218 protein-coding genes (1 of these 218 cut by a window edge) are annotated in these 225592 nt (G+C 65.7%); 133 read left to right on the forward strand and 85 right to left on the reverse strand.

The features are described from left to right. The 4 genes from FQU96_RS42115 to FQU96_RS06095 all read left to right on the forward strand — a co-directional run. The coding region (locus FQU96_RS42115) for a hypothetical protein (protein ID WP_178130336.1) at window positions 1–834 on the forward strand (834 nt) is incomplete at its 5' end. A gap of 131 nt (window positions 835–965) precedes the next feature. Next, the gene (locus tag FQU96_RS06085; RefSeq protein WP_146539996.1) at window positions 966–2132 is read left to right on the forward strand and encodes a phosphoserine transaminase; all 1167 of its coding nucleotides are present in this window, start codon (window positions 966–968) and stop codon (window positions 2130–2132) included. 141 nt (window positions 2133–2273) lie between these two features. Continuing rightward, window positions 2274–3851, forward strand: coding sequence for a phosphoglycerate dehydrogenase (gene serA, locus FQU96_RS06090; protein WP_146539997.1), 1578 nt, complete (start codon window positions 2274–2276; stop codon window positions 3849–3851). Between the two features lie 78 nt (window positions 3852–3929). Beyond that, window positions 3930–4577: a CoA pyrophosphatase gene (locus tag FQU96_RS06095; RefSeq protein WP_146539998.1), complete on the forward strand. Its 648-nt coding sequence runs from the start codon at window positions 3930–3932 to the stop codon at window positions 4575–4577. A gap of 107 nt (window positions 4578–4684) precedes the next feature. Here the strand turns inward: FQU96_RS06095 and FQU96_RS06100 are convergent, their stop codons facing one another. Next, a complete protein-coding gene (locus tag FQU96_RS06100) occupies window positions 4685–5140 on the reverse strand; it encodes a MaoC family dehydratase (protein WP_146539999.1) in 456 nt (151 codons plus the stop codon). 167 nt (window positions 5141–5307) lie between these two features. Here FQU96_RS06100 and FQU96_RS06105 point away from each other — a divergent pair, with 167 nt between their 5' ends. The 4 genes from FQU96_RS06105 (at window position 5308) to FQU96_RS06120 (ending at window position 10291) form a co-directional block, all read left to right on the forward strand. After that, window positions 5308–7089 (forward strand): PLP-dependent aminotransferase family protein, encoded by a 1782-nt coding sequence (locus tag FQU96_RS06105; RefSeq protein WP_146540000.1) that lies wholly within the window; start codon window positions 5308–5310, stop codon window positions 7087–7089. A gap of 124 nt (window positions 7090–7213) precedes the next feature. Beyond that, the gene (locus tag FQU96_RS06110; protein ID WP_146540001.1) at window positions 7214–7609 is read left to right on the forward strand and encodes a GNAT family N-acetyltransferase; all 396 of its coding nucleotides are present in this window, start codon (window positions 7214–7216) and stop codon (window positions 7607–7609) included. Window positions 7610–7700: 91 nt separating this feature from the next. After that, window positions 7701–9341 (forward strand): amidohydrolase, encoded by a 1641-nt coding sequence (locus tag FQU96_RS06115; protein ID WP_146540002.1) that lies wholly within the window; start codon window positions 7701–7703, stop codon window positions 9339–9341. An 8-nt stretch (window positions 9342–9349) separates the two neighbouring features. Further along, on the forward strand, window positions 9350–10291 hold the full coding sequence (locus FQU96_RS06120; RefSeq protein WP_146540003.1) for a GTP-binding protein: 942 nt from the start codon (window positions 9350–9352) through the stop codon (window positions 10289–10291). Window positions 10292–10319: 28 nt separating this feature from the next. On the opposite strand, the gene FQU96_RS06125 is transcribed toward FQU96_RS06120, so the two are convergent. Both FQU96_RS06125 and FQU96_RS06130 read right to left on the reverse strand, forming a co-directional pair. Continuing rightward, window positions 10320–11051: an SDR family NAD(P)-dependent oxidoreductase gene (locus FQU96_RS06125; RefSeq protein ID WP_146540004.1), complete on the reverse strand. Its 732-nt coding sequence runs from the start codon at window positions 11049–11051 to the stop codon at window positions 10320–10322. A gap of 160 nt (window positions 11052–11211) precedes the next feature. Continuing rightward, window positions 11212–12000 (reverse strand): crotonase/enoyl-CoA hydratase family protein, encoded by a 789-nt coding sequence (locus FQU96_RS06130; protein ID WP_146540005.1) that lies wholly within the window; start codon window positions 11998–12000, stop codon window positions 11212–11214. Window positions 12001–12136: 136 nt separating this feature from the next. On the opposite strand from FQU96_RS06130, the gene FQU96_RS06135 reads away from it, so the two are divergent. Beyond that, complete coding sequence (locus tag FQU96_RS06135) at window positions 12137–12622, forward strand: helix-turn-helix domain-containing protein (protein ID WP_146540006.1); 486 nt, start codon at window positions 12137–12139, stop codon at window positions 12620–12622. 68 nt (window positions 12623–12690) lie between these two features. Then, a complete protein-coding gene (locus FQU96_RS06140) occupies window positions 12691–13155 on the forward strand; it encodes a nuclear transport factor 2 family protein (protein WP_146540007.1) in 465 nt (154 codons plus the stop codon). Window positions 13156–13296: 141 nt separating this feature from the next. On the opposite strand, the gene FQU96_RS06145 is transcribed toward FQU96_RS06140, so the two are convergent. Genes FQU96_RS06145 through FQU96_RS06155 form a run of 3 tightly spaced genes read right to left on the reverse strand, consistent with a single transcriptional unit; the run spans window position 13297 to window position 15100 of the window. Beyond that, window positions 13297–14199, reverse strand: a complete 903-nt coding sequence (locus FQU96_RS06145; RefSeq protein WP_146540008.1) for a class I SAM-dependent methyltransferase — start codon at window positions 14197–14199, stop codon at window positions 13297–13299. 16 nt (window positions 14200–14215) lie between these two features. After that, window positions 14216–14710 (reverse strand): DUF6644 family protein, encoded by a 495-nt coding sequence (locus FQU96_RS06150; protein WP_146540009.1) that lies wholly within the window; start codon window positions 14708–14710, stop codon window positions 14216–14218. 45 nt (window positions 14711–14755) lie between these two features. After that, window positions 14756–15100: a DUF6152 family protein gene (locus FQU96_RS06155; protein ID WP_146540010.1), complete on the reverse strand. Its 345-nt coding sequence runs from the start codon at window positions 15098–15100 to the stop codon at window positions 14756–14758. A 140-nt stretch (window positions 15101–15240) separates the two neighbouring features. On the opposite strand from FQU96_RS06155, the gene FQU96_RS06160 reads away from it, so the two are divergent. The 3 genes from FQU96_RS06160 to FQU96_RS06170 all read left to right on the forward strand — a co-directional run bounded on the left by FQU96_RS06160 (window position 15241) and on the right by FQU96_RS06170 (window position 16939). Then, window positions 15241–15666 carry an OsmC family protein gene (locus FQU96_RS06160; protein ID WP_146540011.1) on the forward strand — a complete coding sequence of 142 codons (426 nt, stop codon included), beginning with the start codon at window positions 15241–15243 and terminating at the stop codon, window positions 15664–15666. 17 nt (window positions 15667–15683) lie between these two features. Continuing rightward, window positions 15684–16553, forward strand: a complete 870-nt coding sequence (gene folP / locus FQU96_RS06165; protein ID WP_146540012.1) for a dihydropteroate synthase — start codon at window positions 15684–15686, stop codon at window positions 16551–16553. 128 nt (window positions 16554–16681) lie between these two features. Next, the gene (locus FQU96_RS06170; RefSeq protein ID WP_146540013.1) at window positions 16682–16939 is read left to right on the forward strand and encodes a hypothetical protein; all 258 of its coding nucleotides are present in this window, start codon (window positions 16682–16684) and stop codon (window positions 16937–16939) included. 21 nt (window positions 16940–16960) lie between these two features. Here the strand turns inward: FQU96_RS06170 and epmA are convergent, their stop codons facing one another. Continuing rightward, window positions 16961–18010 (reverse strand): EF-P lysine aminoacylase EpmA, encoded by a 1050-nt coding sequence (gene epmA, locus FQU96_RS06175; protein WP_146540014.1) that lies wholly within the window; start codon window positions 18008–18010, stop codon window positions 16961–16963. A 95-nt stretch (window positions 18011–18105) separates the two neighbouring features. On the opposite strand from epmA, the gene FQU96_RS06180 reads away from it, so the two are divergent. The 4 genes from FQU96_RS06180 (at window position 18106) to FQU96_RS06195 (ending at window position 20965) form a co-directional block, all read left to right on the forward strand. Beyond that, a complete protein-coding gene (locus FQU96_RS06180; RefSeq protein WP_178130337.1) occupies window positions 18106–18513 on the forward strand; it encodes an MmcQ/YjbR family DNA-binding protein in 408 nt (135 codons plus the stop codon). A 70-nt stretch (window positions 18514–18583) separates the two neighbouring features. After that, window positions 18584–19174 carry a malonic semialdehyde reductase gene (locus tag FQU96_RS06185; RefSeq protein WP_146540016.1) on the forward strand — a complete coding sequence of 197 codons (591 nt, stop codon included), beginning with the start codon at window positions 18584–18586 and terminating at the stop codon, window positions 19172–19174. A gap of 7 nt (window positions 19175–19181) precedes the next feature. After that, entirely contained in the window at window positions 19182–20114 is a 933-nt protein-coding gene (gene dmeF, locus FQU96_RS06190) for a CDF family Co(II)/Ni(II) efflux transporter DmeF (protein WP_146540017.1), read from the forward strand. A gap of 17 nt (window positions 20115–20131) precedes the next feature. Then, window positions 20132–20965, forward strand: a complete 834-nt coding sequence (locus tag FQU96_RS06195) for a dioxygenase (RefSeq protein WP_146540018.1) — start codon at window positions 20132–20134, stop codon at window positions 20963–20965. Window positions 20966–20988: 23 nt separating this feature from the next. Here FQU96_RS06195 and FQU96_RS06200 read toward each other — a convergent pair whose 3' ends face one another. Further along, entirely contained in the window at window positions 20989–21330 is a 342-nt protein-coding gene (locus tag FQU96_RS06200) for a hypothetical protein (protein WP_146540019.1), read from the reverse strand. Between the two features lie 233 nt (window positions 21331–21563). Between FQU96_RS06200 and efp the strand changes: the two genes are divergently transcribed. From efp to FQU96_RS06235, 6 genes are all read left to right on the forward strand, one after another. Further along, a complete protein-coding gene (gene efp, locus FQU96_RS06205) occupies window positions 21564–22133 on the forward strand; it encodes an elongation factor P (protein ID WP_146540020.1) in 570 nt (189 codons plus the stop codon). Between the two features lie 266 nt (window positions 22134–22399). Further along, a complete protein-coding gene (locus FQU96_RS06210) occupies window positions 22400–23185 on the forward strand; it encodes an inositol monophosphatase family protein (protein ID WP_146540636.1) in 786 nt (261 codons plus the stop codon). A gap of 59 nt (window positions 23186–23244) precedes the next feature. Further along, complete coding sequence (locus tag FQU96_RS06220; RefSeq protein ID WP_178130338.1) at window positions 23245–23835, forward strand: OmpA family protein; 591 nt, start codon at window positions 23245–23247, stop codon at window positions 23833–23835. 127 nt (window positions 23836–23962) lie between these two features. Further along, complete coding sequence (locus tag FQU96_RS06225) at window positions 23963–25279, forward strand: flagellar motor protein MotA (protein ID WP_218574624.1); 1317 nt, start codon at window positions 23963–23965, stop codon at window positions 25277–25279. A gap of 3 nt (window positions 25280–25282) precedes the next feature. Further along, window positions 25283–26704 carry a peptidoglycan-binding protein gene (locus tag FQU96_RS06230; RefSeq protein WP_146540022.1) on the forward strand — a complete coding sequence of 474 codons (1422 nt, stop codon included), beginning with the start codon at window positions 25283–25285 and terminating at the stop codon, window positions 26702–26704. 70 nt (window positions 26705–26774) lie between these two features. Then, window positions 26775–27881, forward strand: a complete 1107-nt coding sequence (locus FQU96_RS06235) for a beta-propeller fold lactonase family protein (protein ID WP_146540023.1) — start codon at window positions 26775–26777, stop codon at window positions 27879–27881. A gap of 46 nt (window positions 27882–27927) precedes the next feature. Here FQU96_RS06235 and FQU96_RS06240 read toward each other — a convergent pair whose 3' ends face one another. Together FQU96_RS06240 and FQU96_RS06245 are read right to left on the reverse strand one after the other, a co-directional pair. After that, the gene (locus tag FQU96_RS06240) at window positions 27928–28488 is read right to left on the reverse strand and encodes a 2'-5' RNA ligase family protein (RefSeq protein WP_146540024.1); all 561 of its coding nucleotides are present in this window, start codon (window positions 28486–28488) and stop codon (window positions 27928–27930) included. Further along, the gene (locus tag FQU96_RS06245; RefSeq protein ID WP_146540637.1) at window positions 28485–29240 is read right to left on the reverse strand and encodes a DUF169 domain-containing protein; all 756 of its coding nucleotides are present in this window, start codon (window positions 29238–29240) and stop codon (window positions 28485–28487) included. Before FQU96_RS06245 ends, FQU96_RS06240 begins: the two co-directional genes overlap by 4 nt. Window positions 29241–29499: 259 nt before the next feature. Here FQU96_RS06245 and FQU96_RS06250 point away from each other — a divergent pair, with 259 nt between their 5' ends. After that, entirely contained in the window at window positions 29500–30279 is a 780-nt protein-coding gene (locus FQU96_RS06250) for a TerC family protein (RefSeq protein WP_370461347.1), read from the forward strand. Here FQU96_RS06250 and FQU96_RS06255 read toward each other — a convergent pair. The 4 genes from FQU96_RS06255 to FQU96_RS06270 all read right to left on the reverse strand — a co-directional run bounded on the left by FQU96_RS06255 (window position 30276) and on the right by FQU96_RS06270 (window position 32980). Further along, complete coding sequence (locus FQU96_RS06255; protein ID WP_146540025.1) at window positions 30276–31205, reverse strand: alpha/beta fold hydrolase; 930 nt, start codon at window positions 31203–31205, stop codon at window positions 30276–30278. The two genes, FQU96_RS06250 and FQU96_RS06255, sit on opposite strands and share 4 nt — an antisense overlap. 4 nt (window positions 31206–31209) lie before the next feature. Continuing rightward, window positions 31210–31959 carry an SDR family NAD(P)-dependent oxidoreductase gene (locus FQU96_RS06260; RefSeq protein WP_146540026.1) on the reverse strand — a complete coding sequence of 250 codons (750 nt, stop codon included), beginning with the start codon at window positions 31957–31959 and terminating at the stop codon, window positions 31210–31212. Continuing rightward, window positions 31943–32401 carry a PaaI family thioesterase gene (locus tag FQU96_RS06265; RefSeq protein WP_146540027.1) on the reverse strand — a complete coding sequence of 153 codons (459 nt, stop codon included), beginning with the start codon at window positions 32399–32401 and terminating at the stop codon, window positions 31943–31945. The genes FQU96_RS06260 and FQU96_RS06265 overlap by 17 nt, the downstream gene beginning before the upstream one ends. A gap of 72 nt (window positions 32402–32473) precedes the next feature. Continuing rightward, on the reverse strand, window positions 32474–32980 hold the full coding sequence (locus tag FQU96_RS06270; protein ID WP_178130339.1) for a MarR family winged helix-turn-helix transcriptional regulator: 507 nt from the start codon (window positions 32978–32980) through the stop codon (window positions 32474–32476). A 124-nt stretch (window positions 32981–33104) separates the two neighbouring features. Here FQU96_RS06270 and FQU96_RS06275 point away from each other — a divergent pair, with 124 nt between their 5' ends. The 15 genes from FQU96_RS06275 (at window position 33105) to FQU96_RS06345 (ending at window position 48513) form a co-directional block, all read left to right on the forward strand. Continuing rightward, window positions 33105–34145, forward strand: coding sequence for a 2Fe-2S iron-sulfur cluster-binding protein (locus FQU96_RS06275; RefSeq protein WP_255467879.1), 1041 nt, complete (start codon window positions 33105–33107; stop codon window positions 34143–34145). 11 nt (window positions 34146–34156) lie between these two features. After that, on the forward strand, window positions 34157–35098 hold the full coding sequence (locus FQU96_RS06280) for an SDR family NAD(P)-dependent oxidoreductase (RefSeq protein WP_178130340.1): 942 nt from the start codon (window positions 34157–34159) through the stop codon (window positions 35096–35098). A gap of 23 nt (window positions 35099–35121) precedes the next feature. Beyond that, on the forward strand, window positions 35122–35835 hold the full coding sequence (locus tag FQU96_RS06285; RefSeq protein ID WP_146540031.1) for a Phenylacetic acid catabolic protein: 714 nt from the start codon (window positions 35122–35124) through the stop codon (window positions 35833–35835). Then, on the forward strand, window positions 35832–36380 hold the full coding sequence (locus FQU96_RS06290) for a hypothetical protein (RefSeq protein WP_146540032.1): 549 nt from the start codon (window positions 35832–35834) through the stop codon (window positions 36378–36380). Before FQU96_RS06285 ends, FQU96_RS06290 begins: the two co-directional genes overlap by 4 nt. A 63-nt stretch (window positions 36381–36443) precedes the next feature. Continuing rightward, entirely contained in the window at window positions 36444–37310 is an 867-nt protein-coding gene (locus tag FQU96_RS06295) for an alpha/beta fold hydrolase (RefSeq protein ID WP_146540033.1), read from the forward strand. A 398-nt stretch (window positions 37311–37708) separates the two neighbouring features. After that, entirely contained in the window at window positions 37709–39175 is a 1467-nt protein-coding gene (locus tag FQU96_RS06300) for a M23 family metallopeptidase (RefSeq protein ID WP_178130341.1), read from the forward strand. 213 nt (window positions 39176–39388) lie between these two features. Further along, window positions 39389–40411 (forward strand): amino acid ABC transporter substrate-binding protein, encoded by a 1023-nt coding sequence (locus tag FQU96_RS06305; RefSeq protein ID WP_370461354.1) that lies wholly within the window; start codon window positions 39389–39391, stop codon window positions 40409–40411. Window positions 40412–40762: 351 nt separating this feature from the next. Then, entirely contained in the window at window positions 40763–41950 is a 1188-nt protein-coding gene (locus tag FQU96_RS06310) for an amino acid ABC transporter permease (RefSeq protein WP_146540036.1), read from the forward strand. A 3-nt stretch (window positions 41951–41953) separates the two neighbouring features. Further along, window positions 41954–43249, forward strand: a complete 1296-nt coding sequence (locus FQU96_RS06315) for an amino acid ABC transporter permease (RefSeq protein ID WP_255467880.1) — start codon at window positions 41954–41956, stop codon at window positions 43247–43249. Window positions 43250–43273: 24 nt separating this feature from the next. Beyond that, window positions 43274–44041 carry an amino acid ABC transporter ATP-binding protein gene (locus FQU96_RS06320; protein ID WP_146540037.1) on the forward strand — a complete coding sequence of 256 codons (768 nt, stop codon included), beginning with the start codon at window positions 43274–43276 and terminating at the stop codon, window positions 44039–44041. A gap of 31 nt (window positions 44042–44072) precedes the next feature. Next, window positions 44073–45050: an ABC transporter substrate-binding protein gene (locus FQU96_RS06325; RefSeq protein ID WP_146540038.1), complete on the forward strand. Its 978-nt coding sequence runs from the start codon at window positions 44073–44075 to the stop codon at window positions 45048–45050. A gap of 23 nt (window positions 45051–45073) precedes the next feature. Continuing rightward, complete coding sequence (locus tag FQU96_RS06330) at window positions 45074–45847, forward strand: ABC transporter ATP-binding protein (protein ID WP_146540039.1); 774 nt, start codon at window positions 45074–45076, stop codon at window positions 45845–45847. Beyond that, complete coding sequence (locus FQU96_RS06335; protein WP_146540040.1) at window positions 45844–46626, forward strand: ABC transporter permease; 783 nt, start codon at window positions 45844–45846, stop codon at window positions 46624–46626. The genes FQU96_RS06330 and FQU96_RS06335 overlap by 4 nt, the downstream gene beginning before the upstream one ends. A gap of 5 nt (window positions 46627–46631) precedes the next feature. Then, a complete protein-coding gene (locus tag FQU96_RS06340; protein WP_255467919.1) occupies window positions 46632–47396 on the forward strand; it encodes an ABC transporter permease in 765 nt (254 codons plus the stop codon). 70 nt (window positions 47397–47466) lie between these two features. Next, window positions 47467–48513 (forward strand): peptidase M29, encoded by a 1047-nt coding sequence (locus tag FQU96_RS06345; protein WP_146540041.1) that lies wholly within the window; start codon window positions 47467–47469, stop codon window positions 48511–48513. A 2-nt stretch (window positions 48514–48515) separates the two neighbouring features. Here the strand turns inward: FQU96_RS06345 and FQU96_RS06350 are convergent, their stop codons facing one another. The 5 genes from FQU96_RS06350 to FQU96_RS06370 are packed head-to-tail and all read right to left on the reverse strand — an operon-like array spanning window position 48516 to window position 54251. Beyond that, complete coding sequence (locus tag FQU96_RS06350; RefSeq protein ID WP_370461348.1) at window positions 48516–49502, reverse strand: 3-hydroxybutyryl-CoA dehydrogenase; 987 nt, start codon at window positions 49500–49502, stop codon at window positions 48516–48518. Next, window positions 49499–50590 carry an NAD/NADP-dependent octopine/nopaline dehydrogenase family protein gene (locus FQU96_RS06355; protein ID WP_146540043.1) on the reverse strand — a complete coding sequence of 364 codons (1092 nt, stop codon included), beginning with the start codon at window positions 50588–50590 and terminating at the stop codon, window positions 49499–49501. Before FQU96_RS06355 ends, FQU96_RS06350 begins: the two co-directional genes overlap by 4 nt. Beyond that, window positions 50590–52122 carry a class I adenylate-forming enzyme family protein gene (locus FQU96_RS06360; RefSeq protein WP_146540044.1) on the reverse strand — a complete coding sequence of 511 codons (1533 nt, stop codon included), beginning with the start codon at window positions 52120–52122 and terminating at the stop codon, window positions 50590–50592. Before FQU96_RS06360 ends, FQU96_RS06355 begins: the two co-directional genes overlap by 1 nt. 31 nt (window positions 52123–52153) lie before the next feature. After that, window positions 52154–53428: an acyl-CoA dehydrogenase family protein gene (locus FQU96_RS06365; protein ID WP_255467882.1), complete on the reverse strand. Its 1275-nt coding sequence runs from the start codon at window positions 53426–53428 to the stop codon at window positions 52154–52156. Window positions 53429–53441: 13 nt separating this feature from the next. Then, the gene (locus FQU96_RS06370) at window positions 53442–54251 is read right to left on the reverse strand and encodes an alpha/beta fold hydrolase (protein ID WP_178130342.1); all 810 of its coding nucleotides are present in this window, start codon (window positions 54249–54251) and stop codon (window positions 53442–53444) included. A 237-nt stretch (window positions 54252–54488) separates the two neighbouring features. On the opposite strand from FQU96_RS06370, the gene rfbB reads away from it, so the two are divergent. Beyond that, window positions 54489–55544 (forward strand): dTDP-glucose 4,6-dehydratase, encoded by a 1056-nt coding sequence (gene rfbB / locus FQU96_RS06375; protein ID WP_218574625.1) that lies wholly within the window; start codon window positions 54489–54491, stop codon window positions 55542–55544. Window positions 55545–55680: 136 nt separating this feature from the next. Here the strand turns inward: rfbB and FQU96_RS06380 are convergent, their stop codons facing one another. The 7 genes from FQU96_RS06380 to FQU96_RS06410 form a co-directional block, all read right to left on the reverse strand. Continuing rightward, complete coding sequence (locus tag FQU96_RS06380; protein ID WP_146540047.1) at window positions 55681–57177, reverse strand: hypothetical protein; 1497 nt, start codon at window positions 57175–57177, stop codon at window positions 55681–55683. Window positions 57178–57271: 94 nt separating this feature from the next. Beyond that, window positions 57272–58369 carry a DegT/DnrJ/EryC1/StrS aminotransferase family protein gene (locus FQU96_RS06385; protein WP_146540048.1) on the reverse strand — a complete coding sequence of 366 codons (1098 nt, stop codon included), beginning with the start codon at window positions 58367–58369 and terminating at the stop codon, window positions 57272–57274. Continuing rightward, complete coding sequence (locus FQU96_RS06390) at window positions 58366–58794, reverse strand: FdtA/QdtA family cupin domain-containing protein (protein WP_146540049.1); 429 nt, start codon at window positions 58792–58794, stop codon at window positions 58366–58368. The genes FQU96_RS06385 and FQU96_RS06390 overlap by 4 nt, the downstream gene beginning before the upstream one ends. 228 nt (window positions 58795–59022) lie before the next feature. Then, window positions 59023–59958, reverse strand: coding sequence for a DMT family transporter (locus FQU96_RS06395; RefSeq protein ID WP_146540050.1), 936 nt, complete (start codon window positions 59956–59958; stop codon window positions 59023–59025). Beyond that, window positions 59955–60884: a DMT family transporter gene (locus FQU96_RS06400; RefSeq protein ID WP_178130343.1), complete on the reverse strand. Its 930-nt coding sequence runs from the start codon at window positions 60882–60884 to the stop codon at window positions 59955–59957. Before FQU96_RS06400 ends, FQU96_RS06395 begins: the two co-directional genes overlap by 4 nt. A 39-nt stretch (window positions 60885–60923) precedes the next feature. Next, on the reverse strand, window positions 60924–61775 hold the full coding sequence (locus tag FQU96_RS06405) for an alpha/beta fold hydrolase (protein ID WP_146540052.1): 852 nt from the start codon (window positions 61773–61775) through the stop codon (window positions 60924–60926). Further along, on the reverse strand, window positions 61772–62140 hold the full coding sequence (locus tag FQU96_RS06410; protein ID WP_146540053.1) for a hypothetical protein: 369 nt from the start codon (window positions 62138–62140) through the stop codon (window positions 61772–61774). Before FQU96_RS06410 ends, FQU96_RS06405 begins: the two co-directional genes overlap by 4 nt. Before the next feature lie 178 nt (window positions 62141–62318). Between FQU96_RS06410 and FQU96_RS06415 the strand changes: the two genes are divergently transcribed. After that, the gene (locus tag FQU96_RS06415) at window positions 62319–62552 is read left to right on the forward strand and encodes a hypothetical protein (RefSeq protein ID WP_146540054.1); all 234 of its coding nucleotides are present in this window, start codon (window positions 62319–62321) and stop codon (window positions 62550–62552) included. A gap of 21 nt (window positions 62553–62573) precedes the next feature. On the opposite strand, the gene FQU96_RS06420 is transcribed toward FQU96_RS06415, so the two are convergent. Beyond that, window positions 62574–63017: a MarR family winged helix-turn-helix transcriptional regulator gene (locus tag FQU96_RS06420; RefSeq protein WP_146540055.1), complete on the reverse strand. Its 444-nt coding sequence runs from the start codon at window positions 63015–63017 to the stop codon at window positions 62574–62576. A 283-nt stretch (window positions 63018–63300) separates the two neighbouring features. On the opposite strand from FQU96_RS06420, the gene FQU96_RS06425 reads away from it, so the two are divergent. The 7 genes from FQU96_RS06425 to FQU96_RS06455 all read left to right on the forward strand — a co-directional run bounded on the left by FQU96_RS06425 (window position 63301) and on the right by FQU96_RS06455 (window position 70921). After that, window positions 63301–64389 (forward strand): substrate-binding domain-containing protein, encoded by a 1089-nt coding sequence (locus FQU96_RS06425; protein ID WP_255467920.1) that lies wholly within the window; start codon window positions 63301–63303, stop codon window positions 64387–64389. A 177-nt stretch (window positions 64390–64566) separates the two neighbouring features. Beyond that, window positions 64567–65421, forward strand: coding sequence for a branched-chain amino acid ABC transporter permease (locus FQU96_RS06430; RefSeq protein WP_146540057.1), 855 nt, complete (start codon window positions 64567–64569; stop codon window positions 65419–65421). Between the two features lie 32 nt (window positions 65422–65453). Further along, a complete protein-coding gene (locus FQU96_RS06435; protein WP_146540642.1) occupies window positions 65454–66683 on the forward strand; it encodes a substrate-binding protein in 1230 nt (409 codons plus the stop codon). Window positions 66684–66743: 60 nt separating this feature from the next. After that, a complete protein-coding gene (locus tag FQU96_RS06440; RefSeq protein WP_146540058.1) occupies window positions 66744–67775 on the forward strand; it encodes a branched-chain amino acid ABC transporter permease in 1032 nt (343 codons plus the stop codon). Window positions 67776–67922: 147 nt separating this feature from the next. Further along, the gene (locus FQU96_RS06445; protein WP_146540059.1) at window positions 67923–68657 is read left to right on the forward strand and encodes an ABC transporter ATP-binding protein; all 735 of its coding nucleotides are present in this window, start codon (window positions 67923–67925) and stop codon (window positions 68655–68657) included. Beyond that, on the forward strand, window positions 68650–69354 hold the full coding sequence (locus FQU96_RS06450; RefSeq protein ID WP_255467883.1) for an ABC transporter ATP-binding protein: 705 nt from the start codon (window positions 68650–68652) through the stop codon (window positions 69352–69354). Before FQU96_RS06445 ends, FQU96_RS06450 begins: the two co-directional genes overlap by 8 nt. A 52-nt stretch (window positions 69355–69406) precedes the next feature. Continuing rightward, window positions 69407–70921 carry an amidase gene (locus FQU96_RS06455; protein ID WP_146540060.1) on the forward strand — a complete coding sequence of 505 codons (1515 nt, stop codon included), beginning with the start codon at window positions 69407–69409 and terminating at the stop codon, window positions 70919–70921. A 71-nt stretch (window positions 70922–70992) separates the two neighbouring features. On the opposite strand, the gene FQU96_RS06460 is transcribed toward FQU96_RS06455, so the two are convergent. The 4 genes from FQU96_RS06460 to FQU96_RS06475 form a co-directional block, all read right to left on the reverse strand. Beyond that, on the reverse strand, window positions 70993–72048 hold the full coding sequence (locus tag FQU96_RS06460; RefSeq protein ID WP_146540061.1) for a mechanosensitive ion channel family protein: 1056 nt from the start codon (window positions 72046–72048) through the stop codon (window positions 70993–70995). Window positions 72049–72089: 41 nt separating this feature from the next. Next, window positions 72090–73160 carry a lipid A deacylase LpxR family protein gene (locus FQU96_RS06465; RefSeq protein WP_146540062.1) on the reverse strand — a complete coding sequence of 357 codons (1071 nt, stop codon included), beginning with the start codon at window positions 73158–73160 and terminating at the stop codon, window positions 72090–72092. Window positions 73161–73228: 68 nt separating this feature from the next. Continuing rightward, window positions 73229–73612 (reverse strand): dihydroneopterin aldolase, encoded by a 384-nt coding sequence (locus FQU96_RS06470; RefSeq protein ID WP_146540063.1) that lies wholly within the window; start codon window positions 73610–73612, stop codon window positions 73229–73231. Next, window positions 73609–74406, reverse strand: coding sequence for an SDR family oxidoreductase (locus FQU96_RS06475; protein ID WP_146540064.1), 798 nt, complete (start codon window positions 74404–74406; stop codon window positions 73609–73611). Before FQU96_RS06475 ends, FQU96_RS06470 begins: the two co-directional genes overlap by 4 nt. 89 nt (window positions 74407–74495) lie before the next feature. On the opposite strand from FQU96_RS06475, the gene FQU96_RS06480 reads away from it, so the two are divergent. The 3 genes from FQU96_RS06480 to FQU96_RS06490 all read left to right on the forward strand — a co-directional run bounded on the left by FQU96_RS06480 (window position 74496) and on the right by FQU96_RS06490 (window position 77483). After that, window positions 74496–75599, forward strand: a complete 1104-nt coding sequence (locus tag FQU96_RS06480) for an NAD(P)/FAD-dependent oxidoreductase (RefSeq protein WP_146540644.1) — start codon at window positions 74496–74498, stop codon at window positions 75597–75599. Window positions 75600–75705: 106 nt separating this feature from the next. Beyond that, the gene (locus FQU96_RS06485) at window positions 75706–76491 is read left to right on the forward strand and encodes an SDR family NAD(P)-dependent oxidoreductase (protein WP_255467921.1); all 786 of its coding nucleotides are present in this window, start codon (window positions 75706–75708) and stop codon (window positions 76489–76491) included. Window positions 76492–76670: 179 nt separating this feature from the next. After that, a complete protein-coding gene (locus tag FQU96_RS06490; protein WP_218574626.1) occupies window positions 76671–77483 on the forward strand; it encodes a putative hydro-lyase in 813 nt (270 codons plus the stop codon). 9 nt (window positions 77484–77492) lie between these two features. Here the strand turns inward: FQU96_RS06490 and FQU96_RS06495 are convergent, their stop codons facing one another. The 5 genes from FQU96_RS06495 to FQU96_RS06515 form a co-directional block, all read right to left on the reverse strand. Continuing rightward, window positions 77493–78377: a VOC family protein gene (locus FQU96_RS06495; protein WP_146540066.1), complete on the reverse strand. Its 885-nt coding sequence runs from the start codon at window positions 78375–78377 to the stop codon at window positions 77493–77495. Window positions 78378–78403: 26 nt separating this feature from the next. Then, the gene (locus FQU96_RS06500) at window positions 78404–79291 is read right to left on the reverse strand and encodes a carbohydrate ABC transporter permease (RefSeq protein ID WP_146540067.1); all 888 of its coding nucleotides are present in this window, start codon (window positions 79289–79291) and stop codon (window positions 78404–78406) included. Continuing rightward, the gene (locus tag FQU96_RS06505; protein ID WP_146540068.1) at window positions 79291–80241 is read right to left on the reverse strand and encodes a carbohydrate ABC transporter permease; all 951 of its coding nucleotides are present in this window, start codon (window positions 80239–80241) and stop codon (window positions 79291–79293) included. The genes FQU96_RS06500 and FQU96_RS06505 overlap by 1 nt, the downstream gene beginning before the upstream one ends. Before the next feature lie 174 nt (window positions 80242–80415). Beyond that, window positions 80416–81771 (reverse strand): ABC transporter substrate-binding protein, encoded by a 1356-nt coding sequence (locus FQU96_RS06510; protein WP_178130344.1) that lies wholly within the window; start codon window positions 81769–81771, stop codon window positions 80416–80418. A 118-nt stretch (window positions 81772–81889) separates the two neighbouring features. Continuing rightward, window positions 81890–82783 carry a TauD/TfdA family dioxygenase gene (locus tag FQU96_RS06515; RefSeq protein ID WP_146540070.1) on the reverse strand — a complete coding sequence of 298 codons (894 nt, stop codon included), beginning with the start codon at window positions 82781–82783 and terminating at the stop codon, window positions 81890–81892. A 108-nt stretch (window positions 82784–82891) separates the two neighbouring features. On the opposite strand from FQU96_RS06515, the gene FQU96_RS06520 reads away from it, so the two are divergent. The 13 genes from FQU96_RS06520 (at window position 82892) to FQU96_RS06575 (ending at window position 96103) form a co-directional block, all read left to right on the forward strand. Then, on the forward strand, window positions 82892–83863 hold the full coding sequence (locus tag FQU96_RS06520; RefSeq protein WP_146540071.1) for a nitronate monooxygenase family protein: 972 nt from the start codon (window positions 82892–82894) through the stop codon (window positions 83861–83863). Window positions 83864–84020: 157 nt separating this feature from the next. Then, window positions 84021–84668 carry a TetR/AcrR family transcriptional regulator gene (locus FQU96_RS06525; protein ID WP_218574627.1) on the forward strand — a complete coding sequence of 216 codons (648 nt, stop codon included), beginning with the start codon at window positions 84021–84023 and terminating at the stop codon, window positions 84666–84668. Between the two features lie 243 nt (window positions 84669–84911). Further along, a complete protein-coding gene (locus FQU96_RS06530; RefSeq protein ID WP_218574628.1) occupies window positions 84912–86144 on the forward strand; it encodes an ABC transporter substrate-binding protein in 1233 nt (410 codons plus the stop codon). Between the two features lie 42 nt (window positions 86145–86186). Further along, a complete protein-coding gene (locus FQU96_RS06535) occupies window positions 86187–87062 on the forward strand; it encodes a branched-chain amino acid ABC transporter permease (protein ID WP_146540072.1) in 876 nt (291 codons plus the stop codon). Then, on the forward strand, window positions 87059–88039 hold the full coding sequence (locus FQU96_RS06540; protein ID WP_218574629.1) for a branched-chain amino acid ABC transporter permease: 981 nt from the start codon (window positions 87059–87061) through the stop codon (window positions 88037–88039). The genes FQU96_RS06535 and FQU96_RS06540 overlap by 4 nt, the downstream gene beginning before the upstream one ends. Window positions 88040–88092: 53 nt before the next feature. Then, the gene (locus FQU96_RS06545) at window positions 88093–88818 is read left to right on the forward strand and encodes an ABC transporter ATP-binding protein (RefSeq protein WP_255467922.1); all 726 of its coding nucleotides are present in this window, start codon (window positions 88093–88095) and stop codon (window positions 88816–88818) included. Continuing rightward, window positions 88805–89494, forward strand: a complete 690-nt coding sequence (locus FQU96_RS06550; RefSeq protein ID WP_146540074.1) for an ABC transporter ATP-binding protein — start codon at window positions 88805–88807, stop codon at window positions 89492–89494. The genes FQU96_RS06545 and FQU96_RS06550 overlap by 14 nt, the downstream gene beginning before the upstream one ends. 35 nt (window positions 89495–89529) lie before the next feature. Then, the gene (locus tag FQU96_RS06555) at window positions 89530–91035 is read left to right on the forward strand and encodes an FAD-dependent oxidoreductase (protein WP_218574631.1); all 1506 of its coding nucleotides are present in this window, start codon (window positions 89530–89532) and stop codon (window positions 91033–91035) included. Between the two features lie 12 nt (window positions 91036–91047). Next, window positions 91048–92688 carry an AMP-binding protein gene (locus FQU96_RS06560; protein WP_146540076.1) on the forward strand — a complete coding sequence of 547 codons (1641 nt, stop codon included), beginning with the start codon at window positions 91048–91050 and terminating at the stop codon, window positions 92686–92688. Next, window positions 92685–93863 (forward strand): hypothetical protein, encoded by a 1179-nt coding sequence (locus FQU96_RS42120; protein ID WP_178130345.1) that lies wholly within the window; start codon window positions 92685–92687, stop codon window positions 93861–93863. The genes FQU96_RS06560 and FQU96_RS42120 overlap by 4 nt, the downstream gene beginning before the upstream one ends. Before the next feature lie 4 nt (window positions 93864–93867). Next, window positions 93868–94284, forward strand: coding sequence for a Zn-ribbon domain-containing OB-fold protein (locus FQU96_RS06565; protein WP_178130346.1), 417 nt, complete (start codon window positions 93868–93870; stop codon window positions 94282–94284). After that, complete coding sequence (locus FQU96_RS06570; RefSeq protein ID WP_146540078.1) at window positions 94281–95039, forward strand: SDR family oxidoreductase; 759 nt, start codon at window positions 94281–94283, stop codon at window positions 95037–95039. The genes FQU96_RS06565 and FQU96_RS06570 overlap by 4 nt, the downstream gene beginning before the upstream one ends. Window positions 95040–95044: 5 nt before the next feature. After that, window positions 95045–96103, forward strand: a complete 1059-nt coding sequence (locus FQU96_RS06575; RefSeq protein WP_146540079.1) for an SDR family oxidoreductase — start codon at window positions 95045–95047, stop codon at window positions 96101–96103. 55 nt (window positions 96104–96158) lie between these two features. Here FQU96_RS06575 and FQU96_RS06580 read toward each other — a convergent pair whose 3' ends face one another. Together FQU96_RS06580 and FQU96_RS06585 are read right to left on the reverse strand one after the other, a co-directional pair. Beyond that, complete coding sequence (locus tag FQU96_RS06580; RefSeq protein ID WP_146540080.1) at window positions 96159–97256, reverse strand: Zn-dependent alcohol dehydrogenase; 1098 nt, start codon at window positions 97254–97256, stop codon at window positions 96159–96161. Between the two features lie 79 nt (window positions 97257–97335). After that, the gene (locus tag FQU96_RS06585; protein WP_146540081.1) at window positions 97336–97800 is read right to left on the reverse strand and encodes a MarR family winged helix-turn-helix transcriptional regulator; all 465 of its coding nucleotides are present in this window, start codon (window positions 97798–97800) and stop codon (window positions 97336–97338) included. 71 nt (window positions 97801–97871) lie between these two features. On the opposite strand from FQU96_RS06585, the gene FQU96_RS06590 reads away from it, so the two are divergent. Then, window positions 97872–98255 carry a DUF488 domain-containing protein gene (locus tag FQU96_RS06590; RefSeq protein WP_178130347.1) on the forward strand — a complete coding sequence of 128 codons (384 nt, stop codon included), beginning with the start codon at window positions 97872–97874 and terminating at the stop codon, window positions 98253–98255. A gap of 43 nt (window positions 98256–98298) precedes the next feature. Continuing rightward, complete coding sequence (locus FQU96_RS06595; protein ID WP_178130348.1) at window positions 98299–99123, forward strand: alpha/beta fold hydrolase; 825 nt, start codon at window positions 98299–98301, stop codon at window positions 99121–99123. On the opposite strand, the gene FQU96_RS06600 is transcribed toward FQU96_RS06595, so the two are convergent. Both FQU96_RS06600 and FQU96_RS06605 read right to left on the reverse strand, forming a co-directional pair. Continuing rightward, window positions 99110–99871, reverse strand: coding sequence for a VOC family protein (locus FQU96_RS06600; RefSeq protein ID WP_146540083.1), 762 nt, complete (start codon window positions 99869–99871; stop codon window positions 99110–99112). The two genes, FQU96_RS06595 and FQU96_RS06600, sit on opposite strands and share 14 nt — an antisense overlap. A gap of 168 nt (window positions 99872–100039) precedes the next feature. Then, entirely contained in the window at window positions 100040–100834 is a 795-nt protein-coding gene (locus FQU96_RS06605) for an enoyl-CoA hydratase (RefSeq protein WP_146540084.1), read from the reverse strand. 179 nt (window positions 100835–101013) lie between these two features. Between FQU96_RS06605 and FQU96_RS06610 the strand changes: the two genes are divergently transcribed. After that, window positions 101014–102018 (forward strand): NADPH:quinone oxidoreductase family protein, encoded by a 1005-nt coding sequence (locus FQU96_RS06610; protein ID WP_146540085.1) that lies wholly within the window; start codon window positions 101014–101016, stop codon window positions 102016–102018. A gap of 12 nt (window positions 102019–102030) precedes the next feature. Here FQU96_RS06610 and FQU96_RS06615 read toward each other — a convergent pair whose 3' ends face one another. After that, window positions 102031–102615 (reverse strand): TetR/AcrR family transcriptional regulator, encoded by a 585-nt coding sequence (locus tag FQU96_RS06615; protein ID WP_146540086.1) that lies wholly within the window; start codon window positions 102613–102615, stop codon window positions 102031–102033. Window positions 102616–102695: 80 nt separating this feature from the next. Between FQU96_RS06615 and FQU96_RS06620 the strand changes: the two genes are divergently transcribed. Both FQU96_RS06620 and FQU96_RS06625 read left to right on the forward strand, forming a co-directional pair. Further along, on the forward strand, window positions 102696–103919 hold the full coding sequence (locus FQU96_RS06620; RefSeq protein ID WP_146540087.1) for a cytochrome P450: 1224 nt from the start codon (window positions 102696–102698) through the stop codon (window positions 103917–103919). A 251-nt stretch (window positions 103920–104170) separates the two neighbouring features. Beyond that, window positions 104171–105010 (forward strand): STING domain-containing protein, encoded by an 840-nt coding sequence (locus FQU96_RS06625; RefSeq protein WP_146540088.1) that lies wholly within the window; start codon window positions 104171–104173, stop codon window positions 105008–105010. Between the two features lie 42 nt (window positions 105011–105052). On the opposite strand, the gene FQU96_RS06630 is transcribed toward FQU96_RS06625, so the two are convergent. Then, window positions 105053–105982 (reverse strand): LysR family transcriptional regulator, encoded by a 930-nt coding sequence (locus FQU96_RS06630; RefSeq protein WP_146540089.1) that lies wholly within the window; start codon window positions 105980–105982, stop codon window positions 105053–105055. 88 nt (window positions 105983–106070) lie between these two features. Between FQU96_RS06630 and FQU96_RS06635 the strand changes: the two genes are divergently transcribed. Next, on the forward strand, window positions 106071–107375 hold the full coding sequence (locus tag FQU96_RS06635; RefSeq protein ID WP_146540090.1) for an acyl-CoA dehydrogenase family protein: 1305 nt from the start codon (window positions 106071–106073) through the stop codon (window positions 107373–107375). 80 nt (window positions 107376–107455) lie between these two features. On the opposite strand, the gene FQU96_RS06640 is transcribed toward FQU96_RS06635, so the two are convergent. The 3 genes from FQU96_RS06640 to FQU96_RS06650 form a co-directional block, all read right to left on the reverse strand. After that, window positions 107456–109159, reverse strand: coding sequence for a Na/Pi cotransporter family protein (locus FQU96_RS06640; protein ID WP_146540091.1), 1704 nt, complete (start codon window positions 109157–109159; stop codon window positions 107456–107458). Window positions 109160–109268: 109 nt separating this feature from the next. Next, window positions 109269–109706, reverse strand: coding sequence for a hypothetical protein (locus FQU96_RS06645; protein ID WP_146540092.1), 438 nt, complete (start codon window positions 109704–109706; stop codon window positions 109269–109271). A gap of 147 nt (window positions 109707–109853) precedes the next feature. Then, window positions 109854–110960 (reverse strand): hypothetical protein, encoded by a 1107-nt coding sequence (locus tag FQU96_RS06650; protein WP_146540093.1) that lies wholly within the window; start codon window positions 110958–110960, stop codon window positions 109854–109856. Between the two features lie 125 nt (window positions 110961–111085). On the opposite strand from FQU96_RS06650, the gene FQU96_RS06655 reads away from it, so the two are divergent. From FQU96_RS06655 to FQU96_RS06665, 3 genes are all read left to right on the forward strand, one after another. Beyond that, window positions 111086–112540, forward strand: a complete 1455-nt coding sequence (locus FQU96_RS06655) for an amidase (RefSeq protein WP_146540094.1) — start codon at window positions 111086–111088, stop codon at window positions 112538–112540. Between the two features lie 33 nt (window positions 112541–112573). Beyond that, on the forward strand, window positions 112574–113482 hold the full coding sequence (locus FQU96_RS06660) for a dihydrodipicolinate synthase family protein (protein ID WP_178130349.1): 909 nt from the start codon (window positions 112574–112576) through the stop codon (window positions 113480–113482). 169 nt (window positions 113483–113651) lie between these two features. Next, window positions 113652–113939 carry a hypothetical protein gene (locus FQU96_RS06665; RefSeq protein ID WP_146540095.1) on the forward strand — a complete coding sequence of 96 codons (288 nt, stop codon included), beginning with the start codon at window positions 113652–113654 and terminating at the stop codon, window positions 113937–113939. A 123-nt stretch (window positions 113940–114062) separates the two neighbouring features. Here the strand turns inward: FQU96_RS06665 and FQU96_RS06670 are convergent, their stop codons facing one another. Further along, window positions 114063–114662 carry a LysE family translocator gene (locus FQU96_RS06670; protein ID WP_146540096.1) on the reverse strand — a complete coding sequence of 200 codons (600 nt, stop codon included), beginning with the start codon at window positions 114660–114662 and terminating at the stop codon, window positions 114063–114065. Between the two features lie 81 nt (window positions 114663–114743). Here FQU96_RS06670 and FQU96_RS06675 point away from each other — a divergent pair, with 81 nt between their 5' ends. Continuing rightward, window positions 114744–115616, forward strand: coding sequence for a LysR substrate-binding domain-containing protein (locus tag FQU96_RS06675; protein ID WP_146540097.1), 873 nt, complete (start codon window positions 114744–114746; stop codon window positions 115614–115616). Window positions 115617–115648: 32 nt separating this feature from the next. On the opposite strand, the gene FQU96_RS06680 is transcribed toward FQU96_RS06675, so the two are convergent. Next, window positions 115649–116362: a TetR/AcrR family transcriptional regulator gene (locus FQU96_RS06680; RefSeq protein ID WP_178130350.1), complete on the reverse strand. Its 714-nt coding sequence runs from the start codon at window positions 116360–116362 to the stop codon at window positions 115649–115651. A 132-nt stretch (window positions 116363–116494) separates the two neighbouring features. Here FQU96_RS06680 and FQU96_RS06685 point away from each other — a divergent pair, with 132 nt between their 5' ends. The 3 genes from FQU96_RS06685 to FQU96_RS06695 all read left to right on the forward strand — a co-directional run bounded on the left by FQU96_RS06685 (window position 116495) and on the right by FQU96_RS06695 (window position 119869). Next, on the forward strand, window positions 116495–117034 hold the full coding sequence (locus FQU96_RS06685) for a cupin domain-containing protein (RefSeq protein WP_218574632.1): 540 nt from the start codon (window positions 116495–116497) through the stop codon (window positions 117032–117034). A 14-nt stretch (window positions 117035–117048) separates the two neighbouring features. Next, window positions 117049–118269 (forward strand): ABC transporter substrate-binding protein, encoded by a 1221-nt coding sequence (locus FQU96_RS06690; protein ID WP_146540100.1) that lies wholly within the window; start codon window positions 117049–117051, stop codon window positions 118267–118269. Between the two features lie 163 nt (window positions 118270–118432). After that, window positions 118433–119869, forward strand: coding sequence for an amidohydrolase family protein (locus tag FQU96_RS06695; protein WP_146540101.1), 1437 nt, complete (start codon window positions 118433–118435; stop codon window positions 119867–119869). Window positions 119870–120303: 434 nt separating this feature from the next. Here the strand turns inward: FQU96_RS06695 and FQU96_RS06700 are convergent, their stop codons facing one another. Beyond that, window positions 120304–121455 (reverse strand): iron-containing alcohol dehydrogenase, encoded by a 1152-nt coding sequence (locus tag FQU96_RS06700; protein ID WP_146540102.1) that lies wholly within the window; start codon window positions 121453–121455, stop codon window positions 120304–120306. A gap of 125 nt (window positions 121456–121580) precedes the next feature. Here FQU96_RS06700 and FQU96_RS06705 point away from each other — a divergent pair, with 125 nt between their 5' ends. From FQU96_RS06705 to FQU96_RS06730, 6 genes are all read left to right on the forward strand, one after another. Continuing rightward, the gene (locus tag FQU96_RS06705) at window positions 121581–123038 is read left to right on the forward strand and encodes an alkaline phosphatase family protein (RefSeq protein WP_178130351.1); all 1458 of its coding nucleotides are present in this window, start codon (window positions 121581–121583) and stop codon (window positions 123036–123038) included. After that, window positions 123031–123534, forward strand: a complete 504-nt coding sequence (locus tag FQU96_RS06710) for a GNAT family N-acetyltransferase (RefSeq protein ID WP_178130352.1) — start codon at window positions 123031–123033, stop codon at window positions 123532–123534. Before FQU96_RS06705 ends, FQU96_RS06710 begins: the two co-directional genes overlap by 8 nt. 110 nt (window positions 123535–123644) lie before the next feature. After that, on the forward strand, window positions 123645–124049 hold the full coding sequence (locus FQU96_RS06715) for a hypothetical protein (RefSeq protein WP_146540105.1): 405 nt from the start codon (window positions 123645–123647) through the stop codon (window positions 124047–124049). A 64-nt stretch (window positions 124050–124113) separates the two neighbouring features. Next, complete coding sequence (locus tag FQU96_RS06720; RefSeq protein ID WP_146540106.1) at window positions 124114–124986, forward strand: GNAT family N-acetyltransferase; 873 nt, start codon at window positions 124114–124116, stop codon at window positions 124984–124986. Between the two features lie 126 nt (window positions 124987–125112). Continuing rightward, entirely contained in the window at window positions 125113–125580 is a 468-nt protein-coding gene (locus FQU96_RS06725) for an Hsp20 family protein (RefSeq protein WP_146540107.1), read from the forward strand. Between the two features lie 298 nt (window positions 125581–125878). Beyond that, window positions 125879–126931 (forward strand): alcohol dehydrogenase, encoded by a 1053-nt coding sequence (locus tag FQU96_RS06730; RefSeq protein ID WP_146540108.1) that lies wholly within the window; start codon window positions 125879–125881, stop codon window positions 126929–126931. A 27-nt stretch (window positions 126932–126958) separates the two neighbouring features. Here FQU96_RS06730 and FQU96_RS06735 read toward each other — a convergent pair whose 3' ends face one another. Beyond that, window positions 126959–127432 carry a hypothetical protein gene (locus FQU96_RS06735; RefSeq protein WP_146540109.1) on the reverse strand — a complete coding sequence of 158 codons (474 nt, stop codon included), beginning with the start codon at window positions 127430–127432 and terminating at the stop codon, window positions 126959–126961. Window positions 127433–127512: 80 nt separating this feature from the next. Beyond that, window positions 127513–129171, reverse strand: coding sequence for an FAD-dependent oxidoreductase (locus FQU96_RS06740; RefSeq protein WP_146540110.1), 1659 nt, complete (start codon window positions 129169–129171; stop codon window positions 127513–127515). Between the two features lie 183 nt (window positions 129172–129354). Here FQU96_RS06740 and FQU96_RS06745 point away from each other — a divergent pair, with 183 nt between their 5' ends. The 3 genes from FQU96_RS06745 to FQU96_RS06755 are packed head-to-tail and all read left to right on the forward strand — an operon-like array spanning window position 129355 to window position 132467. Next, window positions 129355–130383, forward strand: a complete 1029-nt coding sequence (locus tag FQU96_RS06745) for a TRAP transporter substrate-binding protein (RefSeq protein WP_146540111.1) — start codon at window positions 129355–129357, stop codon at window positions 130381–130383. 30 nt (window positions 130384–130413) lie between these two features. Then, on the forward strand, window positions 130414–130956 hold the full coding sequence (locus FQU96_RS06750; RefSeq protein ID WP_146540112.1) for a TRAP transporter small permease: 543 nt from the start codon (window positions 130414–130416) through the stop codon (window positions 130954–130956). Further along, window positions 130953–132467, forward strand: a complete 1515-nt coding sequence (locus FQU96_RS06755; protein WP_146540113.1) for a TRAP transporter large permease — start codon at window positions 130953–130955, stop codon at window positions 132465–132467. The genes FQU96_RS06750 and FQU96_RS06755 overlap by 4 nt, the downstream gene beginning before the upstream one ends. A 5-nt stretch (window positions 132468–132472) precedes the next feature. On the opposite strand, the gene FQU96_RS06760 is transcribed toward FQU96_RS06755, so the two are convergent. From FQU96_RS06760 to FQU96_RS06770, 3 genes are all read right to left on the reverse strand, one after another. Next, complete coding sequence (locus tag FQU96_RS06760) at window positions 132473–132847, reverse strand: PaaI family thioesterase (RefSeq protein ID WP_146540651.1); 375 nt, start codon at window positions 132845–132847, stop codon at window positions 132473–132475. A gap of 168 nt (window positions 132848–133015) precedes the next feature. Next, window positions 133016–133618, reverse strand: coding sequence for a superoxide dismutase (locus FQU96_RS06765; RefSeq protein WP_146540114.1), 603 nt, complete (start codon window positions 133616–133618; stop codon window positions 133016–133018). A gap of 217 nt (window positions 133619–133835) precedes the next feature. Further along, window positions 133836–134429 (reverse strand): urate hydroxylase PuuD, encoded by a 594-nt coding sequence (locus FQU96_RS06770; protein WP_146540115.1) that lies wholly within the window; start codon window positions 134427–134429, stop codon window positions 133836–133838. Window positions 134430–134588: 159 nt separating this feature from the next. Between FQU96_RS06770 and FQU96_RS06775 the strand changes: the two genes are divergently transcribed. Continuing rightward, window positions 134589–135458 (forward strand): phytoene/squalene synthase family protein, encoded by an 870-nt coding sequence (locus tag FQU96_RS06775; protein ID WP_146540116.1) that lies wholly within the window; start codon window positions 134589–134591, stop codon window positions 135456–135458. Window positions 135459–135460: 2 nt separating this feature from the next. Here FQU96_RS06775 and FQU96_RS06780 read toward each other — a convergent pair whose 3' ends face one another. The 5 genes from FQU96_RS06780 to FQU96_RS06800 all read right to left on the reverse strand — a co-directional run bounded on the left by FQU96_RS06780 (window position 135461) and on the right by FQU96_RS06800 (window position 141073). Continuing rightward, window positions 135461–136828, reverse strand: a complete 1368-nt coding sequence (locus FQU96_RS06780; RefSeq protein ID WP_146540117.1) for an amidohydrolase family protein — start codon at window positions 136826–136828, stop codon at window positions 135461–135463. Window positions 136829–136832: 4 nt separating this feature from the next. Beyond that, window positions 136833–138206, reverse strand: coding sequence for an amidohydrolase family protein (locus tag FQU96_RS06785; RefSeq protein WP_146540118.1), 1374 nt, complete (start codon window positions 138204–138206; stop codon window positions 136833–136835). A 158-nt stretch (window positions 138207–138364) separates the two neighbouring features. Beyond that, the gene (locus FQU96_RS06790) at window positions 138365–139189 is read right to left on the reverse strand and encodes an ABC transporter permease (protein WP_146540119.1); all 825 of its coding nucleotides are present in this window, start codon (window positions 139187–139189) and stop codon (window positions 138365–138367) included. A 7-nt stretch (window positions 139190–139196) separates the two neighbouring features. After that, window positions 139197–139997, reverse strand: coding sequence for an ABC transporter ATP-binding protein (locus FQU96_RS06795; protein ID WP_146540120.1), 801 nt, complete (start codon window positions 139995–139997; stop codon window positions 139197–139199). A gap of 20 nt (window positions 139998–140017) precedes the next feature. Continuing rightward, window positions 140018–141073 carry an ABC transporter substrate-binding protein gene (locus FQU96_RS06800; protein ID WP_178130353.1) on the reverse strand — a complete coding sequence of 352 codons (1056 nt, stop codon included), beginning with the start codon at window positions 141071–141073 and terminating at the stop codon, window positions 140018–140020. A 193-nt stretch (window positions 141074–141266) separates the two neighbouring features. On the opposite strand from FQU96_RS06800, the gene FQU96_RS06805 reads away from it, so the two are divergent. Beyond that, the gene (locus tag FQU96_RS06805; RefSeq protein ID WP_146540122.1) at window positions 141267–142163 is read left to right on the forward strand and encodes an alpha/beta fold hydrolase; all 897 of its coding nucleotides are present in this window, start codon (window positions 141267–141269) and stop codon (window positions 142161–142163) included. Between the two features lie 36 nt (window positions 142164–142199). Here the strand turns inward: FQU96_RS06805 and FQU96_RS06810 are convergent, their stop codons facing one another. Together FQU96_RS06810 and FQU96_RS42470 are read right to left on the reverse strand one after the other, a co-directional pair. Next, window positions 142200–144701, reverse strand: coding sequence for a ligase-associated DNA damage response DEXH box helicase (locus FQU96_RS06810; protein WP_370461349.1), 2502 nt, complete (start codon window positions 144699–144701; stop codon window positions 142200–142202). Then, on the reverse strand, window positions 144680–145018 hold the full coding sequence (locus FQU96_RS42470; protein ID WP_218574633.1) for a transposase: 339 nt from the start codon (window positions 145016–145018) through the stop codon (window positions 144680–144682). Before FQU96_RS42470 ends, FQU96_RS06810 begins: the two co-directional genes overlap by 22 nt. A gap of 318 nt (window positions 145019–145336) precedes the next feature. Here FQU96_RS42470 and FQU96_RS06820 point away from each other — a divergent pair, with 318 nt between their 5' ends. From FQU96_RS06820 to FQU96_RS06850, 7 genes are all read left to right on the forward strand, one after another. After that, window positions 145337–146389: a ligase-associated DNA damage response exonuclease gene (locus FQU96_RS06820; RefSeq protein WP_146540123.1), complete on the forward strand. Its 1053-nt coding sequence runs from the start codon at window positions 145337–145339 to the stop codon at window positions 146387–146389. Then, window positions 146389–148002, forward strand: coding sequence for a cisplatin damage response ATP-dependent DNA ligase (locus tag FQU96_RS06825; protein WP_146540124.1), 1614 nt, complete (start codon window positions 146389–146391; stop codon window positions 148000–148002). The genes FQU96_RS06820 and FQU96_RS06825 overlap by 1 nt, the downstream gene beginning before the upstream one ends. A gap of 103 nt (window positions 148003–148105) precedes the next feature. Next, entirely contained in the window at window positions 148106–149098 is a 993-nt protein-coding gene (gene moaA / locus FQU96_RS06830; RefSeq protein ID WP_146540125.1) for a GTP 3',8-cyclase MoaA, read from the forward strand. An 8-nt stretch (window positions 149099–149106) separates the two neighbouring features. Further along, window positions 149107–149505 carry a hypothetical protein gene (locus tag FQU96_RS06835; protein WP_146540126.1) on the forward strand — a complete coding sequence of 133 codons (399 nt, stop codon included), beginning with the start codon at window positions 149107–149109 and terminating at the stop codon, window positions 149503–149505. 185 nt (window positions 149506–149690) lie between these two features. Next, entirely contained in the window at window positions 149691–150047 is a 357-nt protein-coding gene (locus FQU96_RS06840; protein WP_255467886.1) for a MarR family winged helix-turn-helix transcriptional regulator, read from the forward strand. Window positions 150048–150058: 11 nt separating this feature from the next. After that, window positions 150059–151225, forward strand: a complete 1167-nt coding sequence (locus FQU96_RS06845; RefSeq protein WP_146540128.1) for an HlyD family secretion protein — start codon at window positions 150059–150061, stop codon at window positions 151223–151225. 151 nt (window positions 151226–151376) lie between these two features. Further along, entirely contained in the window at window positions 151377–152921 is a 1545-nt protein-coding gene (locus FQU96_RS06850; RefSeq protein WP_146540129.1) for a DHA2 family efflux MFS transporter permease subunit, read from the forward strand. A 125-nt stretch (window positions 152922–153046) separates the two neighbouring features. Here FQU96_RS06850 and FQU96_RS06855 read toward each other — a convergent pair whose 3' ends face one another. Continuing rightward, complete coding sequence (locus tag FQU96_RS06855; RefSeq protein WP_146540130.1) at window positions 153047–155293, reverse strand: xanthine dehydrogenase family protein molybdopterin-binding subunit; 2247 nt, start codon at window positions 155291–155293, stop codon at window positions 153047–153049. Between the two features lie 194 nt (window positions 155294–155487). Here FQU96_RS06855 and FQU96_RS06860 point away from each other — a divergent pair, with 194 nt between their 5' ends. The 4 genes from FQU96_RS06860 to FQU96_RS06875 all read left to right on the forward strand — a co-directional run bounded on the left by FQU96_RS06860 (window position 155488) and on the right by FQU96_RS06875 (window position 162449). Continuing rightward, window positions 155488–156330, forward strand: a complete 843-nt coding sequence (locus tag FQU96_RS06860) for an amidohydrolase (protein ID WP_146540131.1) — start codon at window positions 155488–155490, stop codon at window positions 156328–156330. Window positions 156331–156471: 141 nt separating this feature from the next. Continuing rightward, window positions 156472–157689 (forward strand): MFS transporter, encoded by a 1218-nt coding sequence (locus FQU96_RS06865; RefSeq protein ID WP_146540132.1) that lies wholly within the window; start codon window positions 156472–156474, stop codon window positions 157687–157689. Window positions 157690–157830: 141 nt separating this feature from the next. After that, window positions 157831–159483 carry an NAD(P)/FAD-dependent oxidoreductase gene (locus tag FQU96_RS06870; protein WP_146540133.1) on the forward strand — a complete coding sequence of 551 codons (1653 nt, stop codon included), beginning with the start codon at window positions 157831–157833 and terminating at the stop codon, window positions 159481–159483. A 299-nt stretch (window positions 159484–159782) separates the two neighbouring features. After that, entirely contained in the window at window positions 159783–162449 is a 2667-nt protein-coding gene (locus tag FQU96_RS06875) for an alpha/beta hydrolase fold domain-containing protein (protein WP_146540134.1), read from the forward strand. 192 nt (window positions 162450–162641) lie between these two features. Here the strand turns inward: FQU96_RS06875 and FQU96_RS06880 are convergent, their stop codons facing one another. Genes FQU96_RS06880 through FQU96_RS06895 form a run of 4 tightly spaced genes read right to left on the reverse strand, consistent with a single transcriptional unit; the run spans window position 162642 to window position 169964 of the window. Next, a complete protein-coding gene (locus FQU96_RS06880; RefSeq protein WP_146540135.1) occupies window positions 162642–165746 on the reverse strand; it encodes a DEAD/DEAH box helicase in 3105 nt (1034 codons plus the stop codon). An 8-nt stretch (window positions 165747–165754) separates the two neighbouring features. Next, window positions 165755–167059: an EH signature domain-containing protein gene (locus tag FQU96_RS06885; RefSeq protein ID WP_178130354.1), complete on the reverse strand. Its 1305-nt coding sequence runs from the start codon at window positions 167057–167059 to the stop codon at window positions 165755–165757. 8 nt (window positions 167060–167067) lie between these two features. Further along, window positions 167068–168033 carry an OmpA family protein gene (locus FQU96_RS06890; RefSeq protein ID WP_146540136.1) on the reverse strand — a complete coding sequence of 322 codons (966 nt, stop codon included), beginning with the start codon at window positions 168031–168033 and terminating at the stop codon, window positions 167068–167070. Next, complete coding sequence (locus tag FQU96_RS06895) at window positions 168033–169964, reverse strand: hypothetical protein (protein ID WP_255467887.1); 1932 nt, start codon at window positions 169962–169964, stop codon at window positions 168033–168035. The genes FQU96_RS06890 and FQU96_RS06895 overlap by 1 nt, the downstream gene beginning before the upstream one ends. A 1086-nt stretch (window positions 169965–171050) precedes the next feature. Between FQU96_RS06895 and FQU96_RS06900 the strand changes: the two genes are divergently transcribed. The 3 genes from FQU96_RS06900 to FQU96_RS06910 are packed head-to-tail and all read left to right on the forward strand — an operon-like array spanning window position 171051 to window position 174152. After that, the gene (locus tag FQU96_RS06900) at window positions 171051–172070 is read left to right on the forward strand and encodes a cobalamin-independent methionine synthase II family protein (RefSeq protein WP_178130355.1); all 1020 of its coding nucleotides are present in this window, start codon (window positions 171051–171053) and stop codon (window positions 172068–172070) included. Between the two features lie 24 nt (window positions 172071–172094). Further along, entirely contained in the window at window positions 172095–173054 is a 960-nt protein-coding gene (locus FQU96_RS06905; RefSeq protein ID WP_146540139.1) for a tripartite tricarboxylate transporter substrate binding protein, read from the forward strand. 18 nt (window positions 173055–173072) lie between these two features. Further along, the gene (locus FQU96_RS06910; protein WP_146540140.1) at window positions 173073–174152 is read left to right on the forward strand and encodes a kelch repeat-containing protein; all 1080 of its coding nucleotides are present in this window, start codon (window positions 173073–173075) and stop codon (window positions 174150–174152) included. Here the strand turns inward: FQU96_RS06910 and FQU96_RS06915 are convergent. Further along, on the reverse strand, window positions 174145–175092 hold the full coding sequence (locus FQU96_RS06915) for a LysR substrate-binding domain-containing protein (RefSeq protein ID WP_146540141.1): 948 nt from the start codon (window positions 175090–175092) through the stop codon (window positions 174145–174147). The genes FQU96_RS06910 and FQU96_RS06915 overlap by 8 nt on opposite strands. 115 nt (window positions 175093–175207) lie before the next feature. Here FQU96_RS06915 and FQU96_RS06920 point away from each other — a divergent pair, with 115 nt between their 5' ends. From FQU96_RS06920 to FQU96_RS06935, 4 genes are all read left to right on the forward strand, one after another. Next, complete coding sequence (locus FQU96_RS06920) at window positions 175208–176521, forward strand: aspartate aminotransferase family protein (RefSeq protein WP_146540142.1); 1314 nt, start codon at window positions 175208–175210, stop codon at window positions 176519–176521. A gap of 111 nt (window positions 176522–176632) precedes the next feature. After that, on the forward strand, window positions 176633–177613 hold the full coding sequence (locus FQU96_RS06925; RefSeq protein WP_146540143.1) for a TRAP transporter substrate-binding protein: 981 nt from the start codon (window positions 176633–176635) through the stop codon (window positions 177611–177613). 80 nt (window positions 177614–177693) lie between these two features. After that, entirely contained in the window at window positions 177694–178245 is a 552-nt protein-coding gene (locus FQU96_RS06930) for a TRAP transporter small permease subunit (RefSeq protein WP_146540144.1), read from the forward strand. A gap of 3 nt (window positions 178246–178248) precedes the next feature. After that, window positions 178249–179556 (forward strand): TRAP transporter large permease, encoded by a 1308-nt coding sequence (locus FQU96_RS06935; RefSeq protein WP_146540145.1) that lies wholly within the window; start codon window positions 178249–178251, stop codon window positions 179554–179556. 1 nt (window position 179557) lies between these two features. Here FQU96_RS06935 and FQU96_RS06940 read toward each other — a convergent pair whose 3' ends face one another. After that, a complete protein-coding gene (locus FQU96_RS06940; protein WP_146540146.1) occupies window positions 179558–180235 on the reverse strand; it encodes an aspartate/glutamate racemase family protein in 678 nt (225 codons plus the stop codon). 3 nt (window positions 180236–180238) lie between these two features. Continuing rightward, complete coding sequence (locus FQU96_RS06945; RefSeq protein ID WP_146540147.1) at window positions 180239–181012, reverse strand: molybdopterin-binding protein; 774 nt, start codon at window positions 181010–181012, stop codon at window positions 180239–180241. A 117-nt stretch (window positions 181013–181129) separates the two neighbouring features. On the opposite strand from FQU96_RS06945, the gene map reads away from it, so the two are divergent. Beyond that, window positions 181130–181981 carry a type I methionyl aminopeptidase gene (gene map / locus FQU96_RS06950; RefSeq protein ID WP_146540148.1) on the forward strand — a complete coding sequence of 284 codons (852 nt, stop codon included), beginning with the start codon at window positions 181130–181132 and terminating at the stop codon, window positions 181979–181981. A gap of 392 nt (window positions 181982–182373) precedes the next feature. Then, a complete protein-coding gene (radC, locus tag FQU96_RS06955; RefSeq protein ID WP_255467924.1) occupies window positions 182374–183102 on the forward strand; it encodes a DNA repair protein RadC in 729 nt (242 codons plus the stop codon). 148 nt (window positions 183103–183250) lie between these two features. Here the strand turns inward: radC and FQU96_RS06960 are convergent, their stop codons facing one another. Next, a complete protein-coding gene (locus tag FQU96_RS06960) occupies window positions 183251–184522 on the reverse strand; it encodes a CmcJ/NvfI family oxidoreductase (protein WP_146540150.1) in 1272 nt (423 codons plus the stop codon). A 192-nt stretch (window positions 184523–184714) separates the two neighbouring features. Between FQU96_RS06960 and FQU96_RS06965 the strand changes: the two genes are divergently transcribed. Next, entirely contained in the window at window positions 184715–185539 is an 825-nt protein-coding gene (locus FQU96_RS06965; RefSeq protein WP_370461350.1) for a dienelactone hydrolase family protein, read from the forward strand. 10 nt (window positions 185540–185549) lie between these two features. Next, a complete protein-coding gene (locus tag FQU96_RS06970) occupies window positions 185550–185855 on the forward strand; it encodes a DUF6295 family protein (protein WP_146540152.1) in 306 nt (101 codons plus the stop codon). A 58-nt stretch (window positions 185856–185913) separates the two neighbouring features. Here FQU96_RS06970 and FQU96_RS06975 read toward each other — a convergent pair whose 3' ends face one another. After that, complete coding sequence (locus FQU96_RS06975) at window positions 185914–186777, reverse strand: IclR family transcriptional regulator (RefSeq protein ID WP_146540153.1); 864 nt, start codon at window positions 186775–186777, stop codon at window positions 185914–185916. Window positions 186778–187020: 243 nt separating this feature from the next. Between FQU96_RS06975 and FQU96_RS06980 the strand changes: the two genes are divergently transcribed. The 3 genes from FQU96_RS06980 (at window position 187021) to FQU96_RS06990 (ending at window position 190008) form a co-directional block, all read left to right on the forward strand. Beyond that, entirely contained in the window at window positions 187021–187896 is an 876-nt protein-coding gene (locus tag FQU96_RS06980; protein ID WP_146540154.1) for an alpha/beta hydrolase, read from the forward strand. Window positions 187897–187948: 52 nt separating this feature from the next. Further along, window positions 187949–188512, forward strand: a complete 564-nt coding sequence (locus FQU96_RS06985; RefSeq protein ID WP_218574634.1) for a nuclear transport factor 2 family protein — start codon at window positions 187949–187951, stop codon at window positions 188510–188512. 80 nt (window positions 188513–188592) lie between these two features. Further along, window positions 188593–190008: an amidase gene (locus FQU96_RS06990; protein WP_146540155.1), complete on the forward strand. Its 1416-nt coding sequence runs from the start codon at window positions 188593–188595 to the stop codon at window positions 190006–190008. On the opposite strand, the gene FQU96_RS06995 is transcribed toward FQU96_RS06990, so the two are convergent. Next, a complete protein-coding gene (locus FQU96_RS06995; protein WP_146540156.1) occupies window positions 190009–190758 on the reverse strand; it encodes a hypothetical protein in 750 nt (249 codons plus the stop codon). A 61-nt stretch (window positions 190759–190819) separates the two neighbouring features. Between FQU96_RS06995 and FQU96_RS07000 the strand changes: the two genes are divergently transcribed. Continuing rightward, window positions 190820–192331, forward strand: a complete 1512-nt coding sequence (locus tag FQU96_RS07000) for a serine hydrolase (protein WP_218574635.1) — start codon at window positions 190820–190822, stop codon at window positions 192329–192331. A 66-nt stretch (window positions 192332–192397) separates the two neighbouring features. Here FQU96_RS07000 and FQU96_RS07005 read toward each other — a convergent pair whose 3' ends face one another. Genes FQU96_RS07005 through FQU96_RS07015 form a run of 3 tightly spaced genes read right to left on the reverse strand, consistent with a single transcriptional unit; the run spans window position 192398 to window position 195817 of the window. Beyond that, on the reverse strand, window positions 192398–193621 hold the full coding sequence (locus FQU96_RS07005; RefSeq protein WP_146540157.1) for a hypothetical protein: 1224 nt from the start codon (window positions 193619–193621) through the stop codon (window positions 192398–192400). Window positions 193622–193636: 15 nt separating this feature from the next. Beyond that, the gene (locus FQU96_RS07010) at window positions 193637–194881 is read right to left on the reverse strand and encodes an alpha-hydroxy acid oxidase (protein WP_255467888.1); all 1245 of its coding nucleotides are present in this window, start codon (window positions 194879–194881) and stop codon (window positions 193637–193639) included. A gap of 15 nt (window positions 194882–194896) precedes the next feature. Beyond that, entirely contained in the window at window positions 194897–195817 is a 921-nt protein-coding gene (locus FQU96_RS07015) for a TauD/TfdA family dioxygenase (protein ID WP_146540158.1), read from the reverse strand. A 257-nt stretch (window positions 195818–196074) separates the two neighbouring features. Between FQU96_RS07015 and FQU96_RS07020 the strand changes: the two genes are divergently transcribed. The 6 genes from FQU96_RS07020 to FQU96_RS07045 all read left to right on the forward strand — a co-directional run bounded on the left by FQU96_RS07020 (window position 196075) and on the right by FQU96_RS07045 (window position 203355). Next, complete coding sequence (locus FQU96_RS07020; RefSeq protein WP_146540159.1) at window positions 196075–197004, forward strand: LysR family transcriptional regulator; 930 nt, start codon at window positions 196075–196077, stop codon at window positions 197002–197004. Window positions 197005–197133: 129 nt separating this feature from the next. Beyond that, complete coding sequence (locus FQU96_RS07025) at window positions 197134–198072, forward strand: aminotransferase class IV (RefSeq protein ID WP_146540160.1); 939 nt, start codon at window positions 197134–197136, stop codon at window positions 198070–198072. Then, entirely contained in the window at window positions 198069–199415 is a 1347-nt protein-coding gene (locus FQU96_RS07030) for an aspartate aminotransferase family protein (RefSeq protein ID WP_146540161.1), read from the forward strand. The genes FQU96_RS07025 and FQU96_RS07030 overlap by 4 nt, the downstream gene beginning before the upstream one ends. A gap of 35 nt (window positions 199416–199450) precedes the next feature. After that, entirely contained in the window at window positions 199451–200503 is a 1053-nt protein-coding gene (locus tag FQU96_RS07035) for a putative 2-aminoethylphosphonate ABC transporter substrate-binding protein (RefSeq protein ID WP_255467889.1), read from the forward strand. An 81-nt stretch (window positions 200504–200584) separates the two neighbouring features. Then, window positions 200585–201655, forward strand: a complete 1071-nt coding sequence (locus FQU96_RS07040; protein ID WP_146540162.1) for a putative 2-aminoethylphosphonate ABC transporter ATP-binding protein — start codon at window positions 200585–200587, stop codon at window positions 201653–201655. After that, window positions 201655–203355 (forward strand): putative 2-aminoethylphosphonate ABC transporter permease subunit, encoded by a 1701-nt coding sequence (locus tag FQU96_RS07045; RefSeq protein ID WP_146540163.1) that lies wholly within the window; start codon window positions 201655–201657, stop codon window positions 203353–203355. Before FQU96_RS07040 ends, FQU96_RS07045 begins: the two co-directional genes overlap by 1 nt. Here FQU96_RS07045 and FQU96_RS07050 read toward each other — a convergent pair whose 3' ends face one another. Continuing rightward, window positions 203356–204321: a LysR family transcriptional regulator gene (locus FQU96_RS07050; protein ID WP_178130356.1), complete on the reverse strand. Its 966-nt coding sequence runs from the start codon at window positions 204319–204321 to the stop codon at window positions 203356–203358. A 190-nt stretch (window positions 204322–204511) separates the two neighbouring features. Between FQU96_RS07050 and FQU96_RS07055 the strand changes: the two genes are divergently transcribed. From FQU96_RS07055 to FQU96_RS07070, 4 genes are all read left to right on the forward strand, one after another. Beyond that, window positions 204512–205681 (forward strand): ABC transporter substrate-binding protein, encoded by a 1170-nt coding sequence (locus tag FQU96_RS07055; RefSeq protein ID WP_146540658.1) that lies wholly within the window; start codon window positions 204512–204514, stop codon window positions 205679–205681. A 24-nt stretch (window positions 205682–205705) separates the two neighbouring features. Further along, window positions 205706–206548, forward strand: coding sequence for a fumarylacetoacetate hydrolase family protein (locus tag FQU96_RS07060; protein ID WP_146540165.1), 843 nt, complete (start codon window positions 205706–205708; stop codon window positions 206546–206548). Window positions 206549–206634: 86 nt separating this feature from the next. Continuing rightward, window positions 206635–207195: a VOC family protein gene (locus FQU96_RS07065; RefSeq protein WP_218574636.1), complete on the forward strand. Its 561-nt coding sequence runs from the start codon at window positions 206635–206637 to the stop codon at window positions 207193–207195. Window positions 207196–207297: 102 nt separating this feature from the next. Continuing rightward, the gene (locus FQU96_RS07070) at window positions 207298–208971 is read left to right on the forward strand and encodes an FAD-dependent monooxygenase (protein WP_255467891.1); all 1674 of its coding nucleotides are present in this window, start codon (window positions 207298–207300) and stop codon (window positions 208969–208971) included. On the opposite strand, the gene FQU96_RS07075 is transcribed toward FQU96_RS07070, so the two are convergent. Further along, window positions 208968–210101, reverse strand: a complete 1134-nt coding sequence (locus FQU96_RS07075; protein WP_146540659.1) for an acyl-CoA dehydrogenase family protein — start codon at window positions 210099–210101, stop codon at window positions 208968–208970. The genes FQU96_RS07070 and FQU96_RS07075 overlap by 4 nt on opposite strands. 157 nt (window positions 210102–210258) lie before the next feature. Here FQU96_RS07075 and FQU96_RS07080 point away from each other — a divergent pair, with 157 nt between their 5' ends. The 3 genes from FQU96_RS07080 to FQU96_RS07090 are packed head-to-tail and all read left to right on the forward strand — an operon-like array spanning window position 210259 to window position 212464. Further along, window positions 210259–211146: a S1C family serine protease gene (locus FQU96_RS07080; RefSeq protein ID WP_146540168.1), complete on the forward strand. Its 888-nt coding sequence runs from the start codon at window positions 210259–210261 to the stop codon at window positions 211144–211146. After that, entirely contained in the window at window positions 211143–211493 is a 351-nt protein-coding gene (locus FQU96_RS07085; protein WP_255467893.1) for a response regulator transcription factor, read from the forward strand. Before FQU96_RS07080 ends, FQU96_RS07085 begins: the two co-directional genes overlap by 4 nt. A gap of 8 nt (window positions 211494–211501) precedes the next feature. Then, window positions 211502–212464 carry a S1C family serine protease gene (locus FQU96_RS07090; protein ID WP_146540170.1) on the forward strand — a complete coding sequence of 321 codons (963 nt, stop codon included), beginning with the start codon at window positions 211502–211504 and terminating at the stop codon, window positions 212462–212464. A gap of 2 nt (window positions 212465–212466) precedes the next feature. On the opposite strand, the gene FQU96_RS07095 is transcribed toward FQU96_RS07090, so the two are convergent. Continuing rightward, complete coding sequence (locus tag FQU96_RS07095) at window positions 212467–212649, reverse strand: hypothetical protein (protein ID WP_146540171.1); 183 nt, start codon at window positions 212647–212649, stop codon at window positions 212467–212469. Between the two features lie 89 nt (window positions 212650–212738). Here FQU96_RS07095 and FQU96_RS07100 point away from each other — a divergent pair, with 89 nt between their 5' ends. From FQU96_RS07100 to FQU96_RS07110, 3 genes are all read left to right on the forward strand, one after another. After that, entirely contained in the window at window positions 212739–213179 is a 441-nt protein-coding gene (locus FQU96_RS07100) for a VOC family protein (RefSeq protein WP_146540172.1), read from the forward strand. Between the two features lie 52 nt (window positions 213180–213231). Next, window positions 213232–214314 carry an alpha/beta hydrolase gene (locus FQU96_RS07105; protein WP_146540173.1) on the forward strand — a complete coding sequence of 361 codons (1083 nt, stop codon included), beginning with the start codon at window positions 213232–213234 and terminating at the stop codon, window positions 214312–214314. Window positions 214315–214407: 93 nt separating this feature from the next. After that, on the forward strand, window positions 214408–215046 hold the full coding sequence (locus tag FQU96_RS07110) for a TetR/AcrR family transcriptional regulator (protein WP_146540174.1): 639 nt from the start codon (window positions 214408–214410) through the stop codon (window positions 215044–215046). 47 nt (window positions 215047–215093) lie between these two features. On the opposite strand, the gene FQU96_RS07115 is transcribed toward FQU96_RS07110, so the two are convergent. From FQU96_RS07115 to FQU96_RS07125, 3 genes are all read right to left on the reverse strand, one after another. Further along, window positions 215094–215963 (reverse strand): fumarylacetoacetate hydrolase family protein, encoded by an 870-nt coding sequence (locus FQU96_RS07115; RefSeq protein ID WP_146540175.1) that lies wholly within the window; start codon window positions 215961–215963, stop codon window positions 215094–215096. A gap of 171 nt (window positions 215964–216134) precedes the next feature. After that, window positions 216135–217550 carry a glycolate oxidase subunit GlcF gene (gene glcF, locus FQU96_RS07120; RefSeq protein ID WP_146540176.1) on the reverse strand — a complete coding sequence of 472 codons (1416 nt, stop codon included), beginning with the start codon at window positions 217548–217550 and terminating at the stop codon, window positions 216135–216137. 125 nt (window positions 217551–217675) lie between these two features. Continuing rightward, window positions 217676–219022 (reverse strand): FAD-binding protein, encoded by a 1347-nt coding sequence (locus tag FQU96_RS07125; RefSeq protein WP_146540177.1) that lies wholly within the window; start codon window positions 219020–219022, stop codon window positions 217676–217678. Between the two features lie 224 nt (window positions 219023–219246). Here FQU96_RS07125 and FQU96_RS07130 point away from each other — a divergent pair, with 224 nt between their 5' ends. Continuing rightward, complete coding sequence (locus FQU96_RS07130; protein ID WP_146540178.1) at window positions 219247–219543, forward strand: HdeA/HdeB family chaperone; 297 nt, start codon at window positions 219247–219249, stop codon at window positions 219541–219543. A gap of 29 nt (window positions 219544–219572) precedes the next feature. On the opposite strand, the gene FQU96_RS07135 is transcribed toward FQU96_RS07130, so the two are convergent. Both FQU96_RS07135 and FQU96_RS07140 read right to left on the reverse strand, forming a co-directional pair. Further along, complete coding sequence (locus FQU96_RS07135; RefSeq protein ID WP_146540179.1) at window positions 219573–220001, reverse strand: endonuclease domain-containing protein; 429 nt, start codon at window positions 219999–220001, stop codon at window positions 219573–219575. A 68-nt stretch (window positions 220002–220069) separates the two neighbouring features. Then, complete coding sequence (locus tag FQU96_RS07140; RefSeq protein ID WP_146540180.1) at window positions 220070–221557, reverse strand: FAD-linked oxidase C-terminal domain-containing protein; 1488 nt, start codon at window positions 221555–221557, stop codon at window positions 220070–220072. A gap of 570 nt (window positions 221558–222127) precedes the next feature. Here FQU96_RS07140 and FQU96_RS07145 point away from each other — a divergent pair. Both FQU96_RS07145 and FQU96_RS07150 read left to right on the forward strand, forming a co-directional pair. Next, window positions 222128–222529, forward strand: coding sequence for a VOC family protein (locus tag FQU96_RS07145; protein WP_146540181.1), 402 nt, complete (start codon window positions 222128–222130; stop codon window positions 222527–222529). Window positions 222530–222851: 322 nt separating this feature from the next. Beyond that, on the forward strand, window positions 222852–223172 hold the full coding sequence (locus tag FQU96_RS07150; RefSeq protein ID WP_146540182.1) for a DUF4156 domain-containing protein: 321 nt from the start codon (window positions 222852–222854) through the stop codon (window positions 223170–223172). Window positions 223173–223367: 195 nt separating this feature from the next. On the opposite strand, the gene FQU96_RS07155 is transcribed toward FQU96_RS07150, so the two are convergent. The 3 genes in view from FQU96_RS07155 to FQU96_RS07165 are tightly spaced (each overlapping or abutting the next) and all read right to left on the reverse strand, a layout consistent with a single transcriptional unit that may run on beyond the window. Continuing rightward, the gene (locus tag FQU96_RS07155) at window positions 223368–224591 is read right to left on the reverse strand and encodes a beta-ketoacyl-ACP synthase (protein WP_146540183.1); all 1224 of its coding nucleotides are present in this window, start codon (window positions 224589–224591) and stop codon (window positions 223368–223370) included. Then, window positions 224591–225316: a 3-ketoacyl-ACP reductase FabG2 gene (locus tag FQU96_RS07160; protein ID WP_146540184.1), complete on the reverse strand. Its 726-nt coding sequence runs from the start codon at window positions 225314–225316 to the stop codon at window positions 224591–224593. Before FQU96_RS07160 ends, FQU96_RS07155 begins: the two co-directional genes overlap by 1 nt. Then, a protein-coding gene (locus FQU96_RS07165; protein WP_146540185.1) for a 3-hydroxylacyl-ACP dehydratase crosses the window boundary here: on the reverse strand, window positions 225309–225592 show its 3' portion. 193 nt of this gene lie beyond the right edge of the window; the window shows 284 of its 477 coding nt (coding positions 194–477); the start codon falls outside the window, past its right edge — the gene reads right to left on this strand; the stop codon is at window positions 225309–225311. The genes FQU96_RS07160 and FQU96_RS07165 overlap by 8 nt, the downstream gene beginning before the upstream one ends.

Below are 225592 nucleotides of genomic sequence, written 5' to 3' on the forward strand. Positions count from 1 at the left end.
CCACCGCCGGCCGTCGCCGCGGCGCCACCAGCGCCAGCGCCAGCGCCAGCGCGCGCGGTGATGCGCCCGGCGCCCGAGGTCTACGATCTTCTCCTGCAGGCCCGGCTGCTCGCGGCCAAGGGCGAGCGCCCGGCGCTGCTGGAGGCCCGCGCCCTGCTGCTGCGTGCGGTGGCCCGGGAGCCGAACTACGTGCCGCTGCAGATGGCGCTGGCCGATACCTACCGAGCTGCGTACGAGCGGCGCTGGCAGGCAACCGACGGCGCCGTGGAAGGCCTTGAAGCGGCTTTGCGCAGCATCGACACGGCCTTGTCGCTGGCAGCCGACTCGCCCATGGGACTGGCGATGCGCAGCCTCGTGCTGGCACATATGGGTCGCCATGATGAAGCCCAAGCGACCGCCCAGCGCGCCATCGCGGCCAAGGACGCCGACGCCGCCGTGCTGGATCGCGCGGCGAACACCCTGGTGCTGGTCGGCGATTCCTCGGCAGCACTCGACGTGCTGGCCCGCGCGCGTACGCTCGATCCGGTGCCGTCCCCGTCAACGTTGTCTGTCTGGGCACGCGCCCTTTTTCTGCTGGGGCACGACGCCGATGCGGCAAAAAGCGCGGATGCCTGCCTCACGCGGGCACCGGCCGAACGCGACTGCCTGGAAATAGCCGCCGCGGCGGCAGCACGCCTCGACAAGCGCGATGCCGCGCGAGCGGCGCTGGCAAAGCTGACGGCGCTCGATCCCGGCTTCGGGCCGGAGACGCCGCGCACGCGCTTCGCCACGTCCTATCGCAACAGCCGCGATCTCGAGGCGATCGTCGAGGCATTGCGGAAAGCAGCGACGTAAAAACAGGCAGTTGCGACAACCGTGACAATTGGTAATGCCATTTGACTTGACGGCAACGAAGGCGGGCCTTAACCAGCGAGCGGGCCACGCCCCCCCACCGGGGCGCTTCTCTTCTGGAAGGGAGAGGCTGCATGAAGCCGAACGCTCGCCCGAATTGTCCTGATTTTTCTTCGGGCCCCTGCGCTAAGCGACCCGGATGGTCGCCCGAAGCGCTCAAAGATGCGGCAACCGGCCGCTCCCACCGCTCCAAGCTTGGCAAGAAGAAGCTGGCTGAGGTCATCGACCGGACCCGTGCCGTGCTGGGCATCCCGGCCGACTACCGCATCGGCATCGTGCCCGCGTCGGACACCGGCGCCGTCGAGATGACCTTGTGGTCGGTGCTGGGCGCGCGCGGCGTCGACGTGCTGACCTGGGAAAGCTTCGGCGAAGGCTGGGCCAACGACGTCATCAAGCAGCTCAAGCTCACCGACGCGCGCACCTTGAACGCGCCCTACGGCCAGCTGCCCGATCTGCAGCTCGTGGACTGGGGCCGCGACGTGGTGTTCACCTGGAACGGCACGACATCGGGCGTGCGCGTGCCGCATGCCGACTGGATCCGCGACGACCGCGAGGGACTGGCGATCTGCGATGCCACCTCGGCGGCGTTCGCCATGGATCTGCCGTGGACCAAGCTCGATGTCGTGACGTGGAGCTGGCAGAAAGTGATGGGCGGCGAAGGGGCGCACGGCATGCTGGTGCTCTCGCCGCGCGCCGTGGCACGGCTGACCTCCTACACGCCGCCCTGGCCGCTGCCGAAGCTCTTTCGCATGACCTCCGGCGGCAAGCTGTCGGAAGGCATCTTCAAGGGCGAGACCATCAACACGCCCTCGATGCTGGCGGTCGAGGACGCGCTCGACGGTCTGCGGTGGGGTGAAGAGGTCGGCGGCCTTCAGGGGCTGATCGCGCGCTCCACCGCCAACCTCACCGTGATCGAGAAGTTCGTGGCCGAGCGGCCATGGATCGACTTCCTGGCGGCAACGCCGTCGCTGCGCTCCAACACCTCGGTGTGCCTCAACATCGTGGCGCCGTGGTTCGTCCAGCTCGATGCCAAGCAGCAGGCGGCGGCGGCCAAGAAAATGGCCGACCTCCTGGAGGCCGAAAAGGCCGGCTACGACCTCGGGTCGTACCGCGACGCCCCGCCGGGCCTGCGCATCTGGTGCGGCGCCACCGTCGAGGCGGCCGACCTTCAGGCGCTCTTGCCATGGCTCGACTGGGCCTATGCCGAGATCGAGCGCGAGTTCGGCGCCAAGGCTGCGTAGTAACCCGAAGTAGGCCACAGCGTCACAGGGACTGCGGAGAAGACGGTTACGCGTTTTGCGCGTCGCGTTTCTCCGTGCCTGCGTGCCGCGCTGCCTTCGCTTTCCTCCTCGCGATTGAATTCCGACTCAGAGAGTCATCCCATGCCCAAGGTACTTATTTCCGACGAGCTGTCCCCGCGCGCTGTCGAGATCTTCAAGGAACGCGGTGTCGACGTCGACGTGAAGGTCGGCCTGAAACCCGACCAGCTGCGCGCCATCGTCGGGGACTATGACGGTCTTGCCATCCGCTCGGCCACCAAGGTGACCGCCGAGGTGCTGGCCGTCGCCAACAAGCTGAAGGTCGTCGGCCGCGCCGGTATCGGCGTCGACAACGTCGACATCAAGGCCGCCACGGCGCGTGGCGTGGTGGTGATGAACACGCCGTTCGGCAACGCCATCACCACGGCCGAGCACGCGATCGCGCTGATGTTCGCGGTAGCGCGCCAGGTGCCCGCCGCCGATGCCTCGACGCAGGCCGGCAAGTGGGAAAAGAACCGCTTCATGGGCGCCGAGCTGTCGTTCAAGACGCTGGGCCTGATCGGCTGCGGCAACATCGGCGGCATCGTCGCCGAACGCGCCATCGGGCTGAAGATGCGGGTGGCGGCCTACGATCCGTTCCTGTCGGAAGAGCGTGCCAAGGCGCTGGGCGTCGACAAGGTAACGCTCGATGAGCTGATCGCGCGTGCCGACTTCATCTCGATCCACACGCCGCTGACCGACCAGACCAAGAATATCCTGAGCCGCGAGCGGCTGATGAAGACGCGCAAGGGCGTGCGCATCGTCAATTGCGCCCGCGGCGGGCTGGTCGACGAGCTGGCGGTACGCGACCTGCTGATCTCGGGCCACATCGCCGGCGCCGCCTTCGACGTCTTCGCCGAAGAGCCGGCCAAGCAGAATGTGCTGTTCGGCGCCCCCAACCTGGTGTGCACGCCGCACCTGGGCGCCAGCACGCTGGAAGCGCAGGAGAACGTGGCGCTGCAAGTCGCCGAGCAGATGAGCGACTACCTGATGACCGGCGCGGTGGTGAACTCGCTCAACATGCCCAACGTCTCGGCCGAAGACGCACCGCGGCTGGCGCCCTACCTCAAGCTCGCCGAGAATCTCGGCTCGTTCGCCGGCCAGCTCACCGAGAGCGGCATCAAGGCGGTCAGCATCGAATACGAGGGCGCCGTGGCGGCGCTGAACGTGAAGCCGCTGACCCAGGCGGCGATCACGGGCCTGCTGCGCCCGCAGCTCGAGAACGTGAACATGGTGAACGCGCCGATCGTGGCGCGCGAGCGCGGTGTCGACGTGGCCGAGGTCAAGCACGACCGCGACAGCGACTACCAGACCCAGATCACCATCACCGTGACCACCGAGCGGCGCACGCGCTCGGTGTCGGGCACCTTGTTCGGCGGCAAGCACTCCCGGCTGGTCAACATCAAGGGCATCGAGATCGAGGCCGAGTTCGCCGCGCGCATGCTCTACATCACCAACGACGACAAGCCCGGCTTCATCGGCCGCCTGGGCGCGCTGCTGGGCGATGCTGGTGTAAACATCGCCACCTTCCATCTCGGCCGCGACAAGCCCGGCGGCGAAGCCATCGCGCTGGTCGCGGTCGACCAGAAGCTGGATGCGACGCTGGTCGAACGCATCGGCCAGCTCGATGGCGTGACGCAGGCCAAGGCGCTGGCGTTCTAGACGGCGCGCGCGGCCAACAGACGAGGGTTGCGGGGCAGGCTATCGACAGGCGCTGCCCCGCTCGCCATCCTGCCGACAATGCGCTTTGACGACGATCTGAAAGAAACCATCCGTGGCCGCCTGGCCACCTTCGACATCTGCTGCCGTACCGAAGGGCACGGGCTGAAGCGCGCGGCCGTGGCGATCACGGTCGTGGCGCGCGACGAGAACGATGCCTACGGCAAGCCGGGCGATGCCGCCTTTCTGCTCACGCGCCGTGCCTCCAAGCTGCGCGCGCATGCCGGCCAGCTGGCATTGCCCGGCGGTCGCATCGATGCCGGCGAAACGCCGCAGCAAGCCGCGTTGCGCGAGTTGGAGGAAGAGGTCGGGCTGTCGCTCGACGCCAGCAACGTGCTGGGCACGCTGGACGACTACCCGACCCGCTCAGGCTATCTGATTGCGCCCGTGGTGGTGTGGTCGCCGCGGGCGGCCGCCGTGTCGCCCAACCCGGACGAGGTGGAGCACCTCTACCGCATCCCGCTCAGCGAGTTGCGGCGTCCGGAGTCACCGGAGATCTTCAGTATCCCCGAGAGCGACCGGCCGGTGATCCGCCTGCCGACGCCGATGGTAAACGGTCATATCAACGCCCCGACCGCCGCCCTGCTCTACCAGTTCCGCGAAGTGGCGCTGGAAGGCCGGGCCACCCGCGTCGAGCACTTCGACCAGCCGGTCTGGGCCTGGCGCTAATTTTTCGGACCGCGCGCGTCCACGCGCGCATCGGCGCATCAGCGCCGACGATGTCGCTCTACGCTTCGCTTCGAGCGAATGCGCGCGTGGACGCGCGCGGTCCAAAATCAAGCCGGCCGTTTCCGCAGAATCACGCGGGCGTTCATCGTCATCACGACCTCGCCACGCTGATTGAGCGTCGTGTGGCGTAATAGCACCGAGCCGCGATCGGGCTTCGACGTCGACGGCCGCAAGTCACGCAACTCGGTCACGACACGCAGCGTGTCGCCCGGACGTACCGGGCGCAGGAAGCGCGTCTCGTCGAGACCGGGCGAGCCGATGGTGCAGTCGATGAAGATCCGGTCGGCCAGCCACAGCCGCAGGGTAGCGCTCATCGTGTGCAGGCCCGAGGCGATGAGGCCGCCGAAATTTCCCTTGTTGCGCGCGTACTCGGCGTCGACGTGGAACGGCTGCGGATCCCACTGCAGGGCGAAGTCGAGAATGGCGCTCTCGGTGATGGTGAGACCGCCGCTCTCGAAACGCTCGCCGTCGCGGAAATCCTCGAAATAACGCGCACTGCTCATCGTTACCCCTGCCATTGGGACAATTTCATTGTCATGGAATCGCACAGAGAAATTGTCACCGTCACAATTGTCTTGTAGCAATTGTCCTACTATTGCGGACCGGCCGATCGGATTGTCATGGTGACATTGCCACGGGCAGCCATTCCGCGCCAAGGACCTGACCCGCGATGACTCCCGCCCGCAAGAAGCGTCCCGCCTGGCGGCCGACCATCGATCCCGGTGCGTCGACACCGCTCTATATCGCCATTGCCAACCAGCTGGCCGCCGATGTCGCGTCGGGCAAGCTTGAGCCCTATGCGCGCCTGCCGACGCACCGCGACCTTGCCTGGACCCTGGGCTGCACCATCGGCACGATCACCCGTGCCTACGCCGAAGCCGAGCGGCGCGGGCTGGTGCACGGCGAGGTCGGCCGCGGCACGTATGTGCGCCCGCCGGCGATCCCCTATGCCGATCCCGTCGTGGCGCGCTCGGCGGTCAACCCGACCGGCGATCCGCGCGCGGTCATGGACGCAGCACCCTCGCGCCTGATCGATCTGGCGATGAACTGGCCGGCCGAGGTCGGCGAGGACGAGATGCTGCGCCGGACACTGATCGACATCGCCAAGATGAAGGACATCGGCTCGGTGCTGGAATTCAGCGGTCGTGCCGGCCTGGAGCGGCATCGCGCCGCCGGCGCGCGCCTGCTGGCGCGGCGCCAGCACCTCCAGCCGCGCGGCAAGACCGCCACCGCGACACCGATCGACCCGGCGCATGTGCTGATCTCGGCCGGCACGCAGCATGCGCTGATGGTCACCCTGGCGGCGCTCACCGCGCCCGGCGACGCCGTGCTGGTGGAAGACCTTACCTATCCCGGCGTCGTGTCGCTGGCGCGCCTGATGCGCCTGCGCCTGAAGTCGGTCGCCTGCGATTCCGACGGCCCGTTGCCTGGTGCTTTCGAAGCGGCCTGCCGAGTCGGCGACGCACGTGCCTTTTACATGACTCCGGTTCAGCACAACCCGACCGGCCGTACCATCAGCGAAGGACGCCGTCGTGAGCTGGCGCGTATCGCCGAGACGCACGAATTGCCGATCATCGAGGATGACGTCTACGGCTTCTTCCCGGCTGACGCGCCGCCGCCGATCGCCGCCTTCGCGCCCGACCATGTCATCCACCTGGCCGGCCTCAGCAAGATCGGCGCGCCCGGCCTGCGCATCGGCTTTCTGCATGCCCCGCCGCGTCTGGCGGCTCGGCTGGCGGCCGCCATGGCAGCCGCGTCGTGGACCGCCGCGCCGATTGCCGCCGAAGTGGCGACGCGCTGGATCGACGAAGGCGTGCTCGACGAGATCCTGCGGCGCAAACGCGAGGAGGCACGCCGGCGCTTCGACATCGCAGCACCGATCTTCCGTGAGGCCGGCATCCCGGTGCGCGCCACGGCCGAGCCGGCACCATCCTCGACGGCCACGCTGGCGGCATCGGCCCGGGCGGCACGTCCCAATGTGCGCGTCGTGGCCAGCAATGAACCCGCCGCCACCACCGAGTCGCGCCGGCGTCTGGCCGAGGCCAGCGCCAGTCACCTGGCGGCCATGCGTGGCGGCCCGACGCTGGCGCCCCCGCCGGCAACCGCCCCGCCAAAAGACACCGGCTGGCGCGAACCGGCCCATCGCCCTACCACGACCGGTGCGCGTGAGCCGGTACCGCAGAAGGCCGAGTTCATCCTGCCGCCCGATTGTTTCCACGGCTGGTTGAAGCTGCCCGATCCGTGGCGTGCCCGCGATTTTGCCTCGGAAGCCGAGGCGCAGGGCGTGCGGCTGACTCCGGCCGACGCCTTCGTGGGTGGCCGCACCGACGCCCCCAGTGCCGTGCGGCTGTGCCTGGGCAATGCCAAGACCCATGCCGACCTCAAGCGTGCATTGCACATCGTGGCGCAGCTGCTGGTTGCACCGCTCGCAGCCGCCCGCGAGGTGGTGTGAGGATTTGCACGAACTGTCATTTCGAGCGTAGCGAGGAATCTTTTTGGGGAACGGCACACGGTGCGCCCTTCCGACAAGATCCGTCGCTGTGCTCGGGATGACGGACATAGAGGACCGCTGCTCCATGATCACGTATGAAGTCAACAAGCCGCTCGATGCTGCCGACGTCGCGCGTGTGTTCGATGCCTCCACCATCCGCCGCCCGACCGGAGACCTCGTGCGCATCGCCAAGATGCTGGCGCACGGCAATCTCACGATCTCGGCGTGGGACGGCGACAAGCTGGTCGGCATCTCGCGTGCGCTCACCGACTTCGCGTACTGCTGCTATCTGTCCGACCTTGCCGTCGACAAGGCCTACCAGCGTCACGGCATCGGCAAGGAAATGATCACCATCACCCGGCGCGAGTTGGGCGATCAGGTGGCGCTGATCCTGCTCTCGGCGCCGGAGGCGATGGACTACTACCCCAAGGTCGGCTTCGAGAAGATCGCCAACGGCTATATCGTCAAACGAACACGCTGACGCCCAGGCGCCGATATCCGTTGTTGCCTTCTCGAGCCACGATGGCCAACGTCGGCCGGTGAACCGCCCACCGCCGCCGTGAGGAGCCGTCATGTCGTCGACCGTCATCTACCCGGCACGCCGCATCATCACGATGAACGCGCACGAGCCGTTTGCTACGCACGTAGCGGTGCGCGATGGGCGGGTGCTGGGTGTCGGCAGCCTCGCCGAGCTCGAGGGTTGGGGTCCCTACGACCTGGACCGGCGGTTCGAATCGCTGGTGCTGATGCCGGGCTTCGTCGAGGGCCACAGCCATGCCTTCGAAGGCGGCGTGTGGAACTTTCCCTATGTCGGCTTCTTCGATCGTCGCAGCCCCGATGGCGCCATCTCGAAAGGATTGACCAGCATCGAGGCGGTCGTGGCACGGCTGCGCGAGATTGAGCGCGGCATGACGACGACCGACGGACCGCTGCTCGCCTGGGGCTTCGATCCGATCTATTTCGGCGGCCGGCGCATGAACCGCGCCGATCTCGACAAGGTATCGGTCGAACGACCGGTACTGGTCATCCACTCCAACTTCCACGTGCTCAACGTCAATTCGCCGGTGCTGGCCAAGGCCGGCATCGACCACGCCACCAATGTCCACGGCATCGTCAAGGACGACGCCGGCCAGCCGACCGGCGAACTGCAGGAGATCGCGGCCAAGTACATGGCCTACCGTGCCAGCGGCATCAACCTCGCCGCCGCGCTGTCGGACGAAGCGGCGGTATGGCGCTTTGCGCGTGTCGCCCAGCTGGCCGGCGTGACGACCGCCACCGACCTGCACAACGAGCTGCCCGACTCGACCGTCACCGGCTACCTGCAGGCCAGCGCGCGCGAGGACTTCCCGATCCGCCTGCTGCCGGCATTCGGTGCGATCGCCCTGCCGGTCGAGGAAGGCGTGGCCAAGCTGCAGGCACTGGTGCAGCGCAACAACGAGCGGCTGCGCTTCGGCCTGGTGAAGATCATCACCGACGGCTCGATTCAGGGCCTGTCGGCGCGCATGCGCTGGCCCGGCTACTACAACGGCCTACCCAACGGCGTGTGGAACACCGGCCCGGAAGAGATCGACCGCCTGCTGCAGGCCTATCACGATGCCGGTTTCCAGGTGCACATCCACACCAACGGCGACGAGGCGTCGGAAGTGGCGCTCGACGCGATCGAGCGGGCGCTGGTACGCACCCCGCGCCGCGATCACCGGCATACCCTGCAGCATTGCCAGATGGCCGATGCCGCCCAGTTCCGGCGCATGGCAGCGCTGGGAGCCTGCGTGAACCTGTTCGCCAACCACCTCTTCTACTGGGGCGACATCCATTACGCGCAGACGCTGGGCCCGGAGCGCGCCAATCGCATGGACGCGTGCGGCACCGCGTTGCGCGCCGGTGTTCCCTTTGCCATCCATTGCGACGCGCCGGTTACGCCGATCGGTCCGCTGTTCACCGCATGGTGTGCCGTCAATCGCCTGACGGCGTCGGGTCGCACGCTGGGCGAAGCGGAAAAGATCAGCGTCGCCGATGCGCTGCGCGCCGTCACCCTGGGCGCGGCCTATACGCTCAAGCTCGATCACGAGATCGGCAGCATCGAGGTCGGCAAGCGCGCCGACTTCGCCGTGCTGCATGACGATCCGCTCGAGGCCGCACCCGAGGCGCTCAAAGACGTCCGCGTCTGGGGCACCGTTCTGGGCGGCCGCGTGTTCGAAGCGCCGGCGGGATAGGAACGCCCGTGCGGCGTCTGCCCTTCACGGTGATCGGCGGCTTCCTGGGCGCCGGCAAGACGACGTTGCTCAACCGCCTGCTGCGCGCCACGGGCGATCGGCGTTTTGCAGTGCTGGTCAACGATTTCGGCGCCGTCGATATCGACAGCCGCCTGGTGGTGGCACATGGCGGCGAGACGATCAGCCTGGCCAACGGCTGCATCTGCTGCAGCATCGGCGACAGCCTGGTGATGGCGCTGGTGCGGGTGCTGGAGAAGGCCGACGCCGTCGACCACGTCGTCGTCGAGGCGAGCGGCGTCGCCGATCCGGCGCGCATCGCCGAGCTGGCGATGATCGAGCCGATGCTGGAGCGCGACGGCGTGGTGGTGCTGGCCGACGCCAGCAGCGTGCGGGATCGCGCGTCGGATCGCTATGTTGGCGACACGGTTCAGCGGCAGCTCGACGGTGCCGACCTGCTCATCCTGAACAAGGCGGACCTCATCACGGCGACGCAACTGGCGGACGTCACGGCCTGGCTGCAAAGCCGTGTCGCAGGTGCCCGCATCGTGCCGGCGGCTCACGCCGAAGTGCCGGTTGAGGCCCTGTTCGGACTCGCGCCTGCCGATGCGACGGTCGCCCGCGCGCCGGTCGAAACGGCACAGACACCGCCTTTCCGTCGATGGTCGCTGGTGACGAATAGCCCCGTCGATCGCGCAGCCCTGCTGGAAACACTCGGCGCGCTGCCCGTGAGCGTGCTGCGCGCCAAAGGCATTGTGCGTTTCGCGGACGCACCCCAGGCGCGCAGTGTCGTGCACATGGTGGGGCGGCGTATCGACGTGCGCAGCGACGGGCCGTGGGGGATCGCCGCGCTGCGCTCGGATCTTGTCCTGCTCGGCACACCGGACATGCCCGATGACGCCGAACTGGACCGACTGTTCGCGGCAGCACTGATGCCGCCTCAGGTTCGGTAGCGCCACACCCCCAGCGCAATCCGGATGGTCAGAACGTCTCGGCCCACGGCCGCAGGTCGATCTCCAGGGTCCAGGCACTACGGTGCTGGTTGTGCAGCTGCCAATACGTGTCGGCGATGGCCTCGTAGCTCAGCAGCCCGTCGGGACCGCGCTCGTCGGCCAGCTGGGGGGCGCGGCCCAACAGGCGGGCGCCGCCGATACCGCCATCGACCACGACGTGCGCGATATGAATGCCCTTGGGACCCAGTTCGCGCGCCATGCTCTGCGATACCGCGCGCAGGCCGGCTTTTGCCGCGGCAAAGGCTGCGAAGCCCGCGCGGCCGCGCAACGAGCCCGAGGCGCCGGTGAAGAAGATCGAGCCGGCGCCGCGTGGCACCATGCGACGCGCCGCCTCGCGGCCGATCAGGAATCCGCCCAGGCAGTGTTCGCGCCACAGCTGTTCGAAATCAGCGCGCTGCAGGTCCACGAAGCTATCACGCCGGTTGTTGCCGGCGTTGTGGATGGCGATCTGCAGAGTGCCATTGGCGTCCGCCGCCGCGACGAAGCGAGTGGCATCCGCCTCCACCGCCGCGTCGCCGACCAGCGCCTCGGCACTGCCGCCGGCGGCGCGGATCTCCGCTGCCACGGCATCGACCTTGGCCTGGGTCCGGCCGACGATCACGACGTGAAAGCCTTCCCGGGCGAAGCGCCGGGCCGTGGCGGCGCCCACGCCTTCCCGGGCGCCAACGCCGACAATGAGCGCCGTATTCTTCTCGGCCATGCGATTGCTCCTGTAACGAATTTTTCCTGAGTGTGATTGGGGACTGTCATCCCGAGCACAGCGAGGGATCTTTCGACGCAGACGCACCCGCGCGTCACTGGCAGAAGATCCCTCGCTGCGCTCGGGATGACGGCAGTATCAGTGCCGCGTGATTCCCGGATTAACGACCCTGGAAGACCGCGGCGCGGCGCTCGATGAACGAGCGGATGCCCTCCTTGGCATCCTCGGTGCCCATCACGCGCTCGCGGATGGCTGGCAGCATGGCGATGGATGCCGCCTCGCCGACTTCGATGTATTTCAGCGCCGCCTCCTTGGTGACCTGAATGCCCAACGGCGCGTTGGCGGCGATCAGCCGCGCGATCGCCAGAGCCCGCTCGACTTGCTGGCCAAACGGCACGACCTCCTGGACCAGGCCGATCTGCAGCGCACGCGCGGCGGTGAATTCATCGCACAGCATCAGGTGATACATCGCATTGCCCCAGCCGGTGCGGCTGAGAAACCGGAAATGCGCGCCGCCCAACGGCGCGATGCCGCGTTTGGATTCCATCTGGCAGAAGCGCGCGTTGTCGGCGGCCACGACGATGTCGCCAGCCAGCATCAGCTCGATTCCGATGGTGTAGGTGATGCCCTGCACCGCCGTAACCACCGGCTTGCGGCAACGCCGACGCAGGCCGAACGGATCGACATTCCCCTCCGGCACGCCTTTCCAGTTCGCCGTCGGCCCGAAGAATTTCGGCATGTCCAGGCCGGCCGTGAAATGCTCGCCCTCGGCACCGATCACCGCGACCCAGAACTGATCATCGGAATCGTAGCGGGTCAGGGCATCAGAGAGCTGGTTCATCATCTCCGGCGAGAACGCATTGCGCTTGGCCGCGTTGTCGATGGTGATACGAAAGATGCGGCCGTCGGCCTGGGTGCGGACCTCGCCGGCCCGGGTTTGTTCGGTCATGGCTCGCGGCGCTCCTCATTGGGCAGGCATGATCGTCGGCAGGACTTGAACGTTCTATAAAAGAACGTACTATCAGTGCGTTCCAAAAAGGAACCTGTCAACGCCAATCGTTTTGCGCGGCAGTGGAGGAAATTTCATGCGATGGCATGAGCTCGATCGCGAGACCTGCTCGGTGGCACGCACCGTATCGGTGATCGGCGACCGCTGGACGCTGCTGGTGCTGCGCGACTGCTTCATGCGCGTGCGCCGCTTCGAAGCGTTCCAGGCGCGCCTGGGCATCACGCGCCATGTGCTGGCCGACCGGCTGCGCACGTTGGTAAAGGCCGGCGTGCTGCGTAAGGTCGCCTACCAACAGCGGCCGCGGCGCTACGAATACCGCCTGACCGACGCCGGGCTCGACCTCTATCCGGTGATGATGGCCATCGTGCACTGGGGCGACGTGCATCGTGCCGGCCGGCGCGGCCGCCCGCTGGTGCACGAGCACAAGACCTGCGGCAACCAGTTCGATCCCGTCACCGTCTGCTCGGCCTGCGGTGAGCCGATCGATCCACGCGAAGTGCATGCACATGCCGGCCCCGGCGCGCCGCCCGAACGGCGCGTGCGTGAGCGTGCCACGGCGTAAGCGCCTGCCTTGCGCTCGCCCGTGGTGCCGCTAGGATCGCGGGCCATCGAGCAGCACAAGGCACGGCGATGAAATTGCGCAGCGACCCCCCGCCCGACGACATCGAGGCGATGCGGCACTGGTTCAAGAGCCTGGAGGACTGCGTCAACGCGGTCGACTTCGCGGCCGGCCGGCCGCTGTTTGCCGAGGACATAATCGCCTTCGGCACCTTCACCGACTTCGTGGCCGAGCGCGACGACGTCGAGCGCCAGCAGTGGCGCAACGTATGGCCGACCATCCGGCGCTTCCATTGGCGGCTGGCCGACGTGAAGGGCATCGTCGCCAGCGACCGCTTGAGCGGCACCGGGCTTGCGATCTGGGACTCCGATGGCTTCCACGAAGACGGCACCCGCTTCGACCGCCGCGGCCGCGCCACGGTCGCCTTCGCGCGCCAGGCAGTGGGCGATCCCTGGGTGGCGGTGCACACCCACATGTCGCTGTTCCGCGGCACACCCGCGGTATCGCACGGCAAGTTCAGTGGCCCAGCGGGCTGAACCCCTTCCCTCCCCCAACGCAGTTGGGGGAGGTGGCCGAAGGCCGGAGGGGGAGCGCACGTGGTCTCAGTTACCAAGACCACGTCGGGTCCCCTCCGCCCACCGACGTTTCGGGGCACCTCCCCACTGCGTGGGGAGAGGTTAATTCCGCCGTGCCATGACGAAGCGCATCAGGGTTACAGTGTTGTTCTCGAAGGCGTAGGTGCAGCGCCGCAGGTATTTCTCGTAGTGATCGAAGATCTTCTCGCCGCCGTGGTTGGCGATGATCTCCGCCTTGTGCGCGCGCAGGCGCCTGAGCCACTCGCGCAGGGTCAGCGCATAATCCTCGGCGCGGCTCTCGGCATAGATCACGTCGAAGAACGGATTGGCGGCCTCGAATACCTCGTTCGGCCACGGCAGGTCCGAATCGGGAAACACGTAGGTCGGCACCGCCTTGGCGGCATAGGCGCGATCGACATAGCCCCAGCAGATGCTCTGCAGCGACAGCGCGCCACCCGTGCGCAGCCAGCCGCGGCAGCGCTCGAAGAAATTGCGATAGACCCCCTGCCGATGCGCCGCGTCGTAGCCGGGACGCACGAAATGCTCAAAGGCGCCGACGCTGACGATGCCGTCGACCGTGCCTTCGGGCGCAAACACCTCGTAGCTCTCGCGCCGGACCTCGAAGCCCGGCCAGCACTGGGCTTCCACATAGGCTGCCTGGTCGGCGCTCAAGGTCAGGCCGATGGCCCGCTCGACGCCGCGATCGAGCCCGCGCTTGAGCATCGCACCCCAGCCGCAGCCGACATCGAGCAAGGTCCTGCACTCCCCGACCCGCACAGCGTCGAGATGGAAGTCGAGCTTGGTCCGTTGTGCTTCCTCGAGCGAGCGCACCGGCATCGGGCCGCGATCGAGCGGTCCCCGCCAGCGCGCGGCGCTGTAGATCAGCAGCGGATCCAGCCATAGCCGATAGAAATCGGTGCCAACGTCGTAGTGAAAAGAGATCGCCTCCGCCGAGGCGCCGGCATAACCACCCTGAGGCACCATCAAGGTGCTATCGGCATTCATTCGTCAGTCACTTCCCCTAGAAATACGCAATCAACCGGCCTGATGCGGCCGTACAGAACCAGATCGCGATCGAGACCACCGCCTGCAGCCGGCCCATCGACGGCGTTTCGCTATCCCAGTAGCGCAGACGGTGCCGCCATAGAAGCCGGAATGTGACAGCGTTGGCGAGGCCCAGTACCAGCAGCACCATCTTGATCAGGAAGACATTGTTGGTAACCAAGGCACCGGCGTCGGCGATGAACAGAACCGAGCCGCTGACGATGGATAGTACCAACCCGATGACGGCGAAGGGCGTCAGCAGGCGTGACAGGTCCGATACCGCGATCGTGCGGCTGATTCCCAGCAGGCGCAGGTCGAGCGCCACGATCGGGCCGACCAGCAGGACCAGGCCCAGCAGGTGCGTCAGGTTGGCCAGCGGATAGATCCAGGTGGAATCACGCACGATCAAGGCCCACGCCGACGCCTCGAGTGCCGCTGCCCACGCCGGTGCCAGGGGATGCCCGTGCTCCATGGCCTGGGCGCGTCAGATGAAAACAACCATGGGATTGTGCCGGCCCTAGCGCAGTTCGACGGTCTTGCCGTCGACGGTGACGCGCTCCGCTCGCATTTCGGTCGGCGTATTGCGGCTGGGATAGCCGACAACGGTCGCCGTTTTGCCGACCGCGATGGCCTCCCGAGGCAAGCCGCGCGATTCCATGCGTGACGGCGGCGCCAGGACGATCAGCCAGCGCTTGCCGGACTCCTCCATCACCAGTTCGCCATGCGGATTCTGGTAGCGCATTTCCAGAATCGGGGCAGTCACGGTCAGGACGGTATTCGCATCGTAGCTGCTCCAGCCATGGTGCGCGAGCGCTGCCGCGGGGAGCGCGGCGATGGCCGCGGCGATGACGATCTGGCGCATGCTGCTCCTCCTCGCCGGAATCGACGGACACATCAGGAGTTTAATCGCACGCCCGCTCAACGCAAGAAACCCCACCGAAATGTGACACCGGGCGTGACTTTCGGTAGGGTCCGCGCCCAGCCATCCTCCAGGAGTATCGCATGACCGTCACCGCCCGCATTGCCTGGGTCGACAACGCACTTTTCGTCGGCGAATCCGGCTCCGGCCATACGGTGACCATGGACGGCGCACCCGATGTGGGCGGGCGCAATCTCGGCGCGCGGCCGATGGAGATGGTGTTGATCGGGATGGGCGGCTGCACCGCCATCGACGTTGTGTCGATGCTGAAGAAGCAGCGGCAGGATGTTCGTGACGTGGCCATCGAACTGGTCGCCGAGCGCGCCGACGACCACCCCAAGGTCTTCACCCAAGTGAAGGTGGTCTATCGCGTGCGCGGCAAAGGTCTCAACCGTGCCCTGGTCGAGCGCGCCGTGTCGTTAAGCGACGAGAAATACTGCTCGGCGACCGCCATGGTACGCCAGTCGGCCACCGTGACGCACGAGGTCATCCTGGAAGAGGTCACCTGACCGCCGAGGCCGTCCGCATGCCGACCCCGCCCCCCGCGCTGCCGGCTTTCGCCGGCCTTGTCCCGCCGGCTGACGGCCGGCCCTGGGTGATGGGGATCGTCAACGTGACGCCCGACTCGTTCTCCGACCCGGGCGTGCACTTCGATAGCGGGCGCGCGATTGCGGCCGGCCTGCGTATGCGTGACGCGGGCGCCGACCTCATCGACGTCGGCGGCGAGTCGACACGGCCGGGCGCCGCCGACCTGTCGATCACCGATGAGGTGGCGCGCATCGTGCCGGTCGTGCGCGCGCTGACCGACGCGGGTGCCGTGGTGTCCATCGACACCCGTCATACCGACGTTATGCGCGTGGCCCTGGATGCGGGTGCGCGAATCGTCAACGACGTATCGGCGCTGCGCGATGATCCGCAAGCCCTGCCCCTGATCGCGGCGCGCGGCTGCCCGGTGATCCTGATGTACCGGCGCGGCAGCGCGGCCACCGGCTACGCCGACGCCTCCGCCGGCGAGACACTTGCAGCGGCCGCCCGGTTCCTCGCCGAGCGCCGGGACATCTGCGTCGCGGCCGGCGTGCAGCGCAGCAACATCGCGATCGACCCTGGCGTCGGTTTTGTCGGCGGCGCGCCCGCCGACAACCTGGCACTGATCGCCGGCGTCGCGACACTGGCCGCGTTGGGACAGCCCGTCGTCATCGGTGCGTCACGCAAGCGCTTCGTCGGCACCATCAGCGACGAGCCGATCGCGGGGCAGCGCCTGGGCGGATCGGTGGCCCTGGCCCTGGCGGCGGCGGCCCGCGGCGCGGCCATCGTGCGCGTACACGACGTGCGCGAGACCGTGCAGGCACTCAAGGCCCAGGCCGCCCTGGCCGCGTTCGAGCGAGGTTCGAAATGAAATACGAGGACTAGGCGGCAACAGCACAGAAAGGCGCGGAGTCGTTCGAGAAAGGCGATCACGCCCAGGCGCTGGGCCTGTTCGAGAGCCTGGCCGCCTCGGACATCAGCCCGATCGACAGGGCGCGCATGCTGAACAACGTCGCGGTCATTCTCGAGAAGATGGGGCGCTCTGCCGATGCGCTGCGCGCCTACGACCGCGCCATCGCGCTCGAATGGACCTACAGCCGCTGCGAGAGCGTCGAACGCAAGGCCATCTACCTCGCCGACAAGGGCGACGCCGCCGGCGCGATCGCTCTCTACGAAGGCTTGTTGCTGAAACCGTACGCCACCGAAGACGAGAAGTACCGCTTTCAAACCCGCATCAGCGAATTGCAGAAGCGATAGTTCAGCCGTTGGACCTTCGCATTACGGCTGTGCCACGGGCAGCCACAGCACATCGTCGATACGGTCGGCGCCCGTGGCGAGCATCACAAGCCGGTCGAATCCCAGGGCGATGCCAGCGCAGGGCGGCAGGCCATGCGCCAGCGCCGCCAGGAAATCCTCGTCGATCGGGTAGGCATTGCCGTAGAGCGCGCGGCGCGTTGCCATGTCGGCCTCGAACCGCCGGCGCTGGACCGCGGCATCGGTCAGTTCGCCGAATGCATTGGCAAATTCGACACCGCAGACATAGAGCTCGAAGCGCTCGGCCAGGCGTGGGTCATCCGGCTTGGGCCGTGACAATGCCGCCATCGACACCGGATAATCGTAGAGGATCGTCGGACGGCCGAAACCGAGGTGCGGTTCGATGCGCTCGAAGATGACGCGGAAGAAGATGTCCTCCCAGGTATCGCTCGCGCGCGGCCGGATGCCCGCGCTTGCCGCGCTGGTGGCCAGGGCGTGCGCATCCGGCGCCTGAGGATCGGGGGTGGTCGCCAGCAGATCGATGCCGGCGTAACGGCCGAACGCGTCAGCTACCGAGAGCCGTTCGAACGGCTGGGCCGGATCGCTGACGGCGCCGCGCCACACGAACCGTGTCGCGCCAATGGATGCCAACGCTGTCCGCAACAACGCTTCGCAATCCTCCATCAGATCTTCGTAGCCCGCTTCGGCGCGATACCATTCCAGCATGGTGAACTCGGGATGGTGCAGATCGGAACGCTCGCCGTTGCGCCATACCCGTGCGAACTGGAACAGCCGCGGCACGCCGCCGGCCAACAGCTTCTTCATCGCGAACTCGGGCGACGTGTGGAGATAGAGCGGTGCGTGCGTGCCGTCAGGCGCCTCTATGTCGGTGGCGAACGCCTTGAGATGCACCTCCATGCCCGGTGATCGCTGCAGCGCCGGCGTTTCGACCTCGAGGAAGTGCTGGCTGTCGAACCAGCCTCTGAGCGCGCGCAGGATGCGGCCGCGGTTGGCCAGCAGCGGCAGGCGTTGGCCCAGGCGATCGGGCCGCCAGGAAGGCGTGGCATCGGTCATGTCGACATATTGCAGGCTTCGGCCGCCGAAATCGACAACGGCCCCGCGTGTCGGCCATGATCCGATTTCGTGTCCCTGAAGGAACTGCCACTCGCATGACCCCTGCCGCGATCGACCGCTTCTGCCGCTCCCTGCGTGGCGCTACCCGCGTCGTCCAATGGGAAGGCGTGATCGTCTTCAAGGTGGGCGGCAAGATGTTCGCCATGCTGCCGCGCGACGACGACGGCAGCGGTCGGGAACTGTGGTTCAAAGCCGACGATGCGTACTACGACACCATGAAGAATGCGCCGGGTTTCCGCCCCTGCCCGTACCTGGCGCGCGCCCACTGGGTGGCGGTGGCGCAGCCGGCGCGACTGCCGGTTGATCAGATCAGGGCCTATATCCGTCGCGCTCATGCGGTTATTGCGGCCCGCCTGCCCCGCAAAACGCAGCTTGCCCTGGGCTTCGAACCGCCACCGCGCCAGGTCCGGCGCCCACCTCGAGGCTTTGATCGCATGAGGTGAACACGCTTTCCTTCGGCCGAGAACGCGGTCATCAATCGCCTTCATTGTCCCTCATGTACACGAGCGTTCCATGCTTGATGACAAGGCTCTCGATACGATCCTGCGCAACGCACGTTCGCAGAACGGCTGGCTCGACAAGCCGGTCAGCGACGCCCAGCTGCGCGCCATCTATGACGTGATGAAATGGGGCCCGACGTCGGCCAACAGCTCGCCGGCGCGCATCGTCTGGGTCCGCACCCCCGAGGGCAAAGAGAAGCTGAGGCCGGCACTCTCGAGCGGCAACACCGCCAAGAGCATGACGGCGCCCGCCGTCGCCATCGTGGCCTACGACACACAGTTCTACGAACTGCTGCCGGCGCTGTTCCCGCACAACCCGGATGCCGTCAACTGGTTCAAGGGCCCCAGCCAGCAGGCGGTCGCAGCCAGCACGGCGTTTCGCAACGGCACTCTGCAAGGCGCCTACCTGATCGTCGCCGCCCGCGCACTGGGCCTGGACTGCGGTCCGATGAGCGGCTTCGATAGTGCCAAGGTCGACGCAGCCTTCTTTCCGGACGGCCGCTTCAAGACCAATTTCCTGTGCGGCATCGGCTACGGCGATCCGTCGAAGGTATTCGACCGCAGCCCGCGCCTGAACTTCGACGAGGCCTGCACCCTGGCGTGAGGACGTCATGCATCATCACTCTCTCGATACCTGGCGCCACGAACACGTGTTCCTCGGCGCCAGACACGACGAACAGGAGCGGCGCACCTGGCTGGTCGTCGGCCTTACCGCGGGCATGATGGTGGCGGAGATCGCCGGCGGCATCGTCTTCGGTTCGATGGCCCTGCTCGCCGATGGCTGGCACATGTCGACGCACGCCGGCGCGCTGGCCATCGCGGCGCTGGCCTACCGCTACGCCCGCACCCATGCGCGTGATCCGCGTTTCGCCTTCGGCACCGGCAAGCTGGGTGACCTCGCGGGTTTTACCAGCGCGATCGTGCTGGCGTTCATTGCGGCCATGATCGGCTATGAGTCCGTCGCGCGCCTGCTCGATCCGGTGGCGATCCGCTTCGACGAGGCGATCGCCATCGCCGCTGTCGGCCTGGCGGTCAACCTGGTGAGCGCCTGGTTGCTGGGGCACCATGGCGAGCACGGCCACGATCACGGCGACCATGATCATACCCATCACCATGACCACCACGATCACAATGCCCGGGCTGCCTACTGGCACGTGCTCGCCGATGCGCTCACCTCGGTCCTGGCGATCGTCGGGTTGCTGGCCGGCCGTTTCTACGGCTGGACCTGGCTCGACCCGGTGATGGGCATCGTCGGTGGACTGGTCATCATGCACTGGTCATGGCGGTTGATGCGCGATGCCGGCGCGGTCCTGCTCGACGCAGCGCCCGATTCCCGCCTGGAAACGGCAATCCGGGACCAGATCGAGATTGGCAGCGATCGGATCACAGACCTGCATGTCTGGCGTATCGGGCCCGGACATCATGCGGCAATCATCTCGATCGTCGCCGACATGCCGGCCGCGGTGACGGCGTACAAGGCACGCCTGGGCGGGATCTCCGGGCTTTCCCATGTTACGGTCGAGGTTCATCGCTGCGGCGCATAAGAGATCGGGAGGAAGCCATGCGGCATTTCACGGAGCATTCGATCACCGATGCGGCGCTGGCGCGCATTGCATCCGATTGCGATCCGCGCCTGCGCGAGATCATGACGTCGTTCATCCGGCACCTGCACGACTTCGTGCGCGAAACCCGCGTGACGCCCGAGGAATGGTTCAAGGGCATCCAGTTCCTGACCGAGTGCGGCACGTTCTGCGACGACAAGCGCCAGGAGTTCATCCTGCTGTCCGACACGCTGGGCGTATCGATGCTGGTCGATGCCATCGCCAACCCGGGCGGGCCCGACATCACCGAATCGACCGTGCTGGGCCCCTTCTTTCGCGAGAACCCGCCCAGCGTGCCCAACGGCGGCGACCTCGCCCCCGGCATCGCGGGCCGTCGGGTCGATGTCGACTGTCGCGTCACGTCGGAGGACGGCACGCCTATCGCGGGCGCCCAGATCGACTGCTGGCAGGCCTCGCCCGAGGGCGTCTACGACTCACAGATGGGCGACGGCGAGGCGCACAATCTGCGCGGTCGCCTGACGTCGGAACGCGATGGCCGGTTCTGGTTCCATACCACGCTGCCCTCGAGCTACCCGATCCCTCATGATGGGCCGGTGGGTGGCCTGCTGCGCGCCATGGGCCGCCATCCCATGCGGCCGGGACATCTGCACTTCTGGGTACAGGCACCCGGCCACCGGCAGGTGATCACGCATCTGTTCGTCAACGGCGATACGTATCTCGACAGCGACGTCGTGTTCGGCGTCAAGGATTCGCTGATCGTCGATTTCGGCGGCCAGGAAGGCCCGCGCCATACGGTGCGCTACGATTTCCGGCTCAAGAAAGGGGCGGCATAGAGGGCTCGCGCACGCCGCCCGGCTCAATCGACGGTATGCCAGACGCCGCCGCAGGTGCCGTTCTCCCCCCGGGTCCAGCGGCCGCCCACGCGGTGATGACCGGACAGGGACAGTGCCCGCTCGCCATCGGTCAACAGCACCAGCATGCCGTTGGGTGCCTCGACGCCTTCGTACTGCACGCCGTCGTGCTCGAAATAGATGACGCCGCCCTCGGCAACCGGCACATCGAGCCGGGCGCCGGCGCAGCCCGGCGAGACGCCCGTGCCGACGTCCAGCTGCAGGGTCCAGGTATGGGGTGCCGGCTCTGCCGCCTCCCATGGGCTGGTGGCGCCGAACAGCACGAGGGCCAGGATGTGCTCCAGCATGACGGGATTCCCTGCATACTGCGGACGTTTTTTGAGCAATTCCTCCGTTTGCCGGTCGCAGTCACCGGCATTCTGATAGGATACGGTGCGCAATCGGGCGAAACTGCGGCGCGTCCCGTATGACGCACCCCTGGCCGGTTGCCTCGATAGGGCCCCTCTGATAGGTTCCGCCCGCTTTTCGGGGGCGGGGGACCGCCCCCGGACCGTTTTCACTCCTCTCCAGTACCGGCCCCATGAAGGTTCCAATCAACTCGATCCGCGTCGGCAACGTCATCGACTACAACGGCCGCCTGTACGCCGCGATCAAGGTCGAGCACATCACGCCCGGCAAGGGCGGCGCCTTCGTCGCGCTGGAAGCCCGCGCGCTCAAGGAAGGCAACAAGCTGCAGGAGCGCTTCCGCAGCGGCGAGACCGTTGAGTTGGTCCGCATCGACGATCACGACTGCCAGTTCCTGTATAAGGACGGTGACGGCTTTCACTTCATGAACAAGGAAAGCTACGAGCAGTTCGCGATGCAGGAGGAACAGATCGGCGCCCAGCGTGCCCAGTTCCTGCAGGACGGCATGGAGGTGACAGTCTCGATGCACGAAACCACGCCCGTGGGCATCGAGATCCCCAAGTCCGTGACGCTGAAGATCGTCGAAGCCGACGCGGTGGTGAAGGGCCAGACGGCATCGTCTTCGTACAAGCCGGCAGTGCTGGAGAACGGCGTGCGAGTCATGGTGCCACCGCACATTGCCGCCGGCACGCGCATCGTGGTCAACACCGAGAGCGGCGACTACGTCGAGCGCGCCAAGGACTGATCAGGAGTCGGGCGTCGTGACGGCTGGATCTTTGCCGTTTCGACATCCTCAAGATCCCTCGCTTCGCTCGGGATGACAGATCCCGGGTAACAGCACTGCGGCGCCAGGACCCCATGCCACAACCCCCTTCCCATCGATCTGGCGGCCCGCACGGCGGATCGCGTTCCTCAGACCGTCCGGTGGCGCGCGTCGGGCGCGGCTTGCTGGGCGGCCGCGAGCGCTCGGCACCGCCGTCGCGGCGCGCCGACACGCCGAAATCGCCGACCATGACGATCATGATCCGGGCCGCATTCGCCGCTGCCCGCAGTCTGAAGCGTGATTTCGGCGAGGTCGAGCACCTGCAGTTTACCGAGAAGGGACCGGGCGACTTCGTTAGCAATGCCGATATCTACGCCCAGAAAGTGATCCGCGAGCACCTGCTGCGGGCGCGCCCTGATTACGGCTTTCTCGGCGAAGAAGGGCAACCGGCCGAAGGCAACGGCACCCATTGCTGGATCGTCGATCCGCTGGACGGCACCACCAACTTCATGCACGGCCTGCCGCACTTCGCGATCTCGATCGCGCTGGAGCAGCAAGGCGACATCGTGGCCGGCCTGGTGCTCAATCCGGCGACCGACGAGTTGTTCTGGGCCGAAAAAGGTGCCGGTGCCTTCCTGGAAACCCCCAGCATGGTGCGTTCGCGGCGCCTGCGCGTCGCCGGCCGCAAGACCCTGCTCAATGCGCTGGTGGCCACTGGCATACCGCATCCCTCCAAGGCAAAGCACGACGAGTTCCTGCGCACCTTGCGGCCAATGATGACGGCGGTTGCCGGCGTCCGGCGCTTCGGTGCGGCGGCACTCGATCTCGCCTTTGTCGCCGCCGCCCGTGTCGATGGCTTCTGGGAATTCGACCTCTCGCCATGGGATGTGGCGGCCGGCATCCTGCTGGTGAAGGAAGCTGGCGGCATGGTGAGCGACATCGCCGGCGAACCCTACCGCCTGGGCGGTGCCTCGATCCTGGCGACCAATTTCGAGCTGCACGCGCCGCTGGCGAAAGTCCTCAAGGAAGCCTGAGGACGCCTCAAAATCGACTCGATCGGCTCGAATAACAGGGGCCGTCCATGATGACAGCCATGCTTCGAGCCAGTTGGATGTCCTGGCGGTTGATTGCAACCGCCGGCGTTTTTGCCGTCGGCCTGTCCTCGTGCCCGACCCAGGCCAGGGATCCTTCCGCCGGCCGGATGGACGTGGCGCAACGGCCGACCCGGCCCGGCGAGGTACCGCCGCCGGCACCGCCACCGCCAGCTACGCAGCCGCGGACAGGCGTGGTCGAGCCTCCGCAGCCGACGCCGCCGGAGACACCCAAACCACCGCCGCCAGCCGCCGCACCCCCTGCCGCGTCAACGCCGGTGGCGGCACCGCCGCGGGTCATCTTCGAAAAAGGTGCGGCACTGCTCAGCAATGAGGCACGTACCGTGCTCGATGGCGTCGCTGCCACCCTGCAGGCCGATGCCGCCACGCGTGTGCTTCTCAAGGCCTACAGCAGCACCGGCAGCAGCATCAGCGAGATCCGCCGCCTGTCCCTGAAGCGTGGCGTGACGGTCCGTGATTACCTTGTCGCAAAAGGCATTCAGTCGACACGCATTGACCTGCAGCCGCTCGGCATCAAGCCGCTGGAGGGCCCTCAGGATTATGTCGAGGCCGTCCTGGACCGGAAGCGGTAGGTCACGCATCACGTTCCTTCGGACGATATGTGATCGCCGTGGGTGGCCCATCTATTTGCTGGGCATCGAATTAAGATGACAAAACGGCTATCCTGGCCATGCTGAGCCCCCGTTCACAGGAGTCCGCATGACCCGACCGCGCCGCTTCCTGCTGCGCATGCTGCTGTTCCTGGCGGCGGTCAGCGTCGTTGCCTGGTTCCTGCGCGAGCCTTTGGTCCGCACCTTCTGGCACAACCCGGTGATCAACGGCGCCATTCTGGTGACCTTCGTACTGGGCCTGTTGTTCATCGCCCGCCAGGTGCTTCTCCTGGAACGCGAGGTGCGATGGCTGGAAGGCGTCAGTCGCGACGAACCACCGACAGCCGGCGCCCATCGATTGCGGCTGCTGGCGCCGATGGCCACCATGCTGGGAGAACGGCGCGACAAGCTCAGGCTGTCCCCGATGGCCACCCGCTCGCTGCTCGACGGCATCGCCGCGCGCCTCGACGAGCAGCGTGAGATCTCGCGCTATGCCATCGGGCTGCTGATCTTCCTCGGCCTGCTGGGGACCTTCTGGGGCCTGCTCGATACCGTGAGCGCCGTCGGAGACGCGATCTCCCGGCTGCAATTGGGCGGCGATGGCGCACAGATGTTCAGCCGGTTGAAGGAGAACCTGGAAGGCCCGCTGAAAGGCATGGGCACTGCCTTCGGTGCATCGCTGTTCGGTCTCTCCGGTTCGCTGGTGCTGGGCTTCATGGAGCTGCAGGCCGGCCAGGCGCAGAACCGTTTCTTCAACGATCTCGAAGACTGGCTGGCGGCGCAGACCCGACTGTCGGGCGGCAGCCTGCAGGTCGAGGGCGACCAGCCGTTGCCAGCCTATGTCGAGGCTTTGCTGGAGCAAAGCGCCGAGAGCATCGACAAGCTGCAGCGCACATTGGCACGCAGCGAGGAGCAGCGCAGCGCCACCGGCGAGTCGATGGCACAGCTCGGCGAGCAGCTGGCGCTGCTCACGGATACGATCCATCAGCAGCAGTCCATGATGGCGCGCCTGGTGGAAAGCGGCATCGAGCTGCGCGAGACGGTCACGCGCATGGTCGAACGCTCGGCACAGGCCGCCCAGATGCCGGCGACGGACGAGCCTTCGCGGGCTCATCTGCGCAACCTCGAAGCCTATACCGCCCGCCTGCTCGAAGAGACCGTGCGCGGGCGCACGGCGCTGGCCGACGAATTGCGCGGCGAGTTCAAGCTGCTGGCCCGCACACTCGCGGCGCGCAGCACGGGCGGCGCCGGCCTGGCGCCAGGCACACCCAGCACCATCGCGGCCCCTGCCTTGTCGCCACCGGCGGCTGCCGGATCGGCTCCGACGCGACCAGCCAACCCGGCATCGTCACCGACGGTCGGGCCTGCCGGGCCGCGGCCGGGCATCGGCACCGTCCGCACCCCACGCGATCGCGCGGGAGACTGAGCCATGGCATCGATCGCCTCGCGCCGGCGTGGCGCCCATGCCGACTACACCTGGCCTGGCTACGTCGATGCCTTGGCCAGCCTGTTGATGGTGCTGGTGTTCCTGCTGGCGTTCTACACGGTGGCGCAATTCGCGCTGGGCAGCGCCGTCACCGAGCGCGAGCATGAGATCAGCCGTCTGAAGGGCGATGTGTCGAGCCGCGACGAGGCGATCAACCGGCTCAACCGCCAGATCGCGCAGCTGGGCGACCTGCTGAGCATGGAACGCACGCGGACCGGTGATCTCGACAAGCAGGTCACGACACTGACCACCCGGCTGCGCGACGAGACCGCAACCCGGGACGCACTGGCTCGCGACCTCGCCGCCACCCAGCAGCGCATCGAAGGCTTTACCGTCGAGCAAGGACGGCTGGGCAAACGCATCGAAGCGCTCACCGCCGAGCGCGACCAGCTCGGCAGGGACAAGGCCAGGCTCGACAAGCAGACCACCGATCTCACGGCGGCACAGGAGAAGCAGGCGCGCGAACTGACAGCCGCCATGAGCGACCGCGAGAAGCTGACGGCCGAGTTGCTGGCGCTCACCGGCGATCGCGACAAGCTGGCAGCCCTGCTCAAGGTGGCCGAAGCCAAGGCGCTGTCAACGTCGGCCGACGCCGAGAAAGCCGCGGCCGCGCTGCGCCAGGAGATCGACCGGCAGAAGCTGGAGCTGACGCGGCTGGCGGCCTCGCTGGCCGCCGCCAACCAGGAAAAAGGCAAGTTCTGGGATCAGCTCACCGAGGAACAGAAACTCTCAGCCGAATCGAAAGCCGCCCTGGTGCGGATGACGGCCGAGATGAACGCGACGCGCGCCGAGCTCGCGCGGCTGTCGGCAGCGTTGGATGCCGCCGACGCCAAGGCCAAGGAGCAGCAGGCGCAGGTCATCGATCTGGGCCAGCGGCTCAACCGCGCGCTCGCCAGCAAAGTCGAAGAACTGGCGCGCTACCGCTCGGAGTTCTTCGGCCGCATGCGAGATGCGCTCAGCAGCCAGGCCGGCATCACCATCGTGGGTGACCGCTTCGTCTTCCAGTCCGAGGTGCTGTTCGACAAGGCATCAGCCATACTCAAGCCTGAGGGCGTGGTGCGGATGACCGAGCTGGCGCTGCGCCTGAAAGAGATCGCCGCCGGAATCCCGCCCGACATCAACTGGGTGCTGCAGGTCGACGGCTATACCGACTCGGTGCCGATCAGCACGCCGCAGTTCCCGTCGAACTGGGAGTTGTCGGCGGCGCGCGCCATCGAGGTGGTGAAGTTCTTCGAGGGCCAGGGCATCCCACCACAGCGCCTGGTCGCCGCCGGCCATGCCGCCAATGCACCGCTGGATCCCGGCACCAGCGATGCCGCCCGCGCCCGCAATCGCCGCATCGAGATCCGGCTCACGAGCCGATAGAGACGTACAGCGATCCAGTGGATCGCGCGGCTTCCGTTGCTCTTCAAAGAACCGGGCAAGGAGGACACGCATGAGTGGCACGTTCGGTTTGATCGCCGCCTTGCCGGCAATGGCCCTGGTTGCGGCGGCCTTGGCCGTGCCGTCAGCGCGCGCCGCCACCGTCGTCTATGTCGGCAATGCCGAGAGCAACGAGATCTACGTCCTGCAGCTCGATCCGGCGAATGGCGCGCTGAGCCTGATCGACAAGGTGGCGCTGCCCGGAATCGCCAAGTCCGGTCCGACCAGCCCCATGGCGGTCAGCCCCGATCGTCGCTTCCTCTATGTCGGGGTCCGCTCCGAGCCGTTTACCGTCGTCGGCTTCGCGATCGATCCCGCCAGCGGCAAACTCACGCACACCGCCAACGGGCCGCTGGCGGACAGCATGGCCTACATCGCCACCGACCGCAGCGGGCGTTTTTTGCTCAGCGCGTCCTACGGCGGCAACAAGATCACGGTGAATCCGATCGGACCGCAAGGCACCGTGCAGCCGCCGTCGCAGATCGTGGCGACCGAACCCAATGCCCATGCGATTCTGGCCGACCCTGCCAACCGCCATGTGCTGTCGACCAGCCTTGGCGGTGATCGCGTACATCAGTTTCGCTTCGACGCCGGCACCGGCGCGCTGACACCCAACACACCGCCGTCGGTCGGCGTGAAAGCCAAGGCCGGGCCGCGGCATTTCGTGTTCCATCCCCAGGGAACGTTTGTCTATCTGCTCAACGAGCTCGATGCCTCGGTTGACGTCTTCGCCTACGACGCTGCATCCGGCCAGCTCAAGGGACTGCAGACGGTGTCCGCTCTGCCGCCCGGCTTTAACGACAAACCCTGGGCGGCCGACATCCACGTCACGCCGGATGGCCGGTTTCTCTACGCGTCCGAGCGAACGTCGAGCACGCTGGCTGCGTTCAAGATCGAGCCCACCGGAGGTACGCTGTCGCTCGTCGGCCATACACCGACCGAGAAACAGCCGCGCGGATTTGCGATCGACCCGTCAGGCCGCTACCTGCTGGCCGTCGGTCAGCTCTCTCATGCCCTGTCGAGCTATCGCATCGATGCCGACACGGGCCGGCTTACCCGGCTTGCGGCGTATCCGATGGGCCAGAACCCGAACTGGATTGAGATCGTCACGTTGCCTTAGCCGGTTGTCGAACCGCGGGCGTTCACGCCGGCAGGCCCGACAAAGATCAACCCACCGGCGTGAGCGGAACCCGCAGCCGTTCCGTGATCGCCGTCGGCGTTTCCGCCACGATCGCGAGCGCCGTCAAGCGTCCGGCGATACCATCGCCCGCCCCCGCATCGCGCATCTCCACCGCGATGCGGTCAGCGGTCCTGGCCACCGATTCGTCGGCTGTGTCGAACACGCCCAGCGTCAGGTGCGGCTCGAAGCGGATGGAAACGTCGCGGTACGCTGCAAGCGGGCCTTCGTGCAGCGTGCGATGCAGTTCGATCATCGCCAGATGGCCGCGATGCGGCACCAGCGTGATGTAGGCACGACCGGACGCGGGATCGGCAATCGGCGTGACCTTGCGCAGCGTGAAAGCAATCGGCGCCGTCATGGCGGCGACGTCGCGCACCCGCGCTGACAACACGCTGTCGGCCTCGGCCGGTAGCGCAAAGGCGAACGTGAAGTGCGGGCCGATCCGGTCGGCCTGCGCCGGGTGAAAGCGGGCGCGCAGCCCGGTCAGCAGCTGCGCGTCCGCCGGCGCCAGGTCAGGAAAGGCAACGACGTAGAGTCGCACGCTCATCCATAGCTCTTGGCCATGCCTGCCGCCGGATCAATCGCTGCACCATAGGGCGGGAACGGATAGCGCAGGCCGTTCTTCGACAGATGCCCCATGCCTTCGACGGCGCGCAGATATTCGTCGGGCGGGCACGCCATCAGCAGTTCGTCGTCGGCGACGCCGCCGTAGCGGCGCTCCGCGAAGCACGGCAGCGACAGCGAGGTCTGCTTTGTCGACAGCGCCCGTCCCCAGGAATCGGCACAGGCGCTTTCACCGGTGACCGTGAAGTCGTAGCGGCGGTAGCGATGGAACTGCAGGCCGTTGATGAAGAAGATCATCTGGCCGGGCGTGCCGTAGAGCAGGCAGATGTCGGGCGGATCGAGCCGCGCGGACCGCAGCGGCGCCACCACGAGGCCGTTGTATTTCCCGTTCGGCACCCGCGGCATGGTGGCCTGGTGCATGCGGGCGGCTTCCTTGTTGCCGAACCAGACGCCGTTCATGTGATCGCCGGACAGGAAGCCCTCGCCCGGATGATTCAACCCCACCACGCCGCCGCAATTGCCGCCGCGCGTGTTGTCGACCGTGATGCCCAGCGTAAAACCGGACCAGCGCGACTGGGTCACCATCTGGCACATGGTGAAACGATGGCCCTCGGTCGGCCGGCGCAGACCGGAAATCTTGTCCATGTCGGCCGGGTCCTCGAACAACTTCATGCCGATCGGCAGGGTGCGGATTCGCAGCAGGTCGTTCAGCTTTCCGGTCGCCTCGGCCAGCATCTGCCCGGTGATCGTCTCCGGCGGCGTCCAGGGCTTGACCTTGTGGCCGGGCGGCAATTCGGTAGCGGGGGCTTTTGATGCAGACATGGCTTCCTCCGTGGCAACGCAATCTGCCTATTGTAATGGCATCGTCACGCCCGTCGATGGCCCTGCGCGTGATGCCCTTGAATTGCCTGATGCCTCCCCTCACCTTGCGATGCCGCGTTCCCCCTCGCGGGCGACGGCAAACGAAAGACAGAGAACAAAAGGGTGACGAACAATGTTGGATTCCATCGCGGCACTGGCCGCCGACCCTGCCGCCTGGGTGGCGTTGGGGACTCTGATCGCGCTCGAGGTTGTGCTCGGCATCGACAATCTCATCTTCATCTCCATCCTTACCAACAAGCTGCCCGAGCATCAGCGCGCCCGGGCACGTCGGATTGGCATCGGGCTTGCCCTGATCATGCGGCTGGCGCTGCTGGGCACCATCGCGCTGATCGTACGGGCGACGGAACCGATCGAGTTGTTCGGCTACAAGCTCTTCCTGTCCTGGCGTGACCTGATCCTGATCGCCGGCGGCCTGTTCCTGGTGTGGAAGGCGACCAAGGAGATCCATCACAGCGTCGACCCCGACCCGCACCCTGACTTTCTCGACGGCCGCGAAGTGCGGATCGGCTACAGCTCCGCCATTGCCCAGATCCTGGCGCTGGACCTCGTCTTCTCCATCGACAGCATCGTCACCGCCGTGGGCATGACGCCGCACATCCCCGTCATGGTGATTGCCGTGGTCGTGGCCGTGATCGTGATGCTGCTGGCCGCCGAGCCGCTGGCGCGGTTCATCCAGAAGAATCCGACCCTGGTGATGCTGGCGCTCGCCTTCCTGCTGATGATCGGCATGACGCTGATTGCCGAAGGCTTCGGCGCCCACGTGCCCAAGGGCTACATCTATGCCGCGATGGCCTTCTCGGTGCTGGTCGAGGGGCTGAACATGCTGTCCCGCCGCGCTCACCAGCGCCGCGCCGCGGCGCTGGCGGCACGCGACGAAGCCGGCAAGACCTAAGTCGGCGCCTCATCCATCTCCCCGCCGGCGCGGGGAGATGGCATGAAGAAAGCGCGCAGTTCCCCGACGGTCTGCTCGGCGTTCTGCTCGGCAAAGAAGTGGCCGCCCGCTATCGGACGGCCCGTCACCTCGGTTGCCCACTGGCGCCAGATACCCAGCGGGCCGCCGACGGCCTCATACCAGGTGTCAAGCGCACTGCCGCTACTCCACAACACCAATGTCGGACATGAAATGCGGTGGCCCGCGCGCCGATCCTCGCTGTCGCGCGCGCAGTCGATCGTGGCCGCCGCGCGGTACTCTTCGCAGATCGCATGGACCGCATCGGGGTCCCGCAGCGCATCGATATAGGCTGCCCGCACCTCGGGCGGAAAGCTGGCTTGATCCGAACCCCACTGCCGGAGCGCATCGTCGACAACGGCGGCCGGGTCGGCGTGAATCAATCGCTCCGGCAATGGCTCGGGCTGCGCCAGCAGAGACCATGGCCAGAACGCCAAGGCAAACCGGACATCGGCGCGGCGAAACGCTTCGCTGGTCGGAATGATATCCAGAAGGGCAAGACGCTCGACCCGGTCGGGGTGATCCAATGCCAGGCGATAGCCGACACGAGCACCGCGATCATGACCGGCCACGGAAAACCGAGGGAACCCCTGCTTTTCCATCATGCGGATCATGTCGCGGGCCATGACGCCCTTGGCATACGGCGCGTGATCGTGTGTCGAAGGCGGCTTGCCGCTGGCACCGTAGCCGCGCAGATCGGCGCAGATGACCGTGAAGTCGGCCGCCAGCATTGGCGCCGCGCGGTGCCACATCACATGTGTCTGGGGAAAACCGTGCAGCAGCAACAACGGCTGTCCGCTGCCCTTGCGACGGATGAAGATCGTCGTCTCGCCGACATCGACGAGAGCCGTCTCGAAGCCATCGAACATCGCGTCACGTCAGGTTGAGGCCACCATCGGCGATGATGATTTCACCCGTCACGTAGTCATTGGCCACCAGCGCCGCAACCAGGTCGGCGATATCCTCGGGCCGCGCCATGCGGCGCATGGGCGCCTTCGTGTTCCAAAGTTCGATGGCGGCATCCCAGCCGGTCGTCATCGGCGTATCGACCAGGCCGGGCGCCACGCCGTTGACCCGGATCGTCGGGCCCAGGGTCAGCGCCAGCAGCTTGGTGACGTGATGCAGCGCCGCCTTGCTGGCGGCATAGGGGATCGAGCCGCCCTTGGGCCGCACTGCCGCGTGTGTGCCGATATTGACAATACAGGCCGGACGTCCCGACTCGGCCGACAGGCGCAGTGCCGACTCGGCCTCGGCGATCAGCACCCAAGGCGCGATGACATTCACGTCCATCATGCGGCGCCAGATCTGCGGCGTGGCCGCCTTCAGGTCCGCATGCGGGATGCGCATCGTTTCGCCGGCATTGTTGACCAGCACGTCGAGCCGGCCGTGACGCGCCAGCACGTCGGCAACCAGGCGGCGCGCCTCGGCCTCGTCGGCCAGGTCGGCCGCGACATAGTCGATCGCACCGATATCCGCGAGCAGCGACGAGGCATCGTCACGGACCCGCCGCCCGTGCGCTACGACGGCGTAGCCGTCACGCGCCAGCCGCCGCGCCGCGGCGGCGCCGATGCCCGACGTCGAACCAGTGACCAGCGCCAGCCGGCGCTCAGGAGGCAGCGGCATGCGTTGTCATCGGTATCGGCGTCAGCAACGCCGTCGAGCTCGCCGTCGCGATCAACTTGCCGGCCGTGTCATGCAGCTCGCCCTCGAGAAAGGCAACGGTGCGACCCCAGCGCTGGATCCAGCCCCTGGCCAGATAGACACCGGGATGCGCCGGCGACAGGAAGCTCACCTTGATCTCGAGGCTGGGCACCGTGACGGTGAACTTGGACCGCGCGACGCAGGCGTGCGCCATGGCGGTGTCGAGCCAGCCGGTGACGAAACCGCCCTGCACGATGCCGCCCTTGGGGCTCCACTCGATCGAGTGGCAGTGATCGCGGGTGGCCGTACAGCGGATCGTCACCCTGCCCTCCGTCGCGTCGACCTCGACGACCTCGGTACCGAGTGTCGTGTTGGCCGGCTGGCGGCGGCTATTGAAGCGCTGCAGAATCTCCTGATCGGTCATCCCGTGAGTCCATACCTGTCCGATTTTATCCTGCCGTAGCATGATCGAGGGCCGCCTGCAGCAGGTCCGGCTTCACGGCTGCAATGCACCGTCCAGCAGAAGATCCAGCGCGGTGATCAGGGTACTGCCTTCGCCGCCGGCCAGCCGGCGCTGGATGCGCCGCTCGTGCCGGCGGACCGCCGATTCGTAGACCGGCAGCAACGCTGTCCCCGTCGGGCCCAGTTCCAGTGCGTGGGTGCGCCTGTCGACCGGCGATGGGCGGCGCTTGATCAGCCCATGGTGCTCGAGCCGATCCAGGATCGGCACCAATGTCGAACGATCGACGCCGATGGCACGCGCCAGCGCGGTCTGGCTGAGCCCGACATTGCGCGACACCAGCACCAGGATCCCGAACTCGCCCGGCGTGACCGGGATCTTCGTTTCGGCCATTTCCCGGGCGAAGTCCTGGAACACGGCGACCTGCGCCCGGCGCAGGGCATAGCCGACCAATCCCGGCAGCATGCCCCGGTCAAGCCCGTCGGGGCCACCGGCACCGGGCTCGACCTGAGGCGCGGAGTTTCGACGGGATGGACGCGGCATGGCCTTCATGCTATCAGATTGTTTGGATACCAAACATTTTCCCCTTCCGCGACAGTACCGGCGGCTGGTGAATCTGTCGAGCGCAGCGGATGTCGGGCGGACGGCGCCGCACGAGAGGTCGAGCGTGGGTCATCTGGTCAAGATTTCCAACACCGGCACCGTGCTCGACTGCGGTGCCGGCGTCACCATCCTGGAGGCAGCGCTGGATGCCGGCGTCGCCTATCCGCATGGTTGCCAGTCCGGCAATTGCGGTGCCTGCAAATCCAACCTGCTCGACGGTACCGTCGACATGGAGGGCTACTCCGAATTCGCGCTTATGGATGAAGAGCGGGACCGTGGCCTCATCCTCGCCTGCCGCGCCGTACCGGACATGCCCTGCGAGGTGGCGTGGCTCGACGAAGATGACCTGATCGTCCACCCGCGCCGGATCCTCAGCACCACCGTGACGGCGATCGACGACGTCACGCACGACATCAAACGTGTGCTGCTGGACGTGAACAGCGGTGGTCCGTTCACCTTCTCGGCCGGGCAGTTCGCCAGCGTCAGCTTCGAGGGCGCACCGGCACGCGACTACTCGATGGCCAATCGACCGGACGACAGGCAGCTGGAATTCCATATCAGGCGCATGCCCGGCGGCAACACCAGCGCCCACGTGGCGAACAACGTGAAGGTCGGCGACAAGGCACGTGTCGAGGGGCCTTTCGGCACGTCGTATCTGCGCGAGAGCCATCGCGGGCCGATTCTCGCCATCGCCGGCGGCTCGGGCCTGGCCCCCATCAAGTCGATCGTCGAGCACGCGCTCGCCCGCAAGCTGCCGCAGCATATTCATCTCTATTTCGGCGTACGCAACGAGCGCGACCTCTATCTCGAACAACATTTTACCACGCTGGCCGCGGCGAATCCGACGCTGCACTTCGTCCCGGTGCTGAGCGAACCTGGGGGCGCCACAAGCCGGCGCACGGGGCTCGTGCATGAGATCGTGGGCCGCGACTTCGACGACGTCGACGGTTGCAAGGCCTACGTCGCTGGCCCGCCCGTGATGGTCGAGGCCGCAACAAAACTGCTGACGGCGCGTGGCATGCGGCGCATCGACGTGCACGCCGATGCCTTCTACACCGCCGCCGAGATGCAAGCTGCCGGCAAGAAGACCGGCGCGCAGATGTGACGGAGGATGACGTGAGCGGATTGCTCGATGGACGCGTGGCGATCGTGACCGGCGGCGGCCGCGGCATCGGCCGCGCGATCGCCGCGGCACTGGTGGGCGCCGGCGCCAAGGTCGTGATTGCCGACAACGGCACGGGCATCGATGGCAACGGCGCCGATGCCTCGGTTGCCGCCGAGGCTGCCAAGGCACTGGGGCCGCATGCGATCGCCTATGGCGACAGCGTGGCCTCGCCCAGCACCGCCAAGGCCGTCGTCGATCTGGCGGTGCGCACGTTCGATGGCATCGACATCGTGGTCAACAACGCCGCCATCCTGCGCGACTCGTTCGTCTTCAAGGCCGATCCCCGCGACTGGGAAGCGGTCATCCGCACCAACCTGTCGGCGCCCTTCTATCTCACGGCGGCCGCCAGCACCGTGATGCGCGAGCAAGGCAAGGCCGGACGCGCCGGCGGCCGCTACGACTGGGGCCGCATCATCAACATGGTGTCGTCGGCCGGCCTCTACGGCAATCTCGGCCAGGCAGCCTACGCCAGCGCCAAGGCCGGCCTGTTCGGACTGACGCGCGTCACCGCGATGGACCTGGTCCGCGCGCAGATCACCGCCAACGCCGTGGCGCCGTTCGCGCACACCCGCGTGACCGACATCATCCAGCCGGCCAACGATGCTCAGCGCAGGTACAAGGAGCGGGCACTGCGGATCGACGCCAAGCATGTCGCCAACCTGGTGCTGGCACTGTGCAGTCCGGCGGCATCGTCGATCACCGGCCAGCTGGTGGGCGTGCGCGGCCGCGAGATCTTCCTGTTCGGCCAGCCACGGCCGGTGGCACGCCTGGCCAACGCGACGGCCGACTGGGTGCCCGACGACCTGGTCGCCGCCCTGCAGCGCGAGGGCGCAGGCAAGATGACCGATCTCACCACCGATCTCGAAGCCTTCAACACCGAACCTGTCGTCTGACACGCGGCCGCACGGAGCCCTTCATGAGCGAAGCACAGCCCATCGTCGTCAAGACCATCGCCGAGCTGAAGGAAGCGCCGGAGGAATTCCGCGAAGCCGTGGCCAAGCTGGTGATCAGCCATGCGATCAACGAGCTCTACGGCGCCCAGGTTTTCGACGAGCCGGCCATTGCCCTGGCGCCGACGCCGTATGCCAAGTGGCTGACCTGCCGCGTGGCCATGGAGGAATACGGCCACCACGTACGCTTCAAGCAGCTGGGCGAGCAGATCGGCATTCCAGAAGCGCGCATGGTACCCAGCGACAGCAAACGGCCGCTGTCGATCTTCGAATTCCCTTTGAAGACCTGGGAAGAGTTCGTCACCATCAAGCTGCTGGCCGACCTGGCGGAGATCCTGCAGGTCGAGGACCTGTTGCACTGCGCCTTCCATCCGCTGCGCAACCTGGCGCGCGCCACCATGCCGGAGGAACGCTTCCATGCCCAGTTCGGCGAGGACTTCGCAGCCGAGCTGGTGAAGACACCCGAAGGCAAGGCGCGACTGCAGGACGCGATCAACCGCTACTTCCCCTATCTGCCGGCGTTCTTCGGCGGCTCAAAATCACGCAACAATGAGACGTTCCGCAAGTGGGGCATCAAGCTGCGGACCAACGACGACATGCGTGCCGACTTCCTGAACCGCGCCCGCGAGGTGACGGCGAAATATGGCCTGACCTTGCCGGAGTACCAGGCCGCGGCGTGACGGCGATCGACCCTCATCTCGATGAGGTCCGCGACGCCATCGCCACGGCGTCGTGGTTTGCTGCCGTGGGCGAGCCTTGGACCGCGGCCGACCGGAGCGATGCGGAAAGCTATATCCTCGCCCTGCGGCTGGGCGCGCTGCATGTCGCCGTCGCACGCGACTGGCACGACGCTGCCCGCATCACCCAGGACACGGGATGGTCGACGGCCTGGTGGGACGCCGAGGAGCGCCAGCGGCATGCGCTAATGGCCGATGCCGAACGGCGGTTCGACCGTCATGCGGTGATGACGGCACTAAGCACTGTGATGGCCACGGCTGGCGAGCTCGTGCACGGCCGCGCGGCGCTGGCGGCAACGCGCGCCGGGATCGCCGACCCGGCACTGACACGCGTCGCGGCCGGCGCCGCGACGATGGCTTGCCATCAGGTCGCGCTGGCCATGATCGCGCAAGCGCCACAGACGCACCCCTTCCATGTCAAGTTCCGCCTGTTTGCCAGCGGCCGCTGGCCGCTGTGCGTCGTGGGCGATTCGCTCTACGTGCTCTGAGCTGGGCTTGCCGTCGCGACATTGAGCGGCGCAGGATCAGCCGAGCCGACAGGAGAGCTACCCATGACCGGGCCCACCGTTCATCGCGCGCACTTTGCACACGCCACCGGATCGGTGCCGCAGGCACGTGGTTTTCTGCCACGACCGGAAGGGCGCATCTACTATGAGGTCACGGGTACGGGGCCGGCGATCATCTTTGCACACGGGTTGGGCGGCAATCACCTGTCGTGGTGGCAGCAGGTACCGGCGTTCTGCGCGCAGTACACGTGTGTAACCTTCGCGCACCGCGGCTTCGCGCCATCGGATCCGATCCCGGGCGGCCCCCACCCACGCGACTATGTCGATGACCTTGCCGCGCTGATCGCGCATCTCGGTCTCAGCGACGTCCGCATCGTCGCCCAGTCCATGGGTGGCTGGTCGGCTGTCGAGTACGCCTTGCGCCAGCCGCCGGCGCTCAAGGCCATGGTGCTGGCCGCCACCTCGGGCACACTCGATCCACGCGCCATCGACGGCGCCGCCGATCTGCCCGATGCATGGAGCAAGAGCGTCGAGGCGAAGTATGCGGTATTCCGCGAGCGCGGCATTCACGTCGCGGCCGGTGATCGCATGGCGATGGAACAGCCAGCGCAGCATTTCCTCTATACCGCCATCGATGCGATGAACGTCACGCTCGACAAGGAAGGCGTACGCCGGCGCCTGGGCGAGACACGCGTGCGCGGTCTCGATGACGCCCGCCGCATCACCGTGCCGACGCTCTTCATCACCGGCGAGGAGGATATTGTCTTTCCATCTCCCGTCGCGCCCATGCTGGCGGCTGCCATGCCCCATGGGCGTGCCGTGCAGATCGCCGCCGCCGGGCATTCGGCCTATTTCGAGCGCCCCGGTCAGTTCAATCGCCTGATCCGTGATTTCTTCACCAGCGTCGGCTGAGGCCAACGCGTCCGTTCGTACACGTACCCGCAGATCGAAACACGATGCGGCAATACTTCGCGACGATTGTTGAAGATCAACCAATTTGAACTCTTTCCTTTATTGTCATTCTCGATTTGTTCCCTCAGTCACCTGGCCGATGTTGCATTTTTGCAACTTTCCACTGGACTCAAACCGCAGGGTGCTGTGAAAGTCGCGCCAACCACAGGGCAGGGCCGGCCGATCCGCGCTGCTTGAGAGAGCTCCGCGGATCGCCCCACCCCGTCCCGACAAGACAAGCCGTTCTTCCGACCATGTCATGCGGGAAGGGGTTCATGCCGGACACAACCGGGCAACGGCGACGCGTTGTCGTCTATGCTTCCGCAATATCCTTGGGGCTCATGACCGCGGCAGGCGCTTTGAGCGTCGCGTGGGCAGCGCCGAACACTCAAGTCATCAGGCCGCCGCAGCAGGCGACCACAACGACACCCAAAAGCGCGGCTAAGCCCACAGCGGCCAAGCCGACAGCCCCGAAATCGACGGCCACCAAGCCGTCCACGCCAACCGGCGTCAAGCGTATCACGGCCCGTGGCGCGCCAACGAAACAGGCGCCAGAACCCAGCGCCGCAACGTCCGAAGAAGCGAAGCCGTTCGCCATCGACCCGGCGCGGCCATTGGCCGACCAGTTGGTCGCCGTCGGTGTCAATGCGAACGACGCGCGCGCCGCAGCTCAGGCTGTGACGACCCAACTGAAAGGCGGATCGCTGAGCGTGGGTAACACCGGGCGCGCCGCACTGGTTGCCGATGGTGCCAAAGGATCGCATCGCCTGCAGTCGCTGCAAATCTTTGGCGCCACGGGCATGGTTGCCGATATCGAGCGCGGCGCCGACGGCACCTTCGCCGGCAAAACGGCAACGGCCGTGGCCGGCGCACAGCCGCCGACGGTCGCGCGCCCCGCCAGCCTCAGTACCGACGCGTCGAGCGCCGATGCCGGCCAGGACGATCCGCGCATGTGGAGCACGCGCGACGGCCAGAGCCTGCGCACGGCGCGCTCCCTGCGTGACATCGCGCAGTCGACGGTCGGCCTGCGGCGTGTCTCGGCCAATGGCGATGCCAACGTCGCACTGGCCAATGCTGGTGTCGAAACCCACACCGCACGGGCAGCGGCGCAGGCGCTGGCCGCTGTCGCGCCGGCGACGCTGGACCGCCGCTCGGCCAACATCGAGGTCGTGAACGGCCGTACCGGCGATGGTCAGGTGCGGCTGTTGACGGCGACGATCTATGATCGCAATTCGCGCGGTCAGGTCTGGTGGTTCTCGCCGCGCAGCCAACCGGAGGGCTTCTTCGACGAGCAAGGCAACCGGGTCGGCGACTCGAGCATGACGTTGCCGATCGAGGGCAGTCATATCTCCTCGCCCTTCGGGACCCGGCGGTGGGGACGGTGGGCCGCCTTCCATAACGGCCTCGACGTCGCCGGCCAGTACGGCACGCCCATCGTGGCCGCCGCCGATGGCGTCGTCGACTACGCCGGCTGGTACTACAACTACGGCAAGACCGTGCGAATCGTGCACAGCGACTCGTTGGCCACCAGCTACAGCCACATGTCCAACTACGCGGTCGCGCCCGGCACGCGCGTGCGCAAGGGTCAGCTGATCGGCTATGTCGGCAGCACCGGCCGGTCGACCGGCCCGCACCTTCACTTTTGCGTGCTCGTCGACGGCCAGTTCGTGAACCCGGCCCCCTACGTTGCGGGCAACGGCGGCGGCCGGCTGAACGGTCAGGACTTGGTCTCGTTCCGCGACTGGCAGCGCACGACCGCCGGCATGGCACGGGGCGGCTCCTCCCGCCGCACGAGCAATGACCCGGACCTCCCCAACCGGTTGTAGACGCCACGCCTGGCCCTGCTACGAAACGCGCCGGCGGTCTTCCGCCGGCGCGTTTCTCTTTTGGGCGGTGCCGTCCGGGCGGTGGTCGGTGATTGCGCCCCACGAAGAGTTGGCTTTACAGTGCGTGCAACGGTCGCGTGTGCCCAGCACGCAGCCGGCGCGCCGCACCAGCGGCCTGCGAAGACAGAGGCTCTACGAAGGGATACTTCGATGATCAAGAGAATGATGGCGGCAGCCGCCGCCGTGGTTGCGGTGTCCGGCGTTACCGGCACCGCACAGGCAGGCCCGGATTTTGATACGATCAAGGCGCGCGGCCAGGTGATCTGCGGCGTCACGACGGGCATTGCCGGTTTCTCGCTGGCCGACAGCCAGGGCAAGTGGAAAGGCCTGGAAGTCGACGTCTGCCGCGCGGTCGCTGCGGCGGTGTTCGGTGATTCCGAAAAAGTGAAGTACGTGCCGACAACGGCGCAGCAGCGCTTCACGGCACTGCAGTCGAAGGAGGTCGACGTGCTGTCACGCACGACGACCTACACGCTGACCCGCGACACAGCGCTCGGCTTCGACTTCACTGGCATCACCTACTATGACGGCCAGGGCTTCATGGTGCCCAAGAAGCTCGGCGTGAAGAGCGCCAAGGAGCTCAACGGCGCCACCGTCTGCGTGCAGCCTGGCACGACGACAGAGTTGAATCTGGCCGACTATTTCCGTGCCAACAAGATGACCTTCAAGCCGGTGGTGATCGAGAACCTCGAGGAGATCCGCCAGGCGTTCTTCTCGGGCCGCTGCGACGTCTACACCACCGACGCCTCGGGCCTGTATTCGACGCGCGCCGCCAATGCGCCCAAGCCGGATGATTACCTGATCCTGCCGGAGATCATCTCCAAGGAACCGCTGGGCCCGGTCGTGCGCCACGGCGACAACCAATGGGCCGACATCGTGCGCTGGTCGCTCTTCGCCATGGTCGAGGCCGAGGAGTACGGCATCACCTCGAAGAATGTCGACGAGATGCTGAAAAGCGACAACCCCAACATCAAGCGCATCCTGGGCGCCATACCGGGCATGGGCAAGGCGTTGGGCCTCGATGAGAAGTGGGCCTACAACATCATCAAGCAGGTCGGAAACTACGGCGAAGCGTTCGAGCGCAACGTCGGCGCGGAGACGCCGCTCAAGATCGATCGGGGTCTGAACGCCCTGTGGACCAAGGGCGGCCTGCAATACGCACCACCGATCCGCTGACGCGGGCGTTGCCATGACGGCCGAAACCGCCGCCCCCAAAGGGCGGCGGTTTTCATTTGACCCCTATGGACGTAGGCCGATTCCCGGCTAGAGTAGCCACCAAGCAGGCCGACAGATGCCTGCCGAAACCGTCCACGGTCGGGTCGGGATGGACCGCGGTGCGGCAGGGAGAGTGAATGCGTAGAACGATACTGGCCAGCCGGGCCAGGTTACAGGCCCGTTCCTTACCCGCGATTCCAGCGGTTCGTCCCTGCGCGCCACCGGCGCCCGCCGGCCGCATCGGCATTCTTCTTGCTACCACCAATACTGACTGCACCGCAGCAAACGCCCTATACGTGCGAGGAAATTGACATGGCGATCGCACAGCCGGCACTGCCCAAAGCCAAGGTCGCGCCGTGGAACGATCCGATCATCCGGGGTTGGTTCTTCCAGATCGTGGTCATCGGCGCAGTGACCGCACTCACCTGGTATCTCGTCTCCAACACGATCGAGAACCTCGAGCGACAACGCATCGCCACCGGCTTCGCCTATCTGGGCCGCGAGTCCGGCTTCGAGATCGGCGATACGATGATCCCCTACTCGCCCGCCGACACCTATGCCCGTGCCCTCTTCGTCGGTATCCTCAACACGCTGCGCGTCTCCGTCCTGGGCATTGTGCTGGCCACCATCCTGGGCACGTTGATCGGCGTCGGCCGGTTGTCGCCCAACTGGCTGCTGAACAAGCTGTGCGAATGCTATGTCGAGCTCTTCCGCAACGTGCCGCTGCTGCTGTGGCTGTTCCTGATCTACAAGGTTATCAGCGAAGCCTTTCCCGGCCCGCGCCAGGCCATCGCCGCGTTGTGGGATACGGTCTTCCTCAGCAACCGCGGCCTCTACCTCCCGGTCCCCTTTGCCCATGACGTGCACGGCTGGATGGGCGTTGCGCTGCTGGTCGGCATTGCTGCGACCTGGGCGATCAGGCGCTGGGCCAAGGCGCGGCAGGCCGCCACCGGCCAGCCGTTCCCCACGATCAAGGCGGGGCTCGGCGCGATCATCGGGCTGCCTCTGCTTGTTTGGCTGATCAGTGGCGCGCCGCTCGATTTCAGCGTGCCGCACCTCAAGGGTTTCAATTTCGAAGGCGGCACGGTCATCCAGCCCGAGTTCACGGCGTTGCTGGTCGGCCTGACGCTCTACACCTCGGCGTTCATCGCCGAAATCGTGCGCTCTGGCATCCTGGCACTGCACAAGGGCCAGAGCGAAGCGGCCTACTCGCTGGGCCTGACCCGCGGCCAGGCAACCCGCCTCGTTCTGCTACCGCAGGCGCTGCGGGTCATCGTGCCGCCGATGACCAGCCAGTATCTCAACATCACCAAGAACAGCTCGCTGGCGATCGCCATCGGCTATCCGGACCTGGTCGCGGCGGTCAACGTCACGATCAACCAGACCGGCCAAGCCGTCGAGAACGTGCTGATCATCATGGCGGCCTACCTGACAGTGAGCCTCTCCATCTCGCTGTTCATGAATTGGTACAACCGCCGTATCGCTTTGAAGGAGCGCTGAGCCATGAGCCAAGCCACCGAGGCCGGCCCGGCCACGCCGCGCCCCGCAGCGCTCCCCCCCGTCGTCGATGCGGGCGCACTGGGCTGGATACGCAAGAACCTATTCAGCAGCTGGGGCAACGCCATCACCACCGTCCTGCTGATCGCCTTCATCGTCTGGCTGGGATCGTTCCTGCTCAACTGGGCCGTGTTGAAGGCCACGTTCTCGGCCGAAAGCGGCAAAGAGTGTGTCGGTACCGGTGGCGCCTGCTGGGCTATCATCGGCGCCAAGCTGCGCTACATCTTCTTCGGCTCCTTTCCCTACGACCAGCATTGGCGGCCGCTGTTTGCGATCGTGACCATGCTGGGCATGCTGGTGCTGAGCTGCGATCGGCGTATGTGGAATGCCGGCCGACTCGCGATCATCTGGGGCATCGGCACCGTCATCACGTTCATGCTGATGTTCGGCCAGATCCACATTCCGGTGACGCTGGTTTCCGCCATCATCTTCGTCGCCAGCCTGGCCGCGACTCTGTTCCGCCGCACCGTGGCCGACAACACGGAACGTACGGTCTACACGGCGGTGACCGTGCTCAGCGGCATCTATCTGATTCTGCGTGTCCTTGGCGTCTTGCCGAGCTACTCGGTTCCCATCGTGTTGTTCAGCTATGTCGAGACCGGCTCATGGGGCGGGCTCGCCGTCACCATGATTCTGGCGACTTACGGCCTGGCGTTCGCATTCCCGTACGGCATCCTGCTGGCGCTGGGCCGGCGTTCGAACCTGCCGCTGATCCGTGGCCTGTGCATCGGCTTCATCGAATTGATCCGCGGCGTGCCGCTGATCAGCCTGCTGATCATGGCCTCGGTGATGCTGCCGCTGTTCCTGCCCAGCGGCACCAGCATCGACAAGTTCCTGCGCGCCCAGGTCGCCGTCATCCTGTTCGCCGGTGCCTACATCGCCGAGATCGTGCGCGGCGGCCTGCAGGCGCTGCCCAAGGGCCAGTTCGAGGCCGCCGACGCGATGGGGCTGAACTATGTGCAGCGAACGACCCTGATCGTGCTGCCGCAGGCGTTGCGCGTCGTCATCCCGCCGCTGATCAACACCTTCATCGGCTTCTTCAAGGACACATCGCTGGTGCTGATCATCGGCATCTTCGACTTCCTGAAGACCGCCAGCCAGGCGCTCGTCGATCCGCTGTGGACGGGCTTCCCGGGCGAAATCTACCTCTTCGCAGCCGCAGTCTATTTCTGCTTCTGCTTCTCGATGTCGCGCTACAGCAAGTACCTGGAGCACGAACTGAACAAGGGAACCCGGCGCTGAAGCGCAGGAACGGAGAGCAAGCCCATGGCAGCCCTCAACGGCACGTCGACGGTCATACAGCTTGACCAGGTCAACAAGTGGTATGGCCAGTTCCACGTGCTGACCGACATCAACCTGCAGGTCAAGCAGGGCGAGAAGATCGTCATCTGCGGCCCGTCGGGATCCGGCAAGTCGACCTTGATCCGCTGCATCAACCGGCTGGAAGAGCACCAGGCGGGTTCGATCGTGGTCAGCGTCGACGGCAAGTCGATCGAGCTCAGCAATGACGTGAAGAACGTCGAAGCCATCCGCAAGGAAGTCGGGATGGTGTTCCAATCGTTCAACCTGTTCCCGCACCTGACCATCCTCGACAACCTCACCTTGGCGCCGATCTGGGTGAAGAAGATGCCCAAGAAGGAGGCCGAGGAAATCGCCATGAGCCTGCTCCATCGGGTGCGCATCCCCGAGCAGGCCAACAAGTATCCCGGCCAGCTTTCCGGCGGCCAGCAGCAGCGCGTGGCCATCGCACGGGCGCTCTGCATGCGGCCACAGATCATGCTGTTCGATGAGCCGACCTCGGCGCTCGATCCCGAGATGGTCAAGGAAGTGCTCGACGTCATGATCGAGCTGGCCAGGGAAGGCATGACCATGCTGGTGGTGACGCACGAAATGGGCTTCGCCCGATCTGTCGCCGACCGGGTCATTTTCATGGATCGCGGCGAGATCGTCGAAGAGGGACCGCCCAAGGAATTCTTCGCCAACCCGCGCAACGAACGGACCCGCACGTTCCTCAGCCAGATCCTCCATCACTGACGCGCGGTCAAACGAAAAAGCGAGAGGTCACATGACGCGGATTCTGGGCGCGGCGCTGTGCGCCGCGATGTGGCTGCTGGCATTGCCGGCGGCCCAGGCGCAGCCGACGATCCGCGTCGGCTGGACGATCCCGGCCGAGGAGTCCAAGTACTGGATGATGCGGCGCCCCGATCAGTTCACCAATCTCGGCAAGACCTACAAGGTCGAGTGGATACAGTTCCAGGGTACGGCGCCGATGGTGCAGGCGATGGCGGCCGGTGCGCTGGACTGCTCGACACAGGGCGTCCTGTCGATGGCGCAGGGCGCCATCCAGGCCAACCTCGCGACCTACATCGTGGCCCAGCACGTCGGCGAAAAGCCGGGCAGCTTCTCGGTCTACTGGGCCGTGAAGGACGATTCGCCGATCAAGACCATCGCCGACATGAAGGGCAAGAGCGTCGGCATCAACGTGTTCGGCTCCGGCATCTATGGCCCGATGGCCCTGCTGCTCAAGCGCCACGGCGTCGATGCCGAAAAGGATATCAAGCTGGTCGAAACCGGCTTTCCCGCGTCCGAGGACGCGATCCGCGCCGGGCGTGTCGATGTCGGCGTGCTGAACCAGCCCTTCGCCGCGCGCGCCGAGGCCAAGGGTGGCTTGCGCAAGCTGTTCTCGCTGGCCGACCAGCAGCAGAACATCGTGCACATCCTCGAAGTGTGCCGGAAGGACTTCGTCGATAAGAATGCCGACCTGGTGCGCGCCTATGTGCGCGACCTGACCGCCGGCATGGCCAAGGCGGTGGCCAACCGCGACGAGACGTTGAAGGTCGTCTCCGAGGTGACCAAGGCGCCGGTCCAGGTGCTCGACACCTATCTGCTCAAGCCCAACGATTTCGCCCGCGAGGCTGGCGCCAAGCCGAATTTTGAGGGCATCCAGGCCATGCTCGACATCTATGCCGAGACCGGCATGCTGCCCAAGAAGCTCGACGCCCAGACCTTCAGGCACAGCTCGATCGTCGCGCCCCTGGAGTAGTGCCGGTACCCCGTCCCGCAACGATGATCGCCATCGCTTCGGTCACCAAGACGTTCGACAGCGGCAAGGGACGCCGGCATCTGGCGCTGGCCGATATCTCGCTGGACATCGCGGCCGGCGAATTCGTCTCGATCCTCGGCCCGTCCGGCTGCGGCAAGTCGACGTTGCTCTACATCGTCGGCGGCTTCATTCCGCCGTCGACAGGTGCTGTCCTCGTCAAGGGCGCGCGCGTCAGCGGCCCCAGCCCTGACCGCGGCCCGGTGTTCCAGGAGTTCGCCCTGTTCCCCTGGAAGACTGTGTTGGGCAACGTCATGTACGGCCTCGAACGGCAAGGCGTGAGGCGTGCCCAGGCAACGGCACGGGCGCGCGAGCTGATCGCCATGGTCCACCTGGGCGGATATGAGTCGTTCTATCCCAAGGAGCTATCCGGCGGCATGAAGCAGCGCGTCGCCATCGCGCGCACGCTGGCTTACGGTCCCAGCATCCTGCTGATGGACGAGCCGTTCGGGTCGCTCGACGCTCACACGCGCACGCGTCTGCAGAACGATCTGCTGGAGATCTGGGAGCGTGACCGCAAGACGGTGATGTTCGTCACCCACAGCGTCGAGGAAGCGGTCTTCCTGTCCGACCGGATCGTGATGATGAGCCGCTCACCGGGACGCGTGAAGGACGTGATTGCCATCGACCTGCCGCGGCCGCGCAGTCGCGCCGACCTGTTGCTGGATCGCCGCTTTCAGGACTACGTGGTGAACATCGAGCGGCTGATGGAAGAACCGGCGCCGGAACCACGCCGATGACCCGCACTGGCCCCGCCCCGGCGCTGGCCGCCGCCATCGCATGCGCTGCCTTGTTCGTGGCCTGGGAGATCGGCGCGCGTCTGGCGCGCATCGACGGACTGCCGCCGGCGTCGCAGGCACTGGCGCAAGTCCCGGCCATCCTCGGCGATCCTGAAGCGCTTCTGAACATCGGCGCATCGCTGCGCCGCATGGTTGTCGGCTTCGCGCTGGGCGTGGCGGTCGCGGTCCCGGTCGGCCTGACGATGGGCCGCAGCCGGCACGTCGCGGCGTTCTTCAATCCCCTGCTGATGGTGATCTATCCGGTGCCGAAGGCGGCGCTGATGCCGGTCATCATGCTGTGGCTGGGCGTCGGTGACGCGTCGAAGACCCTCGTGATCTTCCTCGGCGTCACCTTGCCGGTGATCTACCACAGCTACCAGGGCAGTCGCGCCGTCGAGCAAAAAATGCTGTGGTCGGCTGCCGCGATGGGCATGACCGCGCCGGCCCGCCTGGTGCGCATCGTGCTGCCGGCGGCGCTGCCCGACATCCTGGCCGGCTGCCGCGTCGGCCTCGTGCTGGCGCTGATCACCATGGTCACCAGCGAAATGATCGCGCGGCAGACCGGGGTCGGCAACATCCTGTTCAATTCGCTCGACATGGCGCAGTACGACACCGTCTACGCCACGATCATCATCATCGGCGCGCTGGGCTTCGCGCTCGATGCCGCCTTTGAGTGGCTGCGTGGCCGGCTTGTGGCGTGGGCCGAGCCGGCGCACCCGATCCTGGCGGGCACGACGTGAAGGCACTGACCGCTCCCCTCGCCGCGGCCCTCATCGGCAGCGTACCGATCCTGCTCATCATTGCGCTGTGGCAGGTCATCGCCATGTCCGGCATCGCACCGCCATCCCTGCTGCCGGCGCCGGGGACGGTGTTCACGCGCCTGCTGCAGCAATTCGGCTCGCTCGCCTATCTGGATCACGCGGCGACCACGCTGGGACGATTGTTCGCCGGCTTTGCCATCGCGGTCGTGGTCGGTGTCACGCTGGGGGTTGCCATGACCGGCAGCCGCTGGGTCGGTGCCGCCATCACGCCTCTGGTGCGTGTGCTGGCGCCGGTGCCCAAGATCGCGCTCTACCCCGCCTTCATCCTGACGCTGGGGTTCGAGGATGCCTCGAAGATCGCCCTGGTGGTGGCCGATGCGGTCTTCCCGATCCTGCTGGCCACGTCACAGGGCACCGCGGCGGTCGAGCCCAAGCTCGCCTGGTCCGCCCTCGCCGCCGGCGCTTCCCGGTTGCGCTGCCTGCTGACCGTGATCCTGCCGGCGGCGCTGCCCTCGATCCTCACGGGCTGCCGCATCGCGCTCGTGATTTCCTGCATCGTGGTGTTCCTGGCCGAGATGATCACATCGACCGATGGCCTGGGGCATCTGCTGGTGCGCGCCGCCCGCAACTTCCAGTCCGTCGACATGTTCGTGCCGCTGATCACGATCTCGCTGCTGGGCCTGCTGTTGAACGCCGGTTTCAACGCGGTGCGCCGGCGTCTGCTGGCCGGCTTCCCCGAGGCCGACTAGCCTCGCGGGGCTGGCGATGCGGCATTTTTCTCATGTACCATGCCGGCAACCCAGCATGAGGAGATGGTGAATGCTCTCCGATCGGATCGAAGGGAAGTGGATTGACGCCTTCTGCGAGACGTTCGCGAAGTGCGGCGTCAAAGAGGGCGACAGCGCCGTCATCCTGTCGGAAACACAATCGCGGCAGCTCAATGTACATCTGGCCGAGCTGGCATTGCTGCGGCTGGGAAGCCGTCCCTTCCATATCGTGCTGCCAACCCCACGCAACGCGTATCCGGTACCGATCCGGTCGACCGGCGCCAGCGTGGCGATCGGCGGCCTGGCGCCCGTCGTCAGCGCGCTGGGCCAGGCGGTCTTCGTGGCCGACTGTACGCTGGAAGGCCTGATGCATGCGCCCGAGACGCCGCAGATCCTCAAGGCCGGCGCCCGTGTTCTCTACATTTCGAACGAGCACCCCGAGGCGCTGGAGCGCCTGCGGCCGGACGATCAGCTGGCAGCGCGCGTGCGGGCGGCCGCCAAGATGATGCGGGCGGCCAAACGCATGACGGTGACCTCGGCGGCCGGCACCGACATGGCCATCGACATGACCGGTGCATCGACGGCCGGAGTCTGGGGTTGGACCGACAAGCCGGGCACCCTCACGCATTGGCCTGGCGGCATGGTCGTGAGCTTCCCCAAGGGCGGCACCGTAAACGGCACGCTGGTACTCGACCGCGGTGACGTCAACCTCACCTTCAAGCGTTATCTGGAGGCGCCGGTCACGCTGACCCTGGAGAGCGACTACGTTACGCGCGTCGAGGGCAGCGGCGCCGACGCCGAGATGATGCGCGCCTATCTGGCGGCGTGGGGCGATCGCGAAGCCTACGCGGTATCCCATGTCGGGTTCGGCATGAACCAGCAGGCGCGCTACGAGTCCCTGGCGATGTACGATCAGCGCGACTTCAACGGCACCGAGCTGCGCGCCGTGGCCGGCAACTTCCTGTTCTCGACCGGCGCCAACGAGTTCGCGGGCCGCTACACGGCCGGCCACTTCGACATCCCGGTGATGCGCACCACCATCACGGTCGACAATACCGTGGTGGTACGCGACGGCGTCCTGCAGGACGTCTTCGGCTAGGGCTATTCCAGCACCGGCGGCTTGGCCAGCCCGAGCTGGCCGAGCATGGCGACGAATGCTTTCAGGCGCTCGCGGCGATGGGCGTCGAGGTCGAGATTGCCGTAGTCGAGAAAGCCCCGGCCCGTCGTGAAGCCGATATGGCCTTCCTTCATGTTGCGCTCGACGATGTCGGGTGAGGCATAGCGGTCGCTGCCCAGGGCCTGGGTCAGGTAGCGGCTGGCGTAGTACAGAATGTCGCCGCCGCCCCAGTCGATGAACTCCAGCAGGCCCAGCACGGCGAACCGGAAGCCGAAGCCGTACTTGATGGCCTTGTCGATTTCCTCCGCCGTCGCCACCCCCTCCTCGACCATGCGGGCGGCTTCGTTCATCGCCAACGCCTGGATCCGCGGCACGATGTAGCCCGGACGCGCCGCACAGACGACAGGCACCTTGCCGATTCCCTCCAGCAACGCCCGCAGCCTGGTCGTTACAGCCGCGTCGGTGCGGACGCCCGGCGACAGCTCGATCAACGGCACGAGATAGGCCGGATTGAGCCAGTGCGCGTTGAGGAAGCGCGCCGGATGCTCGACCGCATCCGAGAGATCGTCGACCAGAATGGTCGACGTCGTCGAGGCGATGATCGGCTGCGGCCCGGCCAGCCGGCTCGCCCGCGCCAGGACCGCGCGCTTGACGTCGACCACTTCCGGTACACCCTCGAAGACGACGGCCGCCGACGACAGGGCGGCAGCCGCATCGGGTTCGGCCACGACCGAGACCCGCGCCGCGATGATGTCGACGGCGTCCTCGGGGAAAACGCCGAGCTGCGCCAGAACACGCAGCGTCTGTCGTACCTCCTCGCGCGCAGCGTGCGCCAGATCAGCGAACGCAGCCGGCGCCCGCGGCTTCAGGTCGACCAGGCTCACGGGATGGCCGGCATAGGCGAACGCCACGGCGATGCCACGCCCCATGCGGCCGGCCCCCAGGGAGGCGATGGGCACCCGGACCATCAACTGAACCCCGCATTGAGGAGCTGCTGCAGGCCGGCACGGTCGAGGTGACCCAGCCCCAGACCGGTCAGGGTGCGTCCCGTTTCCAGGGCGTCGATGCCGCAGACGGCTCCGCCGATGGCGGCGAACGCGCGCGCCAGCGGCGTCGGAACACCGGCGAGTTCGCCGACCGAGACCAGGAAGGACAGCCCGATGTGCGTATCTTCCAGCATGTAGCGGTGCGCCGTGAGCACGATGCGCTCACGCCAGTCGCCGGAATCGGTCAGGCGGTCATGCGAACCGCGACCGTACATCCAGATATCGCCTTCCTTGGCATAGTGATTGGCGAGCGGAAAATGCGGTGGCCCATAGCCCAGAGCCGTGCGCACCGCGATGCGTTCGGCATCCAATGCGTCCGTCACGCGCCGGATCGCCGGCTGGGTACCCTCCTTGTGAATGTCCCAGCGCTCGAAGTGTTCGAGCGGACCGGCGTTCATCGTGATCAGCGGCGGGTGAATGATGGGGCCGGCGTTCATCAGCGCGCCCGACAGCGCATCGCCGCAGTCCTCGATCACACCCGGAAAGGCCTCGGCGATCACCTCGAGCGCCTGATCCTTGCGGGTGAGCGGAAAGACGCCGGTCGGCAGGCGTTTGGCGCGCACGGTGATGGCAACCTCGAAGGGCCCGTGCTTGCGGGTCAGCCACGGCAACGTGCCGGTCTCGGCGAAGGCGGCATCGGCGCGATTGCCGGCCGCCCGCGCCGCCTGGGCAAACAGCAGCGTGCCGAACGTACCGGGTGGCAGGTACACCACCTGTCCATCGGCAAGATGCGGCGCCAGCAGGCGCGCGATATCCCTTTGCGCCGTCGCTGGCGCCGGGCAGAGGATCAGCGCCGCGTCATGGACGGCGGCGCCCATGTCGCCGGTGACCAGCGACACGGCAACATCATGGCGTCCATTGAAGTCCTTCACCAGGATACGGCTGCCGGCATCGCGATGGGCCGCCACGGCCCCGGCATCGCGCCGCCACAGGCGAACCTCATGGCCTGCCATGGCAAGATCGCCGGCCGCCGCGAACGAGCCGTTGCCGCCGCCCAACACCGCAATGCGCATCACGCCGCTCCCGTTGTTGCTTGCGTCGCCTGTACCATTTCCTTCAACCGGAAATGCTGCACCTTGCCCAAGGCCGTGTGCGGCAGGTCGTCGACAAAGACGAAGTCGCGCGGAATCTTGAAGCGCGCGAGATGCACGGCGAGATGGTGGACCAACCCCTCGGCATCGACCGACAGGCCCGCACGCAGCACGACATAGGCAACCGGCACTTCCTGCCATTTCGGATCGGCGCGACCGATGACGGCCGATTCCGCGACGGCGGGATGATCACCCAACACGCGCTCGATCTCGGCCGGATAGATGTTCTCGCCGCCGGAAATGATCATGTTTTTCTTGCGGTCGTGGATATGAAAGTAGCCCTCGGCATCCCGCGTCGCGATATCGCCGGTGCAATACCAGCCGTCGCGCAACGCCTCGCGCGTGGCGGCTTCATTGCCCCAGTACTCCTGGAAGACATTGGGCCCGCGCACCACCACCTCGCCCGCGGTGCCGTGCGCCACCTCCCGGCCTTCATCGTCCACGACACGCGCCTCGCAGTGGATGCCGGGCAGACCGACCGCGTTGCCGCGCCCCGTATCGCCGCCGAGCCGGGTATAGACCGCGATCGGGCATGTTTCCGTCGAACCGTACACCTGCAGCACCGGGATACCACGCGCGGTGATCACGTCGATCAGCGGCTGCGGCACGATGGTCGACCCAGTGGTGACCGCACGCAAGCTGGCAAGGCTCGTGTCCTGCCAGTCCGAATGTGCCGTCAAGGCCTGGATCATGGCCGGCACGAGGACCACGAGCGTCGGCGCATCCAGGGCAAGGGCCACCAATGTCGTCTCGGGCGTAAATCGCGGATGCAGGGTCACGGTCGCGCCGACCTGCAGCGCCGGCGTGGTCTGGATGTTGAGGCCGCCGACGTGAAACAGCGGCAGCGCCGTCAGGACGTGGTCGTCGGCGGTGAGCCCGTGCACATGCTGGCTCATCGCCGCATTCCACACGAGCGCCTCCTGACGCAGGACGGCGCCTTTGGGACGCCCTGTCGTACCCGACGTGTAGACAATCAGCAGCGGGCATGTGATGTCGACATGCGGGCTGCGATCCGCGCCGCGACCATGATCCAACATCTGCTCGAACGAACCGCTTTCGGGTTGGAAATCGATGCCGACGATCCGCGCATCCGGCAACGCCTGTTTCAGCAACGGCGTGACGGCGGCGAAAGCCTCTTCGACGACCAGCACCTTCACGCCAGCATCCGACAGGATGAACGCCTGCTCTGCCGCGGCAAGACGCCAGTTGAGCGGCACCAGCATGGCGCCGAGCCGGGCGCAGGCATAGAGCAGGACCAGATAGTCAGGATGGTTCGCTGCCAGGATCGCGACCCGATCACCGGGGCCAACCCCCAGGCGCGATTTCAGGCCGCGCGCAGCGGCGCCGATGCGCTCGGCAAAGCCTGCGTACGTCAGCGTCCGGCCCAGGAAACGGATCGCCGCCTTGTCCGGCGTGAACGCGGCATTGCGCTCGATGAGATCGGAGAGATCCATCCATCAGTCTCCGCCGTGTGGCGCACCCGAATCAGTCGTCCGTCTCACCGGGCTTGTACAATGTCTCACGCCCGATGCGTTCGAGGCAGATCTCCGCCGTCCACGGCAGCATGACCGCACCACAGCGGCTGTCGCGATAGATGCGCTCCAGCGGGAACCGCTTCAGCATGGCATGCCCACCGCAGGTCCGGATCGCGGTCGTGGCAATCGCGTTGGCGTTTTCCATGACCGTGTGCTGTGCCGCATAGGCGCGCAGCACCTGCTCCCGGGTCGGATTGGCCCGCGCTTCGCTGATCGCCTGGAACCACAGCGTCTTGGTCTGCTCCAGGGTCACGGACATCGACGCAACGGCGAACTGCTTGGGCGGGAAACTGCGTCGTTTGACCGGCGGCGCACCCGGCACTTCGCCGCGCAGATACGCCACCGTGAAATCGAAGGCGGCCTGCGCGAGGCCGACATAGGTCGGTGTCAGGGTCAGGAACATGTGCGGCCAGCGCGTCGCGGCCTGGAAGTAGACCCCGCGCGGCATCAGCATCTCGTCGGCCGGCACGAACACATCCTTGAACAGCAAGGTGCGCGAGACGGTGCCGCGCATGCCCAACGGATCCCAATCGCCCGTGACCTCGACACCCTGGGCCTTGGCCGGGATGGCCAGAAAGAGCGTATTGCGCCGGCTGGCACTCTCGCCTTCGGCACGCGCTGTGCACAGGATGCCGTAGTAATCCGCCGAGCCTGACAGCGAGGCAAAGATCTTCTTGCCGTTGACGATGAAGCCGCCGTCCACCGGCCGTGCTTCAGTTCCAAACGCGACGCTGCCGGCGGCGGCCGCCCCGCCCTCCTCGGAGAAAGGCTGCGCATAGAGAGCGCCGTCCGTCACGATCCGATGATAGTGCAGCCGCCGGCGTTTCTCGTGGAGGGCGCGGTCCTCGGCGTTCATCGGCAGTTCGTCGGCCAGAACGCCGGGCCACAGCGTCGAGGCCACATGCATGTTCCACGAGAGTGCGGTGGCGCCGCAGTAGCGGCCAAGCTCGGCGGCAGCGAGACAGTAGGTCTGATAGTCGGCACCAAGGCCGCCGTCGGCCTTGGGGACACAGATCGAGAGCAGGCCTTCGCCATGCATGTCCCGGAAGTTCTCGATCGGAAACGTCGCTTCGCGATCGTAACGCGCAGCGCGCGGCGCCAACACGCGCTGGCCGAAGCGGCGCGCCAGGCTGATCAGATCGGCCTGTTCCGGTGTCAGCCGAAACGCATCCGGGTCGAACATCGGCGCATCGCCGTCGCGTGTATCGGTCTGGGGTGCAGGCATCAAACGACTCCGCTCAGGCCGCGGTGGACATTGGTAGGTCGCTCAGGAAATCGATCACCGCAGCGTCAAAGGCTGTCGGCATTTCCAGGTTGGGCAGATGACCGACACCCGCCAGGCAACAGAATCGGGCGTTTGGAATTCTGGCCGCCATCCGTTCCATCGCCGCTGCCGGCGCCGCCTGGTCGTACGCGCCGGCCAGACACAGCACCGGCACTCGGATCAGCGGCAGATTGGCACGCTCATCGAAATGGACGAGACATGCGACGGCCGCGCGATACGTCGCTTCCGGGACCGCCGACATGACCGCGACAGCCAGGTCCCGCCCGGCCGCATCCGGTGTCGGCCCCATCAGACGGTCGACCATGGACGCCGCCAGTTGCGGCATGCCGGCCCCGGCATCGAGCGGCGCCAGGCGGTCGGCGACGAATTTTCTCTGGAAGTCGCCATCGGGGCTGCCGAAGGCGGGGCTGGTATTGCAGAGAACGGCTGCCCGATAGGCAGCCGGCCGCCGCCGCAATGCCGCCTGCACCACCATGCCACCCATGGAATGACCGACGAGCACCGGCCGTTCGAGCCCCAGCCCGGCCACGGTTGCTTCGAGATCGGACGCGAGGCCGTCGAAATCCATGGCCCCAGTCAGCGGGCGACCACCGTAGCCCGGCAGGTCGATGGCAACAGGATGCTTGCCGGCGGCTGTCAGCGACATGACCTGCGGCGCCCACACGCGTGCGGCACCGCCAATGCCGTGCACGAATACGATGGTGCCACCGTCGTCGGAACCGGCAGCGCCGTGCAATGTCCCGCCGCTGGTCGCTGCGCCCACGCCGAGTCTCCTGCTGCTGCGCCTTGGATGTAAGGCCAACAGGAGCGTCCATGCCAGCGAAAAGGGCACTGGCTGGTACCAGCCAGCGCCCTCGCTGGCCGCGGTGTCACGGCTCCCTTGACAGCCGGGCACCCGGGAGGTCAACACCCTTGCGCCCTGCGATATCATCCATCCAGGTGCGGTGTCACTGCCCCGGCCAGCCCCGCGCTGGCTGCGGGCCATCCGGGAGGTTGCTTGGTGAAGATTCTTGTGACCGGCGGCGCCGGCTTTATCGGGTCGGCCGTGGTCCGGCACGCCATCCGCAGCACGACCTGGCAGGTGGTGACGCTCGACAAGTTGACCTATGCCGGCAATCGCGACTCATTGGCCGAAGCGCTCGACCATCCCCGCCACCGCTTCCATCTCACCGACATTTGTGACCGACCCGCTCTGGACCGCGTTCTTGCCGAGGAACGGCCTGATGCCATCCTGCACCTGGCCGCCGAAAGCCATGTCGACCGCTCGATCGACGGCGCGGCCCCCTTCATCACGACCAATATCATCGGCACGTGGACCTTGCTCGAAGCGGCGCTGGCCTACTGGCGCGGGTTGTCGGCCGATGCCCAGCGTCGCTTCCGGTTTCAGCACATTTCCACCGACGAGGTCTTCGGTTCGCTGGGTGCCACCGGCCTGTTCACCGAGGATACACCCTATCGGCCCAACTCGCCCTACTCTGCGAGCAAGGCATCGTCAGATCACCTGGTGCGCGCCTGGCATCATACCTATGGCCTGCCGACGCTGGCCACCAACTGCTCCAACAACTACGGCCCCTACCACTTCCCCGAGAAGCTGATCCCTCTGATCATTATCCGCGCGTTGCGCGGCGAGCCGCTGCCCGTCTACGGTAAGGGCGAGAACGTGCGGGATTGGCTGCATGTCGAGGACCATGCCGAAGCCCTGCTGGCCGTACTCGAGCGCGGCAAGATCGGTGAGACGTACAACGTCGGTGGCCACAGCGAACGACGCAACATCGATGTGGTCCGCACCATCTGCGCGCTGCTCGACGAGATGGCGCCGGATGCCCAGGGACGCCCGCACGAGCGTCTGATCCAATATGTCACCGACCGACCCGGCCACGACCAGCGCTATGCTATCGATCCGACGAAGATCGAGCACGAGATCGGCTGGCGCCCACGCCACACCTTCGAATCGGGCCTGCGTGACACGGTCCGATGGTTCCTCGAGAACCGTGCCTGGTGGGAGCGTGTCATGAGCGGCGCCTACCGCGGCGAACGCCTGGGTCTGCAGGCGTGACAACCGAAAACCGCTTCGTTCGCGGTGAGATCATGCTCCCGGCAGCGTGGTCGTCCCGCCCGCTGCAATGCGAAAGCCGTGCTTCAGCCTGAGCGCGCGGCATCGGGCCGGACAGCGCTTGATGCCGTCGCTCTGCCTACCTGCCGAGCCGGGCGCGTATCGACGTGCGCAGCAGATCGAGGCGCTTGCGATTGAGCAGCAACAGCGGCATGGCGCATACGACGGCTGCAGCGGGTACGGAAACCAGCCAATCGACCTCCCGGGCCGACCAGCCAATCCAGGCCGCGGCAATCAGCACGGCGAAGCCGACGGCACCGGTACGCCACACGGACAGTGCTGGCACATACGACGTCAGGCGCCAGCAAAGGACCATCTGGACTGCCAGGCGAAGTATGCTGATGACGAAGAACGCCGCGCCGATCGCTTCCAGGTCACTGAGGCCCATGGAACTGACATCAAGTCTGCCGGTCAGCACCGAAATCCCAAAGCCGGCAAACGCGACATACCACGGCAAATTGAAGACAGCGCTGATCAAGGGGCGGCCCCGTGCCGCGATCAGCGTGTAGAACGTAGAAAGCAAGGCCGAGAAGAAATTGGCCATCAGCATCCAGCGCAGCGGCTCGATCGCGGGCAGGAAGGCATCCGAATAAAGCAATCGCAGGACGAGGGGCATGAACAAAAGCCCGCCGCCGGCCAGCATCACGGTCAGCACGATGATCACCGGCAGAGTCTCGTCGAGCACGCGCCGGCGCTCGCCTTCATCGTGCTGCATGCTCAGCAATGGAAGCAAGTATACGCCGAATACGCCCACCAGAAGCGTGAGGTTGTGCTGCGTCAGCATCCAGGCAGCCTGGAACAGGCCGTTGCCCGCCTGTCCCTCGGTTTCGATGATGGCGGCGCGCAGCGCAAGCATGCTTGCGTTGTCGACCAGGCCAGTACCGATATTGGCGATGAAGAAATACGTAAAATGCTTCAGATCGGCTCGCGATGGGAGTTCCCGGAAGGCAGAGCCGAGGGATGGGAACCATCCTTTTTTCCGGCACACCACGCCGGCAACCACCAACTGAACGGTGATAGGTACAAGAATCATGCCGACATAGGCCAGCTGCAATCCGCCGGCAGCGGCTGTCGCCAAGGGCCACGCGAGGATCAGTGCCGCGACTGACCCGCAGATCTGGACCACGGCAAGCCAGCCGATGGCTCCCGACACGTTGATGAGTCCGGCCGCCATGACGGCCGCGAGCGCCACGCACAGAGTGATGACCAGACTGCGTATTGCAACAACAGTGTCCGCCGACGAATCCCGAAAGAAATGGTCGGCGATCAGCGGCGCGCCGATCAGCAGCACCAGCGAAAAGATTATCATGCCCGTCAGCGTCAACCAGACGCACGCAACGAGCCGCCGGCGCCGCGCCTCGCCTTCGACTGAACTGAGCGCCTGTACCTGGGCAGTTGGTCCTGCCATGGTGCCCAGATACGCCGCCATTTCGTGGATCGATCTGTACGAAGCGAGCAACCCGCTTCCGGTCGGGCCCAGAGTCACGGCCACGATCTTGTTCGTCAGGAGTCCCAGCAGCAGAGTCAAACCACTGGCACTGCCGGTGGTCGCGATCGCCTTGAGTAGTTTCAGCATGGCCTGACGACGGCAAACCAGGAGCTGGCCGCGGCCGCCATGCTTGACCGCCAGTGTCGCAGCACCACGGCCACAGGCACCACCTGGATCGTCATCACGTCAGCCCGCGCAGCGCATTGACGACGGTATCGACGTGCGCCGTCGGCATATGGGGTGAGATCGGCAAGCTGAGAATGGTTTCGGCGATTTGCTCCGCCAGCGGCTGGTCGCCACGGCCCATGCCAAGCGACGCGTAGGCCTGCTGCAGGTGGGGTGGGATCGGGTAGTGGATGAGCCAGCCGACCTTGGCCGCATCCAGCGCTTCGGTGACACGTCGGCGGTCAGGCGCGCGGACAGTGAAGAGATGCCACGCAGGATCGGCCCATTGCGGTACATAAGGCAGTTCGATGACATCGACGCCAGCCAGACGGTCGCGATAGTACGCCGCCAGCGCCCGGCGACGGTCATTCCAGGCGTCGAGCACCGGCAGCTTGGCGCGCAGGATTGCCGCCTGCAGCTCGTCGAGACGCGAGTTCACGCCGGCTTCGATATTTACGTACTTCACCTTCGAACCGTAGTTGCGCAATGTGCGCAATCGGTCCGCCAGGCGATCGTCGTCCGTCGTCACCGCACCGGCGTCGCCCAACGCACCGATGTTCTTGGTCGGAAAAAAGCTGAATGCGCCGGCATGCGCCAATGCACCGGTTCGGCGGCCCTTGTACCGAGCCCCCTGGGCCTGGGCGACATCCTCCAGCACCTTCAGGCCGTGGCGCGCGGCCAGTTCCATGATCGGGTCCATGTCCGCCGGTTGGCCGTAGAGATGCACGGGCAGGATGGCCTTGGTGCGTGCCGTGAGCGCCGCGGCCACGCGTTCAGGGTCGAGATTGGCTGTGCGGACATCGGGTTCGACGGGCACCGGACGGGCACCGGACGCCGACACGGCCAGCCATGTCGCGATATACGTGCTCGACGGCACGATCACCTCGTCCCCGGCGCCGATATCCCAGGCACGCAGCACCAGTTCCAACGCTTCCAGCCCGTTGGCGACACCCACGCAATGCTTGGTGCCGCAATAGGCGGCGAACTCTTGCTCAAAGGCCGCGACCTCGGCACCCAGCACGTACCAGCCCGAGGCGGCGACGCGGCCCATCGCGGCGTCGATCTCCTCCTTGAGTTCGAGGTAGGCAGCACGCAGGTCGAGAAACGGAATCATCGAGAGCCTCGTGTCCGGACTTCCCGCAGGAAGTCATCATAGTTGCGGATATAATCAGACTCCGCGTAACCCGTCGAAGACAGGACGAGCACCACCGTCGCCGCCGCGAAGTTGTGCAGTTCGTGCCAAACCCAGGTGTCGCAGATCAGACCCAGGCCGGGTCCTTCGAGATGTACGGTCTCGCGCCGTTGTCCGTCGTCGAGCACGACGTCGACCGCGCCACTCAGCGCAACCATGAGCAGGCGCGCGTCGCGATGGGCGTGATGCCCGCGGTTCTGGCCGGCCGGGACACCATGGATCCAGAAAGCGCGGTTGAGCGGAAAATCGAGGTCCGTGCCGGTCTCGACGAAGTTGATCCTGCCGCGCGGATCACGGGCGCCGCGCAGATCAAGCCAGCGGCAGCCAGCGACCGTCGGGGGCGTCATGGCGAGATCGCACGAACGGGATTGGCTGTCATCATCCGTCGGCCTCCTGCTGTGACGTTGGGATGCCGGCGCCGCCCCTGCAGCCACCGGTGGGTTGGGTTCTCGTTGGTGTCGGTCAGCGGGTGGAGCCGCGTGCCCGTACCGTAAGCATCCCTTCCGTAAGATCACAAGGATTTTGGCAAATTAAGGATGCAGATAAGGAGGTTAGGCGCCTCCGCCCTGATGGCCTCACGGCCGGAAGCGGCGCCACTGCATGTAGAGCACGCCGGCCATCACGATAATGCCACCCACGACCTGCTCCACCGTCGGCTGGATGCCGAACAGCATGGCGATCAGCACGCCGAACACGGGGACCGCGTTCTGCCAAAGCGAGCCCATGGCAATGCCCAAGCGGCTGATGCCGATATTCCAGGTGAAACTGCCGAACGCGGTTGCGAACACGGCGGTGACCAGCAGCCACAGAATGGCCTCACCGCCGGGCGCCACGTTCGGCGGACCCGCGATACCGGCAATGCGGCACACGAGCCAAAACAGGAACAGCCAAAAGATCGAGCCCAATGACGCGACGTAGGCACGGCGCAGCTGGCTGACCGTCGGCGCGAACCAGCGTTGGGCGAGGATCGAGTACACGGTCCACAGCACGATGCTCAACACGACCAGCGGCTCCCCGCCCTCCAGCCGCAGGCCGTTACCGCTGCCGGTGCGGCCGTAGATGGCAATCGCCCCGCCGATGATCGTCAGCAGGGCGGCCACGCCAAAACCGCGTTCAATCGGAAGCCGGGTGATCAGCCACAGGGTCGTCACGGCGTAGATCGGCGCCCCGGCCAACACAGCGGCGACCGTGATCGTGTTGGTGTAACGCAGCGCCAGATTGTAATCGATGTAGAACACGCTGACGGCCAGGCTGAGCAACAGGAAACGCGGCCACGGTATCTCCACCCACAGCGCAGCCCGGCCCTCGGTGGCCCACACCATCACGCCCAGAGCGATCGACGCCAGCACCAGGCGACAAAGTGTGAGCCAGAACGGATCCAGTGTGCGCAGCAGGACCGCCGTCAGCGGCATGTTGGCGCCCCAAAGCACCGATGTGATCACGAACGCCGCCAGACCGACCCAGACGCTGCGCCGGGGGTCCAGACCCGGCGCTGCGGTGCCGGTCGTCATCCCGCCCTCGCGCGCCGAACCTGCAGGAGCTGCATGTACACGATGCCGCCCAGCACCAACAGGCCGCCAGCGATCTGCAACGCAGTTGGCGGCAACCCGATGGCTGCCGCCGTCAGCACGGCAAACACCGGCGAGGCGTTCATATGCAGTGCCGCCACGGGCAGGCCGACCCGGCTGACACCCACGTTCCACAGCACGATCGCCACCGCGACGCCGAAGACGCAGATCCAGATCAGGTACGCCACTTCGCGCCAGGTCAGCGTGTCGGGCACGCCGCCGGCAACGCCGCCGCCCCACATGGCGACATACACCAGCACCATCCAGAACGCCGCCACCGCCGACGTGATGGTGCTCAAGCCGATCTGTCCGCGATCGCCCAACCATTGCTGGGCGCGGATTGAATACCACTGCCAGCAGATCTGGCCGATCACCAACAGCGGTTCGCCACCCTCCAGCGCCAGCCCGCGCTCGCGCGTACCCGGCGTGCCGTAGAGCACCATCAGTCCGCCCACCAGCGCCAGCCCCAGTGCGACGGGAAAACCGGGTGCCGTGCGCGTTCCCAACATGAAGCGCGCCATAACGGCCGAAATCACCGGCCCGAAGTTCAGCACGACGACCGCGGTGACAGGATGCGAGTAGCGCACGCCGATCGTGTAGAGGATGGAGAACGCCGTCATCGCCAGTCCCAGGATCGCGAGTCGGCCTGGGTTCAGTTTCCCGGGCGCCTGCGTTGGCCGCGCCGCGACCAGCAGGCACAGTGCCAGGAACGGCAGTCCCAGCACGTAGCGCAGCGCCGCCAGCAGCCAGACGTCGATGACCTCGGTCAGCACTTTCAGAAGCGGCGTCATCGTGCCCCAGATCAGGGCCGTCAACAGCAGGCCGCCGGAAGCCCACAGCAGTGCCGATCGCGGCGCGCGTTCAGCCATCGCGGCCGATCCGCGGCACAAACACATCCTGTCTGGTCATCAGCTCAGCCGTGCGATCTCATCCAGGACGGGCAGGATGAAACTGCGGAACAGCGCCGGGTTCTCGCTCATGGGGAAGTGGCCCAGCCCTTTCATGATCGTGATCTTGGCGCCGGGCACGGCCTTGCCGACCTCCAGCGTGTATTCGGGTTTGCAGGAATAATCGTATTCGCCGGTCAGCAGGTAGAGGGGACAACGCGCCGTGTCGATGCGCCGCAGCCGGTCCTGCAGGTCGCCATCGACGGTGTAGAAATGCAGATCGCCATAAAACACGCCCGGCCCGCTCTGCATGTAATGCCACAACGTCTCCCAGCGCTCGGTGTCGGGGCTCATCGGCGCCATCAGGCCCGACACCGCGCCCATCGCGGCCTCGCTGTGATCGACACCCGGGCGATCGAGCCAGCCGATGTCATAGTAGGCGCTGGGGGTTGCCGAGGATTGCAGACCGATGATGGCGCGAAACACATGCGCATGATCCGCCGCCAATCCCAGCACGACGCGACCGCCGATCGAACACCCCATCACCACGGGCTTGTCCAGTTCCAACGCCTGGGCCACCGCCACGATGATCTCGATATAGAAGTCGCGGGTGAGCTTGTATTCCTCCTGGTGCCAGCCCGCGGGCGGCGATGATTTGCCATGCCAGGGCAGGTCGAAGGCGATCACGCGAAAGCGCTGTGTGATCTGCGGGTCGTTCATCAAGGCCCGATACTGCCGCGTGTCGGAGCCCGCGGTATGCAGGCACAGCAGCGGGATGCCCTGCCCGGCCTCCTCGACATAGAGCCGATACGTCCGCCCCTGGAACGCAAACGGCAGATAACGGCCGACAACGGGTTCGAACGCGACACTCATGGCTCACCTCTGTTGCCACGCAGCGCGCCCATGACGCCCTTGACGTAGACGATGTTGGCCCACAGCGGCAGCAGGTCGCCCTCGAACCGCAGCTCGCCCTGGCGCAGAAGCCCGAAGAGGTCCTGATAATAGGGCGGCGGTACCGGCTGCCAGAACTTGGCCCACCCCTCCGCCGTACCGCGCAGTGCGAAGGACCACGACGCCATGCGAAACGGCCCCGGCTCGACGCTGGTGATGCGCCCCTCATGCACATGCACCAGCCAGGCGCGCGGCCCGGCTTCGACCAGGAAGGTTGTACTGAGGTGGCGACCGCGGCGCACGAGCACGGCATTGCCATTCACCAGGTCGGGTAGACGCTCCAGCATGTTCCCCCCATGGGCCGGTTCTTCCCCGGCGGGGGTCAGTATCAACAGGCGACCCGCCGCCACAAGGCCATGCCATGCAAGACAGGATCGCGTGGGATCCCGGCGGGTCGACCGGCGGAACCCGGCACGAGGCGACGTCGTTGACCGGTCGAACAAGGTGCCAGCGCGGAGCACTGCCATGGCCCGATGCGACCAATGCGGCAACGACTATGATAAATCCTTCCAGGTCATGCGGCACGGCAAGACCTGGACGTTCGACAGCTTCGAATGTGCAATCCAGGCCGTGGCACCGCGCTGCGCCCACTGCGACTGCCCGATCATCGGTCACGGTCTGGAGAAGGACGGCAAGATCTTTTGCTGTGCCCACTGCGCGACGCAGAAGGGCGTCCGGGAACTCCGGGATCGGGCCTGACAAAGCACCGTGGACCGGGTTCTAGCCGGCGCTTTCGATCAGGTTTTCCAGCAACCGCTTGAGCTGGGTCGTCGCCTTGTCGCCGTAGCTGTCGACGATGTGGGCTTCCTGGCTGGCCGCCAGTGAGTTCAACCGCCGGCTGAGCGCCTTGCCGCGATCGGAACAGAAGATCAGCACCTTGCGGCGATCGTTGGGATCGGAAATGCGGTAGACGAGCGAGTCCGATACCATGCGGTCGATCGTCTTGGTCAGTGTCGGATGGTTGAGCAGCGCCGCGTCGGCCAGATCCCCCATCGACCGGCCGTTGCCATCCGACAGCACCTTGAGAATGCGCCATTGCTCGACCGGCACGCCTTCGGTGCGCAACCGCTCATCGAGCTGCCGGTTGATCTCGCGGTTGGCCTGGGCGAGCAGATAGGCCAGATGAGTTGTAATGGGCGTGTTGGGGGACGACGGATCGGACACGACAAAGTCCTGCGCTGGCAGCCGCACAAGATATGTGCAATTGCCAACTATATGTCCTTCAAATATTGAAAATTCAATGTTTTTTCCCTAGGGTCTGGCCGTTCTTCACCCCCAGAATGCCGCACCCGGGGCACCTGTCGCACGGTGCGGACGTGGGTGAAGCGGAGGTCGTCATGCGGCACCTTCTTGCTCAAGCGATCGGCGGGGCCGGCAGCACATGCTGATGCCCGACAGCCGGCGCGAGGCGCTGCAGCTTTATAGGCCGCCCTTTGCCGCACTGCGCATGATCGATGACGACGTGCATGGCCCACCACGCCGCCGCGACCGCGACACGCTGCGCATCGCCCACTTCATCAGCCTGTCAGGCCCGGCTGGGATCTGGGGTCCCTGCTCCATCAACAGCGCCATGCTGGCGGTACAGGAAATCAACGCCCGTGGCGGCGTGCTGGGCCGCGAAATCGAGATCGCCATCCACGATGCCGGCGCCGCGCCGGACGAGATCGCCGACGCGGCGACCGACATCGTCAGATCAGGCTCCGCCGACATCATTCTCGGCTCGCACATGAGCGCCGTGCGCCTGATCCTGCGCGACGTCTTCACCGGCCATCTTCCCTACATCTATACGCCGATCTACGAAGGCGGCGAGCGAACGCCGGGCCTGCTGGCCATCGGCGAAACGCCGCCGCGCCAGGCGCGGCCGGCCATCATGTGGCTGACCGAGAAGAAACGGGCCCGCCGCTGGTACCTGATCGGCAGCGACTATGTGTGGCCGTGGCAGTCGCACCGGGCGGTCAAACGCTACATCGCCGAGGCCGGCGGTTGTGTCGTGGGCGAGGATTTCGTGGCGCTGGGCCGCGATGATCACACACCCTATCTCGAGCGCATTCGATCGGCGCAGCCCGACGTCGTCTTCATTTCACTCATCGGCCTGGACGGTATCCTGTTCAATCGTGCCTTTGCCGAGCACGGGCTGGCCGGCCAGATGCTGCGGCTGGCCAACTGCATGGACGAGACGGTCTCGCTCGGAATCGGTGCCGACAATACCGAAAACCTGTTTGCCGCCTCGGGATACTTCGTCAACGCACCGACAGCGGCCAACGAGGCATTTCGTGACCGCTACCATCGTGCCTTCGGCTGCTACGCGCCGGTGCCGGGCTCGACGGCCCAATCGAACTACGAGGGCCTCTACTTCCTGGATGCGCTCTCGCGCCGCGCGGGAACGCTGGAGCCGCGGTCCCTGATCGCCGCCGCCGACGGCATCACGTATCAAGCGGCACGCGGCACGGTCGGCATACAGCGGCGTCGCGCCGAGATGCCGATCTACCTGGCGCAAGCCGACGGTCTCGATTTCCGCCTGCTCGCGCAGTTCTGAACAGGGCGTCAGCGCTACACCACGCTCGTCTCGGATCGGTGAATCGCACCATTGCAAATTAATACTTGAATACGGAAAGATTTCTCATTCAAATATATTCGCTCACTTCCAAGAAGCCCGCTTGGCCGTGCTGAAAGCCGGGAAGCCGCGGGCTGACAGTTCGATCGGTTGCTGATCATGGATTTCGTCAAGCTCGCATTCGACCTGCTGGCCTTCACGTCGGTGATGGTTCTGATCGTGCTGGGCCTGGGTGTCGTTGCCAGCATGATGGGCATCTTCAATTTCGCCCACGGCGAGTTCGTGCTGCTGGGTGCCTACACGGTCTTCATTTTCCATGAGAGCGGCCTGCCGATCTGGGCCGGAATCGTCGCGGCACCGTTCGTGTTGGCGGTCTTCGGCGCGGCGCTGGAGCGATCAATCATCAGGCGTTTCTATGCCGCACCCATCATCGCCATGCTGGGCACCTATGCCATCGGCTTGGTGATTCGCGAGACCGTACGCGGTCTGCTGGGTGGCCACTACAAGTCGATACCCGAGCCGCTGCCGGGCGTCTTTACCCTCGGAGATCTCGATTTTTCCATCTGGCGCACGGTGATCGTGGCCGTCACCCTGGCCGTGATCGTCGCCAGCTGGCTGCTGCTGACCCGCACGTCGATCGGCCTGCAGATCCGCGGTTCGCTGGAAAACCCGGCGCTGGCGCGCAGCTGCGGCATCGCCACGCCGCGACTCTACACGCTCACCTTCGCCTTTGGCTCGGCACTTGCAGGGCTCGCCGGTGCCCTGATCGTGCCGCTCTATCAGTTGTCGGCCGACATCGGCCTGCGCTTCCTGGTGCAGGCATTCTTGTCCGTGATGCTGGGCGGCGTCGGCACGTTCGAAGGGCCGGTGCTGGGGGCCACGGTCGTCGGTGCCACGGCGGCGGGTCTGCCCTGGATCGTGATCCCGGTGCTGGCCGATCCGTTGGTGTTCGTCATCGCGTTGGTGATCGTCAAGTTCCGGCCACAAGGTTTCATCACACAGGGGAGGCTCTAATGACATCGCCCAAAGGAGAAAACGCGCCCGGCATGCCATCTCGCGGACTGAGCCGTCGGCGATTACTGGGCGGCGCCAGCGCGCTCAGCGCCGCCGGCTGGATCGCGGGCACATCAGGCGGCTGGCTGCTGCGCCCGAACTGGGCCAACGCCGCCGGGCCGATCAAGATGGGCATTGCCACCGACATCACCGGGGCCATCGCACCATCGGGCAATGCCAACTGGCAGGTGGCGCAGTTTGCCGTCGAGCAGATCAACCAGGCCGGCGGCATCGCCGGCAAGCCGATCGAGCTTTACCTGGAAGACACCGCGTCGGATCCCAAGGTGGCGGTCGGCAACGTCCGCAAGCTGATCCAGGAGCGCAAGGTCGACGTGGTCTTGGGTGGCATCACCTCGGCCATGCGACAGGCGATCAAGGATCCGATCGTGAATCGCGGCCGCACGCTCTACATCTATCCGCAGCTCTACGAAGGCCAGGAGTGCACCAAGAATCTCTATTGCACCGGGCCGACGCCGGCGCAGCAGTGCGACGAGCTCATTCCCTACATCATCAACAAGCTGGGCAAGAAGCGCTTTGCCCTGCCATCGGCCAACTATGTCTGGCCGCAGCTGCTGAACAAATATGCGCGCAAGGTCATCCAGGCCAATGGCGGCGAGGTCGTGTTCGAGGAATATTATCCGCTCGATCAGCCTGAGTACTCGGCCACCATCGGCAAGATCCGCGACGGCAAGGTGGATTGCGTGTTCAACACGGTCATTCCGCCCGGCCTGCAGCCGTTCGTGAAGCAGCTCTACGAGTCGGGCTTCCAGCGCAACGGCGGCGTGCTGTCGTGCGTCTACTACGACGAAAACCTGCTGAACTACCATCCGGCACATGAGATGGAGGGACTTTACAGCTGCCTCGACTACTTCCAGTCGGTGAACGACCCCTTCAGCGCCAAGCTGCAGGAAGGATACGCCAAGAAATTTCCGGACACGAAGTACCTGTTCACAGCCGGCTCGGCGTCCACCGGCATGTATCGCGGCGTGAAGTTCTATGAAGCGGCTGTGAAGGAGACCAAGGGGGACCTGGCGCGTGAGGCGGTCTCGGCCGCGATGGACAAGGCGAAGATCGCCGATGGTCCCGGCGGCGGCGCCGAGATGGTGCCCGGCAAGATGCACTGCAAGATGAACATGTACGTCGCTCAGTGCAAAGTCGAGGCCGGAAAGACGCGCTACGAGGTCATCAGCAAGGCCAACATGGTCGACCCCAAGGAGTGCTGAGGCGGTGCGCCGAATCGACAGCCTGATCCACCTTCACCCTCCAGGGGAAGGGTGGTTTTCATGACGGCAATTCTTGGCTGGCAGACACGCCGCAGCGGCAAGACGCTGCGGGTGTTGCCGATCATCGAGATCGTGACACTCGTCGTCGCGATCGCGGCGCCCTTCGCCCTGTCGAGCCGCGTCGATCTCGTGACGCTGGCGACGAACGTGCTCATCCTGTCGATGCTGGCCATCAGTTTCGACTTGTGCTGGGGCCTGTCCGGAATCATGAGTTTCGGCCAGGCGCTGTTCTTCGGCGTCGCGGGCTACGTCATTGCCCTGGTGGGGCGCGACCTCGGGTTCAGCCACATCTGGGGCACCTTGCCGTTGGCGTTGTTGAGCGGCTTCGTGCTGTCGGGACTGCTGGGGGCCTTTCTGCTGCTGGGTCGCAAGACACCGACCACCATCTTCGTCGCGCTGGGGACACTGACGGGCTCCTACGCCGCCGAGCGGCTGGTGTCGGGTTGGCAGTATGTCGGCGCCGGCAACGGCCTGTCGTCGATCAAGCTGCTGCAGGCCGGCAGCTATGAGTTTGTCGAAGGCACTGCGTTCTACTTCCTGGCGCTGGCCGTGCTGCTCGTCGTCTACACCGCATCGCGCATCCTGATGCGCTCGCAGTTGGGGCTGGTGCTGGCCGGCATGCGACAGAACGAGGAACGACTGGCCTTCTTCGGCTATCGCGTGCAGCTCTTCAAGGCGATGGTCTTCTCGGTGGCCGGCGCGGTCGCCGGCCTGTCCGGCGCTCTCTACAGCTACCACCAGGGCTTCATCGGCCCCGGCAACATGGGCCCCGGCCTGTCGACGACGGCCGTGCTCTACTGCCTGTTCGGCGGCACCGGAACCCTGATCGGGCCCATTCTCGGCACGATCGCGGTCGAGGTCATCACGTACGCGCTGGCCGACATCGATGCGATCAAGAGCATCTGGCCGGTGGTTCTCGGGCTGGTGCTTCTGGGAGTCGTGATGTTCCAGCCCAAGGGCATCCTCGGCTTCTTCGTGTCAGATCGCGAACGTGTCGGCTCCTATGGCGCGCGGCCGCAGGAGCGGGAGTAGGCCATGCTTTTTGGACCGCGGGCAGCCTGCCCTGAGCCTGTCGAAGGGTCCACGCACGCATTCGCTCGCAGCAAGGCGAAGAGCGAACGGCCTCACCGCTCCGCGCCGATGCGCGCGCGGACGCGCGCGGTCCGAAAGTAAGCGGCGATGGCGTTGCTTGAAGTCCGCAATGTCGGCAAGTCCTTCGGCGCCCTGAGCGCCTTGGACGGCATCGATGTCACCGTCGAAGCCGGAAGCTTCCATGGCCTGATCGGACCCAACGGCTCGGGTAAGAGCACCTTGCTGAAAGCCATTGCCGGCGCCCATTTCCCCGACAAGGGAACCATCACGTTCGACGGCAGCGACATCACCGCCGCGACACCCTACGAACGCGCGCGGTCCGGCCTGAGCCTGAAATTCCAGATCACGGCCGTGCTGCCGGAACTGTCCGTCTACGACAACGTGCTGCTGGCGCTGCAATCCGGCCAGAGCCTGTGGTCGCTGCTGCGCTCGGCCACGCGCCAGCGACTGAACGGCGACGTGATGACGGCCCTGGAACGCTTCCGGCTGGCCGATCGGGCTGACGATCTTGCCGGGGAGCTGAGCCACGGCCAGCAGCAATGGCTTGAAATCGCCATGGCCCTGGCGCCACGGCCCAAGCTGCTGCTGCTCGACGAGCCGACAGGCGGCATGAGCCCGGAGGAGCGGCGCGTCACCGGCGAACTGCTGCAACCCATCCGCAGCTACTGTGCCCTGGTGATCGTCGAGCACGACCTCGACTTCATCAAGGACATCTGCGACCACCTGACCGTGCTCGATCAGGGCAAGGTGCTGGATGATGGCACCGTCGCCGAGATTGAGCGCTCGACCCGTGTGCAGGAGGTCTACACCTCCCGTGTCTGACACCGACACCATCCTCCAGGTCGACAAGCTCAGCTCGGGCTATGGGCGCAGCCGAGTCCTGTTTGACCTGTCGCTCGCTGCCGGCCGCCGCGGCGCCATTGCCATCCTGGGCCGCAACGGCGTCGGCAAATCAACTCTGCTGAAGACGCTCGCCGGCGAGATCCGACCGATGAGCGGCACCATCCGCTTCGACGGCATCGAAACACAGGGCGAGCCGACCGAACGGCGCGCCCGTCGCGGCCTGGGTTACGTGCCGCAGGATCACGCCGTCTTCGGCAAGATGTCGGTGCGTGAGAACCTGCTGCTGGGCGCTGTCGGTCAGTCCGACAAGTCGAACATCGACTATGTCCTGGATTTCTTCCCCAAGCTGGCCCAGCGCCTGGGACAGACGGCCGGCACGCTGTCGGGCGGCGAGCGCAAGATGCTGGCCATCAGCCGTGCCCTGCTGGGACGCCCCAAGCTGCTGATGCTGGACGAGCCGACGGAAGGCGTCTGGATCGGCGTGATCAGCGAGATCGCCGACCGGTTGCGCGACCTGACCAAGGAGATGGCCGTGATCCTGGTCGAGCAGCATATCGAGCTCGCCCTCGACGTGGCGGACTACGCCTACGTCATGGATCGCGGCCAGATCGCCATGCAGGGCGCTGCCGACGCCGTGAAGAGCGACCCGCAGCTATTGAAATACCTGTCACCCTGAAGCGGCACAGCCGCCGACCGCACGTTCACCCAAGAAGCTGGAGGAGGAAACCATGGCCGTTCAAGTGCCCACGCCCGAGCAGATCCGGGAAGCTGCCCGCGAGGTGGGCCTGTCCCTCACCGACGCCGACGTCGAGTCCTACATCGGACTGCTGCGCCCCAACGTCGCCGCCTACAACGTCGTCGACGCCATGCCCGACAATCTGCCGCCGGTGAAGTATCCCCGCACGCCCGGCTCGCGGCCCAGCCCGGAGGAGAACAAGCACAACGCCTGGTACGTGAAGACAACGGTCAATGGTGCCGCGCGCGGCAAGCTCAAGGGCAAGACCATCGCGCTCAAGGACAACATCATGCTGGCCGGCGTGCCGATGATGAATGGCGCGGCGACCCTGGAAGGCTACGTACCCGACATCGACGCCACGGTGGTGCATCGCATCCTCGACGCCGGCGGCACGATCACCGGCAAGGCGCATTGCGAATTCTACTGCCTGTCGGGCGGCAGCCACACCAACGCCACTGGGCCCGTGCACAATCCGCACAAGATGGGCTATTCGGCCGGCGGCTCATCGTCGGGCAGCGCCGTGCTGGTGGCGCTGGGCGAGGTCGATATGGCGCTGGGCGGCGACCAGGGCGGCTCGATCCGCATGCCATCGTCGTTCTGCGGCACCTACGGCATGAAGCCGACGCATGGGCTGGTGCCCTACACCGGCATCATGCCGATCGAGATCTACGTCGATCACACCGGTCCGATGACCGCCAACGTTGCCGACAATGCCCTGCTGCTGGAGGTGATTGCCGGCGCCGATGAGTACGATCCGCGCCAGTACAACGTGAAGACACATCCCTACACCAAGATGCTGGAGGGTGGCGTCAAGGACATGAAGATCGGCGTGGTCAAGGAAGGCTTCCTGCAGGCCAACGCCGAGACGGACGTCAACGACAAGGTCAAGGCAGCGGCCAAGAAGTTCGAGGCGCTGGGCGCAACGGTGTCGGAGGTGTCGATCCCCTGGCATCTGCTGGCGCCGGCGATCTGGATGCCGATCGGCGTCGAAGGCCTGACCCAGACCATGATGTACGGCGACGGCTATGGCGTCAGCCGCCCGGACCTCTACGTGACCAGCCTGATGGACTTCCACCGCAACTGGCGCAACCGCGCTAACGAGCTGTCGGAAACCACCAAACTGATGACCCTGTTCGGCACCTATGTGCGCAAGTATTACGGCAGCCGCTACTACGGCAAGGCGATGAACATCTGCCGTCAGCTCACGGCCGCCTATGACAAGGCGCTGGCCGAATACGACCTGTTGCTGATGCCGACCACGCCGATCAAGGCGACGCCACTGCCGCCCGCGGACGCGCCGCGCGAACTCTATGTCGAGCGGGCGTTGAACATGATCTCCAATACAGCGCCGTTCGACATCACGCACCATCCGGCCATGGCCATTCCCTGCGGCGTGTCGGACGGCCTGCCGGTCTCCGTCATGCTGATCGGCAAGCATTTCGACGAGCCGACCATCTACAAGGCGGCGCTGGCCTTCGAGCAGTCGGGCGACTGGAAGAAGATGTAATCCGTAACAGCAGAGGGACCCTGGCCAGGATCCCTCCGCTTTCCAGCCGCGATCGGACGGCCGATCCTACATCAAGCGGCCTGACGCGCGGCAGGCCGCTTGAGTACCGCTTCCATGCGCGTCCTCGGCAGGGCCTGCGGGTACGTCTCGCGGATCCAGGTCACCAGTTCCTCGCGCACGAGGCATCGCAGGTCCCATGCCTTGCTGGCATCGGCGGCGCTCACCAGCGCCCGCAGCTGCATGGCGTTCTCGCCCAGGTCGGTCACCTGCAGGTTCGACACCCGTCGGTCCCATAACGGCGAGCGGTCCAGGATGCGGTCGAGTTGGGCCCGCAGGGCCGCGACGGGCAACGCATAGTCGACATAGAGGAACACCGGCTGCAACAGCTGCGAGGACTCGCGGGTCCAGTTCTGGAACGGCTTTTGCAGGAAATACGCCAAGGGCAGGATCAACCGCCGCTCATCCCATATGGCAACGACGACATAGGTCGAGGAAATTTCTTCGATCCGGCCCCACTCGTTCTCGACCACGACCACGTCGCCGATGCGGATCGGCTGCGTCATCGCGATCTGGATGCCGGCAATGAAATTGGAGATCGTCGGCTGCGCTGCCAGGCCGATGACGATCCCGGCGACTCCCGCCGATGCGAACAGGCTGAGGCCCATGGCGCGCACGGCCGGAATCGTCGTCAGGCAGAGCGCGACCGTCAATCCAGCGATGCCGGTCAGGGTTGCGCGCCGGAAGAAGTCGAGCTGGGTCCGCCGGGCGCGAGACACCGAATCGCTGCGCGTCGCATAAGGCAGGATCGCGCGATCGAAGGAGAGGCCGACGAACCGCGCGATCGCAAACCCGGCCGCGCCGATGATGCCGATCGTCAGCCCCCGTCGCAGCGTCTCGCTGACCGCGGCCGGCAGGTCCATGACCGCCAGGCTCGCCAGCAGCACCAACCCGAGGGCCAGGACACGGCCTGGCTGCCGAACGATATCAACGGCAGGACGCAGGTGCCGGCTGCGACGCGCCAGCAGCATCACGGCATCGTAAACAAGGACGGCCAGAACCAGTGCTGCTGCCACGAACGCAGCTCGCACGGGCCAGCCATCGCCAGCCAGGGCTATTGCATAGTCCATCACGACGACTCGCTGTAGGGATCAGCGTTCGGCCTCGCTGGCTAGTAACGGAAGGCGACGCTGATCGATCCAAACTGCTGCCAACGATTGCGCTCAGAGAACTCCGGCGATCGCAAAACGTGCGTCAGGCTGACGCGGACGTTGCGGAACAGGAAGGCGAAACCGGCCTGCACATCGAGCACGAATGGATAGCGATCGACGCGGTGGCTACGCCGGAAGGTGTTGCCGTCGAGAAAAATGTTCTGCAGGTGCGCCTGTCCATCGACGCCGACAAAGAAATACCAGCCGAAACCATCATGTGCGGTGAAGGTCTCCGACCCCGGCATGGCCGGACGCGCCCGCGGTGGTCCGAAATCATTACGCAGGTCATTGCCGATCCGCAGGATGCCGCCAATCGCGGCATAGGTCGCGACATTCCCGACCGCGAGGCCGACCCGGGGGATGACGTCGGATTCCAGGCCCAGCGGCAACGCCAGGTCCAGCCGCCCGACACGCCAGCGGCGCTCGAAGGTCAGGTTGATCGTGGGCTCGTTGCGCAGCTGGTTGCGCCAGCCGCGCGCTTTGTCGGCCCCGATCAACGCATGAACGTTGTTCTGCACGAAACGTCCGCCCGCGGCTGGACCGACGACGCCAAGGTCAAGCTGCAGCGTATCGAGCCGCACCGGCGTATCGCCGACAAGATGCGTGTATTGCAACGCGAAGCCGAGATAGAGCCATCCAGCGTACGGACGGTCGTTGGCGATCAGGCCACGCGCGCTGGTGTCACTGGGTGTGTAGAGATTCTGCCCGATCGATACACCCCAGCGCCGGATGATACTGTCGGCGGTGCGCTCGCCGAAAATCGTTGGTACCGACGTGGCGCTCACCAGCCAGTCGGGCATCGCCGCCGGCGCCGACAACCAGCCGAGGCGAACCCCGTTGGTGTAGTCCCGGTCGGATTTGGCCCAACGGCTGAAAAGATCGTTCTCGATCTGAAAGGTGATGATGGCCTTGGGCTCACGCTGATCCCGGCCGCCGGATGGCGGTGCCAGCGCCTCGTCGTCGGCCCAGGCAAATCCAGCACCGCAGGCCATCCCCGCAACGACCAGCCCGACAACTCTCAGGACACGCATCAGCTCTCCCTACCCCGACCGACGGCGGGACTCAGGGAGTACGCCTGGAGCGTGAAATGGTTCCGTACCTAACGGACGCGAGCCGCCTCGTAACCAACGGCCTCGCAATCGGGATAGACGTCGGGCTTTTCGCTCGACACGCGCGCCATCAGCACCGCGTCGTGTGACAGGCAGAGGTCGAGGATGGCGTGCACCAGTGTTTCCTGCAGGTTGAAGCGCCGTGCCGCCACCAAAGCGGCAATGCCCTGGCGCAGGAAATCATAGTCGAGCGTGTTGCCAACGTCGTCGTCCAGGTCGGCCGCCGGCGGTCGCAGGTAAAGTTCGACATTGATCAGCAGGGCCTGCGGCCCCTGCTTCTCGAAATCATGGATGCCGATATTGGCCATCACGCGATAATTGCGCAGGAAGATGCGCCGCATTTCGCCGTGGCGCGCCAGCAGGTCGTTTGTCATCGCCGACGCCCCCGCGCCGCGGCACGCCGGTCGAAGGCGATATCGCGCGGGCGGCCGGTCAGGTGCTCACCGCTGTCGATCACGATCGTGTCGCCGGTGTAGCTGGGCGTCGCCAGGATGAAGCGCAGGGCCGCCACGAGATGGGCGGGCGTCACACCGACCTCCAGTGGATTGGCGGTGTGCTGGGCCTCGAAACGCTCATCGGTCTGGCTGCCGCTGCGCAAGGTCAGGCCCGGTGCGATACCGGCGACGCGGATGCGCGGCGCCAGCGACTGCGCCAACATCGTCGTCAGCCCCTGCAGGCCGATCTTGCTCAATGTGTAGCTCACGAAGTCGGGATTGAGGTTCCACAGCTTCTGATCGAGCAGGTTGACGATCACGCCGCGCTCGGCCTCGGGCAGTTGGCGGGCGAATGCCTGGGCGATCAGCAGCGGTGCCCGCAGGTTCACCGCCATGTGCCGGTCGAACGACCGGGCCGTGGCCGATGGCACGCGATCAAGCTCGAACAGCGAGGCGCTGTTGACGACACAGGACAACACCATGCCCGGCACGCCGCATCGGCTGACCAGGGATTCGGCGGCCTTGGCCGATGCAAGGTCCGCCCGCATCGCTTTTGCCCCGCCACCCGATGCGCGGATGCGCCGCACCGTCTCCTGCGCCTCGGCTGCCGATTGATGATAGTGCACGAAGACGAACCAGCCGTCGGCTGCCAGTGCCTCGGCGAGCGCCTGCCCGATGCGCTTGCCGGCGCCGGTGACGAGCGCCGCCCGGCGCGGAGTATCTGCTTTCTTCATCACGCCCGATCATAGGCGCCGCCGCTGCCAGTGCAACGACGCCCTGTGGCATCTTGCCCGCTGCCCCACTACAGTGCGATGCCATGAGCGTGGAAACTGTCGATTGTGTCGTCGTCGGCGCCGGCGTGGTGGGCATCGCCATCGCCCGCGCATTGGCCCTGGCCGGGCGCGAGGTGGTGGTCGTCGAGGCGCTGGAGGCCATCGGAACCGAGACCTCCTCGCGCAACAGCGAGGTGATCCACGCCGGGATCTACTATCCCAAGGGCAGCAACATTGCCCGGCTGTGCGTTGCCGGCCGGCGCGCGCTCTACCATTACTGCGACGAGCATGGCGTTCCCTACAACAACTGCGGCAAGCTGATCGTCGCCACCACCGAGGCCGAACGCGAGACCCTGGCCAGCATCAAGGGCCGGGCCGAGGCCAATGGCGTCGAGGGCATGCGTTTCCTCACCGCCGCCGAGGCCATGGCGCTGGAGCCCAATCTGCAATGCACCGGCGCCCTGCTGTCGCCCACCACCGGCATCCTCGACAGCCATGCCTTCATGCTGGCGCTGCAGGGTGATGCCGAAAGCGCCGGCGCGGTGTTCGCCTTCCACAGCCCGGTCGAGCACGGCCGCGTCCGCGACGACGGCATCGAGCTCGATATCGGCGGTGCCGATCCCATGACTCTGCGCGCCCGGCTGGTCATCACCAGCGCCGGCCTGCATGCGCCTGATCTGGCGCGCCGGTTCCAGGGTGCGCTCTATAACACCATCCCGCAGGCCTACTACGCCAAGGGCAACTACTTCCGCCTGATGGGCAGGGCACCGTTTTCGCGCCTGATCTATCCCGTCCCGGTGCCCGGCGGCCTGGGCGTGCACATCACGCTCGACCTCGGCAACCAGGCGCGCTTCGGCCCCGATGTCGAGTGGATCGACAAGATCGACTACACCATCGACCATTCGCGCGGCGACAAATTCTACGCCGCCGTGCGGCGCTACTGGCCCGGCCTCAAGGACGGCGCGCTGCAGCCGGACTACGCCGGCTTGCGGCCCAAGATCGTGCCGCAAGGCGCGCCGGCGCAGGACTTCACCTTTCACGGTCGCGAAACGCACGGCATCCCCGGCCTGATCCATCTGTTCGGCATCGAATCGCCCGGCCTGACCGCGGCACTGGCCATCGCCGATCACGTGGCGGCAATGGCGCGCCAGTAGTCGGGATTTCCCGCCTGCCGCGATCTGCTCTAGGCTGCTGTCCAGCCGGCGCGGCAACCGCCGGCAGGAGGTCACCATCGATCTGGATCTGAACGGCAAGACGGCGCTGGTCACCGGCGCGCATCGCGGCACCGGCACGGGCATCGCCTGGGCACTGGCGCGCGAAGGCGCCCATGTCGTCGTGAACGGACCGACCGAAGAAGCGGCGGCACACACCGCCAACACCATCGTGGCCGCCGGCCACCAGGCCAGTATCGCCGCCGGCGACGTCGCCACCCAGGGCGGCGCCAACGCCGTGGTGGCGCGCCTGGTCGAGGCCAAGCGCGATGTCGACATCCTGGTCGCCAACTACGGCACCGCCGAACGCAAGCGCTGGACCGACGCCGACGATGATGCGTGGCTTGGCATGTACGAAAAGAACGTGCTGTCGGCGGTGCGCCTGATCCGGGCGCTGACCCCGGGCATGAAAGCCCGTGGTTTCGGCCGCGTGGTCCTGATCGGCACCATCGGCTCGACCCGGCCGGCGGCGCGCATGCCGCACTATTACGCCGCCAAGGCCGCGCTGCCGGCGATCACCGTCAGCCTGGCCAAGGAGCTGAGCGGCAGTGGCATCACGGTGAACCTGGTCAGCCCAGGCCTGATCGCCACCGCCGAGGTGATCGACATGGCCCGCAAGCGCGGCACCCGCGAGAACTGGCCCGAGGCCGCCGATCCCAACCCGACCGCCCTGCTGCGCCGCCTGGCGGCCAGCGACATGCCCAACCCGGTCGGCCGTGTCGCCACCGTCGACGAGGTCGGCGACCTGGTGGCGTTCCTCGCCGGCTCACGCGCCGCCTTCATCAACGGCCAGAATATCCGCATCGACGGCGGCGCGGTGGACGTGACGGTGTGACTTTGTCCCCTCTCCCGCGAGCGGGAGAGGGAGGGGCCCACGCGAAGCGTGGGAGGGTGAGGGGCCAAGCACGAGGTACCGAGTCCTTAGCCCCTTCGCGCGCGTCGACCTCTCCCGCTTGCGGGAGAGGTGAAAACGGTGCCACCATGCCAGGTAACGTTCTTCTCTGGAGGTCCCTCATGGACACCACCATGACCACGTTGGGCAGCACCGTGCGCGAGACCGGCCATGGCGCGCGCCTGAAGATCCGCCGTGGCGAACATCGGCTGCCGACGGCGGGCCTGGCGCCCGGCTATGTACAGGGCAACCTTGCCATCCTGCCGAAGGCCCTGGCGGCCGACTTCCACCGCTTCTGCCATCTGAACCCCAAGCCCTGCCCGCTGCTGGCGGCCTCGGAGCCGGGCGATCCGCGGCTGCCCAGCCTGGGCGCCGACCTCGACATCCGCACCGACATCCCGCGCTACCGCGTGTGGCGCAACGGCGAACTGGTCGAGGAAGTCGATGACCTCAAGAAGGTCTGGCGCGATGATCTCGTGGCCTTCGTGCTGGGCTGCTCATTCTCCTTCGAGGAAGCCCTGATCGAGAACGGCCTGGACCTGCGCCACATCAGCTGCGGCACCAACGTGCCGATGTACCGCACGTCGATCCAGACGGCGCCGGCGGGCCCGTTCCATGGCCGGATGGTGGTGTCGATGCGCCCGTTCCGGCCGGCCGATGCGATCCGCGCCGTGCAGGTGACGTCGCGCTTCCCCTCGGTGCACGGCGCGCCGGTGCATCTGGGGAAGCCGGAGATGATCGGCATCAACGACATCGCCAAGCCCGACTACGGCGATGCCGTGCCGGTGCACGACGACGAGCTGCCGGTGTTCTGGGCCTGCGGCGTTACCCCGCAATCGGTGATCGCCACGGTCAAGCCCGAGTTCAGCATCACGCATGCGCCGGGCTACATGCTGGTCACCGACCTGCTGAACGCGCGGCTGGCGGTGCTGTAGGCCGCCACCCTACCCCGAATACGGCAATTCCCACGACCGGCTCTCGTAGCCGGCGGCGAAGGCGTTGTTGGTCTGGTAGGGATTGCGGTTCACCAGCGGGCGGGCATAGAGCGGGTGCGTCATGCTGCGCACCTCGTGCTCGACCCTGAACAGCACCTTGCCCGTGTCGGGATCGGCGACGTCGAGAAAGCGATACTGCCACTGGCTGCTTTCCTGCGACACCAGCCCGCGCTCGAGCAGTCGGCGATAGGGTCCCGAGAAGTCGGCCAGGTAGACCTGGATGTGATGGCCGTCGTAGGCCGGCGGCGCGTCATCGGTCTCGCGGAAGCGAAGCTGCTGATCGCGACCCACGGTCACCTCGGCACAGGGGCTGCCGTCGGCATCTATCACGCGCGACGGCGCCGCGAAGATGTCGCGATAGAAGCGGCTGATCCCGGCGGCGCTGCCGACCGGTACATCGAACGTGATGTAGCCAACCCCCAGTGCGACACGGCCGAAGCGCGCATCCGGCTCGTGCACCCGGATCCGATTGCCCCACGGGCACACGGCATCGATATGGTCGGCGTGTTCCGTCACCGCGAAGCGGCTGCCCTCCAGCGCATCGCGAACGCCGGCCAGGCGCTTCAAGAGCCAGGCCCGATCGGGGATGACCAGGCCGACATGGCCGCGCAGGATCTGCGGCTTGCCGGTGGGCAGATGGAACTGGCTGCGCCCGACATTCACCCACATGTTGTCGACGCTGGTCATCATGTAGGGATCGCGCGTGAGGCCCAGCCCGGTGACATAGAACAGCGTTGCCCAGCGCTGATCAGGCACCGACACGTTCACGTGCTCCAGATGGACGATGTTGCAGACGTCCTCCTGGCTCCTGTCGAAACCGTTATGGCCTGTCATGGTCAGCCTCTCGCTTGCAGGACGCCTCAGCCCTTCACGGCACCGGCGGCCAATCCCTCGACGATGTATCGCTGCAGCAGCGCCACCAGGATCACGGTGGGCGCCAGCGCCAGCAGGCAGATTGCCATCATCAGGTTGAAGAAGACATGGACATCGCCGACCAGGCTTGCAATCACCACCGGCAGGGTCATGACGTCGGGCCGGGCGTTCAGGATCAGCGGGATCAGCAGTTCGTGCCAGGAGATGATGAACATGATCACGCCGCAGGCCGCCAGCGCCGGCGTCGACAGCGGCAGGACCACGGAGACGAACGCCCGCAGCCGGCTGCAGCCGTCGATGCGCGCCGCCTCCTCCAGCTCGCGCGGGATCGAGTCGAAATAGGGCGCCAGGATCAGGATCGCATAGGGCAGCAGGAAGCCGGTCTCGGCGATGATGACGCCGGAGAGCGTGTTGAGCTGTCCCAGCGAGCGCATCACGATATAGAGCGGGATCATCAGGACGATCACTGGCACGAAGCGCGCCACGACGTTGGCCTGCATCAGGAACACGGTCCAGCGGAAGCGCAGGCGTGCAATGGTGTAGGCCGAGAGCGAGCCGAACAGCAGGGTCAGGAACGTCACCGAGATCGCCACCACGGCCGAATTCAGGAAGGCGGTGTAGAAGCTCTTGATGTTGTCGGGCAGGTAGGTGACTTGGTCGAAGATGCGCCCCTTCTGCTCGCCCTTGGTGAGGATGACGGTGAAGTTGTCGGCCGTGACCTCCAGCGGCATCAGGCGGCGGGTATCGGCCTGCAGCGCCTTCTCCGACTGGATGCTGCCGAAGAACACCGCCACCAGCGGCAGCAGGATGAAGACGATCACCGTCACGTTGGCGACGTGCAGCAGCAGGCGTGTGGTGCGCGACGTGGCGAACATCAGAGGGTCACCCGGCGATAGATCGTGCGCAGATAGATCAGCGCCATCACGCCGATCATCAGCGCCAGGATGAAGGCCGACGCCGAGCCCATGCCGAAATTGTTCGGCGGCGAGAAGGTGATCTTGTAGCTGTACCAGGCCGCCACCCAGGTCGCATCGCCGGGGCCGCCCTGCGTGATGGCGAGGATCTCCTCGAACACGGCAAAGGCGAACGCGGTGCGCAGGATCAGGATCACGGCGATCACCGGCCGCAGCAGCGGCAGGGTGATGTGCCAGAACCGGCGCCAGGCATGGGCGCCGTCGACGGCGGCCTGCTCGTAGAGCTCGCGCGGGACGCCCTGCAGTGCGGCGTGCACCAGGATGATGGCGAACGGCAGGGTGCGCCAGATATAGGGCACCGTGACGGCATACAGCGCCGTGTCGGGGTTGCCGGCCCAGTTGACGGGATCGCTGATCAGGCCGAGCGTGAAGAGGATCCGGTTCAGGAAGCCGAACTGGAAGCTGTACATGAACGACCAGATCAGCCCGTTGGCGATCGGCGGAATGGCATACGGCAGCAGGATCAGCAGACGCGTGATCCGCGATGTCCAGATGCTCGACTGGTTGATCAGCAACGCGATCATTACCGCCAGCACGACCTCGGTGCTGACGGTGATGGCAGTGAAGACCGCGGTGTTCTGCAGCGCCGTCCAGAACAGCGGATCTTCCAGGACACGGCCGTAGTTCTCCCAACCGTTGAACGGGAACTCGCCCCGCCGCAACTGCGCCAGCCCGACACGATGCACCGACAGGTAGCCGGCGTAGAGAACCGGCCACGCCAGCACCAGGCCGAGGAACAGCAAGGTCGGCACATTCATGAAGAACGCGAACCAGCCGGCCGACATCTCGCGGCTGGACCGGCGGCGTTTGGCAGGCCGATCGATGGCCATCTTCGGCGCCGCGAGGGTCATGCTTCACCTCTCCCGCAAGCGGGAGAGGTCGGCGTGCGCAGCGCGCCGGGTGAGGGCCCAAGGACAAGGTGCCTCATCTGTGGCTTCTCATGCTCAGCACCTCATGCTTGGCCCCTCACCTTCCCATCGCTTCGCGATGGGCCCCTTCCTCTCCCGCTTGCGGGAGAGGAGCGCTCAAACCTTGCGCTTGGCGTCGGCGATGCCCTTGATCAGGTTGTCGCAGCACTGGTCGGCCGTGATCTGGCCGGTGAGGCACTTCTGGACCTCGATGTTGAGCTGGTCGGTCCACGGGAAATGCCAGGGCTGATAGATCGACGAGCACACCTCGCCGATATAGGTCGCCTGGTCCCAGATCTTCAGGATCGCCGGCACATCGCCCCACGGCGCCCAGCCCTGCTTGATGACGTCGCTGTTCATTACCGACGTGTAGCCCGACCCCAGCATGGCGTCCTTCGCCAGCCCATTGGCCTGGGTGTAGTTGCCGTCCTTGGTGCGGCCGCCGAGATACTGCAGCAGCTTCCAGGCCCACTCCTTGTCGCGGTTGGCCGACGACAGGAAATAGACGTGCGACACGCCGATGGTCTTGCCCTCGCCGGGCGAGACGTGGACCTTCACCTTGCCCGCGATCGGCGACTGCGCCGGATCGTTGGCGACATTCAGCCCATAGTGGTGGTTGGGGCCGCGGTAGAGGTTCTTGCCGGCACCGAAAGCCTTGGCCGACGTTGTGAACTGCACCTTCAACGACTCGGGGTCCGAGATGTCGAGCCCCTTCTCGAAGGTGTTGGCCCACCACTTCAGCGTCTCGCGCGCCACCGAGCCGGCGCCCAGCATGTGGTTGCCCTGCTTGTCGAAGAACGTGCCACCGCGGTTCCAGGTCATCTGGTACCAGGTGCCGGGCAGCTGTTCGAGCCCGACTCCGGCCACCCACAGCACGGGATAGCGCGACACGCCGTCCTTTTTCGCCTTCACGCAGTGCTCGATGAACTCGTCGTAGGTGGTGAACGGTTTGTCGATCTTCAGTTTCTCCATCATGTCGGCGTAGTAGTTCCACACCCACACGGCCGAAAAGTACGGCAGGCCCATGATCTTGCCGTTGACCACGGCGACCTGCTTGGTGAAGGCAGTGAAATCCTTGGCGTAGTCGGCGGCGCCGGGCAGGCCATCGAGCGGCTCGACCAGGCCCTGGTTGATGAAGTTCGGGAACGAGAACGGCGAGGATTGCGAAACGTCGATCTTCTCGCCGGCGGCGAACATGGTGGCAAGCTTGGTCGGATGGTCGTTGAACGACGAAATGGTCGAATCGACCTTGACGCCCCAGTCCGCCTCGAACTGCTTGGCGATGCGCGAATAGATGTCGCCGTAGGTCCACACCACGAAGTTCAGGCGATCGACCTTGCTGCGCGGCGCCTGGCTCCACGGGCCGCTTGCCTGGCCGAAGGCGGCCCCCGGTCCGAGCAGGCCCAGGCCCACGGCCGCACCCAGAACCCGGCGGCGGCTCAGTTCCCATTTGGCGATGACATCGTCGTTCATTTCACGATCCCCCCAAGTATTTGGCGTGGCCGGCGCACGGACCGGCATCAGACTTCACTTCGCCCGGGACGGCGGACTCAACGCAAGAACTATGCCCGTCCATGAAACCGGCAGCGCCCTACTCGGCTGCCTGCGCCTGATGCGACTCGGCGATCGACAGTGGTCGCTCGCCGGCGTTGGTCGTGCGATGCAGTTCGCGGCGGAACCCGTCGTAGTCGTTGACCGCGAAATGCTGCACGGCGCGATTGTCCCACATGGTGAGCGTATGCGGCGCCCAGCGGATCCGGCACGTAAACTCCGGCCGCACCGAGTGCTCGTTGAGATAGTTCAGCAGCGGTGCGCTCTCGCGCTCGGTCATGTCGGCGAAGCGGATGGTATAGACGCGATTGACGTAGAGCGCCGTGCGGCCGGTCTCGCCATGGACCCGCGCCACCGGATGGACCATCTCGGCCAGCGCCGCCTCGCCGGCCTGGATCTTCATGCTGCGGGCCTTGTTACGGTCGGCGTAGGTGCCTTGCGGCCCATAGGGGCGCCGGGCGCTGTGGACCGCGTTCAAGCCACCGAGCATGTGCCGCAGACCCGCCGACAGCGACTCCCAGGCGAGATACTGGTTGGCGAACATGGTGTCGCCGCCGAACGGCGGCAGTTCACGCGCATGCAGCAAGGTGAAGCTGGGCGGCCGCTCCTGAAAGCTCCAGTCGGAATGCCAGTTGCCGCCGAAATTGGCGGTGCGCCGCTCGTCGGCTTCCTTGACGACCGCAATCACGTGCGGATGCGTCTCCTCGCCCTCCACGAACGGCTCGATTCCGAAGGGTCCGAAATAGCCGGTGAAGCGCTCCAGGCCGGCATCGTCGATCGGCTGGTCGGGAAAGGTCAGGACCTGATGCTCCAGCATCGCCGCACGGATCGTCGCCACGGTCGGCGGCTCGAGCGGCCGGGTCAGATCGATACCCGTCACCTCAGCGCCACAGGCACCGGCGATGCGCTCGACCTTCAGGCCCTGCTGCGGCATGCGAAACTCCTCCCACGATCACGCTGTTCATCAGCGGTCCATCAGCTAGGTTATCGTGCGATGGCGGGAGATGCACGCCTTTCGCCGAACTGAAATAAGGGACCTTCCATGCTCAAGACGCGCTTCACCGAGATGTTCGGCGTTCAGTACCCGATCGTTCAGGGTGGCATGCAATGGGTCGGCCGCGCCGAGCTCACATCCGCCGTCGCCAACGCCGGCGCTCTGGGCTTCCTGACCGGGCTTACGCAGCCGACGCCGGAAGACCTGGTGAAGGAGGTCAAGCGCTGCCGCGACATGACCGACAAGCCCTTCGGCGTGAACCTCACCATCCTGCCGACCCTGGTGCCGCGTCCCTACGGCGAATACATCGACGCCATCATCCAGTCCGGCGTGAAGATCGTCGAGACCGCCGGCAACAATCCCAAACCATTCCTGCCCAAGCTCAAGGAAGCCGGCATCAAGGTGATCCACAAATGCACCTCGGTGCGCCACGGCGTGAGCGCCGAGCGTATCGGCGTCGATGCCATCAGCATGGACGGCTTCGAGTGCGCCGGCCATCCCGGCGAGGATGACGTGCCCAACCTGGTGCTGCTGCCGGCGGCGGCCAACGTGATCAAGATCCCGATGCTGGCCTCGGGTGGCTTCGCCGACGCGCGCGGCCTGGTGGCGGCGCTGGCGCTGGGCTGCGACGGCATGAACATGGGCACACGCTTCATGGCGACGAAGGAAGCCCCGATCCACCAGAAGGTGAAGGAGGCTATCGTCGCCGGAGACGAGCGCAGCACGGCGCTGCTATTCCGCACCATGCGCAACACGGCGCGCGTCTACGGCAACTCGGTGGCCAAGAAGGCCATCGAGATGGAGCACGAAGGCAAGACCATTCAGGAGATCGGCCCTTTGGTGGCCGGTGCGCGCGGCAAGGTGGTCTACGAGACCGGCGACCTGGAACACGGCGTCTGGTCGGCCGGCACCTGCATGGGCCTGATCCAGGACATCCCGACCTGCCAGGAGCTGGTCGAGCGCATCGTGCGCGAGGCCAAGGACCTCATCCGCCAGCGCCTGGCGACGATGGCGGCATAAGCTGCGGCGGGGCTTCGGCCTGCCGATGCCCCGCCGGCTCGACCGCGCCATGATGGCACACAACTTCCTCTTGCCTTCGCCCCCGCCGACATCGCAAATATCGCCGACAGTGCGGACGCGCATTTCGGCGTAGCGGCTGATCGGAGTGCAAGATCCGGTGGCAGATCAAGGTCGTGACCTCGACTGGGATGCGGTGATGCCGCGGCCGCGGCGGCGGTATCCGCTGCGCCGCAGCAGCGAGGAACGGCGGGAGCAGATCCTCACGGCGGCGATCCTGCTGTTCGGTCGCGATGGCTTCCATCGCACCACCGTCCAGGACGTGGCAGACGAGGCCAAGATCAGCGCCGGCCTGATCTACCAGTATTTTCGCGACAAGGAAGACCTGCTGTTCGCCGCCATCGGCGAGATCTTCGACGTCTACAAGCGCGAGATTCCGCTCGCCGTGCAGCAGCACACCGAGCCATTTGCGCAATTCAAAGCTGCGATCCAGACCTATTGCCGCGTGGTCGACGAGCACCGTGGCGCGGCCCTGCTCGGCTATCGCGAATCGCGGTCGTTATCGCGCGCCAAGATCAAGACGACGATGAAGAAGGAGCTACAATCGACATCGCTGATCGCGGGCTGCGTCGAGCGCTGCGTGACGGCCAAGATCTTCCGCCCCATCAACGTCGACGTGCTGACCTATCATCTCGTCGTGCTGGCCCATTCCTGGGCGCTGAACGCCTGGCGCCTGCCACGACTGACCCGCGAGCAGTATGTCGAGGACTGCCTCGAGATCATCCTGAAGCCAGTCCTCGCCGACTGACTGTCGCCGGCAGGCCACCGGATGGACGCCGGCCGCCTGTCCACTCCGCCCACCCCCGCAAACTCACACGCGCCAACAAACTTCTTGACTGGCGATTGTCGCCAGTGCCAAGTTTTGAATTGAATGAACATTCAAATAGCCGATTATTTCGAAGGAAATCCGCTGTTTCTCGGATTGGGGTGAGTGTTCGGGGGTAGCGCGGCAGCGGCACAAGCTGCGTCGTTGATGGATGGAGGGAACGTCGTGAAGGTGACACAGAAAGCCTATGGCCGGCGCGCCGTGACGCGCGCCATGCTGGGCGCGATGGCGCTTGGCCCCTCGCTGGCCGGCGTCGCGCGGGCGCAATCGGACATCAAGATCGGGCTCACGACCGACCTCACCGGCATCGCTGCCAGCTACACCCGATCGACGGTGAACGGCGTCGAGCTGGGCATCGACGAGGTCAACGCCGGCGGCGGGCTGCTCGGCCGCAAGGTGGCGCTGCTGGTGCGCGACTCGCAGCTCAAGCCGGACCTCGGCACCACGCACACGCGCGACCTGATCACGCGCGAGAAGGTCGACGTCCTGATCGGACCGAACTCCAGCGCTGTCGGCCTCACCGTGTCGGCGGTGGCCAGGCAGTACCAGAAGCCCGTGATCATGACGACGCCGAACACGCCGCGTCTGCCCATGGAGCTCTTCCATCCGCACTTCTTCACGCTGGTTCCCAGCGGCCTCATGGAAGCGCGTGCGATGGCCGAGGTGATGGGTCCCAAGGGCAAGAAGTTCGCCTTCATCGGCGGCGACTACGAGGCATCGCACCAGGGGCTGAAGTTCTTCAAGGAAAGGCTGGCCAAGGTCAATCCCGCCGCCGCGTTCGTCACCGAGGCGTGGCCGAAGCTGGGCGAGCCCGACTACACCAGCTACATCACCAAGCTCGCCTCGGCGAAGCCCGATGTCGTGTTCTCCTACCTCTGGGGCGCCGATCTGGTCGGCTTCATCAAGCAGGCCAAGCCCTACGGGCTGTTCAACCGCACGGCTGTCGGCACGCTGCTGTTCATGGACGACCTCAAGGCGCTGGGCCAGGAAATGCCCGACGGCATCTGGGGACAGATGCGGGCCCCCTTCTTCGCCATGCAGGGCGACACGGTGAGCCGCTTCGTCGAGCGCTACCGGGCGAAGTACAACGACTATCCCGCTGATTTCGCGATCATGGGCTACGAGGCGGTGATGGCCTATGCCGGCGCGATCAAGGACGCGCAGAGTGTCGAGGCGCCCGCCCTGGTCAAGGCGCTGGAAGCCGGCACGTTCGACCTGCTGCGGGGCAAGACCAAGTTCCGGCAGCTCGACCACCAGGGCGACGTGCCCTCGTTCATCGGCAAGACCGCGGCTGGCGACAAGGTACCGTTCAAGGTGCTGGCTGAGGTCGAGCGCGTCCCGGCCGACAAGATCTGGCCGAGCGAGGCCGAAGTGCTGGAAGCCCGCAAGGCGAAGTGACGCCGAGCAGCGCCAGCGTTCCTCCGGCAAGGCTGTCTTCACATGATGGATGAGATCCTCATCCAGGCCCTGAGCGGTCTCAGCCGGGGCATGGTTCTCTTCGTCGTCGCCTCAGGGCTGACGCTGATCTTCGGCACCATGCGCATCGCCAACTTCGCGCATGGCTCCTTCTACATGCTGGCGGCTTTCCTGACCTATTCGGTCGCGACGATGGTCGGCGACAGGACATGGGGCTTCCTCGCCGCCCTGTGCCTGGCGCCGCCGATCGTCGCCAGCGTCGGCGCCCTCATCGAATGGGGGCTGCTCAAGCGCATCGCGACGCGACCGCACCAGTACCAGCTCATCCTCACCTATGCCATCACGCTGATCGTCGCCGACGGCATCAAGATTCTGTGGGGGCGCGACTATCGCACCGTGGCGCGTCCCGCCGGCCTCGATGGCGCGATCACGATCCTCGACATGCCGTTCCCGACCTACAACGCCATGCTCATCCTGGTCGGCGTGCTCATCGCGGTCGGCCTGCACTTGCTCCTGACCCGCACCCGCTTCGGCAAGACCATCCGCGCCGCCGTGGCCGACGGCGAGATGATCGGCGCCCTGGGTGTCAACGTGCAGCGCCTCTTCACCGGTGTCTTTGCGCTGGGCGCCGGCTTGGCCGGACTGGGCGGCGTGCTCGCGGCGCCGGTCGGCTCGGTCTCGCTGGGCATCGACACCTCGATCATCATCGAGTCCTTCGCGGTGATCATCATCGGCGGCGTCGGCAACGTGATGGGGGCGCTGATCGGTGCCGTGCTGATCGGGGTCGTGCATGCCGTCGGCATCCTGTTCGCCCCCAAGCTGGCGATCGCCTTCGTCTTCATCGCCCTGTGCGCGGTCCTGCTGATCCGCCCGCAAGGCCTGCTGGGCCGCAGCACATGACCGTCCAGCCCCTGCCCCCTCTCCAGCCGGCGGCCGGCAGCGCTGCGTCGATGCGGACCAAGACGATCATCGGCGGCGGCCTGATCGTCGGGCTCTATCTCCTGCCCTTCGTGCTAGGCGAGAGCTATCTGTTCCTGTCCATCGACTTCCTGATCATGGCGCTCTTCGCCGTGAGCTACAATCTGCTGCTGGGCCAGGCCGGGATGCTGTCCTTCGGCCACGCCGCCTACTACGGGCTCGGTGCCTACACGGTCGCCATCCTGTTCAACAAGCTTGCCGTGCCGGTCCATATCGGCCTGCTGGCCAGTCCCTTCATCGCCGGCGCCATCGCGCTGGCGGTCGGCTGGTTCGCGGTGCGCGTGACCGGCATGTACTTCGCCATGCTCACGCTGGCCTTCGGCCAGCTCCTGCACACGGTGGTGATGGGCTGGTACGGTTTCACCGGTGGCGACGACGGCCTGCCGGTGATGCCACCCGATTGGCTGCTGCCGGCGCGAAACTACTATCTCTTCGTGCTCACCGTGACACTGGTGTCGCTGGCGGCGCTGCGCCTGATCACGCTGTCGGCGTTCGGGACGGCTTTGAACGCCATCCGCGAGAATCGCCAGCGCGCGATCTTTGTCGGGCTGGGCGTGCGCAACTACGAGCTGGGCGCCTTCGTCATCGCTGGCGCCTTCGCCGGGATCGCCGGCGCCATGCGCGCGCCGCTGCAGCAGATGGCGTTCCCGTCCCTGCTCCACTGGGGCCAGTCGGCCGAGCCGGTGCTGATGGCCCTGGCCGGCGGCATCCACACATTCGCCGGCCCCATCGTCGGCGCCGCCATCTTCGTCTTCACCAACTTCGTGATCACGACCTATTCCGAATACCCGCTGCTGGTGTTCGGGGTGATCGTGCTGCTCGTCGTGCTTTACCTGCCTGGCGGCGTGGCCGGCGCCGTCATCGACGCCTGGGAGCGCCTGCGGCGCCGCGCCCGATGACCGTACCATCTCCGAGCCCGGCTCCGAGCATCGTATCGGTCACGTCCGTGAGCATGCATTTCGGCGGCTTCCGGGCGCTGGACGATGTGTCCATCGACCTGCAGCGCGGCGAGATTCACGCCATCATCGGCCCCAATGGCGCCGGCAAGAGCACGCTGCTCAACGTGATCTCCGGCCTGCTGCGGCCGACACGCGGCGACGTGCATTATGGCGACCAGCGGATCACGCATGTGCCGCCGCATCGGCGGGCCCGCATGGGCATCGCCCGCTCCTTCCAGATCACCAGCATCTTTACCGGTTTCACCGTCCACCAGAACGTACAGCTGGCGCTGCTGGCCCAGCGCGGCGACTGCCGCCACCCGTTCCGCCTCACCGGTGAGCGTTACCGCGACGAGGCGCATGAGCTGCTGGCCCGCGTGCAGATCGCCGGCATGGGCGCGCGCATGGGCGGCGAGCTGGCGGCCGGTGACCGCAAGCGCCTGGAGTTCGCCATCGCGCTAGCCGGGAATCCGCAGGTGCTGCTGCTCGACGAGCCCACCGCCGGCATGAGCAGCGCCGAGCGCGAGATCGTTGTCGGAATCATCCGGTCCCTGAGCGCCGAGCGGCAGATCTCGGTGCTCTTCACCGAGCACGACATCGACATGGTGTTCGACAACGCCCATCGCATCACCGTCATGCACCAGGGCCGCCGCCTGGTGCAGGGCACGCCCGCCGCGGTGCGCAGCGATCCGCGCGTGCGCGACGTTTACCTGGGTGAGGGCGACGATGCTCACGTGTGAGGCGATCAACACGTTCTACGGGCCCGCCCATGTGCTGTTCGACGTCGACGTCAAGGTCGGCGAAGGCGACATGGTCTGCCTGATCGGTCGCAACGGCGTCGGCAAGTCGACCTGCCTGAAGTCGATCATGGGCATTGCGCCGGTCACGACCGGCCAGATCCGCCTCGACGGCACCGAGATCTCGGCGCTGCCGCCCTACCGAATCGCGCGTGCCGGCATCGGTTATGTTCCCGAGGATCGGCGCGTCTTCGCCGACCTCACCGTCGAGGAGAACCTCGAGGTCGCCGAGCGGCATGACGGCCCGTGGAACCGCAAGGCGGTCTACGAGCTCTTCCCGGCCCTGCAGGAGTTCCGCGCCCGTCGTGGCGGGCTGCTGAGCGGCGGCCAGCAGCAGATGCTGACGATCGCGCGCACCCTGGTGGGCAATCCCCGGCTGCTGCTGATCGACGAGCCGACCGAAGGCCTCTCGCCGCTGGTCGTGCGCACGCTTGAGGACATGATCCGGGGCCTGAAGGCCAAGGGCCAGACCATGCTGCTGGCGGCGCAGGACCTGCGGTTCAGCCTCTCGGTCGCCGACGTGATCTATGTCCTGGACCGCGGCCGCGTGGCGTATTGCGGCGATCGCGCCCAGGCCAGCGCCGATATCGAGCGCATCCGCCCCATCCTTTCGGTCTAGGCTGGCCGGCAATGACGCGTCCCTTGGACGAGCCCGTGAGCGCCGATATCGTCGTCGTGGGCGGCGGTGGCTCCGGCCTTGCGGCGGCGATCGAGGCCGCTTCGCGCGGCTCTTCCGTGATCCTGCTGGAGAAGAACGAGGCGACCGGCGGCAGCACGGGATGGTCCGTCGGGTCGATCACGGCCACGCGCACGCCCGATCAGAAGCGGCGTGGCATCGACGACAACGCGGACGATCATTTCACCGACCTGGGATTGCTGGCCGGCCGCCTGGTCGACAGGGACAACCTGGCACTGCGCCGCCTGTTAACACAGAACGTGACCGACACCGTCGCCTGGCTGCGCCGGCACGGTGTCGAGTTCTTTGGCCCGATGCCCGAGCAGCCGCATCGCCAGCCGCGCATGCACAACGTGCTGCCGACATCGCGCGCCTATATCTATCACCTCACGCGTGCAGCGCGGCGCGCCGGCGTCGATATCCGCCTCAACACACGGGCCCGGCGCATCCTGCTCGACGGTCCGGCGGCGACCGGCATCGAAGCCGACACGCCCGCCGGCAGCCGCCGCTTCCTGGCCCGCCAGGGCGTGATCCTGGCCGGTGGCGACTACAGCGGCAGCAGCCACTTCAAGGCGCTGTACGGCAATCCTGCCCTGGCCGCCGTTCCGGCCATCAATCGCACGAACACCGGCGATTGCCAGCAGATGGTGCTCGACATCGGCGGCGAGGTCCTCAACGGCGACCTGATCCTGGGGCCGGTGCTGCGCTTCATCGCACCCAGGCGCCGGCGCCTCTTCCAGGTCGTGCCGCCCTGGCGCAGCCTCACGTTCCTGATGCGGACCGCCCTGCACCATCTCCCCGCGGCCGTGATCCGGCCGCTGATCATGCGCTTCATGACGACGGTGATGGCGCCGGAGGCATCATTGCTGCGCGACGGCGCCATGCTCGTCGGCGCGACCGGCGCCGGCATCAACATCGGCGACGGGCCTCCCGGCCTGGCGGTGGCCGCCCAGTCCGGCAACACGGCCTATCTCGTTTTCGATCAGGCCATCGCCGAGCGCTATTCGCGCTGGCCTCATCCGGTCTCGACCGCGCCCGGCGTGGCCTACGCCTATTTCCCGGATTATCGCCGCACCCGCCCCGATCTCGTCCACAGCGCCCCGTCGCTCGCTGCCCTGGCGACACGGACCGGCATGAGCGGCAGCGCGCTGCAGGCCGCAGCCGACGCCCATCGACAGGCCCGTGCATCGGGCGGCGGCGATCTGCCGCCGCCTCTGGCACGCCCGCCCTTCCATGCGCTGGGCCCGATCCAGAGCTTCATCGTGCTGACGGATGGCGGCGTGAAGGTGGGCGACGACCTGCGCGTGATCGTCGAACGGGATCGACCTGTGGATCGCCTGTTCGCGGCCGGCTCCACGGGACAGGGTGGCGTCCTGCTGGAGGGTCACGGGCATCACCTCGGATGGGCTTTCACCTCCGGCCGCATCGCCGCGCGCAACGCGACCGCGCTGGCGCGACGGGTTCCGGCCGATGCTGATGCTTGAGGAGGGACGCAGATGATGATTCCCGACATCTCGGCGCAGACGACACCGGCGGCGCTGGCGATGCAAGCCGACAAGCGCGCCGCTCGGCCGTTCGTGCGCATGATGGGGGCGCCGTTCATCTCCTTCGGCGAGATGGAGCTGCGCACGCGGCGGCTCGCCAATGCGCTCGCCGAGCTGGGCGTCAGCCATGGCGACCGTGTCCTGGTCATGATGCGCAACAGCACGGCCTTCATCGAGACCTGGCTCGCGGTCAACCGGCTGGGCGCGGTGCTGGTCACCGTCAACACCGCCTATACCGGCGCGTTCCTGGTGCATGTCGCCAACAACTCGGCGGCACGCGTGATGGTCATCGACGCGTCGTTCCTGCCGCGGCTGCTGGAAGTCGAGGGGAAATGCAGCCATCTGCGCACGGTCATCGTGGCGCCTCAGGCACCGCGGGCACCCGACAGCCGCCTGACCTTGCTGGCGTTCGACGAGGTGCGCCACGGGCGCGAGACCGGTATCGACGTCAGGGTCACCGGCAGCGACATCGGCGCGATCATCTACACGTCCGGCACGACAGGCCCTTCGAAAGGCGTGCTGATCCCGCACGCGCAGATCTACTTCAATCCCCTGATCTATATCGAGCAGCTCGGGCTGACCGCCGACGATCGCGTGTACACCTGCCTGCCGCTGTTCCATACCAATGCCCTGATCGTGCAGGTGTTCGGCGCTCTCCTGCTGGGCGCGCCGGTCAGCATGGCGGAAATCTTCAGCGCCAGCGGCTGGGTCGACGACATCCGCGCCAGCGACGCCACCGTGACCAACCTGCTGGGGGTGATGACTGAGTTCATCTTCAAGCAGCCCGAGACACCGCGCGATCGCGAGCACAATCTGCGGATCGCGACGGCCGTGCCGATATCGCCGGTGTTCGGCGAAGCCTTCGAGCAGCGCTTCGGCGTGCAGCTGATCGAACTCTACGGATCGACCGAAGCCAACTGCCCGCTTTACATGCCGCGCGATATTCCTCGCCGCGACGGCAGCTGCGGCAAGATCGTCGACGACTGGTTCGAGTGTCGGATCGCCGATCCCGAGACCGATGCCGAGCTGCCGCCCGACTGCGTCGGAGAGCTGCAGATCAGGCCGCGCGCGCCGCACGCCTTCATGGCCGGCTACAACGCCATGCCCGAGGAGACAGTCAAGGCGTGGCGCAACCTCTGGTTCCACACCGGCGACGCCATGAAACGCGACGCGGACGGGTTCTACTACTTCATCGACCGCCTGAAGGACTGCATCCGCCGCCGCAGCGAGAACATCTCGTCGTACGAGATCGAGCAGGTCATCCTCACCCATCCGGCCGTGCTGGAGGCGGCGGTGGTCGGCATCGCGTCGCCGACCGAAGCCGGCGAGCAGGAGGTGAAGGCCTGCGTCGTGCTGCGGCCGCAGAGCGTGCTGTCGCCACAGGCGCTGTTCGCGTTCTGCGAGCCGCTCGTGCCGCGTTTTGCCGTTCCCCGCTTCATCGAGATCTACGGCGAGCTGCCCAAGACCCCGACCCAGAAGGTGCGCAAGCAGGAGCTGCGCGCGCACGGCGTGCGACAGCAGACATGGCAGGCCCCCGCGCCGCCGCGATCGCGGCCGGACAGTCGGCTGCCGCAAGCAGGAGAGAGGCGATGAACCCAAAACCCATGGCCGCGATCGCCGGCATCGGCTGGACCGAGTACTCGCGCAAGTCAGGACGCACGGTGGAAGCCCTGGCGCTGGAGGCGTGCTGGAACGCGATCAACGATGCCGGCCTGGATGCCGCGGATATCGACGGGCTCGTGAGCTACAGCCTGGGTGACTCGGTCACCACGGCCGTCATCGCGACCGACCTGGCGCTGCCGCAGCTCAATCACTTCGCGGACTTCGCCGCCGGCGGCAACATGGCGTGTGGCGCCGTCCTGCAGGCGGCCATGGCGGTGGCCACCGGGCAAGCCAACCACGTCCTGGTCTACCGCGCGCTCAACGGCGCCTCGGGCGTGCGCTACGGCGGCGCCGAGTTCAGCCGGCTGCTGGCCGAGCACGGCGTTCACTCCGACAGCGAGCCGCAGTTCCTGGATACCGCCGGCATCACCATGCCGGCGCAGCATTTCGCCCTGCTCTGCCGGCGCCACATGATCAAGCACGGCACGACCAACGACGACCTGGCGGCCATCGCCATGACCTGCCGCCAGCACGCCATCGACAATCCACGCGCCATGATGCGCAAGCCGATGACGGCGAGCGACTATGACAAGTCGCCCTGGATCGCCGAGCCTTTCCACGTCGTCGATTGCTGCCTGCAGTCCGATGGCGCCTGCGCGCTGCTGATCACCAGCCCCGAGCGCGCCCGCGACCTTGGCAAGCCGCCGGTATCGATCCTGGCCGGCATCCTCGGCGCCAGTCCCAGCAACCGCGGCGCGATGTGGGGGAACTTCTCACCCGATCACGCCGAATGCTACGGCCGGTATCTCGGCGACCGCCTGTTCCGGCAAGCCGATATCGAGCGCGCCGATCTGAGCTTCGCCCAGATCTATGACTGCTTCACCTACAGCGTGATCGGGCAGATGGAGGGCTTCGGCCTGATCGAGCCGGGCGAGGCTGGCGACTTCTTCCGGTCCGGCCATGGCAGCATCGGCGGCCGGCTGCCGATCAACACTGCCGGCGGCCTGCTTTCCGAGGCCTATATCCACGGCCTGAACCATGTCGTGGAGGCGGCAAGCCAGTTGCGCGGCGAAGCCGGCAAGCGCCAGGTCCGCGACGCCACACTGGGCCTGGTCACGGCGGGCGGCGCGACATCGACCGGCAGCGCCCTCATCCTGGGACGATAAAGCTATGCAGCAAGCCACTCTGCCCCATCCCGTCCCCACGGCGCTGAGCCAACCTTTCTGGGACGGCTGCCGGCGCCGACAGATCACGCTGCAGTGCTGCGACAGCTGCGGCCGCTTCCGCTTCTATCCCTGCGAGGCCTGCCCCTATTGCCGGTCGCGTGACTGCACCTGGACCGACGTTGACGCCCACGGCACGCTCTACAGCTGGATCGTCGTGCGCCGCTCGGTCGATGCCGTCTGGCAGGCGCGAGCGCCCTATATCGCCGGCATCATCGAGCTCGATGTCCAGAAAGGCCTGCTGATGCCGGCCATCGTGATCGATTGTCCCGTCGACAGCGTCCGTGCCGGCATGCCGGTCGAGGTCATCTTCGAGCAGACGGATGCATCGACGGTCGTGCCGCGTTGGCGGCCGGTGTCGTGAGCGACGCCGACACCGCGATGCCATTGGCTGGCCGCGTCGCGCTGGTGACCGGCGCGACCAGCGGCATCGGCCAAGCGATCGCGACCGGACTGCTCGCACGCGGCGCGCGGGTGGTGGCGGTGGGCCGCCGCCCCGACCGCCTAGCCGCGCTCGCGCAGGCCGGCGGCGGCGACGTGCTCGGCCTGGCGATCGATCTCGCCGCGCCGGACGCCGCATCGCGGATCGACGCAGCTTTGACCGGCCCGTTCGCCGACGTCGATATCCTGATCAACAATGCCGGTCACGACAGCGGCGGCAATGTCCCTTTCCACGACAGCGATATCGTGAAGTGGGAAGCGGTCGTGCAGGTGAACTTCCTGGCCATGATGCGGCTGACCCGGGCCCTGTTGCCCGGCATGGTGCGGCGCGGTCGGGGGGACATCATCAACATCTCCTCGATCACGACACGCCGCGCGGCCGCGGGCCTGGCCGCCTACGGCGCCACCAAGCACGCGGTCCACGGCTTCTCCGAGGCGCTGCGCGCCGAGTGCGGGCCATTGGGTATCCGCGTCGTCGAGATCGTTCCCGGCGTGGTGCGTACGGAGTTTGCGGCCACGCGGTGGGACGGCGACGACGCGCGCGCCGAGGCGTTCTATCGGTCCTTTCCCAGCCATCTCGCGGCCGAGGATGTGGCGCGCGCCGTCATCTTCGCCCTGCAGCAGCCGGCCGGTGTCACCGTCGCCGAGCTGACCCTGGTGCCGACAAAAGGAGCCTGAGCAGCATGGCCTCCGCCAAGGTCGCCCTCGTGGCCGGCGCACGCGGCATCGTCGGCAGCAATCTCGTCGACCGGCTCCGGGGCCGCGGCGACTGGAACGTGATCGGCATCGCCCGCACGGCAGGCTCCGCTTCCGCCGGCAGCTACCGTCACCTCGCGGTGGACCTGCTTGATTCCGGGCAATGTCGCGGCGCCGCCGATGCCTGCCGCGACGTCACGCATCTCTTCTACGCGGCACGGGCCGGCCGCGCCGATCCGGCCGACGAGGCGCACGTCAACGTCGCCATGCTGCGCAATGTGCTGGAAGGCACCTTGTCGCGTGCGGCCGACCTGACGCATGTCTCGCTGGTCCACGGCACCAAGTGGTACGGCAGCCATCTCGGACGCTACCGCACGCCCGCACGAGAAGACGATCGGCGCCTGCCCCAGATCAATTTCTACTATGATCAGCACGACTATGTCGTGCAGCGACAGCAGGGCCACGCATGGCACTGGTCCACGGTGCGCCCGCATATCGTCTGCGGCATCTCCGTGGGCTATCCCTTCAATTTCATCACGTCGCTGGCCGCTTATGGCAGCCTCTGCCGCGCGCTGGGTAAGCCGCTCGACTTCCCCGGCACCGAGGCTTGCTTCAACTCGGTATCGCAGGCCACGGATGCCGGCCTGCTGGCGGACGCCCTGATCTGGACGGCCGAGGACCCGCGTTGCGACGATCAGGACTTCAACATCATCAACGGTGACTATTTCCGCTGGTGCAATGTCTGGCCGCAGCTTGCCGCGTTCTTCGATGTGCCCGCGGGAGGCTCGACCGACACACCGATCGCGACCTCGATGCCTGATGCGGACGCGATCTGGTCGGCGCTGGTGCGCCAGCACGCGCTCCAGGATCTGCCGCTGGGCGCGCTCGCCAACTGGCCGTTCCTCGACTTCCTGTTCCGGGCCGACTGGGACGACATGTCCTCGACCGTGAAATCGCGGCAGGCCGGCTTCCACGCCGCCATGGACACAGAGGACGTGTTCCTGCGCTACCTGCACCAGCTGCGGGAACAGCGCTTCATTCCCTGATCATTCGCATACGACGGTGCCGGTCGGTAGCCGACCGACACCATCGTTTGCATGCTCAATCGAACACCACCACGCCGCGCGCGACTTCGCCGCCCATCATCGCCTTGAAGCCGTCGTTGATCTGCTCGAGCGTGTAGGTGCGGCTGATCAGGCCGTCGAGATTGAGCCGCTTGTTCATGTAGTGATCGACCAGCACCGGGAAGTCGACGCTGGGCCGCACCGAGCCGTAGAACGTGCCGCTCACCACCTTCTCGCCGAACACCATCGCGAACGGCGAATAGGTGGCGCGCATGGTGAGCGGCGGCACACCCACCGTCACGGCACGGCCGCCGGGGCAGATCGCATCGATCGCCAGCGCCTGGGTCTTGTCGATGCTGACGGCGTCGAAGGCATAGTCGACACCCAGCCCGCCGGTCAGCGCCTTGATCTGCTCAACCACCTTCTCGCCGGTGGTGTTGATGGTATCGGTGGCGCCGAAGGTGCGCGCCATCTCGAGCTTGTTGTCGCGCAGGTCGGCCGCGATGATCTTGCGCGCGCCCGACAGCACAGCGCCCTGGATGATGTTGAGCCCGACGCCGCCGCAGCCGATCACCAGCACGGTCGAGCCGGCTTCGATCTTGGCGTGCCGGGTCACGGCGCCGACGCCGGTGGCGACACAGCAGCCGACCAGCGCCGCCTGCGGCCAGGGCATGTCCTTGCGGATCGGCACCACCATCTCGGCCGGCACCACGACCTGCTCCGAGAACGTGCCGATGCGCGCCATCTGGTTGAGGCCGGTCCCCTTGTGCTTCAGCCGCAAGGTGCCGTCGAACAACGTCGTGCCCGGCGTGTTGTTGCGGCCGATGCACAGCACCGGCCGGCCGGCCGAGCAATAGCGGCACTGCCCGCATTGCGGGCGGAACGAGAAGATCACGTGATCGCCCGGCTTCACCGTGGTGACGCCATCGCCGACCGCATCGATGATTCCCGCAGCCTCGTGGCCCGGCACCAGCGGCAGCGGCGAGGGCCAGTCGCCGTTGATCATGTGCCAGTCGCTCTGGCAGACGCCGGCCGCCTTCATCTTCACGCGCACCTCGCCCGCCTTGGGCGGATCGAGCTCGACATCCACGACCTGGAGCGGTTCGTTGACCTTGAACAGGACGGCGGCCTTCATCGTTTCCTCTCCCTTCAGGGCATCCGGTGATGCAAACGATGTAGCACGCCTTGGTTCCGGCAGACATGCCTCGCTGCTGTTACGGCTCGGTGATGGCGTCGGATACCAGCGCCAGGCGGCACGCCTGATCGACGGGAAACACCTTGGCCAGCGCCGCGTGCGCGTTTCGCCACGCGACAATCGCTGCTTCCAGGCGGCGGGCACCCGTTTCGGTCAACCACACCATGCGCCGGCGATGGTCGGGGCCGACGATGGCGATCTCGACCAGCCCCGCCTCGCTCAACGCCCGCAGGTTGCGCGACAAGGTCGAGGGATCGAGGTCCATGCGCGCGGCCAGGCCGCTCAAGGTGTCGTCGGCGGTCACCGCGATCTGCGCCATCAGCCCGACCTGCGCCAGCGTGAGGCCGGTGCCGCCCATGCGGTCCTCCAGGAACTGGGTGATCCGCCGCGCGGTGAGACGGCTGTTCCACCCGGCGCACGCAGCCAGCATGGCGCCGGCATCGGTGCGCAAGGTCTTGCGGGGTTGTCTTCTGCCATCACGCATTGCATGTATCTACAATCTTTGTATATACATTGGAAGCCATAACGCAGGCGATCGGTTCGGGGGCATGACCCATGGCGGCACGCAAGACGGCGGCGCGAACGATGGTGCAGGTGAAGCGCGTCTACGAGGCGCCGGCGGCCGGCGACGGCTGGCGTGTCCTGGTTGACCGGCTGTGGCCGCGTGGCATCGCCAAGGAAGCGGCGCGGATCGATCTGTGGCTGAGAGACATCGCGCCCAGCGATGCGCTGCGCCGGCGCGTGCATGCCGATCCCTCGACATGGGACTCGTTTGTCGCCGATTACGCCTCGGAACTCACCAGCCCGCCGGCGGATGCCGCCGTGACGATCCTGCGCCAGCACATTGCCCAGGGGCCCGTCACCCTGCTCTACGCCGCCCGTGACACGGCCCGCAACAATGCCGCCGCGCTCAGGGCCTGGCTGGAGAAGAACCCGTGAAGCCTCGACACTGCGGCGAACGACCTGCAGAGGAGAACTGGCCATGCCCACGTTGACGCTGCCCACCGGCGCCACGGTCGCGTACGCCGAGACCGGCGGCGGCACCCCCGTGATCCTGGTTCACGGCTCGCCCGGCGAAGGCCGTTCCTGGGGGCGCGTCGCGCGGCACCTGGGTGACGGGTTGCGCCAACTGACGCCCGACCTGCCGGGTTACGGCCAGTCGACGCCATTGCCGGATGCGACCACGCCAGCGGCGCGCACAGCAGCCATGGCGGATGCCGTCAGCGCGGTCATCCGCGCCTGCGATGCGCCGGTCTATCTCTGCGGCCATTCCTACGGCGGCAACGTGGCGCTGCATGCCGCCGCCGCAAACGCCGCGATCGTCCGCGGTTGCGTGCTGCTGGAGCCGGTGTTCTTCCGTGCCCTGGCGCTCGCCGGCGACACGACGACGCTGCAGGCGGCGACGACCTATTTCAGCGACTACATCGCGCGGGTCCAGGCCGGCGAACCCGAGATCATCCGCCGCATGGTGGATTTCTGGTTCGGCGATGGCGCCTATGCCCGCCTGCCGCCGCCAGTGCAGCAGTTCCTGGCCGGTGCCGCCGGCAGCAATGCCCGCGATGTCGCGGGCTCGATGGCTGAAGCCCTGTCGCGCGATGCCCTGGCCACGCTGCGCGCACCGGTCATCGTCGGTTACGGCGGCGCCAGTCCGCCTGTCGTTCCCGCGATTGCCCGCGCACTCGCGGGCATCCTGCCCAACGCCCGGACCACGACGATCGAGCAGGCAACGCACGGCATGCTGGACAGTCACCCCGAACAGGTCGCCGGCCTGATCCGGCAGCTCTGCGCCGACGCTACACCAGGTTGATGCGGCAGCCGCACACCTCGACCTGGGTGTCCGAACGTCGCTTGCCGCGCTTCTCCGCCGCCGCCAGTACGCGGCCCCGGTCGGCCGCCTTCACATCGTAGGCCGACACACCCGGTCCGCGGCCATCCGCGATGGCGACGAAGCGGATCTCGCCGCCGTCGATCGCCAAGCGGTGCGCCCCACCCGACGTCGTGACCGGACGTGACAGGATGCGTCCCCACAGCGCGGCCGCCTCGACCGGATCGGTGGCCTGGATCTCGACTGCCGCCAGGCCAGCGGTTACGTCGCTGCGGCGATGCTTGAGCCAGCCTGTGCTGGCGGGCGGCCAGAACAGGGCGGCGTCGGAGTCTGCAGGCGCCACCACCGAATCGATCGACAGCAGCACGCCGGCGGTATCGCTGGGGTGGAAGTGCGTATAGCGATAGTCCGGCAGGTTCTTCTGCTCGACGGCGCGGATGCCGAGCCCCGTTACCCGCTCGCGCTCGGTGATGGCATCGGGCACCTGCAGGATCACCATGTAGCCGCCATCACCGCTGCGGCGGTCGATGTAACGGCCGGCCGACGTGCCTGCCTTCTCAGGTGCGACGATTTCAAGGAAATCATCGCCGATCGGGCAGACGACGTTGGCGAGGCCCCATTTGCCGACACCCGGATCGCGATAGGCGACATCGATGCCCAGGATGTCGCACAGCTCGGCACGCGATGCCTCGAGATCGCGCGCGACGAAGACGCATTGGCGCAACCGCATGGTTTCCTCCCTTTCTTCACCTCTCCCGCAAGCGGGAGAGGTCGACGAGCGCGCAGCGCTTGTCGGGTGAGGGCCTAAGGACTCTATACCGCGTACTCGGCCCCTCACCCTCCCATGGCGCCGCGCGCCATGGGCCCCTCCCTCTCCCGCTTGCGGGAGAGGGTTTCTTCACCGTCCCACGAACACCGGGGCACGCTTCTCCACGAACGCGCGCGCGGCTTCCTTGTGGTCCTCGGTCTCGCCGGTGCGGATCATGCGCGCCGCCTCGCTGTCGAGCGCCGCCGACAGCGTGCCTTCCTCCGCCACCTTCATGTTGTGCTTCACGTGCCACCACGCCACGCGCGGACCAGCCGCCAGCTTCTTGGCGAACGCCATGGCCTCGGCCTGCAGCTTGTCGTCATCGACGACCCAATTGGCCAAGCCCAGCTTCTCGATCTTCTCGGCGTTCAGGATCTCGGCCGTGAAATAGAGTTCGCGCGCCTTGGCGGTGCCGACCAGCTTGTGCAGGAAGAAGTGCGATCCGAAATCGCCGGAGAAGCCGACCTTGGCGAACGCCGTCGTCATGCGCGCGCTGCGGGCGGCAAAGCGCATGTCAGCGGCCAGCGCCAGCGACAGGCCGGCGCCGGCGGCAACGCCATTGACCACGGCGATGGTCGGCTTGGGCATGTCGTGCAGCATTTCCGACACGCGCATGCGGGCGCGCAGGTCGGCGATCTTGGTTTCGTGCGATGCGCCTTGCATGCGCCCGCCGGCGGCCATCGCCTTCACGTCGCCACCGGCACAGAACGCTTTCTCCCCGGCGCCGCGCAACACGACGCAGCCGACCTCGGGATCCTCGGCGCCGCGACGCAGGCCCTTGATCAGCCCGTCCATCATGTTCGCCGACAGTGCGTTCATTGCTTCCGGCCGGTTCATCACCAGCAGCAGCACGCCATCTTCCAAAGTCTCGATCAGCTCGGCCATCGCGTTTCCTCCCGAGGGGTCCATACGGTGGCCGGCATCGTGCGCCGAAGCGGCGCACGGACGCAACCGCAGACCGGCGTCGCGCTGCGAAACACCCGCGTCCGCGCCGACGAACGTGAGCCTGGACTGAGCACGCCGGCAATGTATTGGTGATACCAGCATCACACAGGAGTCGTTCGATGCGTGCCATGATCTGCCGCCAGTGGGGGCCACCGGAATCGCTGCGGCTGGAGGATGTCGCGCGCCAGCCGCTGCGGCCGGGCCAAGTACGCATCGCCGTGCGCGCGGCCGGCGTGAGCTTCGGCACATCGCTGGTGATCGCCGGCAAGTACCAGCGCAAGCCGCCCTTCCCCTTCGCACCCGGCACCGAGGTCAGCGGTACGGTGATCGAGACGGCGCCCGACGCCACGACCTTCAAGGTCGGCGACGCCGTCTATGCCGTCCTGGACTGGGGCGGCTTCGCCGAGGAAGCCGTCGCGTATGAGGTCACCGTCTTCGCCAAGCCGCCCTCGCTCGACTGGGCGCAGGCCGTTCCGCTGTCGACGTCGTATCCCACGGCCGGCGCCGCCCTGCTGTGGCCGCAGTTCATGGACCTGAAGGCTGGCGAATGGCTGCTGGTGCACGCCGCGGCCGGCGGCGTGGGCATGGCCGCGGTCGAGATCGGCAAGATCGTCGGCGCACGGGTCATCGCCACGGCCGGCGGTCCTGACAAGTGCGCCTTCGCGCGTGCCCACGGCGCCGATCATGTCATCGACTACCGCGCCGGCGACTTCCGTGAAGCGGTCCAGCAGATCACCAGCGGCCGTGGCGTCGATGCCGTGTTCGACCCGGTCGGCGGCGATGTCTTCACCCAGTCGCTGCGCTGCATGGCGCCGGAAGCCCGGATCTGCCCGATCGGGTTTGCCAGCGGTACCATCCCGTCGATTCCAGCCAACATCCTGCTGGTGAAGAACCTCACCGTGGTCGGCCTGAATCTCGGCTACTACCTGGGCTGGAGCCCACATGACGCCCGCTTCGAACAGGCGGCCCGCATGGCCGACCTGCACCGGCGCCTGCATGCCGGCGTCGAAGCCGGGGCATTACGCCCGCACGTCGATCGCACCTTCGCCTTGGAGGACGTGCCCATGGCCTTCCGCGCCCTGCTCGACCGGCAGGTCATGGGCCGCATCGTCGTCGCGATGTAACCGGCAGGCCGCCTACGGGCGGCGCAGGGACTGCACGACGGCGCGGGCGATGTCGGCGGGTGAGCGGACACCGCGTCGGTACCACGTCGGCGTCCAGTTGAGCGCACCCAGAACATGCAGGCGCAGCAGCTGGCGGTCGACGTCAGGCGGCAGCGGCAGATCGGCGATCAGCACCGTGAAGTGCTGCTCGTAGGCGTCGCGTCGCGCCACCAGCCGGCGGCGCAGTCGTGCCGGCACGTGCGACAGGTCGGCGGTCAACACCCGGGCAAACGAACTGTCGGCCAGTAAAGCCTCGAGATGGCCGACGCATGCCGCCTCGAACCGCGGCCATGGCCCGACCGCATCCGCCAGCGCCCGCTCGACCGCGGCGGTCACCTGCCCCACGCCCAGGGCATACAGTTCCTCGATCAGGGCGTCCTTGGAGTCGAAGTGATAGTACATCGAGCCGGCCAACATGCCGACCTCGCGTGCAATGTCGCGCATCGACGCCGCCTCGAAACCACCATGGGCAAAGTGCCGGGCCGCCGCCATCAGCAGCGCCAGGCGGCGATTTGATCGGGCTGCGGCGGCCGGAGCCGGCGAACGCGTGCGGGGCATGACGGCATCCTAGCAAACAAACACTTGTTTGGTAAACAGCGAGACGCTAGCCTGCTGGCCTTCTCCAGACGGTGCCGGCCATGTCCTACGTTTTCGATCTCGGTAACCCCATTACGACCGCCGATCCCTTCCCCGAGTTCGCCCGGCTGCGGCAGGACGACCCGGCGCACTGGTCGCCGGCCATGAAGGCATGGATCATCACGCGCTACGACGACGTGCGCCGGGTCACGCTCAACAACCAGCAGATCTCGGCCGATCGCCTGACCCCGTTCTTCAAGGCCAATGCCGAGTTCCAGCGCGGCGGCATCGAGAACCTGGTGCGCTACCTGAACCACTGGATGGTATTTCGCGATCCGCCCGACCACACCCGCCTGCGACGGCTGTTCAACAAGGTCTTCACGCCCACCGCGGTCGAGAACCTGAGGCCCAACATCGAGAACATCGTCGGCCTGCTGCTCGACGACATGGCCGCCAAGGCGGCCCGTGGCGAGACCGTCGACTATATTGCCGACTTCGCCTACCCGCTGCCGGCGACCGTGATCATGGACATGCTGGGCGTGCCGCGCGAGGACCTGCGTGACGTCAAGGTGTGGTCCGACGATATCGCGCTGTTCATCGGCACCGCGCAGGTCGCCGGCAACAAGTACCTGCGGGCCGAGCAGGGCGCGCGCGCCATGTCGAGCTACTTCCGCTCCCTGGTCGAGGCCCGGACCGCGGTGCCGGCCGACGACATGATCAGCAAGCTGGTGCTGGCGCGCGACGCGAACGATGCGCTGACCACGGATGAGATCATCGGCACCTGCATCCTGCTGCTGTTCGCCGGCCACGAGACCACGACGAACCTGATCGGCAACGGGTTTTTCTACTGCATGCGCTTTCGCGACCAGTGGGAACGCCTGCTGGCCGACCCGTCGCTGGCGGCCACCGGGGTCGAGGAGTGGTTGCGCTACGACGGCCCATCGGGCGCTGTGGCGCGCGTCGCGGCGGCGGATGTCGACATGCATGGCCGCACCATCCGTGCCGGCCAACGCGTCTTTGCTTTCGTCAACGCCGCCAACCGCGATCCCGAAGCCTTTGCCGACGCCGAGTCGTTCGACTTGTCGCGTGATCCCAATCCCCATCTGACCTTCGGCCACGGCATCCATTTCTGCCTCGGTGCGCCGCTGGCCCGGCTGGAAGCGCGGATCGCCGCGGTGCGGCTGGCGGAGCGTTTCCCGCGCATCCATCTGGCGATTGCAGCGCCCGATTGGCACGATTCACTGATCCTGCGCGGCGCCAAAGCGCTTCCCGTGATGTTGGCGTGATTTATGCCATCGCTATGTCGGGAAGAATGCGTAAGCGACCGAGTTCGACGTTTGAACCTCGCCAGGTCTGCCTATGATGCGGCTTGGGAGGACGTATGGACACACCACGCATCGTCATCTTGGCATCGCGGGCTGGCGAAGCGGTCGCAAGCGTTCTGCAGAAGCTGCTGATAGGCAACGGCCTGGCCAGCACGTATCTCGGATCGACAGAGCCGACCCTCGGCAACGGCCCCATCGACAGCCCTCGTCGCATGTCGCTGCGCAGCGATTTCGGAATCCGCGTCATTCTGCCGAACGACGTGGACGGCCCGCTATCGACTCGTGACGGCGTCGTCTACGACCTCGGCGTGATGTCCGGCGCGGTGGGCGTCGGCCGCTGCATCGCGCTGCTGGTCAATGTCGGGGGCATCAAGCCCGATCTGAGCGGCCTGGCGGGCCTCGTGGTCGACAATGTCACTCTCACTCCCAAGGCTGACATGGTCGCGCAGTTGCGCCCCTACGCCGGCTTGCTGGCCGATCGGATTCGCGACCTGGACAGCGGCAGTGCCGCTTTTACGATGCGACCGTCTACCGGATTGGCGGTCCACTATTTTGTCAGTTTCTTGGCACCGGTACTGGAGGCGTTGCGCGCGCGACGCACGGTGGTCGTGGTGGAGCCCGACCGACCCGGCCAACCGCATTGCACGATCGTCCAGGTGTCTGGGCGCTTGGCGGTGTGCCTTCCCGAGAGTCCGGAACGCGCCACACGCGGCGCCTGGCTGTCGCTGGCCCGCCGGCTCCAATTGAAGCGGGTGCAGTTGCGCGTCGGGCCTGAGCGCGAGGACGGCGCGCCGCGCAAGTACGAGATGTGGATCGATCCCGCCGGAGCGCTCTACGACGCACCTGCCGCCGTGGTGAGTGCGATGGAAAGCGTCCGCCGCGTCGTTGTCGACAGCACGGGACAGGACCGGCTGCCGGCGCAGACCCATGCCCTGCACAACTTCAGACGCATGCTCTGGAATCTCGGCAATGAACCCGAGCAGGCCTGGATGCAGGACCGCCTCGATATCCTGAACTGGAACGAGCTGGAGCATCGGGCCACCGGTTCCTGAGGCCCTGGAAGCGCAGGCCGCTCACCCGCGCATGTTTCGGCGCTACGCGCCTCGCGGGCGGAGCGCCCGCGCTCCCTCCAGCGCATCGAGCAATTGCGCGCGCAGCCACCGGTTGGCCGGATCCTCCTCGGCGTGCGCGTGCCAGTACAGGAACGTATCGAAGCTCGGCATCTTGAGCGGCAGCGGCAGGACCTGCGCCGCGGACGACTTGACGAGGATGCGCGCCAGCGGCTCTGTCATGGTGCACAGCAGGTCGGTTTGGCTGACGACACGGGCTGCCGCGAAATAGTGCTGGCAGCGCAGCCGCACGTGCCGGTGCAGCCCGCGCCGGCTCAGTTCATAATCCTCCAGCGCCTGCCCACGCCGGCGCGAGCTGACCACGATGTGCTCCTGCGCCAGATAGGTCTCGAGATCGACCTTGCCCTTGACCTGCGGATGGCCGCGCCGGGCGATCACGGCCAGCGGCTGCGGCGCGATCCGCGCACGGTGGACGCTGTTGGGTACTGGCAACAGCACGTCGATGGCGACGTCAATGGCACCGGCCGCCAGCTCCATCTCCAGTTCGCGCCGGCTGGATTTCACGACGGCGATGTCGATGAACGGCGCGCGCTGCGCGACGACTTTCATCAGCGGCGGCAACACGACGGACTCCAGGACATCGCGCATGCCGATTGTGAAGCGTGTGCGGGCGGTGGCCGGATCGAACCCGCTGACCCGGCTCAGCGTGGCGCCCAGCCCCTGCAGCGACTGGCGCACCGGCCCGATCATCTGCCGCGCCACCGGCGTGGGCACGATCGACTGACCCTGGCGTACGAAGAGCGGATCGTTGACGGCGCTGCGCAGGCGGGACAGCGCGTGGCTGACGGCGGGCTGCGTGAGGTTGAGACGACGGCCGGCCGGCGTGACGCCGCCCTCGGCGTAGATCGCCTCGAACACCACGAGAAGGTTGAGGTCGACCCGGGATGGATGCATGGAATTCATCTCCAGACATTCGATCAATTCATTTTTTTGATGTTACCGCTTCGCCTATGGTCCCTCAATCGTTGCGAAAGGAACCATCATGGATTTCCGGCCTTCCGACCGTGTCGTTGAACTGCAGGGCAGGATCGAGCGCTTCATGGCGGCGCACATCTACCCCAACGAGGAAGCGCTCTTTCGCAGTGCCTTCAACCAGCCCGACGACTTCCGGCAGTGGCAGCCCCTCGAGTTGCTCGAGGATCTCAAGGCCAAGGCGCGGGCCCAGGGTCTGTGGAACCTGTTCCTGCCCGAGAGCGCCCGCGGCGCCGGGCTGACCAATCTCGAGTACGCGCCGCTGGCTGAGATCATGGGCCGCTCGTGGTGGGCGCCGGAGGTGTTCAACTGCGACGCCCCCAACACCGGCAACATGGAAGTGCTGGAGCGCTACGGCACCGAGGCCCAGAAGAAGCAATGGCTCGAGCCGCTGCTCGACGGCCGCATCCGCTCCGCCTTCGCCATGACGGAGCCGGCGGTGGCGTCGTCGGATGCGACCAACATCGAAACCGACATCCGCCGCGACGGTTCGGACTATGTCGTCAACGGCCGCAAGTGGTGGACGTCGGGCGCCGGCGACCCGCGCTGCAAGATCCTGATCACCATGGGCGTCAGCGATCGGCACGCCACCAACCGTCACCAGCGGCAATCGATGATCCTGGTGCCGACCGACGCACCGGGCGTTCGCATCCGGCGCTATCTGCCGATCTTCGGCGTCAGCGATGCGCCGCACGGGCACATGGAGACCATCTTCGACAATGTGCGGGTGCCGGCCGAAAACATGCTGCTGGGTGAAGGCCGCGGCTTCGAGATCGCGCAAGGCCGCCTTGGTCCCGGCCGCATCCATCATTGCATGCGCATGATCGGGATCGCCGAACGGGCGCTGGAACGCGTCTGCCGCCGGTTGAGCGAACGCGTCGCCTTCGGCCGGCCGATCGCCGAGCAATCGATCTGGCGCCAGCGCATTGCCAAGGCACGCTGCGATCTGGAACAGGCGCGTCTGCTGACCCTGAAGGCTGCCTGGATGATGGACGAGGCCGGCAATCGCGTCGCCAAGGCCGAGATCGCCATGATCAAGATCGTGGCGCCGCAGGTCGCCAGCGAGATCATCGACATGGCGATCCAGGCCTTCGGCGGTGGCGGCTTCGCCGATACGGTGATGACCATGGCCTATGTCTATGCCCGCATCACGCGCGTGGCGGACGGCCCCGACGAAGTCCACGCCGACCAGCTGGGCCGCTTCGAACTGGCGAAACACGCGGCGCACGATGCGGCGGCAACGGGCGGCTCACCCCAGGTGATGATCGCCCAGGGCAAGGACTACGAGCGCCCCTTGCAGATGGCGGCAGAGTAGCCTTTCCGTCCCCCAGCTTCGCTGGGGTCGGATCCCCTCCGGCCCTTCGAGCCACCTCCCCACTGCGTGGGGAGGGATTCCTACGACACCGCCGTCTTCCCCTGGCCGACCGAGCCGTTGGCAGGATGCTCATCGCCCACCCGCAGGCGCGTTTCGGCCAATTCGCCGGCGGCCTCGAGGATGGGATAGGCCACCGATGTCAGGTGGCCGTTGATACGCTTGAGGTCGCGCACGATGTCCATGTGAATGGCGCTGGTCTCGATCGATTCCGGCCGTCCCTCGCGCAGGCGCGCGAAATGGCTCTCGGCGGCGCGATGCTCGGCCTCGCGCAGCGCCGTCTTGCCCGCCATCAGCCGGCGTGCCAGCGCCAGGTCGCGGGTCGCGAACACGTTGAAGGCCAGCCTGAGATTGTCCATCACCAGGCCATGGAAGGCGCGCAGCTCGTCCATGCCCTCGCTGGAAAACGCCAGGCGGTTCTTGATCTTCTTGCCCGCCAGCTCCATCAGGTTCTTGTCGATGATGTCGCCGACATGCTCCAGGTTGGTGACGAATGTCAGGATATCGGCCGACCGCTGGCTCTCCTCCAGCGAGAGTTCGGCCCGCGAAGCACTGATCAGGTAGAGCTTGATCGCCTCGTAGAGGCGGTCGACCGAGTCGTCGGCGCGTTCCACGTCTTTCATCAGCCGCGCATCGTCACGGGCGAAGACGTCGATGGTCTGCCCCAGCATGCTCTCGATGCGATCGCCCAGGTGCAGTGTCTCGCGCATCGCACAGGCCAGCGCCTCGCCCGGCGTCTCGAGCGCATGCGGATCGAGATAGCGCGGCTGGCCGGGATCGTCGGTGGCCGGCACGTCCGGCAGCAGGCGCGTGCAGGCCCAGGAAACGATACCGATCAACGGCAGGCCGACGATGGAGGCCGCGATGTTGAAGGCGAGGTGGAAGTTCACCACGGCACGTGCCGGCGTCGGGTCGATCATCGCCAGCCACGGCACCAGATTGGTTGTCAGGAACAGGACGGCCAGCGCCGGCAGCAGGCGCATGGCGAGGTTGCCCAGCGCCACCCGCCGCGCCGCCGGCTGGCTGGCGGTCTGGTCGATGAAGGGACCGACGGCACCGCCGACATTGGCGCCGAGCACCATGGCCAGCGCCACCGGCAGGGCAACGACGCCGGCAGCCGTCAGCGACATCACCAAAATCACCGTCGACAGGCTGGAATGGACCAGCCACGTCATGATGCCGGCCAGCAGGAACGCCAGGACCGGCTGATCGTGCAGCGCCCCCAGCACGGACAGAAACAGCGGCGACTGGCGGATCGGCGCAATGGCCGCGCCCAGCATCTCCAGCGACAGCAGCATCAGCCCCAGGCCGATGGCGATGCGGCCCACGTTCTTCACGCGATCCGAACTGCCGCCGGCCATGAACGTGAACACACCCACGGCCAGCGCCGCCGGCGCCAGCCACGACACGTCGAACGAGAACACCTGCGCCGTCACTGCCGTGCCGACATTGGCGCCCAGCATCACCGCCAGAGCGACCGGCAATGCCACCAGGCCGCGGCCGGCGAACGACGACAGCAGCAGCGCCGTCGCCGTGCTGCTCTGCAACAAGCCGGTCACGAACACACCGGCGCCGAAAGCCATGAAGCGGTTGCGCGAGCAGGCGCTGAGCGCCCGCCGCAGCACGGCACCGAATGCACGGGTCATGCCGGTGCGCACCATGCGCACGCCCCACAGGAGCAGCGCCACGGCACCGACAAACTCGACCAACAGGTGGAATCCACTCATCGTCTCGACCACAAACTTTGCGCACGAACACGCGCACAAGGATTCATGACGAATTTGTTACAGATATGACGTCGTTCCCCTTCACGCAATGCCCGGGAGCGCGTACGGCTCAGCGCCGCCCTCCCCCCGAAGCACTGCCGCGGATGTCGATCAGCTCGCGCCAACCCGGCATGTGCATCTGCGATGTGACGACCGGATCGTCGAGGGTAAAGACCACGCGGTCATCGGCGACCCACGCGACGCCGACGGCGTCCGCCGTGGCGCCCTTGGGGGCTGTCGCACTGAAAGAGGCACGTATCGTCGACCCGACGCGATCACGGCAATCCGGCTCACCCGAGGATTGCTCGAAGACGGCGCCCACCAGTTCCTTGTCGGCTTCGTGGTGCGCACAATACATCAGCACCGCGATGAAGCGGCCGCTGGGCGACGCCTTCCTCTGCAGCACTTCGTTGACGGGCGCAGTGCAGGCGGCGAGTACCGCCAACGTCACGACGGAGAGGAGGAAGGGTAACCAGCGACCAAGCCAACCTGCGACGCGCGTGAACACGATATCGGACCAGTTCCTTCTGCGGGCGCTGCGAGCGCCGCACTGTAGATTCCAAACAAAGGACGACGGGCTATCGTACATCGATTCAGATAGGACGATCAAACGCCGGGGCTCGCGCCAAAAGCCCTCACCGCCGGGTACCGCACTCTACTCCACCCGCTTGAATTTCTGGGCGCGACGGCCGAAGCCGACCTCGGCGGTGTAGAGGTTGCCCTTGCTGTCGATGGCGATGTTGTGGACCCACTTGAACTGGCCGGCCATGCGCCCGCCGCGGCCCCACGCCGACAGCGTCTCGCCGCTGTCGCGCAGCAACGTCACGATCTGGTTGTTGGCGCCGTCGGCGACGAAGATGAACTTCTGCGCCGGGTCGCTGGACAACACGAGATCCCACACCGAGCCGTTCTGCAACGTCTGCGGCTCAACCCGGAATTCGCGCACGTAGCTGCCGTCCTTGCGAAAGACCTGGATGCGATCGTTGGCGTGGTCGCACACATAGACCAGGCCGTCATGGCTCAGCCGCACGCAGTGCACGGGGTTGGCGAACTGCGCTGATGGCGGGGATTTGGGATCGTAAGCCGACGCCCCAGCGTCGCTGGGTGCCTTGCCGTATGCGCCCCAGTGCCGCTTGTAGGCGCCGGTCCGGCTGTCGAAGACGATGATGCGGCGATTGAGGTAGCCGTCGGCGACATAGAGTTCGCTGGCTGGCTCATCGATCACCATGTGTGCCGGCTGCCCCAGCTGCGTCGTGCTGTTGGAGCCGCCGGTCGAGCCGGCCTTGCCGATCTGCTGTAGAAACTTGCCGTCGCCGGTGAATTTCAGGATCTGGCTGTCGCCCGGCGCATTGCCCGCGATCCAGACGTTGCCGTCCTTGTCGACGAAAATGCCGTGCTCGCTCTTGGGCCATTCATAGCCCTGCCCCGGTCCGCCCCAGGACCGCAGCAGCGTACCCTCGCCGTCGAACTCCAGGACCGCCGGCGCCGGTGCGCAGCACTTGGTGGCCGGCGGCGTCAGCATGGCGCCCTTCTCGTCGTCGACCAGCGTCGCCGGCCGGTGCAGCACCCAGACGTGATCCCGGCCATCCACCGCGATCCCGGAAACCTGACCCAGGATCCAGTTGGCGGGCAGCGGCTTGGGCCAGAATGGCTCAACGACATAGCGCGGCGCGTCATCGGCACGTGCCGCCGGCTGTATGGTAAGCCCGATCGCTGACAGGGCAGCAACGATGGTGAGAAGAGCAGCATGGCGTGCGGGCATGGCGGCCTCCTGCATGGCGATCTCCGCTACGACAGCGAATGACCGGGTCCACTTTAGCGGCGCTGGCGTTCGACAGCCGCATCTTTCCCCCGCTATGGTGCCACCTTCGGAGGAGAACACCACGCATGACAGCTTTGCCGTTCCGCACCGCCCAGCAGCTTGCCGCCGCCGTGCGGTCGAAAAAGATCGGCTGCCTTGAACTACTGGACCTCTATCTCAAGCGCATCGAGCGGCATAATCCCCGGCTCAATGCTGTCATTGCGCTCGACGTGGCGGGTGCCCGCCAGCGCGCCAAGGCGGCCGACAAGGCCCTCGCCAAGGGCGATGTCTGGGGACCGCTCCACGGCGTGCCGATGACGATCAAGGAAAGCTACGACGTCGCCGGCATGCCGACCACGTGGGGCGACCCGGCGCTGCGCGCCAATATCGCCGCCCGCGACGCCCTGTCGGTGACGCGTCTGAAGGCGGCCGGCGTGACCTTGTTCGGCAAGACCAACGTGCCGCTCATGCTGGCCGACTGGCAGAGCTACAACGCCGTCTACGGCACCACCAATAATCCGTGGGACATTACACGCTCGCCCGGCGGTTCGTCGGGCGGTTCAGCCGCAGCGCTGGCCGCCGGCCTCACCGGCATCGAGGCCGGCAGCGACATCGGCGCGTCGATCCGCAACCCGGCGCATTATTGCGGCGTCTACGGCCACAAGCCGACCTGGGGCATTGTGAGCCCGCGGGGGCACGCGTTACCCGGCCGCGTCGCGCAAGGCGATATCTCCGTGATCGGCCCAATGGCCCGCAGTGCCGACGACCTGAAGATCGCGTTCGAGGCCATGGCGGGGCCGGACGACATCGATGGCGCCGGCTGGCACCTGAAGCTGCCCAAGCCGGCGCACAAGAAGCTGCGCGACTTCCGGGTCGCGGTGATGCTGGAGGATGCGAACTCTGCCGTCGACGACGAGGTGAAGACGCAGCTTCAGGACCTGGCCAATGTGCTGGGCCGCCACAAGGTGAAGGTCAGCGACACCGCCCGGCCGGATCTCGACACGGGCGAGTTGCACCGGATCTACATTCAGCTTCTGCGCTCGGCGACCTCGGGCCGCCAGACCGACGCGATGTTCGCACACAACCAGGCCGAGGTCAGCCGCCTGTCGGCCGACGACCAGAGCTACTATGCCCAGATGACCCGGGCTAACACGCTGAGTCATCGCCACTGGCTGGCCGCCAACGAACGGCGCCATCAGTTGCGGCTGCGGTGGGCTGAATTCTTCCGCGAGTACGACGTGCTGCTGTGCCCGGCCGCCGCCTCGGCGGCGTTCCCGCACGACCACGAGGGCGAGCGCCACGAACGCACCATCGAGGTCAACGGCAAGCGCGTGCCGACGACCGACCAGCTGTTCTGGGCCGGCCTCAACGGCGTCTGCTACCTGCCCGGCACGGTGGCGCCGATCGGCCTGACGAAGCGGGGATTGCCGGTGGGCGTCCAGATCATCGGCCCCCAGTACGGTGACCGCACCTGCCTGCGCTTCGCGCGCCTGCTGGAGCGCGAGCACTATGCATTCGTGCCGCCGCCGGGCTACGATTGATGCCGGCCGATCACGGAGAAAAAGAGAGACCGCATGACGTTCCGGCCCCGCGGCATCTGGCCGATGCTCTATGCCTTCTTCGATGTGAACGGAGCGCTCGACCGGCCGGCCATGCGTCGCCAGGTCGAGGCCTGCGTCCGCGAGGGCGCGCACGGCCTGGCCGTGCTCGGTCTTGCCACCGAGGTCAACAAGCTCACCGATGCCGAGCGGCGGACCTTGGTCGCCTGGTTGGCCGAGGACCTTGACGGACGGCGTCCTTTCGCCGTGACCGTTGCCGGCAACACGTCCGACGAGCAGATCGCGTTCGCCCGGTTCGCCGCCGATGCCGGGGCCGCCTGCGCCATCCTGCAGCCGCCCCGCATCGAACCGCTCGACGAGCAGACCTTGATGCGCTTTTTCGGCACCGTGGCCGACGCCAGCCCGCTCCCGGTCGGCATTCAGAATGCGCCCGAGTATCTCGGTGTCGGGCTGACGCCGGCAACCATCAAGACCCTGCATCGCAACCATCCCAACGTCGCGCTGATCAAGGGCGAGGCCCCGGCGATCACCATACGGCGCCTGATCGAAGAGACCGATGGCGCGATCACCGTGTTCAACGGTCGCGGCGGCCTGGAACTGCTCGACAATCTGCGTGCCGGCTGCGCCGGCATGATCCCAGCACCGGATTTCTTCGATCGCCAGGTCCGCATCTTCGCCCTGATGCAGTCGATCGACGATGCCGAGAACGAGAGCGTCGCCGAAGACCTCTATCGCGAGATGCTACCCGGCATCGTGTTCGTCATGCAGGCGCTCGACACTCTGGTCTGCTACGGCAAGCGCATCGCCGCGTGGCGCCTCGGCTTGCAGGGCGAAGTCCATGACCGCGCGCCCGCGCTGACCCCGACCCGCTTCGGCCTCGACGCCGCCCGCCGCTTTGCTTCGGCGCTCGGACCGTTGGCCTAGAATTCTCTTCCGCTCCGGAAGCGTCGATCGTCATCGTGCCGCGATCGGTGGCCGGCCTATGGACACATCACGCTCGGCAATCACGAAATCTGAAGCGCCTCCTCCAAACGGACGATGCGACGGAACATCAAGTCTCCGATGATGGCCGGCGACAGGGGGCGCATCATGGATGACCGTCGAGCCAGGCTCGTGGTCGGAAAAAGTGCGCACACTGGTCCATGGGGGAGATAGATCGATGTTTGTTATCTTCACGGGCCCGCTCAATGCTCACGCCAAGCTCGCGACGCGGACCAAAATGCCGAAGTCTTTCGAATCATACGAGGATGCGCGCGAATTCCTGGTGAAGCACCTCAAGCGCGATTTTCCCAAGCACGACTATGATGCCGACAGCGAAATCTGGTGGGCACGCAAGGAAACGGCCGGACCGGCCACGGGCTTCAGCATCGAACAGGCATGACTTCGGTGCGGTAGCGGGTCGCCAAGGGCGTTGCCGAGGCCGCCGGCATTTGCCGACGGGCGGATGCCGGAAACGCCAGGATACTGACCCGATCCGCCGCGCCGGCGGACTCTGACCGACGCCTCATGACATCCACATCGGGATGATCGAAGCCACGAGCAACAGGCTCAATATGACGTTGACCGCCCGCCACTGTCCCGCCGTGCGCAGCACGCGCGACAGCAGCGATCCGCCGAGACACCATGCGGTCAGCGACAAAGAAGCCGCCAGGCCGAACGTCAGCGCCAGGACGATGGCCCGCCGTACCGGGTCCGATGCCACGGTGGCGAACGAGGTCGCCGCCGCCAGGGCCATCGCCCACGCTTTCGGGTTGAGCCACAGCAGCAGAAGGCCACCCCAGAACGATGTCGGCGCGGCACCGTCGTGCGAACCCACAGGGGGCGGCCCGCTGCTGGCGATCTTCCAGGCCAGCCAGAGCAGATAAACCGTCCCGATCACCTTCATGATCGATTGAAGCGCAGGCGCCGCCTGCAGCGCCGCCGCCAGGCCGACAGCGGCCAAACCGGCGAGTGCGGCCAGGCCCGCCGCGATACCGACCAGCAACGGCACACTGCGGCGGAAGCCGAAGCGGACACCCGATGCCGTGGCCAGCGTCGTCGCCCCGCCGGGGGTTGCCGTGGCGACGAACGCGAAGAGTGCCAACGAGAGAACGGTTTCCAGCATCGTGCTCGGCTTTGCCGTGCGGCATTGCATTATAAAAGGCAATCTTCATAATATTTGACATTAGCTATCCTAATGAACGTGATGGCTCGCAATATCGATACCGGACTGCTGCGCACCTTCGTGACGACTGCAGACATGACCAGCATGACTGCCGCAGCCAATGCGCTGCACCTCACGCAAGGCGCGGTCAGCCAACAGATCCGGCGCCTGGAAGAGATGTTCGATAGCGTCCTGTTCACGCGCGACCGGCGCGGCCTGAGGCTGACCAATGACGGCGAACGCCTGCTCGGTCGGGCCCGGCAGCTGCTAAGTCTGAACGACGACATCTGGACGGCGATGACCACATCGGACATCACCGGCGAGATCCGGTTGGGCGTGCCGTATGACCTGGTGGGCACCTATCTGCCGCCCGCCTTGAAGGCGTTCGCCCACAGCCATCCGCAGGTGAACATCACGCTGGTCTGCGCCGCTTCGCCGGAACTGACCGCCGCCCTGGCCGCCGGCGCGATCGATCTGGCGGTGCTCGAAGAACCGGCTGGGCCCTCGAGCGGCGAATGCCTGGCCGTCGAGCGGCTGGTCTGGGTCGGCTGCCAGGGTGGCTCTACCTACCTGAAGCGTCCCTTGCCAGTGTCGGTGATCAGCGACACCTGTGCCTTTCGACCGGCGATCTTCGCCGCCCTGCGCCAGCACGGCGTGGAATGGCGCACCGTCTTCGACAACGGCAACATCGATGCCACGATCGCGACCGTGCGCATGGATCTCGCCGTGACCGCATGGCTCGCCTCAACGGTGCCTGCGGATCTCGCCGTGCTCGGTGTCGATTCAGCCCTGCCCGCGCTGCCGCCCTTCGCCATCAACCTGTACCTGCCGGCGTCGTCAGGCGCTCATCGCGGCGCCAGCGAACTGGCGCAGCACCTGCGCAAGGCTTTCGCACGCTCGCAACGGGTGCGGTGAGCCGTGGCCCAAACAGGCGAAGGCTTCGCCTTCTAGGGCACCACCGGCGTGGATTGTGCCGGCGCGCTCATGGCGCCGACCAGATAGCGAACCAGGGCTTCTTCGGTTGCTGCAGCATCGGACGGATCGGCGGTTCCGGCGGAGAGACGAACAAGCCGATGACGTGGTGAAAGATCGCTCACGGTGAGGACAACCGTGCTCACCATGAAGGTATAGCGCCAGTAGAATTCCGGCCGCGGAATTTCGGGACAGCACTGCGCCAGGGCGCCGACAAATCGTTGCGCGAGAGGATCGAAATGTTTTTTGATCAAGCGCATTGTCGTCGATGTCGGTCGAAGGCGGTGCTGCAAAATAAGCTGCGCCAGCAACGCGCCTTCGGTCTTCATCGCCGGATCGACATACGGGCGAATGAAAGCCCGAACGACACTGGCGAGGTCAGGTCGGGCTGATCGCCCTGCCGCATCGCGCAAAACACGCTCAAGGTCGTCGATACGGCGCTTGGAAATTCGAATCGCCAACTGCTCGAAAACGAGCTCGGCAAGCTTCGCCTTGCTTCCAAAATAGTAGTTGATGGCGCCGACATTGACTTTGGCGTGCCCCGTCAGCTCGCGAACGGACACGTTGTCGATCCCTTTTGCCGCGAACAGTTCGATCGCCGTCTCGACAATTCGCTCACGAGCCGCAGCATCGCCGGCAGCAGCAACAGACGTCATACCTTTACGTTCACCCCTGTCGAAGATCGACATTGTAGCCCCTCCCAGCCCAGTCACAACAAGGGTGGTGCGGTGCGCTATATAAAACACTTGTTTCAAACATCTGTTTGACATCGAAAGCGCATGCACCTACCTTTGCCGGCAAGCATGACGAGGGAGCCAGCGGTGCAGGATTTGACGAAACCCATTCGCCGACTGGTTACCGGCACCGATGCGCAAGGACGATCTTGCTTCGTCGAGGATGGACCATCGCGCGCCGTGAAACTCGTCGCCGACCGGCCGGGATACAGAGTCACCAACATATGGTGCACGACGCCCGGCTCCCAGGTCGACGCGCCGGAAGCCACCGCGCAGATCGCGGGGTTGTTGCCGCCCAAAGGCGGCACCGTGCTTCGGATCATTGATTTCCCCGCAGAGCCGGCGGACGGCGCGGCACGGGACGCAGCTCTCAAAGCGACTTTCCGTGACCTGTATGGGGATGCGCAACACGGCTCCGACAAGAGTGCCCATCCCGGCATGCACGAGACACCGACAGTGGACTACGCACTGGTGCTGGCGGGAACGATCATCGCGATCATGGAGACTGGGGAGCTCGAGATGAACGCGGGCGATGTGCTCGTGCAGCGGGGAACAATGCACGCCTGGGCCAATCGATCCTCGCAACCGGCGCGCATGGCCTTCGTGCTCATCGACCCAGACCGCTAACGAGGGAGGATGCGATGCGACAGCTGAAACGACGGCATCTTCTTATCGGCGGCACCGCAGCCGCGGCCTGGACACCCACCATACTTCGGGCAGACAGCAGGTACGACCCGGGTGTCAGCGATCGGGAAATCAAGCTCGGCAACACCATGCCCTACAGCGGCCCGGCCTCGGCCTATGGCGTGACCGGCAAGGCCGTTGCCGCCTATTGGACCATGGTCAACGACCAGGGCGGCATCAACGGCCGCAAGGTGACATTCATCAGCTACGACGACGCCTACTCGCCGCCGAAGACGGTCGAAATGGTGCGTAAGCTCGTCGAGGAGGACCGCGTCTTTGCGATCTTCATGTTGCTGGGCACGGCGCCCAACACCGCCGCCCGCCGGTATCTGAACGGGAAGAAGGTACCCCAGCTTTTTGTGGCATCCGGCGATTCGAAATTCGGCGACCACGCACAGTATCCCTGGACCATGGGTTGGCAGCCCAACTACGTGACCGAAGGCGGCGTCTACGCGAAACACATCCTGGCAAATCACCGAGACGGCAAGATCGGCATCCTGTGGCAGAACGACGACTCGGGGAAAGACTACACGCGCGGCTTCATGAAGGCCCTCGGCAAAAACAACGAAAAAATGGTGGTCGCGTCCGTAAGCTACGAAATATCCGATCCCACGATCGAGACTCATATCATTCAGCTCAAGAGCGCCGGCGCCACGGTCTTCGTGAATCTTGCAACACCCAAGGCCGCCGCACAGGCAATCCGCAAAGCTGCCGAGATCGGCTGGAAGCCGGCCCAGTATCTCGCCGTCATCTCCGCGTCGATCGCTGCCGTGCTCAAGCCGGCGGGCCTGGACAACAGCAAGGACATCGTCACGGCCGCCTTCCTCAAGGATCCCACGGACAATGAATGGGCGAACGCACCCGATTTCATCGCCTGGAAAGCATGGATGGCGAAATACCTGCCGGACGCCAATCCGGCGGAGTACTACAACGTCTACGCCTACGCCGGCGCGGCGACGATGCACCATTGCCTGACGCGTTGTGGTGATCTGCTGACTCGCGCGAACCTGATGAAGCAGGCCGTCAGCATGCGCGACGTCGCGATCCCCCTGGTACTCCCGGGGATCACGCTGAACACCAGCCCAACCGATTTCTATCCCATCCAGTCCGTGCGCCTGCAGCGCTTCAATGGCGAGTCCTGGCAACAATTTGGCGCCGTCATTCACGGTGACGACTAGTATTCGGAATCACGGATACAGCTGTCATCCGGAGCGCAGCGAGGGATCTTCTGCAAGTGATGCACGGGTGCGCCTGCATCAAAAGATCCCTCGCTGCGCTCGGGATGACAGTTCCGCCTCACCTTTCACCGATAGCCGGCACTAGGTTGACAGGAGACCTGCCGTGAAAAAACTCATCCGGAACGCGTTCGTGGTGTCGGTCGATCCCGCCGTCGGAAACATCGATGGTGCGGACATACTGATCGACGACGGCCGCATTGCCGCCATCGGCCGCGGGATCGACGCCGCTGATGCGGAAATCATCGATGCCGCCGGACACATCGCATCACCCGGCTTCGTCGATACACATCACCATATCTGGCAAAGCATCATCCGCGGCATCACGACGGACTGGTCGTTGGGCGACTATCTGGCGGGCATTCGCATGTTCATCGCCCGCCTCTACTCGCCCGAGGACATGTACGTGGCACAGCTGAGCGGCGCGTTGCAGGCCCTTCACGCGGGCGTCACGACCACGGCGGACTACTGCCACAACCTCAACTCGCCCGACCACGTCGAGGAAAGCATCAGAGGTGTAAAGGACTCCGGGGCTCGGATCGTCTGGTGCTATGGGTTCAATCAGCCGCCGCTGTCCAATCCCGCCTTCCCTGACTTCCGGGCTCGTGCGGATTATCTCGTTCGAACGGCACGTGATCACTTCACCGACCGCAATGCCCTCGTCACACTCGGCGTATGCCCCGAGGAGTCAGGGTTTTGGCCGGATATCGAGTCGGGGCGTGCCCAGTTCGAGAGCGCGCGAACGGTGAATGCCAGGCTGTTCTGGCACGCCAACAGCACGCGCAACGCCATCACAGGCACCCCGAACGTTGACGCCGGCCGTGCCATCGACGCGGGATTGCTTGGTCCGGACACCGTGCTGGTTCATATGAATAGCGCCACGGCAGCGGAATGGCGGCAGGTTGCGGATTGCGGTTGCCATGTATCCATAACGCCCGAAACGGAAATGCAAATGAACATGGGTTGGCCCGTCATCGGCCAGACCATGACACATGGAATCAACCCCTCCGTCGGCATCGATATTATTTCGAACAACAGCGCTGATCTTCGCTTCCAGTTGCGCCTGCTGCTGCAGGCCCAGCGCTGGGCGCAAACCGCTGATAAAACCGGCGTACTCTCATCGGGCGTGTCATTGAGCGCTGCACAGGCGTTGACGTGGGGGACCCTGAACGGCGCCCAGGCACTGGGCCTGGATCACATGATCGGCTCACTCACGCCCGGCAAGCAGGCGGATATTCTTCTGCATGACATGCGGGGGATCACGACCGCAGGATGGGATCGGTCGCAACCGGAAGCAACGCTGCTTCTTCAGTGCGGCATCGACACCCTGGCAACCGTCCTTGTCGGCGGCAAGGTCGTCAAATCGGGCGGCCGTCTTGTTGCCGACGAGGCAGAGGTATGCCGGAAGGCGGAAGCCGGAAATGCACGGATATTGGACCGGATCCGCGATAACGGCGGGCTCCGTCGCGCGCTCGACGAAAACCTGCGCCGCTATATCAAGCCATCCGACGAAACGGGCCGGGCCGTCTATTCCTACAGCTGAGCACGCCTAGTACCTGGAATCAGCTGTCATCCCGAGCGCAGCGAGGGATCTTTCGATGCGGCGCACCCGTGCGTCACTTGCAGAAGATCCCTCGCTGCGCTCGGGATGACGATCGCTACTCACATTCGAGCGATAGATGGTACTAGCCAGGACGAATGTTTATTTTTGTTCCGCTTGTTGCCTGGTCGGCCGATCCCAATATGCGCTCATCGATCAGCATCGATGGGTGATGCCGAGGTCGCTGTCGTTGGAGTCGCCCGATGTCCAGGGCAGTGCCGCACGCGTCCTATCGTCCCACCGTGGCGCGGCGGCGCGGCACAACGGCGAATTGTTGTGATTGTTGTCATTGTTGTCACGCGTTTGGGAGAGGGCGTTTTGTCCCCGGGGACGCCTGCGGGCCCTTTCCGCTTTCGCGCAATTCGCGCAAGGCAATGTCACGCCCCGTAGGACGCTTCCATCAGCCCGACATATTCCGCCTTGGTCGGCTGCCGGGGTGTCGTCGCGTGGCAGTGATCACCGAGAGCACCGTCGGCGACAGCGGAGAAGACGCTGTCCGACACGCCCATCGCCTTCAATCCCGTCGGAATACCGATGCGCGCATTCATCGCCGACACCGCATCGGCGAGGCCCTCGGCCGTTGCCTCGCGCTCGGGCAAACCGATCACCTGGGCCATGCGCGCGATCTTGTCGCCCACGACAGGCGCGTTGAAACGGATCACCGCCGGCATATAGACGGCGTTGAGCGTGCCGTGATGCAAGCGCAGGCCTTTCAGCGCGCCGGTGGGATGCGACAGCGCGTGCACGGCACCCAGCCCCTTCTGGAAGCACATCGCGCCTTCCATCGCTGCCATCGCCAGGTTCCAGCGCGCCTCTCGGTCACCGCCGTCCTTCACCGCGCGCTCGAGGTGACGCCACGCCTTGTCGAGACCGTCCAGCGCGATCGCCTCGGCCGGCGGGTTGATGGAGGGCGCCATGAACGTTTCCATGCAATGCGCGATGGCATCCATGCCGGTACCGGCGGTGAGATGCGGCGGCAGGCCCAGGGTCAGCTCGGGATCGACCAGCGCCAGCCGCGGGATCAGGTTGGGACTGCCGATGGCGAGCTTGCGGCCGCTGTCCATGATGATGACGCCGCCGCGGCTCACCTCGCTGCCGGTGCCCGACGTGGTCGGGATGGCAACGATGGGCGCCACTTTGGGCGTGATCCTGGTCATGCCGCCCTCGACCATGGCGTAGGGCTGCAGCGAGTCGCCAGGATGCGTCGCCATCAGGCCGACCGCCTTGGCGAGGTCCATCGGCGAGCCACCACCGATGGCGATGATGCCGTCGCAGCCCTGGTCCTTGTAGAGCGCCAGCGCATCGCGCATGGCGGCCTCGGTCGGGTTCTCCGGCGTGCCGTCATAGACCGTCACCGGCATGTTGCCGGGCAGCTGAGCCTTCACTTTGTCCCAGATGCCGGCGGCGATGACGCCCTTGTCCGTGATCACCAGCGGCCGGCGCATGCCCAGCAGCTGCAGCTCGGCGTCGAGCTGCTTGATCGCACCGAAGTCGAACTGGATGCGGGTGAGATAGGTGATCAATGCCATGGCTTCCTCCCGATGCTGCGCCAGCATAGCGGCCGCCGGACGTCATACAACATTCATGGCGCGATCATTGCAGCGCACCGGTCGCCTCGCCCATAGTTGCGCATCGTATGGCGGAGGAAGCGCGGGTGACTGACACCAGAAGCCTGATTGTCGTGTTCGACGGGCTGCGGCCGGATATGGTGACTCCGGCGCTGATGCCGCACCTGCACGCCTTCCAGTCCGCCTACAGCCGCTTCCCGAAGAGCCGGTGCGTCTTTCCCAGCGAGACGCGCGTCAATGCCGCGGCACTGGCCACCGGCTGCACGGCCGGCCGACATGGCGTCGTCGGCAATCAGTTCCATGCCGCCGCCGTTTTTCCCGACCGCTGGATCCGCACATCGGAGCGCGAGGACCTGCTGGCTGCCGACGCCGTCTTTACCGGCGGCCTGATCCAGGTGCCGTCGCTGGGCGAGCGCTTGGCCGCAGCCGGCCGGACGCTGGCCGCCGTGTCGACAGGCTCGACCGGGTCCGGCTGGCTGGTGCATCACCGCGCCGAGGCGCTGGGCCAGTTCCGCTGGTCGGTGCACGGGCCACTGCACAGCACGCCTGCCGATGCCTGGGCCGAGATTGAACGGCGCTTCGGACCGCCACCGGCGACAGCGACGCCGCAGACGCCCCGCATCGATCACGCAACCACGATCCTGCTCGACTACGTTCTGCCGACGCTGGATCCCGACGTCGCGATCCTGTGGTTCACCGATCCTGACTATACCTATCACTACCGCGGCATCGGATCGCCCGAGACGGTGGCGGCGTTGCTCGGTGTCGACGCCGCTTTCGGACGCATCATCGATGCCTGGCAGCGCGCACCCGATCGCGATCGGCGCGCGATCTTCGTGGTGTCGGACCACGGGCATATCACCAATCGGGACCGCATCGATCTCGCAACAGCGATGACATCGGGCGGCTTTTCAGTCGACACCCAGGCCGACGGCCCCGCCGACCTGGGGCTGGTGCCGGGCTCGGCCGCGGCGTTGACCCTTCGCCGCCGCGACAACGGACTGTCGCGCGCCGTCGTCGACTGGCTCGCCGAGCAACCCTGGTGCGGTGCGTTGTTCAGCGATGGACCGGACGCCACGGCCGGTGCCATTGCCGGTACGCACAACCGCGGGCTGCTGGGCCTCGGCAGTGGGCGGACTGCCGATCTGGTGTTCACCCTGGCGCACGATGATGCACCAGGCGACGGCGGCTGGGCGGGCGGCGGCCTGCACGACAGCAACCTGCCGCCAGCAGGCGGCAACCATGGCGGCCTGCATCCGCGCGAGATGAACAACATGCTGCTGGCCGCCGGCGCGGCGTTCCGCACCGGTTTCGTCTCGCCTTGCCCGGCTGGCATCATCGACGTAACGCCCACGGTCCTGCACCTGCTGGGACTGTCCGCCACGGGATGCGATGGCCGTGTACTGAGCGAAGCCTTGATCGATGGCGACATGCCGGTCCATGAGACGCGGCGCCTGGCGATGGCCGCCGGCCGCCACGCCCATCACGTCACCATTTCCCGCGTCGGCACGACGCAATATGTCGATGGTGGCGGCCGTGACTGAGACCATCATCATCCGCCCCGCGACGGCCGCCGATGCCGCCGACATCGCCGGCATGATCAACGCCGCGTTCGCACCGTACCTGGGCCGATTGAAACCGGGGCCCAGCGCGCTCAAGGAAACCGCCGAGACAATCGCGCCGCAACTGGCACCGCCCGGCGGCGGTGCCGTCGCATTGTGCGTCGACGGCACCGGCCGTGCATCCGCAATCGCCGGCACCGTGCTGTTCAAGCCGGAGGCTGATGATCTTTATTTCGGCCGCCTCGCCGTGCCCCAGGCACAGCGCGGGCACGGCATCGCCGGCGCCCTGATCCGCTTCGTCGAGGACGAAGCCCGGCGGCGCGCCTGCGCCGGCATCGTGCTGGGGGTGCGCATCGCGCTGCCGGAGAACCAGCGTCTTTTCGTGCACCACGGCTTCGCTGAAGTATCGCGCCATGCCCACGACGGGTATCCCGAGCCGACCTGGATCCGGATGCGCAAGCGGCTGACATCAGGGTGACCGCTTGCCGCTGCGGCGGCATGTCAAACTCTTGTCGTGGACGTGCGCTGTAATAGATCTAAGGTTCGCGTTGAGTCGCGTTTCCTGACACCAAGACAGCGAGGAACGCCATGACCATCGATCGCCAGAGCGAGCACGTGCGCGATGGCCTGCGCCGCCAGAGCGAGGCCTTCTGGGATTTTCAGGACCGACTGCTCGATCACATGGAGCGCATGAACCACACCTGGTTTCGCCGCCGCCACGAAGGCACCCACGCCGCACTGAAAGCCGCATGCAGCATGTGGACCAGCGCGACACCGGCCGATGCCATGCAGGTCTACTTGGGCTGGGCCAACGGCAGCATCGAGCGGCTGACCCGGGATGCGCTTGACGTGCAGATGCACGGCAACATCTTCGCCAACCTGATCCTGGGCGCCACGCACCAGGTCATGGGCGGACCGTCCGAGGCCGGCCAGGCCGACATCATGACGCCCACCGAAGCCGATCCGCCGGTGACCCTGAGGAACGCCGCATAAGGAAGATGCAGGCCCCCTCCGCCGTATATATAGATACCTGTGGGGCGAGTCGGAGGGGAGCATCATGGCCGAGGTCACCGTGCGCGTGCTGCGCGAGGAGCATCGCGAGGCGCTGGCGGCGTTTTTGAACAGGCGCCCGGACACCCACGTCTTCCTGCGGTCCAACCTGGCCAAGGGCGGCATGGAGGATGACGGCAAGCGCAACGACGGCACCTGGGTCGGCACGGTGAGGGACGACGGCACCGTCACCTCGGTGGCGGTGCTGCTCAGCAGCGGCGTCTGCCTTCTGCAGACGCCAGCCCACATCCACGAGATCCTCGACATGCTGGCGGCCGCGGCGCCACGGCAACCGACGATGATGTGCGGGCCGACGGATCAAATCGAGCACGGGCTTCTGCATGGCCTGGTGCGCGATCGCTCCCTGCAGAGCCGCCACGATGCTGTCGTCATGAACCTGGCCGTGGCGCAGCTGCGCGTGCCGCCATCGCTGGAGACCCGGCAAGTCGACGCCCGCCCGCCGATGGGCGAGGAATTGGCGCTGCTGGGCGAATGGCACGCTGCGTTCAACGACGAGGTGTTCAGCGACCCTCGCTCACCCGAGGCCGATCTCAAGGCCCGGCAATGGGTCCGTGCCGTCCACGACGAGCGGCGCGATACGATCGCCACTGTCGAGGACAAGCCGGTGTCCTATTGCGCCATCACGGCCAGCCTCGACGACGAGGTCAACATCGGCGCCGTCTACACGCCGCCCGAACTGCGCGGCCGCGGCTACGCGCAATGCGCCGTCGCCGCCACGCTGCGCGATGTGGCCCGGGACGGCGTGCAGCGGGCCTGCCTGACGGCCATGAAGGACAACCCGTCGTCGATCCGCACCTACACTGCCATCGGCTTCACACCGGCCTTCGACTGGACCATCGCCCGCTTCTTCCCGGAGTGATAGGGGCACTTGAACCCGCCCGCAGCGACCCCATCTCATAGCTGTCGCCGATGCCCATCAGGGGCGGCGATACCCGGCCCGCCACAAGGGGCCACCAGATGCATCGCTCACAGGAGGGTGTAACCCATGCGTGCTTTCGATTTTTCGCCGTTGTTCCGTTCGACCGTCGGTTTTGACCGGGTCTTCCAGCTCCTGGACACCGTGTCCAACGAGAGCGCCGGCAACGGTTATCCGCCCTACAACATCGAGAAGTCCGGCGACAGCGGCTACCGCATTACGCTGGCCGTGGCTGGTTTCACGGACAAGGATATCGAGGTCGTCCAGCAGGAGAACGCGCTGCGCGTCTCCGGCAAGATCGTCGACCGCGACACCAACGGCAACGGTAACGGCAGCTACCTGCATCGCGGTATCGCGACCCGTGCGTTCGACCGCCGCTTCGAGCTCGCCGACCACGTGCGGGTGACGGGCGCGGCGCTGGAGAACGGCCTGCTCCACATCGACCTCGTGCGTGAGGTGCCGGAGGAGAAGAAGCCGCGCGTCGTGCCGATCGCCGGCCCGGCGGCGAGCCGCCCGGCCCTGCAGGCCGCCGAGTAACCACCCAGGCTGCGGCCCGTCGGCCGCAGGACATCACCACCATCCCTCCCGGCGGGTTGCGCCGGGAGCCCCCACCGCGCCGGCTGCATCGGCGCGCGAAGACGGCCCGGGTCCATCTCCCCCCACCAGCCCGGGTCGTCGTGGAGGGCGTCGCGAGCGCTCGCGGCGCCCTCATTTTTTGACCAGCGGGCAGAGCCCAAATCCGCGTCGCGATGCGAGCGGAACAACAGGGTGGCGCAGCGCCCGACGCCTCTCCTACACTTCGCCCCGATCGAAGCCCGGTGGAGGAAGTGCGCCCATGAAAAGCTACAAGGTCGTTGAATTCGGCAAGCCGCTGCAGCGCGTCGAGGAAGCGACGCCGACACCCACCGGCAGCCAGGTCCTGGTCCGCATCACCGCCGCCGGCGTCTGCCACAGCGACGTGCATCTGTGGGAGGGCTACTTCGACATGGGTGGCGGCAACAAATACTCCACCCAGAAGACGATGAACCCGCCGCGCACCATGGGCCACGAGATCGTGGGCGAAGTGGCGGCGCTGGGTCCCGACACCAAAGGTGCCACGGTCGGCCAAAAGGCGGTGGTCTATCCCTGGATCGGTTGCGGCAAGTGCTGGTACTGCACGACGGGCATCGAGCATCTCTGCGCGACGCCGCAGGCGCTGGGCGTCAATGCCGACGGCGGCTACGCCGACCACGTGCTGGTGCCGCACGCCAAGTACCTGTTCGACTACACTGGCGTGCCGACCGAGCTTGCCTGTCTCTATGCCTGCTCCGGCATCACCGCCTTCGGTGCGGTGAAGAAGGCACAGGGCAATGACGGCGGCAAGCCGGTGCTGGTGATCGGCGCCGGTGGCGTTGGCCTCATGGGCGTGCAGTTCGCGCGCGTCGTGCTGGGCCGCGATCCCATCGTGGCCGACATCGATCCCAAGAAGCGCGAGCTTGCCCTGCAGCAGGGTGCCTGCGCCGCCATCGACCCGCGCGATGCCGATGCACGCAAGCAGGTGATGGCGCTGACCGGCGGGACCGGCGTCGGCGCGGCGCTGGACTTCGTCGGCGCCGAGTCGACCGCCCAGTTCGGCCAGCGCGTGTTGGCGCGCGGCGGCCGGCTGATCATCGTCGGCCTGTTCGGCGGCACCTTCTCCACGCCGCTGCCGATGTTCGCCTTCACCGGCGCCCAGTTCATCGGCTCGGTGACCGGCAGCCCCGCCGAGATGGCCGAGATGATGGCGCTGGTGCGCGCCGGCAAGGTGACGCCGGTGCCGCTCACCACCCGCAAGCTCGATGACGCTGATGCCGCCCTTCAGGACCTGCGCAAGGGCGTCATCATGGGCCGTGCGGTGCTGGTGCCCTAGCGCCGGCGCCGCTGACCACTGCCCCGATCAGGCGCAGGCATCGATCAGTTTCTGCGCCTGCTCCCTGGCGCCGGCCAGGGGAATCCTGTCCGTGCTGCCCGGTACGCGGATCGTGAGCGTGCGGCCTTCGGTGAGGATCCGCCGCAGCGATGGATCCAGTCTCGTCGTCGCGTGCAGCATGAACGAATCGTCCATCGCCAGGCGCTCCCCCGTGGCGTTCAGCACGACCTGTCCGCTCTCCGAGGCGAGGACCACGTCGACGCGCATGCCATCCTTCGCGTCCGCTGGTTCGACGATAACGGAAACCGTGAGCGCCTTCGTGGCCGGATCGCAGGAGAAGCTGATCGCCATGTCATCGGAGTCGGGCGTTCCATAGGCCAGCACGACACTGCCCACGTTGGCGGTCCCGATCCACTGCCGTTCGTCGGCCGAGGCGGTTCGTGCGCACGACAGCGCCGCCACCGCGGCGAGAATGACGGACTTTGCCCACCATGCCCTCATAATCGGACCTCTGACCCCTTGGTGAGACGCGAGGCAACAGCCTGCACTGTGCGCCAATGCTGGCTGGGTGCCGGCATTTCTCACGTGTTCTCCCGCACGATGTTGAGCCCGCAGATGTAGCCCCATGTCAGGCAGGGTCCGATCGTTGTGCCCGCCCCCACGGCCCGGGTCCCGATCGGGTTGGCCATGGCATTGCCGGCGCAGTAGAGGCCGCCGATGATGCTGTTGTCGGGCCGTAGCACCTGACCGCGTGCGTTGGTGCGCGCACCGCCCTTGGTGCCAAGGATCGAGCGGTTGAACGGCACGGCGACGAACGGGCTTTTCTCAATGGGGGACAGCGCCGGGCTTGCCTTACCCGCGACATACCGCTCCCAGGCGCTCTCGCCCCGATGGAAGTCGTCGTCCCTGCCGGCCATGGCAAAGCCGTTGAAGCGGGCGACGGTGTCGAGCAGCGCTTGTGATGGGACGCCGATCGCCTGCGCCAGCGCGGGCAGGCTACGCGCGCGGCGCAGGAAGCCCGACTCCAGCCGTGCGAGCCAGGGAAGCAGAACTGTGTGATGGAGAAAGCGGCGGTCGCCGATGATCCAGGCCGGCAGGTGCAGCGGCTGCCCGGTGGCCGGGTCGCGCCGATCCAGCGCTTCGCCGATATTGTAGTCGTATTCGCTGACGAACCGGCGGCCGTGGCGATCGACGATCAGGCAATGCGGCGAAGCCTGCAGGATGATCGGCATGCCGTGCCGCCGACCCTGATAGATCGTCGGCACGGTGGGATAGATGTTGGCCTGGTCCATGCGCTCCATCAGGGCGCCGACCGACTCGGCCATGCGCTGGCCATCGCCCGTGTTGGTCCGGGGGCTTGCCAGCCGATCGACCGGGCCCGGGAAATGGCGCGCCAGCCGCTCGGGATCCCATTCAAAGCCGCCGCTCGCCAGGACGACTCCCTGCCGGGCAAGCACCACGACAGGCTTGGCGCGGGCTGTGTACTCGATCCCTTCGATGCGGCCCGTCTCCTGGTTCTGGACCAGACGATGCACGCGGGCGTCCGTGACAATGCGACAGCCCCGGCGCAGACAGGCCTCCAGCAATCCGGCGATCAGTGCGCTGCCGCAGCCGACCCGATCCGCCAGCACCCGCTGCAGCCACGTGGGCCAGAAGCGCAACGCCGTCGCAATCGGGCGGCGATACGGCTGATAGGATTTCACCTCGTTGTAGGTGAACCGGTGGGGCAGCGTGGAGCGCCGGATCTTTCGCGCGTAGGGCCGCACGATGCGGCGGCTGAGGATGGCGGGCGATAGCATGCGACCGAACGGCTTGCCCCCTGGCGCCTCGCAGATCGGATCCGGTTCATGCACCAGCTCGAAGCGCAGCTGGGAGTTCTGCTCAAGGAACCGCAGCATATCCGGCGCATGATGCACGAAACTCTCCCACAGGGGTCGCTCCTTCTCGATCCAGCCGTCCGGCGCGGTGGCGCACAGATAGATCAACGCCGCTTCGGCGCTGTCGGCGATACCGGCGTCCCTGGCGTGATGGTTGTTGGGGATCCATGTGCCGGCGCCAGACATGGCGCTGGTGCCGCCGATGAGCTCACTCTTTTCCAGGATGACGACGCTGGCGCCATTCACGGCCGCTGCTAGCGCAGCCGACAGGCCGGCCGCGCCCGATCCGATCACAATGACGTCGACAGGTCCCACCGCCTCGTTCGAGTGGTGCCGCGCGGTGGCAGAGATTGATCCCGTCATGGTGCCTGGTGGTGATCGACCACACCACCATACGACAAGTCTCACAGGTTCTGCCGCCGTTCATTCTGGGCACGAGCAGATCCTGGCTGTCGAGCCGGCGTTGAACGCCGCTTTCGAGTCATCTAAGGTTGGGCCAATGCGGTGCGTCAGACATAACAACCGCACCGTTCAAGGGAGGGTGATGTGAAACGCGTACTCGCCCTGGCCGGCACGGCTTTTCTGGCCGCCGGCCTTGCTGGCGGAGCCCAGGCGCAGACCGAACTGACGTTCTCGACCTGGGTTCCAACGTCCCACACGCTCGTGACCTACGGCTTCGTGCCGTGGTTCCAGGAGGTCGAAAAAGCCACTGGCGGTAAGCTCAAATTCCGGGTGCTGCCCAAGCCGGTCGCTGCCCCCAACCAGCACTACGACGCGGTGGTCAAAGGTCAGATCGACGTCTCCTTTGCTACCTACGGTTATCAGCCTGAGCGCTTCATGCCCTACCTGATCGCCGAGCTGCCGCAGCTGGGTGAAACGGCCGTGGACAATGGCGTCGCCCTGTGGCGCATCCACAAGAAGTACTACGAGAAACTGGCGATCCACAAAGACGTGCATCTGATCGGCGTGATGACCCATGGGCCGGGCATGATGCACCACACCCAGAAGCCGATCATGACCCCGGCCGACCTGAAGGGTCAGAAGATCCGCGTCGGCGGCGACGTACCCAAAGCCATCGTCGAGCATTTCGGCGGCGTCGTGATCACACAGCCTGCCCCGAAGTCCTACGAGATCCTCTCGCAGGGCATTGCCGACGGAATCTTCTTCCCGGGCGAGTCGCTCAGAAGCTTCAACATCACCAAGCTTGTCCCCCACACCACCTACGTGAAGGGCGGCCTCTACTCGTCATCGTTCTGGTTCGGCATCAACAAAGCAGTATACGAAAAGCTGCCGGCAGACGTGAAGGAGGTACTGGACAAGATGGGCGGTGAAGCGTTTGCGCGCTTCATGGGGGAGAAGAGCTGGGACCGCGCCGATGCCGAGAGCCTGGCGCTGGCCAAGGAGAACAAGAACACCTTCCAGCACGCCGCGCCGGAGCTGGTGGCTGAACTGACCAAGCTCACAGCCAAGCTCGAAGCGGACTACGCAGCGCAGCTCGACAAACTCGGCCTGCCCGGCAAGCAGGTGATCGCCGATTTCCGCGCCGAGGTGGCGAAGGTCGCGGCCGGTAAATAGGCGCGCGGCCACGCGCGGGAGGGCCTGGGGATGGGCGATTCACCCGGAGCGCCGGCGCGCGGAACGTCGCTCGACGTCGTCGTGGAGCGGTGGGCGTCACGCACCCTGGGCATCGTGGCCGCGCTGACGCTGTTTGCGATGATGGTGCTGACCTTCGTCGACGTCTGGGGCCGTTATCTGCTGAGGCAACCGGTCTTCGGCGGCTATGAAGTCACCGAATTCCTGATGGGCGTGCTGATCTTTTCAGGCCTGCCCATCCTTTGCGCCCGCGAAGGGCACGTCTCGATCGACGTCTTCGACCCGCTGATCCCGAAGCGATGGCGTCGCCCGCACCTCGCGACCGTCAATCTGGTGAGCGCCGTGGCACTGGGTGTGCTTGCCTGGCGCATGTTCATCCAGGCGGCGGAGCTGTCGCGCAACCACGAAGTCACGATGACGCTCAAGATCCCGCATGGGCCCTTTGCCCTGCTCTTTGCCGTGCTCTCGGCCGCGGCCTGCCTTGCCTGTCTTGCCGTGTTCTGGGCGTACCTGCGCGGCGCGCGCCAGCCTATCGAAGGCGAGTCCGCGACATGACGATAACGCTTATTGCGTTTGCCGTCCTGCTGGTGATCTCGTTCGCGCGCGTGCCAATCGCCTTCGCCATGGGAATCGTGGGCTTTGCCGGTTTCGCCATGTTGCGCGGCGTCGAACCGGCGCTGGGCCAGCTCGAAAAGGTCGCGTTCGCGACCGGCATCAACTACGAGCTCACGGTGCTGCCCCTCTTCATCCTGATGGGCAACTTTGTGACCAGCGCGCGCCTGTCGGAAGATCTCTATGCCGCGGCCAACGCCTTCCTGGGTCACCGGCGTGGCGGGCTGGCGATGGCCACCATCGTTGCCTGCGGCGGCTTCTCCTCTGTCTGCGGCTCATCGATGGCCACGGCGGCGACGATGGCCAAGGTGGCGATGCCGTCGATGCGGAAGTACGGCTACGCCGACAAGCTCGCCGTGGCGTCGATCGCCAGCGGCGGCACGCTCGGCATCCTGATCCCTCCGTCGACCATCATGGTCATCTACGGGATCATGACGCAGACCAACATCGGGCATCTCTTCGCGGCGGGTATTCTGCCGGGCGTCGTCGCCATCCTGTTCTACCTGCTCGCCGTGCAATGGATCGTTCGCACCGACCCCGCAGCCGGACCACCCGCGGAACGCAAGGGTTGGCGCGAGCGGCTGGCGACGCTGCGCGGCGTGGGTTGGTTCCTGGCGCTGGCGGTCGCGCTGTTGCTGGCGACCCGGATCTATCGGGCCAATCCCGAGAGCTGGCTTTCGCTGGGCATCGACTGGTCGCGTTCGGCGCCGGGCCAATACCTGCTCGACCCGGTCACAGCCGGCATCGTCGGCATGGTTGCCGTCTTCGCCCTGGCGCTGGTGTTTCGCGGCGTCGTCGGCGTGATCGCGCTGTTCCTGCTGGTCATGGTCGGCATCTACGGCGGCATCTTCACGCCGACCGAGGCGGCCGGCATCGGCGCCGCCGGCGCATTCCTCTTTTCCCTGCTCCATGGCGGGATGACACTGGCCAAGCTCTATCAGGTGCTGCTCGACAGCGCGGTTACCACCGCGATGATGTTCACCGTGCTGATGGGCGCGATCCTGTTCTCCGACTTCATCAACTTCACCGGCTTCGCTGAAGCGCTGGTGACCTTCGTCAACGGTCTGGGCATCGACCGTTGGGGCGTCCTCTTCGCCATCGTGATCATCTACATCATTCTCGGCACCGCGATGGAGGAGCTGTCGATGATCCTCCTGACGGTGCCGGTGTTCTTCCCGTTGGTGATGTCGCTCGGCTTCGATCAGGCGCTGGGCGTACCGCCCGGGCTGGTGGCGGTCTGGTTCGGGATCCTCATCGTCTGTGTCGTCGAGATCGGCATGATCAGCCCACCGGTCGGCGTCAACATCTTCGTCCTGCGCAGCGTACTGCCGGACGTGCCCACGAGCCTGATCTTTCGAGGCGTGATGCCGTTCTTCACCATGGATTGCCTGCGCATCGCGGTGCTGACGGCCTTCCCCATCATCTCGATCTGGTTGCCCTCGCACATGCGCTGACGCCACTACTTCGGCAGCAGCACCAGTTGCGTCTGCAGCGTCTGGCTCAGCAGCTTGCCGGCCTCGTCGTAGAGGCGGGTCTGCCAGACGCTGGTGCGGCCGCCGACATGCAAGGGCGTTGCTTCGGCGCGCACCTTGCCGGCCTTGCAGCCGGCGAAGAAATTGGTCTTCGACTCCAGCGTCGTGGTGCCGGCACCGGCCGGCAGATTGAGGAACGCCGCCGTCGCCCCGACCTGGTCGGCCACCGCCATCAGCGCGCCGCCATGCAAGGTACCGCCCACCGTACAGAGGTCCGGCCGCCAGTCGAACTCGGCCACCACCTTGTCCTTGCGCGCCTCGATCACCTTCAGACCCAGCACAGTGCCGAACAGGCCCTGCATGCGCTCGTTGATCGCGTCGGCCGCGTTGTCGGACATCACACTCTCCATCCCGCTTTTTGATGTCCCTTGGTAGCCGGCGACGGCGGGGTCAGCAATTACCTTCGACGTTATAGGAGCACCAACAAAAACGGGGCCCGCAGGCCCCGTTCGTCGTCTCGGCGGGTCTGATCAGGCCGCCTTCTCGAGGTTGGCGTTCACGAAGTCCCAGTTCACGAGATGCTCCATGAAGGTCTCGATGTACTTGGGACGCGCGTTACGATAGTCGACGTAGTAGGCATGCTCCCAGACATCGATGGTGAGCAGCGCCGTCTTGCCGTGCACCAGCGGCAGGTCGGCATTGCCGGTCTTCATTACCGAGAGCTTGCCGCCGTCGAGCACCAGCCAGGCCCAGCCGGAGCCGAACTGCGTGGTGGCCGCGTCCTTGAAAGCCGCGAGAAACTTGTCGTAGCCGCCGAGGTCGCTGGCGATCTTGCGCGAGATAGCGCCGCTCGGCTTGCCGCCGCCATTGGGCTTCATGCTGTTCCAGTAGAACGTGTGGTTCCACACCTGGGCAGCGTTGTTGAAGATGCCGGCCTTCGCCGCGTCCTTGGACGCCGCCTGGATCACGTCCTCCAGCGGCATCGACGCCATCGGCGTATCGGCCACCAGCCTGTTCAGGTTGTCGACGTAAGCCTTGTGATGCTTGCCGTGGTGAAAGTCGAGCGTCTCGGCCGAGACATGCGGCGCAAGCGCATCCTGGGCATAAGGCAACGGTGGCAACTCAAATGGCATCTCTGACTCCGTTTTATCCGCAAGTGATGAGGCGTTGATCCCACGGCATCAACGCTCCATCTCCCATGTGGCTCCATGGGGTCGGCAGGAAACCGTTGTTACGTCAGCCCTGCAATGCGTGTGCCGCGCATGCGGCAAAACGCGCATGGCATACACGAATCGAAGCGGGGCCCCGAAGGGCCCCGCTCTGCTGCATCGTGACAGGATGATGTCTGTCTTACATCCCGGCATTCTGCTGCGCCACCATGCAGAACAGCATGGGGATCGACAGCATGGTATTGATGCGCGAGGTCATGCCGGCGAGACGCGCCGCCGGCGCCTTCTGTTCGGCCGGCACATCGACCAGGCCCAGCGCCTTCTGCTGGTTGGGCCAAATGATGAACCAGACGTTGAACGCCATGATCAGCGCCAGCCACATGCCGATGCCGATGACATGGGCGCCCTTCTGGAACGTCAGCGCCTGCACGATGTAGCCGTTCATCCACGCCAGCAGCAGCCCGGTGAGCACGGTGGCCGCCGCGCCCCAGCGGAACCAGAACAATGCCGCCGGCGCGATCACCTTGCTGACCGCCGGCTTCTGGTCGTCGGGAATCTTGGGCATTGACGGCGTCTGCACGAAGTTGAAGTACCAGAGCAGGCCGATCCACATCACACCGCTCAGCACGTGCAGCCAGCGCATGAAGAACGTGAACCAGGCATGATCCGGCTTGATCATCTGGCCAGAGAGGATGCCGACAATAATGGCAATGACGATGAGCAGCACGATGCCGGCGATGATCGTGCGCTGCAGAGATGAGAAGAATGCAGCCATGGGATTTCCCCCGTTTGTTACGCCACCTAAGCCGCGACAAACTAGCACACCGACTGCGGTGTGAATAGCCTTGCACAAGAATTTTCGTTCCCGATCAAGGATATATCCGTCAGTGTTCGTACGATATCAGCACTGCGCCGCAGCAAGAATGACAGCACCATGACGGCACCGCCTCCTGCCGATGCGCTCGACGACGCGCGGCGTGCCTGCAGCGAGCAGGCGCGCGCCGGGGATCGCGAGCGTTTCCTGTGCAGCCTGTTCGCGCCCGAACCGGCCCGCAGCGACCTGTGGGCCTTGCTGGCGTTCAATCTGGAGATCGCTCGCACGCGCGAAACGGTGAGCGAGCCCACCCTGGGCGAGATCCGCCTGCAATGGTGGCGCGAGGCGATCGAGGCGGCTGACGCCGGAAACGCCCGGCCGCATCCGGTCGTGCGTGCGCTGGCCGCGGCCATGGCCCGCGTGCGGCCGCCCCGGGAACGCTTCGAGCGACTGATCCATGCCCGCGAGCATGACCTCTACGACGATCCGATGCCTGATCTCGCCGCCCTCGAAGACTACGCCGACGCCACCTCGGGTGAGTTGTCGGTACTGGCGCTGGACATGCTCGGCGTGGCTGATGCCCCTGTGCGCGTGGCGGCGCGCCATGTCGGGATCGCCTGGGCGCTGGCCGGCGTCATCCGCGCCACCCCCTTCCTGGCGCGCCAGCGCCGACTGCTGCTCCCCGCCGATCAGCTTGCCGCCGAAAGCGTCAGCGCCGAGGCCATTTTCAGCGGCCAGCCTGAGCCTGGGCTGCGCGCCGTGCTGAAAGCTATCGCCGACCACGCCCGATACCACCTGCGGGAGGCGCGTGGCATTCAAGCGACCTTGCCACCGGCCGCGCTGCCGGCACTGCTGCCGGCGCGCCTGGCCGAGCGTCACCTGGCGTTGATCGAGGCCGATCGCTTCGATGTCTTCGCCGGCGTTCGGACCCCCAATCCGGCGCTGACGGCGGCCCGCGTCTGGTGGAGCCACGCCCGCGGCCGGTTCTGAGGTCACGCGGCGGCGACGTAGCCCGCCTCGCGCATGATCCGCGCCGCCGACTCCTGCAGTTCGCGCTTGCGCTGGCTCAGCACATCGGCCGGAAAGAGCAGGCGCCCGCCCTGCTTGCGCACAACGCCGTCGATGAGAACGGTATCGACATTGCCCGGACCGGCCTGTTCGACGATCGAGACGATCGGGTCGTAGACGGGGAACAGGTTGAGATCGCTGGCGCGCAGCAACGCGATGTCGGCCTTCTTGCCTGGCGTCAGCGACCCGATCTGCCGCTCCAATCCCAACGCCCGCGCCCCGCCGATCGTGGCCCAACCCAGCGCTTCCCGCGATACCAGCGGGGGCATATTCTGTGCCGCGTTCGCTGCCCGTGCCCGCACCTCGATCGACTGTGCGTGCAGCAGAGCGACATGCATCTCGCGGAACATCTCGCCCGAAACGGTGGGCTCGACATCCACGCCCAAAGCCGGGATTTGACCCAACGCGCGCACCCGCCAGACCAGCGGATCGGCGGCATAGGCGCGCAGTTCGCACTGTACGGTCGATATCGCCATCACGCCGGCATCGACCAGCCGCGCCAGCTCCTCATCGCCGAGATAGTTGCCGTGAACGATGGTGTGATCGTCGCCGATCAGCTTCTCGTCAAGCAGGGTGAAGTAACCACGCGGATCGATCGCCAGCGCCGGCCGCTTGGTCGCATGCGAGGATGACCGCAGCCCCAGGTCGCGCGCCAGACGGAGGTTGATGCGGGTCGGTCCCATTTCGGCCCAGTGCGGGCCCGCCACCGCCAGTGCCATGGTCACACGGGCGTCGTCGCTGGTCAGGCGCCCCTTGCGGATGCGCTCGACCCGATCGCGCGGATTGACCCGCCGCTCGAACGGTTCCAGCGCCTCCTGCGCCGGCGACAGCTTGCCGGCGCCGAGCGTGAAGACGGCGCGGATGCCGCTGTCTTCCAGCGCATCGATCGAGCGCTCCGCCTGCTCCGTGGTGGTGATGTTGTGGCAGTAGTCGAGCAGTGTCGTACAGCCGCAGTCGATCTGGTTGAGCGCGCCGATCAGGTTGCCGAGGTAGTTGTCCTGCGGCCCGAAGCGGGTCGCCATGTCGCCGTGGATATACTTGAAGTACTCGCCGCTGCGCCATTCGGAACCGATCGACCGCATCCCGGTCTGCCATGTGTGCAGATGGGCATTCACCAGGCCTGGCATCGCGATCATGTCGCGGCCGTCGATGACCGTGTGAGCCTTGGCGCCGAGCTGACGGCCGACGGCGACGATGCGGTCGTCCTCGATCAGGATATCGGCGTTCTGCAGGTCGCCCAGCGCCGGATCCATCGAGACGATCCAGCCGCAGGTGATCAATGTCCGGGCCATGGTCTCATGCCGCCCTGAGGGTGAAAGCGCCTTCGTGCATGACCCGCGCCACCGACTGGGCCAGTTGCGCCTGGCGTTGCCGCAGCGTGGCAGGGTCGACCAGCAGCTTGCCGGCGCGCTTGCGCACGATACCGTCGATGATGACCGTATCGACATTGCCGGCGTGTGCCTGCTCGACAATGCTGAGCAGCGGATCATGCACCGGGAACAGGTTGAGGTCCGTGGCGCGCAGCATGACGATGTCGGCCTTCTTGCCCGGCGTCAGCGAACCGATCTGGCGCTCCAGGCCGGCCGCGCGGGCGTTGCCGATCGTCGCCCATGTCAAGGCTTCGCGCGAACGGACCGGTATGGCCTTGAACGGCGGCTGTCCGCTGGCGGCGTTGTCGCGTTGCGATGCCCAGCGGGCATGCAGCAACGCCGCCTGCATCTCGCGAAACATCTCGCCGCTGACCATCGGCTCGATATCCACGCCAATGGACGGCATGCCGCCCAGCGCGCGCACCCGCAACGTCACGGGATCGGCCGCATGGCCGTGCATTTCGGCCATCACGGTCGCGGTGATCGATGCACCGGCTTCGACCACCGCGCGAAGCTCGGCGTCCTCGATATAGTTGCCATGAACGATGTTGTGGTCCGGCCCGATCAGGCCGGCCTCCGCCAGGCGTTGGTAGCCGCCGGGTGCAACCTGATCGGCAATTTTCTTCGTCGCATGCGAGGTCGAGAGCAGACCTAGCTCGCGCGCGAGGCGCAGGTCGTGCTCCGCGACGTCGTACGTGCCCCAGTGCGGGCCGAGGATTGCCATGGCGAGCGTCACGCGGCGAGCGTCTGACGCGAAGCGTCCCTTGCGCAGGGCCTCGATGCGATCGCGCGGATGCGGGATATGGGTATAGGGCAGGCTGCCGGGCTTGGTTGGCGGCTTGGCCGTGCCGTGCGCGAAGACGGCGCGAATGCCGGACTCCTCCAGCCCGTCGACGGACCGTTCGGCATGCTCCAGCGACGTGAGGTTGTGGCACCAGTCGAGGATCGTGGTGACGCCGCCGTCGATCTGTCCCAGCGCCCCCACCAGGTTGCCGATGTAGTTGTCCTCCGGACCGTAGCGCGTGGCCAGATTGGCGTGGATGTTGGCGTGATAGTCGGGCCCCAGCCACTCCGACCCGATGGCACGCAAGCCCGACTGCCAGGTATGGATGTGGGCATCGACCAGCCCGGGCATGACGATCATGTCGCGCGCATCGATCGTCTCATCGGCGGTCGCTTCGATGCCGCGGCCGGCGGCGACAATGCGGTCGCCCTCGATCAGCAGGCGTGCCTCGCGATGATCGCCGACAGCGTCATCCATGCTGACCAGCCAGCCGCAGTCGATCAGGGTGCGTTTCATTTCCACTGCTCCTCCACTATTCCCTCCCCCCAGCTTCGCTGGGGGAGGTGGCCGAAGGCCGGAGGGGGAATCAACGTGGTCTGAACTACATAAACCACGTCGGTTCCCCTCCGCCCCTTCGGGGCACCTCCCCAGCAAAGCTGGGGAGGAAGTATCACTCAGGTCGTGCGCCAGCGATTGACGAGCCCGTCGAGCTTCTGTTGGCCCTTGGTCAGAAGAATACCGAGCGCCGCCAGCAGCAGCAGGATCGCAAACACCTGGCCGGTTTCCAGGACCTGCCCGGCAAGCTGCAGGCGGGCGCCCAGCCCGTAGCGGGCGGTCTGCATTTCGGCGGCAACGATCAGGATGATCGAGATGCCCAATGCCAGCCGCAGGCCGCCGAAGATCGCAGGCACCGCCGCCGGCAGCACGATCTTGCGCTGGATCTGCATGCGGGTCGCGCCGAGATCACGCGCCGCCAGGATCAGACCTTCGTCGCACTGGCGCACGCCGATGATGGTGTTCACCAGGATGGGAAACACGCAACCCAGCGCGCTGAGCGCGATCTGGAAGAGATTGCCGCTGCCCAGCCAGATCACCAGCAACGGCACCAGCGAGATCTTCGGCACCGGGTAGATCGCGGCGACGAAGATGTCACAGACCGCATAGATGCGCCGCGAGGTTCCCATCAGGATGCCAAGCGCGATGCCGACGATGGCGGCCAGGAAAAAGCCGCCGAAGATGCGAAACAGCGTCAGTCCCAGGTCGTAGGCGAGGTTCTTGTGCACGAAGAGATCGAACAGGCTCACGACCACGACGGACGGCCGCGGCAGGTAGAGTTCCGGAATCTCCGCGACCTGGACCGACACTTCCCAGAACACGAGGAACAGCGCCATGGCGACGGGGCCATAGAACCAGTAGTGGTCGCGCAATCGTTCGCTTTGTACCGCCTGCGGCAACGGCGCATCGCCGTCGACGACGGCGGACGGCTTGATCTCGGACATGATGGCCTCAGTTCAGCATCGACTTGCGCACTTCGTCGCGCAGCAAGCCGTAGATCTCGGTGAACAGTTCGCCGAAGCGCTTGTTGTTCTGGGTATCGATGCCGCGCGGCCGCGGCAGATCGACATCCAGCGTCCGTGCAATGCGACCGGGACGCGCCGTCATCACCGCGACGTGGTCGCCCAGGAAGATGGCTTCCTCGATCGAGTGGGTGATCAGGATCACCGTCTTGCCGCTGCGCTCCACCACGGTCGACAGCTGTTCCTGCAGATAAAGCCGGGTCTGCGCATCGAGGGCGCCGAAGGGCTCGTCGAGAAAGAGGATGTCCGGTGACATCACGAGGCCGCGCGCCAGGCCGACCCTCTGCTTCATGCCACCCGACAGCTGGCTGGGATAATGTTTCTCGAACCCGGCCAGCTCGACGGATTTGATCGCCTCGGCGGCACGCGCATGGCGTTCGCCGGCCGATACGCCTTCGAGTTCGAGGCCGAAGGCGACGTTGTCCAGCACGGTACGCCACGGCAGCAGGTTGAAGGACTGCCAGACCGTGGCCATGCGCGGCGGGTCGCCAGCCCGACGGTTGCCCGATCCGTCACGGTAGAGGAATTGAACCTTGCCTTCGCTGGCCTCCATCAGGCCACGCAGGATCAGCAGCAACGTCGACTTGCCGCAGCCGCTGGGGCCGACGATCGATGTCACCTTGCCGGCTGGAAAGTCGCACGACACACCCGTGAGCGCCGTGGTCGGCGGTCGGTTCCGACTGAGGAACCGGTGCGACAATCGCTCGATCGAAATCGCTTCAAACTGCATCCCGGGCCAATCCTCTGCCTTCAGATGAACGGGTTCTTCTCGGCCATCCGGCGCTTGGCCTCGACAATGGCGCGGCTGTCGAACAGCTGGTCCTCGGGTACGGAACGCGCCAGAAGATCGGTGTTCTGGCGCCAGTAGTTCTGCTGCGCGATGATCGAGGGCAGGTTCGGCGTGCCGTCGATGGTCATGAACGTCCAGCGCGGCCGGGTCTCGTCGATGATCGGCGCGGTCAGTCCCGTCGCATCGGCGATGATCTTGAGAACCTCGGCATTGCCGGTCTTCGCGGCGTCCATGAAATCCATGTTGCCCTGCATGATCGCCATGCAGAAGCGCACCGCCGCGTTGTGGTTCGCGGTCAGGAACTTTTCGCTCGCCACCGAGCAGGCGAGCACGAAGTTCGGCGCGATTTCATCGCTCCACGTCGCGACCCGGCCGACACCCTGCTTCTGCGCGGCATAGGCTCCCGGCAGCGGCAGATTGATGATGCCGATACGGCCCTGTTTCATCAGCGGCAGGCTGACATTGGGCGACATGCCCCATTGCCACTCGAGATCGTCGGGCTTGAGTCCGGCACGCGCCAGGCCGTGCGCGTGCAGGTAATGGGCGACGCTGCCGCGCGAGGAGATGCCGATCTTCTCGCCCTTGGCATGACGGTAGCCATCAACCGAGCGGAAGCCCTTCTCCCATAACGCGTTGCTGACCATGATCGAGTTCGAGCCCCAGCCCGGTGCCTCCCGCCCGCGTTCCATGAACATGCGCAGCCCGGCGCCCTTGGCCATCAGGTTGAACAGACCGGCGCTCAATGTCGCCCCGGTGATATCGAGTTCGCCAGCGGCCAGCGCCGGCATCGACAGGCTGCCATCGACATGGCTAGTGGGTTCGATCGTGATGTTGAGTTTCTTGAAGTAGCCGCGTGCCTCGGCGATGAAATACGGTCCGCCCGAGATGTAGGGCGCAAATCCCATGCGGATGCGTGCCGGCGCCATGAAGTTCGATTGGGCCAACACATAGGGCGCCGGCAGCACGGCACCCGCCGCGGCCGCGACCAGAAATCCGCGTCTCGTTCCCACCCGCATCGCACGTCCCTCCCGGCAACTGTGTTTTGTTTCTGCAAACGTTTGCATCGTAGGCACCCACCCCCACGGGGTCAATCGGAGTTTCGCCGCGATCGTCGCCGACGCAGCAAACTAGTCCTTCCCTTTCCCTACAGGTCTCTCCTACGGTCTCCGTTCCAGCAGCGTCCCCCTTCTTCCCTCGGAGAGACCGTTCATGCCTGTCGCCCGTGCCAATGGACTCGACATCGCCTATGAGACCGTCGGCAACCCGGACGATCCGACGATCCTGCTGGTGATGGGCCTGGGGGCGCAGCTAACCCTGTGGAATGAACAGTTCGTGTCGGCATTGGCGGGCCATGGCCTGCGTGTCGTGATGTACGACAACCGCGACGTCGGCTTGTCGACCGACTTCGGCGCCTGGGGTCCCGCCGATATCCCCGCCGCAATGGCTGCTGCCTTCACCGGCAAGCCGATCACGGCGCCCTATACGCTGACGGACATGGCGCGCGACGGACTTGGCCTCATGGACACGCTGGGCATCGCCAAGGCCCATGTGCTGGGCCTGTCGATGGGCGGCATGATCGTGCAGCTGATGGCCGGTTGGCACCCGGCGCGGGTCACATCGTTGACCGTGGTGATGTCGACCAGCGGGCGACGGGGTCTGCCGCCGGGTAAGCCGGAGGCGATGAAGGCACTGCTGACCCGACCGCAGACGAATGATCGCGACGAGATCGTGCGCCACGCGATGTCGTTGCGAAAGATCATCGGCAGCCCTGGTTACCCGCCGGAGGAAGGACGACTGCGCACCTTCGTCGAGAAGAACGTCGACCGGCGCTACTATCCGGAGGGTGTCGGCCGCCAGTATCTCGCGGTGATGGCCAGCGGCGATCGTGTCGATCTGCTCAAGACCATCAGGGTCCCCACACTCGTCATCCATGGTGCCGAGGATCCGCTGCTGCCGGCCGACTGCGGCCGCGACGTCGCCACCCTCATCCCCGGTGCCCGCCTGGACCTGATCCCCGGCATGGGCCATGACCTGCCCGACGAACTCGCCGAGGACCTTGCCGCGCGCGTTGCCGCGCACTGCAAGGCAGCGGCCGCGGCGGACTGAGCCCTGGGTTCCTCCCCGCGCAGCGGGCAGGAATTGCTACACCCGCGTCGCCTCGGCGATCAGGTCCTGGGCTGCTTCGTCGAGCAGTTCATCGAGCGTGTCGCGGCCCATCACCTGTTCGCGGCCGATCTCCAGCAGCACCGGCACGGCCAGCGGCGAGATGCGATCGAGCCGGCGGTAGTCGATCCGCCCCTTGGCCCGGCGCAGCAGGTCGCCCAGCCGGCGGATATCGGCCAGTTGCCAGGCGGCATCCTGGCGGGTGGCGCGCAGCAGGATGTGATGGGGTTCGTGGCGGCGCAACGCATCGTAGATCAGGTCGGCACTGAACGTGACCTGCCGCCGCGACTTTTCCTGGCCCGGGAAACGCCGCTCGATCAAGCCGGCGATCACCGCGACGTTGCGGAATGATCGGCGCAGCATCGAGGACTCGTCCATCCACGCTTCGAGATCGTCACCCAGCATGTCCTCGTCGAACAAGGCCTCGACCTGCTGCGGCCGCGCCGGCTCCAGACCCCAGATCCCCAACACGTAATCGGTGGCGACAAAACCCATGGGCTTCAGGCCCAAGCGTTCCATGCGCCGGGTCAGCAGCATGCCCAAGGTCTGGTGCGCGTTGCGGCCTTCGAAGCAGTAGGCGACCAGGAATTGCTTCAGGCCGCGCGGGAACCCCTCGATCAACAGCCGATCGGCGCGCGGCAGGGTCGAGCGGATGCCCTGGATGCGCAGCCATTTGCGTACATCCTCCGGCAGATCGGCGTGGCGGCCAGGGTCGGCGATGATGTCGCGCACCCTGCCGGCGAGGTAGGTACTGAGCGGCAGGCGGCCGCCGCCATAGGCGGGGATTTTGGGATCTCCGCCATCGCGCACGCGGCTCACCTCGGCGTGCAGTTGGCGCACGCCCTCGAAGCGCAGCAGTTGGCCCGAGAAGATGAACGTGTCGCCGGCGATGAGACCCTGGATGAAGGTCTCCTCGACCTCGCCCAGCACCGGGCCGCCGCGCAGCTTCACCTTCATCAACGGCTGCTCGACAATGGTGCCGACATTCATGCGGTACTGGCGCACGACGTCGGGCCGCGTCACCTCCCATTTGCCGTCGCTGCGGGGAAACAGCCGGCGCCATTTTTCGTAGGCCTGAAGCGCATAGCCGCCGGTCGCCACGAAGTCGAACGCGTCGTCGTAGTCCTGGCGCGCCAGGTCGCGAAAAGGCGCCGCCCGGCGCACCTCGTCATACAGTGCGGCACGGTCCAGCGGCGCCGAACAGGCACATCCCAGGATGTGCTGCGTCAGCGCGTCCAGACACGGCGGTCGCGGCGGATCGCCATCGAGTTCCTTGGCCGCGACGGCTTCCTGGGCAGCGATGCATTCGAGCACTTCGAAACGGTTGCCCGGCGCCAGCAGCGCCTGGCTGGCCTCATCCAGGCGGTGGTTGGCGCGGCCCACGCGCTGCAGCAGGCGGCTCACGCCCTTGGGCGCGCCGACTTGGATGACGAGGTCGATGTCGCCCCAGTCGATGCCCAGATCGAGCGAACTGGTCGCCACCACGGCGCGCAGCCGGCCGGCGGCCATGGCCGCTTCGACCTTGCGACGCTGTTCGATCTCCAGGCTGCCATGGTGCAGCCCGATCGGCAGGTTCTCGCTGTTAAGCCGCCACAGCCCGTCGAATGTCAGCTCGGCCTGCGCGCGCGTGTTCACGAACACCAGCGTCATCCTGTGCTGGCGGATGGCGTCGTAGATGTCGGGCACCGTGTGCTGCGCCATGTGCCCGCCCCACGGAATGCGGGCATCGGGATTGAGAATCGAAATGCGCGGCCGCGCGCCGCCCTCGACCTTCACGACCTCGACGGGCGCATCGCGAAACCGGAGCCAGTCGGCGTAGAGCGGTGGATCGTCGACTGTCGCCGACAGGCCGACAAAGCGCGCCGCCGGCGCCATCGCAGCCAGCCGCGCCAAGCCCAGCGCCAGGAGATGGCCGCGCTTTGTGGTGGCGATGGCGTGCAGTTCATCGACGACGACAGTGCGCAGCCCGGAGAAGTAGTCCGCCGAATCGGGATAGGACAACAGCAGCGCCAGCGACTCGGGTGTCGTCAGCAGCATCTGGGGCGGCCGCACGCGCTGGCGCTCGCGGCGATTCTGCGGCGTGTCCCCGCTACGGGTCTCGACACGCACCTGCAGCCCCATCTCGGCGATCGGTGCCTGGAGGTTGCGATGGATATCCGTCGCCAACGCCTTCAGGGGGGAGATGTAAAGCGTATGCAGCCGCTCGACGGCTTCCCCGGTTGCCGCAAGATCGATCAGGCTCGGCAGAAACCCCGCCAGGGTCTTGCCGGCGCCGGTCGGCGCAATCAACAGCGCCGACTTCCCTTCCGCCGCCAGCCGCACCATATCCAGCTGATAGGGCCGCGGCACCCAGCCTCGAGCCACAAACCAGTCGCCGAACCGCGCCGGCAAGGGCGTCGAAGAAAACTCAAACGCCAGCTGGTGACGGGTCGGACCGCGCCGCTCCAGCGGCGCCTTCTTCATGTCACCAGTCGACGCCATGCCGAACTCCAGCGCCAATCAACCTTGTCTTCGACCAGCTTGGCCTTCACCGGGTTTTCCTCAATGTAGGTGAGGGCTGTCTGATGATGCCCCTCATCTCGAATGAAGCGATCAAAATAGTCTACATGCCAGAAGGGACCGTTGCGCTTGAGATGTCGGTTGGCCATCCGGGCCACGTACTGTTTCCATGAAGCAACGACCGCACCCAATCCATGGCCATTGAGTGTTTCAACCATGACATGAACGTGATTTGGCATGATGCACCAGGCTAGCAAGCGGTAACGTTGACTGTCGAAATGGAGCAGCGCGACCTCCATCAATCCCGCCACGACAGGATCGCGCAACCAACACGCACCAATGCCCCGATCCCCGATCCAGTAATATCTCGAATCTGCTCGTGCCTTCCGGATCATTCAGAACCTGTTTTGCGACATGCGCGGGCAAACTGTCTGCAAGCCTGAAGGTTACAGTCTGGACAAGCCGCGGTGTGTCATAGTGCGGAAGATACCCGCGCGAATGCCATCCTTTTGGTTCGCTCATTGCGCCATTTTAGGCGCAGCCTAGATTACATTGAAGAGAAGAGCGCCGCTGGAGCGGCGCGGTCCGACCCTTCACCAGCCAGGACGCGATCTCGGATGAACGCCTCGCCTTCTCCCAACGATCCGCGGTCGTGGCTCACCACCACGCCGAAGGGGTTGTATTGCGTGCCGGGTGGGTTTTTCGTCGATCCGGCGTGGCCTGTCGAGAAGGCGGTGGTCACGCATGGTCATGGCGATCACGCGCGGCCAGGCCATGGATCCGTGCTGGCGACGCTGGAGACGATCGAGATCATCAAGGTGCGCCTGGGCGCCGAGTCGATCGGCAGCCTGCAGGGCGTGCGCTACGGCGAGACAACGCGCATCGGCGAAGTCGATGTGCGGCTGGTGCCAGCCGGCCACATCCTGGGCAGCGCCCAGGTCGTCCTCGACTGGCGCGGCGCGCGTATCGTCGTGTCGGGCGACTTCAAGCGCCGGTCAGATCCGACATGCCCGCCGTTCGAGCCGGTGCCGTGCGATGTCTTCGTCACCGAGGCGACGTTCGCGTTGCCGGTCTTTCGCCACCCGCCCGACCAACAGGAGATCGCGCGGCTGCTGGGCTCGCTGCGGACGTTTCCGGATCGCACGCATCTCGTCGGCGTCTACGCGCTGGGCAAGTGCCAGCGTATCATCCGCCTGCTGCGCGCCGCCGGCTACGACCGCCGCATCTGGCTGCATGGCGGACTGATGTCGATGTGCGAACTCTATCAGCGCCACGGCATCGACTTCGGCGATATCGCCGCCGTCAATGATGCCGGACCGATACGGCGCAACGATCTCTTCCAGCACGAGACGTTCAAGAACGCCATCGTGCTCTGCCCGCCGTCAGCTCTGGCCGATCGCTGGACGCGGCGCTTCTCCGAGCCTTTGCCCGTGGCCGCATCCGGCTGGATGCGCGTGCGCGCCCGGGCGCGCCAGCGGGGCGTCGAGCTGCCGTTGGTGATCTCCGACCACGCCGACTGGGACGAGTTGCTGCAGACCGTGCGGGACGTGCAGCCCAAGATGGTCTGGGTGACGCATGGCCGCGAGGATGCGCTGGTGCACCAGGTCCAGGCGATGGGCGTGGGCGCCGAAGCGCTGCATCTCGCCGGCCGCGACGAGGAAGAGAGCTGATGCAGCGCTTCGCCGAGCTGCTGGATTCGCTCGCCTTCCAGCCTGCCCGCAACGGCAAGCTGCGGCTGATGACCGACTACATGCGCAGCGCGCCCGACCCGGATCGCGGCTATGCCTTGGCGGCACTCACCGGCACGCTGGAGTTGCCCAACGCCAAGCCGGCGCTGTTGCGCGAATTCGGCACCCAGCGCCTGGGCGAGACGCTGTTCATGCTGAGCTACGACTATGTCGGCGACCTCGCCGAAACGCTGGCGCTGATCTGGGAGCCGGCGGACAAGGTCGGCGTCGGACACAACCGGCCACCGCCGTCGCTGTCGGAGGTCGTCGAGACCCTGCGCCAGGCCAGCAAGCGCGAAACACCCCAGTTGCTCGAGCGCTGGCTCGATGCGCTGGATGCCACGGGCCGCTGGGCCCTGCTCAAGCTGGTGACCGGTGCGCTGCGCGTCGGCGTCTCGGCGCGGCTGGCCAAACAGGCTGCCGCCGACCTCGGCAAGGTCGAGATCGACGTGGTCGAGGAGGTCTGGCACACGCTGGAGCCACCCTACCAGGCGCTGTTCGACTGGCTCGAGGGCCGCACACCACGACCGGACCCGGGCAACGCGCCGGTCTTCCGGCCGGTCATGCTCGCTACCGCGCTGGAAGACTCCGACATCGGCGGCCTCGATCCTCAGGCCTACCGCGCCGAATGGAAGTGGGATGGCATCCGGGTCCAGCTCGTCGCGGGACCAGGCTACCGGCGCATGTTCTCGCGCGCCGCCGATGAGGCCGCGTCGGCGTTTCCCGACATTGTCGAGGCCATGGACTTCAACGCCGTCCTGGATGGCGAGTTGCTGGTGGCGCATCCCGTCGACGACGGTGGTGTGCGCGTGGCCCCCTTCAACGACCTGCAGCAGCGCCTGAATCGCAAGCAGACCACCGCCAAGCTCATGCAGGAGCACCCGGCGCATGTCCGCCTCTACGACGCCCTGATGATCGACGGTGAGGACCTGCGTGCGCTGCCGTTCGACGACCGTCGCGCCCGCCTCGAGGCCTGGTACGCCGCGCGCCCGCGGCCGCGGCTCGACCTGTCGCCGCTGGTGCCTTTCGACTCCTGGGACGAGCTTGCCGCCATTCGCGCCGGCACGCGCGAAGCCGGCATCGAAGGGCTGATGCTCAAGCGTCGTGACAGCCCTTATGCCGCCGGCCGCCCCAAAGGCCCGTGGTTCAAATGGAAACGCTCGGCGCTCACCGTGGATTGCGTGTTGATGTATGCCCAGCGCGGACACGGCAAGCGCAGCTCGTTCTACTCCGACTACACGTTCGGCTGCTGGCGTCCCACCGAGGGCGGCGCGCCGGAGTTGGTGCCGGTGGGCAAGGCCTATTTCGGCTTCACGGACGCCGAACTGATGAAGCTCGACAAATGGGTGCGTGACCACACCACCAACCGCTTCGGCCCGGTCCGCGAGGTCGCGCCCGGCCTGGTTCTGGAGATCGCCTTCGACAGCGTCCACCGTTCGACCCGCCACAAATCCGGCGTCGCCATGCGCTTCCCACGCGTGCATCGCATCCGCTGGGACAAGCCGCCGGCCGAAGCCGATGCACTGGCGACCCTGGAGCGGATGATCGTGGATTGAACCCTTCTCCCCGCTCCGCGGGGCGTGGAGGGTTTCTGAGGGGTCCAATTCCGCGTCCATTTTGGGGTCGAAACCCGGCCATTCCCGACCTACATTGTCGGACATGATCGACCCGTTCGGCCGTTCCATCTCATACCTGCGCGTCTCGGTGACGGACCGCTGCGACTTCCGCTGTGTCTACTGCATGGCGGAGGACATGACCTTCCTGCCCAAGGCCGAGCTGTTGACCCTGGAAGAGCTGGAGCGCGTCTGCGCTGCCTTCATCGGATTGGGCGTCAAGAAGCTGCGGCTGACCGGCGGCGAGCCGCTGGTGCGCAAGAACGTGATGTCGCTGGTCCGGGGACTTGCCGGCTACCTCGACGGCGGCGGGCTGGAGGAGCTGACGCTCACCACCAACGGCAGCCAGCTCGCCAAGCACGCCGACGAGCTGGCGCGGCTGGGCGTCAAGCGCATCAACGTCTCGATCGATACCCTGGACGCCGGCAAGTTCCGCGACCTCACCCGCTGGGGCGACCTGGCGCAGGTCATGCGCGGGATCGATGCCGCCCAGCAAGCCGGCCTGCACATCAAGATCAACGCCGTGGCGCTGAAGGGCGTCAATGACGGCGAGTTCGACGACCTGATCCGCTGGTGCCACGGGCGCGGCATGGACATGACCCTGATCGAGGTCATGCCGATGGGCGAGATCGGCACGGCAACCCGGCTCGATCAGTATCTGCCCTTGTCGATGGTGCGCATCGATCTGGCGCGACGCTGGACGCTGACCGACCTCGACGACAACACCGGCGGCCCGGCGCGCTATGTACGGGTCGAGGAGACCGGTGGCCGGCTCGGCTTCATCACGCCGCTGACCCACAATTTCTGCGAAGCGTGCAATCGAGTGCGGCTGACCTGCACCGGCACGCTCTACATGTGCCTGGGCCAGGAGGACGCTGCCGACCTGCGCGCCCCGCTGCGCCAGAGCGAGAGCGATGAACCGCTGATCGCCGCCATCCACGAGGCCATCGGCCGCAAGCCCAAGGGGCACGATTTCGTGATCGACCGCCGCCACAAGCGGCCGGCGGTGCCACGCCACATGAGCGTCACCGGCGGCTGACCGGCGGCATGGCGTTCGACGACAGATACGCCAGGGCTCTGATCAAGAAGGCGCGTCGCGGTTTCAGCGGCTATCCCGTCGCGACCATCGCCTACTACGGTCCCGACGACAGCCGAGCCACCAAGGTGGCCGTGGGAATCATCATGGCCGAAGGCGAGGACACCGCCGACCTGCAGCGCTGGTCCTCCGAGCGGGAGGATGTCCGGCGCGACGCCGGCATCCAACGCGCGATCCTCACGTTTATTCGTGCCCAGGGCGCCCAGTCCATCGCCATGGGCGACGGGATCCTGGGATGCGCGCACGAGGAAGGCATCGACTACCCCGACGGCACCGTGTGCCCGCAATGCCCTTTCTGGGCGAGCCACGACCGTCCGCTCGGTAAGCTCGTCCGGCGCACCACCTCTTAATTGCACCACCGCCATGCAGACTTGAGTGCCGCGGTCCCTTGTCAATTTAATAACGCTGCTTATGTTAGCGTCATCTATGGTAAGTCACGATGCCAAAATCGTTTGATCGGGACGTTCTCGTCCTCATCCATGACGTCGGCCGCCTCCTGCGTGTGCACGCGGATCGGCGTGCCCGATCGCACGGCATGACCCGGGCTCAGTGGGTGGTGCTGGTACGCGTGGAGCTACAACCGGGTCTGTCCCAGAACGAGCTGGCCGCCCTCCTCGAGGTCGAGCCGATCACCGTCGCCCGCCTGGTCGACCGCCTGCAAAAGCGCGGCCTGGTCGAGCGCCGCCCGGATGCCAAGGATAGGCGGATCTGGCGGCTGCATTTGCTGCCGGCGGCACAGCCGATCGTCGAAGAGGCCCACGAATACCGCGCCGAACTGAACGCCTTCATCACGCAGGGCATGCCGCCCGAACTGATCGACACCATCGTCGACGGCCTGCTGCGGATGAAAACGACCCTCACGACCGGCAACGCCGCGGACCAGGCTGCCTGAAAGGTACTGCCATGAGCACATCAACCGCCGCCCTGCGCGCCCTGAAGGAGCGCGAGGAAGACAAGGCGCCGACGTCCCCGCCGGCACACGAAGAAGACAAGGCCGCTACGACCGAGCAACCCACGACATCGGGATCGCCACCCTGGTGGACATCGCGCCGCGTCTTGCGGCCGGTCCTGATGGTGGGCGGTCTCGTCGCGGTGCTGCTGGTCGCCGGCTACATGTGGCTGACCGGTGGCCGATACGTGTCGACCGACGATGCCTACGTCCGTGCCGCCAAGCTGATGGTGTCGACGGACGTATCCGGCATTGTCGCCGGCATCGATGTCCGCGAAGGCCAGGTGGTGCGCAAGGGCGACGTGCTCTTCCGTCTCGATCCGCGGCAGTACGACATCGCCCTGGCGGGCGCCAAAGCACAGTTGGCGCAGACCGCGCTGTCGATCGAGGCCATGAAGCAGGATTATCGACGCATGCTGCGGGACGCCGAGGCCCAGCAGGCGCAGGTCGATCAGGCCGAGGCCCAGTTCCGTCGCTATGCGGCGTTGGTCACGGGTGGCAGCATCTCGCAGTCGACCTATGACGATGCGCGCTTCAAGTATGACGCCGCGCGCCAGACCCTGGCCTCGCTGCGCCAGCAGGCACAGACCCAGATCGCCAAGCTGGGCGGCAATCCCGACATCGCCGTGACCGACCATCCACAGTATCAACAGGCCAGGGCGCAGGTCGACGAAGCGCAGCGGCAGCTCGACCACAGTACCGTGCGGGCGCCGTTCGACGGCATCGTCAGCAAGGTCGATACGCTGCAGCCCGGCATGTACATGGCCGCCGACACCGCCGCCATGGCGCTGGTATCGACCGATCAGGTCTGGGTCGAAGCCAACATGAAGGAGACCGATCTCACCTGGGTGAAACCCGGCGATCGGGTCACGGTCGCGATCGATACCTATCCGGGCCGGGTCTGGGTCGGCACTGTCGATGTGGTGAGTCCTGCCAGCGGTGCCGAGTTCTCGGTGCTGCCGGCGCAGAACGCCAGCGGCAACTGGGTCAAGGTCGTGCAGCGCATCCCCTTGCGCATTGTCGTCGACCGCAAAGCCGGCGATCCGCCGCTGCGCGCCGGCATGAGCGTCATCGTCGACGTCGATACCGGCCATCGCCGCCAGCTGTCGGATATCTTGTGAATTTTTCCTCTCCCGCAAGCGGGAGAGGAAGGGGCCCATCGCGCAGCGATGGGAAGGTGAGGGACTACAGACGAAGCATTGTGCGTGAAGCCCTCACCCGGCGCTTCACGCCGACCTCTCCCGCTTGCGGGAGAGGTGAAGAGAAGAGCCCATGAGCACCACGGCAACCCCTTCTCCCACCGCTCTGCGGGGACGGGCGATCATCACGGCCTGCACGATGGCTGCCACCCTGATGCAGGCGCTGGACAGCACCATCGCCAACGTCGCGCTGCCCTACATGCAGGGCAGTCTGGCGGCGACGGCCGATCAGATCACCTGGGTGCTGACCTCCTATATCGTCGCGTCGGCGATCGCGACCGCGCCTGTCGGCTGGCTCGCCACCCGCCTGGGCCGCAAGCGCCTGTTCATCGTTGGCCTTGCCGGCTTCACCATCGCGTCGATGCTGTGCGGGCTCGCCACGTCGCTGGTCGAGATGGTGCTGTTCCGCCTCCTGCAGGGATTGTTCGGCGCCGTGCTGGTGCCGCTGTCCCAGACCACGCTGCTCGACATCTATCCGCCGGAAAAGCGCGGCTCGGCCATGGCGCTGTGGGGCATGGGCGTGATGATCGGGCCCATCCTGGGGCCGACGCTGGGCGGCTATCTGACCGACATCTACGACTGGCGCTGGGTCTTCTACGTCAACCTGCCGTTCGGCGTGGCCGCCATCGCTGGCCTGCTGATCTTCCTGCCGGAGACGGACCGCCAGCCGTTGAAGTTCGACTGGATCGGCTTCGGTGCGCTCAGTCTGGGCCTCGGCGCCTTGCAGCTCATGCTCGACCGCGGTCAGCAGAAGGACTGGTTCGGCTCGAGCGAAATCGTCATCGAGACCATTCTTGCCGGCCTGGGTTTCTACTGGTTCGTCGTGCACATGCTGACCGCCAAGAAGCCTTTCATCCCGCCGCGCCTGTTCCGTGACCGCAACCTGATGATGGCCATGGTCGTCATGTTCGCGGTCGGCATGATCCTGCTCGCCAGCGCCGCACTGCTGGCACCTTATCTGCAGACGCTGGCCGGTTACCCCGTCTTCACGGCCGGCCTGCTGATGGCGCCGCGCGGCCTCGGCACCATGGCGGCGATGATGCTGGCGGGACGTCTGTCCAACCGCATCGATCCGCGCCTGGTAATGCTGGCGGGCCTGCTGACCGTGGGCGCCACCATGTGGCAGATGACCGGCTGGACCCCGGACGTCTCGCAGCGCACGATGGTGATCTCGACCGTCGTGCAGGGCTTCGGGCTGGGCCTGATCTTCATCCCGCTGCAACTGGTCGCGTTCTCGACCCTGGCCGGCGCGTTGCGCACCGACGGCACCGCGCTGTGGAGCCTCGTGCGCAATGTCGGCGCCGCCATCGGCATCTCGCTCACCACGCTGGTGCGCGAGGAGAGCATCCAGGTCGTGCACAGCCAGTTGGCCGGCGACATCAGCCCTTTCAACCGGCTGCTGCAGGCGGGCGCGGGCGGCGGCTTCTGGAACCTGCACACGACGCCGGGCCGGATGGCACTCGATGCCGCCATCAACCAGCAGGCATCCATCATCGCCTACATCAACGACTTCAAGCTGATGATGCTGGTCTGCCTCGTGGTGATTCCCCTGCTCGCCCTGATGCGCCCACCACGTCAAGCAGCCGCCGGGCCAAGCCACGCCGCAGTGATGGATTGACGTCATCTTTTTCGGACCGCGGGCGTCCACGCCCGCATTTCGGCGCGTCAGCGCCGACGGGTTTTCGCTCTTCGCTTCGCTGCGAGCGAATGCGGGTGTGGACGCCCGCGGTCCGAAAATCAGGCCTACGCCGGCTCCAGCGCCGCAAGCACCTTCGGTGGCGACATGGGCAGGCTGTCGAAGCGATGACCAAGGGCGCCGTGGAGGGCGTTGGCGACTGCCGCCAGCGATGGCACCAACGGTACCTCGCCGACGCCGCGCACACCCTGCGGATGCTTCGGATTGGGGACCTCGATGATGACCGTATCGAGCATCGGCAGGTCGGAGGCGACGGGCATGCGGTAGTCGAGGAAGCTCGGATTATCGACCCGGCCGTTCTTGTCGTAGATGTACTCCTCGTTGAGTGCCCAGCCGATACCCTGCGCCGCGCCGCCCTGCATCTGACCCTCGACGTAGTCCGGGTGGATCGCCCGGCCAACGTCCTGGAAACAGGTGAAGCGCGTCACCGAGACTTTGCCTGTCGCCGGATCGACTTCGACGTCGCAGATCTGCGTCGCAAAGCCGCCTTCGGCACCGGTTGTGTTCAACGATACGCCGGCGCCGATCGGACCGCCGGTTTCGCTGGCCCGGGCGGCGAGTTGCGACAGCGATAGCGGCTCGAACTTGCCGGCGTTGTCACCCGCAGGCCGTGCCTCGCCGTTCTCCCAGGTGACCGCATCGGGATCGATCTTCCAGATCTTCGCCGCCCGCTCGCGTAGCGTGGAGATGACCTGCTCCGTGGACCGGGTGACCACCATGGCGGATGCATAGGTGACGCGGCTGCCGCCGGTGAGATTGCTGAAGCCGATGGAGCTGGTGTCGCCGATCAGAACCTGCACCTTGGCATGATCAATGCCCAGCAGTTCCGCCGTGATGTTGGCGGTGGAGGCGCGCGAGCCGCCGATATCCGGATGGCCCGTGATCACGACGACGGTACCGTCCTCGTTGATGTTGACCTGGGCACTCGATTCGCCGCCGGCGTTGAACCAGAATCCGCTGGCGACGCCGCGTCCCTGGTTGGGCCCCAGCGGCGCCGTGTAGTGCGGGTGCTCGCGCGCGGCCTTCAACGTCTGCTCATAGCCGATCACCGGGAAGACCGGACCGTAGGCCGCCTTGGTTCCTTGCTTGGCGGCGTTCTTCAGGCGCAGCTCGAGCGGATCCATCTTCAGCGCCTGGGCCACTTCGTCGATCACGCATTCGACCGCATACGCGCCGATCGGTGCGCCCGGCGCACGATAGGCGGCCACCTTCGACCGGTTGGAAACGACATCGAAACCCAGCGAATGAACGTTTGCGATGTCGTAGGGCGAGAAGGCGCAGCCGACCGCACCGCGGATCGGCGAGCCCGGGAAAGCGCCAGCCTGCAAGTAGTAGGTACCCTTGGCTGCAACGATCTTGCCATCCCGGGTCGCGCCGATCTTGACTGTGCTGGCCGAGCCCGACGTCGGCCCCGAAGCGCGAAAGACCTCCTCGCGCGTCATGACCATCTTGACCGGGCGGCCCGACTTGCGCGCCAGCAGCAGCGCCAACGGCTCCAGGTAGACGATGGTCTTGCCGCCGAAGCCACCGCCGATCTCCGCCGGAATGGCGCGAATGTCACTCTGCGGGGTACCGGTCAGATAAGCACACATGGCGCGGACCATGAACTGGCCCTGGCTCGAGCTCCAGATCGTGGCCTTGCCATCGGGCGCGACACTGACAAGGCAAGCGTGGGGCTCGATATAGCCTTGATGTACGGGCTCGGTCTTGAAGCTGCGCTCGACGATCACGTCGGCCGCAGCGAAACCGGCCTCGATATCGCCAAGCTTGTGCTCGATCTTGCCGGCGATGTTGGATGGCTTGCCATCAGACTGGATATGGCCGTGCAGGATCGGCGCGTCGGGCTTCATCGCCGCCTCGACATCGATGACCCAAGGCAGCACTTCGTAGTCGACCTCGATCAGTTTCAGCGCCTGCGCCGCGATCTGCTGCGTCGTTGCGGCGACGGCCGCCACGGGATGGCCGGCGAACAAAGCCTTGTCGCGCGCCATCACGTTGCGGCACATCCACCGCATGTCCTGGATCCCCACCATCACGGCACCCTTGTCGATCGGGAAATCGACGATGTCCTTGCTGGTGATGACAGCCTTGACACCCGGCAATGCAGCGGCCTTGGTCGTGTCGATCGACTTGATGCGCGCATGCGGATGCGGGCTGCGCAGGACCTTGCCCCAGATCATGCCGGGCATGGTGGTGTCGGCGGCGTAGGCGGCACGGCCTGTCACCTTGTCCGCACCGTCAGGTCGCACGGTACGTTTGCCGATCCATTTGTTGTCGGGATTGTCGAGGCTCATGGTTGTCCATCCCGTCGCATGCGGTGAGCATTTCCCGGTGACAGTCTAGCAGACACCGGCCTGACCTGAAGACCCACGGCGGTTGCACGGCGCGCAGGGCTGCCTCGGTGTTGAAGCCGATCCTGTTCGCGGTAAGACTATGCTGTCGCAGAAGCCCTATCGAACGACGCTCAGCACGTCGAAAGCGGGAAACCATGCCGATCATCGATGCACAGGTGCATGCCTACGAACGCGATCATCCGGGACGCCCGTGGGCTGCCGTACTGCACGGACCGCCGGAGGTCACGGGCGATCAACTGGTTGCCGCCATGGATGCCGTGGGCGTCGACGGTGCCATTCTGGTCTCGGTGTGGACCATGTACCGCTTCGACGCCAGCTATGCGCTCGCGGTCCATGCCGCGCACCCCGGGCGCTTCGGTCTGGTGAAACCGGTCGATCCGAACGATCCTGGCGTGGCCGATACGATCGCCGATTGGGCCGCCACCCCGGGCCGGGTCGCGATCCGCATCATGATGACACCGGATGTGTCGACCGACGCCGCCGATCCCGGCATCAACCGCGTGCTGTCTGCCGCAGCGCAACATGGGTTGCCGGTCAATCTTCTCTGTCGCGGGCGACTGGAACAGGTTGCCCGGATGGCGGCGCACAACCCCAACACCCGGCTGGTGATCGACCATCTCGGGCTGAACCAGCCGTTCGAGCCGCCGGTGCCGGCCGATCCGTTCGCCGAGTTGCCGACGCTGCTGGCGCTCGCCGCCCACGACAATGTCGTGGTGAAGATCACCGGTGCCTGCACCCTCTCGCATGAACCCTTTCCCTACAAGGACCTGTGGGATCCGCTGGGCCGCATCTTCGATGCCTACGGTTTTGATCGCTGCCTGTGGGGCACGGACTGGACCCGGGCCGTCGCACTGCTGACCTACAAGCAAGGGGTCGACGCGTTCCGTGTCACGGACCGCCTGTCCGAGAGCGAACGCGCCGCGCTGATGGGCGGCACGGTGCAGAAGGTCTACAGCTGGTCACCATCGAGGTCGTAGTGCCCGGAGCAACCTCCCGCCGGGAACGCGGCGCGAACACCTGACGCCCGCGCGCAGTAGAAAATTTCATGTGAGAACGGGTCGCCTATCCGGCGGCCCGTTCGTCCTTGGGACGATGCGCATGAAAGTGGTGAGGGCCAAATGAAGGTCTATTACGGCTGGGTCGTCGTAGCGGCAGGCGCCTTGATGGGCTGCGTCGCCATCGGCACGGTGTTCTCGCTGGCGGTTTTCCTGCAACCGATCTCGGACGCGACAGGTTGGTCACGGACCGGCATATCCACGGCGATGACGCTCGACTTTCTCGCGATGGGCGTCGCCGCTTTCGGCTGGGGCGCGGTGATGGACCGCTACGGCCCACGCATCGTGGTGCTCGCCGGCGCGGTATTGCTCGGCCTGGGTGTGGCGCTGGCCAGTCGCGCCAGCAGTCTGCTCGAGTTCCAGCTTGCGTACGGCATCGTGGTCGGCGTCGCCGCCGGCGCCGTGTTCGCCCCGACGATCGCTACCGTCACCGGCTGGTTCGAGAAGCACCGCAGCCTTGCGGTCTCGCTCGTCTCGGCCGGCATGGGCGTCGCACCACTCACGATCTCGCCCTTCGCGGCCTGGCTGATCTCATCCTACGATTGGCGCACGGCACAGATCACCATCGCCGTGCTGGCGTGGGTGCTGATGATCCCCACTGCGTTTCTGGTGCGCTCGGCACCGACCGCGCCCGCCAATGCCGCCCCCGCTCCCGGTGCGGTCGCCCCGGGAGAACCCGGCATGACCGTCGGGCAGGCGCTGCGCTCGCCGCAGTTCGTTGTACTGGCGGCAACCTTCTTCTGCTGCTGCGCGGCCCACTCCGGCCCGATCTTCCACACGGTGAGCTATGCGATGGCCTGCGGCCTGTCGACCATGGCCGCGGTCACGATCTACAGCGTCGAGGGTCTGGCGGGACTTGGGGGTCGCCTGCTGTTCGGCGTCGCCGGCGACAAGTTCGGCGCCCGTCAGGCACTGGTGGTCGGCCTGATGATCCAGGCCATCATGGCGGGGGCGTACTACTTCACGCGCCAGCTCGGCGAGTTCTACGCCGTGGCCGCCATCTTCGGCCTCGCCTACGGCGGCGTGATGCCGCTCTATGCCGTGATCGCCCGCGAATACTTCCCGATGCGCATCATGGGCACCGTCTTCGGCGCCGCCACGATGGTCTCGGCGCTCGGCATGGCGCTGGGGCCGGCGGTCGGCGGCTGGATCTTCGACGTCACCGGCGGCTACGGCTTCCTGTATATCGGCTCGCTCGGCATCGGCATCGGCGCTGCGGCCATCGCGCTGGTCTTCCCGCCAATACCGTCGCGCCACCCGGCCCAGCCTCAGCCAGCGTGATCGCGGCATCATCATCTTGATTTCTTGGTACGAAATCCGCTGTCATTCCGTGCATCGCGCGGGATGACAGCGGCCGTTGCAGGCGCTACCATCGCGCGATATGAATGGTTGTTCATATAGAGATGCAACGGGGAGCTGAGCATGGTGGCGAAGACCGGCTCGCACTATGAAGTGATCGTCATCGGCGCCGGCGTCGCCGGGATCTATCAGATCAAGCGTCTGGTCGATCTTGGCATGAATGCTACGGTGATCGAGGCGGCGTCCGGCCTGGGCGGCACCTGGTACTCCAACCGCTACCCCGGTGCCCGCTTCGATTCGGAGAGCTATACCTACGGCTACTCCTTCTCCAAGGAGCTGCTCGATGAGTGGCACTGGAAGGAGCACTTCTCCGCCCAGCCTGAGAACCTGCGCTACCTGAACCACGTTGCCGACAAGTTCGACCTGCGCCGGCACATGCAGTTCAACTGCCGCGTCGAAGCTGCCCACTTCGACGAAGCCGAGAACATCTGGCGGCTGCAGATCAACGACGGCCGCACGCTGACCTGCCGCTTTCTCGTCATGGGGCTGGGCCTGCTGTCGATTCCGACCCTGCCACGGCTGGAAGGCATGGAGAGCTTCAAGGGCCGCTCGTTCCACACCTTCCACTGGCCGCACGAGAAGCTGGATCTGTCGGACAAGAAGGTGGCCATCATCGGCACCGGCGCCACCGGCATCCAGGTCATCGGGGAGATCGCCGACAAGGTCGGCCACCTGACGGTATTCCAACGCCGCCCCAACTGGAGCGCGCCGCTCAACAACGGGCCCATCTCTGAAAAGGAGATGGCCGCCATCCGTGCCGACTATGACGAGATCTTCGCGACCTGCGCGCGTACGCCCGGCGGCTTCGTGCACGAACCCGACCGGCGCGGCTTCTACGAGGTTCCGCGCGAGGAGCGCGTGGCGCTATGGGACCGCCTCTACCGCACGCCGGGTTTTGCGATCTGGCTGGCGAACTTCCGTGAAATCTTCATGGACGAGAAGGCCAACGCCGAGTTCTCCGAATACATTGCCGACCGCATCCGCCAGCGCGTGAAGGATCCCAAGGTCGCCGAGAAGCTGATCCCGAAGGATCACGGCTTCGGCGTGCAGCGCGTGCCGATGGAGACCAACTACTTCGAGGCCTACAACCGCGACAACGTCGAACTGGTGGACATCAGCGAGACGCCGCTGGTGCGCGTGACGGAGACCGGGCTGCGCACCAGCGAACGCGACTACGATGTCGACATCATCATCTACGCCACCGGTTTCGACGCCATCACGGGTGCCTATGACCGCATCGACATCCGCGGCATCGGCGGCCAGACCTTGCGTGAGAAGTGGAAGGATGGCCCGTCAACCTATCTCGGGATCTTCATCCACGGCTTCCCGAACCTGATCATGCCCAACGGCCCGCAAAGCGGCTCGGCCTCGACCAACTACCCGCGCGGCATCGAAACCGGCGTCGACTGGTGCACTGCCTTGCTGAAGCACATCCGGGCAAACGGTTATGTGCGCGCCGAGGCCACGCAGGAGGCCGAGGATCAGTGGACCCGGCATGTGAACGACATGTACGCCATGATGCTGATGCGTCGCGCCAAGTCCTGGTTCACCGGCTACAACTCCAACGTCGCCGGCCACGAAGAGGGCCGCTTCCGCCCCATGATCTACAACGGCGGTGCCCCCAAGTACGTCAGGCGCATCAACAGAGTCGCGGGCAATGACTATGAGGGCGTTACGTTCTCGGGCGCTGCCCCCGTCGCGAGCGCAGCATCGTAGTACCCGCTATCGCTCGAGTGTGACTCGGGACCGTCATCCCGAGCATAGCGAGGGAGATGCAGGCGCATCCGTGCATCACTTGCAGAAGATCCCTCGCTGCGCTCGGGATCACAGCTGTATCAGGGACGCGTGATTCCGAGTAGACCCTAGACGAGTGCGTCACGTTACCGTGAGGTGGCAATCGGATCGGTTCCCCGCGGAACCCATTCGTTTTTTCCTTCCTGTTTTTCCAATGCGACACCGCACGGTTTGAGTCAGGCTTCAGGCTGAAAATCAGCGTCCGCAAGAGGGAGGAAGCGATGGCAAACGCAGCAGTCGCCAATGGTGCACAGCAAGTGGATGTCGCAGTCGTGGGCGCCGGTTTCGCCGGCCTCTATCTGCTGCATCGCCTGCGCAAGGCAGGTTTCTCGGCCGTGGGCCTCGAGACCGGCAACGATGTCGGCGGCACATGGTACTGGAACCGCTATCCCGGTGCGCGCTGCGACATCCAGACCACCGACTACAGCTACACCTGGGATCCCGAGTTAGAGAAGGCGTGGACGTGGTCGGAGAAATACGCCACCCAGCCCGAGATCCTGCGCTATCTCGGCTTCGTCGCCGACCGCTACGACCTGCGCCGCGACATCCGCTTCGGCACCCGGGTCAACAGCGCCACCTGGGACGACGCCACGCAGCGCTGGCGGCTCGACACCAGCGCCGGCGCGCCGGTGTCCTGCCGCTTCTACGTCATGGCCAGCGGCTGTCTGTCGCTGCCCAAGCCGCCGGAGATCGAGGGCTACAACGACTACAAGGGCGCCGTCTACTTCACCGGCCGCTGGCCGCATGAAGCGGTGGACTTCAGCGGCAAGCGCGTGGCGGTGATCGGCACCGGTTCATCGGCGATCCAGTCGATCCCGCTGATCGCCCAGCAGGCCGCTCACCTCACCATCTTCCAGCGCACGCCGAACTTCGCACTGCCGGCGCACAACGGCCCGTCGCCCGCCGATCGCATCGAGATGCGCGACAAGGATACCCCCGCCTTCCGTGAGGCCGCGCGCTGGTCGATGGCGGGCGTGCCGCTGCCGCCGGCCACCGACCACAGCTGGCAGCTGAGCGAAGCCGAACGCCACGAGCGCTTCGAGAAGGCCTGGGCTGCCGGCGATCTGGTGGTCATGCTCAGCCAACTCTGGGCCGACCAGGCTGTCGACGTCGACGGCAACACCCTGTTGTCCGACATGCTGCGCGAAAAGATCCGCGCTGCCGTCAATGACCCCGAAACGGCCGAGGCGCTGACGCCGCGCGATCATCCCTTCGGCTCCAAGCGGCCGTGCCTCGATACCGGCTACTACGCTACCTACAATCGACCCAACGTCACGCTGGTGAACCTGCGGCGCGAGCCCATCAAGCGCATCACGGCCACCGGCATTCAGACTGATAACCGCAGCGTCGACGTCGATGCCATCGTCTTCGCGACCGGCTTCGATGCCATGACGGGCGCCATCACCGCGGTGCATCCCATCTCAGGTCGCGGCGGCAAATCGATCGGCGACGTCTGGGCGAACGGGCCACAGACATATCTTGGCCTCACCGTCGCCGGCTTTCCCAACCTGTTCATGATCACCGGCCCCGGCAGCCCGTCTGTGCTGTCCAACATGATGGTGTCGATCGAACAGCACGTCGACTGGGTGACCGACCGCCTGATCGCCCTGCGTGACACCGGCTTCACCACCATGGAAGCCACCGAGGCAGCGCAAGACGGCTGGCAGCGGCACAATGCCGACTGCTCGATGATCACGCTGCACCGGCTGGCCAACACCTGGTACACGGGCGCCAACGTGCCCGGCAAAGCCCAGGGCGTGATGCCCTACACCGGCGGCGTCGGCCCCTATCGCGGTATCTGCAACGAGGTCGTCGAGCGCGGCATGCTGGGCTTCCGGCTCACCGGTCCCAACGGCGCCGAGCAGTGCAACGACGGCGAGATCGTGCGCCTGCAGCCCGACGTGCGCCTGGTGCTCAACGCGCTGGCCGACATGAAACTGCCGCCGCTGGAGTCGTTCGGCGCCCAGGGCGCGCGCGACTTCCTGGCCCAGTTCAATGCCGCCCGTCCGGCGGGCCGGCCAGTCGGCGAGGTCATTGACGGCACGCTGCCCGGCACCGATGGTCTGCTGCCCTATCGGCTGTACCGGCCGGCGACGCCGGGGCCGCATCCGGTCGTGGTCTATTTCCATGGCGGTGGCTGGGTGCTGGGCGACGAGCAGTCCGACGACCCGTTCTGCCGCGACATGTGCCGGCGCACCGACATGATCTTCGTCAGCGTCGGCTACCGGCACGCGCCCGAGCACCGCTTCCCCACGGCAGCCGAGGACAGCTACGCTGCCTTGTGCTGGATTGCAGCGCACGCGGCCGAACTGGGCGGCAAGCCGGGGCCGGTATCTGTCGCCGGCTGGAGCGCCGGCGGCAACATGGCCGCCGTGACCTGCCAGCTGGCGCGTGACCGCAAGGGTCCGCAGATCGCCGGCCAGCTGCTGCTGTGCCCGGTCACTGACTGCACGTTCGACCGGCCATCGTACGTCGACAACGCGACGGGCTACTTCCTGACGCGATCGCTGATGTACTGGTTCTGGGACCTGTACTGCTCGCCGGCCGACCGCACTGATCCGCGCGTCTCGCCGCTGCGCGGCAAGGTGGCGGGCCTGCCGCCGGCATTCGTGGTCACCTGCGAGTTTGATCCGCTGCGCGACGAAGGCATCGCCTACGCCGAGGCCATGGCCAAGGCCGGCGTGCCCGTCGAACAGCTGCAGGCGAAGGGCCACTTCCATTCGTCGTTCACCATGGTCGACGTGGTGATCACGAGCGTGTCGGGCCGCGTGCAGATGGCGCACGCCCTGCGTCGCTTCGCCGGTCTGCCGGCGGAGGAAACCCCGACCCACCAGGACAACACCGCGCAGCGACCCCTCCAAGCCGCTGCCGCCGGCGCTGCCGACTGAGGCTGCGGCCCACGTCGCGAAAAGGGACCGCCGCCGTCGTCCCCGGCGCAGCGAGGCGACAGCGGTGGACCCGTGCGAATAGCTTGTTCCACGTCAAGCCCGGCGCTCGAACGGTGGAGAAACCGATTCGAGGTGCATCGCTTGCGAGGCCGTCGCGCACGCGCATGTCGACTAGACGTCTTCATTTCCAACTCAGTGAAAGAGATAGGACCCGTCTAGCTCCCGTGATGGGACACCCAGCTCGTCCCGGGCAAACATGGCCGTCATGGCCTCGCCGAGCGGATCGGCTTCAGCCCGCAGACGTTCGCTTGCCATCCCTCGCTGGAGAACCGCTGCATCGTCGGCTACGTCGCCCATTGGCCACAGCGCTGAGCTTGCAAGACGGCGCTTCCGCATCATCAGGCTCTGGAGAAGACAGTCGAAAGATTGTTCCCGATAACCTTCGTGAATCGCCATGGGCACGTGAACCGTCACAGGTCGGGTTTGCCCGATGCGATGTACGCGGTCATTGCATTGCTCTTCGACCGCGGGGTTCCACCATCGCGACAAATGGATCACATGCGTTGCTGCGGTAAGGGTAAGTCCGGTGCCAGCCGCTTTCGGACCAAGGACAAGGAGATCGAACCCGTGATCTTCGGAGAGATGCCGTTGAAAGCGGTTCACGATCGCTTGCCGCTGAGAGATCGGCGTATCACCGTTGATAAGATCGACGCGTACGAGACCCAGCTCGCTGCGAACAAGTTCGATGAAGCGGTATTGCATCTGCCGGTGTTCAATGAAGACCAGCGCACGCTCGCCTTTTGCCTTCACGCGCCTCAAGATTTCCATTGTCGCCTCCAGGCGGCCGGAGGAGCGGGTAAAATCTTCATTGTTCATTTCTTCATCCAAGGACGGATGAACCGAAACACTGCGGATATGATGCAGCATCTTGAGCTGCGCGCCCAACCCGCCACTAGCAAGCTTGAGCCGCGCGTCATCATAGGCCAACGCCTGAGCATCCGGCATCAGGCGAGGATGAATGCGACGCGACTTTGGTGGGAGATCGGTAGCGACTGCTTCCTTCAACCGACGGATTGCCAGCGGCGGCTTTGTGTCCCTGCGCTCGAAAACACGGGAGTACAACTCCGCCATATTGGCTTCTTCCGGCTTCAGGTACCGTTGGCGAAATTCCTTGAGACTATCGAGCGAACCGGCAGCCAGCTGATCCATGACAGCCCAGAGGTCGACAGTACTGTTCTCAATGGGGGTACCCGTAAGGCCGATTCTAAAATCGGCGTTGACGGAGCGGGCGGCAACCGCGCGCAGACTGATCGGATTCTTCAGCGCCTGGATTTCGTCAAAGACAACGGCCGAAAAAGGAATGCGGGCGAGCGAGTGCTGGTAATTGGTTAACGTGGTGTAGGTCGTCAGCATCCAGAACCGGTGCGCTCTGCCCTCCGCGACAGCTTCGTGCAGCGCGCCGAAATCGAGCTTGGCTTCGCCGCTGTCAGTATCTGTCCCCCGAAATCCGGTGCGTTTGCGTCCACCGAGGCTTGAGCCGTAGAGGCGAATGAGATGGCCGAGCCCCGTCTCATCCATGTGACGGGCGACCTCCTGCTCCCAGTTTTCCAGAAGGGAGGTCGGCGCAACGACGAGAACAGGTCCACGTTTCCTGACCTCGGGACGCGCCGCCGCCGTGTTCAGCCATGCCAGGAACGCGATCGTCTGGAGCGTCTTGCCGAGCCCTTGTTCGTCGGCATTCAGAATTCCGGGCAATCCCGATCGCCACGCCTCGACCTGCCAAGCGAAGCTTTCGACTTGATGAGATTTGAGCGGCGTGCGAACCGAGCCGGGCAAGGTGTCCGCGACACCGGACGTTCTTGGCTTAAGCCTCGCATGCCATTTGACGTCTTCATAGTTGACTTGGGTATCCAGAACGAAGGGTCCGGTTTTTTCGCCATCGACCTCCCGGTCATCCTGCTCGGCAGGCTCAGCGTTAATCCTATGAAGCCGCTCGTCAAGCAGCCTGAGCATTTCCGCGCGTGCCGGCAGCAACAGATCCTCGAGCTCCACCGTCGGCCACTGCTTTTCCATCGCTGTGGCCACACGATCACGCAGGGTTTCGAGCTGCGCTGCGTCCTGCCGTCCTAGCGCATCAGCCAGACGATCGGCGAATTCTTCGGGCAGCCATGTTGTACTACTCGGCTCAATCTCACCCAGATCGGGCTTCTCGTACTTCACGATGCCCGTCACGCGTTCCGAGAATTCCAGCGTCTCTACCAGAACAGGGCCGATGGCAGCTTCGATAGCTTCCTGCTCCGCCGCTGGCGACAGTCCGTCCAGCTGTCCTGAGCGGCGAAGCTGAGCCTCCATCGCCTCGGTCAACTTCGGCAACGGGTTCTGAATAAAAGTGCGGCGGTCTTCGGGAGACGCCTTCTGCATGCTGACCATGACGGAAAGTGCCGGCGTCGCAGAGCGCTCCACGACGACATAGCGTCCCGGAGAAAGGCGATAGGCCGGCAAAGCGCCACGCCCTCTGACGAGAGACTGAAATCGTTGAAGATCGAGACCACCGACTTCACTCATCGACTCAGATGGCTCAGCAAAACCCGAGGTAACACCATGCCCATCCAGCGTATCGCTCGAAAATGGAATCACGTCGAAGTCCGTATCCCCCTTTGGAGAAATCGAGAGCCGATCAACGAGGCGCACTTCAAGACCACTGAGGAAATCGGTCATGGAGACGCGCGACGCCTCATCTCCACCCACGATCGATGCACCAGGGTCAAGCGCCTTGCGGAATCGGCCGAGCGCCTCCCAGTCCGCGGCATCGCCTTGATCTGATTGATAGGAATCCGCAACCTCGATCGCGTCCAGCATCCAGAGAGGCAGCCGTCTTGCACCCTGCGCCGTCTCCAGCATCGCGCCCGTCCGTTGCGGCAACTGGCGCTGGCCGTTGCGTGACCATTCGTAGCGAAGGCGAAAGCCGGACGAACCGACGATGCCCTCAGCGTCGGTTTTAAGGGTCATATCCACGAATGGAGGCAATCCCAGCAGCTGGCCCGCCTCGCCTGAGATTGACGCAGCGATGCGATGAGACATCACGATGCGATCAGAATCGATCGACAAAGGCTCGCGAAGCGCATCTGCGGCAGCGCGCAGATCAGCGATCGCGTACGCGAGAGGTCGCTCCCCGGCGTTGAGATGCTGCAGATCAGCTTCTGTGCTGCGGCGAACAAGACGATGAAGCAGGCCCGTGCTTTTTCTCTTCACGGTGAGAGTGATTGCGTCGGGAGACGTAGATACAAAAAGCTCCATTGCTCGACCTAAATCTGCTCCATCACCCAGCTTTGCCAATCTCCGATGTGTGACTTTGCTTTTGAGCCCGAGATCAGCCTGATTTGCTCACAATCATAGTGCCACTGATAGAGGGTGGGCGCACGCCTGTCGGTCTCGTCAAAGATGTGAACCCTATAGCTGTGGGAGCCTTCGACAACGATCTTTCTGCCAATCTTGAGCACAAGTAGGGAAGTATTCGCCCTGCTGCCGCCGGCAGTCTGACGTCCGAACCTCAGTGTTCCCTTCCCACCCCCTCGCCGCTTTGCCTCTCGTTCGGCGGAAGCACCGAAGGCCACCCAAGCTGTGTCCACCCGCCCTCGACTATGCAACCCCAGCCAGAACTTTCTTCGCGGCTCCCACATATGGCTGTCCTCTACTGCCGACACGACGTCGAGGAAGAAGCGAATGTTTTCTCCAGTCAGCCATCGAAGGATGACAGCCAGTCTATGGCTGGGCACCGCGGACCAGATCCCGCCACGCTGGACTCGTGGATCACCGTAGATGCCGATGATGCTTTCGGTCAGATAACGAAGATCCTCAGCCGAGGGTGTACGGCTTACCCAGTGCCCGAGCAGCGCCGAAATCGCCTCACCGGCCCCAGTGCTCTTGGCCTCTCGGCCGTCGGGCTTCATCCATTCAATGAGCCGCTTCATCTCAATCCTCGTGTCGAGATGCGGTTCGATTTGCGTCACATAAGCAAGATGAGCTGCGTTCATCAGACCGGGAGCATGAGGGCTGTGGATGCCGAGCTTCTGCAGGCCGGTCCAAAGATCGTCCATGGAGATCATTTTCCGCGCAACGGCATCCGCCACGACGGTTGGCGAGAGCATCTCCGGGATAGCCTCTAGCAACATGCGCCAACGTGCACCCAAACGGTCCGTCACCTCCGACAATGCACTGGCAAGCTTGTGGGTATGATCCGCGGCAGCATCGAAACTACCCATGTAGATGGAGAGCATGCCACCTAGAAAGCCGGCGCGCGTCGAGGCACGTGTCTCGCGGTAGTAGAATTCCCGTAGTCCGGAAAGATCTGGCCGCTCGCGGCGTTCTTCGTCGAACAGAGCCTTGCCGGCGCTCGTGATCAGCGATAGTTTGGTGTCTTTCCACTCGTCGCGATCGAGCCGATCGCGAACCATGGCAACGAGCTTCTCGCGATCCTTCTCCGGCGGGTTTGCAACGATATCGGGCCATCGGGCCATGATCCGCTCCGCCCTGGACATCAGCGGGCTCAGGGATGGCAGCGCCGGCCTGTTGAACTGGCGATTCTGCGACAAGGCCTCGGAGAGTGTCATTTTGCTTCTCATCGCGAGAGGCCTGCGCTCAATGCCTCCCGTATTCGCCTGATCTCCTCAGACTTGCTTGGCGCATACATGATGATGCGAAGGTCTACGCGGCGATTGGTATCACGGCCCTCCTTCGTCGCATTGTCCCTGACGGGCCTCATCTGCCCGTAGCCGGCGACCGATAATACGGGTTGCCCCCGGAAATTGAGAAATTTGACGAGCTCTGGAGCCTTCCCGAGCATCGTGGAAAAGGTATTGTTTGCACGCTCAGTTGACAAAGTAAGGTTCGGCGTGAAGTCGCCCGTCGAATCGGTGTGGCCTTCGATTTGAAGAGCCTCGATCACGGCATGTGTCGGGTTGCAGTCAGTCTTCCAATTCGAGCGAGCCCCCAGCGTGTAGCACGGAAGAATTTCCGCCAGACGGGTGGCCAGCGTTTCGACGATAGTCCTTCTCTCGGACCGAAGTAAGGGCGAGCCGGACGCAAAAAGGCCATCGCCTTGGAAACGCAGAGCGTCGATTTCTTCGCTGATGACGACCTGCAGATCGGGGAAGTCAATTTTAAGCTGCCCCTGCAGCGTTTCGAGAATGCGTCGCCGTTCGACAGCCGACAACGCGAGATAGGTTTCAAGCGGATCGACCCTGCGAAGCTTTTCAAGCTCCTGCTTCAGTTGCGCGACTTCAAGCTGCAGCTCGTCAACTTGCTTCTGTTTGGCGTCGATCGCTCCGCTGAGCTCTTTGATCGTGACCTCTAGCTGGGCGACAAGCATCCGGAGCCGCATGACCTCGTGACGTGCATCGTCCCGCTGTTGCACGACCAGATCGTAGTCGGCTCGCGGCACCATGCTTTGATCGTTGTATTTGCTGGCAAAATAGGCGAGCAGCAGGATGACGACGAAAAGGAAGCTGACAGTCATGTCCGTCATGGACATGAAAGCACTTTCCTCTTCTTCCTCCCCGTGGCGCGTTCGCTGACCGCCGCGCATCACGCTCTCCGCGATTGCGGAGCGAATTGCTCGGCCTGCTCGACGATCTCGCGCATTGTATCCAGCGCTGGACTAAGCCGATTCTGCAAGTCACGCACGTGTCCGGACATGCCCTGGACAGCCTTCTCGACATTCTCGGTATAGAGATCGAAAGCCTGGCCGAGCTTTCCATCCATATCGTCCAGCCGGTCGCCCTGTCCTCGCAATCTCTCCAGCATGACGGTCACGCCGCCGAGGGCACTCTCGATCGCCTTCGCCTCGCTGCCGAGAATTTCCCGGGCGGCGGCCAGCGCCGATGCGGCAGATTCAGCCGTCGCTTCCGCCGAACGGGAGACCGTGCTCGCCACCTGTCGGGTGCTGTCGGTCAACTGTCTAATCGAACTATCCATCCGATCGGCGATGGACTTCACCGGCGTCGCTGCCGTAACCAGCTCGGCTGCTGCGCCCTTGAATGTGCCTGCGGCTTTCTCCGATGCATCTGCGCCAGCCTTTACGCTATCGGACATGCGCTGCATGTCCGATGCACCTTGATTAAGCTGATTGATCAGAGCCTCGAGCCGCGTTCCGATTTCGGCAAGGGGTGCAAGCAATTCGGCTCCCGCCCTTTGCGAGACATCTTCGGCTACCCGTGAGATTTCCGCGCTCGTTCGGCTGAACACCTCCGCGACACTCTTGCCAGCATGGCCAATCTGGTCGGCGACCTGCTGGCTGGCAAGCTTCATGCGTTCCTGCGCGGTTTCGGTTCCGGTGCGTGCCGCCGCCTCGATCTCCTGCTTGAAGGACGCTGCTGCCCGACGCATGTCATCGGCGGCCGCTGACATCGCCCGCGCGCCCTCGCCGGTATTATCGCGGATACCCTCGAGTGTGCGGTTCATCACCGACAGGAGCTTTTCCGTACCTTCGTTGAAGGTGCCGCCAGTGACCTCCGCCGTGTTCATCAGCGCCGCACGCAAATCCTCAACCGCCTGTGCGACGCGTTCGGTCACACCCTCCATTTCGGAGCCGATTCGTCCCGAACTCTGATCGAGCCGGTCAGCAAGGGAGCCGAGCCGGTCGCTCGCATCCGAGATCTTCTGACTGGCTTCCGAGAGCGCCAGGCCAATAGACCCCGTCAGCTGGCTCGACAGACCGGAAACCATATCTCCGACGCCTTCCGTTCCCATCTTGCCAACCTTCTCGACAATTGGAGCCATGGCGTCGGCGATGGAGTTCTGGATGGCCGCAGGAAGCTCTTCTCGCAATGGACGGCCGATCTCGGCGACCAGCTCCATGCCGATCAGACGGAAATGCTCCCGTTGCTCGCGCGTCGCGTTCAGTTGCTCCGCAGCAAGCGCTTCCAAGCTGATATAGGTCAGATGTTTTTCGATCGCGCCACACAGATCATGGATGGCTTCTTCCAACCTGCCATAGACAACGCGCAGAAAGATCGTGAAGACAATCGAGCAAAATAGTCCGGTCAACGACATGATGAACTTGGCCGACGCTACGGACAGCAACTCCTGCATCGCAGCGCTGTCGATCGCGGCTCGCCCGCCAAGGCTTTGCAGAGCCGCGATCAGCCCAAGGAAAGTCAGGAACAAACCTCCTGATACGAATAACCCGGGCATTATCCGCCAGGAGCCAACACCAAATCCCAAATCTTCCGGATTGAGAAACGTGGACGGTCGCACGGCATTTCGAAGAATAATCTTGCCGTCCTCTTCATGAGGGACAAGCGTCTCACGATACTTGTGCCACGCTCTGGCTAGGTTGCGGCGATATCTATTGCTGCCGCCTTTGTCGATTACTGCGGAAAGCCGGTCTATGTCGCGGCTGAAATCGGCGCCACTCTGGCTGCTTTCTATTTGCCTCGTGAGCCAGGCAACAGCCCTCTTCTGCCGGTATATTTGTTGGATAAACAGGATCGTGCAGATTGCCAGCAGTGCAACCAATCCTAGAGCGACATATCCTGGAACCTCCTCCCTTACCAGAATATTAGCTGCCCAAAGGATAAAGCTGACAGTGGATCGACCAATTTCTTGAAACACTTAGTCTTTGCCCCCTGCGACTCTGCCCCGAAGAGTCTTCGATGAGAGAAAATAAACCAAAGGGCGGTAATGCAATCAAGGGACATATGTGGGGATGGTTGCCAGAAGCTGGAGGCGGCTGGGTTTGTTTGAACAGCGTTTTGCCTTCGATACGCGGCTCCCTGCCGGGGTCGTCAGGATGGTATGGTGACCGCTTGGGTGCAACGGACCGAGAGCGCAACCAAACAATAGTGCACCTCAAGCGCGCGGCGAAGCTCACGCCGTCAGGGGCTGCCGCAAATGGTCGAAGTGGGCTTGACCGGGGACGGTTGCCGATCAGAGCTCGAGTGTGACGTCGAGTATTGCAGAAGCTGAAGTGCTGGCCCAGCAAGATACGCGCCTCGCTGACGCTGTCGCAGGCCCGCAGATAGACTTTTATTTCGTTCGCCTCTTTTCGTTCCGTTGTGATGCACCGGATATTTGCCAACAAATGTTCTTGTTGCGTTCGAAAGACCGCCGTCGTTTTATTGCCACTTCCTGTAGACAAGTCCCGCCCATGCTTCGCCGGCATGGAGTCCGCCCGATGACGTATCGGCCATCACTGGAGATCACTGAGCCCGACATATGAAGATTGTCACTGCCATTGCCACCGCGCTGCCCGTCGCGCCGGGAACAGCCCTGTCCCCTATTTCCCGATAGCAGGAAGGGGTTAACGGCGTGTGCGTGCTTGGTCCGCGCAGCTTTCCGAACCATCGCGCAGCTTCGCGCCGCCGACGCAAGAGTGATCGCGGCTGCAGCAAGCCATTGTCATCGTTGCCGAATCCGGCATCACGCTCTTGCCGATCTTCTCGCAGGCGGATCTCGCACATGTCCGGCATTCCCCGCAAAATCCAGGACACGGGACATGCCAGTCGGGCGGCGGTAAGGCACCCGGCGCGGCGCGCTCAGGACGGCCGGATCGCGCAGCTTCGTTTGAAGTTCCGAATTGCCATCTCTGTGTTGGAGGACCGCATGCAGCCCTTGCCACTTCTGCCGACCATGGGTGTCGGCAGCTACGCCTCGCCCGGTTGGTTCGTGTCCGGCCGGGCGCGCATGCGCGAGGGTGACTTCGGGCCGGCCGACATCGACGAGATGTTCGAGGACGCAACGCGCCTGGCCATCGCCGATCAGATCGAGGCTGGCCTCGACATCGTCAGCGACGGCGAACTGCACCGCCAGCGTTTCGTCTTCGAGATGTTTCAGCACCTGCAGGGCCTCAAGCGCGTGGCACCGGGCCGCAAGCTTGGCGTGCCCGGCTACGACATGGCCCCGCACTTCATGGTCGAGAGCGCGGTTACGGCGCCGCGCGGCCTGGGCGTCATCGGCGAGTTCCAGACACTGAAGCGCCTGGCACCCGGCCGCCATCTCAAGGTGGCGTTGCCGGGACCGGTGACGTTTGCGGGCTTCATGACGCTCGGCCGTCACGATGTGGGTGAGACGATCGACGCGCTGATCGGCATCGTGCGTAGCGAGCTGGAGGACTTGGCCGCGGCGGGTGCAGACTATGTCCAGCTCGACGAACCGGGCTTGCCGGAGACGCCACTGGGCCTGTCGCTCGACGACTGTGTTGCCGTGATCAATCGTACGCTGGCCGGTTTTGCCTTCCGCCGCGGCGTGCACGTCTGTTTCGGCAACAATGCCGGCCGCCCCATGGCCGACCGTGACATCGCGCGGCTGATGCCGGGCCTCGTGGCCCTGAAGGCAGACGAGATTTCGCTCGAGTTTGCCAACCGCGAGATGGCGCAGGTCGAGGTGATGGCCGAGTTGGCACGCCGTTTTGATGTCGCAGCCGGTGTGATCGACGTGAAGAATTTCCGGCTCGAACCCAAGGAGGCCGTGGCGCAACGGATCGAGCTGTGCCTGAAACATGTGCCGGCAGACAGACTGCGCCTTACCGCCGACTGCGGCTTCTCGGCGCTGCCGCGTGGACTGGCGCGCCGCAAGATGATCGCCCTTGTCGACGGCGCGCGGATGGTGCGGTCGGCACGATAAAAATGACAAAGGGAGGGAGACGTCGTGCGCTTCTTTCGAATGATGATCGTCGCCGTGCTGACGCTGTCAGCGCCTGTCGCTCACGCAGAGACCTATCCCGCCAAGCCCATCCGCCTTGTCGTCGGCTACAGCCCGGGCGGCGGCAACGATGTCATGGCCCGCATCGTGGCGGCGAAACTGCAGGATCGCCTGGGCCAGCCGGTCGTGGTCGAGAACAAGGCCGGCGCCCAGTCGATCATCGCCGCCGAGTTCGTCGCCAAGGCGCCACCCGACGGCTACACGCTGCTGGTCGCACCCAGCGGCCCGATGACCATCAACCCGGCGATCTACAGCAAGCTGCCTTATGCGCCACGCGATGACTTCGCACCCGTCTCACTGATCGCCGAGTTCCCGCTGCTGCTGGCCGTGACCGCATCGCTGCCGGTGAAGTCGGTGGCGGAGCTCATCGCCCATGCCAAGACGCGCCCAAACGAGGCGAACTACGCATCGAGCGCCGCGCCGTTCCAGCTCGCGGCCGAACTGTTCAACCAGAAAACCGGCAGCAAATTCGTGCACGTGCCGTTCAAGGGCAGCGGCGATGCCGTCGCAGCCGTTGCGACCGGCACGGTGATCATGACCATCTCGGATGCCGGCCCGATCTCGGCCGGCCTGCAGGGCGGCGCGATCCGGGCGCTGGCAGTGACGTCGGCGACGCGCCATCCGGCGTTTGCCGGCGTGCCGACCATGGCCGAAGCCGGCATTGTCGACATGGTGATCACGCTGTGGACCGGCATCGTGGCCCCGGCCGGCACGCCGGCGCCGATCATCAAGCGCCTGCAGCAGGAGATCGCCGAGGTCATGCGCCTGCCCGATGTGCGTGAGCGCTATGCCAGCCTTGGTATCGATGCGGTGAGTTCGACACCGGAGGCGTATGCACGCCGCATCGCCGACGATATCGCGCGCTGGACGGCCATCGCCAAGGCTGCTGACATCAAACTGAACTGACGACCATGGAGCCTCTGCATGCCCGCCTTCGATCGTCGTGCCGTGATTGTCGGCGGTATCGCGGCACTGGTCGCGCCGGGCGCGCGGGCCCAGCATGAGCAGCACGGACCGCTTTACGAGCGGCTGAACCAGCCCGGGCGAGTCGGCGAACCCGAGACGGCCGCCACGCAGCGCGTGTACGACAGCCCGGCGCCCAAAGCAGCAACCCAGGGCCGCTGGGTGGCGCGCCAGCCGCTGCCGCTGCCACGCAGCGAGATGGCCTGGGCGACGGCACTCAAGGGCCAGATGCACCTGGTCGGCGGCTACGGCGAGCAACGCGTCGATCGGCCCTACCATCACGTCTACGATCCCGCCGCCGACAAATGGATCGCCGCCGAGCCGATACCACGTGGTGCCAACCATGTCGGCGTTGCGACACTGGATGACCGGCTCTACGCCATCGGCGGATTCCTCGGCCAGAACCATACGCCGCACAACGAGTGCTTCGTCTTCGGCGCCGACGGCCCGAAGTGGTCGAAGATCGCGCCGCTGCCGCAGGCCTGCGGCGCCATGGCATGCGTCGGTTTCGAGGGCAAGATCCACGCCGTCGGCGGTGCCATCGGCGATGGCTTCGAGAAGCGTCGCTCGATCGACTGGCACCTGGTCTATGATCCGGCCGCCGACCGCTGGAGCGAGCGCGCGCCGCTGCCCACCGGAAGAGACCATACGGGAACTGTTGCCGTCGACAACCGCATCCACGTGATCGGCGGCCGCGTCGATACGTTCTACACCAACTCCCACTTCCACCATACCTACGAGACCAAGGAAGACCGCTGGCGCCTGCGCAACCCGTTGCCCACGGCGCGCTCAGGCCATGGTGCGGTCGTGCATCGCGGCCGCATCTTCTGCATGGGCGGCGAAGGCGCCAATCGGGTGTTTGCGCAGAACGAGGCCTATGACGTGGCGGCCGACCGCTGGGAAGCGTACGCCCCGATGGCAACACCGCGCCACGGCCTGGGCGCGGTGGCGATCGGCGACTGGATCTATGTCGCAGGCGGCGGACCGGTCATGGGCGGCGGGATCCAGAGTGCCGTGCACGAGGCGTTCACGCTCACCTAGCACGCCCGGCTGGGCCCGATCGCCGGGCTGCTCGCCGTGGCGCGCCGTGCCGTTCGTGCGCCGTGGCGAGAAGCCAATCCCGGAACAGCTTGGCACTCGGGCTTGACGGCCTGCCCGACGGCCAGGCCAGCCTGTACGTGCCGCGCTTCACGGCCGTTTCCCGCAGCGGCGCCACCAGCCGACCGGACGCGATCTCGTCGTGCGCCAGGACGTCGCTTTCCAGAACGATACCGAACTCCTTCGCGGCGGCCTCGATCGCAACGTGCGATGGATCGATCTGGATGCCCCTGTGACGGCTGTATCCGGTCAGACCAAGCGCGGCAAACCACTGCTTCCAGCTGAACAGGTTGTCGTTGGTATGAATGAGCGCATGGTCGAGGACATCGGCCGGCGACCGGATCGGCTTGTCTGTCAGGATCCGTGGACTGCACAGCGGCTGGACGACCTCCTCCAGCAGCGGCGTCGCATGCCCATCGGCCGTGGGCGCATCCGTGTAGAGAATCGCCAGGTCGACGACATCCCAGCTGAAGCCGGCCCGTCCGGTCTCCGCCGTCAGCCGAACCTCGATACCCGGCTGCTCCTTCATGAAGGCAGGCAGCAACGGCAGCAGCCACTTGCTGGCGATCGACGGCGGGGTATGGATGGTCACGACATCGGGTGCACTGGCGTTGGCCACCTCCCGGCCTGCTTCCTCGAGAGTGGCGAGAATGCGCTGCACGCGTTCGTGGTATCGCCGGCCCAGCGCTGTCAGTTCGACACCGCGGCCAACGCGGGCGAACAGCGCGATGCCGAGAAGCCCCTCGACGGCGGCAATCTGATGACTGATGGCCGATGGCGTCAGGTGAAGTTCCTGCGCCGCAGCATTGAAGCTCGACAGCCGAGCTGCCGCCTCGAAGGCGATCAGGCTGCGCAGTGGCGGACGGTACGATCTGGCAGGCATTTCGATCAGGTCCCGACAACAGGTGACAGATTTTCATGAATCGTTGATCATTTCGAGCTTTTTTGCGCCGGTGGTTTGTCGTCTCATCATTTATCTGTTGAGCGGATTTCGTGAGATGAACGACCAGACCACGCCTCGATCGACCGACGCGCTGCGCGCCGCGGCACGCAAACACCTGCTGTTCTACGGCCGCGACTTCGCCGACGTCATCATCACGCGCGCTGCGGGCGCCTACATGTATGACAGCACCGGGCGCGCCATTCTCGATTTCTCGTCGGGCCAGATGTGCGCCACCATTGGCCACAATCATCCGGCGATCCGGACGGCGCTCGAGAAGGCGGCGCGCGACGTCATTCATCTCGACAGCACGAAGCTGGCGCCGGCCGTCATCGAACTGGCGGAAGAGCTCTGTGCGCTGCTGCCGCCGTCATTGCAGAAGGCGCTGTTCCTCAGCACGGGCAGCGAGTCCAACGAAGCGGCCATCCGGTTGGCCAAGCTCCACACCGGCGGTTTCGAAATCGCGGCGCTGAGCGGATCATGGCACGGCATGACCGCTGGCTCGCAGGCCAGCACCTATGCCTCCGGGCGACGCGGGTATGGCCCCTCTCTGCCCGGCACGTTTGCGCTGCCGCCGCCCAATGCTTTCCGCTGCCCGATCCGGCACTGTCAGGATCGCTGCACGGGCACCTGTCTCGATGTCGGCTTCGAATTGTTCGACGGCTGGAGCGTCGGTGCTGGCGCCGCCGTGATCGTCGAGCCGATCCAGAGCGCCAACGGCATGATCGTGCCGCCCGAGGGCTACCTGAAACGGTTGAAACGCTTCTGCGCCGATCGCGGCATGCTGTTGATTTTCGACGAGGCACAAACCGGACTCGGGCGTACCGGATCGATGTTCGCGTTCGAGTCCGAGGATGTGGTTCCGGATGTCATCACCCTGTCCAAGACGCTTGGCGCCGGCGTTCCCTTGTCCGCCACGATCACCAGCGACACCATCGACGCCGATGCCCGTACCAAGTCCTTCTCCTTCTACACGTCCCACGTATCGGATCCGATGACCGCCGAAGTCGGCCTGGCCGTGGTTCGTCTGATCACGGCGGAGCGTCTGGCCGACCGCGCGCGTGATCTCGGCCAGCACCTGATGGCGGGCCTGCGCGAGTTGCAGCAGCGGTTCGAGGTCATCGGCGACATCCGCGGTCGCGGCCTGCTGGTCGGCGTCGAACTGGTGGAAGACCGCCATTCGCGACGTCCGGCGCACGACCTGATGCAGCGCGTGACCCGTCGCTGCCTGGACATGGGATTGAACATCAACAAGGCCGGCGGCCCCAACGCCGTCTGGCGGATCGCACCGCCGCTCACCATAGAACCATCCGAGTTGGATGCAGGGATTGGCCTCCTTGACGAGGCGTTGAGAGGCTGCGGCGCACGCTAAGTCCAAGGGCGATGACGGCACCCCGGACGCCCCATGAGATGCCGTGCGGGCATTGCGCGGTCCAGATCATGCATGTAACGATCAGGACCGTGTCAGACAGGGGGTAAATCGATGTTCATAAGGAAAATAGCGGGTGTTTCGATCGCCGCAACCGTGGGGCTGACCGCGGCGAGCGCGGCGGCGCAGACCAAGTGGGATATGCCGACCGGCTATCCACCCACCAACTTCCATACCGAAAACATCCAGGTGTTCGCCGACGACGTGAAAGCGGTGACCGGCGGCAAGCTGCTGATCACGGTTCATGCCGGCGCGTCGCTGTTCAAGGTGCCCGAGATCAAGCGCGCGGTGCAGTCCGGTCAGGCGCAGATCGGCGAGCTGCTGCTGTCCAACTTGGAGAACGAAAACCCGCTGTACGGCGCCGACGTCGTGCCCTTCCTGGCCGCGTCCTATGGCGATGCGCTGAAGCTCTGGAAGGCGCAGAAACCCGCCATCGAAAAGAAGCTCGACGCGCAGGGCCTCAAGCTGCTGTTCGTGGTGCCGTGGCCGCCGCAGGGCATCTACACCAAGAAGGATATCAACTCGGCAGCCGATCTGAAGGGAATCAAGTTCCGCGCCTACAACGTGGCGACGACGCGTCTGGCCGAATTGACCGGCATGGTGCCCGTCACCATCCAGGCCGCCGAACTGCCGCAGGCGCTGGCCACCGGCGTGGTGCAGTCCTTCATCTCGTCCGGCTCGACCGGCTACGACAGCAAGGCCTGGGAATCGTTGACGCACTTCTATGACACACAGGCCTGGCTGCCCAAGAACATCGTGTTCGTCAACAAGGAGGCCTTCGGCAAGCTCGACGCGGCCACGCAGGAAGCCGTCCTGAAAGCGTCCGCCAAGGCCGAGGAAGCCGGCTGGAAGCTGAGCCAGGAGAAGACCGCCTGGTATCTCGACCAGCTCAAGGCCAAGGGCATGAAAGTGCAGCCCCCGAGCGAGGCGCTGAAGTCTGATCTGCGCAAGGTCGGCGACCAGCTGACCGACGACTGGCTCAAGAAGGCGGGCGACGAAGGCAAGTCGGTCGTCGATGCCTATCGCAAGATGTAAGCCCTGATCGATGCCGATATTCATTCTCCCCGCGCGGCGGGGAGAATGAAGGATGGCGCCCTGATGGTACGGGCCACTCCATGACGCTCCTACGCAAGACTCTTGATGCGCTGTACTGGGTGTGCGGCGCGGTCGCCGGCCTGTGTATCGTGGCGATCTGCGCGCTGATGATGGCGATGTCGCTGGGCCGCGAGATCGGCATCAACGTGTCCGGCGGCGATGAGGTCGCGGGCTGGCTGATGGCGGCCATGGCCTTTCTCGGCCTCGCGCATACCTTCAAGCACGGCGACCTGATCCGCGTGACGCTGGTGATCGAGCGCTTCACGGGCGCGACGCGGCGCTGGCTCGAACTGCTGGCGATCGGCACCGGCGGGCTCTTCCTCGGCCTGTTCGCCTGGTACTGCGTGCGCATGGTGTACGACTCCTGGCGCTTCAACGAATTCGCCCAGGGCGTCATCGCCATCCCGATCTGGATCCCGCAGTCGGGCCTGGCCCTGGGTGTGGTCGTGCTCTTCGTCGCCTTCCTCGATGAGTTCGTGCGCGTGCTGGCGGGCCACGCCCCCTGCTATCACCGCGAGCCGCCCAAAACGGCGGACGAGATCATCGAGCGCGCAGCCGAGAGCGGAGTCTGAACCATGGGCGTGCTCGAGATGGGCCTGTTGCTGCTGGGCATTCTCGCCCTGCTGCTCGGCGCCGGCGTGTGGATTTCGATGTCGCTGATGGCCTGCGGCTGGGCCTCGTTGCTGCTGACCGGCAAGATGACGGCGGGCGAGGTGCTGGCGACCACCGTCTGGGGCGGCTCCAATTCATGGACCCTGGCGGCCCTGCCGCTGTTCATCTGGATGGGCGAGATCCTATTCCGCACCCGGCTGTCAGAAGAGATGTTCCGTGGCCTGGCGCCCTGGCTGGGCTGGCTGCCGGGGCGGTTGATGCACGTCAACGTGTTGGGCTGCGGCATCTTCGGCTCGGTGTCCGGATCGTCGGCAGCAACCTGCGCCACCATCGCCAAGATCGCGCTGCCCGAGTTGAAACGCCGTGGCTACAACGAGTCCATGAGCCTGGGCTCGTTGGCCGGCGCCGGCACGCTGGGCATCCTGATCCCGCCATCGATCACCATGGTGGTCTACGCCGTGGCGGCCGAAGTCTCGATCATCCAGGTGTTCCTGGCCGGCTTCCTGCCCGGCCTGCTGGTGATGGCGCTCTACAGCGGTTACATCGCCATCTGGTCGCTGCTGCATCCGAGCGAGACACCGCCCGACGACATGCGCATGTCCCTGCGCGAGAAGCTCTACGAGTCGCGCAACCTCATTCCGTGCATGTTGCTGATCGCGCTGGTCTTTGCTTCGCTGCTGTTCGGCTGGGCGACCGCCACGGAATGCGCCGCCTGGGGCGTGCTCGGCTCGTTCGCGATCTCGTGGTGGTCGGGCATGCTGAGCTGGAAGTCGTTCTGGGACAGCGTCATGGGTGCCACGCGGCTCACCTGCATGATCATGCTGATCCTGGCCGGCGCCTCCTTCATGTCGGTGGCCATGAGCTATACCGGCGTGCCGCTGGCGCTGGCCCAGTGGGTGAACGGACTGGGGCTCAGCCCCTACATGCTGATCGCCGTGCTGACCTTGATGTACATCGTGCTGGGCACGGCGCTGGACGGCATTTCCATGATCCTGCTGACCACGGCCGTCGTGCTGCCGATGGTCAAGCATGCCGGTTTCGACCTGGTCTGGTTCGGCATCTTCATGGTGCTGGTCATTGAGATGGCCGAGATCTCGCCGCCAGTCGGCTTCAATCTGTTCGTCCTGCAGGCGATGAGCGGCAAGGACAGCCTCTACGTCGCCCGCGCGTCCCTGCCCTTCTTCTTCCTGCTGGTCGTCGCTGCCGCGCTCGTCACGGTGTTTCCCGACATCGTGATGTCCGTGCCGCGCTGGGCCTTCCCGGATCGATAGCCTACGCCGCCAGCCCGGCGCGGAACAGCCGCAACAGATCGAGCACGTCGTAGACGGGCAATCCCAGCGCATCGCGCAGTGCCGCTGCGTAGGGCGGCAGATTCGTGCATTCCAGCACGACGGCGCCGACATCGGGATGACGCGCCACGAGGGCTTGGCCGGCAACCAGCACTTCGCGTTCCACCGCGTCGCGATCAAGGTCCAGGGCATTGCCGAGGAACGTGTGCCCGAAAGCGCCGTCCGCAGGCATGCCGATGACAGGCGTGTCGACAGCAGCGCCGACCGCTTCCAGATGCGCCGAAGTCAGGTTGGCAGCACTGGCGGTCAGAACGCCGACCCGTTTCCCGGCCGCAACGGTGCGCGCGACCTGCGGTACCAGCAACAGCGCCGACGTCGCGACCGGAACCGGCGACACCGCCGCCAGTTCGGGCTGAAACAACGCCAGGAAGCCGCAGCTGGTGGACAGGCCGACCGCGCCGCGATCCGCAAGTCGCCGAGCGTTCTCGGCAAGCGCCGCCCGTATGCGCGCGCGGTCGGGCGTGGCCGACACGGCATCCGCCGGCCCGATGCCTTGCAGCCGTTCGTAGATCACCGGGAAGGAAAAGCTCGCCGGGTTGCCGATATCGCCGTCGATCCGCGGAAAGCGCGTATCGAGCATCAGGATGCCCAGGGGGCGCATGGCTCACGTCACCGGAATCTCTTCCGGCTCGGCCTTGAGCGCGGTCAGGGCCACCAGCAGGTCATCCACCGCGCTCTGCACCTTGGCCGGGTCGGTTCCGCGAATGATCAATGACACGCTCGGCTTGCCCTGCCGGAAGGCCGGGTAGCTGCCGATCTCGGTCTCGGGATGCTGGTCCTGCACGGCGCCCAGCTTTTCGGCGATGAAGCCCTCCGGCTGGCTGCACCGGATGGTCCGGCTGATCACCGGCCGGCCACCCACCAGCAGGTGCTTCATGGCCAGGAACATGCCTTCGACGATCATGGGCACGCCGGCGAACGTGAAGACGTTCTCCATGCGAAACCCGGGCGCCACCGAGACCGGGTTGTCGACCAAGGTGCCGCCATGCGGGATGCGCGCCATGCGCCGGCGCGGCGGCGTGAACAGCGTCGGATCGGCGTAGTAGCGGGTCAGCCGGTCGACCGCCTCCGGGTGCTCCGAGATACCGACACCGAACGCCCGGGCGATGGCGTCGGCCGTGATGTCGTCATGTGTCGGGCCGATGCCGCCGGTGGTGAACACGTAGTCGAACTTGCGGCGCACCTCATTGACGGTATCGACAATGACGCTTTCGATGTCCGGGATCACCCGGCACTCCATCAGCCGCACGCCTATTTTGTTCAGCTCCGTGGACAGGAACGGCAGGTTGGCGTCCCGGGTGCGGCCCGACAGGATCTCGTTGCCGATGATCACCAGGCAGGCAGTAACAACCTTGTCGGAACCGGCTTCTTCGCTCATCGAACACTCCTGGTTTACCCGGTTATAGGGCGCCCGCCCGCCCGCGGTCCACGGCTGCGCTGCCGGCCTGACCGGCCGCCCTTGCCGACCGGCCTCGCACATGCCACATACCCGGATATGACGTTCCAAGCCGAAAAAGCCCGTTCGGACGACTACTGGGACCAGGATCAGCGCCAGATCAAGCTGCACGGTCCGGCCGATTTCGAGGCTATGCGCAAAGCCGGCCAGCTGGCCGCCGCAACGCTCGACTTCATCGCGCCGCACGTGCGGCCGGGCGTGGCGACGGGTGAGCTCGACCGCCTGTGCCACGAGTACATCGTGGGCCACGGCGCCGTGCCCGCCCCGCTGGGCTACCGCGGCTTTCCCAAGTCGATCTGCACATCGATCAATCACGTGGTCTGCCACGGCATTCCGGGCGACAAGCGCCTGGCCGCTGGCGACATCGTCAATATCGACGTCACCGTGATCCTGGACGGCTGGCACGGCGATACCAGCCGCATGTTCTATGCCGGCGAACCCAAGCTGCTGGCACGCCGCCTGTGCGATATCACCTACGACGCCATGATGCGCGGCATTGCCACCGTGAAACCAGGCGCGCGGCTGGGCGATATCGGGCACGCGATCCAGACCTATGCCGAGGCGCAGCGCTTCTCCGTGGTACGCGATTTCTGCGGCCACGGTTTGGGCAAGATCTTCCACGACGCGCCCAACATCCTGCACTACGGCACGGCGGGAACCGGTCCCGTGCTGCAGCCGGGCATGTTTTTCACCGTCGAGCCGATGATCAATGCCGGCTCGTGGGAAGTGAAGATCCTGTCCGACGGCTGGACTGCGGTGACCCGGGACAAGGCACTGTCGGCGCAGTTCGAGCATTCGGTCGGCGTGACCGAGACCGGCGTCGAGATCTTCACCGAGTCACCGGCGGGGCTTCACAAGCCGCCCTACGACCTCGGCAAACCCGCGGCCTGACCGAACCGCGCGGCATCCCGGCGCGGCCTTTCGGTTGTACGAAAGCTGCCCTTTTCTCGCCATGACTCCCCGCCACTCTGCACCAAGGGTGAAAATGGGGTTGGGGCATGGGCCGGCGAAAGATCGGTACCGCGGTCGTCACCACCGAGCCTGACACGACGGCAGCGCCTGAGGCGCCTACAGCCGATGATGCCGGCCTGCTAACACTATTGGCGGCCGGCCTGAATGTGCGAGCGAGCCGGACACGGGACACCGCCCAGCCGGTCTGGCGTATCTCCGGCAACACGCACCATCATCGGACCCTGCTGCGCGATGCCGGTGGCACCTGGAACCGTCTCGAGCAGGCCTGGGAATTCGCCGAGAGCGATCCGACGCCTCGCCTCGTCGAGGCCCTGGCGGCGTTGCCAGCAGCTGCCGGGCACAACTCGGGCCAACCAGCAACGCCCGATCGTCCCCACTATTGGGGTCACCGCCAGCGGGTACGCGACCGCGTCCAGGCCTCGGGCGTGGAGGGCTTCCAGGACTACGAGCTGCTCGAACTGTTGCTGTTCCACGCCATCGAGCGGATCGACGTCAAGCCGCTGGCGAAGCAACTCCTGGCCCGTTTCGGTACGCTGGGCGATGTGCTGTCGGCCGACACCGAGCGCCTCAAGGATGAAGGCGTCGATCCACGCACCGTCGTGTTGTTCCGCACCGTGCGTGAGGCGGGCCTGCGGCTGGCACGCCGCGAGGTGATCGACAAGCCGGTCATCGGTTCCTGGCAGAAGCTGATCGACTACTGCCACGCCGCGCTGCAGTACGAAAAGACCGAGCAGTTCCGCATCCTGTTCCTGGACCGCAAGAACGTGTTGATCGCCGATGAAGTGCAGCAGCGCGGCACCGTCGACCACACGCCGGTCTACCCGCGCGAAGTGGTCAAGCGCGCCCTTGAGCTGAACGCCTCGGCGCTGATCCTGGTCCACAACCATCCCTCGGGCGACCCGACGCCGTCACGCGCCGACATCGACATGACGAAGGAAGTGAAGGTCGCCGCCAAGGCGCTGGGCATCGAGGTCCACGACCACCTGGTGATCGGCCGCAAGAACCACGCCAGCTTCAGGAGTCTGGGATTGCTGTCGTAACGTGTCGGTACGACCTGGTATTACCGTCAGCGACACTTGTACGCCTGCTCGGCGGAAACGAGGCACGCTGATCCGTCCGGTGCCGCCGGCTGGACGGCATCCGAACCTCAACGTGCGGCTTTCACCGCCGGTGCCTCTCCCCGTCTTCCTAGAAGAAGACGTAGGACCGGACCACGACGTTCTTGCGGCAGCGCGCGTCGGCCGGCGCGGTCGGGTCGATGCAGGCGGAGTGGAACGACCAGCGCGAGACGGAACCGTCGGTGACGGAGTCGTAGCACTTCAACATCGAGACCTCCGTCGAGGTCTGCCGCGGGAACCAGTACCACTCGTGATCGGGGCGGTGGGTGAAGCGGGTCGTCTCGCCAACGCGGTCGTCGTAGATCCGGTAGTTGGTGATGTACGGCTGGTCGGCGAAGGACGGCCAGGCGCAGAGCACGAACGGGTATTGCTCGACCGTCTCCATCGGCTTGGCGAGATTGATCGACATGAACCGCCGCGACATCTTCGCGTCGGCCTCCGCCTCCGTGTAGTGCTGGGTGCGCCCGAAGTTTCGCAGGTTCTTGGTGAGCAGTTCGCGACAGCGCACGCGTCCGCTGTTGTCGTTCAGGTCGTTGTGCACCAGCATGGCGTAGCGCGCGTTCACACCAGGATTTTTCTTGTCCTGATCTTCCGTGCGATCGCCCGCGTAATCCTTGTCGAAGACGTCGTGGTTGTAGACCAGGGCATCGGTCGCGCCCGGGAAGAACGCGAGCAGGAGCTTCTCGATCTCGGGGTAGAACACGCGCTCCACCTCCGCCGAATCGTAGAAGTTCGTACACTTGGACTCGAGATGCGCCAGCGAAACGCCGAGCCGGTCCATGGATTGGGGGCTGTTGGGCGAGAGGCCCGGATAGTACTCGCCGATACGGCGCGCGTCGCGCAGCACCTGTGGGAAGAAGAGGTCCCGCCGCCGATTGTCCTCCTCGCTCTGGCGCAGGATCTTCGCCATATCGGCGCGCGCCGGGTCGCGCCAAAGCGCGTTGGACGGGACGACGGAGTATGTCGGCCGCTCGTAGACCGTGTAAGGCAACGGCAGCACCACCCCACCGTCGGGGGCCTTGATGCCGCTCGCACGGATATGGTCGACGCAGTCGTCGTAGCTGCGGAATCCGGGGCCCCACCGGGTCTCGATCGGGCCCGGGGGTGCGTTGTCGATCATGTCGATCACGCGCTGGCTCTCGCCGTCGGCGATCTCGGCGAGTGCATCCTTGATCGCTGCGGCGGTCCCCGCATCGCCATTCCGATCGAACGACATGTAGGACAGGCCGCCGTTCGCGGCGATGGGCGGCGGCTGCCCTTCCGTGCGCTGCAACGACGGCACATAGGCGGACGACGCTGTCTCCGCCGCGACATTCTTCTCGACGACCTTGAGCTGGCCCATGGCACACCTCGGGTTGGTTTCGACGGGTACCGTGGCACACAGAGCATGCCGCTCCAGATGATGAATATTCTACAAGTCATGAGTCCAGGTCATGCGAACGGACGTCGCGCCCGCGGCGGGTGAGGTTCGGGCGGCAAGTCGGTCGGCCGCAAACGCTTTTGGCATCCCAGGGATGCCACGTGCGCGCGGACATTGCCGAGGCCGGTATCTCTGGCTCACAGTCCGTCCCCTGTGGCGCATCTTCGTCGCCCATGGAGAAGGCCGATGTCATTCTACCGAGGCATGACCTGCGAAAACGTGACCATCAACGGCGACAAGGGAGCCCCGGTCACCGCCTACGTGGCCAAGCCCTCCGGCCCGGGGCCGTTCCCCGGCGTGGTGCTCATTCACCATCTGCCGGGCTGGAGCGAGCTCTACATCGAGACAACCCGCCGGTTCGCGCATCACGGCTATCTCGCGATCTGCGCCAATCTCTACGAGCGCGAGGGCGGCCAGGCCAACCCTGATGACGTCGCCGCCAAAGTCCGCGCCGAGGGCGGCATTGCCGATGCCCAGATGGTCGGCGACACCGCGGCAGCCGTGCAGTGGGTGCGCGCGCAATCGAGCCACAACGGCAAGGTCGGCCTTCTCGGTTCCTGTTCCGGTGGCCGGCACGCGTTCATCTACGCCTGCCAGAAGAAGGACGTCGACGCCTGCGTCGACCTCTGGGGCGGCCGCGTGGTGATGGGCCAGGAAGAACTCAACGCCAAGACGCCCGTCGCGCCGATCGAGATGACGAAGGACCTCTCGTGCCCCCTGCTCGGCCTCTTCGGCAACGACGACCGCGCGCCGAGCCCGGAGCAGGTGAACCAGCATGAGGCCGAGCTCAAGAAGCACGGCAAGGCATACGAATTCCATCGCTACGACGGCGCCGGCCATGGTTTCTTCTATTGGCACCGCCCGCTCTACCGCCCCGAGCAGGCCATGGATGGCTGGAGCAAGGTATTCGCCTTCTTCGGCAAACACCTGGCGAAGTAGGATCCCTGATATGTGCACATCCATCGTGGAGATCGCGCGCGCCGAAGGCATGGCCAAACGCGGCGACGACTGGTTCCCGCTGGCCCAGGCCGTGGTGACCTATGACCACGCGCGCCACGCGCCGCTGGGCGACGTCATCACGCTCGATTTCATCAACACCGACCTCGACCCCGGCGCACGCGCCGGCGTCGAGCTGACGCTGGAGACTGCCAGGGCGCTGCGCGCCGCCCTCGACCGCGCCATCGCGGCCGCCGAGTTCGAGGAGGCGGAAGTGAGAGGTAAGGGAGCCGAGCCGCGCCTTGCTCAGGCTGCGTGATGCGAGACGTGACAGCGACCGTCGCCATCCTGGGCGAAGCGAAGGGTCGTGGCAGGCACTAAGTCTTTGTGGGCTGGAACGTGTTACCGCCACCAAGAGCGGTTGAAATCTCACTGGCGAGGTCTTTCACCGTTCGCGCGAACGTCGGCACATCGGCCTTCGACAGTCGGAATGTCGGCGCCGATGCGCTGACTGCGGCGATGATCGCTCCGCTATGGTCGCGAATAGGCGCGCCGACTGTCCGCATGCCGATATCGGACTCCTCGTCATTCAGCGTCCAGCCCTGGCGACGGTCGCGATTCAGCTGCTGCACGAACAGCTTCGGATCCGTGATCGTGTTTTCCGTCAGCGCTCGCATGTCCGACCGCGCGAGCAGATCATAAACCTGTTCGTCCGTGTGATCGAGAATGAGCGCTTTCCCGCTGCTGCTGCAATACACGGGAATACGCGAGCTCAATCGTGAGACGAGTTGCGGCGTCTTGCTGCCGCGCACCTGGCTGATGCTGATCGAGTCGAGGCCATCGAGGATCGCCAGAGTGACGCTTTCGCCGGACTGCATGGCAAAGGCCTGCAGGAACGGACGAGCGTCGCCTCCCAGGTCGACGGTGGAGAGGAAACAGTTTGCCAGGTCGAGCACGGCAGGTCCCAGCTTGTAACTGCCGCTGTCATCCTCGCGCCGCACCAGATTGGCGGCCCCCAGCGCCTGCAGCAGCCGATACACCGTGCTCTTGTTAAGGCCGAGCGCCTCCGTGAGTTCGGGAACGCGGCGGATCGGCTGGTCTGCCGTAAAGGAAAAGAGCACCGCCAAGGCACGATCGATTGCCTGGGTGCCGCCGGGTTCGGACTTGAGATCGTCGACAACAGCCGGCGACTTCGCAGCTTTCGCGCGCGACTTGCGCGCGCGTACTTCAGGTTGGGACATTCATTTCACTCTGTTCGACGAACCCTATTTGCACGGTGAACTCGTGGGCACAACACGTCCGCCCACCTCTGCATGGCCTGCGCGCGGACGTCATCCCGTCATCGCTACACGCACTTCACACGCCAGCAAATACGCTTGACAGCCGACCCTGGCTAACTCTATTTCCATTATATGGACTAATAACCATAATATGGAAATCATGACAAACCGTCCCGACTCCCGCCAGAGAACCAGGCATAGGACATGACATTCGAATTCCTGCCGGAGCAGCCGCCGATCTACCCTCCGGAAGCAGAAGATTATTCCCGGCGCGCCCTTCAGCTGTCGTTCGACGCCATCGGAAAATGCGACGTCCGAACCGACATCGCCTATGGCGCTGACGCGCGACAGATTCTGGATGTCTATCGACCGAGGGCAGATCCCCGAGAGGCCCTACCCGTTCTTTTGTTTATTCACGGCGGTGGCTGGACGAATGGATACAAGGAATGGGTGGGCTTGCTGGCGCCGGCGATCACGGCGTTCCCTGCGGTGTTTGTGTCCGTCTCGTGCCGGCTGGCGCCCGTCCATCGTTTCCCGGCACCCTTCGATGACTGCGTCGCTGCGATCAGGTGGACCTACGATCATATCGCCGGGTTCGGCGGCGATCCGGAGAAGCTGTTCGTCGGCGGCCATTCATCCGGCGGGCATCTGACGGCGCTGGCGACACTTCGCGTCGACGCACTGGCCGCCGCAGGTGTGCCGCAGACGGCAATACAAGCGTGCTTTCCCGTCAGCAGCCGCTTCAACATGGTCTTCGGCGACCCGCCACCCGGCAGCATCGAGCATCGCCATCAGTCGGTGCTGTTCGTGCCGGGCCAGGATGCTGTTCCCGCAAGTCCGTTCCATCAGATCGGCGCCAGCAAGACACCGTTCCTGCTCGCCTACGGCAGCCGGGACATACCCTCGATCATCGACAACAACGAGCAGATGTCTGCCGCCCTCAGCGCCCGCGGTGTTCCCGTGGAGCGCCTGGTTCTGGAGGGACACGATCATTTCGATACGGCGATAGAAACGCGCCATGCCGACAGCCTGTGGATACAGGCGATTCGGCGCCGGATGCGCAACGAGGTTCCAGGCTAGCCAGGCCGAAGAGCAGTGGAACAGGTGACAACCAACTGAAAAGGAGACAGACGTGACGAGCACCGTGAAAGATCTTGAAGCGGCCGTTGAGCGGCTGCTGGCCATCGAAGACATCAAGCAACTGAAGGCCCGCTACTTTCGCTTGATGGATCAGAAGAACTGGGATGCTTTCGAAAAGCTCTTCACGCCTGACGTGGTTTTCGACCTGCGCGAGGCAATCTTCGCGCGCGATCAGGTGACAAAGGAAATCCTGAAGAGCGGCGATCTCCTTGTTCGTGCCGAACAGATTGTCGACAAGGACTGGATGCAACGAGGCGCCGCCAACGTCAGGCGTTGGGAGGAGACCATCCTGACCGGCGTCGTCACCGCCCATCAGGGGCATATGCCTGAGATCGAAATCACATCTCCCACGACGGCACGTGGATACTGGCACCTCGAGCACCTGCTCCAGTTCCCGCGGAAAAATCCCTACGCCGATGTCTGGTGGTTTCCCGACAGTTCGAAGCATCCCGAGTTGCACGGTTATGGCCTCTATGACGAAACCTACGAAAAGCAGAGCGGGAGCTGGTTGATCAAAACCTTGAAGCTCACGCACTTCCGTATCGACTTGAAGTAAGCACCATACAGTCGTCGCGATCGTGCCCGGCGGTGTCGGATGCCGTCCCGCCGGGCCTTGACTCAGAGCGAGATAACAGCGTGACCGAAGCGACCGTACAGCCCAGCCCCCAGCGGAAACAGCCGTCGGCAGCGGAACTGCTGCGACAACTGGATAGACGCGAGATTTCCGCAGTTGAGCTCATGACCAAGGTTGCCGAGCGCATGCAGTCGGCAAACCGAAGACTGAACGCGCTGGTCGCCGAAAACTGGACACGCTCCCTTGAGCAGGCAGGCCGCGCGGATGCGTTGCGCAGAAGCGGTTCCGCCCTTCCCCTGCTGGGTTTGCCGGTAACGGTCAAGGATTCGATTGAGACCTGTGACTACCCATGCACTGGCGGCTCACACGCACGGGCGCATTTCATCCCCGAGCGTGATGCCCCGAGCGTCGCCCGACTGCGCGCCGCCGGCGCGATCATCGTCGGCAAGACGAATGTCCCCGAGTATTCCTCCTCCTATGAGACCGACAACCTGCTCTTTGGCCGTACGCGCCATCCCCATGACCCGGAACGAACGGCGGGAGGTTCCAGCGGCGGCGAAGGTGCCTTGCTGGGCGCGGATGCATCGATCGTCGGATTGGGGCTCGACGGCGGCGGATCGATCCGCGTGCCCAGCCATTACTGCGGCACGGTGGGGATCCGGCCGACCGTCGGCCGGGTTCCGGACACGGGCAGCTGGCCCCGCACCCGGGAGACTGGTTATCGGGACCTGATGTGCATCGGGCCGATGGCACGGTATGTCGAAGACCTGATCCTGCTGTTGCCCGTGATCTCCGGTCCCGATGGGATGGATCCCTACGCGGTTCCCGCCCCGCTCGGCGATCCGCACGGGGTCGATGTGCGTTCCCTTCGCATCGGGTTCTACGATCACGATGGTCTTGCACGCGTGAGCCCACAAACGGCCGCGGCGGTCGAGCGCGCTGCTGCTCTGCTCGCGGAACGGGGGGCGCGCGTCGAGCGCGTCACGCCACCGGATTTGTCCGAGGCCACAGCGCTCTTTCTGATGGCCGCCGGAGCCGACGGTGGCGATCGCATGCGGCACGATCTCGCGCCGGCCGGCGGCAAGCACAACGCACAGCTCCAGGCATTGCTCGATGCCTTCGGCAGCTCATTGCACTTGACCGACTTCTTCGATCTGCAAGAGAGGCTCTTTGACTTCCGGCGCCGCTACCGTGCCTTCGCGCATGATTACGACATCCTGATCTGCCCTGTCACAACGGGACCGGCACCGCGGCATGGGCAGCCGCCGTGGGGAATCGCTCCTGGCGACTACGATCGCTATGAGGGCTTCAATCACAGCCACGCGCTCAGTCTTGCCGGCATGCCGGTTGTCGCCGTGCCGGCGGGCAATCAGGATGGCCTGCCCATCGGCGTTCAGGTCATCGCCCGCCCCTATGAAGAGCACATCGCCCTGGTGGCCGCTCTTGCCGTCGAGGCCGATCTCAGAAACGCGCTGTGATCACGCAACCGCCTCCGCGTGAACCGCACGGCAATCCATCTCGTACTCCAGCCCGATCACCGGCGGCCGGCAATAGTGCCAGTCGATCCCGGCATGTGCCGCGCCGCGCCGGATGACTTCGGTCTCCATGAAGGGATGCGGGTCGTGCACCGTGTAGACGTGCGTTGCGGTGGTGTCGGGCCAGTGGAAGTCAAACAGGCCGAGCCGGCGCTCCATTTCGTCCAGCACGAAGCTGGCCTTCTCCCGGAGCGCCGCAGGGCTGGTGTCGCCGTAGGCAACGATGCGCTCGCGATAGGGCGCAGACCCGCCGCGTGCCTCGGCGCTGCCGGCGATCACGAACGAGGCCGCGGCCGCGGCATCCGCGACGGTGTATGAGAAAGCATGAAACGACGGCGTCGCCGGCGCATCGCGTTCAGGACAGACGTTGCTGCGCGCCACGGGATTGATCGTCCCATCGAACAGGCCCCACGTCCCCAGCGTGACCACATACTGCTCGTTGAAGGCTTTGAAGCCTGCATCGGAAACCGGGCTTGGTGATCGCAACTCGCAGGCACAGAAGGCCGTGAGCGGTCGGCCGGCGCGGCGAATGATCTGCTCGACTGCCGCGAAGCCCTGCGCCATGGCCATCGGCCTCTTGAACCGCACGCGCCGGATCGCAAAGCCGGGAAGCGCGGCGACACCGCTCGAATACTGGAAAACCGCGGGTATGAAACGATAACCGCCGGGTTCGAATGGCTGCGTGCCGGACATCTTGGGTCAATCCTCTGTGTCGATGGCGTTCACGGAGAATAGCTGATGGTGAAATCGCTTGATGCAGTTCATTCCAATGGAAACGTTTGCATGCAAAGGGGCCTCTCAAGCTCCCTTTAGTTATCTATCTAAAGCACTTTTCCATCCGCCGATCCAAGAATTCGTTGATCAATGCAAATTTTTATGCAAACGTTTGCATCCACTGACTTCGAGGGAGGCAACGTTGAACGGGTGGCAATCCACACGCACGCGGCGCGTCACGCTCGCCGCCATGCTGAGCGTGGCGACGGTTCTCATTGCGCCGCAGGTCGGGCACGCCGACAACGGACAGGACCTGGCGAAGGCACCGCCGGAGCAGGTCGGCATGTCGACGCAGCGCCTGGCGCGCATCAGCGCGATCTTCAAGCGCGATGTCGACCAGGGAAAGCTACCGGGTGCCGTCATGATGGTCGCGCGCAAGGGGAAACTGGTGTTCGCCGAGGCGGTTGGTTTCCAGGACAAGAACGCCGCGCGGCCGATGTCCCTGAATTCGATCTTCCGCGTCTACTCGATGTCGAAGTCGCTGACATCGGTCGCGGCCATGACGTTGGTCGAGGATGGCACCATCCAGCTGGCTGATCCGATATCGAAGTACCTGCCGGCCTTCAAAAGAATGGTCGTCAGCGTGCCGAAGATCGACCCTGCCCTCGTCCGGCTCACCTACACGATGGTGCCGGCCGAACGCGAAATCACCATTCAGGACCTGCTGCGTCACACGGCGGGACTTGCCTATGGCGAGCTGACCACCAACACGCCTGTCAGGGATGCCTATGTGAAGGCCGGGTTTGTCGCGCAGAGCGGCCCCGACTTCGACATCCGCGGCATGACCGCTGACGAGCAGGTCGAGCGCCTGTCCAAGGCACCACTGGCCACGCAGCCCGGCGCCATGTGGGAATACAGCATCGCCGTCGACGTCCTCGGACGCGTTCTCGAAGCTGCCACCGGCAAGCGCCTGTCCGAGGTTCTCGACGAGCGCCTGTTCAAGCCGCTCAAGATGGCTGACACCAGCTTCTGGGTGCCGAAGAACAAGATCGACCAGCTGGCGCAGCCCCTGCCCGTCGATCCGATCACCGGACTGCCCAACATCCTGTTCGACATGTCGACGCCGCCGAAGAACGACTCCGGCGGAGCCGGCATCGCGTCGACCGCCACCGACTATCTGCGTTTCGCCCAGATGCTGTTGAACAAAGGCCAGCTTGACGGCATGCGCCTGCTCAGCCCGACGACCGTTCGCTTGATGACCGCCGATCACCTGGGCACCCGCATCGACGACATGGTGGCGCCGGTCACGGCCCTGCTCGGCACGCCCGGCTACACGTTCGGCCTCGGCTTCGCCGTCCGGCGATCGGATGGCATCGTCGGCGAACCGGGATCATCAGGCGAATTCCTGTGGACCAGCTTCGCCGGCTCCTTCTTCTGGATCGACCCCAAGGAGCAGATCGCCGCCGTCTACATGACCCAGTCGCCGGGGCCCTTGCGCGGCCACTACCGGCGTCTGTTCAAGCAGCTCGTCTACCAGGCGGTCGTTGACTGAAGCACCGCTGTTTTCCCTTCTCCCCGCCTGTGCGGGGAGAAGTCACCATGCAAGAGGTGTCGTGCCTCAGGCGCGCGCCGCCGGAACCTCTCTGGCGACATCCTTCGCCAGCGCCGCGAACTCCTGGTCCGTCAGGGAGCGACGCTTCACGACCGCTTCCCGCTTCACGGCGTTCAGAAGGTCAGGAAAGCGGCCCTCGCCAAGATCCAGGCCCAATTCCTTCACCTTGTAGGCTACGGACACCAACCCGCTCTTTTTGCCCAGGAGAATACCGCGACGCTGTCCGACGATTTCCGGTTGATAGGCCTCGGCGGTGAACGGATCCTCGAGCAGCCCGGCAACGACCATGCCGGCCTCGTGGCGAAAAGCGTTTTCTCCGACAACTGCCTTGTTCACCTGCACGTTAATGCCGCTCAAGCCCGACACCAGCCGCGAGATCGCCGTGAGTTGCCGCAGGTCGAGTCCGGTGCGGACTCCGTAGAGCACCTCCAGGGCCATGACGATCTCTTCGATCGCGGCGTTACCGCAGCGTTCCCCCAGACCGTTGATGGTTGCCGACACATAGTCGGCACCCGCCTCGATTCCCGCCAGCGTGTTGGCGCACGCCAGGCCGAAATCGTTATGGCAGTGGATTTCCAGATCCATGCCAGGCGCTGCCATACGGATCTCCGTGGTCAGGAAACCGATGGCAGCCGGCGTGGCACACCCCGTCGTGTCGACGATGCGCAGGCGATCGACAGTCCCGGCGCGCTGCAGTTCGCCGACAAGGCGCAAGAGGAACGGATGCTCCGCCCGTGTCGTATCGTACGGACTGAAAACCACGTACAGGCCGCGTTGGCGCGCGTAGGCGGTCAGCTCGAGGGCACGGCCGATGTAGTCGTCGTCACTGATGCCCTTCAGCTTGTGCTTGCGCTCCAGGACACTGATGGGAAAGCTGAGGCGCACGCCCCACACGCCCAAGGCGGCAGCAAGGTCCATATCGGCAACCAGGCCGCGGCACAGAACGCTGATCTTGGCGTTCAGCTTCATGCCCACCATGTCGGCGATCGCCTCGCGGTCGGCCTCGCTGCTGGCGACCGTCCCGGCCTCGATCTCGTAGAGGCCGATGGCATCGAGCGCCCGCGCGATCTGCACCTTCGCGTCCTTGTCGAACACGACGCCGGCCTGCTGTTCGCCATCGCGCAGCGTGCAATCGGCAAAGCGAATCTGGCGGCCCGACGCACCCAGCGCGCTGCTGAAGCGCTGATTGAAGGGGCTCGGCCACATGCCGTTGCTGGGTCCATCCGTCATCGTATGCTCCTCGCGCTATGGGCTCAGCCCGCCTGGGCCTGTTTGCGATCGCACCAGAAGGTCCGGGCCGATCGAACCGACATCCCGGACGCCACACAGCTGCATGGTGCGCTTGAATTCATCGAGCAGGATGTCGAGCGCGCGACGCGCGCCCGGCTCTCCCGCCGCGGCCACACCATAGAGGGTTGGCCGTCCGATCATCACGGCACGCGCACCCAGCGCGAGTGCTTTCACGATGCTGGCGCCGCGCCGGATGCCGCCATCGACCATGACCTCCATCGTCGTCCCGACGGCCGCCACCACTGCGGGCAGCGCCTCGGCAGTAGCGATACCGCCATCGAGCTGTCGGCCACCATGGTTGGAGACGACGATGGCGTCACATCCCAGTGCCGCCGCCTTCGTCGCGTCCTCGGGATGGACGACGCCCTTGACCACAAGCTTGCGCGGCCAGGCATCGCGGATCGCCTTTAGTCCATCCCAGTCGAAGGCCGGGTCATAGTTTCGCCCGACCGACGAGGCCACGGCCACCGCGCCGGCGGCCGCCGGCACCAGGCCGACGAGGTTCTCCATCACCGGTATCCCGTGACGCAGAGCGCTCAAGGCCCAACCCGGCCGTGACGCGAAATCAAGGAGATTGCGCGGCGTGAAGCGGAACGGGATGGAGAAGTCGTTACGGAAGTCGCGCTCACGCTTGCCGCCGACCGGCAGGTCGACCGTGATCACCAGCGCATCATATCCGGCCACGCGCGCCCGTTCGATGAGCTTCATCGTGTTGGCGCGTTCCCGCAGGATGTAGGCCTGGAACCACAGGTGCCCTGGCGCTTCACGGGCCACCCGTTCGATGGACGCCGTGGCCGTGGTCGACAGCGCGTACGGAATGCCGGCGGCCGCCGCCGCACGCGCGATCGCGACGTCACCGCCGGGCCAACCGAAGCCCGCCGCACCGGTGGGCGCGATCACGACGGGCATGCTGACGGGCGTATCAAGGACGGTCGTTGTCATATCGATGCGCGAGACGTCAACCAGCGTGCGCGGCAGAAGGCGCAGCCGCTCGAAGACGGCGCGGTTTTCCTGCATCGTCGATTCGGTTTCCGCACCACCGTCGAAGAAGTCGAACACGGCACGCGGCAGGCGGCGTTGCGCCAGCGCACGCACGTCGTCGATGGAACGCGCCCTGGCCAAACGGGCCGGCATCGCACTGGCGGCCGATGGGCCGGCGCCGACGCGATCACCCACGGCGCTGCGATCAGCGATCGCCATGCGACCATCCCGCCGTCAATGCGGCACGGCCGACCCGGCGCGCTCGAACGCGGTGCGCACGAAGGCCGGATTGAGGATCTTGTCTGCCATCACCTGGCACCGCTTGATGAGGCGGTGCTCGTCGGGCCCGTAGTCGGGCCGCGCATTGTGAAGCGTGCACAAATTGTCCCACATCAGCACATCGCCTTCCGTCCACTCATGTGCATGGACGAACTTCGCTTGCAGCTGATGTCGGAACAGGAAATCGAGAATCTCGTCACTCTCCTGAGATGAGAGTTCGTTGATGCGAATCGAGTAACCGGGGTTGGCATAGAGCGTTTTACGACCGGTGACCGGATGCGTCAGAAACACGGGGTGCGACACGGGTGGCTTGCGGCGACGCTGCTCCTCGGTGAGCGGCGGACGCCGGCTGCCGGGTTGGCTGCGCATGTGCTCCCAGAACTTGTTGAAGTCGTGGGTAATGGTCTTGTCGGCAAGCCTGGTCTTCAGGTCACCAGGCAGTTCATCGTAAGCCGCACGCATGTCGGCAAATTCGGTCCTGCCCAACGCCTTGCCATCGCGACGCGGCACCTTGATGGCGTACAGCACGTTGGCGTAGGCGATCTCGCGGCTGTAGGACATGTCGGTATGCCAGTCCTGACCGGCGTCTGCGAGGCCGATCGGCTTGCCGTCCTCGACGATGTTGGACAGCACCATGACCTCGGGGTGGCCGGGTTCATAAAAGGCGTTCGCGACGTTGATCTCGAGGGTACCGAAGCGGCCCGCGAAGGCTTTGAGTTGCGCCGCCTCGATCACCTGCTGCGGAAAGCAGACGACACCCGAATTCCCCAGCGCGCTCAGGATCGCGGCGAAGTCCTGGTCGCTGACGGGTTTCGCGATGTCGATCCCCTTGATTTGCGCACCGAGGCCGCTGGGATTGCGTTCAATATCGAGCATTTCTGTCTCTTCATACCGCTTAAAGTGGTGAAGTAAACCCGATGCTGAGTACTATCGGCTCGCTTTGCAGCCGTCGAATAAAAGTTGTTGATAGTGCTTATTGTTGATTCCTTGGACGTACGCATCGCGGCGCCCGGCGATCATCCGTCACCGACAGCACAGAGCTTTTTGCTCCTCCATGCCGATTGGCGCGGCATGGCGTGGACTGCTAGTGTCTCGTCGAGAAAAACAAGGAACGACCGGGCCGGAGTGAATTGATGGATTTTCGGCAGATGCAGTATTTCGTGGCGCTCGTTGAAGAGAAGAGCATCACGAAGGCGGCACGGCGGCTCAACGTCGTACAGCCCGCCGTCAGCATTCAGATCAGGAAAATCGAAACCGACTTCGGTGTGTCCTTGTTCGAACGCCGCTCAGGCGGCGTCTATCCCAACGGCATCGCCAAGCGCCTCTATCCGCATTGTCTGGACATCCTGGAGCGCATGGCCAACGTGCGCAAACTGCTGGTCGAAGCGTCGGGGCGCTTCGTCGGCAAGGTATCGATCGGCATCCCGCCATCGGCGGCGCACGACATCGTGCCGCGTGTCCTGATCGACTACCATAAAGCGCATCCCGAGATGCAGATCCTCGCCCATGAAGGATACACGGCCAACCTTGTCGAATGGCTGGTCCGCGGCGTGCTCGATCTGGCCATCATCAGCTTCATCGAGGGCGATCGGCGCCTGAAGTTGCAACCGCTTATCGCCGAAGAGCTGGTTCTGGTCGCGTCGGGCGACACGAAGGTGCGCGGCAATGTCGTGCCCTGCGCCAACCTCGACAAGTTCAAGCTCGTGCTGCCCTCGTCGCAGAACCTGACACGGATCCTGATGGAGACTGAGCTTGAACGTGCCGGCCTCACACTGTCTTCCGCGATGGAAACCGATTCCCTGACCACGGTCTTTGCGCTGCTGCGCAACCCCGGCTGGGCGACGATCCTGCCGGCATCGGCCGTCAGCACGCCCAACGTGCGACGCGGCTTGAAGGTCATGCGTCTTGTCGAGCCCGTGTTGCGCCGGACGCTTGTCATCGCCACGCTGCCGAACAAGGTCATGTCGGACGCCGAAAACGTCTTCATCGACCGGCTCAAAGCAGCCTTTGCTGAAGCATCAGAGCAAGGGCACGCAGCCGGCCGCTCCGCCGCCAAGCCATAGCGGCGCATAATTCGCGTCATAACGAAAATTTAATGTACCATTGAGAGAGGCAGTGCGACTGTTCGCAGTATTGAGCGTACGCTGCGATGCATCCCACCGCGACACAGTCGATATCGAGGCCACCACGGCATGTCTTCAGCGCTCGAAATATTTCTGAATGGCAGTTTTGTCCCCGAGGCTGAAGCCAAGGTCTCCGTATTTGACCGCTGCTTCCTCTATGGCGATGGTGTGTTCGAAGGCATTGCCGTCTGGGATCGCGCGCCGTTCCGGTTCGACGCGCACATGGCCCGGCTCAAGCATGGGCTGGCCTATCTGCGGATCGAGAATCCCTACACCGACGATGAGTGGGCGCAGATCGTCGAGGATGCCATCGCACGCAACCGGATGGCGGACGGCTATCTGCGCATCCAGATCAGTCGCGGCGAGGGAATATCGTCGATCAAGTGGGAGCCGCGTCTGCTGAGAAAGCCGCAGCCCAACGTGACGATCCTGCCGATCCCCGGTTTCCGCGACTACTACAAGGGGCTGCTGGCCGAGAAGATCGAAGCCGGCCTGCGCGGCATCATGCTGTCGCGGCCGCGCATGGCGTCTGCGGCGGTGCCGTCCGGCATCAAGCATTGCAACTACCTGAACAGCGTGCTGGGTGCGATCGAAGTGACCTCGGCGCAGGCCGACGTGGGCATTGCAATCGACCAGCAGGGCTTCGTGACCGAGGGCATCGCTTACAACGTCTTTGCCGTGAAGGGACGCCGCCTGTCGACGGCACCGCTGAACCGCGACATCCTGCCGGGCATCACCCGCGACGTCGTGATCGAGGTTGCCCGGGCGCAGGGCTTCGAGGTCGTCGAAGAACTCTTCGATTCCTTCACGCTGTCGGCAGCCGACGAAGTGTTCATCTGCTCGACCCTGGAGCTGGCGGTTCCGGTGGTGGAAATTTCCGGGCGCAAGATCGGTGACGGCAAGCCCGGACCAGTGTCCAAACAGCTCGGCCACCTGCTGCTGGAGACGATGGAACGCGAAGCCCAGGACTGGCGCACGCGGCGGGCGGCGCGCGTGGCGGCGCAATGACGGCGGACGCTTCTTCCCCGTCCGGCATCCAGGCTGCTACCCGATCCTCTCCCATCGCGTCACGCACACGCTCCGCCGACGCGGCACAGCAGATCGCCCGCTCGCGTGCGCTGCTGCCCAACGGAGTCAGCGGCCGCAGCGCCTTGTCACCCGATCAGACCTTCATGGCTGCCCGCGGTGCGGGTGCACGCATCTACGACTCGGATGGTGCCAACCTCGTCGACTATCACGCCGGTGCGGGTGCTTTGATCCTGGGGCACTGCGCCCCCTCCGTCGTCGCGGCCGTGCAGGCACAGGTCGCGCTGGGATCGGTGTTCTTCGGATCGACGGCACCGGCGACACTGAGCCTAGCCGAACGCCTGGTCGCGGCGAGCCCGTGCGCCGAGAAGGTAGCGTTTGCCACCGCGGGCTCGGAGGCCACCGCGTATGCGTTGCGGATCGCCCGGGCCGCCACCGGCCGCAAGCTCTTCCTCAAGTTCGACGGCGCCTATCACGGCAACCAGGATCTGACGCAGGCCAAGGCGGCCTCCAATGACGGCCTCGGCATGCCGGAAACCGGCGGCGTGCCGTCCGAGACGGCGCGCCTTGCGCTGGTCGCGCCGTACAACGACATCGACGCCGTCCGCACGCTGGCCCATCGGCACGCGCAGGAACTCGCCACCATCATCGTCGAGCCGGTGCAGAAGCACATCTTTCCACGCCCCGGCTTCCTGGAAGGCCTGCGCCAGATCGCCCGCGATATCGGTGCGCTGTTGATCTTCGACGAGGTGGTGACCGGATTTCGGCTCGCCTACGGCGGAGCACAGAGCTATTTCGGAGTCACGCCCGACCTCGCCTGCTATGGCAAGATCATCGGCGGCGGCTATCCGCTCGGCGCCGTGGCCGGTCCATCGGCCCTGATCGATCTTGTCTCGGGTACCCGCCGGAACGAGCCGGGCTATGTGCTGTTCAACGGCACGCATCACGGCATGCCGGTGGCGGCCGCGGCCGGCCTGGCGACCTTGGAACAGGTCGGCAAGACCGGTTTCCACGACGCACTCAATGCCTGGACCGCCAACCTGCGGCGCGAACTTCAGAAGATCGCCGACCGCCACGCAACCGCGGTTCGAATCGACGGGGACGCATCCATGTGGGCCGTCACCACGCTGCCTCACCCGCCGACCTGCAATGCCGATCTCGCCCGCGAAGACAATGCCCTGCTGGGCGCCATCGATCGTGGCCTTGTTGCCGGTGGTTGCTACGTGCTGCCGGGCAATCGGCGGCTCGCGACGTCGGCACACGGCGACAGCGAACTCGAGAATACGCTGTGTGCGTTCGACAGTGCTTGCCGCGGATTGCGTTGATTGATCGCGCTGCCACAATAACAAAGGGGATCGACATGAGCACTGCATTATGGCGCACCATGCGAGGTGCATTGCTGGCTCTCGGGCTCACAGCGGCATCCGTGTGCGCCGGCCAGACTGACGCGCTGGCCCAGGGCAAGACCCGGTTGACGGTGTACACGGCGTTGGACACCGATCAGCTCGCCGCGTTCAAGAAGGCGGCCGAAGCCGACGTCCCCAACATCGATATCGTCTGGGTGCGCGAAGGCACCGGCGTCGTGGCGTCTCGCATCATCGCCGAGCGGAACAATCCACGTGCCGACCTGATCTGGGGACTGGCCGTCACCAGCGTGATCATGCTGGAGGAGCGTGGCCTCATCGAGCCCTATACGCCCAAGGATGCGTCGGAACTCGATCCCGCCTTCGTCGATGACAAGAAGCCGATGGCCTGGACCGGGATGGATGCCTACCTGTCCGTGATCTGCTTCAACACCATCGAAGCGGCCAAGAAGAACATCCCTGCGCCGAAGACCTGGGACGACCTGCTCAAGCCGGTCTATCAGAACGAAATCGTGATGCCGAACCCGGCCTCCTCCGGCGCCGGATACCTCGCTGTATCGGCATGGCTGCAGAAGCGCGGCAATGACGCCGGCTGGGCCTATCTCGATGCACTCCACAAGAACATCGCGGTCTACACTCACTCCGGCTCCGCCTCGTGCGTGCAGGCCGCCCGCGGCGAGCGCGTGGTCGGCATCGGTTTCGACATGCGTGCCGCTTCGGAAAAGACCAAGGGCGCACCGATCGACATCATTATCCCCACCGACGGCATCGGCTGGGAGATGGAAGCGACCGCCATCGTGAAAGGCACGAAGAACCTGGACGCCGCCAAGGCGCTGGCGGACTGGACGGTGTCGAAAAAGGCCAACGAACTCTATTCGAAGTACTTCCCGATCGTGGCCCGGTCGGATGTCAAGAACCTGCCGAAGAACTATCCGCAGGAAGCCCGCGGCGCGATGATCAAGAACGATCTCAGGTGGGCGGCAACCAACAACCAGGCAATCATTGCCGAATGGACCAAGCGCTACGACGGCAAGTCGGCGCCCAAGTAGCCCGCTGTCATTTGAGGCAACGACACCGGCTCCCTTTGATCTTCCGGGAGCCGGTGAGCATGAAGCAGCGCTGGAACGACAATGGCCGCACCCTATCTTGAAATTTCACATCTCTCGAAGGTCTTCAGCAGCTTCCGTGCGGTGAACGACTTTTCCCTCAACGTCAACAAGGGTGAGCTTGTTTCGCTGCTGGGCCCGTCGGGTTGCGGCAAGACCACCTTGCTGCGGGCCGTCGCTGGGTTGGATCGCCAGACGAGCGGCGAAATCCGGATTGCCGGCCGCGACGTGTCGAACACGCCCGCGTCGAAGCGCAACTTCGGCATTCTCTTTCAGTCCTACGCGCTGTTTCCCAATCTGTCGGCCGCCGACAACATCGCCTACGGCCTGGTGGCGCGACGTACGCCGCGCACCGCCATCGAAAAACGCGTTTCGGAGCTGCTCGATCTGGTCGACCTCCAAAGCCAGCGCAACAAGTATCCCGCCCAGCTTTCCGGCGGCCAACAGCAGCGGGTCGCGCTGGCGCGCGCGCTGGCCACATCACCGGAGCTGCTGCTTCTTGACGAACCGCTGTCGGCGCTCGACGCTCAGGTCCGCGTCTATCTGCGGGACGAGATTCGCAGCCTCCAGCGGCGGCTCGACATCACCACGGTCCTGGTAACGCACGACCAGGAGGAAGCGCTGGCGATTTCCGACACGGTCGTCCTCATGAACAAGGGCTCGATCGAGCAAATCGGCGCGCCGGACACGCTTTACGCCCAGCCCGCCAGCCGCTTTGCCGCCACGTTCATCGGCACGTCGTCGGCCCTGCCGGCAACGGCGCTGGGTTCCGGCACGGTTCGTCTGGGTGAGCACGTCCTGAAGACCAGGCCCTACGACGCACCATCAGCGTCATCCGTCACAATCTGCTTTCGGCCCGAGGACGTACGGCTCGTCGATACAGCCGATGACGGCAACACGATCCAAACCCGCGTGGCGCGGTTGAGTTTTCACGGCGCCTCCTGGCGGTGCGGCCTGGCACTGACCGGCGTACCCGACGCCGTCGTGCACGCCGACTTCACAGCAGCCACCGTCCGCGACACGGCACTGGCCGAGGGGGCCGCCGTTCGCGTCGCCGTCGACCCGGATCGCATCAGCGTCTTCGCGGGTTCGTGATGCGCAGCGCCACGTTCCTGACCAGGATCGCCGGCCCGGATATCAACGGCAGCCGGGTTGTCATCGGCACGACCGCGCGCCTGCTGCTGTTGGCGCTCGTCCTGTTCCTGGCCGCACCTATTCTGTCGGTCCTGGTCCGGAGCCTGCAGGACGACACCGGTCAGTATGTCGGTCTGGCCAACTATCTGCATTATCTACGGAACCCGTCGCTCAGCGTCTCGATCGGCAACACGATCCTGGTCGGTCTGCTCACGACAGTCATCTGCGTGCCGCTGAGCTTCGCTTTTGCCTATTGTCTCACGCATACCTGCATGCCGAGCAAGCGCCTGTTCGCCGCCGTGACCATGCTGCCGCTGCTGGCACCGTCACTGCTGCCCGCCATGTCCTTCGTCTACATGTTCGGACGCCAGGGCATTCTGCGCGACTGGTTTCCGTTCGAAACGGTCTATGGCCCGCAAGGCATCTGCCTCACTCAGATCTTCTATTGCTTCCCCTCGGCCGTGATGATCCTGACGGTCGCGCTGGGCATGAATGACGGCCGCCTGTACGAGGCTTCGCAGGCTTTAGGCGCCTCGCCCTTGCGCACGTTCTGGCGTGTCACGTTGCCGGCAAGCCGCTTTGGTCTCGTCAATGCCTGCTTCGTCGTATTCACCCTGGTCACAACGGATTTCGGCGCGCCCAAGATCATCGGCGGTAACTTCAGCGTTCTGTCGACCGACATCTACAAGCAGGTTGTCGGCCAGCAGAATTTCGAGATGGGCGCCGTGATCGGCGTGCTGCTGTTGCTGCCGACGATTCTCGCTTTTGCCGTCACACGCTGGCTGGAAAAGCGGCATCGGTCCGTCTTCTCCAGTCGCTCGACCATCCACCGGCCGGCACGCTCCGCCCTCGATCCGATCGCCTTCGTCTTCTGCCTGGTGATATCGGCGCTGATCTGCCTGGTGATCGGTATCGCCGGGTGGGCGTCATTCGTGAAGTTCTGGCCCTATGACCTGTCGCTGTCGCTCAATGGCTACATGTTCCAGGATGTCGACCTCAATGGCTGGAGCTCGTATGTCAACTCGCTGGAACTGTCGTTGCTTGTGACGGTCGTCGGCACGGTCGTGATCTTCATCGGCGCTTACATCGTCGAGAAGCACGAACACGCATGGCTGACGCGGTTTGCTCTGCAATTCCTGGCGATGCTGCCGATCGCGACCCCTGGCCTGATCCTGGGCCTGGGTTACATCATCTTCTTCAACGATCCAGCCAACCCGCTGTCGGCGCTGTTCGGCGGCATCACGATCATGGCCGTGAACACCATCGTTCACTTCTATACGGTGCCTCACATCACCGCCGTCACGGCACTCAAGAAGATCGATCGCGAATTCGACCTGGTCTCCGATTCGCTGCGAGCGTCCCGCCTGATGGCGTTCCGCCGGGTCACGGTACCGTTGAGCGGCTCGACCATCGCCGATATCGCAAGCTTCCTGTTCGTCAACACCATGACGACCGTGGCCGCCCTGATCTTCCTCTACACCAGTGACACCAAGACGGCGGCGATCGCGGCGATCAACATGGACGATTCCGGCATGCCGGCGTCTGCCATCGCCATGGGCATGATGATCTTCTACACGTCGGCCATTGCCCGCCTCCTTCATCTGGGCGTCGTTCGCCTCCTCGATCGGCGCATTCAGCGCTGGCGCGACCCGTCGTCCTGATCATCGACGGCGCTTTGCTGTCACCGGGCGGCGCTTCGAGCGCTGCGGCGTGGCCACCTCCGCATCGCGTGTCATCTGCATGCCGGCTTCCTGGAAGCGACGCCGGAACGCCTGACGCAGGCAACTGGACGCGTCGGTGTGCGGCAGAAGGCGCAGCAATCCCACAGCGCTGATCTCCTGTTGCCAGCGATACGGCACCTTGGCGATCAGGCCGGTGCGCAGCTCGTTGTAGACATGATGAACCTGGAAGGCCGACAGGTGATCGGAGTGCATGACGAGCGATCGCCGCAGGGCAACGTCGTCGGCCTCAAGCGCGATCTGCGGCGGCCCCGCTCCCTGGCCCGCGAACAATTCCTCGATTCGCGTGCGAACCAGGGTTCCGGATCCGCCCAGCACCCATTTCTGCTGGCACAGCTGGTCGATCTCGACATGACGTGACCGGGTCAGCGGATGGCCGGTGCGGCCGTAGATCGCCATGGCATCGTAGTAGAGCAGTTCGCAATTGAACGCGTGCTGTTCCGCTTCGCCCAGGGGCAGCATCGCCATTTCCACCGCACCTTTGCGCAGCAGTTCCAGTACCTCCGCCGGCTGCCCGATGGCGATGTGAACGCGCGCGGCGGGAAGCTCAGCCATCAGATCGAGGATCGCCAGCGAACAGGCCGCGAGCGGCACCACGGGCGCCGCGGCAAAGTGGAAATGGATGTTCGGCTCGCGCTGCGTGGCGGATACGCTGCGCTGCAGGCGCACGGCATGGGCCCGGATGGCGCGGGCGTGTTCCATGACCTGCATACCCAGCTCCGTCAGGCGCACGCCGCGGGCGCCGCGCTCGAACACCCGCCCGCCCAGCGTGCGCTCCAGCAGGGCAACGGCCCGGGTCAGGGACGGCTGCGAGATGTTGAGCGCCTTGGCGGCCTTGTTCATGCTGCCGGCCTCGGCGATGGACAGCGCCGTGAGAACGTCCGCCACCAGCCTCTCGTTATTCATATCCGTATAACCCTCGGAAATTCATTCGATTGGATTCTATAACCGCGCGGTGACATCGTCGAGCAGTCAGGCACACAGCCGTCAAGGGAACAGACCGGGGGAGGAAGCGTTGGGACGCTGGATCGAGACACTGCGCGGTTCGCGCAAGGGCGCCATCGGAACAGTCATCGCGATGACTGTCCTGACATGCGGCATTGCCGGCGCCCGGGCCCAGGATGAAATCCTGATCGGCCAGACCATTCCCTACAGCGGTCCGGTGTCTGCCCTGTCGGTCATCGGCAACACGCACCAGGCCTTCTTTACACGGCTGAACGAACAAGGCGGCATCAATGGTCGCAAGGTGAAGCTGCTGTCGGTCGACGACGGCTACAGCCCGCCCAAGACCGTCGAGATGACGCGCCGGCTGGTCGAACAGGACAAGGTGTTCCTGATGTTCGCCAGCGTCGGCACGCCGACCAACGTCGCCGTCCACAAGTACCTCAACAGCCGCAAGGTGCCGCAGCTCTTCGTGACGACCGGCGCCACCCGTTGGGCCGACCCGGCGAACTACCCGTGGACCATGGGCTGGCAGCAGTCCTACACCGGCGAAGCACGGGTGTTTGCAAAGTACATCCTCGGCAACATCAAGGATCCGAAGATCGCGATCCTGTCGCAGAACGACGAGTCGGGCAAAGACATGCTCGCTGGCTTCATCGAGGGGCTTGGCGAAGGCGCATCCAAGATGATCGTGCGATCCGTCACCTACGAGGCCACCGACCCCACCGTCGATTCGCAGATCATCGACCTGAAGGCTTCCGGCGCCAACGTCTTCATGAACTTCGCCACGCCGAAGTTCGCGGCCCAGGCGATCCGGCGCGCCCGCGATCTCGGCTGGCGCCCCACGCAGTTCGTCAGCAGCGTGTCGGCCACCATCGCGTCCGTTCTGAAGCCGGCCGGCGCCGATGCCGACAGCAACATCATCGTCACCCAGTACGTAAAGGACACGACCGACGCGACATGGAAGGACGACCCGGCCATGAAGGAATACCTTGCCTTCATGAGCAAGTACTACCCGCAGGGCAATGCCGCCGATCAGTTCGGTGTTCTCGCCTACAGCATCGCCCAGACCCTGGTTCAGGTGTTGGTCCAATGCGGCAACGACGTCACGCGCGAGCGCATCATGCGCGAAGCCGCCAACCTGCGCCAACTCAAGCTGCCGCTGTTGCTGCCGGGGATCGAGATCAACACCAGCCCGACCAACTTCCAGCCCATCCAGCAGGCGCGGCTGGCGCGCTTTGATGGTACAACCTATGTACTGTTCGGCGACGTGATCGACGTCGACCAGCCGGCACGCGCCAAGTAAGGGATCGATCTGAGGAACGTGCAGATGCGCCTCGTTTCTTTCCGCGACGCCAAGGGCGACAGCTTCGGTATCGTCGACGGTGAATCGATCACCGATCTGGGGCGACGCCTGAGCCTTCCGAGCCTCAGGGCGGCGCTGGCCGGCAACGCGCTGCCGCCGCAACGCGGCACGCAGGCCGACTACCGGCTCGCCGACGTGGAATTGCTGCCGCCGGTGCCCGACGCCGGCAAGATCATCTGTGTCGGCCTGAACTACAAATCGCACGTCGCCGAGGCCGGCCGCAGCGTTCCGCAGCAACCCAGCGTGTTCCTGCGCGCCAACAGTACCGTCGTCGGCCACGGCAGTGCGATGATCAGGCCCACGGCCTCCGATCACTACGACTACGAGGGCGAGTTGGCGCTCGTCATCGGCCGCCACGCTCGGCATGTTCCCGAAGACAAGGCCCTGGACTGCATCTTCGGCTACACCTGCTTCAATGATGGATCGCTGCGCGACTTCCAGAAGCACTCGATCACCGCCGGCAAGAATTTCCAGTCCAGCGGCGCCTGCGGGCCGTGGCTGGTGACGACGGCCGACGTACCCAAACCGACCGGCCTGACCCTGACCACCCGTCTCAACGGCCAGCAGGTCCAGCACGCCGACACCTCCGACATGATCTACTCGGTACCGGCGATCATCGCCTACGTATCGACGTTCATTGCACTGGAGCCTGGCGACATCATCGCCACCGGCACGCCCGAGGGTGTGGCGCTGGGGCGCACACCGCCGCTGTGGATGAAGCCCGGCGATCGCATCGAGGTGGAGATCAGCGGCATCGGCACCCTGGCCAATCCTGTCGTGGCCGAAGCGCCGGACAACACCCTGTAGTCGAACCGCGTACTGCGTGCAGGCGCTCATCAGAGCGATCATGGGAGGAAGACATGGTCCTTGAAGATACCGCGGTAAGAGAAACCGTGGCGGAGCGGCGCAAAGTGGCGCCGACCAAGCTTGCCCACATCGTGTTCCGAACCGCCGCCAAGCAACCGATGCTCGACTGGTACCGCGAGGTACTGGATGGCGAGATCGTGTTCGACAACGCGTTCATCGGGTTCATCACCTACGACGATGAACACCACCGCGTGGCCGTCATCCAGATGCCGGACATCGCGACGCCGGAACGCGTCGGTCCCGGTCTGCACCATATCGCGTTCACTTACGCCAACCTGGACGATCTGCTGCACACCTACGAGCGGCTCCGGGAGTCGGGCATCAAGCCCGCCTGGTGCATCAACCACGGCCCGACGACGTCGATGTATTACAGCGATCCCGACGACAACAAGGTCGAGCTGCAGATCGACAACTTCCCCTCCATGGCCGAGGCCACGGCGTGGCTCCATTCGCCTGCATTCGCCGAGAACCCTATCGGGGTCGACTTCGATCCCGAGAAGCTCCTCGCTGACTACCGGCGCGGCGTGCCGGAGGCCGAGCTCAAGAAACGTCCCAACATCGGCCCTCGCGGCCTGCCCCCGCGCTGAGCGCGGTCCGACAGCGATCGCGTCCTCAGTCGTGCCGGCGACGACAAGTGTCGCCGCCGGTCGGTAGTCCTTGTGCCCATGCCATTGCAGTCAGGCTCGTATATGTCCCCTTCTCTCGCTTCGCCTTCTCGAGCCGGTAGCGCGCACGATCGACCGATCCTGATCGTCGGCGCCGGCCCGGTCGGCCTGATGATGGCCATCTTGCTGGCCCGGCTTGGCCTGCGCTCGGTGGTCGTGGAGCGGCGCCTGCCGCGCCAGAGCAGCGCGCCGAAGGCGCATGTCATCAATCCGCGCAGCCTCGAGATCTGCCGTGCCGCCGGTCTCGACGTCGAAGAGATGTACGCGCGCGGCACACCGCGCGGCGAAGGACAGCACGTCCGGTTCGTGGAAACACTGGTCGGTTACGAGTTCGGCGTCCTGCCGCTTGATGTATACGACGCGGCATCCCTCGACCTGACCCCGACTCCTCTGCTCAATCTGGCACAGCCGCAGTTCGAGGCGATCCTGGAGCAAGCGGCAGCCCGAATGCCCGAGATCGAGATCCGGCGCGGACACACATGGTCGGCCTGCGACATGATGGAGGGCGCCGTCGAGTCGACGATCCAGACCGAGCAATCCACCTATCGTTTCACGAGTGCGTACCTGATCGCGGCGGATGGCGCCGGCAGCGCCGTGCGCGATCGGCTGGGCTTCGAGATGGACGGTGATCCCGCCGTGCGGGCGCGCGTTACGATCCACTTCGAGGCGGATCTCCGCCCCATCGTCCGCAATCGCCCCGGTATCCTCTACTGGATTTTCGATCAGGCGGCGGCGGGGACGTTCATCGCCTACGACGCCGCCTCGACATGGGTCTATTCGCCGCGCGCCATCCCGGCGACCTTCGAGCGGGAGGCCTATTCCGACGATCACTGCCAGGCGTTGATCAAGCGCGCCATTGGTACTGACGACGTCGACTTGGCCATCCGGCACGTCGTGCCCTGGATGATGGCGGCTCAGGTGGCCAAGACCTATCGCAAGGGCAACTGCTTTCTGATCGGCGATGCCGCCCATCGCTTTCCGCCCACGGGCGGGCTCGGCCTGAACACCGGCCTGCAGGACGCGCACAACCTGGCCTGGAAGATCGCCGCCGTGGAACGTGGCCTGTCCACCGATGCGCTGCTGGACACCTATGAAGCGGAGCGCCAGCCGATCGCCCGCATCAACACGGCGCAGAGCCTGAACAACTCAACCCGATTGCCGCATCTCTTCAAGATGGCGCAATCCGCACTGGAGAAGGGCGACATCCCGGCAACGACGGCCGACGCGATCCGCGCCGAGATCGATACGCATCGCGACCACTTCCTGAGCACCGGCCTGCAGCTCGGCTTTTCCTACGGACCACCCGTACAGGGGCCGGCGGATCCCTCCCGCTACGAGCCCTCCGTGCAGCCCGGCGCGCGCCTGCCGCATGCCTGGCTGCGCCATCAGGGCAAACGCCTGTCCACGCTGGACCTGCTGGACCTCACGCGCTTCACCTTGCTGACCGGCGCCAACAGCTCGACATGGCGTGCGTTTGCAGCGCAAGCCAAGAACACGCAACTCGTCGTCCTGGACGCGGACTGTCAGTTCGAGTCGCCGTGGCCGGCGGCATCCGTTCTGCACGGCACCGGCGCGATCCTCGTCCGGCCGGATGGCCATATCGGTATTGCCGTTCTCGACGACAGCGGCGAATCGCAGCAGCATGCCCGCAGCGTCCTTGAACGCTTCATGCCGGATCAGCGCCTGACCGCGGCCTAAAGGGTGCGTGCGATCAGCAGCTTCATGATCTCGTTGGTGCCGGCGTAGATCTTCTGCACCCGCGCGTCGGCATACAGCCGGGCGATGGGATACTCGGTCATGTAGCCGTAGCCCCCGAAGAGCTGCAGGCACTCGTCGATGACGCGGCACTGCGTTTCGGTGGTCCACCATTTGGCCATGGCCGCCGTCGTCGGATCGAGCGACCCGGCCAGCAAGCGCACCATCAGGTCGTCGACGAAAGTGCGTGCGATCACCGCATGCGTCTTGGCTTCCGCAAGCTTGAACTGCGTGTTCTGGAAGGTCAGCAGCGGGGCGCCGAACGCCTTGCGCTCCTTGACGTAGGCCGCCGTCAGCTCGACCGCCATTTCCATGGCGACCACCGCGCCGGAGGCGCAGATCAGTCGTTCCCAGGCGAGCTGCACCATCAACTGCACGAAGCCCTGTCCCTCGACATCGCCCAGCAGGTTCGCGCGCGGCACACGCACGTCGTCGAAAAACAGTTCCGACGTGTCCTGGGCGTGCATGCCGATCTTTTCGAGATTGCGGCCGCGGCGAAAGCCCGGCGCGTTTGCCGTTTCGACCACCAGCAGCGATACGCCCTTGGCGCCGCCCGTCGAATCGGTCTTGGCCACCACGACGATCAGGTCGGCGTTCTGGCCGTTGGTGATGAAGGTCTTCTGACCATTGAGGATGTAGGCATCCCCGTCGCGGCGCGCCGTGGTCCTCACCGACTTGAGGTCGGACCCCGTGTTGGGCTCCGTCATGGCGATGGCACCGACGAGGTCGCCCGTGGCCATGCCGGGCAGCCAGCGTTGTTTCTGCGCCTCGGTGCCATAGGCCAGGAGGTAGTGGGCCACGATGTTGGAGTGGACGCCGGCGCCGGCTCCGAAACCGCCGCCCAGCCCGGCCCGCCCGATCTCTTCGCTGATCACCAGGTCATGCGCGCGGGTCCCACCGCCCCCGCCGTAGGCCTCCGGAATGCTGGCGCACAAGAGCCCCGCGGCACCCGCCGCGCGCCAGGCGTCGCGATCGACGACGCCGGCTTTGTCCCACCGCTCGCGATGCGGCACGAACTGCCGCTCGAGAAAGCGCTTAGCTTGCTCCCGCAGGATGCTGAGTTCCTCCGTCATCCACGGCGATACGCGTGCGTCCACCGTTCCCTCCATTATTACCTACTAGTCGGTAAAATTATGGAGATGAACCGGCGAGTCAAGCCCTGCCCACTCGGGCAGTAGCTAGAACGCCGGCCCGTTCCCACATGGGGGCTCCATCCCATCGGAGACCGCCATGGCCGACGCCCTTTCCCCCAATCCCATCGAGGGCTTTTCCGCCGCGCTGGCTGGCATGGTGGCGACGGTCGCCTCTGGCATCGTTGCCGTCCGCGCCAAAGGCTCGGTGTCGAGCGGCTTTGTGTGGCAGCCGGGCTTTGTCGTGACCGCCGACGATGCACTGGCGGACGAAGGCCCGTTCGCCGTCACGCCCGCGGGCGGCGAGTCCATCCAGGCCCAGCTCGTCGGGCGGGATCCCACCACCGACATCGCCCTGCTGCGCGTCGATGGTGCTGCCGCCCCGCAATCCGTCGCGCTCACCGACGCCACCGTTCCACCGGGCGCTGTGGTACTCGCTGTCGGTGCTGACAACGGCGCGCCGACGGTCGCGCTGGGCGTGGTGTCGCGCGCCGGCGGCCCCTGGCGCTCGCTGCGCGGCGGCGAGATCGACGCCCGCATCGAGCTTGACCTTAGGATGCGGCGCAGCGCCGAGGGTGGCGTGGCGCTGGGTGCGTCCGGCCAGGCGATCGGCATGACCGTGTTCGGACCGCACCGGCGCGTCCTGGTCATCCCAGCCGCCACGATCGAGCGCGTCGCATCGACTCTGCAGCGCCATGGGCGCATCGCGCGCGGCTATCTTGGCCTCGGGCTGCAGCCGGTGGCGCTCGACGGTGGCGGCAGCGGCGCCATGGTGATCAGCGTCGATCCGCAGGGGCCGGGTGCGCGGGCCGGCCTGCACCAGGGCGACATCGTCGTGGCCTGGAACGGCGAGGTGGTCCGGCACCTGCAGACGCTCCTGCGGGCACTCGGTCCCGGCAGCGTCGGCCAGACCGTCACGCTGGGCACCCGGCGCGCCGGCGAGGCACGGCAGGTATCGCTGACCATCGCCGAAAGACCTACGACTTGATCCGGCTGGCGCTCGACATCGCCGATCCGGCGCTGGCCGACCGGCTGGCGGCGGCTCTCGCGGACGTGCCGGGCGTGCAGCTGGTCGGCCCCGGTGTCGCCGCCGATGCGTCGATCGTGGCCGCGGCGGCGGCACCATCCGAGGTCGACGTGCCCCTGACGCCGCGCGAGCTCGAGGTGTTGGCGCTGCTCGCCGAGGGTGCGTCGAACAAGACCATCGCCCGCCGGCTGGGCATCTCGGTGCACACCGCGAAGTTTCACGTCGGCTCCCTGCTCGACAAGCTCGATGCCGTCGGCCGCACCGATGCGGTCGCGCACGCCGCCCGCCGCGGCGTCATTCATCTCTGAGGTTCCTCATGTTCGATGCTGCCGCCGCACCACAGGACGGCTCGGTGCTGGATGCCTATTCGCGCGCCGTCACCCAGGTGGTCGACAGGGTCGGCCCGGCCGTCGTGCGCGTCCAGAGCCTGGCCCACGGCCGCCCGCGCGGCATCGGATCGGGCGTAGTGATCGCCGGCGACGGCCTGGTGCTGACCAACAGCCACGTCGTGGCCGGCGCCCCGCGCGTGCGCCTGGCGTTCGCCGAGGACGGCGAGGCCGAAGCACAGGTGCTGGGCGACGATCCCGACACCGACCTCGCCCTGCTGCGCACGGCGCTGCCCGACGGCACGCCGGCTGCTGTGCTGGGCGACTCCAAGCGCCTGCGGCGCGGCCAACTGGTCGTTGCGATCGGCAATCCGCTGGGCTTCGAATCGACGGTGACCGCGGGCGTCGTGTCGGCGCTGGGTCGGTCGCTGCGGGCGCGCAGCGGCCGGCTGATCGACGACATCATCCAGACCGACGCCGCGCTCAACCCCGGCAACTCGGGCGGCCCGCTGGTGGCGGCCAGCGGCGAGGTGGTCGGCATCAACACCGCGATGATCAACGGCGCGCAAGGCATCTGCTTCGCCGTCGCCAGCAACACGGCGGTGTTTGTCGTCAGCGAATTCATCAGCCACGGGCGCGTGCGGCGCGCCCACATCGGCATCGCGGCCCAGACGGTGCCCTTGCCGCGCCGCCTGGCGCTGGCCCTGGGATTGGCCCCCCGCGCCGTACGGGTCGGCGAGGTCGAGCCGGGCGGCCCGGCGGCGCGCGCCGGGCTGCAGGAAGGCGACATGCTGTTGTCGCTCGACGGACTGCCCGTCACCGGCACCGACGACCTGATCAAGCTGCTGGGCGCCGAGCGCATCGGCCGCGAGACGACGGTGAGCTTCCTGCGCGACAACCAGATCCAGCGCCGTTCACTGCATCCGATCGAGCGCGGCCGGCCGTCGACCTAACGTCAGTTGCCGCCCATCAGGGCCTCGCCGACCAGCGCCACCAGGACGATCGCGGCGGCCACGGCAACGCCGCCGATCGGCACGCGCCAGCGATCGTGCCGGTGGCCGAAGCGGGCCCACCACCAGATGGCCCCGGCGACCAGGGTGGCGTTGGCGATCAGGGCAACGAGCGTGAAATCATTCATGGCTGCATACCAGGGCGCGATTCCAGGCACTTTGACAGGGACCTGCACGCTCCTTAGGCTAATCCCGAAAGCCTGTACAGGAGGGCCCTATGCCCGCGACCTTGCTCGAGCATTACAACGTGTTTTGCAAGGACCTGAAGAAGACGGTCGATTTCTACGAAAAATACGTCGGCCTGCGCGACGGCGACCGGCCGCCGTTCCCGTTCCCCGGCGCCTGGATGTACGCCGGCGAGCAGGCGGTGCTGCACCTCGTCTCGGAGAGCGGCCGCAGCGACCACGGCAGCGGCGCCATCGATCACATTGCGCTGCGCTGCACCGATATCCGCGCCACGCTGGACCTGCTGAAGAAGGACGGCGTCGACTACATGCTGCGCAAGGTGCCGGCACGTCCGCTGCAGCAAGTCTTCGTCCACGATCCGGACGGCATCCAGATCGAGATGAACTTCTGGGACGAGGAATTGGTCGAGGGCGTGACGGAGCATCGCGACAGCACGGCGCCCACGTTCCGTCCTGAAAAAGTGCCGGCCTGAGTCGCCTGCATCCATCCTCCCCGTCGCGGCGCGGGGATGCTAGAGTCGGGCCATGCTCGACTCGCCGGCCCTCGCCGCCTTGTTCCGTACCCGCGCCGCGCTGCTGGCGCTGCGCGTGCCTTTGTCGTGGGTGAACGTCGCCACCGGTGCGCCCATCACGATCGACGGCCAGACGCTGGATGCCCGCACCCAATGGCTGCTGACGGTGTTCGAGAAGAGCCAGCGGCCCGAGATCCACAGCCTGTCGCTGCCCGCCGCGCGCACCCAGTTCGATACCTACATGCAGGCACTCTCGGCCTCGCTGCTGCCGCTGGGCATGGGCGACCCGCCGATCGGCGAGATCGTCGACCGCTCGATCCCCGGCCCGGCGGGCATGCTGCCGATCCGGATCTATCGTCCGGCCGGTGCGGCCACCGGCCAGCTGCCGGCGATGCTGTTCCTGCACGGCGGCAGCTGGTCGCTGGGCAGCCTGGATGCCTACGACCTGCCCTGCCGCTTCCTCGCCACCAGCGCCGGCTGCCTGGTGATGGCGGTCGACTACCGCCTGGCGCCCGAGCACAAGTTCCCGGCCGCGGTCGAGGACAGCCTGGCGGCGTGGCGCTGGCTTGCCGACAACGCCGAGGCGATCGGCGCCCACGCGGGGCGACTGGTGGTCGCCGGCGACGCCGCCGGCGGCAACCTCGCGGCCGTGGTGGCGCAGCAGACGCGCCACGATGCGGTGCGGCCGGCGCTGCAGCTGCTGATCTACCCGATCCTCGACCTCGGCATGACCGCGCGCTCCTACGATCTTTTCGGCGAGCGCTTCCTGACGACGCGGCGCAGCATGGAGTGGAGCCGCGATCTTTATCTCGACGATCCGGCGCAGGTCGACGACCCGCGCGTCTCGCCCCTGCGCGCGACGGATCTGTCGGACCTGCCGCCGGCGCTGATCTTCACGGCCGGCTTCGACATGGTGCGCGACGACGGCACGGCCTACGCCGAGAAGCTGCGGGCTGCGGGCGTGCGGGTCGTCTACCGCAACTTCGACAGCCTGATCCATGGCTTCATCGGCATGCGCGGTGTCCTGCAGGCCGCTGCGCGGGCCCTGGACGACATCGCCGCCGGCGTACGCCACGAACTGACGCAGTTGGGCTGACGTGCGGCAAAGCCTGAGCGTGGCTGTCACATTTTCTTGCCCCGGCGGCGCTATGCAGCCTAAACCTTTCCTATCAAGACCCTGGCATCCGGCATGAGCACATCCGACACCCTGGACCGCCCTGAAACGCCTTCCGCCGCCGACTCGCGGCGCGAACGCAAAAAACAGGAGAACCGCACCCAGCTGCTGGCGGCGGCGCGGGCCGTGTTCGCCGAGATGGGCTTCGGCGCCGCCAGCGTGCGCGACATCGTGCGCCGCACCGACCTGGCGACCGGCACGTTCTACAACTACTTCGAAGACAAGGACGCGATCTTCGCCGCCGTGGTCGGCGAGTTGACCGACGAGCTGGTGCGCCGCCACAGCGCCGGCCGCGCCAAGGCCAGCACCGCCGAAGCGTTCCTGCGCGAGCACTTCACGGTCTATTTCCGTTTCATCGTCGACGATCCCGAGCTGCTGGCGCTGGCCCGCAAGAACGTCACCGCGATCCGCACCCTGCTCGACAAGCCCGACGTGCGCACCCTGGCGCGCTGCCTGTACGACCATCTGAAGGACGCCATGGCCCGCGGCACGCTGCCGACGATGGACGCGGCGCTGTTTGCAGCAGCCCTGTCAGGAATCGCCTTCGAGGTGTCGGTACTGATGATCGCCCGCGACCCGGTCGACGCCGAGGGTGCCGCCGACTTCGCCACCCGCCTGATGCTGGGCGGCCTGCAGGGCATGGGGCCGAAGTAGCCGCTCTCCGCCCGCGTCAACGGACGGAGAGGTTCATCGTTTCTAGACTAAGCGCCCTGCGTGATGACGTTGCGCAGCACGCCGATCCCTTCGATCTCGATCTCGCAGACGTCGCCTGGCTTGAGCCAGGGCTGCGGGCTGCGCGCCATCGCCACGCCCGAGGGCGTGCCGGTGATGATGACGTCACCCGGCTCGAGCGTCATGGCCTTGCTGAGCTCGCTCACCAGGGTCGGCACGTCGAAGATCAGGTCGCCGGTGTCGCTGTCCTGCATCGTCTCGCCATTGACCCGGGTCATGATGCGCAGCGGAGCAGCGCCCTTGGGCAGCTCGTCCGGGGTGACGATGTCGGGGCCGAAGCCGCCGGTGCCGTCGAAGTTCTTGCCCAGGGTGAACTGACCACCCGACTTGCGCTGCCAGTCGCGCACCGAGCCGTCGTTGAAGCAGGCGTAGCCGCCGATGACGCCCAGTGCCTTCTCCTTGGCGACGTTGCGCGCCTTGCGGCCGATGATCACGGCCAGTTCGGCTTCCCAGTCGAGCTGCTCGGAGTGGCTGGGCCGCGGCATCTTGCCGTTGTGCGGCGTCAGCGTGTTGTTGAAGCGGCAGAACACCACCGGGTAGTCCGGGATCGGGTTCTTGGTCTCCTCGGCGTGCTTGCGATAGTTCAGGCCGATGCAGAGGATCTTGCCGGGATTGGGGATCGGTGGCAGGTACTTGGCCGACTTCTCCGACACCAGCGCGGCCGGCTTGGGCTTGGCGCAGGCCTTGGCGACAGCGTCCTGCAGCTTCTTGCCGCCGGCCAGGATTTCGACCACGGACTTGGGGCCGCGCGGCATCTGCTTGCTGAGATCGATCACCTTGCCGTCGACCTTGACGCCCACGACGGCCTTGCCATCACGCTGGATGGTACACAGACGCATGCTCTTCTCCCCTGAGGTTCCGGTGCGCGAACGCGCGGGCCGCACCATCGCGCGCGGCCGATAGGCGGTCAAGCGCGCGACTGAAAAACGAAGACGATGCCACGTCCTTCCTCCCCCAACGCAGTTGGGGGAGGTGCCCAAAGGGCGGAGGGGGAGCCGACGTGGTCTCAGTTACAGAGATCTCGTCGGGTCCCCTCCGCCCCTTCGGGGCACCTCCCCACTGCGTGGGGAGGAAGATAATGCGAAGCCCTTGCCCTCCAGCGCCGCCGGTAATGGCCCGCCGGTGACCCAGTCCAGCAGCTCGACGGTGTGGGCGATGGGGATCGCGGTGCCACCGCCGATCTGGCCGATGCAGCCGAAATTGCCGGCGGCGATCAGGTCGGGCGCGGTGCGAGCGATGTTGGCGACCTTGCGTTGGCGCAGCGTCAGGGAAAGATCGGGCTGCAGGACCTGATAGGTGCCGGCCCAGCCGCAGCACAGGTGGCCCTCCGGCACGTCCTTCACCACGAAGCCGGCCGCCCGCAGCAACGCCTTGGGCGGCTCGGTGAGCTTCTGACCGTGCTGCATCGAACAGGCGGCATGATAGGCCACCACCAGCGGCGTGCCGTCGGCGCGCACCGGCTGCCCGACCGGCCGCAGCCCGGCCGGCGCCAGCACCTCGCTGACATCCTTGGCCAGTGTCGCCACCGTGGCCGCGGACTGGCGCCACTGCGGGTCCTCGGCCAGCAGGTGGCCGTAGTCCTTCAAGGTCGTGCCGCAGCCCGACGCGTTGGCAACCACGGCATCGAGCGGCCCCTCGAGGTCGTCGACCCAGGCGGCGATGTTTTCCCGCGCCAGGTCACGGGCCTGCTCGCGCGCGCCGACATGCAGGACCGACGACCCGCAGCACCCCGCGCCGGCAGCGATCACCACCTCGATCCCGTGCCGGGTCAACAACCGCACCGTGGCTTCGTTGACCTGGGGCGCCAGCACCTGCTGGCCGCAGCCGTTCATCAGCGCCACGCGCTTGTGGCGCGTGCCCTCGGCCGCGAAGGTCTGCGGCCGGTCCACCGGCGATGGCGGCGGCAGCGGCACCGGCACCGCGTCCAGCATGGCGCGCAGCCGGCGGCCCACCGTGGCGCCGCCGACATCGCGGCTGGTATCGGGCAGCAGCCGCGCCAGCGGCTTGGCCAGTTGGCCCAGCACCAGCGACCAGCGGAACAGGCGCGGGCTGGGCATCAGCACGCCCAGCAACCGGCGCAGCAGGCGATCGCCCAGGGGCCGGCGATAGGTGTCCTCGATATGCGTGCGCGCGTGATCGACCAGGTGCATGTAGTTCACGCCCGACGGGCACGTGGTCATGCAGGCCAGGCACGACAGGCAGCGGTCGACATGGCGCGCGTCCTCGGCGGTGGCGGCGCGGCCCTCCTCCAGCATGCGCTTGATGATGTAGATGCGCCCGCGCGGGCTGTCGCGCTCGTCGCCCAGGGTCACGTAGGTCGGGCAGGTCGCGGTGCAGAAGCCGCAATGCACGCACTTGCGCAGGATCGTGTTGGCCGTCGCGATATCGGGTTCGGCGAGCTGGGCCGGGGTGAAGGCGGTTTGCATGTTGATCTATGCCAATAGCGAGCGAAGCGAGCCCTGGGAGCGCGGGCGTCCCGCCCGCATCAAGGCGAACGCTTTGCTCTTGCCTGACTTGAGCGGGCGGGACGCCCGCGCTCCCAGGATGAAGATCACGCCAGCCTCCCGCGGCTGAAGATGCCGGTGGGATCGAAGCTCTCCTTCACGCGGTGGCTGAGCGCCACCAGCGCCGGCGAGCGCGGCTGGAACACCGGCACACGCGCCCGCACCGCCTCGGGTGCCCGCACCAGGGTGGCATGCCCGCCGGCCAGCGCCGCGCGCACCACGACATGGGCGCCATCGTCGCTGCCGGCCGCGTCGAGCGACAGCCAGACCAGGCCGCCCGACCAGTCGTACAACGCCTGCGCATCGGGCCGTCGCTCACGAATGGCGGCGACGACCCGGGCGCCGTCGGTCGGCGGACAGGAGATCTTCCACAGCAGGGTTGCCTCTGACGATCGTGCGTCGGAGCCCCCCTCCCGTCGGCGCTGCGCGCCGCCGACCTCCCCCACAAGGGGGGAGGTGGATGACTCATGCCCCCTCCCCCCTTGTGGGGGAGGGTTGGGGTGGGGGGTTCCGGTGGGAGGCATGAGACCCACGTTGCGCACCTCGTCCCAGAAGGCGCGCGAGCGCATGGTGTGCAGCTCTTCCAGCGCCGGCGCCGACGCCGCGAATTGCGCGCGCAGCGCCTGCAGGCGGGCGGCGACCGAGGGTGCCACGCCCTCGACGCGGATCGCGGTCACGCTGCCGCCCTGCTGCGCCACCAGGTCGACGCCGCTGCGCGCGGCGAGCGACGCCGGCAGGTGCGCCGCCCCGCTCACCTCGTGCGGGCTGCCCATGGCATCGCACAGCGCGGCGACGGCGGCCTGATCGTCGAGCCCGACCAACAGCAGGGTGTGCACCTTCTCCGGCGCCGGCACGACCTTCACCGTGATCTCATCGAGTGCCGCCAGCGTACCCAGCGAGCCCGCCATCAGCTTGGAGAGGTCGTAGCCGGTGACGTTCTTCACCATCTTGCCGCCGGCCTTGAAGGGCTCGGCGCGGCCGTTGACGCCCTGGAAGCCCAGGAAGTGATCGCGCGCGGCGCCGGCGGCGATGCGGCGCGGGCCGGCGAGATTGCACATCAGCACGCCCGCCAGGCTGCCCTCGCCCGGCGCGCCGCCCAGGATGGCGCCGAGGTCGGGCGGCTCGAAGGCCAGCATTTGGCGGCGCTGCGCCAGCAGCGCCTCGACCTCGCGCAGCGCCGTGCCGGCCCGCACGGTGATCACCAGCTCCTCGGGCTGGTAGTCGACCACGCCCTCGATGCCGGCCAGCGACAGGGTGTGCGCGGCGGTATGCGGCGGACCATAGGCGCGCTTGCTGCCGCGCCCTTCGATGTCGAGCGCCACGGCATCGTTCAGCGCCCATGCCACGGTGCGCTGCAGCTCGCCGGCGTCGCGCGGTTTCAGAAGGACAGTCATATGGAGAAGATTTTACCGTGAATGGACTGGAACATCGTTGACCGGCGCCGGCTGATCATCGACGGTGCGCGCCGAGGGAAATCGGACGCGCCTGCGAGCTTGCCGTTGTTGGGGACGACGGCGCGGGCGTGCGGGGCGGTGGTTCCCATCGTCGCCCCGGGCCGCTGCTGAACGGGCAGCCGTGCCGCCACGACGTGGGGCAATGACGAAATGGGGAGTCCCCGATGCGCAAAGTCCTGATCGCCGCCCTTCTGGCGGCGACCACCGCCGTGCCGTTCACCGCCAGCGTGCGGGCGGAAGTCATCAACATGGCGGCCATCACCTGCAAGGAGCTGCTGGAGGGCAAGGAAGACGATATCGGCACCATCCTGATGTGGCTGCACGGCTACTACGCCGGCCGCAGCAACACCACGACCTTGGACACCGACGGCCTGACCAAGGACAGCGAGAAGATCGGCAAATACTGCGCCGAGAACCCGACCATCACCGTGATGCAGGCAATCGAGCGGATCTTCCGGTAGGGATTCGATCGTTATCATTCCACGCCGCCTCATGCCCCCTCCCCCCTTGTGGGGGAGGGTTGGGGTGGGGGGTCTGCCGGCAGGGCCTTGGCGATCTCCTCAAGAACGAAATCGGTGCGCTGGAAGACATCAGCGTTCCAGAACCGCATCACGCTGAAGCCCTGCGAGATAAGCCACGCGGTCCGACGTTCGTCATAGTCGTGGCGATCCTCGGCGTGCTGCCCGCCGTCGAGTTCGACAACGAGCTTCGCACCCAGGCAGACGAAATCGACAATGTAGCGCCCGATGGGCGCCTGTCGTCGAAACCGCCAGCCGTTGAGGGTGCGCCGCCTGAGCGCGTACCAGAGATGCCGCTCGGCATCCGTCATGTCTCGACGGAGGCGTTTGGCGCGCGTGATGGAAATCGAAGGCGTGGACGTGGGCATAGGCGACCTACCGCTTTGCGCAACCAGCAGCATCGTCTGTGGAGGCCCCCCTCCCCAACCCTCCCCCACAAGGGGGGAGGGGGAAGACCGGAAAGCACCCATCAGAATCTCGGGATGTCGGGGAATGGGACCTTGCCGTGGTGGACGACCAAGCGGCCCAGTTCGGCGCAGCGGCGCAGTTGCGGGAAGACCTTGCCCGGGTTCAGCAGGTGGTCGGGGTCGAAGGCGCATTTCAGCCGCATCTGCTGGTCGAGGTCGACCTCGCTGAACTGCACGCCCATCAGGTCGCGCTTCTCGATGCCGACGCCGTGCTCGCCGGTCAGCACGCCGCCGACCTCGACGCACAGCCGCAGGATGTCGGCGCCGAAGGCCTCGGCGCGCTGCAGCTCGTCGGCGTCGTTGGCGTCGAACAGGATCAGCGGGTGCAGGTTGCCGTCGCCGGCGTGGAAGACGTTGACGACGCGCAGGCGATGCTGCTTGGAGAGCTCGCGCATGCGCGACAGCACCTCGGTCAGCCGATGGCGCGGCACCGAGCCGTCGAGGCACATGTAGTCGGGCGTGATCTGCCCCACCGCCGGGAAGGCGGCCTTGCGGCCGGCCCAGAACAGCAGGCGCTCCTGCTCGTCGTTGCTGACCCGCACCGTGGAGGCGCCCTTGTCGCGCGCGATGGCGGCGACGCGCTCGATCAGGTGGTCGACCTCGACCGGCGGCCCGTCGAGCTCGACGATCAGCAACGCCTCGACGTCCATCGGATAGCCGGCGCCGACATAGGCCTCGGCGCAGTGCACGGCGTCCTTGTCCATCATCTCCATGCCGCCGGGAATGATGCCGGCGCCGATCACGGCGGCGACGCAATCGGCGGCGCCCGCCTCGCTGGGGAAGCCCAGCAGCACGGCACGCGCCGTGGTGGGCTTGCGCAGCAGGCGCACCGTGACCTCGGTGACGACGCCCAGCAGGCCCTCGCTGCCGGTCATGACGCCCATCAGGTCGTAGCCTTCCGAATCGAGGTGCTTGCCGCCCAGCCGCACCACCTCGCCGTTCATCAGCACCACCTCCAGGCCCAGCAGGTTGTTGGTGGTGAGGCCGTACTTCAGGCAATGCACGCCGCCGGAGTTCTCCGCCACGTTGCCGCCGATCGAGCAGGCGATCTGCGAGCTGGGATCGGGCGCGTAGTAGAAGCCCTCGTGCTGCACGGCGGTGGTGATGCCGAGGTTGGTGACGCCCGGCTGCACGCGCGCGCAGCGGTTGGGGAAGTCGACTTCCAGGATGCGATTGAACTTGGCCATGCCCAGCAGGATGGCGTCGCCCACCGGCATCGAGCCGCCCGACAGCGACGTGCCGGCGCCGCGCGGCACGACCTTCACGCCGTGGTCCTGGCAGTAGCGCAGGATCTGCGACACCTGCGCCACCGTTTCGGGCAGCACCACGACCAGCGGCATCTGGCGATAGGCCGACAGCGCATCGCATTCGAAGGGCCGCATGCCGATCTCGTCGGCGATCACGCCCTCGCCCGGCACGATGGTGCGCAACGCAGCCACGATCTCGGCGCGGCGCGCCAGGATGGCCGGATCCAGCGGCGGCATCTGCATGCTGTCTTCCTCTCCAATCGCTGCGGAGTTTCCCTCAATCACGCGCGTCGCGCATCACCTCGCGACAGGCGAGCGGCGCGATGATCTGTGATCGGCAGGCACGGATCGGCAGGGATCTGCAAAAGCGCGGCAGAAAGGGCAGATACGGCCAGAAAGTCATTTTCCCTCGCGGCTCCAAGTGCTTGCGACCCCTCGCCTGGCGCGGCCAACGGGTGGCCAAATGACGGTCAGAAACGGCCAGAAAGTCCGCCGGGTGCCGACTGTGTCTTGCCGTCGACCCGGTCAATTCATCGATCTTCGCTGTCGTCCCGAGCGCAGCGAGGGATAGGGACGGCGCCCGGATTCCTCGCTGCGGATGACAGCGTCATTGCTTGCTTCACGTCGCGGCGTTGAGAGCGTCCTTTGTACTCCCATGAAGGTCAAATATCAAGAACAAACAGACAACGCGCCACCTGAACGCACGCCGCCACGGGCTTCCTGTGTCATGTCACCGTCAAAAAATAGGTCTAGACAAGTTGTGTGCCGAGGGCGGCCCAAGGTGCCGCCTCTCCCCGTTGCCGAGGACGAACCATGCGCCCGATTTTCCACCTTTCCTTCCCCGTCACGAACATGGAGACCGCTATCCACTTCTACGTATCCCATCTTGGCGCCGAGGTCGGACGACAGGCCGAGACATTCACCGACATCCTGCTGTTCGGCGCTCAGATCACACTCCAGAACGACTCTGGAAACGTGACGGCGCCCATGCCGCGCTCACGGCACTTCGGCGCCACCATTGCCTGGGATCACTGGGAGCGGCTGGCACACGCATTCAAGGACGAAGCGTTCGTGGTCGAGCCGGCCAAAGTCTCGTACCAGGGACAGCCCATCGAACAAGGCAAGTTCATGCTGCGCGATCCCAGCAGCAACTTCATTGAAATCAAGGCTTACCGATCGCCGTCGGACGTTCTGGGGGCTTTGGCCGATCAATGAGAGGCGCCGCGTTCCTCTCCTCTGCCCGCGCGTGAGCAGAGGAGACGCCCATCTGCTGACACGATGGCCTCGTCCCTCCCCGCTCGCGCAGCTATCCTCGCGGCGCCAGTCCAGCAAAGGCCGGTCCGGGTCGCCCGTACCACGCACGGCGACCAACAGCGCAGCGCTCGCGTCATCGGAGAGTGCATGGATCCAGCGGTGTCGGATTGAAAGTCGCCGGCGGTCCGCATCGCAGGCGATGTCCGGGCCATGATACCCTCCGTGAGGATCGCCGATGGCTTTGTCCATGCTAGACTGCTGTCTACTAACGCAGTGAGCAATAATGAAATACAGAGTGCTTTGTATCGCGCTGGTCGTGTCAGCTTGCACCACGCCAATGACACCAGCTGGCATGCAGGTCCGCTTTGCGAAGAAAGAAGAGGTCGCCGGTTGTACGTTCCTAGGCCAAGTCACCGGAACATCGACACAGGCAGGCGTCCAGCGATCACAAGGGTACGAGAACGCTACCAATGATTTGCTCAACAACGCCGGCGCTCTTGGCGCGACGCATGTGGTCATGACGGACAATCGCGGTCCGCGCTATTGGTCGTTCGGTCAGAACGTGCGCGGTGATGCCATGCGATGTGGATCGCCGCCTAAGTGACTTCGTTGTCCTCCTGGAGTTTGTGATGTGATTGCAAACTCGGGACCGGGAACGAGACAGGGAAGAGCCGTTAGATTAGACGTGGGATGCAATGGGTCGCTTTCGCGCCAATGACGGCATCGCGTGATTTGCCGCCTGGCACGCCCCAGTAGCGTCACGGCGCTTCCCTACTCCTCGCCTGCGCTGCAGCTCCGCTTACAGACGCGCAAAAATCAACGATGTGTTGATGCCGCCGAAGGCAAAGTTGTTGCTCATAAACCGTTCGCAAGCGATGCGCCGTGGATTGCCAGCAAGGTAGTCGAGATCCCCGCACCGGGGGTCGATGTTCTTGAGATTGGCGGTTGGCACGAACCAGCCTTCGCGCAGCATCTCGATCCCAAGCCACGCTTCCAGCGCACCGCAGGCGCCAAGCGTGTGGCCGAAGTAGCTCTTCAGCGAATGGATTGGCGCGGCGAGTCCGAACACCGCGGCCGTCGCCGTCGTCTCGGCGATGTCACCAGCATCCGTCGCCGTGCCGTGGCCGTTAACCATGCCGATTGCCTCAGGCGACAGGTCAGCATCGCGCAACGCAAGCCGCATGGCGACTTCCATGGTCTCAGCCCGCGGCTGGGTCACGTGACTGCCGTCGGTGTTGGTGCCGTAGCCCACCACTTCGGCAAAAATCGGCGCTCCCCTGCCAAGCGCACGGTCATAGTCCTCGAGAATGAGCGTCGTGGCACCTTCACCAATGACCAGGCCGTCTCGGTCGCGGTCATAAGGCTTGGGCGTTGTTGATGGCGCATCGTTGCGGGTAGATGTCGCGAACAATGTGTCGAACACAGCTGCCTCGGTGATGTCGAGTTCCTCGGCACCACCAGCGATCATGACATCGGCCTTGCCCCACCCAATGGCTTCGTAAGCATAGCCGATTGCCTGGCTTCCCGACGTGCAGGCGCTCGATGTCGTAATAACGCGACCGGTTACGCCGAAGAACAGCCCGATATTCACAGCGGCAGTATGGCTCATCATCTGGATGTAGCTGGTGGCGTTCAGCGTCTTCGACTTGCCGTGCTGCATCAGTTCAGCAAATCCGAGAACGGGCGCCGGACTGCCGAACGATGATCCATAGGCAATCCCGGTGGTACCCGAACGAACGACAGGATCGTCCAAAAGGCCAGCCGTGGCCAGTGCCCGCTCGGTCGCTTGAACCGCCATTAGCGACACTGGTCCCATCGTCCGTGTTTTCTTGCGCGGATAGCGTTCACCACCGGAAAAGTTCGGCACAGGCGCCGCCAGACGCGTGTTGACACCCTCGAAACGATCCCATTCTGGCATCACGCGCACGGCGGTACGTCCAGCTGCGAGCGCTTCACGAATTACGGGCCAGTCATCGCCCAACGCTGTGACGCCGCCCATGCCAGTGACCACAACCCGCCGCATCAGATCATACCTCCGTTCACGGAGATCACCTGCCGCGTGATATAGCTGGCCTCGTCCGACATCAGAAATGCCACCAAACCTGCCACCTCGGCGGGCTTCCCGAACCGGCGCATCGGCACCAAAGCGCGCAGTTCATCGACCGGCAGTTCCTGCGTCATCTGGGTTTCGATCACGCCTGGGGCGACACAATTAACGGTGATGTTGCGCTTAGCGAGTTCGATCGCCAATGCTTTGGTGGCACCGATGATCCCAGCTTTCGTAGCGCTATAGTTGACCTGACCCCGGTTGCCGATCAACCCAGCGACGGATGACAGGGTGACAATGCGACCGCCTTGGCGGGCGGACACCATCGGCATGACGATCGGCTTCAGCACGTTGTAGAAACCGTCTAGATTAGTCTCCAGGACATTGTCCCAATCTGCATCCTCCATCGCTGGAAATGCGTTGTCCCGCGCAATTCCTGCATTGAGCACAACACCCCAGTAGGCGCCATGGTCTGCCATATCGGCCTCAAGCATCGCGCGACAGCGGTCCCGATCTGCGATATCGAAGGACAGTAAGCGGCCCTCAACTCCTGCTCTACGCACACCAGCCAACGCCTCATCCGCGCCCGCCAGGTCTGTGTGATAGTGAAGCACAATCGAGAAGCCGCCTCGTGCCAATCGTTCAGCAATCGCCCGCCCAATGCCCTTGCTGGCGCCGGTGACCAATACAGTCCTAGCCATCGCCATCCCCAAGTTGTCCGGCCAAGAGGGCCTCGGCATTCGCTGGCTGAAACACCGTCAAGCGGGCCATCACAGGCACTTCCTCGCCCGACCGAACGTCACAGTCGAAGACACCGACCTGCTCGTCACGAAATACCAAGTTGGACTCAACGGTCAATCGTTCACCCTCAACGAACCTTGGTCGTACTGCCCGAAAGCCACGTGCCCCCAGCAGCAAGCCTATTCGTGGCGGCACACCAGCCAACATCGCCTCGACGCCGACAAATGCTGCACATG

This window comes from Reyranella sp. CPCC 100927 (assembly GCF_007859315.1).
Lineage (GTDB): Bacteria > Pseudomonadota > Alphaproteobacteria > Reyranellales > Reyranellaceae > Vineibacter.

Excerpts from the sequence above, each read along its gene's own strand:
- FQU96_RS06660 (WP_178130349.1), top strand. The coding sequence starts at position 112,574 with ATGACGTTCCGGCCCCGCGGCATCTGGCCGATGCTCTATGCCTTCTTC.
- FQU96_RS06785 (WP_146540118.1), bottom strand. The coding sequence starts at position 138,206 with ATGAAACGCACCCTGATCGACTGCGGCTGGCTGGTCAGCATGGATGAC.
- FQU96_RS06550 (WP_146540074.1), top strand. The coding sequence starts at position 88,805 with ATGCTCACGTGTGAGGCGATCAACACGTTCTACGGGCCCGCCCATGTG.
- FQU96_RS06110 (WP_146540001.1), top strand. The coding sequence starts at position 7,214 with ATGATCACGTATGAAGTCAACAAGCCGCTCGATGCTGCCGACGTCGCG.
- FQU96_RS06665 (WP_146540095.1), top strand. The coding sequence starts at position 113,652 with ATGACCGTCGAGCCAGGCTCGTGGTCGGAAAAAGTGCGCACACTGGTC.
- moaA (WP_146540125.1), top strand. The coding sequence starts at position 148,106 with ATGATCGACCCGTTCGGCCGTTCCATCTCATACCTGCGCGTCTCGGTG.
- FQU96_RS06820 (WP_146540123.1), top strand. The coding sequence starts at position 145,337 with ATGAACGCCTCGCCTTCTCCCAACGATCCGCGGTCGTGGCTCACCACC.
- dmeF (WP_146540017.1), top strand. The coding sequence starts at position 19,182 with ATGCATCATCACTCTCTCGATACCTGGCGCCACGAACACGTGTTCCTC.
- FQU96_RS06590 (WP_178130347.1), top strand. The coding sequence starts at position 97,872 with ATGGCGGCACGCAAGACGGCGGCGCGAACGATGGTGCAGGTGAAGCGC.
- FQU96_RS06880 (WP_146540135.1), bottom strand. The coding sequence starts at position 165,746 with ATGGAGCTTTTTGTATCTACGTCTCCCGACGCAATCACTCTCACCGTG.
- FQU96_RS06360 (WP_146540044.1), bottom strand. The coding sequence starts at position 52,122 with ATGGATCTCTCCGATCTCATCGAGCGCAATGCCGCGTTCACGCCGGAC.
- FQU96_RS06690 (WP_146540100.1), top strand. The coding sequence starts at position 117,049 with ATGCGACAGCTGAAACGACGGCATCTTCTTATCGGCGGCACCGCAGCC.
- FQU96_RS06200 (WP_146540019.1), bottom strand. The coding sequence starts at position 21,330 with ATGCTGGAGCACATCCTGGCCCTCGTGCTGTTCGGCGCCACCAGCCCA.
- FQU96_RS07145 (WP_146540181.1), top strand. The coding sequence starts at position 222,128 with ATGCGCCCGATTTTCCACCTTTCCTTCCCCGTCACGAACATGGAGACC.
- FQU96_RS06270 (WP_178130339.1), bottom strand. The coding sequence starts at position 32,980 with ATGCCGCGTCCATCCCGTCGAAACTCCGCGCCTCAGGTCGAGCCCGGT.
- FQU96_RS06735 (WP_146540109.1), bottom strand. The coding sequence starts at position 127,432 with ATGAGGGCATGGTGGGCAAAGTCCGTCATTCTCGCCGCGGTGGCGGCG.
- FQU96_RS06760 (WP_146540651.1), bottom strand. The coding sequence starts at position 132,847 with ATGCAGGGCCTGTTCGGCACTGTGCTGGGTCTGAAGGTGATCGAGGCG.
- FQU96_RS06265 (WP_146540027.1), bottom strand. The coding sequence starts at position 32,401 with ATGACCGATCAGGAGATTCTGCAGCGCTTCAATAGCCGCCGCCAGCCG.
- FQU96_RS07035 (WP_255467889.1), top strand. The coding sequence starts at position 199,451 with ATGAGCACTGCATTATGGCGCACCATGCGAGGTGCATTGCTGGCTCTC.
- FQU96_RS06860 (WP_146540131.1), top strand. The coding sequence starts at position 155,488 with ATGCCGATCATCGATGCACAGGTGCATGCCTACGAACGCGATCATCCG.
- FQU96_RS06505 (WP_146540068.1), bottom strand. The coding sequence starts at position 80,241 with ATGACCCTCGCGGCGCCGAAGATGGCCATCGATCGGCCTGCCAAACGC.
- FQU96_RS06160 (WP_146540011.1), top strand. The coding sequence starts at position 15,241 with ATGACCGTCACCGCCCGCATTGCCTGGGTCGACAACGCACTTTTCGTC.
- FQU96_RS06565 (WP_178130346.1), top strand. The coding sequence starts at position 93,868 with ATGCAGCAAGCCACTCTGCCCCATCCCGTCCCCACGGCGCTGAGCCAA.
- FQU96_RS06770 (WP_146540115.1), bottom strand. The coding sequence starts at position 134,429 with ATGGCTGCATTCTTCTCATCTCTGCAGCGCACGATCATCGCCGGCATC.
- FQU96_RS06445 (WP_146540059.1), top strand. The coding sequence starts at position 67,923 with ATGGCGTTGCTTGAAGTCCGCAATGTCGGCAAGTCCTTCGGCGCCCTG.
- FQU96_RS06260 (WP_146540026.1), bottom strand. The coding sequence starts at position 31,959 with ATGCCGCTGCCTCCTGAGCGCCGGCTGGCGCTGGTCACTGGTTCGACG.
- FQU96_RS06945 (WP_146540147.1), bottom strand. The coding sequence starts at position 181,012 with ATGAGCGAAGAAGCCGGTTCCGACAAGGTTGTTACTGCCTGCCTGGTG.
- FQU96_RS06475 (WP_146540064.1), bottom strand. The coding sequence starts at position 74,406 with ATGAAGAAAGCAGATACTCCGCGCCGGGCGGCGCTCGTCACCGGCGCC.
- FQU96_RS06910 (WP_146540140.1), top strand. The coding sequence starts at position 173,073 with ATGCCCGCCTTCGATCGTCGTGCCGTGATTGTCGGCGGTATCGCGGCA.
- FQU96_RS07025 (WP_146540160.1), top strand. The coding sequence starts at position 197,134 with ATGTCTTCAGCGCTCGAAATATTTCTGAATGGCAGTTTTGTCCCCGAG.
- FQU96_RS06330 (WP_146540039.1), top strand. The coding sequence starts at position 45,074 with ATGATCGCCATCGCTTCGGTCACCAAGACGTTCGACAGCGGCAAGGGA.
- FQU96_RS06845 (WP_146540128.1), top strand. The coding sequence starts at position 150,059 with ATGAGCACATCAACCGCCGCCCTGCGCGCCCTGAAGGAGCGCGAGGAA.
- FQU96_RS06285 (WP_146540031.1), top strand. The coding sequence starts at position 35,122 with ATGAGCGAAGCACAGCCCATCGTCGTCAAGACCATCGCCGAGCTGAAG.
- FQU96_RS06870 (WP_146540133.1), top strand. The coding sequence starts at position 157,831 with ATGGTGGCGAAGACCGGCTCGCACTATGAAGTGATCGTCATCGGCGCC.
- FQU96_RS06135 (WP_146540006.1), top strand. The coding sequence starts at position 12,137 with ATGCGATGGCATGAGCTCGATCGCGAGACCTGCTCGGTGGCACGCACC.
- FQU96_RS06875 (WP_146540134.1), top strand. The coding sequence starts at position 159,783 with ATGGCAAACGCAGCAGTCGCCAATGGTGCACAGCAAGTGGATGTCGCA.
- FQU96_RS06325 (WP_146540038.1), top strand. The coding sequence starts at position 44,073 with ATGACGCGGATTCTGGGCGCGGCGCTGTGCGCCGCGATGTGGCTGCTG.
- FQU96_RS06930 (WP_146540144.1), top strand. The coding sequence starts at position 177,694 with ATGACGCTCCTACGCAAGACTCTTGATGCGCTGTACTGGGTGTGCGGC.
- FQU96_RS07075 (WP_146540659.1), bottom strand. The coding sequence starts at position 210,101 with ATGACGGAGGAACTCAGCATCCTGCGGGAGCAAGCTAAGCGCTTTCTC.
- FQU96_RS06250 (WP_370461347.1), top strand. The coding sequence starts at position 29,500 with ATGTTGGATTCCATCGCGGCACTGGCCGCCGACCCTGCCGCCTGGGTG.
- FQU96_RS06220 (WP_178130338.1), top strand. The coding sequence starts at position 23,245 with ATGCTTCGAGCCAGTTGGATGTCCTGGCGGTTGATTGCAACCGCCGGC.
- FQU96_RS06655 (WP_146540094.1), top strand. The coding sequence starts at position 111,086 with ATGACAGCTTTGCCGTTCCGCACCGCCCAGCAGCTTGCCGCCGCCGTG.
- FQU96_RS07055 (WP_146540658.1), top strand. The coding sequence starts at position 204,512 with ATGACTGTCCTGACATGCGGCATTGCCGGCGCCCGGGCCCAGGATGAA.
- FQU96_RS06085 (WP_146539996.1), top strand. The coding sequence starts at position 966 with ATGAAGCCGAACGCTCGCCCGAATTGTCCTGATTTTTCTTCGGGCCCC.
- FQU96_RS06155 (WP_146540010.1), bottom strand. The coding sequence starts at position 15,100 with ATGCGCCAGATCGTCATCGCCGCGGCCATCGCCGCGCTCCCCGCGGCA.
- FQU96_RS06230 (WP_146540022.1), top strand. The coding sequence starts at position 25,283 with ATGGCATCGATCGCCTCGCGCCGGCGTGGCGCCCATGCCGACTACACC.
- FQU96_RS07095 (WP_146540171.1), bottom strand. The coding sequence starts at position 212,649 with ATGAATGATTTCACGCTCGTTGCCCTGATCGCCAACGCCACCCTGGTC.
- FQU96_RS06380 (WP_146540047.1), bottom strand. The coding sequence starts at position 57,177 with ATGCTGAAACTACTCAAGGCGATCGCGACCACCGGCAGTGCCAGTGGT.
- FQU96_RS06185 (WP_146540016.1), top strand. The coding sequence starts at position 18,584 with ATGCTTGATGACAAGGCTCTCGATACGATCCTGCGCAACGCACGTTCG.
- FQU96_RS06510 (WP_178130344.1), bottom strand. The coding sequence starts at position 81,771 with ATGAACGACGATGTCATCGCCAAATGGGAACTGAGCCGCCGCCGGGTT.
- FQU96_RS07020 (WP_146540159.1), top strand. The coding sequence starts at position 196,075 with ATGGATTTTCGGCAGATGCAGTATTTCGTGGCGCTCGTTGAAGAGAAG.
- epmA (WP_146540014.1), bottom strand. The coding sequence starts at position 18,010 with ATGACCGATGCCACGCCTTCCTGGCGGCCCGATCGCCTGGGCCAACGC.
- FQU96_RS06490 (WP_218574626.1), top strand. The coding sequence starts at position 76,671 with ATGGACACCACCATGACCACGTTGGGCAGCACCGTGCGCGAGACCGGC.
- FQU96_RS06240 (WP_146540024.1), bottom strand. The coding sequence starts at position 28,488 with ATGAGCGTGCGACTCTACGTCGTTGCCTTTCCTGACCTGGCGCCGGCG.
- FQU96_RS06310 (WP_146540036.1), top strand. The coding sequence starts at position 40,763 with ATGGCGATCGCACAGCCGGCACTGCCCAAAGCCAAGGTCGCGCCGTGG.
- FQU96_RS07090 (WP_146540170.1), top strand. The coding sequence starts at position 211,502 with ATGTTCGATGCTGCCGCCGCACCACAGGACGGCTCGGTGCTGGATGCC.
- FQU96_RS06740 (WP_146540110.1), bottom strand. The coding sequence starts at position 129,171 with ATGACGGGATCAATCTCTGCCACCGCGCGGCACCACTCGAACGAGGCG.
- FQU96_RS07030 (WP_146540161.1), top strand. The coding sequence starts at position 198,069 with ATGACGGCGGACGCTTCTTCCCCGTCCGGCATCCAGGCTGCTACCCGA.
- FQU96_RS06115 (WP_146540002.1), top strand. The coding sequence starts at position 7,701 with ATGTCGTCGACCGTCATCTACCCGGCACGCCGCATCATCACGATGAAC.
- FQU96_RS07150 (WP_146540182.1), top strand. The coding sequence starts at position 222,852 with ATGAAATACAGAGTGCTTTGTATCGCGCTGGTCGTGTCAGCTTGCACC.
- FQU96_RS42120 (WP_178130345.1), top strand. The coding sequence starts at position 92,685 with ATGAACCCAAAACCCATGGCCGCGATCGCCGGCATCGGCTGGACCGAG.
- FQU96_RS06680 (WP_178130350.1), bottom strand. The coding sequence starts at position 116,362 with ATGTCGATCTTCGACAGGGGTGAACGTAAAGGTATGACGTCTGTTGCT.
- FQU96_RS06180 (WP_178130337.1), top strand. The coding sequence starts at position 18,106 with ATGACCCCTGCCGCGATCGACCGCTTCTGCCGCTCCCTGCGTGGCGCT.
- FQU96_RS07135 (WP_146540179.1), bottom strand. The coding sequence starts at position 220,001 with ATGCTGCTGGTTGCGCAAAGCGGTAGGTCGCCTATGCCCACGTCCACG.
- FQU96_RS06940 (WP_146540146.1), bottom strand. The coding sequence starts at position 180,235 with ATGCGCCCCCTGGGCATCCTGATGCTCGATACGCGCTTTCCGCGGATC.
- FQU96_RS06345 (WP_146540041.1), top strand. The coding sequence starts at position 47,467 with ATGCTCTCCGATCGGATCGAAGGGAAGTGGATTGACGCCTTCTGCGAG.
- FQU96_RS06920 (WP_146540142.1), top strand. The coding sequence starts at position 175,208 with ATGAACGACCAGACCACGCCTCGATCGACCGACGCGCTGCGCGCCGCG.
- FQU96_RS06805 (WP_146540122.1), top strand. The coding sequence starts at position 141,267 with ATGCCTGTCGCCCGTGCCAATGGACTCGACATCGCCTATGAGACCGTC.
- FQU96_RS06500 (WP_146540067.1), bottom strand. The coding sequence starts at position 79,291 with ATGTTCGCCACGTCGCGCACCACACGCCTGCTGCTGCACGTCGCCAAC.
- FQU96_RS06400 (WP_178130343.1), bottom strand. The coding sequence starts at position 60,884 with ATGGCTGAACGCGCGCCGCGATCGGCACTGCTGTGGGCTTCCGGCGGC.
- FQU96_RS06755 (WP_146540113.1), top strand. The coding sequence starts at position 130,953 with ATGACGATAACGCTTATTGCGTTTGCCGTCCTGCTGGTGATCTCGTTC.
- FQU96_RS07040 (WP_146540162.1), top strand. The coding sequence starts at position 200,585 with ATGGCCGCACCCTATCTTGAAATTTCACATCTCTCGAAGGTCTTCAGC.
- FQU96_RS06700 (WP_146540102.1), bottom strand. The coding sequence starts at position 121,455 with ATGGCATTGATCACCTATCTCACCCGCATCCAGTTCGACTTCGGTGCG.
- FQU96_RS06315 (WP_255467880.1), top strand. The coding sequence starts at position 41,954 with ATGAGCCAAGCCACCGAGGCCGGCCCGGCCACGCCGCGCCCCGCAGCG.
- FQU96_RS07060 (WP_146540165.1), top strand. The coding sequence starts at position 205,706 with ATGCGCCTCGTTTCTTTCCGCGACGCCAAGGGCGACAGCTTCGGTATC.
- FQU96_RS06395 (WP_146540050.1), bottom strand. The coding sequence starts at position 59,958 with ATGACGACCGGCACCGCAGCGCCGGGTCTGGACCCCCGGCGCAGCGTC.
- FQU96_RS06170 (WP_146540013.1), top strand. The coding sequence starts at position 16,682 with ATGCTGAACAACGTCGCGGTCATTCTCGAGAAGATGGGGCGCTCTGCC.
- FQU96_RS06210 (WP_146540636.1), top strand. The coding sequence starts at position 22,400 with ATGACGATCATGATCCGGGCCGCATTCGCCGCTGCCCGCAGTCTGAAG.
- FQU96_RS07110 (WP_146540174.1), top strand. The coding sequence starts at position 214,408 with ATGAGCACATCCGACACCCTGGACCGCCCTGAAACGCCTTCCGCCGCC.
- FQU96_RS06835 (WP_146540126.1), top strand. The coding sequence starts at position 149,107 with ATGGCGTTCGACGACAGATACGCCAGGGCTCTGATCAAGAAGGCGCGT.
- FQU96_RS06790 (WP_146540119.1), bottom strand. The coding sequence starts at position 139,189 with ATGTCCGAGATCAAGCCGTCCGCCGTCGTCGACGGCGATGCGCCGTTG.
- FQU96_RS07155 (WP_146540183.1), bottom strand. The coding sequence starts at position 224,591 with ATGCGGCGGGTTGTGGTCACTGGCATGGGCGGCGTCACAGCGTTGGGC.
- FQU96_RS06615 (WP_146540086.1), bottom strand. The coding sequence starts at position 102,615 with ATGCCCCGCACGCGTTCGCCGGCTCCGGCCGCCGCAGCCCGATCAAAT.
- FQU96_RS06720 (WP_146540106.1), top strand. The coding sequence starts at position 124,114 with ATGGCCGAGGTCACCGTGCGCGTGCTGCGCGAGGAGCATCGCGAGGCG.
- efp (WP_146540020.1), top strand. The coding sequence starts at position 21,564 with ATGAAGGTTCCAATCAACTCGATCCGCGTCGGCAACGTCATCGACTAC.
- FQU96_RS06675 (WP_146540097.1), top strand. The coding sequence starts at position 114,744 with ATGGCTCGCAATATCGATACCGGACTGCTGCGCACCTTCGTGACGACT.
- FQU96_RS07140 (WP_146540180.1), bottom strand. The coding sequence starts at position 221,557 with ATGCAGATGCCGCCGCTGGATCCGGCCATCCTGGCGCGCCGCGCCGAG.
- FQU96_RS06810 (WP_370461349.1), bottom strand. The coding sequence starts at position 144,701 with ATGGCGTCGACTGGTGACATGAAGAAGGCGCCGCTGGAGCGGCGCGGT.
- FQU96_RS06095 (WP_146539998.1), top strand. The coding sequence starts at position 3,930 with ATGCGCTTTGACGACGATCTGAAAGAAACCATCCGTGGCCGCCTGGCC.
- FQU96_RS06865 (WP_146540132.1), top strand. The coding sequence starts at position 156,472 with ATGAAGGTCTATTACGGCTGGGTCGTCGTAGCGGCAGGCGCCTTGATG.
- FQU96_RS06145 (WP_146540008.1), bottom strand. The coding sequence starts at position 14,199 with ATGAATGCCGATAGCACCTTGATGGTGCCTCAGGGTGGTTATGCCGGC.
- FQU96_RS06600 (WP_146540083.1), bottom strand. The coding sequence starts at position 99,871 with ATGCGGTTGCGCCAATGCGTCTTCGTCGCGCGCGATCTCGAGGCATCG.
- FQU96_RS06800 (WP_178130353.1), bottom strand. The coding sequence starts at position 141,073 with ATGCGGGTGGGAACGAGACGCGGATTTCTGGTCGCGGCCGCGGCGGGT.
- FQU96_RS06430 (WP_146540057.1), top strand. The coding sequence starts at position 64,567 with ATGGATTTCGTCAAGCTCGCATTCGACCTGCTGGCCTTCACGTCGGTG.
- FQU96_RS06585 (WP_146540081.1), bottom strand. The coding sequence starts at position 97,800 with ATGCGTGATGGCAGAAGACAACCCCGCAAGACCTTGCGCACCGATGCC.
- FQU96_RS06425 (WP_255467920.1), top strand. The coding sequence starts at position 63,301 with ATGATCGATGACGACGTGCATGGCCCACCACGCCGCCGCGACCGCGAC.
- FQU96_RS06460 (WP_146540061.1), bottom strand. The coding sequence starts at position 72,048 with ATGGACTATGCAATAGCCCTGGCTGGCGATGGCTGGCCCGTGCGAGCT.
- FQU96_RS06855 (WP_146540130.1), bottom strand. The coding sequence starts at position 155,293 with ATGAGCCTCGACAATCCCGACAACAAATGGATCGGCAAACGTACCGTG.
- FQU96_RS06405 (WP_146540052.1), bottom strand. The coding sequence starts at position 61,775 with ATGAGTGTCGCGTTCGAACCCGTTGTCGGCCGTTATCTGCCGTTTGCG.
- FQU96_RS06435 (WP_146540642.1), top strand. The coding sequence starts at position 65,454 with ATGCCATCTCGCGGACTGAGCCGTCGGCGATTACTGGGCGGCGCCAGC.
- FQU96_RS06935 (WP_146540145.1), top strand. The coding sequence starts at position 178,249 with ATGGGCGTGCTCGAGATGGGCCTGTTGCTGCTGGGCATTCTCGCCCTG.
- FQU96_RS06595 (WP_178130348.1), top strand. The coding sequence starts at position 98,299 with ATGCCCACGTTGACGCTGCCCACCGGCGCCACGGTCGCGTACGCCGAG.
- FQU96_RS06825 (WP_146540124.1), top strand. The coding sequence starts at position 146,389 with ATGCAGCGCTTCGCCGAGCTGCTGGATTCGCTCGCCTTCCAGCCTGCC.
- FQU96_RS07115 (WP_146540175.1), bottom strand. The coding sequence starts at position 215,963 with ATGCGTCTGTGTACCATCCAGCGTGATGGCAAGGCCGTCGTGGGCGTC.
- FQU96_RS06410 (WP_146540053.1), bottom strand. The coding sequence starts at position 62,140 with ATGCTGGAGCGTCTACCCGACCTGGTGAATGGCAATGCCGTGCTCGTG.
- glcF (WP_146540176.1), bottom strand. The coding sequence starts at position 217,550 with ATGCAAACCGCCTTCACCCCGGCCCAGCTCGCCGAACCCGATATCGCG.
- FQU96_RS06750 (WP_146540112.1), top strand. The coding sequence starts at position 130,414 with ATGGGCGATTCACCCGGAGCGCCGGCGCGCGGAACGTCGCTCGACGTC.
- FQU96_RS07080 (WP_146540168.1), top strand. The coding sequence starts at position 210,259 with ATGGCCGACGCCCTTTCCCCCAATCCCATCGAGGGCTTTTCCGCCGCG.
- FQU96_RS06975 (WP_146540153.1), bottom strand. The coding sequence starts at position 186,777 with ATGTCCCAACCTGAAGTACGCGCGCGCAAGTCGCGCGCGAAAGCTGCG.
- map (WP_146540148.1), top strand. The coding sequence starts at position 181,130 with ATGACGTTCCAAGCCGAAAAAGCCCGTTCGGACGACTACTGGGACCAG.
- FQU96_RS07130 (WP_146540178.1), top strand. The coding sequence starts at position 219,247 with ATGCGCAAAGTCCTGATCGCCGCCCTTCTGGCGGCGACCACCGCCGTG.
- FQU96_RS06225 (WP_218574624.1), top strand. The coding sequence starts at position 23,963 with ATGACCCGACCGCGCCGCTTCCTGCTGCGCATGCTGCTGTTCCTGGCG.
- FQU96_RS06775 (WP_146540116.1), top strand. The coding sequence starts at position 134,589 with ATGACGGCACCGCCTCCTGCCGATGCGCTCGACGACGCGCGGCGTGCC.
- FQU96_RS06365 (WP_255467882.1), bottom strand. The coding sequence starts at position 53,428 with ATGCCTGCACCCCAGACCGATACACGCGACGGCGATGCGCCGATGTTC.
- FQU96_RS06730 (WP_146540108.1), top strand. The coding sequence starts at position 125,879 with ATGAAAAGCTACAAGGTCGTTGAATTCGGCAAGCCGCTGCAGCGCGTC.
- FQU96_RS06195 (WP_146540018.1), top strand. The coding sequence starts at position 20,132 with ATGCGGCATTTCACGGAGCATTCGATCACCGATGCGGCGCTGGCGCGC.
- FQU96_RS06900 (WP_178130355.1), top strand. The coding sequence starts at position 171,051 with ATGCAGCCCTTGCCACTTCTGCCGACCATGGGTGTCGGCAGCTACGCC.
- FQU96_RS06925 (WP_146540143.1), top strand. The coding sequence starts at position 176,633 with ATGTTCATAAGGAAAATAGCGGGTGTTTCGATCGCCGCAACCGTGGGG.
- FQU96_RS06455 (WP_146540060.1), top strand. The coding sequence starts at position 69,407 with ATGGCCGTTCAAGTGCCCACGCCCGAGCAGATCCGGGAAGCTGCCCGC.
- FQU96_RS06385 (WP_146540048.1), bottom strand. The coding sequence starts at position 58,369 with ATGATTCCGTTTCTCGACCTGCGTGCTGCCTACCTCGAACTCAAGGAG.
- FQU96_RS06535 (WP_146540072.1), top strand. The coding sequence starts at position 86,187 with ATGATGGATGAGATCCTCATCCAGGCCCTGAGCGGTCTCAGCCGGGGC.
- FQU96_RS07070 (WP_255467891.1), top strand. The coding sequence starts at position 207,298 with ATGTCCCCTTCTCTCGCTTCGCCTTCTCGAGCCGGTAGCGCGCACGAT.
- FQU96_RS06915 (WP_146540141.1), bottom strand. The coding sequence starts at position 175,092 with ATGCCTGCCAGATCGTACCGTCCGCCACTGCGCAGCCTGATCGCCTTC.
- FQU96_RS06650 (WP_146540093.1), bottom strand. The coding sequence starts at position 110,960 with ATGCCCGCACGCCATGCTGCTCTTCTCACCATCGTTGCTGCCCTGTCA.
- FQU96_RS06715 (WP_146540105.1), top strand. The coding sequence starts at position 123,645 with ATGACCATCGATCGCCAGAGCGAGCACGTGCGCGATGGCCTGCGCCGC.
- FQU96_RS07045 (WP_146540163.1), top strand. The coding sequence starts at position 201,655 with ATGCGCAGCGCCACGTTCCTGACCAGGATCGCCGGCCCGGATATCAAC.
- FQU96_RS06440 (WP_146540058.1), top strand. The coding sequence starts at position 66,744 with ATGACGGCAATTCTTGGCTGGCAGACACGCCGCAGCGGCAAGACGCTG.
- FQU96_RS06255 (WP_146540025.1), bottom strand. The coding sequence starts at position 31,205 with ATGTTCGATGGCTTCGAGACGGCTCTCGTCGATGTCGGCGAGACGACG.
- FQU96_RS06780 (WP_146540117.1), bottom strand. The coding sequence starts at position 136,828 with ATGGCCCGGACATTGATCACCTGCGGCTGGATCGTCTCGATGGATCCG.
- FQU96_RS07000 (WP_218574635.1), top strand. The coding sequence starts at position 190,820 with ATGCAGTTCATTCCAATGGAAACGTTTGCATGCAAAGGGGCCTCTCAA.
- FQU96_RS06540 (WP_218574629.1), top strand. The coding sequence starts at position 87,059 with ATGACCGTCCAGCCCCTGCCCCCTCTCCAGCCGGCGGCCGGCAGCGCT.
- FQU96_RS06560 (WP_146540076.1), top strand. The coding sequence starts at position 91,048 with ATGATGATTCCCGACATCTCGGCGCAGACGACACCGGCGGCGCTGGCG.
- FQU96_RS06980 (WP_146540154.1), top strand. The coding sequence starts at position 187,021 with ATGACATTCGAATTCCTGCCGGAGCAGCCGCCGATCTACCCTCCGGAA.
- FQU96_RS06470 (WP_146540063.1), bottom strand. The coding sequence starts at position 73,612 with ATGACAAACGACCTGCTGGCGCGCCACGGCGAAATGCGGCGCATCTTC.
- FQU96_RS07105 (WP_146540173.1), top strand. The coding sequence starts at position 213,232 with ATGCTCGACTCGCCGGCCCTCGCCGCCTTGTTCCGTACCCGCGCCGCG.
- FQU96_RS06575 (WP_146540079.1), top strand. The coding sequence starts at position 95,045 with ATGGCCTCCGCCAAGGTCGCCCTCGTGGCCGGCGCACGCGGCATCGTC.
- FQU96_RS06840 (WP_255467886.1), top strand. The coding sequence starts at position 149,691 with ATGACCCGGGCTCAGTGGGTGGTGCTGGTACGCGTGGAGCTACAACCG.
- FQU96_RS06295 (WP_146540033.1), top strand. The coding sequence starts at position 36,444 with ATGACCGGGCCCACCGTTCATCGCGCGCACTTTGCACACGCCACCGGA.
- FQU96_RS06355 (WP_146540043.1), bottom strand. The coding sequence starts at position 50,590 with ATGCGCATTGCGGTGTTGGGCGGCGGCAACGGCTCGTTCGCGGCGGCC.
- FQU96_RS06235 (WP_146540023.1), top strand. The coding sequence starts at position 26,775 with ATGAGTGGCACGTTCGGTTTGATCGCCGCCTTGCCGGCAATGGCCCTG.
- FQU96_RS07125 (WP_146540177.1), bottom strand. The coding sequence starts at position 219,022 with ATGACTGTCCTTCTGAAACCGCGCGACGCCGGCGAGCTGCAGCGCACC.
- FQU96_RS06130 (WP_146540005.1), bottom strand. The coding sequence starts at position 12,000 with ATGACCGAACAAACCCGGGCCGGCGAGGTCCGCACCCAGGCCGACGGC.
- FQU96_RS06125 (WP_146540004.1), bottom strand. The coding sequence starts at position 11,051 with ATGGCCGAGAAGAATACGGCGCTCATTGTCGGCGTTGGCGCCCGGGAA.
- FQU96_RS06100 (WP_146539999.1), bottom strand. The coding sequence starts at position 5,140 with ATGAGCAGTGCGCGTTATTTCGAGGATTTCCGCGACGGCGAGCGTTTC.
- FQU96_RS07015 (WP_146540158.1), bottom strand. The coding sequence starts at position 195,817 with ATGCTCGATATTGAACGCAATCCCAGCGGCCTCGGTGCGCAAATCAAG.
- FQU96_RS06725 (WP_146540107.1), top strand. The coding sequence starts at position 125,113 with ATGCGTGCTTTCGATTTTTCGCCGTTGTTCCGTTCGACCGTCGGTTTT.
- FQU96_RS07010 (WP_255467888.1), bottom strand. The coding sequence starts at position 194,881 with ATGGCGATCGCTGATCGCAGCGCCGTGGGTGATCGCGTCGGCGCCGGC.
- FQU96_RS06515 (WP_146540070.1), bottom strand. The coding sequence starts at position 82,783 with ATGCCGCAGCAGGGCCTGAAGGTCGAGCGCATCGCCGGTGCCTGTGGC.
- FQU96_RS06580 (WP_146540080.1), bottom strand. The coding sequence starts at position 97,256 with ATGAAGGCCGCCGTCCTGTTCAAGGTCAACGAACCGCTCCAGGTCGTG.
- FQU96_RS06610 (WP_146540085.1), top strand. The coding sequence starts at position 101,014 with ATGCGTGCCATGATCTGCCGCCAGTGGGGGCCACCGGAATCGCTGCGG.
- FQU96_RS06850 (WP_146540129.1), top strand. The coding sequence starts at position 151,377 with ATGAGCACCACGGCAACCCCTTCTCCCACCGCTCTGCGGGGACGGGCG.
- FQU96_RS07005 (WP_146540157.1), bottom strand. The coding sequence starts at position 193,621 with ATGACGGATGGACCCAGCAACGGCATGTGGCCGAGCCCCTTCAATCAG.
- FQU96_RS06635 (WP_146540090.1), top strand. The coding sequence starts at position 106,071 with ATGGATTTCCGGCCTTCCGACCGTGTCGTTGAACTGCAGGGCAGGATC.
- FQU96_RS06625 (WP_146540088.1), top strand. The coding sequence starts at position 104,171 with ATGTCGCTGCGCAGCGATTTCGGAATCCGCGTCATTCTGCCGAACGAC.
- FQU96_RS06995 (WP_146540156.1), bottom strand. The coding sequence starts at position 190,758 with ATGTCCGGCACGCAGCCATTCGAACCCGGCGGTTATCGTTTCATACCC.
- FQU96_RS06765 (WP_146540114.1), bottom strand. The coding sequence starts at position 133,618 with ATGCCATTTGAGTTGCCACCGTTGCCTTATGCCCAGGATGCGCTTGCG.
- FQU96_RS06885 (WP_178130354.1), bottom strand. The coding sequence starts at position 167,059 with ATGACACTCTCCGAGGCCTTGTCGCAGAATCGCCAGTTCAACAGGCCG.
- FQU96_RS06630 (WP_146540089.1), bottom strand. The coding sequence starts at position 105,982 with ATGCATCCATCCCGGGTCGACCTCAACCTTCTCGTGGTGTTCGAGGCG.
- FQU96_RS06960 (WP_146540150.1), bottom strand. The coding sequence starts at position 184,522 with ATGGGCCAGCTCAAGGTCGTCGAGAAGAATGTCGCGGCGGAGACAGCG.
- FQU96_RS06545 (WP_255467922.1), top strand. The coding sequence starts at position 88,093 with ATGCATTTCGGCGGCTTCCGGGCGCTGGACGATGTGTCCATCGACCTG.
- FQU96_RS06495 (WP_146540066.1), bottom strand. The coding sequence starts at position 78,377 with ATGACAGGCCATAACGGTTTCGACAGGAGCCAGGAGGACGTCTGCAAC.
- FQU96_RS06640 (WP_146540091.1), bottom strand. The coding sequence starts at position 109,159 with ATGAGTGGATTCCACCTGTTGGTCGAGTTTGTCGGTGCCGTGGCGCTG.
- FQU96_RS06795 (WP_146540120.1), bottom strand. The coding sequence starts at position 139,997 with ATGCAGTTTGAAGCGATTTCGATCGAGCGATTGTCGCACCGGTTCCTC.
- FQU96_RS06970 (WP_146540152.1), top strand. The coding sequence starts at position 185,550 with ATGTGCACATCCATCGTGGAGATCGCGCGCGCCGAAGGCATGGCCAAA.
- folP (WP_146540012.1), top strand. The coding sequence starts at position 15,684 with ATGCCGACCCCGCCCCCCGCGCTGCCGGCTTTCGCCGGCCTTGTCCCG.
- FQU96_RS06390 (WP_146540049.1), bottom strand. The coding sequence starts at position 58,794 with ATGACGCCCCCGACGGTCGCTGGCTGCCGCTGGCTTGATCTGCGCGGC.
- FQU96_RS07100 (WP_146540172.1), top strand. The coding sequence starts at position 212,739 with ATGCCCGCGACCTTGCTCGAGCATTACAACGTGTTTTGCAAGGACCTG.
- serA (WP_146539997.1), top strand. The coding sequence starts at position 2,274 with ATGCCCAAGGTACTTATTTCCGACGAGCTGTCCCCGCGCGCTGTCGAG.
- FQU96_RS06520 (WP_146540071.1), top strand. The coding sequence starts at position 82,892 with ATGCTCAAGACGCGCTTCACCGAGATGTTCGGCGTTCAGTACCCGATC.
- FQU96_RS06320 (WP_146540037.1), top strand. The coding sequence starts at position 43,274 with ATGGCAGCCCTCAACGGCACGTCGACGGTCATACAGCTTGACCAGGTC.
- FQU96_RS06620 (WP_146540087.1), top strand. The coding sequence starts at position 102,696 with ATGTCCTACGTTTTCGATCTCGGTAACCCCATTACGACCGCCGATCCC.
- FQU96_RS42470 (WP_218574633.1), bottom strand. The coding sequence starts at position 145,018 with ATGGAGGTCGCGCTGCTCCATTTCGACAGTCAACGTTACCGCTTGCTA.
- FQU96_RS06415 (WP_146540054.1), top strand. The coding sequence starts at position 62,319 with ATGGCCCGATGCGACCAATGCGGCAACGACTATGATAAATCCTTCCAG.
- FQU96_RS06105 (WP_146540000.1), top strand. The coding sequence starts at position 5,308 with ATGACTCCCGCCCGCAAGAAGCGTCCCGCCTGGCGGCCGACCATCGAT.
- FQU96_RS06890 (WP_146540136.1), bottom strand. The coding sequence starts at position 168,033 with ATGCGCGGCGGTCAGCGAACGCGCCACGGGGAGGAAGAAGAGGAAAGT.
- FQU96_RS06245 (WP_146540637.1), bottom strand. The coding sequence starts at position 29,240 with ATGCTGGCCGAGGCGACCGGAAAGCTGAACGACCTGCTGCGAATCCGC.
- FQU96_RS06335 (WP_146540040.1), top strand. The coding sequence starts at position 45,844 with ATGACCCGCACTGGCCCCGCCCCGGCGCTGGCCGCCGCCATCGCATGC.
- FQU96_RS06670 (WP_146540096.1), bottom strand. The coding sequence starts at position 114,662 with ATGCTGGAAACCGTTCTCTCGTTGGCACTCTTCGCGTTCGTCGCCACG.
- FQU96_RS06465 (WP_146540062.1), bottom strand. The coding sequence starts at position 73,160 with ATGCGTGTCCTGAGAGTTGTCGGGCTGGTCGTTGCGGGGATGGCCTGC.
- FQU96_RS06150 (WP_146540009.1), bottom strand. The coding sequence starts at position 14,710 with ATGGAGCACGGGCATCCCCTGGCACCGGCGTGGGCAGCGGCACTCGAG.
- FQU96_RS06140 (WP_146540007.1), top strand. The coding sequence starts at position 12,691 with ATGAAATTGCGCAGCGACCCCCCGCCCGACGACATCGAGGCGATGCGG.
- FQU96_RS06605 (WP_146540084.1), bottom strand. The coding sequence starts at position 100,834 with ATGGCCGAGCTGATCGAGACTTTGGAAGATGGCGTGCTGCTGCTGGTG.
- FQU96_RS07160 (WP_146540184.1), bottom strand. The coding sequence starts at position 225,316 with ATGGCTAGGACTGTATTGGTCACCGGCGCCAGCAAGGGCATTGGGCGG.